Here is a 230,686-nt window from a genome sequence, read left to right as displayed (position 1 = left end):
CCGAACCGCTCCCGGACCGTGGCGGCCAGCGCCTCGATCTCCGTCAGGGACGCGGCGTCGCTGCGGACGGCGATCGCCCCCTCGCCCAGCCGCTCCAGCGCGCTGTCCAGGGCGGACCGGGTGCGGCCGGTGATCAGCACGCGCGCCCCGCCGTCCGCGAACAACCGGGCGGCGGCCAGTCCGATACCGCTGCTTCCGCCCGTGATCACGATCTTCTTGCCGTCATAAGTGGTCATGCCCGCAAGCCAAATGGCGACCGGCACCCCGTGTCCAAGACCCGTTCCGTATGCCGCCATGCGCCAGGCGCATGACAGCGCGCGACGTACGCTGGCCGGATGGACGTCGATCTGCGGCTCGTGCGCTATTTCACGGTCGTGGCGGAGCACGGCAACTTCGGCCGGGCCGCCACCCGGCTGCACCTGGCGCAGCCGTCGCTGAGCCGCCAGATCCAGCGACTGGAAGCCCAGCTCGGGGTCCGGCTCCTCGACCGCTCGCCGCAGGGCAGCAGCCTCACCGACGCCGGTCGGGCCTTCCTGCCCCGGGCCCGGATCCTGCTCCAGGAGGCCGAGCGGGCCGCCCGCACGGCCAGGGCCGCCGCGCAGCCTCGTACCGTCACCGTCGGCCGCGCCGAGGGACTGGTCATCACCGCCTGCACGCAGGAACTGCGCCGCCGCCACCCTGAGGCCCAGGTCCGCACCCGCCACCTCGACTGGCGGGACACGCGCGCGCTCACCGAGGGGCGCGTCGACGCCCTCATCGCCTACGGACCCCTGCCCTTCCCCACGGACGGCTTCCGGGTGACCACCCTCCATCAGGAACCGCGGGTGCTCGTCACCTCGGCCAGTCACCCGCTGGCCGACGAAAAGGCGATCAGCCCCGGGGCCCTGGCGGACGAGGAACTGGTGGCCTGCGCCAGCACCCCGGTTCTCTGGAGCACTCCCAAGCCGGTCGGCGCCCACCCGGCGCCGCCTCGGCCCGCGGGCGACGACAGCTTCGAGGACAAGCTGGAACTCGTCGCCACCGGCCACTGCGTCGCGATCTTTCCCGCCGGTGATCGACGCGCCGCGGTACGCGAGGACCTCGCCCTGATACCCCTCGTCGACACCGACCCCTGCGAGGTCCTGCTCGTCACCCGCGCCGACGACCCGAACCCGCTGCTCGGATCACTGGAGGACATCGCCCGCACCGTGCTCGGCGACGCCTAGCGCCTCTCGTGTGGATCATGCCGGGCTGATCCACACGAAAGACCCTCAGAGCCACCCGGCGAACTCCAGCAGCAGCTCCCCGTCCCGCGGCCGGCCGACCCGTACCGCGCGGACCCCCGACTCCACCGCCCGGAACAGCGTCCACCCCCGCAGCCGCTCCTGGTCCACCTCCAGCGACTCCGCGAGCCGCTTGATCCGCCGCCGCGTGATGGACGCGCCCGCGGGCGAGGCGATCAGGTCCTCCACCCGGTCCCGCACCAGCCGCGCCAGGTCGAACGCGTTCTCCCCGACCACCGGATCGGGACCCACCGCGAGCCACGGCAGCCGCTCCCCGGCCAGCACCTTGCTCTGCCGGAACGTGCCGTGCAGCAACCGCTCCTCCGGCGGCGCCACCAGCAGGTCCTCCCGCGCCGCCAGCGCCGCGTCCACCAGCGCCGCCATCTCGGCATCCCGCTCCGCGCCCGCCCGCATCGCCACCGCCTGCCGCCCGGTGCGCCCGGCGACGGTCTCGAAGACGTGGTCCGCCGGCGGCTCCACCCACAGCCGCCGCAGCGTGCCCGCCGCCTCCAGCAGCGCCTTCGCCTCGGGCAGCGAGCGCACCGAGACATCCGGGTGCAGCCGCTCCAGCAGCAGCGCCCCCTCCGCGCCGTCGTCCGCGTCCGACGCCAGCAGCTGTACGGCACCCCGCCCGCCCCAGTGCGCCAGCGCCGCCCGCTCGCTCTCCGGCCGGGCCCTCGGCGGGGCCAGCTTCAGCACGGCCGGGGTGCCGTCCGCCTGCCGGACCAGCACCACCAGGCTGCTGCGGCCCCCGGGCACCTGCACCCGCTCGACGGTCAACTCCCGCCGCACAACGGCCCGTTCGGCCAGCTCGGGCAGCCGGGCCAGCCAGTCGTCCCCGGCCGGTGCCGTCTCCCCGAGCGCCCGCACCAGGCGCCGCGGCGGTTCGAAAGCCATGCGCGAGCCGTTCCCTTCCTCGTGGGTCCCGTCCGTCCCCCGGCCGCCGTACGCGGTCCGTACGACGCTCAGCGGGCCGCCGACGCGGACCCCGACGGCGCCGCGCCCGCGGCCCCCGTCCCCGTGTCCGTGCCGGTCCCGGTGTCCGCGCCGGTCCCCGTTCCCTCGCCCGCCCGTTCGGCGAGCCCCGGGAAGGCTACGCTCTGTCCGCTCCAGCCCACCGCCCGCACCGCGGCCTCCCGCAGGGCTTCCGCGGCCGAGGTGCGCCGCGCGCCGGACGTCGAGCGGACCAGATCGGCGTAGACCCCGGCCACCCGCCGCTCCAGCTGCGCGGCGAGCCGTACCGCGTCGGCCTGGTCGCGCACCGCGAACGGCAGGGCGTAGGCCGCGCTCGCCGCCACCGGCCGGCCGCCCAGGTCCCGCACCTCACGGGCCAGCGCGTCCCGCCGGGCCCGGTGGGCGTCGTACGCCGCCTTCGCCGCGCTCCGGCGCCCCTCGCCGACCCGGCCGCCGACCACGCCGTACCCGTACACCGCCGCGTGCTCCGCCGCCAACGCGGCCTGGAAGGCGGTGAGTTCGGTCTTCTCGCCGTCGTCGCTCACTTCGCGGCCCCCGTCGTCAGCAGGTACGCGTGCGCGGCGCCGGCCGCCGCCGTGGAGGCCAGCAGCCGGGCCGGCTCGCCCGGCACGTCCAGCAGCGCCCGGGCCCGCCGGTCGGCGAGCGTCCGCTCGGCGGCGGCCAGCGAGGCGAGGGCGTCCTTGGCGGTCGCCGGCACCGGGTCCGGCGAGGTGGTGGGGGAGGGGGAGGCGGAGCCCGGGGGAGTCGCCGCGGGGGTCGTACTCTCCCGGAACGCGGCGGCGTGGGCCGCGACCTCCGTGCGCAGCGGGCGCAGCCGGTCCGCGAGGTCCGGGAACGCCCTGAGGACGGCGTCGTAACGTTCCAGCAGTGTCGCGCTGTCCGCGGCGGCCTGCGCGCGGGCCCGCTCGGTGGCCGGGGAGTCGTCGCCGGAGCCGGAGCCGGACGTGCAGCCCGCCAGCAGGGCGGCGCCGGCGGCGGAGGCGAGCAGGGTTCTTCTGCGCGGCCCCGAGGGGGTGCGCGGTGGCGAGGGGTACGGCACGGCAGACGTCCTCGGGGAACTCGTACGACAAGAACGACAAGAAGAAACGACAAGAAGAAGAGCGGCGCGACGAGTCGCTCGTGATCACCGTACCCGCGCACCTGTCCGATACCGGTCACCGGCACCGCCCCGCCTCACCCGTCCCGCGCCGGGTTGTCCACAGGTGGACGGCAACACTCCCCGCGACCGGATACCCTTTGATCAGACACGCGACCCATCCCACAACAGCACACGCGGCCGAGGAGTCACCCGGATGAGCACCACCCAGAGCGAGAGGCTGCGAGAGCTGCTCGAACCGCTCGTCACCTCCCAGGGGCTGGATCTCGAAGAGATCGCTCTCGACTCCGTCGGACGCAAGCGGGTGCTGCGCGTGGTCGTCGACTCCGACTCCGGGGCGGACCTGGACGCGATCGCCGATGTGAGCCGTGCGCTCTCGGCGAAGCTGGACGAGACCGACGCGATGGGTGACACCGCGTACGACCTGGAGGTCGGAACCCCCGGCGCCGAGCGCCCGCTCACCGAGCACCGGCACTTCGTGCGCGCCGTGGACCGGCTCGTGAAGTTCCAGCTGACCGAGGACGGCGAGCTGGTCGCGCGGATTCTGGACGTGGACGAGGAGGGCCTCGACGTCGAGGTGCCCGGCGTCAAGGGCCGCAAGGCCACCACGCGCCGGATCGCCTTCCCCGAGATCGCGAAGGCCCGCGTGCAGGTCGAGTTCAACCGCAAGGACACCAAGGACAAGAAGGAAGAGGAGGCGTAGCCGTGGATATCGACATGAGCGCCCTGCGGGGCTTGGTCAGGGAGAAGGAGATCTCCTTCGACCTGCTGGTCGAAGCGATCGAGTCGGCCCTCCTCATCGCCTACCACCGCACCGAGGGAAGCCGCCGCCACGCGCGCGTACGGCTCGACCGGCAGACCGGTCATGTGACCGTGTGGGCGAAGGAGGACCCCGAGGACCTGGAGGAGGGGCAGGAACCGCGGGAGTTCGACGACACCCCCTCGGGCTTCGGCCGCATCGCCGCCACCACCGCCAAGCAGGTGATCCTCCAGCGGCTGCGCGACGCCGAGGACGACGCGACGCTCGGCGAGTACGCGGGACGCGAGGGGGACATCGTCACCGGCGTCGTCCAGCAGGGCCGCGACCCGAAGAACGTGCTGGTCGACATCGGCAAGCTGGAGGCCATCCTGCCGGTGCAGGAGCAGGTGCCCGGCGAGACCTACCCGCACGGCCAGCGCCTGCGCTCGTACGTGGTCCGGGTCGCCAAGGGCGTGCGCGGCCCCTCCGTGACGCTCTCGCGCACCCATCCGAACCTGGTGAAGAAGCTCTTCGCCCTGGAGGTGCCGGAGATCGCCGACGGTTCGGTGGAGATCTCCGCCATCGCCCGCGAGGCCGGCCACCGCACCAAGATCGCCGTCCGCTCCACCCGCTCGGGCCTGAACGCCAAGGGCGCGTGCATCGGCCCGATGGGCGGCCGGGTGCGCAATGTGATGGGCGAGCTGAACGGCGAGAAGATCGACATCGTCGACTGGTCGGACGACCCGGCGGAGATGGTGGCGAACGCGCTGTCACCCGCTCGGGTGAGCAAGGTGGAGGTCGTGGACCTCGCCTCCCGCTCCGCCCGGGTGACCGTGCCGGACTACCAGCTGTCGCTGGCGATCGGCAAGGAGGGGCAGAACGCCCGCCTCGCCGCCCGCCTCACCGGCTGGCGCATCGACATCCGGCCCGACACCGAGCAGCCGGCGGAGTAACCGCCGCCGCGAGGGAATGGATCCAGGCCGTGAGTGGCTTGGATTACGACAACAGCCGTTCGATCTTTCCCCCGAAGGGGTGAGGATGGTGCGGGGAGGTACACTTAGCCGTGTCTGGCCGGACGCATGCCGGAGCACGCCCTGAACGCACCTGTGTGGGGTGCCGGGAGCGGGCGGCCAAGAACGATCTTTTGCGGATCGTGCGGAGCGAGGACGCGTGCGTCCCCGATCCGCGCGGTACGCTGCCCGGCCGGGGTGCGTATCTGCACCCCGCCCTGGTCTGTCTCGACCAGGCGGTACGCCGCCGGACGTTGCCGCGGGCACTGCGCGCCCCGGGAGCGCTCGACACAAAGGCGTTGCGCCGATACGTCGAGCAGGCAACAGTTGCCGAGCAGGCAACGCCGTAAGACATGCCGTACGGAACCCCGTGCGGCTTGGTACCTCGCGAGTCGAAAGCAGGTCGAGATTGCGATGAGCACTCGATGAGTACGCGATGAGTACGCCCATGAACTAGCGACGGTCCGGCTTCACCCGGACCTCAAAGGAGCGAAGTGGCTAAGGTCCGGGTCTACGAACTCGCCAAGGAGTTCGGTGTCGAGAGCAAGGTCGTCATGGCCAAGCTCCAGGAACTCGGTGAATTCGTCCGTTCGGCGTCTTCGACCATCGAAGCGCCGGTTGTACGCAAGCTGACCGACGCCTTCCAGGGTGGTGGCAGCGGCAAGTCCGCCAAGCCCGCCCCGCGCAAGGCTTCCCCCAAGCCCGCCGCGCCCTCTCCGGTGCAGGCGGCACGTCCGGCTGCCCCGCGGCCGGCGGCTCCCAAGCCCGCGACGCCCGCCCCGCAGCAGCCGGCTGAGCCGGCCGCTCCGTCGGCTCCCGCGGCGTCCGCGCCGGCCTCGGGTCCGCGTCCGGGCCCCAAGCCCGCGCCGCGTCCGGCCCCGGCCGCCCCGGAGTTCACCGCTCCGCCGGCCGCTCCGGCCGCCCAGACCCCGCAGGCCCCGGCCGCACAGGGTCAGGGCCAGGGTCCGCGTCCCGGTGGCGCCCGCCCCGGTGCCCCCAAGCCCGGTGGCCGTCCGGCCCAGGGTCAGGGTCAGGCCCGTCCGGGCGAGCGCGCGCCGCGTCCCGGTGGCCAGGCCCCGCGTCCGGGTGCCCGTCCCTCCGGCCCGCGTCCGGGTAACAACCCCTTCACTTCCGGCGGCTCCACCGGCATGGCGCGCCCGCAGGCGCCCCGTCCGCAGGGTGGCCCGCGTCCCGGCGGCGCCCCCGGCGCCGGCCCCCGTCCGCAGGCGCCCGGCGCCCAGGGCGGCGGTCCGCGTCCGCAGGCTCCCGGTGGTGCGCGTCCGACTCCGGGCTCGATGCCCCGTCCGCAGGGCGGCGCCCCGCGTCCCGGCGGCCCGCGTCCGAACCCCGGCATGATGCCGCAGCGTCCCGCTGCCGGCCCGCGTCCCGGCCCCGGCGGCCGTGGTCCGGCCGGTGCCGGTCGTCCCGGTGGCGGTGGCGGCGGTCGTCCCGGTGGCGGCGGCTTCGCCGGCCGTCCCGGCGGCGGTGGCGGCGGTGCCCGTCCGGGTGGCGGCGGCGGTTTCGCCGGTCGTCCCGGTGGCGGTGGCGGCGGCTTCGGCGGCGGCCCCGGTGGCGGCGGTCGTCCCGGCTTCGGCGGTCGTCCCGGCGGTCCCGGTGGCCGTGGTGGCACGCAGGGCGCCTTCGGTCGTCCCGGCGGTCCCGCGCGTCGCGGTCGCAAGTCGAAGCGGCAGCGTCGCCAGGAGTACGAGGCCATGCAGGCCCCGAGCGTCGGCGGCGTGATGCTGCCGCGCGGCGGCGGCGAGACCATCCGTCTCTCCCGCGGCGCGTCGCTCACCGACTTCGCGGAGAAGATCAACGCCAACCCGGCGTCCCTCGTCGCGGTCATGATGAACCTCGGCGAGATGGTCACCGCGACGCAGTCCGTCTCCGACGAGACGCTGCACCTGCTCGCCGGCGAGATGAACTACACGGTTCAGATCGTCAGCCCCGAGGAGGAGGACCGCGAGCTGCTCGAGTCCTTCGACCTGGAGTTCGGCGAGAACGAGGGCACCGAGGAAGACCTGGTCGTCCGTCCGCCGGTCGTGACCGTCATGGGTCACGTCGACCACGGTAAGACCCGACTCCTCGACGCCATCCGCAAGACGAACGTCATCGCGGGCGAGGCCGGCGGCATCACCCAGCACATCGGTGCCTACCAGGTCGCGACCGAGGTCAACGGCGAGGACCGCGCGATCACCTTCATCGACACCCCGGGTCACGAGGCGTTCACCGCCATGCGTGCCCGTGGTGCCCGGTCGACGGACATCGCGATCCTGGTCGTCGCGGCCAACGACGGCGTCATGCCGCAGACGGTCGAGGCGCTGAACCACGCCAAGGCGGCCGAGGTGCCGATCGTGGTCGCGGTCAACAAGATCGACGTCGAGGGCGCCGACCCGACCAAGGTGCGCGGTCAGCTGACCGAGTACGGCCTGGTGGCCGAGGAGTACGGCGGCGACACCATGTTCGTCGACATCTCCGCCAAGCAGGGTCTGCACATCGACAGCCTCCTGGAGGCCGTCGTCCTCACCGCGGACGCCGCCCTGGACCTGCGGGCCAACCCGCACCAGGACGCGCAGGGTATTGCGATCGAGTCCCGCCTGGACCGCGGTCGCGGTGCGGTCGCGACGGTCCTGGTGCAGCGAGGCACGCTGCGGGTCGGCGACACCATGGTGGTCGGCGACGCGTACGGCCGAGTCCGCGCGATGCTGGACGACACCGGCAACACCGTCGCCGAGGCCGGCCCGTCGACGCCGGTCCAGGTCCTGGGTCTGACCAACGTCCCGGGTGCCGGTGACAACTTCATCGTGGTCGAGGAGGACCGTACGGCCCGCCAGATCGCGGAGAAGCGTGCGGCCCGTGAGCGCAACGCGGCCTTCGCGAAGCGCACGCGCCGTGTCTCCCTTGAGGACCTGGACAAGGTGCTCAAGGCCGGCGAGGTCCAGCAGCTGAACCTGATCATCAAGGGTGACGCTTCCGGTTCGGTCGAGGCCCTCGAGTCCTCGCTGCTCCAGCTGGACGTCGGCGAAGAGGTCGACATCCGCGTCCTGCACCGCGGTGTCGGTGCGGTCACGGAGTCCGACATCGACCTGGCCATGGGCTCCGACGCCATCGTCATCGGCTTCAACGTCCGTGCGGCCGGCCGTGCCGCGCAGATGGCGGAGCGCGAGGGCGTCGACGTCCGGTACTACTCGGTCATCTACCAGGCGATCGAGGAGATCGAGGCGGCCCTCAAGGGCATGCTCAAGCCGGAGTACGAAGAGGTCGAGCTCGGTACGGCGGAGATCCGCGAGGTCTTCCGCTCGTCCAAGCTGGGCAACCTCGCCGGTGTGCTCGTCAGGTCCGGCGAGGTCCGCCGCAACACGAAGGCCCGCCTCCTGCGCGACGGCAAGGTCATCGCGGAGAACCTCACCATCGAGGGCCTGCGTCGCTTCAAGGACGACGTCACCGAGATCCGCGAAGGCTTCGAGGGTGGTATCAACCTCGGAAACTTCAACGACATCAAGGTCGACGACGTCATCGCGACGTACGAGATGCGCGAGAAGCCGCGCGCGTAACCGGCCGACGGTTCACGCCGGCCGACGGGATGCGTCCTGTCGGCCGGCGTGCCGTTCCCGGAGCTCGACCGGCATCCGGGGACCCGTGGCAGCCGCCGCGGGTCCCCGGACCGCGTCGAAACCCTGTCGAGCCTCCGCCAGGTACGCGGTACCGTTTCTTGATGTCCCCGGCCACCCGGCCAAGGGGCCATCGATCCCGTACCGGCGGGTGAACCGGCAACACACATGTACGTGGGGACTCTGTCCTTCGACCTCCTCCTCGGCGATGTCCACTCGCTGAAGGAGAAGCGCTCCGTCGTCCGCCCGATCGTCGCCGAACTCCAGCGGAAGTACGCCGTGAGCGCGGCCGAGGTGGACCACATGGACCTCCACCGGCGGACGATCATCGGCCTCGCCGTGGTCTCCGGTGACGCGGCACACCTCACGGACGTACTGGACCGGTGTGAACGGCTGGTCGCCGGCCGCCCAGAGGTGGAGCTGCTGTCCGTGCGACGCCGCTTCCACGGCGACGACGACTGACCCGGACCGCGGGACGAAGACCACGCAACGAAGACCAAGGAATCAGGAAAGAACGGGAGCTGGACCAGTGGCCGACAACGCGCGGGCGAAAAGGCTGGCGGACCTCATCCGAGAGGTGGTTGCCCAGAAGCTGCAGCGCGGGATCAAGGACCCGCGGCTCGGCTCGCACGTCACCATCACGGACACCCGCGTGACGGGTGACCTGCGGGAGGCGACCGTCTTCTACACGGTGTACGGGGACGACGAGGAGCGGGAGGCCGCCGCGGCGGGCCTGGAGAGCGCCAAGGGCATCCTGCGCTCCGAGGTCGGGCGCGCGGCCGGGGTGAAGTTCACCCCGACCCTGACCTTCGTCGCGGACGCCCTCCCGGACACCGCCAAGACCATCGAGGACCTCCTCGACAAGGCCCGGCAGTCCGACGCCAAGGTGCGGGAGACCTCCGCGGGCGCCGACTACGCCGGCGGCGCGGACCCGTACCGCAAGCCGGCGGACGACGAGACGGACGGCGACGCCGCGGAATGACGCAGAAGCACACCACGCCCGACGGCCTTGTCATCGTCGACAAGCCGTCGGGCTTCACTTCGCACGACGTGGTCGCCAAGATGCGCGGGATCGCCCGGACCCGCCGCGTCGGCCACGCAGGCACCCTCGACCCGATGGCGACCGGCGTGCTGGTCCTCGGCGTCGAGCGCGCCACCAAGCTCCTCGGTCACCTCGCGCTGACCGAGAAGGAGTACCTGGGCACCGTACGGCTGGGCCAGAACACCCTCACCGACGACGCCGAGGGCGAGATCACCTCGTCCACCGACGCCTCCAAGGTGACCCGGGAGGCCATCGACGCCGGTATCGCCAAGCTGTCCGGCGCCATCATGCAGGTCCCGTCCAAGGTCAGCGCCATCAAGATCGACGGCGTACGGTCGTACAAGCGGGCCCGCGAGGGCGAGGAGTTCGAGATCCCGGCCCGGCCGGTGACCGTCTCCTCCTTCACGGTGTACGACGTCCGCGACGCCGTCGCCGAGGACGGCACCCCCGTCCTCGACCTGGTCGTCTCCGTCGTCTGCTCCTCCGGCACCTACATCCGCGCGCTCGCCCGCGACCTGGGCGCCGGCCTGGGCGTCGGCGGACATCTCACCGCGCTGCGCCGCACGCGCGTCGGGCCGTACAAGCTCGACGCCGCGAAGACGCTGGACCAGCTCCAGGAGGAGCTGACCGTGATGCCGATCGCCGAGGCCGCCGCGGCGGCCTTCCCGCGCTGGGACGTCGACGCCAAGCGCGCCCGGCTGCTGCTGAACGGGGTCCGCCTGGAGATGCCCGAGGAGTACGCGGACGCCGGTGCGGTCGCCGTGTTCGACCCCGAGGGCCGTTTCCTGGCGCTCGTCGAGCTGCACAAGGGCAAGGCCAAGAGCCTGGCCGTCTTCGCCTGAGCGAGGGCTTTCGCCGTGGAGCGGCGGCCGGCACGGGGTGTGCCCCTGCCGCCGCTCCACGGTCCCCCCACTTCCCCCACCCCTAGGGCTGTCCAGCCGCCCCCGCCAATTCACCCGTCCGGGCAGGCGCTCGGAGTGAACCGGGGGAGCTTAACGGGGCGCGTTCCCCGTCCGCGCCGCCCCGCCGATCATCACCCGCCTACCGTCGCCACAGGCAAGGGCCCGCAGCGCGGGCGAGGGCGGGAAGGCAGGACGATGACGGCAGGAGACCCGCGAACCGGTGGTGCCCGCGGGGTGACGGCGCACGGCACGGGTGACATGGCGGACGCGGCGGGACCGGCGGGCGCCCGCACCGACGGGGCGCGCGGCGCGCGGGTGCTCACCACCCCCCGCCCGCACACGGCGGGCGCCCTCGGCATCCGCCGTACGGACCCCGTCCCGCTCGCGGACGCCCGCACCACCGACCCCCTGGTCCGCATCGAGGACCCCGCGGGCCGCCCGCGCGGCACCGGATTCCTCGCCGACCACCACGGCACCCTCCTCACCAGCCACGAAGCCGTCGACGGCCTCGACCGGCTGGTGCTGCGCACCGGGGACCGCACCCGGGTGGTCGGCGCGGAGGACGTGACCGGGCTGCCCGCCCAAAACCTCGCCCTGGTGCGCGCCGAGGGCCTGGACGTGCCCCCGCTGCCGCTGAGCGCCCGTGGGAGCGTCGCCGCCGGTACCTACGTCCGGATCGCCGCCGGCCGCTGGCGCGAGGCGCGGGTGCTGGCCGCCGCCGAGGTGTCGTACGGCCGCCATCTGATCGGCGACGCGCTGGAGCTGGCCATCGGGACGGCGGGCCGGGACGCGCTGCGGCCCGGGGGCGGGGCGGCAGGCGGACCGGTGGTGGACGCGGGTACCGGCGCGGTCCTCGGCGTCCTCGGCACCGTGCTGCACGCCCCCCACCGCGACGCCGGTTTCGCGGTGCCGCCGCGCGCCGCCGACGGCCCCCTCGCCGAGCTGCTGGCCCGCAACGCGGCCACCGTGCCCGCCTACGGGGCCGACCTCAATCGCGCGGGCGTCCTGGAGCTGACCGCCACCTCGGTGGGCCAGGACGGGCCGCCGAGGCCCCTGGTGCAGCCGGTCGAACGGGCCACGTTGGCAGGGGAGTCGACCGGTTTCACGGACGGCGAGCGGTGCGTGCTCGGCCTGGTCGGCGCCCCGGGCAGCGGCCGTACGACGGAACTCGCGGCCCTCGCCGCCCGCCGCGCGGCCACGGCGGAGCCCACGCTGTGGCTGCGCGGCGCCGATCTGGAGGAGGGCGACGGCTCGGTGGCCGACGCGGCGCGCCGCGCCCTGGAGCGGGCCGCCCGCATCGTGGCCGCCGCCCGCCGGCTGGACCTTCCCGACCTCGGCGACCTCACCCCCGAGCACCTCGCCGCCCGCGCGGGCCGCCCCCTCCTGCTGCTCCTCGACGGCCCCGAGGAGATGCCCCCGGCCCTGGCCGGGCGGCTGCCCGAGTGGACCGCGGGCACCGTCGCCTGGCTGCGGGAGACCGGCACCCGTCTGGTGGTGGCCTGCCGCGAGGAGTACTGGGAGCAGGCCGGATTCCCCGCGACGGACGTACGGAAGGTGGTCCTGGGCGACCTCGACGCCGAGGAGGCCGGGAAGGCGCGGGCGCGGTACGGGATTCCCGAGGGGCTGCTCGCCGCGCGGGACGCCCGGCATCCGCTCACCCTGCGGCTGCTGTCCGAGGTGTGGGCCGTCCTGCGCACGGCGCGGTTCGCCGCCCCCGTCGACCGGCACGAGGTGTTCGCGGCCCACCTCGACCTGATGTGCCTGCGCGTCGCGGTGCGGCTCGCCGCCGAGCGGGGGCTGCGCGGCACGGCCGTACGACGGCTCGCCGCGCGGGTCGCCGGGCAGCTGCACGAGGCCGCCCGGCTCAGCCTCGGAGCGGGGCGGGGCGAGCTGGACCGGGCGTCCTTCGAGGCGGTGTTCCCCTGGGGGCCGGCGCCCGGGCGGCTCGGCGGCGGCACCGGCTGGGCCTCCGCCGTACTCGCCGAGGGACTGCTGGTGCCGGCCGGGCACGGCTACCGCTTCGCCCACGAGGAACTGGCCGACTGGCTCCAGGGCCTGCATCTCGATCTGGACGGGGCCGTGCACACGCTGGTGCACCGCGCCCGGGGGGCCGGGGCGGGGGAGGACACGCCGCCGGTGCCGCGCCATCGGGTCGGGCCCGTCGTCGAGGCTCTGCTGCACCTCGGCCGCCGTCAGGGGGGACGTCAACTCGCCTTCCAGTTGCGTGAGTTGGTGGACGCCCTGGATCTTGACACCGGCTCCTGGTGGGCCGCCCGGCTGCTCGCCGGGACTTTGGAGAAGGTGCCGGACGCGACGCCGTACACCGAGGTGCTGCGGCTGCTCGCCGAGCACGTCGTGGCCTGGCGGCGCGAACTGCGGCCGGTGCCCGAGGAGTTCGCGCCCGCCTTCTGGACCGGCCTGCCGCTGCCCGTCGCGGAGCGGGTGGACCTGCTGCGCCGGCTCGTCCTCGCCGATGCGGGCGCGGGCGCGTCGGCCTCGGGCACGTCGAGCATGGATGGCGCGGATGCGGGCGGGGGCGGGGGCGCGCCGGGCGAGCGATATCTCGATGCCGTGGCCCGGCTGCTGGCCGCCGCCCCCGCTGCCGTACAGCCGTGTCTGACACGGTGGTTCGAGGACGAGCGACCCTTGCCCGCGGCCCCGCACGCCACCGTCGCGACCGCCGCGCAGGCCCTGCTGCACACCCATCGGCACGGCGCGCTGGACACGCTCACGGAGGCGCTGGCCACGAGCGGTCACCGGCACGCGGAGGAGCTGCTCGCCGTGCTCGCCGAGGAGGAGCCGGCGGCGCTGTGCCGGGCCGTGCACCGCTGGGCGCACGACGAGCGGCGCCCGGCCCGGCACCCGGCCGCCATGACGCTCGCGCTGCGCGCCGCCCCGCATCTGCGGGCGCCCGCCGACCGTGAACTGCTGTGCCACGCCGCGACCGCCGTGCTCGCCCGCCCCGCCGGCCACGCCCTGCACGGCGGCGCCCACGCCCTCTTGGCCGGCGCCCCGGGCACCCGGGAACGGCACCTGCCCGAGGCGCTGCGCCACTTCGCCGAGGGCGACCCGCTCGTCCCCGCGACCGCCCTGCTGCCCGCCCTGACCAGCCACCCGGAGCAGGTCCTGGACGCCTTCCGGACCCGGCTGCGCGGGCCGCACCGGGAGGCGGCCGACTGCCTGCGCCGCCTCCTCGCCGACGTCACCACCCCGGCCCTCGCCCGCGCCGCCGCGACCCTGTTGCGGGAGGCGGCGCGCCCGCACCCGGAGAGCGCCGGGCGGATCGCCACCGCCGTCGACCACCGCCTGACCCAGGGTCCCACCGCTCGCCCGGTCCTGTTCCCCCTGGTCACCGGCCTGCTCCGGGACGGGCCCGAGCCGCTGCGGGCCGCGCTCGCCACCGTCCTCGCCGCCTCCGACACCCGCACGACCGGATCACCGGGCCCAGGTCGCGCCACCCGCGTCCCCGGTTCGCCGCGCGCCGAACTCCTGGACTTCCTGCTCGCCCGTGAACAGGAGCCGTCCGTGCTGGTCGCCGTCCTGCACGCGGCGGCCTCGGAGACCGGCCCCGCGGACGACGTCCGCGCCCTCGTGCACCGCACCGGACTGCTGCTGGGCCGCACCCCCGAGGGCGCCACCCGCTTCGATCGCGCCCTGGTCGACCTCGGCCGGCACGTCCCCGGCTTCGCCACCCGGATGACCCGCTGGCTCGCCGACGCCCCGGAGGAGTGGGCCGCCGTGGTGGGCCCCAGCACCCGCCGCACCCTGGAGAACCTCGGGGGCGCGCGGGTACCGGCCTGATGGCGCCCCGCGCTCTCGCGTCCCCGAGCGGCCGCGGTCCGCGCCGCCGGGGCGAACGTGCGCCCGGTCACAGCGTCCCTGCCGATGCGGGCGCCGGGCACCCGGCATGGCACCCTTAGACCTGCACAATCGTCAAGGTAGACACGGACACGGGTTCGAGGAGCGGTCACAGTGCAGCGCTGGCGTGGCTTGGAGGACATCCCCGAGGACTGGGGGCGCAGCGTCGTCACCATCGGTTCCTACGACGGTGTCCACCGAGGTCACCAGCTGATCGTCAAGCACGCCGTCGACCGCGCCCGCGAGCTGGGCGTCCCGGCCGTCGTCGTCACCTTCGACCCGCACCCCAGCGAGGTCGTGCGCCCCGGCAGCCACCCGCCGCTGCTCGCCCCGCACCACCGTCGCTGCGAACTGATGGCCGAACTGGGCGTCGACGCGGTGCTGATCCTCCCCTTCACCAGCGAGTTCTCCAAGCTGTCGCCCGCCGACTTCGTGGTGAAGGTCCTGGTGGACAAGCTGCACGCCAAGGCGGTCGTGGAGGGCCCGAACTTCCGCTTCGGCCACAAGGCGGCCGGCAATGTCGAGTTCCTCGCCGAGCAGGGCAAGGTCTACGACTTCGAGGTCGAGGTCATCGACCTGTACGTGTCCGGCGCGGCGGGCGGCGGTCTGCCGTTCTCCTCGACCCTGACCCGGCGCCTGGTCGCCGAGGGCGATGTCGAGGGTGCCCGCGAGATCCTGGGCCGCCCGCACCGGGTGGAGGGCGTCGTGGTGCGCGGCGCCCAGCGCGGCCGGGAGCTGGGCTTCCCGACGGCCAACGTCGAGACGCTGCCGCACACCGCCATCCCCGCCGACGGCGTGTACGCCGGTTATCTGCACGCGCAGGGCGAGATCATGCCGGCCGCGATCTCGGTGGGCACGAACCCGCAGTTCGACGGCACCGAGCGCACGGTGGAGGCATACGCCATCGACCGCGTCGGCCTCGACCTGTACGGCCTGCACGTCGCCGTCGACTTCCTCGCCTACGTCCGCGGCCAGGCGAAGTTCGACTCGCTGGAGGCCCTGCTGGAGCAGATGGCGGCGGACGTGAAGCGATGCCGGGAGATCGTGGCGGCGGACGGCTAGCCGCCGAGGGATTTGCGAGGATGACGAAGGGGCGGCCGGTGCGTGGAGCACCGGCCGCCCTTTCGTCACTCCGCGAGCGGCGTCACGGCTGCTGCGGGGGCTGGCCCTGGGGGTAGGGCTGACCCGGGTACGGCTGGCCCGGCTGCGGGGGGTAGGGCTGTTGCCCCGGCTGCGGCTGCTGCCCCGGCTGCGGCTGCTGCCCCGGTTGCTGGGGCGGGTAGGGCGGCTGGGGCTGGGGGGCCTGAGGGGCCTGGGGGGTCTGAGGCGGGTAGGGCTGGCCGGGCTGCCCGGGGTACGGCTGTCCGGGAGCCTGCGGGTACTGCTGTCCCGGGCCCTGCGAGTACGGCTGCTCCGGAGTCTGCGGGTATTGCTGTTCCGGAGTCTGCGGGTACGGCTGGCCCGGTGCCTGCGGATACTGCTGTCCCGGAGCCTGCGGGTACGGCTGGCCCTGACCCGGCATCTGCTGCCGGCCCGGCATCGGCGGGGCGGCCACCGGCGGCGGGTTGCCGTCGTTGGTCCACAGCCCGTGCGCCTGCTGGTGCCGCACGAAGTCCTCGGCGATCATCGCGGCGAGGTTGAAGTACGCCTCGCGGGTCCGCGGCCGCATCATGTCGAGGTCCACCTCGGCACCGGCGGCCAGATGCTCGTCGAAGGGCACCACCACGACCCCGCGGGTGCGGGTCTCGAAGTGCGACACGATGTCCTCGACCTTGATCATCTTGCCGGTCTCGCGGACCCCGGAGATCACGGTCAGCGAGCGGGACACCAGGTCGGAGTACCCGTGCGCGGCCAGCCAGTCCAGCGTCGTACTGGCACTGGAGGCACCGTCCACGGACGGCGTGGAGATGATGATCAGCTGGTCGGCGAGGTCGAGCACCCCGCGCATCGCGCTGTACAGCAGACCGGTGCCGGAGTCGGTGAGGATGACCGGGTACTGGCGGCCGAGCACGTCGATCGCGCGCCGGTAGTCCTCGTCGTTGAACGTGGTCGAGACGGCCGGGTCCACGTCGTTGGCGATGATCTCCAGACCGGAGGGCGCCTGCGAGGTGAAGCGGCGGATGTCCATGTACGAGTTCAGGTACGGGATCGCCTGGACCAGGTCGCGGATGGTCGCCCCGGTCTCCCGGCGCACCCGTCGGCCGAGGGTGCCGGCGTCCGGGTTGGCGTCGATGGCGAGGATCTTGTCCTGCCGCTCGGTGGCCAGGGTGGAGCCCAGCGCGGTGGTCGTGGTGGTCTTGCCCACGCCGCCCTTGAGGCTGATGACCGCGATCCGGTAGCAGGACAGCACCGGCGTGCGGATCAGCTCCAACTTCCGCTGCCGCTCGGCCTCTTCCCTCTTGCCGCCCAGCTTGAACCGGGACCCGCCCGCCGCGGGCCGCCCGCTCTTCGCCTTCTGCCGGCGGTTGTTCAGCAGCCGGTCCGAGGACAGCTCCACGGCAGCGGTGTAACCCAGCGGCGCGGCACCGGGGTTGGTGGGCTGCCGCTGATCGTGCTGGATCGCCTGCGGCCAGGCGGCCCCGGCACGGGGGTCGACGGGGGGCTGGGGGGCGTCGGGCTGCGCCTGAGGCAGCGGCTGCGGCTGCCGGCCTAGCTGGGGGAAGCCGTAACCGCCCTGCTGGGCCTGGGGGTTGGCCGGGCTCTGGTCCTGCTGAGGGAAGCCGTAACCACCGGGGGAAGCCGGGGGCTGGGGCGCCGGGGCCTGGGGTGCCGGGGGCGGCGGGAAGCCGTAACCACCGGCTTGGTTCGGCTGCGGCATGCCCTGGGGGCCGGGCTGGGCCGGCGCCGTGGGCATACCGGGGTGATGCGGCTGCGGCGGCTGACCCGGCTGACCGGGCTGACCGAACGGGTTCGGCTGGTTCGGCTGCTGGTTCGGCTGGTTCCAGGCCGCGGGCGCGGGCTGCGGCGCCTGCGGCTGGAACGGCGGCTGCTGCTGCCCCTGCACCGGCGCGGGCTGCTGGGGCACGGGCTGCTGCGGTCCCGCCTGGGGCGGCATGGGCTGCTGCGTGGGCCACTGGGCCGCCGGGGCGGGGGCCGCGGGCTGGTACGACGGCGGCAGCGGAGGCACCCCGGTCCCCGGCGCGGGCGGCGGCGTCCAGGCGGCCGGGAAGTCCTGCGGCGCGGGGGGAGCGGGCTGCGGGGCCGCGTCCTGCGGGGCGGCGCCCGACGGGGCCGCGCTCGGCGGGGCCGGGGGAGCGGGCTGCGCGATGGCGTCCTGCGGGGCGGCGTCCTGGGGAACGGAGGTCTGCGGGCCGGCTTCCTGGGCGCCCTCGGAGGCGGCCTCCGGCGCGGAACTCTCCTGCGCGGAACTTTCCGGCGCGGAGCCCTCCGGCGTGGAGTCGACGTCCGTACCCGCGCCCTCGTCCCCGTTGTCGCCGTTGTCGCCGTTGTCCCTCTTGCCCGCGCTGTCCCCGTCCGTGCCCGGGGTCTCGGCCGAGGCGCTGGCCTCGGCCTCCTCGCCCTCACCCTCGCCCTGACCCTGCTCGGCGGTGTGACCGTCCCCGGCCTCCTGCTGGGCACTCGGACTCGCATCCGCACCCGCACCGGACTCCGCGGAGGCACTCTCCTCCGAGCCGTCGGCCTCGCCCCCGGCCGCACCCTCGCCCCGGTCCTGCGACCCGGACCCGGACTCGGCGGCAGCCTTCTGCATGGCGGCGGCCTGCTCGGCGATCTCGGCCATCTCGCGCTTCAGGGCGACGGCGGAGAACCGCATGGTCGCCCCGCTCTCCAGATCCCCGTTGCCGGTCTCGGGCTCGACGGCAGGCGGCACGGCGGGCGCGGCCTCCGGCTGGACGGGCTGGGCGGCCTGCACCGGCTGCTGCTGCGGCTGCTGGAGTTCGAACCCCTCGGGCAGCCTGGGCATCGGAACGGAATCGCCGTACGACCGCGGGGGCTGCGCCGGTGCCTGCGGCGGCACGGGCGGCGGCATCGGCGGAGCGAACGGCGTCCCCTGCGGCGGCGCCCCGACCGGCGGGACCCCCTCGGGTCCGCCCTGCGCGCCGTGCACGCCCCCCGCGCCCCCGACCGAACCGCCGGAGCCATCGGAGCCGCCCGCACCGGACGCGTTCTGCGTGTACCAGGCCGGGGGAGCGTAGTCGATGGTGAACTCGCCGGTGGTCTCGACGGCCTCCGCGTCGGGCTGGTCATCGCCGGGTGTGCCCCAGCCCCCGCGCATCCCGTCCCGATCGCTGCTCACAGTTCCTCCTGGTGTGGTCGAGCACCCTCATGCCGTGGCGGGGCGACCATGTCGTGTCGTTCGAGTCGTCCGTAGGGGTCAGGGGAAGTCCGGTCCACGGGTCCTGCCATCACGCCCGCTCCCAGCCTAATCACCACGACCCGCCCCCCGGCAGGCCCGCCCGCCTGTCGGCCGGCGCACACCGGGCCGGGAAAGGCAGAGAAAGCGAACAAACCCCACCAGCAAGGGCAATTCAGTCCATGCGTCGCGGTGTGCCCAGCAACCCGGTCTCGGCGTCGGTCGGTTGGGTCAGCACATACTGCCGGTCCCGGTCGGTACACCACAGGGTGACACCGTCCGGCAGCCCCGGCAGCGACTCCACCTCGGTGCGTGTGAGCCCCATGGTGCGGCCGAGTTCGGCGGCCTCGTCCGGCGAGACCCGCTGGATACCGGCGAGCCGGGCCTGGCGCAGCAGCCGGGGCGCGACCGGACTGAGATACGGCAGCAGGGTCAGCACCGACTGCCAGGGCCCGGACACCACCCGGCCGCGCGGGGGCCGCATCCCGCAGTCCCGCACCACCACGACCGGCGTACCGGCCGAGGCACCCTGCGGGGGCACGCGCCCGACGTCGTACACCGACAGTCCGTTCTGCCCGCCGCCCATGGCGTGCACCATCTGCATCCAGGCGTGCGGCCGGCCGGTCTCCACGGCCACGCGCGCGCCGGTGGCGGCCGAGCGCAGCGCCAGTACCTGCGCGGTCCACAGACCGCCGATCAGCACGACGTCGTACGGCGTCGGCCGGTTGATGCCCAGCACGGCGGGCTGGCCCTCGGCGTCCACGCCGGCCACCACGCCGTCGTCGCCGATGGGCAGCGCGAGCGTGTCCAGCAGCTGGGCGGAGAGCGTGTGCCGGCCGTGCCGGGGGCCGAGCAGCCCGAGGCCGTGCCGCAGCCGCTCACCGATGCCGCGCGGCCCGGAACCGGAGCCGTCCGCCGCCCGGGGCAGATCAGGGGACGTCGTGGGAATCGTCGTCACCGCGCACCTCCGAGGGGCAGTGTGGCCAGCATGCCGGGCAGTTGCTCACGGTCGAGGCGGGCCAGACCGGCACCGGCCTTGCGGGCGGCCGTCTCCAACGCCCGCCGCGCCGCCACGAGTTCGTCGTCGCTGCGCCCGGTCACCCGCAGGTGCCCGCACAGCGACACCTCCTGCCGGTCACCGCGCGCGAGCGTGAGGCTGAAGGTGGTGGCCAGCGCCGGTATCGCCGTGACCTGCGCGACCAGCTGCGGCAGCGACTCGCCGCGCCCGCCGCCCAGTTGGGGCCAGCGCCGCACCCAGTAGGTGGTGTGCCGCCGGTTGTCGCAGCGCCAGCTGCGCCCGGACTCCTCCGTACGCCGCTCCCGCGTCTCGCCGCGCCCCGCCTCCGCGGTGACCAGCGGATTGGCGCAGGCCGAGGTGGCGAGCGCCGCGATCAGCTCCTCCTCGTCGAGCACCCGCGCCCGGAAACCCGCACCCGTCAGCCGGCTCGCGAGATGGTCCGCACTCCGCACGACGCACTTCTGCGCCCCGAGCAGCCCGCCCCCGCGCGCCGCCACCGCCTCCGCGCACACTTCCGGGTCCAGCTTCAGCGCGATCCAGGTGATCCGCACGGCCGGGGCCCCGGTCTGCTCCTGCAACGGCAGGTAGTTGGCGACGGCCACCGACTGCTGCGGCAGATGCAGCGCGGGCGCCGGCTGCGTGTGCAGCACCACCTGCGCCGACTCCAGCCGTATCCCGTCCACCTCCAGCGCGTCCCGCACCAGCCCCAGCGGCAACGGCTGCCTGCTCCGCTCCGCCCGCAACGCGGTCGCGTCGGCCTCCACCTGGAGAACGGCGGTGACGAAGGTACCGTCACCGACGATGCCGACGGTGCGGCGGTCGCGCCCGCCGTACGCGTACGTACGCAGGCTCGGCTCGCATTCGAGCGCGGGCACCAGGGAGGGTTCGGTGCCCGGCGGTATCGGGGTGTTCGCGGCGCGACGCTGCCGGGCCTTCAACTCGCGTGCCGTGGTCAGCCATTCGGGCAGCGAGCGCCCGCGGCGGCGGACGAACGCGAGGGCGAGCAGCAGGACGGCGACGACCGCGGCGGGCACCAGGGCCATCGGGCCGACGACCCAGCCGACGACCAGCGCGGCCAGCGCGAGTTCCGGAAGTACGAGCCGTTGCATGCGGAACGAGCCGGACAGTGCCGGGCGGGCGCCGGGACCCGAGGAGTCCGGGAGCAGCGGTTCCCGGGGCGGCGCCGACCGCGTCGCCGCCGGTCGCGGACCGGACGTCGAGGGGTCGGTTCCCCGTCCGTGCCGGCGCGTACGAGACCGCGTCCCGGAAGCCCTCAACTCATCCCCCCATTTTTCTCACAACTCCCTGCCCTGCGGCCCCTGAGCGGAGCCCACGAGGGCCCCGGTACCCTACCCGCTCCACGGAACCGACCGGACACCAGGCATAGTAGGGGCTCGGTCCGACAAGGGCGTGCCGGAGACGATGGTCTTCGACCGGTATGCGGACGGCCACACGGGGAGAATCAGGGGCAGATGGCATCTCGGCGGGATCAACTCAACGCCTACACCTTTGCGAAGCGGCGCATGCTCGCGGCGTTCGTCCAGCCCTCCTCCGACGGCTCGGAGGAAGCCGCCCCCAAGCCGTTGCGGGCGGTCCTGCCCGGCACCATCGTCGGAGTGGTCGTCATGGCCGTGTTCGGCGCCTGGGGGATGTTCCGTCCGACCGCGCCGCAGGGCTGGGACACCCCGGGCGAGAAGGTGATCATCGCCAGCAAGTCGACCACCCGGTACGTCGTCCTGAAGACCGACGGCAAGACCCAGCTGCACCCGGTGCTCAACATGGCGTCCGCGAAGCTCCTGCTCGCCGACGGCAAGGGCGACGTGGTCACCGTGGACGAGTCGATCCTCGACAACGGCAAGATCCCGCACGGCGTCACCATCGGCATCCCGTACGCCCCCGACCGCCTGCCCTCCAGCCAGGAGGCCGGCGCCGACAAGCGCTGGGCCGTCTGCGAGCGTCCGGGCGCGGGCGGCAGGGCCATCCAGAAGGCGGCGTTCGTGCTCGCCGCCCGCGACCGGAAGAAGGCCGAGGGAGCCCGCCAGAAACTCGGCGGCGGGGACATCATGTACGTCGCCGCCCCGGACGGGCAGCAGTACATCGTGGACGCCCACGGCACCGCGTACAAGGTCGACAAGAACGACGAGTTGCTGCTGCGCACCCTCGTCGGCGCCGGCCGGCAGCCCGAACGCGTCTCCCGTGACTGGCTCGACACCCTGCACACCGGCGACCCGATCGAGTTTCCCCGGATCGAGGGAAACGCGGGCACGCCCGCCGGTGTCCAGGGCAGCCTGCCGGCCGCCGCGAACAAGGTCGGCATGGTCCTGCGGGCCCCCAACGGCGACCGTCAGCAGTTCTACGTCGTCGAACAGGGCAAGGTCCTGCCCGTCTCCGACTTCACCGCCAAGCTGCTCCTCAACAGCAAGGACCTCGTCGGGCTCAACCAGGCGAGCAAGGCCCTCGACGTCAGCGCGGGCGCCTTCGTGCCGGGCTCGACCGCGTTCGCGGCCGACCGCAAGTGGCCGGCCCTCACCCCGAAGGTCGTCAACGATGCGGGCGCCACGAGCGGCAGCCGCGACACCGTCTGCAACGTCCTCGACCACGTCGACTCCGGCAACGGCACCACGACCCTCGGCACCTGGGCGGGCACCGACTTCCCGGCCGAACTGCCCACCGGCTCGTCGAGCGCTTACGTCACCCCCGGCTCGGGCCAGCTCTACCGCCAGTTCCAGGGCACGGACACCAAGGCGGGCGGTGTCTTCCTCGTCACCGACACGGGCCTGCGCTACGCCATGCAGTCCAACGCCGACAGCGGCTCCCAGGGCACCGAGTACGGCATGACGGACAAGCAGCGCAAGGAGCTCCAGCAGGAGGCCCAACTGGCCCAGACCCGGCTCGGATACACCGGTCTGGACCCCGCGCCGATCCCGGTCGCCTGGTCCGTGTTCCTGCCGACCGGCCCCCGCCTGTCGACCACCGCGGCGAGCCAGCCGCAGGGTTCGTAGGAGAAGCCACGTGCCGTACCCGCGTCCGCTCCGTACCGCTCCGCTCCGTACCGCTCTGCTCCGTACCGCTCTGCTCCGTACCGCTCTGCTCCGTACCGCGGCGATCGCGGCAACCACGCTGTGCACCGCCACCGTCGCCCTGGCCCCGCCCGCCGCCGCCGACTCCTTCGCCGACCAGTGCAACTTCCCGAACAAGGTGTACCCCGGGCGCCCCTGGGCCCTGCAACGCGTGCTGCTGGACGAGCTGTGGAGCCAGTCCAAGGGCAAGGGGGTGCGCGTCGCGGTCATCGACACCGGCGTGGACACCCAGAACCCTCAGCTCGCCCACGCGGTGGACGCCTCCAGCGGAGCCAACTTCCTGCCGGCGAAGAACCGCAAGGGCCAGAAGATCGACCGGGGCAAGGCGAACGGCACGACGGACACCGTCGGCCACGGCACCCGCGTGGCCGGCATCATCGCCGCCCGGCCCATGGCGGGAACGGGATTCGTGGGCCTCGCACCCGAGGCGACCATCATCCCCCTCAAGCAGAACGACGCGGAGGGCGACGGCGACGCGGCCACCCTCGCCCAGGCGATCGAGCGCGCGATCAAGGAGAAGGCCCAGGTCATCAACATCTCCCAGGACACCACGAACGCCGTCCTGCCGGCCGGCGGCCTGCACGACGCGATCGACGACGCCCTGGCGCACGAGATCGTGGTGGTCGCCTCCGCGGGCAACGACGGCCTCGACGGCAACGTCAAGCCCACCTACCCGGCGTCCTACCCGGGTGTCCTGGCGGTCGCCGCGTCGGACCGCAACAACGAGCGCGCGTCCTTCTCCCAGTCCGGCGACTTCGTCGGCGTCGCCGCCCCCGGCGTCGACATGATCTCCACCGTGCCCAAGGGCGGCCACTGCTCGGACAACGGTACGAGTTTCTCGGCGCCCTATGTCGCCGGTGTCGCCGCGCTCATCAAGGCGAAGCACCCCGGCTGGACGGCGCGCGAGGTCGTCGCCCAGATCGAGCAGACCGCGGAACGCTCGGTCGCCGGGCACGACATGCTGGTCGGCTGGGGCGTCGTCGACCCTGTCCGCGCCCTGACGGACGACGAACACCCCATCGAGAAGCCCGACGCCCACGAGGGCCTCAGCCGCGCCGAGGCCCCGACCCCGGCCCGCCTGGTGCTCGGCGAGACCGCCGACGAACGCAACGCCCGCCTGGCGACGTACGTCGCGGTCGGAGCGGCCGTACTGGTGGCCGCGCTCGCGGGGGCGGCGGTGGCGGTACGGGACGCGCGCAGGCGGACGGCGGGCGGTGGCGTGAAAGAAGGGTGAAGGTCGCGGCCCTGCAGCAGACTTGTCACACAAGTCAGTTGGGGCTGTCAGTGGCGTTGACTAGAGTGATTGCATTGCGTAGACGAACGCCCGGGGAGTGCTGCCGCCCCGGGCAGGGGACGGAAACGGGGGGTGGCGCAACGTGCGGCCTGACGACGGCACGGGCGGACTGAAGGTCGGTCTGGAGGCCCTGAAGACCTTCAAGACGCGTGTGGACTCGGTGCTCAAGACGTTCGAGGGTTCGCCGGGTTCGGCGAAGAAGGTGGCGATGCATACGATCACCGCCGCGTCGTTCTGTGGCGACGGCGGGTTTCCCGAGGCCACGGGACTGCACAGCCAGTACACGCGCGTCCACGACCGCCTGATGACCCTCTCTCAGTCGCTGACGCTGCAGATCGAGGCGATGCAGATCGCGGTGCATGGTGCGGACGTCGGGTTCGACAATCTGGATGACGACCAGCGGCGCCGCTTCCACGAGATCCGCATGAAGATCAACGAGCAGTCCGCCGACGCGCAGAAGGACCAGAAGCGCGGCGACGACAAGCAGGTCGGCGACGGGGACATCTGATGGGCGACCACAACAAGAAGCCGGATGTGCACCAGTTCGACCGCTGGGCGGCCGACCAGCAGTTCAAGCAAGAGAAGTCGGCGATGGACAGCCACCAGTGCGCCGCGCCGAGTCTCAACAAGCCGGGCGGCGGCTGTCAGGTCAGCGGCTTCGAGAACCACCAGTTGAACGACATGGTCGACATGGTGAAGTCCGCGAACCCCGAGCATCTGGAGAACGCCGCCAACGGCCTCTGGGACGCGCGGGACGCCATCTGGGGCGCCGCCGACGAACTCCTCCAGCACATCGGCAGGGTCGACTGGCACGGCGAGGCGGCCACCGCGTTCCACAGCTGGGCCGGCGACCTCGTCAACCACTCGTACGAGCTCGGTTTCTACGCGGACAACGTGGCGACCCAGGTCTCCGCGGCCAGCACAGGGCTTGCCTCGGTACGCAGTTCCATGCCGCCCCGGGACAACCGGCCCAAGGTCTTCCTGCCGGCCGAGCAGGCCAAGAGGGACCCGGGTGGCATCCAGGCCCAGGCCGTCGAGAACCACCGCCAAGAGGCGATCAACCAGATGAACCGTCTGGCGTCGTACTACGCGGTCTCGGAGGGAAACCTGCGGGGGCTGGAAGAACCCAAGTTCGGGAAGATGCCGGACATGGGGGTGCCGACCCCGCATAACGGCTCTTTTCACGGTTCGGATGACGGAGGCCAGGCATCTCCCGCACACCTCTCCGAGGGTGAAACGAAGCGCCAGTACTCTGTTGCAGCTCCGCACGAGGCGGGTGCCAAAGGGGCCGACCTCGGTACGAAGCTGCACCATGTGGTCCCGCCGCTTGACCAGCATGTCCACGTGGACCCGCCCCAGCACGTCGGCACTCACATCGACACCGTCAACACTCTTCCCCCGGACACCGCGAAGCCGACGGTGCCGGTAGCGCCGCCGGCCGCACCCGGTCCCGGTGGCGGTGGTGGGGGACCGATCACTCCCTTCCCCACCGGCCCCGTCGTTCCGACCATGGGCATGCCCGTGCCACGCGGCGGAACAGGTGGCGTCCGGGGCCCGGTCGGGACTTCGCGGATGACCGTACCCCCCGTCGAGGAACCGGAAGGCGGAACCGGCGCGGGGCGCGGCCCCATCAGCGGGGTGCGGCAGTCTGTCGTACCTGGGCAGACGGGTGCGCGCGGACCCGCGTCCCCGATGGGCAGGACCCCCATGGGGCAGTCCCCCATGGGCAAGGCTCCGGTGGGCCGGGGCCCGGTCGGCCGCAGCATCGTCGGCGGAACGCCCCGGCCCGGGGGCGTGCCCGGCGAGCGCGTCGGTGAATCGGGCCCGACCGGGGCGGCACGCACCGGCGGCGTCATCGGCGGCCGGCCGACCACGCCCTCCGCCAAGGGCGTCAACGGCTCGCGGGTGCCGCGCGGCAAGGTCATCGGCGGCGAGTCCGAGGCTCGTGACCCGCACGCCGTCGAGCGACCCGGTCAGCGCGGAGTGATCCGGGCCGCCGAGCCGGAGGGCGCCGAGGGGCAGACCTCACGCAGGTCCGTGACCCGCGGCGGTGCGGTCGGGGCGCCCAACGGCAAGGCGCCGACGGCCAGGAACGGCGCTCGCGCCACCGCCGACGAGCACCTGTCCGGACGCTCGTCATCCCGACGTTCCACGCGGGACCGCGACGACAAGAAGTCGCGCCGGCGGCAGGCGCCGGAGACCGAGTAACGAGATGAAGCGAGGACGTACGAGAGGCATGTTGTCAGCGAGCACGAGACGACTGACCGCCGCGTGTGCGGCGCTCGGCGCACTGATGGCTCTGCCGGTGGGCCTGGCCCCCAGCGCGGCTGCCGCCGACGTCCAGTCGCAGCAGTGGTACCTGTCGGCGATGAAGGCCGACGAGATGTGGAAGACGAGCACGGGCAAGGGGGTCAAGGTCGCCGTCGTCGACTCGGGCGTCAACCCCTCGACTCCGTCCCTCCAGGGGCAGGTACTGGCCGATGAAGTGCCAAAGTCGCTTGCGTACGGGGCTACTCAGGACATCAGCGGTCACGGTACGACGATGGCGGAGGAAATCGCCGGTACTGGTCGCGGCGGAGGCATCAAGGGCCTTGCGCCGGGGGCCAAGATTGTTCCGTTCCGTGTCTCGCTCGATGGGATGAGCCTTGCCCAGGAGAACAAGGCACCCGACGTGGGCAAGGTGATCAAGGCCGTTGCCGACAGTGACGTCAAGATCATCAACATGTCTTTCGGAGACGACATCTCCTACGACGACGAGCAGGCAGCGATCAAATACGCCGCCTCCAAGGGCAAACTGATGTTTGCCGGCACCGGCAATGATGCCGAGACGACCAACAAGAAGATGTATCCGGCTTCGTATCCCTACGTCGTCGGCGTCTCTGCCATCGACAAGACCGGAACGGTGGGGAAGTTCTCGAACCACGGTGCCGCCGTCGACCTGGCGGCTCCCGGTGTGAACGTGCCCGCATGGTGCAACGAGAGCTTCCGCTCGTACTGCTCCCACGTGAACGGCACCAGCGACGCCACCGCCATCGCCTCCGCCTCCGCCGCCCTCATCTGGTCCGCCCACCCCGACTGGACCGCCAACCAGGTCCTCCGCTCGCTGATCGACACCGCCGGCCGACAGTGGCCCAAGGACACCCCCAGCAACTACCTCGGCTACGGCGTCGTCCGCCCCCGCAAGGTGCTGGAGAACCCCCACTACAACCCGGGCTCGGCGACGGCCGATCCGCTCGCCACGGAGAACTGGCGCGGCAAGCCGGGCAGCTCGCCCTCCACGTCCGCGGCCGGCTCCACCCCCTCGGCCCCCGCCAAGTCCTCCGGCGGTGCGACCTCCGCGGCCGACACCAGCTCGAAGTCGTCCGGCAACAACCTGACGTGGGTCGTCGTCGGAGCCGCCGCCGCACTGGTGGTGATCGGTGGCGCGGTCTTCGCCGTGATCCGGTCGCGCCGACGTGCCTGACGGTTCACAGGAAAGTCGTCACCACCCGGTGATGCGCAGTCAACAAGTGCACAGCTCTCACGAAGGGGAGTGCCGCAATGGCCGACGGCCGTAAGTTTGTAGATTCACAGGCGCAAAAGCTCCAGACGAACGTCATCGACCGCTACGACTCGGTCAGGAAGTGCCTCGGCCGGCTCCAGGGCACGATCGACATGATCGAGACCCAGTGGACGGGTCACGGCTCCAACGCGTTCAAGACGAAGCAGCACGAGATCAACGAGCACATGGCCGCCATCGGCCGCATGCTCGATGACTTCCTTGAGGGCATTCACCTGAACAAGCAGGACAAGACCAAGCTCGAGGACGAGCTCCACACGACGATCAACAAGATCGAGGTCGACGCCGGCGCGAGCACCTCCGCGCTGAACCTGTACTGACCGGGATCGATCCCCCGAGGAAGAGGAAGAAATGACCAGTCCCCATTACGAAGACCTGTCCGTCAAGTACGGCGCCATGGACGCGCTGGCCACCGAGCTGGGCAACGTGGCCAAGCAGCTCGAGGAGGATCTCGGCGCGCTGAAGAAGGGCGTCCTCGACGTGGCCGAGGGCTGGGGCGGCGAGGCGTACGAAGCGTTCCAGCGCAAGTCCGTGAAGTGGGACCAGCACGCGAGCGGTATCCACCAGGCGCTGCTCTCCATCACCCACCGGGTGCACTCCGCCGGCGGCGACTACCGCGGCGGCGACCTCAAGGGCGCCAGCTACTTCGAGTAAGACGGATTCGAGTCCTTCGAATGCCGTGAGAACGGCGAGGGGTGGGCACGCGCGGGAGGTGCCCACCCCTCGCCGTCTCTCCGGCCGGGCGTGCGTCGATCGCCGCCGCGGACGCGAAACGACCCAGGGGCCGGAGCCGGACGAACACGTCCTGCTCCGGCCCCTCGGCCACTCCCGGAAAACGCTCAGTACTCCGACTCCACCAGTCCCGTCTGCACCAGCATCCTCCCCCGCCTGCGCGACACGAAGACGCCCCGGCCCGCAGGCATCGGACGCGCCCGCACGCCGCCGAGGATGTCGCCCTCGCTCGGGTCGCCCGCCAGCACCACGCCCTGCGCGCCCAGTTCCATCATCCGCTGCATGAACGCCTCGAACGACGCCCGGCCCGCGCCCGCCGTGGAGCGCGCGATGATGAACCGCACGCCGACGTCACGGGCGAACGGCAGCAGATCGGTCAGGCCGCTCAGCGGGTTTCCGCTGGACGTGGAGACCAGGTCGTAGTCGTCCACGACCACGTACACCGTCGGACCCCGCCACCAGCTGCGGTCCCGCAGCTGCTGGGCCGTCACATCGGCCGTGGGCGTGCGCCGGTTCATCAGGTCGGCGAGGGCCACCATGTGGTGGTCCATGGAGTTGGACATCGGGATGTACTCGGCCAGATGCGAGGCCGGGGTGACATCCAGCAGCGAGCGCCGGTTGTCGACCACGAAGAACTTCGCCTCGTCGCCCGAATAGCGCTGCGTCAGCTGCGTGATGAGCAGCCGCAGCAGGTTCGACTTACCCGACTCGCTCTCGCCGAAGACCATGAAGAACGGGTCCGTCTCGAAGTCGACGAACACCGGCTCCAGATCGCTCTCGTCGATGCCGAAGGCGACCCCCTGCCGGGGCAGCCGGTCGCCCGCGGGCAGCTGCGCCACCGGGAGTTCCCGGGGCAGCATCCGCACCTGCGGCGCCCCCGGTGCCTGCCAGTGCCGCGACACCTCGGCCGCCAGCGCCGCCGTCGCGTCCGCCAGGTCCGTGTCCGAGGTCAGGCCGTCGATGCGTGGCACCGCCGCCATGAAGTGCAGCTTCTGCGGCGACACACCACGACCCGGCACGCCCGCCGGCACATTGGCCGCCACCTTGCGGTCGATCTCGGAGTCCATGGTGTCGCCGAGCCGCAGTTCGAGGCGGTTCATGATGTGGTCCTTGAGGTTCGCGCGGACCTCCATCGAGCGCGACGCCGTCAGGACCAGGTGGATTCCGTAACCGAGACCGCGCGAGGCGATCTCCAGGACGGCGGGCTCCAGACTGTCGTAGTCCGTGCGGAAGTTGCCCCAGCCGTCGATGACCAGGAAGACATCGCCCCACGGCTGGTCGGTGACCGAGATCTCGCCGCGCTCGCGCCGGGTGCGGAAGTCCTGGATCGAGGCGATGCCCGACGTCCGGAAGTACTCCTCGCGGCGCCGCAGCACCCCGTAGACCTCGGACACCGTACGCCGCACCCGCTCCGGGTCCAGTCGCGAGGCGATCCCGCCCACGTGCGGCAGGCCGGAGACCGCCGCCATACCGCCGCCACCGAAGTCGAGGCCGTAGATCTGCACCTCGTGCGGCGTGTGCGTCAGCGCGAAGGAGCAGATCAGCGAGCGCAGCAGCGTGGACTTGCCGGACTGCGGGCCGCCCAGCAGCTGCAGATGGCCCGCCGCGCCGGAGAAGTCGAGCCACAGCGGCTCACGGCGCTGCTCGTACGGCTTGTCGACCAGGCCCACCGGGACGACGAGGCGTCCGGCACCCTCGTAACCGGGCTGCGTGAGCCCGCGCCCCTCGACGGCCGTGAGCCTGGGCAGCAGCCCGTCCAGCGAGGGCGGGCTGTCCAGCGGCGGCAGCCACACCCGGTGCGCGGCCGGCCCCTGCGCCTCCAGCCGGCGCACGATCACATCGAGCACCGTGTCCGCGAGCGCGTCGTCGACCTGGGACGCCGACTCCGTGCGCTGCTTCGGCACCGGCGCGTAGTGCACCGGCACCTCGGCGGCCGTGAACAGCACCGGCCGCCGGTCCACCGGCAACGGCCCCCCGCCCGCGGCACTCTGCCTGCCCCCGGAGCGGTACACCCCGGAGACGTACGCCGCCTTGAAGCGCACCATCTCGTCGGTGCCGAACTTCAGGAAACCGGAACCGGGCACGTTCGGCAGCTCGTAGGCGTCCGGGACGCCGAGCGCCGCGCGGGACTCGGCCGCGGAGAAGGTGCGCAGACCGATCCGGTACGACAGATACGTCTCCAGACCGCGCAGCCGGCCCTCCTCCAGGCGCTGCGAGGCCAGCAGCAGATGCACGCCCAGCGAACGGCCGATGCGGCCGATCTGCACGAACATCTCGATGAAGTCCGGCTTGGCGGTGAGCAGCTCGGAGAACTCGTCGATCACCAGCACGAGCGAGGGGATCGGCTGCAGCGGGGCACCGGCCGCGCGCGCCTTCTCGTAGTCGTGGATGTTCGCGTAGTTGCCCGCGTCGCGCAGCATCTCCTGGCGGCGGTTCAGCTCACCGCGGATCGAGTCGCCCATCCGGTCGACCAGGGTGAGATCGTCGGCCAGGTTGGTGATGACCGCCGCCACGTGCGGCATCTGCGCCATGCCGGCGAAGGTCGCGCCGCCCTTGAAGTCGGCGAGGACGAAGTTCAGGGTCTCCGAGGAGTGGGTGACCGCGAGGCCGAGCACCAGGGTGCGCAGCAGCTCCGACTTGCCGGAACCGGTCGCGCCCACGCACAGGCCGTGCGGGCCCATGCCCTCCTGGGCGGCCTCCTTGAGGTCCAGCATCACGGGCCGGCCGTCCGGGCCGACACCGATCGGCACCCGCAGCCGCTCGGCGAGCCCCCGCGGCCGCCAGGTGCGCTGCGGATCGACGGACGCCGCGTCGCCGAGGTTGAGCAGCTCGGTGAACTCCAGGTTGGCCAGCAGCGGTTCGTCGTCGTCACCGCCGGAGGCCAGCCGCAGCGGGGCCAGCTGGCGGGCGAGGGCCTCGGCGGACTCGTACGACAGGGCGTCCGGAGTGCCCTCGTAGATGTCGCCGTTCGCCGACTCCAGCCGCAGTACGGCGGGCTGGGCGATGACCGTGAGGTCGCCGCGGGCGGCGGTGGGCTCGCCGGGCACCACCTCGATCACCGTCACGCCCTGAAGTCCCTCCATGTTGGACAGCACGGAGTCCTGCGGCAGGGACACCCCGTCGAGGACGACGACGATGTGCGGCTCGTCCAGGAGCGGCGCGCCGCTCGGGTGGAACCGGGGGCGGCCGGCGAGGCGGTCGGCCAGCAGATCCTCCACCTCACGGGCGTCGGAGCCGATCAGCCGGCGCGTGCCCGCCCCGTCCACGGCGCCGGGCGCCTGGGCGTGCGGCAGCCACTTGACCCACTCCCAGCGCGGGAGCGTCTCGCGGCCCGCCGCCACGGCGACGATCAGGTCCTCGGGGGAGTGCAGCGCGGCGAGCGAGCCGGTCAGGGCGCGGACCGTCGAGCGCGCGGACTCCGCGTCGCCGCTGACGGTGACGTGGTAGAAGGCGCGCAGCGACACGGCCATCGGCAGATCGTTCAGGGTGCCGTGGACGTCGAGGAAGCGCTCCACGGCACCGGCCGTGAGCGGCTCCAGGCGGCCGGCCGGCCCGGACTCGGGCGCGATGAGCGGCGTGGCCAGCTCCTGGGAGCCGAGCCCGATGCGCACCTGCGCGAAGTCCTCGTCGCCCGGCCTGCGTTCCCACACCCGGCTGCCCTCGGCGACCAGCGCCCACAACTGCTCGGGCGAGGGATGCAGGTAGTACTGCGCGTCGCGCTGCCTCTTCGCGGTGTCCACGGCCGCGCCCCGGGCCCCCGACAGATAGCGCATGTAGTCACGCCGCACATCGGCGAGTTGGCCCTGCGAACCACGCCGGAAACGGATGACCATGGCGATGGACATACCGACCGTCGACGCGATCATCACCATGCCCATGATCTTCATGAACGGCTGCCCGTTCGTGAAGAAGAAGACCACCGAACCGCCCATACCGAGCGTCGGCAGCAACTGCATGAGGACGCTTTCCTGCGGTCCCCGCGGCAATTCCGGAGGAGGCTGGAGAAGAACCTCCCCCGTGGGCACTTCGGACGGCAGCGCCCGCGGCGGGCGCTTCACGACGATGTGACTCACTGCTCCCCAATTCCTTTGCCAGGCCCCACGAATGAGGTCCGTCCCCCGTTGACGGAACGGACGCAGGCCGCCGCGTGATCCTACTGACTCCATGAGTCACCGGTGCGGGGTAGGGTGCCGGGTGTTCGCTCGAGCACACGCGAACAAACCCCGTGAACCGGGGTATTCCGTGCGAGGCGTCGCCGCATACCACCCCCGGTGGAGCCGGTCGGCGCCCGCCGCCTCGATTCCCGGGAATTCCGTCCGGGGGCGAGCGCAGGATTTTCACAGCACGGGCGCAGGACCATTACTGAGGGGGAGTACGAGGTGAGCACGACGACCACGGGAACAGCGCTGCCCGGCACCGGATCGGGGTCGGGGCTCGGTTTCTGCCGGGTCACGATCGTCGCACCCGACAGCCGGATCGACGTGGCGTTGCCCGACGACATCCCGGTCGCCGACATCTACCCGGAGATCCTCCGGCTCTCCCGGCAGGACCCCGCCGAGGGCGCCCCGGTCGGCTACCACCTCGTGCGCCGGGACGGCACCGTCCTGGACAGCGCGCGCTCCTTCTCCGCGCAGCGGATCCTCGACGGTGAACTGCTCACTCTGCGGCCCTTCTCCGAGTCGCTGCCGCCGGCCGTCTTCGACGACGTCTCCGAGGCGGTCGCCTCCTCGGTGACCCGGCACCGCACCCTGTGGAGCGACGACCTCACCCGCGCCGCGGGCCTGGTGGGCGCGGGCGTCCTGGCCACCCTGCTCGCCTTCGTCACCTGGCAGGCCGACCCCCGGCACGACATGCACAGCCTGCCCGGCATCCTCGCGGGCGTGGCCGGAGTGCTCCTCGTCGTCTTCGCCGCCGTCCGCGGCCGCGTCTACGACGACCGGGGCGCGGCCGTCGCCCTGGGCCTCGGCGCCCTGCCCAACGCCGGCGTGGCCGGCTCCGGCCTTCTCGCCCTCGCGCACGGCCAGGGCACCGGCAAACTCCAGTTCCTGCTCGCCTGCGCCGCCGTCCTGCTCGCCTCGGTCGTCCTGACCCTGTGCACCCCGGCGGGGACGCCCCGTTCGTCGCCTTCGTGCTGGCCTCCGCGCTCGGCCTGGTCACCGTGTTCACCGCGATCCTCGTGCACTGGACGCCCAAGGACATCGCCGCCCTGTGCGCGCCCCTCGCGGTCGGCGGCCTGGCCTTCCTGCCGGGCCTGTCCATGCGCTTCGCCCGGCTGCCCATCGGCTTCGAACCGCCGAACTCCGCCCAGAGCAGCGCCTACGGCACGGAGGCCGTCGTACAGGAGCCGGTCGACATGAAGCGGATCGAGGCCCAGGCCCGCCGCGGCCACGAGATCCTCGTCGGGCTCGTCGGCGGCTGCGCGCTGACCGCCCTCGCCTCCTGCGCGGTGCTCGGCTTCTCCGACGACATCTGGGCCCAGCTGCTCGCCCTCGCCACGGCCGTGGCCCTGCTGATGCGCGCCCAGCTCTTCCGCTACACCGGCCAGGTCGCCCCGCTCCTGGCGGCCGGCCTCGGCTCACTCGTGCTGCTCGGCCTCGGACTGGCGCTCAACCCGCCGCAGTCCGTCCTGCGCGAGGCGCTCACCGGCGACCGTTCCGGCCTCGACCTCCGCGCCATCTGGCTCGCCGCGGCGATCGCGGCCGGCGCGGCCCTCGTGGCGGCCCTCGGGCTCATCGTCCCGCGCCAGGGCCTGAGCCCCTTCTGGGGCCGGTTCCTGGAGATCGTCGAGGGCTTCGTCCTGCTCACGCTGGTCCCCCTCGCGCTCGCCGTGTTCGACGTGTACGCGGCCGCCCGCGCGATGACCAGCAAGTGACCCAGGTCCCGCACCGCCGGTCCGCCCGCCCCCGGTGAGGCGGCGAAGAGGAGGACCCCCAGCGTGAGCTTCGGGCCCGCCCCCGTCCGCGTACAGCAGTCCGCGCCGGCGGCCGGCCGGTCGCGTGGCCGCGGAGGACCGGACCGTCGTCGAGCACGACGAGGACCTCGCCGAGGGCGCCACCCGGTATTCGCCCGGTGTCCGGGCCACGGACAAGATCGTCGCGCGGGCCGTCGCCCACCGGATCACGGGCTACCGCACCGTACCCGCTGTTCCACGTACCGCAGGGCACCGAGAAACACGGGGGGCCGCACGCACTGACCCACCCGCACGAAAGGGGCGGCACCCCGGGTGCCGCCCCTTTCCGCTCTCCCGACGCGCCTACTGCACGTCCAGCCCCCGTTGTGCGCCATGGGCTTCAGATCGAACTCCCCGTCCCGCGCGCCCAGCACGAACGCCCGCCACTCGGCCTCCGTGTAGCGCAGCACCGTGGCCGGGTCGAGGGAGGAGCGCATGGCCACGGCTCCCTCGGGGAGGTACGCGATCTCGACCCGCTCCTCGTCCTTCTCGGTGCCCGGGGCGCAGTGCCACTCGACGTCCGAGATGTCGAGCGCGTACAGCTCGTCGCGCTCGCGCTCCTTGCGTGCCTTGGTCTCGGCTTCCGTTTCCGCCATCTCGCGGCAACCCCTTCCCGACGTAACGTACGGTCCCGGTGACGTACAGTCCCGGCGCTCACCCTAGTGGCCGTACACCACCCCATGGAGTGGTTCGCCGACCGGGGCAAAGGGGCCCGCGGCCGCCTGGTACCCTGAGTGACGGCCGTTCGTGTACGCACCCCCGGAGCATCGAGCAAGCATCGTGCCCTGGAGGCCGCGCGCAGCGGATCCCCGCCTTCCGAGTCACGGAAGCTCCCCGAGATGTAGACCGGGGGCACTCGGTGGCCTCAACAGACTATGAGGAGTACGCGTGTCGCTCGACGCCGCTACGAAGAAGCAGATCATCGGCGAGTTCGGTACCAAGGAGGGTGACACCGGCTCCCCCGAGGTCCAGGTCGCTCTGCTGTCCCGTCGGATCTCCGACCTGACCGAGCACCTCAAGGCCCACAAGCACGACCACCACAGCCGTCGTGGCCTGCTGATCCTGGTCGGTCAGCGCCGTCGTCTGCTGCAGTACCTGGCGAAGAAGGACATCCAGCGCTTCCGTGCGCTGGTCGACCGCCTCGGCATCCGCCGCGGTGCGGCCGGCGCCAAGTAAGGACGCCGTGAGGGGAGCGGTTCCCGGCAGGACCCGGGAGCCGCTCCCTTTGCTGTACGTGCGGAAACGTGCGCGGTGTCACTCACGCTTTGTAGTGTGGTAGCACAACGCACAACCACCACGCACAACGCAGCACGCGAGCACGCACGAACGCGAGCACGCACGACACACACGAGGAGAAGCGCACCACGCCGCCGCCGGTCCTCGGTAGTGGCCCCCGGGGGAAGCGAGCCCCGGGTGCTTCGATCGAAGACCGGCCCGCACCGCAGGCGCGCTTCTCCACCACCGTCCCCCTGCCACACGGGCAGGCCAGGGACAAAAGACGATACGTAACGGAGAAAACGCTAGTGGAGAACGAGACCCACTACGCCGAGGCCGTCATTGACAATGGCGCCTTCGGTACCCGCACCATCCGCTTCGAGACGGGCCGCCTGGCCAAGCAGGCCGCCGGCTCCGCCGTGGCGTACCTGGACGACGACACCATGGTGCTGTCGGCCACCACCGCCTCCAAGAACCCCAAGGACCAGCTCGACTTCTTCCCCCTCACGGTGGACGTCGAGGAGCGGATGTACGCCGCCGGCAAGATCCCCGGCAGCTTCTTCCGCCGCGAGGGCCGCCCCTCCGAGGACGCGATCCTCACCTGCCGCCTGATCGACCGCCCGCTGCGCCCGTCCTTCAAGAAGGGCCTGCGCAACGAGATCCAGGTCGTCTGCACGGTCATGGCGCTCAACCCCGACCACCTGTACGACGTCGTCGCGATCAACGCCGCGTCCGCGTCCACCCAGCTGGCCGGTCTGCCCTTCTCCGGCCCGATCGGCGGCGTCCGCGTCGCGCTGATCCGCGGCCAGTGGGTGGCCTTCCCGACGCACACCGAGCTCGAGGACGCCGTCTTCGACATGGTCGTCGCGGGCCGCGTCCTGGAGGACGGCGACGTCGCGATCATGATGGTCGAGGCCGAGGCCACCGACAAGGCCATCAAGCTGGTCGAGGGCGGCGTCGAGGCGCCGACCGAGGAGATCGTCGCCGCGGGTCTCGACGCCGCGAAGCCGTTCATCAAGGTCCTGTGCCGCGCCCAGGCCGACCTCGCCGCCAAGGCCGCCAAGCCGACCGGCGAGTTCCCGATCTTCCTGGACTACCAGGACGACGTCCTCAAGGCCCTGACCGCCGCGGTCAAGCCCGAGCTCGCCCAGGCGCTCACCATCGCCGGCAAGCAGGAGCGCGAGGCCGAGCTGGACCGCGTCAAGGGTCTGGCCGCCGAGAAGCTCCTCCCGGAGTTCGAGGGCCGCGAGAAGGAGATCTCCGCCGCGTACCGCTCGCTGACCAAGGCTCTGGTCCGTGAGCGCGTCATCAAGGAGAAGAAGCGCATCGACGGCCGCGGCGTGACGGACATCCGTACGCTCGCCGCCGAGGTCGAGGCCATCCCGCGGGTGCACGGCTCCGCGCTGTTCGAGCGTGGCGAGACCCAGATCCTGGGCGTCACCACCCTCAACATGCTCCGCATGGAGCAGCAGCTGGACACCCTCTCCCCGGTGACCCGCAAGCGCTACATGCACAACTACAACTTCCCGCCGTACTCCACCGGCGAGACCGGCCGCGTCGGCTCCCCGAAGCGCCGCGAGATCGGCCACGGCGCCCTCGCCGAGCGCGCCCTCGTGCCGGTGCTGCCGACGCGCGAGGAGTTCCCCTACGCGATCCGCCAGGTGTCCGAGGCCCTCGGCTCCAACGGTTCGACGTCCATGGGCTCGGTCTGCGCCTCCACCATGTCGCTGCTGAACGCCGGTGTGCCGCTGAAGGCCCCCGTCGCCGGTATCGCCATGGGTCTGATCTCCCAGGAGATCGACGGCGAGACGCACTACGTCACCCTCACCGACATCCTCGGTGCGGAGGACGCCTTCGGCGACATGGACTTCAAGGTCGCCGGCACCAAGGAGTTCGTGACCGCCCTCCAGCTCGACACCAAGCTGGACGGCATCCCGGCCTCCGTCCTGGCCGCGGCCCTCAAGCAGGCCCGCGACGCCCGCCTCCACATCCTCGACGTGATGATGGAGGCCATCGACCGGCCCGACGAGATGAGCCCGCACGCCCCGCGGATCATCACCGTCAAGATCCCGGTCGACAAGATCGGTGAGGTCATCGGCCCCAAGGGCAAGATGATCAACCAGATCCAGGAGGACACGGGCGCCGAGATCACCATCGAGGACGACGGCACCATCTACATCGGTGCCGCCGACGGTCCCTCGGCGGAGGCCGCCCGTGCCACGATCAACGGCATCGCCAACCCGACGATGCCCGAGGTCGGCGAGCGCTACCTGGGTACGGTCGTCAAGACCACCACCTTCGGCGCGTTCGTCTCCCTGCTGCCCGGCAAGGACGGTCTGCTGCACATCTCGCAGATCCGCAAGCTCGCCGGCGGCAAGCGCGTGGAGAACGTCGAGGACGTCCTCGGGGTGGGCCAGAAGGTCCAGGTCGAGATCGCCGAGATCGACTCGCGCGGCAAGCTCTCCCTCATCCCGGTGATCGAGGGCGAGGACGGCGACGAGGCGAAGGACGACGCCGAGCAGTGACGTCCCGTGGCTCGAAGGTGACGGCCCGCCCCTCCTCGGAGGCGCGGGCCGTCGCCCGTACCCAAACCCTCATCAAGGGCACCGGCGGCATCGGTACCGTCCGCAAGACCACCCTCCCCGGGGGCCTGCGCATCGTCACCGAGACCCTGCCCTCCGTCCGCTCCGCGACCTTCGGCATCTGGGCCCACGTCGGCTCCCGTGACGAGACCCCGGCCCTGAACGGCGCCACGCACTACCTGGAGCACCTGCTCTTCAAGGGCACCGCGCGCCGCTCCGCGCTGGACATCTCCGCCGCGATCGACGCCGTCGGCGGCGAGATGAACGCGTTCACGGCCAAGGAGTACACGTGCTACTACGCACGCGTGCTCGACACCGATCTGCCGCTGGCCATCGACGTGGTCTGCGACATGCTGACCGGCTCGCTCATCGTCGAGGAGGACGTCGACGTCGAGCGCGGCGCGATCCTCGAAGAGATCGCGATGACCGAGGACGATCCCGGCGACTGTGTGCACGACCTGTTCGCGCACACCATGTTCGGCGACAACGCCCTCGGCCGCCCCGTCCTCGGCACCGTCGACACCGTCAACGCCCTGACCGCCGACCGCATCCGCCGCTTCTACAAGAAGCACTACGACCCGACCCACCTCGTGGTCGCCTGCGCCGGCAACGTCGACCACAACAAGGTCGTACGACAGGTCCGCGCGGCCTTCGAGAAGGCGGGCGCGCTGAAGAACCCGGACGCACAGCCCATCGCCCCGCGCGACGGCAGCCGTACGATCCGCACCTTCGGCAAGGTCGAACTGATCGGCCGCAAGACCGAGCAGGCCCATGTCGTGCTCGGCATGCCGGGCCTCGCCCGCACCGACGAGCGCCGCTGGGCCATGGGCGTCCTGAACACCGCCCTCGGCGGCGGCATGTCCTCGCGGCTCTTCCAGGAGGTCCGGGAGAAGCGCGGCCTGGCCTACAGCGTGTACTCGTACACCTCCGGCTTCGCCGACTGCGGTCTGTTCGGCGTCTACGCCGGCTGCCGGCCCAGCCAGGTGCACGACGTGCTGCGGATCTGCCGCGACGAACTCGACCAGGTCGCCGAGAACGGGCTGTCCGACGACGAGATCGCCCGCGCCATCGGCCAGTTGCGCGGCTCCACCGTGCTCGGCCTGGAGGACACCGGCGCGCTGATGAACCGCATCGGCAAGAGCGAGCTGTGCTGGGGCGAGCAGATGTCCGTGGACGACATGCTGGCGAAGATAGCCGCGGTCACCCCGGACGAGGTCCGCTCGGTCGCCCGCGACATCCTGGGCAGGCGCCCGTCGCTGTCGGTCATCGGCCCGCTGAAGGACAGACAGGCCGCGCGACTGCACGACGCCGTCGCCTGACCCCCGCACCGCCGTCCCCGGACGGCACGTCGACAAGTCGGTAAGCCGGCAAGATCGGTAAGGAAGCGAAGATGAGCAAGCTGCGCGTGGCGGTCCTCGGGGCCAAGGGCCGGATCGGGTCCGAGGCCGTCAGGGCGGTCGAGGCCGCCGAGGACATGGAGCTGGTGGCCGCCCTCGGCCGCGGCGACAAGCTGGAGACGCTGGCGGAGACCGGCGCCCAGGTCGCCGTCGAACTGACCACTCCCGCCTCGGTCATGGGCAATCTCGACTTCTGCGTGCGCCACGGCATCCACGCGGTCGTCGGGACGACCGGCTGGACCGAGGACCGCCTCGCGCAGCTGCGGGGCTGGCTCGACCAGTCCCCGCGGACCGGCGTGCTCATCGCCCCGAACTTCTCCATCGGGGCCGTGCTGACCATGAAGTTCGCGCAGCTCGCGGCGCCGTACTTCGAATCGGTCGAGGTGGTCGAGCTGCACCACCCCAACAAGGTCGACGCGCCGTCCGGTACGGCCACGCGCACGGCGCAGCTGATCGCCGAGGCCCGCCGCGCCGCCGGCACCGCGCCGGCCCCGGACGCCACGGTCACCGCGCTCGACGGTGCCCGCGGCGCCGACGTGGACGGCGTCCCCGTGCACGCCGTGCGGCTGCGCGGTCTCCTGGCCCACCAGGAGGTGCTGCTCGGCGCCGAGGGCGAGACCCTCACCATCCGCCACGACTCCCTGCACCACAGCAGCTTCATGCCGGGCATCCTGCTCGGCGCGCGCCGCGTGGTCACCACTCCGGGCCTGACCTTCGGCCTCGAGCACTTCCTCGACCTGAGCTGAGAACAGTCCCTGCCATGCGCGCGAAGATCAATTACCTCATCACGGCCGCCGTCCTGGTCTTCTACTTCGTCCTGGTCGGCAGCCGTGGTGTGCTGCTCATAGAGACCGGTACGGTCCTCACCGTGACCTTCGGGATCGCGGTGCTGATCCTGCCGGTCATCGGCCTGTGGTTCCTGTGGAAGAACACCCAGTTCGTCCGCCGGGCCAACCAGCTCGCCGCCGAGCTCGACGCGGAGGGGGGCCTGCCCGTGGACGAGCTCAAGCGGACGACGGGCGGCCGTATCGACCGCGACTCGGCCGACGAGGTCTTCGCCCGCCGCAAGGCCGAGACGGAGTCCTCCCCGGACGACTGGCGCTGCTGGTTCCGCCTGGCGGTCGCCTACCACGACGCCCGCGACACGCCCCGGGCGCGCAAGGCGATGCAACGGGCGATCGCGCTGCACGCGGGCCGTACACCGGCTGACGCCTGACCTGCGGGGTATCCGGCCTGGAGCCTGCTCAGCCGCGGGCAGGCGTGCCGCCGGGGGCGATGGGGGTCCGTCCGCTCGGGTGAAGCCGAGCGGGAGGGCGGGCGCGGGCGGCATCCCGCCGGCGCCGGCAAGCGCCCCGACCCCCGGCCGAGCCACAGCGCCGGGACCCGAGCAGTGCCCGGCCTCAGCGGCAGCGTTCCGCCGCCCACGCCTCCACCACATCCGCCGCCCGGTCGAACGCCGCCGGCCGGTTGAGGAAGTCCAGCGAGGCCGTCGTGAGCAGCGCCACCGGGCCCCCCGGCCGCCCCGCGGCGACCCGTACCAGCGCCTGCCCCTGCACCGTCCTCGGCAGCCCCAGCCACCGCACCGGCTGCTGCACCGTCCGCACGGACCCCACCCGCGCCCACGGCACCGTCCGCGTCCTCAGCAACCCGACCCGCCGTACGCCCCGGGGGCTCACCCACACGCCCATGCGCAGCAGTCGCAGCGCCCCGGCGATCACCACCAGGCCGATGCCGAGAACGGCGACCGCGGACGACGGCGAGCCGGTCAGCGCGATCAGCACCGCCGCGAACAGCACGAACGACGCCACCATCAGCACCAGCGCCGCCACCCCCACCCGCCAGGGACCGGGGCGGTAGGGGCGCCGCCAGCGGTCCCGGTCGTCGTACGGCAGTGCGCTCTCGGAGGCCGCCTCGAAGGGACGGTCGGCCGTCAGGAAGGGCAGGGGCACGGCGGTTCCTCACTCGGTCCTCGCGGGGGCTGTGCCCGGTGAGGCTATCCGGCCGCCTGTCCGCTCACCAGCCGGGAGCCGCCGTAAGGGTCAGTGCCCCTCGGACGCCTGGGACTGCGGCGCCGGCGGATCCGCGGGCGTGGACAGCGACGGCATGCCGATGATCAGCGCGCCCACCAGCCCGGCCACGACGGTCAGGCCCAGCAGCCAGCGCCCGGCCATCTCACCGAAGGACCTGCGCAGGCGCGGCGGGGGAGTCACATTGCTGCGGAAGGTGTCGCCCTCGACGAGGAAGGCGAAGGGTACGGGCTCGCGGCGGCGGGGCATCGGGGCTGCCACTCCTTTCCCGGTTCGGGATCGAATGTGCGGGTCTCACCGGTACAGACGATCGATTACCGCAAAAGGTGCCCATGTCGGAAAAAATCGTCGACGCGTTTTTTGGGGTGAGGTCCCGCTCCGGCTCCAGCGGGTGCCCCGTAAGGTGGGCGCGAACCACCGAAGTGATGGGAAGGACCCCAACCCCCGTGACCACCCCCGAGTCGCTCACGTTCCGCAGCGATGTCACCGTCGAGCTGGTGAAGTCCAGCGCTTCGGACGCCGACGTCCTCTTCGCCGCCCGTGTCTCCACCGCCGGCGAGCAGTCCCTGGACGAGCTGAAGAAGGACCCCGAGCGCTCCAAGGGCCTGATCAACTACCTGATGCGCGACCGGCACGGCAGCCCGTTCGAGCACAACTCGATGACCTTCTTCATCAGTGCCCCGATCTTCGTCTTCCGCGAGTTCATGCGGCACCGCGTGGGCTGGTCGTACAACGAGGAGTCCGGCCGCTACCGGGAGCTGGAGCCCGTCTTCTACGTCCCGGACGCCTCCCGCAAGCTCGTGCAGCAGGGCCGCCCCGGCAAGTACGTCTTCGTCGAGGGCACCCCGGAGCAGCACTCCGCCGTCCAGGGCGCCCTGGAGACGTCGTACGAGCAGTCGTACGACGCCTACCAGAAGCTGCTCGCCGAGGGTGTCGCCCGAGAGGTCGCCCGCTCGGTGCTCCCCGTCGGCCTGTACTCCTCGATGTACGCCACCTGCAACGCGCGCTCCCTGATGCACTTCCTCGGCCTGCGTACCCAGCACGAGCTGGCCAAGGTGCCGTCCTTCCCGCAGCGGGAGATCGAGATGGTGGGCGAGAAGATGGAGGCGGAGTGGGCGAAGCTCATGCCGCTGACGCACGCCGCCTACAACGCGAACGGCCGCGTCGCGCCGTAGCGGGACCGTGGGGGAGAGCCCGTACGGGGCGCCGTTCCGCGCGCGGAACGGATGTACGGGTCAGCCTCCTGAAGTGTCCGTATTGCGGCATTTAGAGAAGTTCATCTAGCCTGATCAAACGGACCCGGCACTGCTTGAACCCCCGAGCAGGCAGTGCCGGGTTCCACTTTTGTCCTGACTTGCCCGGACCCCCAAGGGCAGACCGCACAGGGCGCACCGAGTAGCGTGTTACCCATGGCTCCGACCTCGACTCCGCAGACCCCCTTCGGGCGGGTCCTCACCGCCATGGTCACGCCCTTCACGGCGGACGGCGCACTCGACCTCGACGGCGCGCAGCGGCTCGCCGCCCACCTGGTGGACGCAGGCAACGACGGCCTGATCATCAACGGGACCACCGGCGAGTCCCCCACCACCAGCGACGCGGAGAAAGCGGACCTCGTACGAGCCGTCCTCGAAGCGGTCGGCGACCGCGCCCACGTCGTGGCCGGGGTCGGCACCAACGACACCCACCACAGCATCGAGCTGGCCCGGACGGCCGAGCGCATCGGCGTCCACGGCCTCCTGGTCGTCACGCCGTACTACAACAAGCCCCCGCAGGAGGGCCTGTACCGGCACTTCACGGCCATCGCCGACGCGACCGGCCTGCCGAACATGCTCTACGACATCCCCGGCCGCAGCGGCGTCCCGATCAACACCGAGACGCTCGTCCGGCTCGCCGAGCACCCCCGGATCGTCGCCAACAAGGACGCCAAGGGCGACCTCGGCCGCGCCAGCTGGGCCATCGCCCAGTCCGGCCTCGCCTGGTACTCCGGCGACGACATGCTGAACCTGCCCCTGCTGTCCGTGGGCGCGGTCGGCTTCGTCTCGGTTGTCGGCCACCTGGTCACCCCGGACCTGCGCGCCCTGGTCGACGCGTACACCTCCGGTGACGTCGTCAAGGCAACCGAGATCCACCAGAAGCTGCTCCCTGTCTACACGGGCATGTTCCGCACCCAGGGCGTCATGACCACCAAGGCCGCGCTCGACCTGCTGGGACTGCCCGGCGGCCCGCTGCGCTCGCCCATGGTCGAGTGTTCGCCCGAGGAGATCGCCCAGCTCAAGATCGATCTTGCCGCCGGCGGGGTACAGCTCTAGCAACAGACTTCAGCACCACCCGGACCCCCGCGGTCCAGAAGCTCCCGGAGGTTTCGGGCGCTTCACAACTGAAGACACCACAACCGAATACGCGGGCACCGGTCCCGCATTCCACAACGACAACTGCTTCGCACGAACGTCACGCGCGCCACGTGCCCTACCGGTACGTGGCGTGTGTGGTTGAGGAGAGTCTTTTGAGTCATCCGCATCCTGAACTGGGCCCGCCCCCGCCGCTCCCCGAGGGCGGCCTGAGGGTCACCCCGCTCGGCGGTCTCGGCGAGATCGGCCGGAACATGACGGTCTTCGAGTACGGCGGCCGTCTGCTGATCGTCGACTGCGGCGTGCTCTTCCCCGAGGAGGAGCAGCCCGGCATCGACCTGATCCTGCCCGACTTCACGTCCATCCGGGACCGTCTCGACGACGTCGAGGGCATCGTCCTCACGCATGGCCACGAGGACCACATCGGCGCCGTCCCCTTCCTGCTCCGCGAGAAGCCGGACATCCCGCTGATCGGCTCCAAGCTGACCCTCGCGCTGATCGAGGCCAAGCTCCAGGAGCACCGCATCCGGCCGTACACGCTGGAGGTGGCCGAGGGGAACCGCGAGCGCATCGGCCCCTTCGACTGCGAGTTCATCGCGGTCAACCACTCCATCCCGGACGCCCTGGCCGTCGCCATCCGCACCCCCGCGGGCATGGCGGTGCACACCGGCGACTTCAAGATGGACCAGCTGCCGCTGGACAACCGCCTCACCGACCTGCACGCCTTCGCGCGGCTCAGCGACGAGGGCATCGACCTCCTGCTGACCGACTCCACGAACGCCGAGGTCCCCGGGTTCACCCCGCACGAGCGGGACATCTCCAGCGTGCTGCGCACGGTCTTCGCCGGCGCCCGCAAGCGGATCATCGTGGCGAGCTTCGCCAGCCACGTGCACCGCATCCAGCAGATCCTGGACGCGGCGCACGAGTACGGCCGCCGGGTCGCCTTCGTCGGCCGCTCCATGGTCCGCAACATGGGCATCGCCCGTGACCTCGGCTATCTGAAGGTCCCGCCGGGCCTGGTGGTCGACGTCAAGACGCTGGACGACCTGCCCGACCACGAGGTGGTCCTGGTCTGCACGGGCTCCCAGGGCGAGCCGATGGCCGCGCTCTCCCGGATGGCCAACCGCGACCACCAGATCCGGATCGTCGACGGCGACACGGTCATCCTGGCCTCGTCGCTGATCCCGGGCAACGAGAACGCGGTCTACCGCGTGATCAACGGCCTGACCCGCTGGGGCGCCAATGTCGTCCACAAGGGCAACGCCAAGGTGCATGTCTCGGGCCACGCCTCCGCGGGCGAGCTGCTGTACTTCTACAACATCTGCCGCCCGAAGAACCTGATGCCGGTGCACGGCGAATGGCGCCATCTGCGCGCCAACGCCGAGCTGGGCGCGCTCACGGGCGTCCCGCACGACCGGATCGTCATCGCCGAGGACGGCGTGGTGGTGGACCTGGTCGAGGGCAAGGCCAAGATCTCCGGCAAGGTCCAGGCCGGCTACGTCTACGTCGACGGGCTCTCCGTCGGCGACGTGGGCGAGCCCGCGCTCAAGGACCGCAAGATCCTCGGCGACGAGGGCATCATCTCGGTCTTCGTGGTGGTGGACTCCTCCACCGGCAAGATCACCGGGGGCCCGCACATCCAGGCCCGCGGCTCGGGCATCGAGGACGCGGCCTTCACCGAGGTCGTCCCGAAGATCAACGAGGTCCTGGAGCGGTCCGCCCAGGACGGCGTCGTGGAGCCCCACCAGCTCCAGCAGCTGATCCGCCGCACGCTCGGCAAGTGGGTCTCGGACAACTACCGCCGCAGGCCGATGATCCTGCCTGTGGTCGTGGAGGTCTGACGACCCGTCGGCTCGGACCGGGAGCGGGGCGCCTCGATTTGCATCGGGGCGCCCCGCTCCAGTACGTTTACGACCTCGCCCGCCGGGGAACCCCAGCACTTCATGCGCTGGACAAGGTGCCCAGGACCGGGAGGGAAATCCGGCTCAGAACTTCTGATAAAGTCGGAACCGCCGGAAAGGGAAACGCGAGAGCGAGAACCTGGAAAGCACCGAGGAAATCGGATCGAGAAAAGATCTGATAGAGTCGGAAACACGAAGGGAAGCCCGGAGGAAAGCCCGAGAGGGTGAGTACAAAGGAAGCGACCGTTCCTTGAGAACTCAACAGCGTGCCAAAAGTCAACGCCAGATATGTTGATACCCCGTCTCCGGTCATCATGACCGGGACGTGGTTCCTTTGAAATAAACACAGCGAGGACGCTGTGAACGGTCGGACTATTCCTCCGACCGTTCCGCTCTCCAACGTGTCACCGGCTGAATTATTTTTCGGCCGAGTAAACATTCACGGAGAGTTTGATCCTGGCTCAGGACGAACGCTGGCGGCGTGCTTAACACATGCAAGTCGAACGATGAAGCCCTTCGGGGTGGATTAGTGGCGAACGGGTGAGTAACACGTGGGCAATCTGCCCTGCACTCTGGGACAAGCCCTGGAAACGGGGTCTAATACCGGATATGACCATCTTGGGCATCCTTGATGGTGTAAAGCTCCGGCGGTGCAGGATGAGCCCGCGGCCTATCAGCTTGTTGGTGAGGTAACGGCTCACCAAGGCGACGACGGGTAGCCGGCCTGAGAGGGCGACCGGCCACACTGGGACTGAGACACGGCCCAGACTCCTACGGGAGGCAGCAGTGGGGAATATTGCACAATGGGCGAAAGCCTGATGCAGCGACGCCGCGTGAGGGATGACGGCCTTCGGGTTGTAAACCTCTTTCAGCAGGGAAGAAGCGAAAGTGACGGTACCTGCAGAAGAAGCGCCGGCTAACTACGTGCCAGCAGCCGCGGTAATACGTAGGGCGCGAGCGTTGTCCGGAATTATTGGGCGTAAAGAGCTCGTAGGCGGCTTGTCACGTCGGTTGTGAAAGCCCGGGGCTTAACCCCGGGTCTGCAGTCGATACGGGCAGGCTAGAGTTCGGTAGGGGAGATCGGAATTCCTGGTGTAGCGGTGAAATGCGCAGATATCAGGAGGAACACCGGTGGCGAAGGCGGATCTCTGGGCCGATACTGACGCTGAGGAGCGAAAGCGTGGGGAGCGAACAGGATTAGATACCCTGGTAGTCCACGCCGTAAACGGTGGGCACTAGGTGTGGGCAACATTCCACGTTGTCCGTGCCGCAGCTAACGCATTAAGTGCCCCGCCTGGGGAGTACGGCCGCAAGGCTAAAACTCAAAGGAATTGACGGGGGCCCGCACAAGCGGCGGAGCATGTGGCTTAATTCGACGCAACGCGAAGAACCTTACCAAGGCTTGACATACACCGGAAAGCATTAGAGATAGTGCCCCCCTTGTGGTCGGTGTACAGGTGGTGCATGGCTGTCGTCAGCTCGTGTCGTGAGATGTTGGGTTAAGTCCCGCAACGAGCGCAACCCTTGTCCCGTGTTGCCAGCAGGCCCTTGTGGTGCTGGGGACTCACGGGAGACCGCCGGGGTCAACTCGGAGGAAGGTGGGGACGACGTCAAGTCATCATGCCCCTTATGTCTTGGGCTGCACACGTGCTACAATGGCCGGTACAATGAGCTGCGATACCGTGAGGTGGAGCGAATCTCAAAAAGCCGGTCTCAGTTCGGATTGGGGTCTGCAACTCGACCCCATGAAGTCGGAGTCGCTAGTAATCGCAGATCAGCATTGCTGCGGTGAATACGTTCCCGGGCCTTGTACACACCGCCCGTCACGTCACGAAAGTCGGTAACACCCGAAGCCAGTGGCCCAACCCCTTGTGGGAGGGAGCTGTCGAAGGTGGGACCAGCGATTGGGACGAAGTCGTAACAAGGTAGCCGTACCGGAAGGTGCGGCTGGATCACCTCCTTTCTAAGGAGCACTTCTCACCGAGTTCGCTCGGTCAGAGGCCAGTACATCGGCGAATGTCTGATGCTGGTTGCTCATGGGTGGAACGTTGACTACTCGGCACGATCCAGGATGGATCAGGCGCTAGTACTGCTCTTCGGGGCGTGGAACGCTGATCTGGTCGGCTGGTCGTGTCGGGCACGCTGTTGGGTGTCTGAGGGAATGATCTGATCTTCTCCTCAGTCGCCGGCCCCAGTGCACTCGGACTCGTTGATGGGTTCGGGGTGATGGGTGGCTGGTCGTTGTTTGAGAACTGCACAGTGGACGCGAGCATCTGTGGCCAAGTTTTTAAGGGCGCACGGTGGATGCCTTGGCACCAGGAACCGATGAAGGACGTGGGAGGCCACGATAGTCCCCGGGGAGCCGTCAACCAGGCTTTGATCCGGGGGTTTCCGAATGGGGAAACCCGGCAGTCGTCATGGGCTGTCACCCTTGCCTGAACACATAGGGCAAGTGGAGGGAACGAGGGGAAGTGAAACATCTCAGTACCCTCAGGAAGAGAAAACAACCGTGATTCCGGGAGTAGTGGCGAGCGAAACCGGATGAGGCCAAACCGTATGCGTGTGAGACCCGGCAGGGGTTGCGTGTGCGGGGTTGTGGGATCTCTCTTCTACGGTCTGCCGGCCGTAGGGCGAGTCAGAAACCGTTGATGTAGACGAAGGACATGCGAAAGGTCCGGCGTAGAGGGTAAGACCCCCGTAGTCGAAATGTCAGCGGCTTGCTTGAGAGACACCCAAGTAGCACGGGGCCCGAGAAATCCCGTGTGAATCTGGCGGGACCACCCGCTAAGCCTAAATATTCCCTGGTGACCGATAGCGGATAGTACCGTGAGGGAATGGTGAAAAGTACCCCGGGAGGGGAGTGAAATAGTACCTGAAACCGTGTGCCTACAAGCCGTGGGAGCGTCGGATGCAGCTTGCTGCATCTCGTGACTGCGTGCCTTTTGAAGAATGAGCCTGCGAGTTTGCGGTGTGTTGCGAGGTTAACCCGAGTGGGGAAGCCGTAGCGAAAGCGAGTCCGAACAGGGCGATTCAGTAGCACGCTCAAGACCCGAAGCGGAGTGATCTAGCCATGGGCAGGTTGAAGCGGAGGTAAGACTTCGTGGAGGACCGAACCCACCAGGGTTGAAAACCTGGGGGATGACCTGTGGTTAGGGGTGAAAGGCCAATCAAACTCCGTGATAGCTGGTTCTCCCCGAAATGCATTTAGGTGCAGCGTCGTGTGTTTCTTGCCGGAGGTAGAGCACTGGATAGGCGATGGGCCCTACCGGGTTACTGACCTTAGCCAAACTCCGAATGCCGGTAAGTGAGAGCGCGGCAGTGAGACTGTGGGGGATAAGCTCCATGGTCGAGAGGGAAACAGCCCAGAGCATCGACTAAGGCCCCTAAGCGTACGCTAAGTGGGAAAGGATGTGGAGTCGCACAGACAACCAGGAGGTTGGCTTAGAAGCAGCCACCCTTGAAAGAGTGCGTAATAGCTCACTGGTCTAGTGATTCCGCGCCGACAATGTAGCGGGGCTCAAGCGTACCGCCGAAGTCGTGTCATTGCAGCATATAGCCCCAACGGGTGTTGTGATGGGTAGGGGAGCGTCGTCTGCCGGGTGAAGCAGCACCGGAAGGTAGTTGTGGACGGTTGACGAGTGAGAATGCAGGCATGAGTAGCGATACACACGTGAGAAACGTGTGCGCCGATTGACTAAGGGTTCCTGGGTCAAGCTGATCTGCCCAGGGTAAGTCGGGACCTAAGGCGAGGCCGACAGGCGTAGTCGATGGATAACCGGTTGATATTCCGGTACCCGCTGTGAAGCGTCAAACATCGAGCATCGTGATGCTAAGGCCGTGAAGCCGCCCTGATCTCTTCGGAGTTGAGGGGAGTGGTGGAGCCGCCGGACCAAGCGGTTAGTAGGTGAGTGATGGGGTGACGCAGGAAGGTAGTCCATCCCGGGCGGTGGTTGTCCCGGGGTAAGGGTGTAGGACGGTGTGTAGGTAAATCCGCACATCATGTGTCTGAGACCTGATGCCGAGCCGATTGTGGTGAAGTGGATGATCCTATGCTGTCGAGAAAAGCCTCTAGCGAGTTTCATGGCGGCCCGTACCCTAAACCGACTCAGGTGGTCAGGTAGAGAATACCGAGGCGTTCGGGTGAACTATGGTTAAGGAACTCGGCAAAATGCCCCCGTAACTTCGGGAGAAGGGGGGCCACGCTCGGTGATGGGATTTACTCCCTGAGCTGGGGGTGGCCGCAGAGACCAGCGAGAAGCGACTGTTTACTAAAAACACAGGTCCGTGCGAAGCCGTAAGGCGATGTATACGGACTGACGCCTGCCCGGTGCTGGAACGTTAAGGGGACCGGTTAGCTCCATTTCGGTGGGGCGAAGCTGAGAACTTAAGCGCCAGTAAACGGCGGTGGTAACTATAACCATCCTAAGGTAGCGAAATTCCTTGTCGGGTAAGTTCCGACCTGCACGAATGGCGTAACGACTTCTCGACTGTCTCAACCATAGGCCCGGTGAAATTGCACTACGAGTAAAGATGCTCGTTTCGCGCAGCAGGACGGAAAGACCCCGGGACCTTTACTACAGTTTGATATTGGTGTTCGGTTCGGCTTGTGTAGGATAGCTGGGAGACTTTGAAGCTCATACGCCAGTGTGGGTGGAGTCGTCGTTGAAATACCAGTCTGGTCGTGCTGGATGTCTAACCTGGGTCCGTGATCCGGATCAGGGACAGTGTCTGATGGGTAGTTTAACTGGGGCGGTTGCCTCCTAAAGAGTAACGGAGGCGCCCAAAGGTTCCCTCAGCCTGGTTGGTAATCAGGTGTTGAGTGTAAGTGCACAAGGGAGCTTGACTGTGAGACCGACGGGTCGAGCAGGGACGAAAGTCGGGACTAGTGATCCGGCGGTGGCTTGTGGAAGCGCCGTCGCTCAACGGATAAAAGGTACCCCGGGGATAACAGGCTGATCTTCCCCAAGAGTCCATATCGACGGGATGGTTTGGCACCTCGATGTCGGCTCGTCGCATCCTGGGGCTGGAGTCGGTCCCAAGGGTTGGGCTGTTCGCCCATTAAAGCGGTACGCGAGCTGGGTTTAGAACGTCGTGAGACAGTTCGGTCCCTATCCGCTGTGCGCGTAGGAGTCTTGAGAAGGGCTGTCCCTAGTACGAGAGGACCGGGACGGACGAACCTCTGGTGTGCCAGTTGTCCTGCCAAGGGCATGGCTGGTTGGCTACGTTCGGGAGGGATAACCGCTGAAAGCATCTAAGCGGGAAGCCTGCTTCGAGATGAGGACTCCCACCCACTTGATGGGGTAAGGCTCCCAGTAGACGACTGGGTTGATAGGCCGGATCTGGAAGCCAGGCAACTGGTGGAGGTGACCGGTACTAATAGGCCGAGGGCTTGTCCTCAGTTGCTCGCGTCCACTGTGTTGGTTCTGAAACCACGAACAACCAAAGTGCCGGTTGTCAGTTTCATAGTGTTTCGGTGGTTATAGCGTTAGGGAAACGCCCGGTTACATTTCGAACCCGGAAGCTAAGCCTTTCAGCGCCGATGGTACTGCAGGGGGGACCCTGTGGGAGAGTAGGACGCCGCCGAACAATTTTTCAAAAGGTCGGATCCTGAACTTCGGTTCAGGGTCCGACCTTTTTTTGTTCCGCGTAACGTGTCGTTCACCCTGCGCACCGAACATCCCGTACATGGGAACCTCCGCAATGCTCAGGGCGGCCGGCGTCGGAGTCGGTGACGAGGTCGTCGTACCGGCCTTCGGGAACGTCGAGGTCGCCGAGGCAGTGACCCTGGCCGGCGCGCTCCCCGTGTTCGCCGACATAGACCCCGTGACCTACTGCCTGGACCCCCAGGCGGTCGAGGCGGCCGTAACCTCCCGCACCGCGGCCGTCGTTGTCGTCCACCGCTTCGGCCGGCGGGCCGACATCGGGCGGCTGCACGCCCTGGGGCAGCGGCACGAACTGCTGGTCCTGGAGCAGGGTGAGTCCGGGCTGGCGCCCGACGAGACGGCACAACGGCGGGAGCGGGCCGCCTACTTGGACACCAAGCTGAAGGGCGTGCGGACCCCGGACGGCGGGGACGGGCACACCTACCAGCAGTACGTGGTGCGGGTGCCCGGCAACGGCCGGCCCGACCGGGACGCCTTCGCACGCGCCCTGCGGGCCAAGGGAGTCGACTGCCGGGTACCGGTGAAGACGCCCGTGCACCGCCTGCCGGAATTCCGCCGCTGTGTGTCCCTGCCGCAGACCGAACGGGCCGCCGACGAGACGCTCGCGCTGCCCGTCGACGCCTCGCTGACCAAGCGGGAGATGCAGCGCGTCGCCACGGCCTGCAACGCCCTCGGCGGACTGCTCCAACCCGCCTTCTGACCAGCTCCCGAACGAATTTGGGAAGTCGGGCCGGTTCGGGGTACAGTTTCTTTGTCGCCGCGAGGGAAACCTCGAAAACGACAGGCCCCCATAGCTCAGTCGGCAGAGCGTCTCCATGGTAAGGAGAAGGTCAACGGTTCGATTCCGTTTGGGGGCTCGCTGATAAAAAGGCCCCACCCTTTCGGGTGGGGCCTTTTTGGTGTCCCGGGGCGGCCCCAAGCCGCCCCGGTTCAGCCCTCGTTGTGCTGGAGGCCCGGGACCCGCATCGCCAGAATGGCCATGTCGTCCGACGGGGCGTCGGACGCGAAACGTTCCACCGCGCGCATGATGCGCGCCGCGACCGCACCCGCGGTCAGACCCGTACACGTGGTGAGCACGTCGGCGAGGCCGTCGTCGCCCAGCATGCGGGAGCCCTCGCGGCGCTCGGTGACGCCGTCCGTGACGCAGAGCAGCACATCACCGGGGTCGAGGGTGACCCTCTCCTCGTACAGCTCCAGGTCCTCGATGACGCCCAGCAGGGGCTGCGGTTCGGCGGCCGGGGTGACCGTGCCGTCCTGGCGCAGGCGCAGCGGCAGCGGGTGGCCCGCGCAGACCACCTTCAGCTCGGCGCTGCCGTCCGGCTGGGGCCGCATCTCGCCGTAAAGGAGCGTCAGGAATCGGCTGCGGTCGCCCTCGTCCAGAATGGCCGAGTTCAGCCGTTCCAGGACGGCGGGGCCGCTGAGTCCCTCGCGGGCCAGCAGACGCAGGGCGTGCCGGGCGAGACCGGTGACCGCCGCCGCGTTGGGTCCCGTACCGCAGACGTCGCCGATGGCGAAGCCGTAGGCGCCGTTGCCGATGGGGAAGAGGTCGTAGAAGTCGCCGCCCACCTCGTTGCCCTCGCCGGCCGCGCGGTAGATGACCTCCACCTCGACGCCGTCGATGTGCGGGGTGCCGGGCGGCAGCAGGCTGCGCTGGAGGGCCTGGCTGATGGCCGTGCGCTCCGAGTACAGGCGGGCGTTGTCCAGGGCGAGAGCGGCCCGGCGGGACAGGTCCTCGGCCAGTTCCAGGATCTCCTGGCGGAAGTGTTCGTCGGTGGGCTTGCCGAGGACCAGCATGCCGATGACCCGGTTGCGGGCGACGAGCGGCAGGACGACCGTTTCGCCACCGACCGCGGAGGCCGTGGCGAGGGTCGGGCCGATGCCCGCGGTGATCCGGTCCGTGGGACCGCCGGACAGGCCCAGGGTGCGCATGGAGGTGCGCAGGGCGGCCTGGTGGGCGACCTCGCCCGGGACCGTCCACACCCGGGCACCGGGCGTGGGCACCGGGTCCGGCGGGGCGACCTTCGACAGCAGCGACTTGATGCCGTCGATGAGTTCCTCGTCCTCGTGCAGCACGTAGGACAGATACGGGTCCGACGCCTGGTCGGCGATGGTGTAGACGGCGCACCAGGTGGCCAGGGTGGGGACCGTCATCTGGGCCATGAGGGCGAGCGTCTGGTCGCGGTCCAGGGTGCCGGCCAGCAGGTCGGACGCCTCGACCAGGAAGCTCAGGGAGCCGCGCCGCAGCCGCTCCAGCTCGCCGAGACGCGCCGACTCCACGGCCAGGGCGATGCGGTCGGCGGCGAACTGGAGGCGCAGCGCCTCCTCGTTCGAGTACCTGCCCGACGCCTCCGCCGCGACGCCGAGGGAGCCGGTGAGCCGGCCCTCGACCTTCAGCGGGACGGTGACGACCGAGCGCATGCCGGTGCCGCCGAGCAGCGGGACGGCGCCGGGGACGGCGGCGAGGTCGTCGTGGACGGCGGGCATGCGGGCGGAGCCGTAGCGGCCGGGGCCGGCCTCCACCGGGACGCGGGCGAAGCGCTGGCGGGCGGAGGGCAGCCCGGTGGAGGCGCGGACCTCCAGCTCGGTCTCGTCGTCCGTGGCCAGCAGCAGGAACGCGGAGTCGCCGTCGAGCATGTCGCGGGCGCGCTCCACGGTGCGCTGGAGCAGTCCGTCGAGGTCGTCCGGGGCGGGGGAGCCGATGAAGACCTCGAAGGGGTCGGTGCTCTGGCCGTCCTGGCCGGTGCCCTGGTCGCCGGCCGGGACCCGGGTGGGTGTCTGGAGCACGGCGCGCTCGTGGTCGCGCACCAGCAGGCACACGGTGGAGGGCTCGCCGCCGCTGTCGCGGACCCGCAGGTGGGAGGCGTACACCTGGATGACGCGGCCGTCGGCGCCGCGCATGCCGTAGCCGCCCTCCCAGCGGGAGAGCTGGAGGGCCTCGGCGATGCCGGTGCTGGTGCCCGGGGTGTGCGGCCAGGCGGCGAGTTCGGTCAGCGGCCGCCCGACGGCCTCGGCGGCCGGGTGGCCGAAGAGGTGGTCCGCGTCCTCGTTCCAGGAGGTGATGGTCCCCTTGCGGTCGACCTGGAGGACGGCGACGCGGACCCGGCCATCGGCCACGGGCAGCAGGTCGGCGGGGAGCGCGGGTCCGGCGGTACGGGTGCCGACCGGCCGCTCGGGCAGGTTGAGCTGGAACCAGACGTGCTTGTGGGTCGGCGTGTAGTCGACGCCCCAGCGGGTGGCCAGGGCCGCGCAGAGCTGGAGGCCGCGGCCGCCCTCGCGCTCGGGGCTGGCCATGGGGCTGGCGGAGGTCTGGAGCGGGACCTCGCGCTCGGGGTAGTGGTCGGAGACCTCGATGCGCACCCCGTCCTCGGTGCGCAGGCAGAGCACCTCCGCGTGGGTGCCCGCGTGGACGACCGCGTTGGTCACCAGTTCGCTCGTGAGAACGACGGCGTCGTCGACGATGTCGGCGAAGCCCCAGCCCTGGAGGGTGTCGCGGACGAAGGACCGGGCGGTCGCCACGGAGCGTCCGACGGGCTCGAAACTGGCGGCCGCACGCGCGGTGATCACAGAACTCCTCGGCCGGTTGTCGGCGGGCAGGGCGGACGGGCCGGCCGGGTCGAGCCGCTGCTGCGGCATCGGCGCGTCGGTCGGCCGCTGCTCGGGGGCTGTCCCCCGGGATCAGTCCGGTGGTCATGGTCTGCGGCCGCCCCTCCGATGCCCGCTCGTACTGGTGCCACCGCCCAGGCCGGACGGGACCGGTGCGGCTGGACAGCCGGATGCAAGGTTACTTACCTTCGCCGTCCGAGCGGGTGCCGGTCGCCGGTGTTTACCCCCCCAGGGTGTGCGGACGATGTGCGAAGCTGCCGAACTGTTATGGCCCGGTTCGGGCAGGGTGAAACACTGGGCAGGCTTCTGATGAAGGTCGGGTCGCGCCGCGTGCGTTCCGCGCACGGTGGGCAGCAGCCCTTGGTGTGGCCGGATCTCATCTGGGAGAAATACGCAGCAGTAACCGGTACAGGGTCGATCCCCCGGGAGGGACACAGTGGAGTCTGGCGCAGCGACGCGTGGCAGCAAGACGCGCGCGAAGGGCGGACCGTCCCAGGGCAGGAGTGGCGGCACCACCGAGGTGGACACCGCCGCGCTGAACCGGCTGCTGGCGGCCCTTGTGTCGATGCGTGACGGGAACTTCCGCAAACGCCTGACGGTCTCCGGGGACGGCGTGATGTCGGAGATCTCGGCGGTCTTCAACGAGGTGGCCGACCGCAATCTGCATCTGACCGGTGAGCTGTCCCGGGTGCGGCGCATGGTCGGACGTGAGGGAAAACTCACGGACCGGCTGGAGACGGGCGCCTGCGAGGGCTCCTGGGCGACGGCGATCGACCACTCCAACGCGCTGGTGGACGATCTCGTACGACCGGTCTCCGAGGTCGGCCGGGTGCTGACCGCGGTCGCGGAGGGCGATCTGTCGCCGCGCATGGAGCTGCGGACGCAGGCGCCGGACGGCGGCACCGGGCATCCGCTGCGGGGCGAGTTCCTGAAGGTCGGCCGTACCGTCAACAACCTGGTCGACCAGTTGTCGACGTTCACCGACGAGGTCACCCGGGTGGCCAGCGAGGTCGGTACCGAGGGCAAGCTCGGCGGCCAGGCGCGGGTGCGGGGCATGTCGGGCTCCTGGAAGGACCTGACGGAGTCCGTCAACACGATGGCGGACCGGCTCACCGCGCAGGTGCGGGACATCGCCCTGGTGACGACGGCGGTCGCCAAGGGTGATCTGTCGCGCAAGGTGACCGTGCATGTCGCGGGCGAGATGCTGGAGCTGAAGAACACCGTCAACACGATGGTCGACCAGCTCTCGGCCTTCTCCTCGGAGGTCACGCGGGTGGCCCGGGAGGTGGGTACCGAGGGCATCCTCGGCGGCCGCGCGCAGGTGCCCGAGGTGGCCGGCGTGTGGAAGGAGCTGACCGACTCCGTCAACACGATGGCGGGCAACCTGACCGCCCAGGTGCGCGGGATCTCGCAGGTCACCACGGCGGTGGCGAACGGTGATCTGTCCCAGAAGGTGACGGTGCAGGCGCGCGGCGAGGTGGCGCAGCTCGCCGAGACGATCAACCAGATGACCGAGACGCTGCGGATCTTCGCGGACGAGGTCACGCGCGTGGCCAACGAGGTCGGCGCGGAGGGCCGGCTCGGCGGGCAGGCGAACGTGCCGGGCGCGGCCGGGACCTGGAAGGACCTGACGGACTCCGTCAACACGGTGTTCCGGAACCTGACGACCCAGGTGCGGGACATCGCCGCCGTGACGACCGCGGTGGCCAACGGCGACCTCTCGCAGAAGGTCACCGTGGACGTGGCCGGCGAGATGCTGGAGCTGAAGAACACCGTCAACGGCATGGTGGACCAGCTGTCGTCCTTCGGCGCCGAGGTGACGCGGGTCGCGCGGGAGATCGGGGTCGAGGGCGAGCTGGGCGGCCAGGCGCAGGTGCCGGGCGCGGCGGGGACGTGGAAGGACCTGACGGACTCCGTCAACACCGCGTTCCGAAACCTCACCGGCCAGGTGCGCAACATCGCCCAGGTGACGACGGCGGTGGCCAACGGCGATCTGTCGCAGAAGGTCACCGTGGACGTCTCCGGCGAGATGCTCAAGCTGAAGAACACCGTGAACACGATGGTGGACCAGCTGTCGAGCTTCGCCGACCAGGTGACGCGGATGGCGCGGGACGTGGGTACGGAGGGCCGGCTCGGCGGTCAGGCCCAGGTGGACGGTGTGTCGGGCACCTGGAAGGAGCTGACGGACTCCGTCAACTTCATGGCCGGAAACCTCACGTCCCAGGTGCGCAATATCGCCCAGGTGACGACGGCGGTGGCCAACGGCGATCTGTCGCAGAAGATCGACGTGGACGCGCGGGGCGAGATCCTGGAGCTCAAGGACACGATCAACACCATGGTCGACCAGCTGTCCGCCTTCGCCGACCAGGTGACCCGGGTGGCCCGGGACGTGGGTACGGAGGGCCGGCTCGGCGGGCAGGCGCAGGTGCCCGGTGTCGCCGGTGTGTGGCGTGACCTGACGGACTCGGTGAACGGCATGGCCGGGAACCTGACGGCCCAGGTGCGCAACATCGCGCAGGTCGCCACCGCGGTGGCGGGCGGTGACCTCTCCCAGAAGATCACCGTGGACGCGCGCGGCGAGATCCTGGAGCTGAAGAACACCCTGAACACGATGGTGGACCAGCTGTCGTCGTTCGCCCAGGAGGTCACCAGGGTGGCCCGTGAGGTGGGTACGGAGGGCATCCTCGGCGGTCAGGCCGAGGTGCAGGGGGTCTCCGGCACCTGGAAGGACCTCACGCAGTCGGTGAACTTCATGGCGAACAACCTGACGATCCAGGTGCGCAACATCGCCGAGGTCACGACCGCGGTCGCCAAGGGCGATCTGTCGAAGAAGATCACGGTGGACGCCAAGGGCGAGATCCTGGAGCTGGTCACGACCGTCAACACCATGGTCGTCCAGCTGTCGTCGTTCGCCGAGCAGGTGACGCGGGTGGCCCGTGAGGTGGGTACCGAGGGCATGCTCGGCGGCCAGGCGCATGTGCCGGGGGTCACGGGCATCTGGAAGGACCTGAGCAACAACGTCAACCTGATGGCCAACAACCTGACCATGCAGGTGCGCAACATCTCCCAGGTGGCCTCGGCGGTCGCCAACGGCGATCTGACGCGGCAGGTGACGATCGAGGCGAGCGGCGAGGTCGCGCAGCTCGCCGACACCATCAACACGATGGTCAAGACGCTGAGTTCGTTCGCCGACCAGGTCACCAAGGTGGCCCGCGAGGTGGGCACGGACGGCATCCTGGGCGGCCAGGCGCATGTGCCGGGCGTGGCGGGCACCTGGAAGGACCTCACCGAGTCGGTGAACCAGATGGCGTCCAACCTGACCGGCCAGGTGCGCAACATCGCGATGGTCACCACGGCCATCGCCAAGGGTGATCTGACCAAGAAGATCGACATCGACGCCCGGGGCGAGATCCTGGAGCTGAAGACGACGATCAACACGATGGTCGACCAGCTGTCCAGCTTCGCCGAGGAGGTCACCCGCGTGGCCCGCGAGGTGGGCACGGAGGGCCAGCTGGGCGGTCAGGCGCGGGTGCGGGACGTGGACGGCACCTGGCGGGACCTGACGGAGTCGGTGAACGAGATGGCCGGGAACCTGACCCGGCAGGTGCGCGCCATCGCGCGGGTGGCGACCGCGGTGACCCGCGGCGACCTGAACCTGAAGATCGACGTCGACGCGTCCGGCGAGATCCAGGAACTCCAGGACTACATCAACAAGATGATCGCGAACCTGCGCGACACCACGATCGCCAACAAGGAGCAGGACTGGCTCAAGGGCAACCTGGCGCGCATCTCCGCCCTCATGCAGGGCCGCCGCGACCTCCAGGACGTGGCCTCGCTGATCATGAGCGAGCTGACGCCGGTGGTCTCCGCGCAGCACGGCGCGTTCTTCCTGGCGATGTCCCGCATGGAGGGCAAGGACGCCGGTGACGGCAGGGACGCCTACGAGCTGCGGATGCTGGGGTCGTACGGCTACTCGATGGGCTCCATGCCGACGTCGTTCCGGCCCGGTGAGGCGCTGGTCGGTACGGCCGCCCAGGAGAGGCGCACCATCCTGGTCTCGGACGCGCCGAGCGGTTATCTGAAGATCTCCTCCGGGCTCGGAGAGGCCCCGCCCGCGCAGGTGATCGTGTTGCCGGTGCTGTTCGAGGACACCGTGCTCGGGGTGATCGAGCTGGCCTCCTTCACGCCGTTCACGCAGATCCAGAAGGACTTCCTGAACCAGATCGCCGAGATGATCGCGACCAGCGTCAACACCATCTCGGTCAACACCAAGACCGAGCTGCTGCTGGAGCAGTCGCAGGAGCTGACCGAGCAACTGCGTGAGCGCTCGGCCGAGTTGGAGAACCGGCAGAAGGCGCTCCAGGACTCCAACGCCGAACTGGAGGAGAAGGCCGAGCTGCTGGCCCGGCAGAACCGGGACATCGAGGTGAAGAACACCGAGATCGAGGAGGCGCGGCAGGTCCTGGAGGAGCGCGCCGAGCAACTCGCGGTGTCCATGCGCTACAAGAGCGAGTTCCTGGCCAACATGTCGCACGAGCTGCGTACGCCGCTGAACTCGCTGCTGATCCTGGCCAAGCTGCTCGCCGACAACGCCGAGGGCAATCTGTCGCCCAAGCAGGTCGAGTTCGCCGAGACCATCCACGGCGCGGGATCCGATCTGCTCCAGCTGATCAACGACATCCTGGACCTCGCGAAGGTCGAGGCGGGCAAGATGGACGTCTCGCCGACCCGGATCGCGCTCGTCCAGCTCGTGGACTACGTGGAGGCCACCTTCCGGCCGCTGACCGCGGAGAAGGGCCTGGACCTGTCGGTGCGGGTCTCCCCGGAGCTGCCCGCCACGCTGCACACCGACGAGCAGCGGCTGCTCCAGGTGCTGCGCAACCTGCTGTCCAACGCGGTGAAGTTCACCGACTCCGGGTCGGTGGAGCTGGTCATCCGGCCCGCGGGCGCGGATGTGCCGCGCAACATCCGGGAGCAGTTGCTGGAGGCGGGCTCGCTCACCGATCCGGACGGCGAGCTGATCGCGTTCTCGGTGACGGACACCGGGATCGGGATCGCGGCCAGCAAGATGCGGGTGATCTTCGAGGCGTTCAAGCAGGCGGACGGCACCACCAGCCGCAAGTACGGCGGCACCGGCCTCGGCCTGTCGATCTCCCGGGAGATCGCGCAGCTGCTCGGCGGTGAGATCCACGCGCAGAGCGAACCGGGCCGCGGCTCCACGTTCACGCTGTACCTGCCGCTGTACCCGAGCGAGCTGCCGCCGCAGGGCTACCAGCAGTCCGTGGCCCCGCTGGAGGCCGGCGACCTGGCGGCCTCCGAGGACGAGCAGTCCTCGCAGCTGTCCGCCTCCGAGATCGAGACGCCGGCCGAGGTCAAGTCGTACCTGGAGATGCAGAACGGGCCCGCGGCGCTCTTCCGGCGCCGCAGGCGGAGCCTGCCGCAGGGCGAGCAGCGCGCCGAGCAGTGGGCGGCGGTGCCCGAGCAGGACGGCGAGCCGCAGTCCGCGCGCGGGGTGCGCTTCGGTGGCCAGAAGGTGCTGATCGTCGACGACGACATCCGCAACGTCTTCGCGCTCACCAGCGTCCTCGAACAGCACGGCCTTTCGGTGCTGTACGCCGAGAACGGCCGCGAGGGCATCGAGGTCCTGGAGCAGCACGACGACGTGGCGGTCGTCCTGATGGACATCATGATGCCGGAGATGGACGGCTACGCGACGACCACGGCGATCCGCAGGATGCCGCAGTTCGCCGGGCTGCCGATCATCGCGCTGACCGCGAAGGCGATGAAGGGCGACCGGGAGAAGGCGATCGAGGCGGGCGCCTCCGACTACGTGACCAAGCCCGTCGATTCGGACCACCTACTGGGCGTGCTCCAGCAGTGGATGGGGGGGAAGTGACGGGATCGGCCGACCAAGGTGTGAACACCCGGGGAACCCCCGTCCGGTGCGCGGAGTTGTGCGCTTAAGGTGGTTGGCACGTATGGGAACGTGGGGTTCCGGGAACCATCCGGGTTCCCGCCGCGTTTCCGCTGTGTGCACGGTGACATCGCGGTGACAGGGTGTGTCGACAAGCGGGGTGCGGCTACGATGACCGGCACAAGGACGGGCGGCGAAAGGGAGTCGTCCCCTGGGGCGGCGCCCGGTGTACCGCCGGGGCGAGGAGGGCGGGCCATGGTGCAGAAGGCCAAGATCCTCCTGGTCGATGACCGGCCGGAGAATCTGCTGGCGCTGGAGGCCATCCTCTCTGCGCTCGATCAGACGCTGGTGCGGGCATCGAGCGGGGAGGAAGCGCTCAAAGCACTGCTCACGGACGATTTCGCGGTCATTCTGCTGGACGTCCAGATGCCGGGCATGGACGGGTTCGAAACAGCGGCGCACATCAAGCGGCGCGAGCGGACCCGGGACATCCCGATCATCTTCCTCACCGCGATCAACCACGGCCCGCACCACACCTTCCGGGGTTACGCGGCCGGCGCGGTGGACTACATCTCCAAGCCGTTCGACCCGTGGGTGCTGCGCGCCAAGGTCTCGGTGTTCGTCGAGCTGTACATGAAGAACTGCCAGCTGCGCGAGCAGGCGGCGCTGCTGCGGCTCCAGTTGGAGGGCGGCGGCAAGGGCGCGGTCGGCGGCAAGGAGTCGGCCGGACTGCTCGCCGAGCTGTCCGCGCGGCTCGCGGCCGTCGAGGAACAGGCGGAGGCGCTGTCCAAACAGCTGGACGACGACTCCGCCGACGCGGCCGCGGTCGCCACGGCGGCCCATCTGGAGCGCAAACTCACCGGACTGCGCCGCGCCCTCGACGCCCTGGAACCGGGTACCGGCGCGGGTGGTCCCGCGGTGTCACCGGCCAACTGAGGCGTCCCGAGGCTCCTGTTGCCCATGAAGCCACGTCAGTTCCGTGCCCCGGCAGGGGCGACACGAACGGGTGAAGCTGTGGGCACACGTGTCCGTCGTCGTCTCCCCCGGTAACCTCACACCCATGGCCTCACGTCCCTCCGCAGCCAAGAAGCAGCCCGCGAAGAAGGCTGTCGCTCCCGCGAAGGGTCCGGTGAAGAAGGCCGCCGCCGCGAAAAGGGCCCCGGCCAGGAAGGCGCCCGCCAAGAAGGCGCCCGTCCGCAAGGCCGCGGTCAGGAAGCCGCCGCCGAGGCCGGTGGCCAGCCCCACAGGGGGCGTGTACCGCATGGCGCGCGCCCTCTGGCTCGGGCTCGCGCACGCGGTCGGCGCCGTCTTCCGCGGCATAGGACAGGGCGCCAGGAACCTCGACCCGGCCCACCGCAAGGACGGCGTGGCGCTGCTGCTGTTCGGCATCGCGCTGGTCGTCGCCGCCGGCACCTGGGCCGACCTCAAGGGCCCCGTCGGCGACCTGGTGGAGATCCTGGTCACCGGCGCCTTCGGCCGGCTCGACCTGCTGGTGCCGATACTGCTCGCGGTGATCGCCGTACGACTCATCCGGCACCCGGAGAAGCCGGAGGCCAACGGGCGGATCGTGATCGGCCTGTCCGCGCTCCTGATCGGGGTGCTCGGCCAGGTCCACATCGCGTGCGGCTCGCCCGCCCGCGCCGACGGCATGCAGGCCATAAGGGACGCCGGCGGCCTCATCGGCTGGGCGGCGGCCACCCCGCTGACGTACACCGTGACCGAGATGCTCGCCGTGCCGCTGCTGGTGCTGCTCACCGTCTTCGGGCTGCTCGTGGTGACCGCCACGCCCGTCAACGCCATCCCGCAGCGGCTGCGCGCCCTCGGGGTGAGCCTCGGCGTGCTGCACGAACACGAGCCGGAGGACTTCGGCGAGGACGACGAGCGCTACGAGGAGCAGTGGCGCGAGGCGCTGCCCGCGCGCTCCCGCGGCCGCTCCGGCGGCCCCCGGGCGTACGACCCCGACGACGCCGAGGAAGAGGCCCTCTCCAGCCGTCGCGGGCGCCCCAGGCGTTCCGCGGTACCCCAGCCGGATCCGCGGCGCCGGATGGACGCCGTGGACGTGGCCGCCGCCGCTGCCGCCGCGCTCGACGGCGCCGTGCAGCACGGCCTGCCGCCGTCCCCGCTGGTCGCCGATCTCACCCAGGGCGTCAGCGTCGGCGACCGCGAGGAGACCACGCCGGTCCCGGTCCCCGACGAGCCCGCGGCCGTGCCGGCCCCGCCGGCCGCCGCCAAGGCCGCCGCCCCGCCCGCCAAGCCGGTCCCGGCCGCCCGCCCCGAGCAGGGCAGGGGCTCCGTCGTTCCCGACCTCACGAAGAAGGCTCCCGAGGAGCCGCGCGAGCTGCCCGCGCGCGCGGAGCAGCTGCAGCTGGCCGGCGACATCACCTACTCGCTGCCCGCCCTGGACCTGCTCCAGCGCGGCGGGCCGGGCAAGGTGCGCAGCGAGGCCAACGACGCCATAGTCGCCTCGCTCACCCAGGTCTTCACCGAGTTCAAGGTCGACGCGGCCGTCACCGGCTTCACCCGCGGCCCGACGGTCACCCGCTACGAGGTCGAGCTCGGCCCGGCCGTCAAGGTCGAGCGGATCACCGCGCTCACCAAGAACATCGCGTACGCCGTCGCCAGCCCGGACGTGCGGATCATCAGCCCCATCCCCGGCAAGTCCGCGGTGGGCATCGAGATCCCCAACACCGACCGGGAGATGGTCAACCTCGGCGACGTGCTGCGGCTCGCGGAGTCCGCCGAGGACGACGATCCGATGCTGGTCGCCTTCGGCAAGGACGTCGAGGGCGGCTACGTCATGCACTCGCTGGCGAAGATGCCGCACATGCTGGTCGCCGGCGCCACCGGCTCCGGCAAGTCGTCCTGCATCAACTGCCTGATCACCTCGATCATGATGCGGGCGACGCCGGAGGACGTGCGGATGATCCTGGTCGACCCCAAGCGGGTCGAGCTGACCGCCTACGAGGGCATCCCGCACCTGATCACGCCGATCATCACCAACCCCAAGCGGGCCGCCGAGGCGCTCCAGTGGGTGGTGCGCGAGATGGACCTGCGCTACGACGACCTCGCGGCCTACGGCTTCCGGCACATCGACGACTTCAACCGGGCCGTGCGCGAGGGCAGGACCAAGTCGCCGGAGGGCAGCGAGCGCGAGCTCCAGCCGTACCCGTACCTGCTGGTGATCGTGGACGAGCTGGCCGACCTGATGATGGTCGCCCCGCGCGACGTCGAGGACTCGATCGTGCGCATCACCCAGCTCGCGCGCGCCGCCGGCATCCACCTGGTGCTCGCCACCCAGCGCCCCTCCGTCGACGTGGTCACCGGTCTGATCAAGGCCAACGTGCCCTCCCGGCTCGCCTTCGCCACCTCCTCGCTGGCCGACTCCCGGGTCATCCTCGACCAGCCCGGCGCCGAGAAGCTGATCGGCAAGGGCGACGGCCTCTTCCTGCCGATGGGCGCCAACAAGCCCACCCGTATGCAGGGCGCCTTCGTGACCGAGGAGGAGGTCGCGGAGGTCGTACGGCACTGCAAGGCGCAGATGACGCCGGTCTTCCGGGAAGACGTCACGGTCGGCACCAAGCAGAAGAAGGAGATCGACGAGGACATCGGCGACGACCTGGACCTGCTGTGCCAGGCGGCCGAACTCGTGGTGTCCACCCAGTTCGGGTCCACGTCCATGCTCCAGCGCAAGCTGCGCGTCGGCTTCGCCAAGGCCGGCCGGCTGATGGACCTCATGGAGTCCCGCAACATCGTGGGACCCAGCGAGGGGTCCAAGGCGCGCGACGTTCTGGTGAAACCCGACGACCTGGACGGCGTGCTCGCCGTGATTCGCGGCGAATCCGAGGGATAGTAATAAGAGCCGCCCGGTTCCGCACGACGAACGCCGGGCGGAGGTACGCCGTGATGCGTTCGTTCCGGCGTGACCGAGTCGTGCCGTCGTGCTGCGTCCGTGCCCGCCGTGATCCACCCGTTAGAGAGCGGCGGGCAACCGTTTCCCTTTGCCCTACGTCAAGTTGAGCGAGAGGACAGGTAAGCGTCCCATCCAGGGGTATGCGCCTGTCCAGCCTTCGGAGTGTCGGGCCATTCCGATGGCGTAGAAGTTCCTACCGCCCGGTTGCCCCACCCTTTCGTACCCCCCTAGACTGAGCTTCCAGCACAGGTGGCTACACGCTCGAAAGGCGCCCCCGTGTCCCTCGGCAACTCCCCTGAAGACGAGCGTCCCTTCCCAGACGAGTCCCAGGAAGCCCGAATCTCCGTGGGCCGTGCCCTCCATCAGGCGCGGATCGCGGCCGGGCTCACCGTGGACGACGTCAGCAGCGCCACGCGTGTCCGCCTCGCCATCGTGCACGCCATCGAGGCGGACGACTTCGGCCTCTGCGGCGGCGCCGTGTACGCGCGCGGCCACATCCGAAACCTGGCCAGGGCCGTCCATCTCGATCCCGAGCCGTTGGTCGCCCAGTACGACGCCGAGCACGGCGGCCGGCCCGCGCCCACCCCGGCCGCGCCCCTGTTCGAGGCCGAGCGGATCCGCCCCGAGCGCCGGGGCCCCAACTGGACCGCGGCGATGGTCGCCGCGATCGTCGTGGTGATCGGTTTCGTCGGCTTCACCGCGGTCAAGGGCGGCGACGGCTCGAGCGACTCCAAGTCGCAGCTCGCCGAGGGCACCACGCCCGCCGCCGGCAAGTCGGCCTCGCCCGCGCCCACCAAGGCCAAGCCCGTCGACCCGGCCCCGGAGCCCACCGACAGCGCCATCGCGGCCGCCCCGCAGGACAAGGTCACCGTCCAGGTCAGCGCGCCCGACGGACGCAGCTGGATCTCGGCCAAGGACCACAACGGGCGGATGCTCTTCGACGGTCTGCTGGACAAGGGCCAGTCCAAGACCTTCCAGGACAGCGCCAAGATCAACCTGATCCTCGGCGACGCCGGCGCGATCGAGCTGTATGTGAACGGCAAGAAGATCGAGAACAACTTCCGGCCCGGCGCCGTGGAGCGCCTGACGTACACCAAGGGCGACCCGGTCGCGGGCTGATCCGGCCCGCCGCGCACCCCGCCGACGGGGTCGGCCGACCTCGGCCAACCCCGTCGACAGGGCTGTCGGTGAGACAAAGTACTCTTGAGCCCATGCCTGAACGCCGTACCGTCGCACTCGTCACTCTCGGCTGCGCTCGTAACGAGGTGGATTCCGAGGAGCTCGCAGGCCGTTTGGAGGCGGACGGCTGGCAGCTGGTCGAGGACGCCGAGGACGCCGACGTCGCCGTCGTGAACACCTGTGGCTTTGTCGAGGCCGCCAAGAAGGACTCCGTCGACGCCCTCCTGGAGGCCAACGACCTCAAGGGCCATGGCAGAACCCGGGCCGTCGTGGCGGTGGGCTGCATGGCCGAGCGGTACGGCAAGGAACTGGCCGAGGCGCTGCCCGAGGCCGACGGTGTGCTCGGCTTCGACGACTACACCGACATCTCCGACCGCCTCCAGACCATCCTGTCCGGCGGCATCCACGCCGCGCACACCCCGCGCGACCGCCGCAAGCTGCTGCCGATCAGCCCGGCCGAGCGCCAGGACCAGGCCGCCTCGGTCGCGCTGCCCGGCCACGGCCCCACCGACCTGCCCGAGGGCCTGGCGCCCGCCTCCGGCCCGCGCGCGCCCCTGCGCCGCCGGCTGGACGGCGCCCCGGTCGCCTCGGTGAAGCTCGCCTCCGGCTGCGACCGGCGCTGCTCCTTCTGCGCCATCCCGTCCTTCCGCGGCTCCTTCATCTCCCGCCGCCCCAGCGATGTGCTCAACGAGTCGCGCTGGCTGGCCGAGCAGGGCGTGAAGGAGATCATGCTGGTCTCCGAGAACAACACGTCGTACGGCAAGGACCTGGGCGACATCCGCCTGCTGGAGTCCCTGCTGCCCGAGCTGGCCGGGATCGACGGCATCGAGCGGGTCCGGGTGAGCTACCTCCAGCCGGCCGAGATGCGCCCCGGGCTGATCGACGTACTGACCTCGACGCCCAAGATCGCGCCGTACTTCGACCTCTCCTTCCAGCACTCGGCGCCCGCCGTGCTGCGCTCCATGCGCCGCTTCGGTGACACCGACCGCTTCCTGGAGCTGCTCGACACCATCCGCTCCAAGGCCCCCGAGGCCGGTGTGCGCTCCAACTTCATCGTCGGCTTCCCCGGCGAGAGCGAGGCGGACCTCGCCGAGCTGGAGCGCTTCCTGACCGGCGCCCGCCTGGACGCCATCGGCGTCTTCGGCTACTCCGACGAAGAGGGCACAGAGGCGGCCACGTACGACAACAAGCTCGACGAGGACGTCGTGGCCGAGCGGCTGGCCCACATCTCCCGGCTCGCCGAGGAACTGGTCTCGCAGCGCTCCGAGGAGCGCGTCGGCGAGACGGTGCACGTCATGGTGGAGTCGGTGGACGAGGAAGAGGGTGTGTACGGCCGCGCCGCGCACCAGGCGCCCGAGACCGACGGCCAGGTGCTGCTCACGAGCGGCGAGGGCCTCGCCGTGGGACGTATGGTCGAGGCGAAGGTGGTCGGTACGGAGGGTGTCGACCTGGTGGCCGAGCCGCTGACCGGCTCGCTCGCGTGTAGTGAGGAGGCGGGCAGATGACCGGAGTCCCGGCATCCGCCGCGGGCGGCTCCTCCGGCGCGCAGGGCGCACGGGGCACCGCCGCCGCTGCCGACGGCGTGGCGTCCGAGGTCTCCGGTTCCGCGTCCGCTCCCGGCCGCCGGTCCGCTGCGGCCGGTCACTCCGCTTCCGGCCGGTCCGCCGCCGGCGCGGACGCCACGGCTGAGGACAGGCCCGCGCGCGGCGGCAAGATCACGGCCGCGGCGGTCAACCAGGCGAGCGTATGGAACGTCGCCAATCTGCTGACCATGCTCCGGCTGGTCCTGGTGCCGGGTTTCGTGGCGCTGATGCTGGCGAACGGCGGCTACGACCCGGCCTGGCGCTCGCTGGCCTGGGCGGCCTTCGCCATCGCCATGATCACCGACCTGTTCGACGGTCATCTCGCGCGGACCTACAACCTGGTCACCGACTTCGGCAAGATCGCCGACCCCATCGCCGACAAGGCGATCATGGGGGCGGCGCTGATCTGTCTGTCCTCCCTCGGCGATCTGCCGTGGTGGGTGACGATCGTGATCCTGGGCCGGGAACTCGGCATCACACTGATGCGTTTTCTGGTCATTCGCTACGGCGTGATCCCGGCCAGCCGCGGCGGCAAGCTGAAGACCCTGACCCAGGGCGTGGCCGTCGGCATGTATGTGCTGGCGCTCACCGGGTGGCTGGCCACCTTGCGGTTCTGGGTGATGGCCGCGGCGGTCGTCCTGACCGTTGTCACCGGCCTCGACTACGTAAGACAAGCCATTGTGCTGCGCAGGCAGGGAATCGCCGAGCGCGCGGCGGCGTTGGAGGAGACGGAAGCGTGAGTTCCCCGGCCACCGAACTGGTGCGACTACTGACGGTGAGGGGCGAGACCCTCGCGGTCGCCGAGTCGCTCACGGGTGGCCTGGTGGCGGCGGAGATCACCGCGGTACCCGGAGCCTCCAAGGTGTTACGGGGCTCGGTCACCGCCTACGCCACGGAACTCAAGCACCGGCTGCTGGGCGTCGACGCCGCCCTGCTGGAGCGGTGCGGAGCGGTGGACCCGCAGGTCGCGGCCCAGATGGCGGCCGGGGTGCGCAAGGCGCTGGACGCCGACTGGGGCATCGCGACCACCGGAGTCGCGGGCCCCGACCCGCAGGACGGACAGCCCGTCGGCACGGTCTTCGTGGCCGCTGACGGACCGCTGACGGCCCCCGCGCCGTCCGCCGGTGGCGGAAAAGTGGAGGCCCTGCGGTTGAACGGCAGCCGTACGGAAATCCGTAGAGAGAGTGTACGGAGCGTACTCGCCCTGCTTCTGGAGCGGATCGCGGGCGAACAGTTCGGGAATGAGCGGGCACAGGATACGGAACGGAACGGGGGGTTTTGATGTTTGCAGCCCTGAGTGAACACGACATCGCTCCCCGCACGGCCGCAGCGCGAGGCGGTACGGTGGGGCGTGAAGGATGCGGCTACGCGGTCCGAGGAGGGAGCCACCGATGATTCTGCTCCGTCGCCTGCTGGGTGACGTGCTGCGTCGGCAGCGCCAGCGCCAGGGCCGTACTCTGCGCGAAGTCTCCTCGTCCGCCCGAGTCTCACTCGGCTATCTCTCCGAGGTGGAGCGGGGGCAGAAGGAGGCTTCCTCCGAGCTGCTCTCCGCCATCTGCGACGCGCTGGACGTACGGATGTCGGAACTCATGCGTGAAGTGAGCGACGAACTGGCGCTCGCCGAGCTGGCCCAGTCCGCCGCGGCCACCGAGCCCGTACCCACGCCGGTCCGTCCGATGCTGGGTTCCGTCTCGGTGACCGGTGTGCCACCGGAACGGGTGACCATCAAGGCACCCGCGAAGGCGGTGGACGTGGTCGCCGCCTGACCCTCGCGGCGCCGCGCCCGACGGGCACAGCCAGACACAGCCAGACATGGACGAGGCCCCGGCCGGGCTTCTCGGGAAGATCCCCGGGAGCCTGGGCGGGGCCTCGTGCTGTGCGCCTGTATGCGCCCGGTGCCATGCACGCGGTGCTTTACATCCGTACGTGTGTATATATGCGCTTCCATGCGTCCGTTTGCCGGGTTTCGGTGGGGCGGTCATGGTGGAGGGACGTGGCGGCCGTGCGGGCCGTCGGAGCGCCGGAGGAAGCGGATGTACGTCGTGAAGAGCCCGTTGGCCGACGCGGACCTGAAGACCGTGGCCGAGGCGCTGCAAGGTGCCCTGGTCGATCTGGTGGACCTGTCCCTGGTCGCCAAGCAGATCCACTGGAACGTCGTCGGGCCCCGCTTCCGCTCCATCCACCTCCAGCTGGACGAGGTCGTCGCCTCCGCCCGCACCCACTCCGACACGGTGGCCGAACGCGCCTCCGCGCTGGGCGTCCCGCCCGACGGCCGCGCCGCCACGGTTTCCTCGACCAGCGGCATCAAACCCACTCCGTCCGGCTGGATCAAGGACGGGGACGCGGTCGGGGCGATGGTGGACGCCCTCGGCTCGGTCATCACTCGGATGCGGGAGCGCGTGCACGCGACCGAGGAGCCCGACCCGGTGTCCCAGGACATCTTCATCCAGATAACCGCCGACCTGGAGAAGCATCACTGGATGTTCCAGGCGGAGAACGCGTAGCGTCCGCCGGTGCCGCCGGGTAGCGGGTGCGAGCCGGCGTCCGGCGGGAGGTGGCGCGCATGACGGGGCGGGCGGTGCGCCGGACGCTGGCGCTGGCATGCGGCGCGCTCTGGTGGTGGGCCGTGCTGCGGCTCGCCCTCGGACAGGGCGCGGGCGTGCTGGAAGCCGCCGTCGCGGCCGGCGGCTGGGGGCTCAGCGTGCTGCCTGTCCACTGCGCGCCGAAGGGAAAGGCGGAGGGGGAACTGCCCCCGGGGCGGTGGGTGGCCGCCTGGCGGGCGGGAAAGGCCGGTACGGGTGTCGACGCCGACGGGCCGCCCCCGCGAGGGCGTCCGGGGGAAATCGCCGACCCGTGAGGCGCCGGTACCCGTGAGCGGTCGGGTTCGACGGGTGCGTCAGCGGGTGGGCCGATCGAGGTACGACGGTGTCGCTACCCGGCGGTACGACGGTGACGCTCGTGCCGGCGCTGGGGGGTGCCCCGCGCCGGGGCGGGGCCGGTCTGGCAGGCGGGGCACCAGTAGGTGGGGCGGTCCTGGGAGCCGTCGCCCTGGTCGGCCACGCGGACCTGGGTGCGGCAGCGCAGACAGGGGCGGTGCGTGCGGCCGTACACGAACAGGTCCTGGTGGCGCAGGCCCGTGGTCCGGCGGACCGGGCGGTCGCGGTTGGCCTCCAGCAGCCGGTGCGCGAGGCCGGGCAGCTTCTCGGCGCGGTCCGCGGGGAGCGCTCCGACCGGCAGCCAGGGGGTGACGCCGAGCAGGAAGCACAGCTCGCTCTTGTAGACGTTGCCGATGCCCGCCAGATTGCGCTGGTCGAGCAGGGCCTCGCCGAGGGGGCGGGCGGGGTCCGTGCGCAGATTGGCCAGCGCGCGCTCCGGGTCCCAGTCGGGGCCGAGCAGATCGGGGCCGAGATGGCCCACCACCCGCTCCTCCTCGCTGGTGCGCAGCAGTTCGAGCACTGGGAGGCGGTATCCGACGGCCGTCCGGTCGGCGGTGCCCAGGATCACGCGGATCTGGTGCCCGGGGCCGCCGCGCCAGCGCTCGCCCGTGCCGTACACCTTCCAGGCGCCCTCCATGCGCAGATGCGTGTGCAGGGTCAGGCCGCCCTCGAAGCGGGTGAGCAGATGTTTGCCGCGCGGAACCGTGCTCAGTACCCGGCGGCCGGTGAGATCGACGGTCGCGTACTTCGGCACCCGGAAGTCGCTGCGGATCAGCACCTCACCCGCGAGCGCCTCGTGCAACCGCCGCGCGGCCCGCCAGACCGTGTCACCTTCGGGCATGGGTCAAGGGTGCCATGAGGGGAGGGCGTCGGCGGGGGCCAGCCCCCGGCGTCGGTGGCCGACGGGGAGCGTCGTTCGGCTCGCAGCCCAACTCGTACTTCGGCTCGTACTCCGGTTCACGCCCTGAGGCGCTCCCCCGGGGGTGGGCGCGGAGCCTGCTGCCTCTAGCAGGGTGCTTTTGGGGGAGGCCGCGTGCTCAGTTGGGGAGGCCGTCCGGTCCGGTGGCCTTGGCCCGGCGGCTCCGGGGCCTTGCGGCCCTGGCTCTGCGGGCCGCCCTGGCTTCGCAGCCCGACCTGTACGCCGGTTCGCACCCCGCTTCACACCCCGGTCCGCACCCCGGCTCACGCCCTCAGGCGCAGCCCCCGTGGGGTGGCCACAAAGCCCGCTGTCTCCAGCAGGGTGCCTATGGGGGAGGTCAGGGCCGGGGTGCCGTTGATCCGTTCCACGGTGACCGTGCCGAGGGAGCCGGCGCGGGCGGCGGCGGCCAGGGCTTCGGCGGCCGTCCGCAGACGGGGGTCGTCCGTGGCCCCGGTGTCCGGGGTGATCGGCCAGGCGAGGAGGGTCTTGCCGCCGCGCTCCATGTACAGGTTCAGCTCGCCCTCCACGAGGACGACCAGGGAACCCGCCTTGCGGCCCGGCTTGTGCCCGGCGCCGGTCGGCGGCTCGGGCCAGGACAGGGCCGCGCCGTAGGCGTTCGCCGGATCGGCCGCCGCGAGGACGACGGCACGGGAGTCGGGGGAACGGTCCCGGCCGTGGCCCCGCTGCGGGCCCCGGTCCCCCAGGGGGAGCCCGAGCCGTAGCCGGTGGACCCGCCGCCCCGTGGGCCGCCGTAGCCGGGGGCGGAGAAGGGGTCGGCGAGGTCGCGGGCGGAGTCATGGCCACCTTGCTCGGACGGCGGCCAGGTGAAGTCGCCGTCGAGACCGGGGTGGGCGAGGCCCGCGTCGGCGCCCGAGGAGGACGGGCTGTGGCCGTGCGGGTCGCCGTCGCCGGCGGGGAAACCGTTCGGGCCGGTGGATCCGGGTGCCGGGAAGCCGCCCACCGGGGCGGGCGGGGACTCGCCCCGGTCCCGCGCGTTGGACACCGCGCGCAGCCGGTCCACCGCGCCGTCCATGGCGAACTGGGCCGCGCCGAGCCCCTCGACCACATAACCGCGTCGGGCCTGGCCGCTGTCCTCGAAGGCGGACAGCACCCGGTACACCGCCGAGAAGCCGCCCTCCACGCCCTCCGCGGCGACCGCGCCCCGGGTCACCACGCCGTGCCGGTCCAGCAGGGTGCGGGCCAGCGCGTGCGCGCGCACGGTGGGGTCCGGCTCGGCCGCGGGCAGCAGGGACCAGCGTCCCGCGACGGTCGGCGGGCCGGTACGGGAGGCCGTGCGCGCCGCGGCCGTCAGGGAGCCGTAGCGCCCGCGCGGTACGGCGCGCTTGGCCCGGTGGGCGGTCGAACCCGCCGTACGGCCCGAGCCCAGCAGGGAGCGCATCGGCGCCAGCGTGTCGTTGGTGAGCCGGCCCGACCAGGCCAGGTCCCAGAGGGCGTCGGCCAGTTGGGGATCGGTGGCGTCGGGATGCGTGGTGGCGCGGACCTGGTCGGCGATCTGCCGGAAGAACAGGCCGTAGCCACCGGACAGCGTGTCCAGGACGGACTGGTGGAGCGCGGTCAGCTCCAGCGGGTGCGGCGGCGGGAGCAGCAGCGGTGCCGCGTCCGCCAGATAGAGGGAGACCCAGCCGTCCTTGCCGGGCAGGGCGCCCGCGCCGGCCCACACCACCTCGCCGGCCGCGGTCAACTCGTCCAGCATCGACGGCGTGTAGTTCGCCACCCGGGACGGCAGGACCAGCTTCTCCAGCGCGGAGGCGGGCACCGAGGCGCCCTGCAACTGCTCGATCGCGCGCACCAGCCCGTCGACTCCGCGCAGGCCGTGGCCCTTGCCGAGGTGCTGCCACTGCGGCAGGAACTGGCCGAGCGCGGCGGGCGGTACCGGCTCCAGTTCGTGCCGCAGGGCCGCCAGGGAGCGGCGGCGCAGCCGCCGGAGCACCGTGGCGTCGCACCACTCCTGGCCGATGCCCGCCGGATGGAACTCGCCCTGCACCACCCGGCCGCTCGCGGCGAGCCGCTGGAGGGCGCCGTCGGTGATGGCCGCGCCCAGGCCGAAGCGGTCGGCGGCGGTGGCCGAGGTGAACGGACCGTGTGTGCGGGCATAGCGCGCGAGGAGGTCGCCCAGCGGGTCCTTGACCGGCTCGGTGAACGCCTCGGGGACGCCGACGGGCAGCGCGGTGCCGAGCGCGTCGCGCAGCCGGCCCGCGTCCTCGATCGCCGCCCAGTGGTCGGCGCCGGAGATCCGGACCTTGATCGCCCGGCGGGCCCCGGCCAGCTCCCGCACCCAGTGCGGATCGGCGCCCCGCGCGACCAACTCGGCCTCGGTGAGCGGGCCGAGCAGCCGCAGCACATCGGCGACGCCCTCCACGTCCTTGATCCGGCGGTCCTCGGTGAGCCACTGGAGTTCGCGCTCCAGGTCGGTCAGCACGTCGGCGTCGAGCAGCTCGCGCAGCTCCGCCTGGCCGAGCAGTTCGGCCAGCAGCCGGGAGTCCAGGGAGAGCGCGGCGGCCCGGCGCTCGGCCAGCGGGGAGTCGCCCTCGTACAGGAACTGGGCGACGTAGCCGAACAGGAGGGAGCGGGCGAAGGGGGACGGCTCCGGGGTGGTGACCTCGACCAGGCGCACCGCGCGGGACTCGATGTCGCCCATCAGCTCGGCCAGGCCCGGCACGTCGAAGACGTCCTGGAGGCATTCGCGGACGGCCTCCAGAACGATCGGGAACGAACCGAACTCGCTGGCCACCTGGAGCAGTTGGGACGCGCGCTGGCGCTGCTGCCACAGCGGGGTGCGCTTGCCGGGGCTGCGGCGCGGCAGCAACAGGGCGCGGGCGGCGCACTCGCGGAACCGGGCGGCGAACAGGGCCGAGCCGCCGACCTGTTCGGTGACCACCTGGTCGACCTCGCCCTTGTCGAAGGCGACGTCCGCCGCGCCCACGGGCGGCTGCTCGCTGTCCGCGGGGAAGGGCGCGCCCGGCTTCACGGGCTCCTGGTCGAGCAGGTCCAGGCTCATCAGGTCCGCGTCGGGCAGGCGCAGCACGATGCCGTCGTCGGCGTGCATCACCTGGGCGTCCATGCCGTACCGCTCGGACAGCCGGGCGCCGAGCGCGAGCGCCCAGGGGGCGTGCACCTGGGCGCCGAAGGGGGAGTGGACGACGACCCGCCAGTCGCCCAGTTCGTCACGGAAGCGCTCCACGACGATGGTGCGGTCGTCCGGGACATGGCCGCACGCCTCGCGCTGCTCCCGCAGATACGCCAGTATGTTGTCCGCCGCCCACGCGTCCAGGCCCGCGGCGAACAGCCGCGGCCGGGCGTCGTCCTCGGGCAGCGAGCCGACCTCGCGCAGGAACGCGCCCACCGCGCGGCCCAGTTCGAGCGGGCGGCCCAGCTGGTCGCCCTTCCAGAACGGCAGCCGGCCCGGCACGCCCGGCGCGGGGGAGACCAGGACCCGGTCACGGGTGATGTCCTCGATACGCCAGGAGCTGGTGCCCAGCGTGAAGACATCGCCCACCCGGGACTCGTAGACCATCTCCTCGTCCAGCTCGCCGACCCGGCCGCCGCCCTTCTTGGGGTCGCTGCCGGCGAGGAAGACCCCGAACAGGCCGCGGTCCGGGATGGTGCCGCCGGAGGTGACGGCCAGCCGCTGGGCGCCGGGGCGGCCGGTGACGGTGCCGGTCACGCGGTCCCACACCACCCGGGGGCGCAGTTCCGCGAACGCGTCCGACGGGTAGCGGCCCGCGAGCATGTCGAGGACCGCGGTGAACGCCGACTCCGGGAGCGAGGCGAAGGGGGCCGCGCGGCGGACCATGGCGAGCAGGTCGTCGAACTGCCAGGTGTCCAGGGCCGTCATGGCGACGAGTTGCTGGGCGAGCACGTCCAGCGGGTTCGCGGGCACCCGCAGGGACTCGATGGCGCCCGAACGCATCCGCTCGGTCACCACGGCCGCCTGCACCAGATCGCCCCGGTACTTGGGGAAGACCACACCGGTGGAGACGGCGCCCACCTGGTGACCGGCGCGGCCCACGCGCTGGAGCCCGGAGGCCACCGAGGGCGGGGACTCCACCTGGACGACGAGATCGACGGCGCCCATGTCGATGCCCAGCTCCAGGCTGGAGGTGGCGACCACGGCGGGCAGCCGGCCCGCCTTCAGGTCCTCCTCGACCAGCGCGCGCTGCTCCTTGGACACCGAGCCGTGGTGCGCCCGGGCGATCACCGGGGGCGCGCCCTGGGCCGCGCCCGAGCCGCCCATCAGCTGGGCGGGGGAGTGGTGGTCCGCCAGCGGCTCGCCCGTCGCGCGCTCGTACGCGATCTCGTTGAGCCGGTTGCACAGGCGCTCGGCCAGGCGGCGGGAGTTGGCGAAGACGATGGTGGAGCGATGCGACTGGACCAGGTCGGCGATCCGCTCCTCCACATGCGGCCAGATCGACGGCCGCTCCCCGCCGTCGGCCGCGTCGGTGGCGGGGGAGCCGCCCAGCTCGCCCATGTCCTCGATGGGTACGACGACCGAGAGGTCGAACTCCTTGCCGGACTCCGGCTGGACGATCTCCGTCTTGCGGCGCGGCGAGAGGTAGCGGGCGATCTCGTCCACCGGGCGCACGGTCGCCGACAGGCCGATCCGGCGGGCGGGCTTCGGGAGCAGTTCGTCGAGGCGCTCCAGGGAGAGGGCGAGATGCGCGCCGCGCTTGGTGCCCGCGACCGCGTGCACCTCGTCAAGGATCACCGTCTCCACGCCCGTGAGCGCGTCGCGGGTGGCCGAGGTCAGCATCAGGAAGAGCGACTCGGGGGTGGTGATCAGGATGTCCGGCGGCCGTGTGGCCAGCGCGCGGCGCTCGGCGGCCGGGGTGTCGCCGGAGCGGATGCCGACCTTGACCTCGGGCTCCGGCAGGCCGAGGCGGACGGACTCCTGGCGGATGCCGGTCAGCGGGCTGCGCAGATTGCGCTCGACGTCGACCGCGAGGGCTTTCAGCGGCGAGACGTACAGCACCCGGCAGCGCTTCCTCGGGTCGGCCGGGGGCGGGGCCGAGGCCAGCTGGTCCAGGGCGGCGAGGAACGCGGCCAGCGTCTTGCCGGAGCCGGTCGGCGCGACCACCAGCACATCGGAACCCGCGTGGATGGCCTCCCACGCGCCCGCCTGGGCCGCGGTGGGCGCGGAGAACGCCCCCGCGAACCAACCGCGGGTCGCGGGGGAGAAGCCGTCGAGTGCCCGGTGTGCGGAGCTGACCATGCGTCCATCCTGCACCCGCCCACTGACAATCGTGCTGACCTGCGCAAATGCCTCGCCGTCGGGGGTGAGTGAGGGGCGGGACGCGGTCGCGGCGGCGGACAATGGATTTATGGCAGGTACGGCTGGACGGCAGGACGACCGCCCGCCCCGCGACTGGGCGGGCCGTGCGGATCGTGCGGTCCGTGCGGTGGAGCGGGCGCGGCACTGGCGCTACGAGGAACTGCCCGGCGTCGATCTGCTGCGCGCCCGGTACGTCCACAAGACCTTCGTCCGGCACACCCACGAGAACTTCGTGATCGCCGCCATCGCCGACGGCGTCGAGGTCTTCCACCACGGCGGCTCCGACGTCTCCGCGGGCGCGGGCGCCCTCGCGCTGGTCAACCCGGACACCCCGCACACCGGCCGGGCCGGGGTCCCGGAGGGGTGGCGGTACGGCGCGGTCTACCCCGCGCCCGGGGTGGTGGCGGCGATAGCGGCGGAGACCAGCACCCTGCGCGGTACCCCCGGCTTCGTCGGCCCGGTGCTCGACGAACCCGCCACCGCCCGCCTCGTCCACGAGGTGCTCCGCGCCGCCGAGGAGGGCAACGCGCTGGCCGCCGACACCCTGCTCCGGGTCGCCGTGACCCGGCTGCTCCGGCTGAACGGCGGCACGCTGCCCGAGCGGCGGCCGCGCACGGCCGGCGCCCGGATCGCGGCCCGCGCGCGTGCCGTGCTCGAGGAGCGCATGGCCGAGCCGCCGACCCTGGAACGGCTCGCCACCGACCTCGGGACCAGCCCGTTCGCGCTGCTGCGGGCCTTCCGCGACAGCTACGGCATGCCACCGCACGCCTGGCTGACCGACGCCCGGGTGCGCCGCGCGCGACTGCTCCTGGACACCGGCACCCGGCCCGCCGAGGCGGCCGTCGCCGTCGGCTTCACCGACCAGCCGCACCTCAACCGCCACTTCGCCCGGATCGTCGGCGTGCCCCCGGGCGCCTATCAGCGGGAGCGCAACGGCGTACACGGGCACGCAAACACACAGGGGCGCAAGAACGTACAAGACTCGGACTGACGTTCGCCCGTAGCGTCCCGGGCGTGACACAGCAGACAGCAGCAGCGGACATGGCGGACGCGGCGGACGGGGCGGACGGGGCGAGCGGGGCGGCCAAGCCGGACGGGGCGGTCGTACGGGACGCCCTCGGGGTGGGCGTCGCCGTCGGACTGTCCGGCTTCGCCTTCGGGGTGACCTCGGCCGGCGGCGGGCTCGGGCTCCTCCAGACCTGCGCGCTCAGCCTTCTGGTGTTCACCGGCGCCTCCCAGTTCGCCCTCGTCGGAGCGCTGGCCGCCGGGGGCAACCCGTACACCGCGGCGGCCGGAGCCTTCTTCCTGGGCATCCGCAACGCCTTCTACGGGCTGCGCCTGTCGCAACTCCTCGCCCTCCCGCGCGCGGTGCGCCCCTTCGCCGCCCAGTGGGTGATCGACGAGACCACGGCGGTCACCCTGGCGCAGCCCACCCGGCGCGCCGCGCGGATCGGCTTCACGGTCACCGGAGTCGCCCTCTACGTGCTGTGGAATCTCACCACCCTGCTCGGTGCCCTGGGCGCCAAGGCCATCGGCGACACCCGCGCCTGGGGGCTGGACGCGGCCGGCCCCGCGGTGTTCCTGGCCCTGCTCGCGCCCATGCTGAAAACGGCCACCGAGCGGGCGGTCGCGGGCCTCGCGGTACTGCTGGGGCTCGGCCTGATGCCCGTACTCCCGGCCGGTGTGCCGGTCCTGGTGGCGGCGCTGGCCGCGCCGGTCGCCCTCTTCGTTTCGGGGCGCCGGGGACCCCGTGATCCACAGGGGCCACAGGGGCCAAAGGACCTGGGCGAGACCTCGGAGGACAAGGCCATAGAGGGGGGCCTGTGAACACCTGGATCGCGATCGGGCTGACCGTGTTCGGTTGCTACGCCGTCAAGCTCGCCGGCCTGCTGGTACCGGCGCACGTCATCGAACGGCCCGTCGTACGGCGGCTCGCCGCGCTGCTGCCCGTCGCCCTCCTCGCCGCGCTCACTGCACAGCAGACGTTCGCGCAGGGGCACACGCTGATGCTGGACGCCAGGGCCGCGGGGCTCGGGGCGGCCGCCGTGGCCCTGGTGCTGCGCGCGCCGTTCCTGGTGGTCGTCGGCGCGGCCGTACTGGTGACGGCGGGCGTCCGGGCCCTGGGCGGCTGAGCCGTCGTACGGCGGACGCGAACCGGCGCGGGGCTCGGCCCGGGGGCCGAACCGGCACCAGGGTGGACCCGGCACGAGGGTGGACCCGGCGCCAGGTTGGACTCGGCACCGGGTCGGACTCGGCACCAAGTTTGATGCGGATCAGCCCACGAAGCGGCCGTACGCCCGCAGGGTGCGCAGTGCCTCGATCGTCACCAGGGCGCGCGTTTCGAGTGCGGGCACCGGTGCCCACGGTCGGCGGCGGAGCGGCCAGCCCCCGTCCTCCTGCTGTCCGGCGGCCAGGTGGTCCAGGGAGCGGGCCATCTCGTCGTCGGTGAACCAGGCGCGCGCGAGCGACGCGGGGCTCCTGGCGAAGTCGTGCGGGAAGTGGCGCGGCCCCGGATCACCCCGGTGCGTCGCCTGCTGAGGCACATGGCGCGCGCCCGGAGCCCGGCCGGGCGGCACCGAGCGGCCCGGGTCCAGAGCCGCGAGCCACTGCGCGCGCACCAGGCGGCCGAGCCGGTCCGCGGCGGCCTCCGCGCGCGGGCGGTCGGGAACGGAGTCCAGGAAGGCCACGGCGGCCAGCACCTCGTGAGGATGCGGCTTCTCCAGGTTTGCCACGGCCTGCCAGCAGAAGTCGGTGGCCCGGAACAGCCAGGCGTGCCACACCTCGTTGCGGTGCAGCAGCCCCACCACCGGGCCGGTGGCCGGCAGCGAGCCGCGGGAGCCCGCCCGGTCGGGCGTGTCCGAGGCCGTGGGAGCGCCCTGGACGAGCGGCGCCGCCGGATATCCGCGCCCGCTCGGATGGACCGCCGGCAGCGCGCCGTCCGCCGTGGACACGGAGGTCAGATAGCGGCACACACGCTCCACGCGCTGCCCCCCGCAGCGCCCGACGGCGTCCAGGACGCGCAGCGCGTGCGCGGTGTGCAGGGGCTGGCTCACGGGCCCGCGCAGATCGGGCTCCAGCGCGTGCCCGTAACCGCCGTCCTCGTTGCGATAGGCGTCCAGTGCCGCCTCCACCGCGGCCGGGGCGCCGCGCAGGAAGTGGTACGCGAAAAGGCGCTGTTCCAGTACGCGCGCGGTGAGCCACATGAACGGTTCGGCGCTGAAGAGCGGGGAGCGCGCCGGGGGCGTGCAGGGGAGTGGGGAAGCTCCGGTTTCGGCCATGGGTCAGACCGTAGGACGGAATGCGGCCTTGGCAAGCGGTCCCGGGCGGGCCCCACTCTCAGGGGCGGGATACCGGTTTCACGCGGTTGACGATCCCTCAGAGCCTCCGTCTTCCTTGTCACGCACACGACGGCGCCCCGAGTCATCCGTAGGACGGCGCCGCGAACTCCTCGCGCCCGCCCGCTCGGGCGCGCCCGCCCTGGTTCTACGCTGCGTACGTACACGCGCTTCCTGCCCGACGCGGGCACGCGAGGTGCAGGAGGCGGGAAACGTGCAGGTCATAGCGGGTATGGAGCGGGATTCATGCGGTTGACGGTCTTCTGGCAGCGGATGGCGGAACACTTCGGTCCGGGGTACGCCGAGACCTTCGCGCGCGATCACGTGATGTCGGAGCTGGGCGGGCGCACGGTGAACGAGGCGCTGGACGTCGGCTGGGCGGCCAAGGACGTGTGGCGTGTGGTGTGCACGGTCATGGACGTCCCGGGGGAGCGGCGCTGAGAGTGCCCGCAGGCCCTCGGCAACCGTGGGTGAAATGCCCCGTAAGCCCGATGTGAAGTCGACGCTACGGCACCGATCGGTCACGAAAGCCGCAGGTGGGCGCCGCTTGTCGGTGGAGTGGGCGAGACTTGGCGCGTGGCACGCACTGACGAGGACACCGAGCAGCTGACCCGGCCCGCGGAACCGGCGGGCCCGACGGCGACGAGCGACCGGCCACCGGTCGCCGACGCCGTCACGCCGGACGGCCGCACGCCGGACGGTCGCATGCCCGGCGGCCGTCCGGTGGAAGGCCGTATGCCGCGCTGGCTGCCGCGCGCCATGGTGCTCGCGCTCGCGCTGATCGCCGCCTTCCAGCTGGGCAGCTGGGCCTTCCACCAGCTCACCGGGCTGCTGATCAACATCCTGATCGCGTTCTTCCTGGCCCTGGCGGTCGAGCCCGCCGTGAGCCGGATGGCCGCCCGCGGCATGCGCAGGGGGCTCGCCACCTTCCTGGTCTTCTTCGTCCTGACCGTCGCCGCCGCGGGGTTCGTCACCCTGCTCGGATCGATGCTGGCCGGCCAGATCATCAAGATGATCGAGGGTTTCCCGGACTACCTGGACTCGCTCATCCACTGGATCAACCAGACCTTCCACGCCAACCTCAGACGGGTCGACGTCCAGGAGGGACTGCTGCACTCCGACTGGCTGCGCAAGTACGCGCAGAACAGCGCGGCCGGCGTCCTCGACGTCTCCCAGCAGGTCCTCGGCGGCCTCTTCCAGCTGCTGACCGTCGCGCTGTTCTCGTTCTACTTCGCCGCCGACGGCCCCCGGCTGCGCCGCGCCCTGTGCTCGGTGCTGCCGCCCGCGCGCCAGTCCGAGGTGCTGCGCGCCTGGGAGATAGCCGTCGACAAGACGGGCGGCTACCTCTACTCGCGCGGCCTCATGGCACTCGTCTCCGGCGTCGCGCACTACATCCTGCTGCAAGCTCTGGGCGTGCCGTACGCGCCGGTGCTGGGCGTCTGGGTGGGGCTGGTCTCGCAGTTCATCCCCACCATCGGCACCTACCTCGCGGGCGCGCTGCCGATGCTGATCGCGTTCACCGTCGCTCCCTGGTACGCGGTGTGGGTGCTGGTCTTCGTGGTGATCTACCAGCAATTCGAGAACTACATGCTCCAGCCCAAGCTGACCGCGAAGAGCGTCGACATCCACCCGGCTGTCGCCTTCGGCTCGGTCATCGTGGGCACGGCCCTGCTGGGTGCCGTCGGCGCGCTGATCTCCATCCCCGCGGTGGCCACCCTCCAGGCGTTCCTGGGCGCCTACGTCAAGCGCTACGACGTCACCGACGACCCCCGGGTGAACGGCCATCGCGTACGGGCTCAGGGCGGTTCCGGCGTACTCGCCCGCCTCAGGGCCGCGCGCGTCCGGCGCTAGCGGATCTCCCGCGCCGCACCTCTTGAAGCGACACCCCGACACGACGGGGTGTCGCTTGACACGAAAATCGAACATCCATTCTCATGAAGGTTCCGGCGAGGCCCCGGACCGGGGATTTGGTCACGGTTCGGGTCGATATGCACCCTGGTTATCCACAGGCCGGACCGACGTCGGGGCGCATTGTCAGTGGCAGGCGTTAGCGTCTTTGACGTGAAGCGATCGACTCAAGCAAACCGGGTGGAACCCATGGCAGGAACCGACCGCGAGAAGGCGCTCGACGCCGCACTCGCACAGATTGAACGACAATTCGGCAAGGGCGCTGTCATGCGCATGGGCGAGCGGTCGAGGGAGCCCATCGAGGTCATCCCGACCGGTTCGACCGCGCTCGACGTGGCTCTCGGCGTCGGCGGCCTGCCGCGTGGCCGTGTCGTGGAGATCTACGGACCGGAGTCCTCCGGTAAGACGACCCTGACGCTGCACGCCGTGGCGAACGCGCAGAAGGCCGGCGGCCAGGTCGCGTTCGTGGACGCCGAGCACGCCCTCGACCCGAGTACGCGCGCAAGCTGGGCGTCGACATCGACAACCTGATCCTGTCGCAGCCGGACAACGGCGAGCAGGCGCTGGAGATCGTGGACATGCTGGTCCGCTCCGGCGCGCTCGACCTGATCGTCATCGACTCCGTCGCCGCGCTCGTGCCGCGCGCCGAGATCGAGGGCGAGATGGGCGACAGCCACGTCGGTCTCCAGGCCCGTCTGATGAGCCAGGCGCTGCGGAAGATCACCAGCGCGCTCAACCAGTCCAAGACCACCGCCATCTTCATCAACCAGCTCCGCGAGAAGATCGGCGTCATGTTCGGCTCCCCGGAGACCACGACCGGTGGCCGGGCGCTGAAGTTCTACGCCTCGGTGCGTATCGACATCCGCCGCATCGAGACCCTGAAGGACGGCACCGAGGCGGTCGGCAACCGCACCCGCTGCAAGGTCGTCAAGAACAAGGTCGCGCCCCCCTTCAAGCAGGCCGAGTTCGACATCCTCTACGGCCAGGGCATCAGCCGCGAGGGCGGTCTGATCGACATGGGCGTGGAGCACGGCTTCGTCCGCAAGGCCGGCGCCTGGTACACGTACGAGGGCGACCAGCTCGGCCAGGGCAAGGAGAACGCGCGCAACTTCCTCAAGGACAACCCCGACCTGGCCAACGAGATCGAGAAGAAGATCAAGGAGAAGCTGGGCGTGGGTGTCCGGCCGGAGGAGCCGGCGGCCGAGCCCGGTGCGGACGCCGCGGGTGCCGCCCCGGCTGAGGACACCGCCAAGACGGCCACCCCGGCCACCCCGGCGGCCAAGGCCACCAAGCCCAAGGCCGCCGCTGCCAAGAGCTGACCGTGACACGACGAACCGACTGGTCCGAGTACGAGTACGCCACCCCCGGTGCCTCACGGGGGAGGGGCACCGGGAGCCGCCCGGCGCATGCCCCGGGCGGTGACGACGCGTACGCGACCGGTGGAGACGACGCATACGGGGACGGCGCCCTGCCGGGCGACGGGAGCGGCGAGCCGTACGGGGACGGCTCGACCGGTCCCGGCTCCCAGGGCCGCCGGGGGCGGGGGCGCCGACGGCCCGGCTTCGGGGAGACGTCCGGTCAGGACGAAGGCGCCCCCTCCTCGCCGAGGGCCGAACGGGGGGAGCCTTCGGGGGACCCGGCCGAGCGGGCACGGGCGATCTGCCTGCGGCTGCTCACCGGGACCCCGCGCACCCGCAAGCAGCTCGGGGACGCCCTGCGCAAGCGGGAGATTCCCGAGGACGTGGCCGAGGAGGTGCTGTCGCGGTTCGAGGAGGTCGGACTGATCGACGACGGCGCGTTCGCGGACGCGTGGGTGGAGTCCCGGCACCATGGCCGGGGGCTGGCCCGGCGGGCCCTCGCCCGGGAGCTGCGTACCAAGGGGGTCGACTCGACGCTGATCGAGGAGGCCGTCGGACAGCTCGACTCCGACCAGGAGGAGGAGACCGCCCGGGAACTCGTCGCCCGCAAGCTGCGCGCCACCCGGGGTCTCGACCGCGACAAGCGCGTCCGCCGCCTCGCCGGGATGCTCGCCCGCAAGGGGTATCCCGAGGGGATGTCTCTGCGGGTCGTCCGCCGGGCCCTGGAGGAGGAGGAGGGCGAGGAGACGGACTTCCTCGGGGAGCCCGACGCCTGACGACACGCCGACGATGCCGACGATGGGGCAAGCCGGCGCGGCGACGCGTTCAGCCTCGGGATGACCGGCCGGGCGGCGCCCTGCCGGGACGTGTCGTGCTGCGGGTCCCGGCGGTGACGGCGGCCACGGCGAAGGAGCAGCGTTCAGACCCCCGCCGGAGTCACCGGCAGACCGGCCGAGCGCCAGGACTGGAAGCCGCCGACCAGGTCGGTGGTCCGGTGCAGGCCGAGCTGCTGGAGGGAGGCGGCGGCGAGCGAGGAGGCGTAGCCCTCGTTGCAGATCAGCACGATGCGCAGGTCGTGGCCGGTGGCCTCGGGGAGGCGGTGGCTGCCCTGGGGATCGAGGCGCCACTCCAGTTCATTGCGCTCGACGACCACGGCACCGGGGATCAGCCCGTCCCGCTCGCGCAGGGCCGCGTACCGGATGTCGACCAGCAGAGCCTCGCCGGTGCGCGCCGTGTCGTACGCCTCCCGTGCCTCGACGCGCCGGTAGCCGGTGCGGACCCGCTCCAGCAACTCGTCGATGCCGACCGGGCGTTGGTTCGGGGCGGCGCTCACTGCCAGTCCTCCGGACGTTCGACCTGCTCCAGGCGCAGCACCTGGCCCGAGCGACTGTAGCGGCGGATGCGGGGGAGCGGCGGATAGTAGGCGTGGACGGAGATCGCGTGTCGGTCGGGGGACTCGTTGAGGACCTCGTGCACATGGTGATGGCCGAAGACGCGGCTTCGACCGGCGGGCAGCCGGCGCTCGCGGTCCACGCCGTCGGTGAGTTCCAGGGTCTTCCAGCCGTCGGTGGGCAGCCGGGCGGCGAGCGAGTTCTCCTTGAGCTCGCCCGAGGCGGTGAGGAAGGCGCCGACGGATTCGGCGTGGTCGTGCCATCCGGTGCCGGTACCGGGCGGCCAGCCGATCAGCCATGCCTCGCTGCCGCCCGGACCCTCCAGCCGCACCCAGGTGCGGCCCTCCGGATCCAGCGGAAGGGAGGCGAGCAGCCCGGTGTCGGCCGCCGTGCGCCGTACGAACGTGAGGAGGTCCGCCTGCGTCGGCGCGGAGCCGGTGGCGGGAGACGTCGAAGGGGACGTCACGGAAGACGAGAGGGACACGTGCACCGTCCTGAAGAGGGTTCGCGGAACGGGCGCACGGCGGCGCCCGGAGAAAAAGGGATGCGAATTCAGCAGGACGGCCGACACACGCAGCCCGCATAGCGGACGAGGTCCATATGGACCCTCCGCCACAGGCGCACACAGGTGTCGGTCACGACGGGAGTACAGCACGCCACCGAAATGCCGGTCAACAGACGGTCACGATGTGGACGGAGGGTGACGGCGCGCGGGGGGAGTGAGAGGGAGCGTGGGGCGGGGACGGCGCAGGGCTCAGGGGCGGCGCACGCCTCTCGCGCGCGTCCCGTGCGCGGGTCCTGTGCGCGCCCCGGGCCGGGCCCTTCGTGAACGCGCTTCAAGGCTTACCGACCCCTCCCCGACCGTTGCCGGCCCCAGGTCAACGCACCCCCGCCTCCACCTCCACCCCTTCCTCCGCCGCTCCCCCCACCGTCGCCTCCGCCGCCGTGTACAGGTCGGCGGGGCGGACGCCGGTCAGGGCGGTGACCAGGTGGCCATCGGGGCGTACGAGGAGGACGCTGTGGGCCGGGGCGCCCGGGTAGCTCTCGGCGACGAGCAGTTCGGCGGGGTGCGGCAGGGCCGTCACCGCGGCGGCCAGGCGGGGCATCACACCCGCGGAGACCCAGTGCTTGCGGTCCCAGACGCCGGTGCCGGGAGCGATCAGCACGACGAGCAGCGCGCCGCGGCCGAGGCGGTCGCGCAGCCGGACGAAGGAGCCGTCCTCCGCGGTGACGCGGACGTCCGTCACCGGGGCGCCGCGCGGCGTGTCGACGGGGATCTCGCCCTGGAGGCGGCCGGGCGCGAGCGGGGAGGCGGTGTACGCGCCCGGCGCGCCGAGCGCTCCGCGGCCCAGGTGGCCGTCGGTGAGGAGGGCGTCGTGGCCGCGGGCCGTGCCCGGGACGATGTGCCGCAGCCCGCCCCCGCCGCGCAGCCCCGGCAACGCCTGGTCGGTTGCGCGCAGCCGGGCGGCGACCACCGCGCGCCGCTCCGTCTGATAGCTGTCGAGCAGCGCCTCGTGCGGCCCGTGGTGCCAGGCGGCGGCGAGCTTCCAGGAGAGGTTGTCGGCGTCCCGCAGCCCCTCGTCGAGCCCCTGCGTGCCCAGCGCGCCGAGCAGATGCGCCGCGTCGCCGGCGAGGAAGACGCGGCCGTCGCGCCACCGCCGGGCCAGCCGGTGGTGCACCGTGTGGACGCCGGTGTCGAGCAGGTCGTACGCCGGTGTCGTGCCGTCGGTCCAGCCCGCGAGGGTCTCGCGGATCCGGTCCACGAGGAGTTCGGGCGTGACCAGGTCCTTGCCCGGCGGCAGCAGCCAGTCCAGGCGCCAGGCGCCGTCCGGCAGGGGGCGGGCGGTCACCTCCCCGGCGAAGGGCCCGGACGACCGCCACGGCGGCGCCCGGTGGAGCAACGCCTGCTCCTGCCAGGGGAGTTCCGCGCGCAGCGCGGCGACGGCGTGCCGCTCCACCGCCGTACGGCCGGGGAAGCGGATGTCCTGGAGTTTGCGCACGGTCGAGCGGGTGCCGTCGCAGCCCACCAGGTAACTCCCGCGCCAGTAGGTGCCCTTGGGGCCCCGGGTGTGCGCGGTGACACCGGAGGGTTCCTGCTCGATCGAGTCCAGGCGGCTGTCGGTGGCGATCTCCACGAGCGGCTGATCGGCGGCGGCCGCCCGCAGCAGGCCCGAGATCACATGCTGGGCGAGGTGCAGTGGGGCGGCCTCGTCCGGGGCGAAGGCGATCTCGCTCACGACCTGCCGGCGGCGCATCGAGCGCCAGCCGGTCCAGCGCACACCGTGGTGGCCGAGGGCGGTTCCGGCCAGCCGTTCCAGCAGCGCGGCCGTGTCGGGGCGCAGGACGACCGTGCGCGCCGGGCGGGGTTCCTCCTTGCCGGGGCCCTCGTCCAGGACGACGGAAGGCACCTCTTGGCGGGCCAGCGCCAGGGCGAGCGTGAGCCCGACGGGCCCCGCTCCGACGATGATCACCGGGTCCACGGCGCGGCGCCCCCTGTCCGCGGCGATGCCTCGACGGCGGTGGGTGAACAGCAGGGTGAGGCCGGGTGCACGATCACAGAACGTATGCAACCCATTGGCAGAGTATGCGTCAAGTGACCATCGGGGGCGGTGGCGTCGCGCCACCGCCCCCGGCCGAATCATTCGATTGAATGATCGTCACTTCTTGGTGTGGTCGAGGTCGCCGACGTCGGAGGGACGGCCGGCCGGATCCGCGCCGGTCGCCGCCGTACCCGCGATGTCCGCCACGTCCTGCGTTCCCAGCACCGCGCCGGTCGACTTCTTGCCCCGCCGCAGCCGGCCCTCCAGCCAGTGCGCGAAGGAGGTCAGCGAGAAGTTGATGAGCACGTAGATCACGGCCACGACGGTGAGCGAGGCGATGAAGTTGCCGTAGTAGCCGCTCATGGTGTTGGCCGAGGCCAGCAGTTCGGGGAAGGTGAGGACCGCGCCTCCGAGGGCGGTGTCCTTCACGATGACCACCAGCTGGCTGACGATCGCCGGGAGCATCACGGTGACCGACTGCGGCAGCAGCACGAGCCGCATCAGCTGGCCCTTGCGCAGGCCGATCGCCAGGGCCGCCTCGGACTGGCCCTTGGGCAGCGAGAGGATGCCCGCGCGGACGATCTCCGCGAGCACCGACGCGTTGTACAGCACCAGTCCGGTGACGACCGCGTAGAACGGCCGGTCGTCCGAACCGACATCGGTGTACTGGGCGAAGAGCGCGAGCCCGAAGATCATCAGGACCAGGACCGGGATCGCGCGGAAGAACTCGACCAGGACCGCGGCGATCACCCGCACCCAGGCATGGTCCGAGAGCCGCGCGATGCCGAGGACCGCGCCCAGCGGAAGCGCGATGACCATCGCGAGCGCCGCCGCCTCCAGGGTCTTCTGCAGGCCCGGCCAGATGTACGTGGTGTACGCCTCGGAACCGGAGAAGAAGGGCTTCCACAGGACCCAGTCCAGCTGGCCTTTGTCGCTGAGGGCGCTGTAAACCCACCAGACGAGGGCCGCGAGCACGACCAGGAAGGCCGCCGTGTACAGGACGTTGCGCCGCTTGGCGCGGGGCCCCGGAGCGTCGTACAGGACCGAAGTCATCGCTTCACCGCCACCTTCTTGCCCACCCAGCCGAGGATCAGGCCGGTCGGCAGGGTCAGGCAGACGAAGCCGAAGGCGATGACCGCCGAGATCGTCATCAGTTGTGCCTCGTTCTCGATCATCTTCTTCATCAGCAGGGCCGCCTCCGCCACGTTGATCGCGGCGGCCACCGTCGTGTTCTTCGTCAGCGCGATCAGTACGTTGGTCAGCGGTCCGACGGTCGCGCGGAATGCCTGCGGGAGCACGACCAGGCCCAGTACCTGGGAGAAGCTGAGGCCGATGGCCCGTGCCGCCTCCGCCTGGCCGACCGGCACCGTGTTGATGCCGGCCCGGATCGCCTCGCACACGAAGGCCGAGGTGTAGACGATCAGACCGAGCACGGCCAGCCGGAAGTTGATCGCGTCGAAGCCCTTGGCGCCCAGACTGATGCCCAGCGTCTGGTTCAGACCGAGCGAGGAGAACAGGATGATCACCGTGAGCGGGATGTTCCGCACGATGTTCACGTAGGCGGTGGCGAAACCGCGCATCAGCGGTACCGGGCCCACCCGCATGGCGGCCAGCAGGGTGCCCCAGACCAGGGAGCCCACGGCCGACAGCAGGGTGAGCTGCACCGTCGTCCAGAAGGCGCCCAGTACGTCGTAATGTCCAAGAAAGTCGAACACGATCTCCCGCGCTTCCGCGTGTAGGGATGCCCACGGTGCGCCGCCGTGGGCGGCGGCGCACCGGCAGGGCGTTGCCTCAGCTCTTGACGTCGCCGACCTTCGGCGCGGGCTCGTTCTTGTAGTCGGCCGGACCGAAGTTCTTCTTCACGGCCGCGGCCCAGGAGCCGTCGGAGACCATCGACTCCAGGGCCGTGTTGACCTTCGCCTTGAGGTCGCTGCCCTTCTTGACGCCGATCCCGTAGTTCTCGTTGGTCATCTTGAAGTTGCCGAGCTTGAACTTGCCCTTGAACTGGGCCTGGGCGGCGTAACCGGCGAGGATCGAGTCGTCCGTGGTCAGGGCGTCGATGGCACCGCTCTGCAGACCCGAGAGGCAGGCCGAGTAGGTCGGGTACGTCACCAGGTCGGTCTTCAGGTTCAGCTTGGCCTTGAGGTTCTGGGCCGAGGTCGAGCCGGAGACCGAACACAGCTTCTTGCCGTTGAGGTCCTTCGGCGCCTTGATGGCCGTCTCGTCGGCGCGCAGCAGCACGTCCTGGTGGGCCAGCAGGTACGGGCCGGCGAAGTCGACCTTCTGCTCGCGCTCCGGGGTGATCGAGTACGTGGCGGCGATGAACTGGACGTCACCGCGCTGGAGCATGGTCTCGCGGTCGGCGCTCTTCGACTCCTTCCACTCGATCTGGTCCGGGCCGTAGCCGAGCTTCTTGGCGACATAGGTGGCCACGTCGACATCGAAACCCGCGTAGCCCTGCGGCGTTTTCTGGCCGAGACCGGGCTGGTCGAACTTGATGCCGATGGCGATCTTCTTGCCGCCGGAGGACCCGTTGTCGTCCTTCTTGTCGCCGCCGCACGCGGTCGCGGCGAGGCTGAGGGCGAGAACGGCGGCCGAGGCGGCGGTGACCTTGCGGAGCTGCATGCTGAACATCCTTCGAAGTGGTGAGGGACGAGGCCCGTCGGGAGAGATCGATCCAGGCGCCCGCTACGGCCGCCCGCGGCCTCAGTGGTGCAGGATCTTGGACAGGAAGTCCTTGGCCCGGTCGCTGCGCGGGTTGCTGAAGAACTGCTCGGGCGCGGCCTCTTCGACGATCCGGCCGTCCGCCATGAAGACCACCCGGTTGGCGGCCGAGCGCGCGAAGCCCATCTCATGGGTGACGACGATCATCGTCATGCCCTCGCGCGCCAGCTGCCGCATGACGTCCAGGACTTCGTTGATCATCTCGGGGTCGAGAGCCGAGGTCGGCTCGTCGAAGAGCATGACCTTCGGGTTCATCGCCAGCGCCCGCGCGATGGCGACACGCTGCTGCTGGCCGCCGGAGAGCTGGGCGGGGTACTTGTCTGCCTGGGTGCCCACGCCGACCCGGTCCAGCAGGGCCCGCGCCTTCTCCTCGGCCGCCTTCTTGTCCGCCTTGCGGACCTTGATCTGGCCCAGCATCACGTTCTCGAGCACGGTCTTGTGCGCGAAGAGGTTGAAGGACTGGAAGACCATCCCGACGTCGGCGCGCAGCCGCGCCAGCTCCCGGCCCTCGTGCGGCAGGGGCTTGCCGTCGATCGTGATGGCGCCCGAATCGATCGTCTCCAGGCGGTTGATGGTGCGGCACAGGGTCGACTTGCCGGACCCGGAGGGCCCGATGACGACCACGACCTCACCGCGGTCGATCGTCAGGTCGATGTCCTGGAGCACGTGCAACGCGCCGAAGTGCTTGTTGACGCTCTTCAGGACGACCAGTTCGCCGGACGCGGCCCCGTCCTCCTTGGCCACCGATACTTCGGTCATCGCTTCACGGCTCCGTCCTCCTCGGTTTCGGAGGACAGTAGTGAGGGGCTGTGACCTGCGTCATCACATCTGAGGGAGATCTGAGCATCACGATCCGGTAGCCGCCGTGCACCTGTCGTGACGGGCGCCTCATGATGCGTATCGGCCGCATAACGGAAGCGGCGGGCAACCGGAAGCCACTTGACGGCGTCCTGCTCCATCGGCGTCACTGCCATGGTGCACGCGCGCGGGCACATGATCTGCAAGGCGGATAAACGATGTCCGTACGACCACTGAACCGGAGGGGGCCGGAATGAGACTGCTGCTCGTCGAGGACGACAACCATGTCGCCGCGGCCCTGTCCGCCGTGCTGACCAGGCATGGATTCGACGTCACCCATGCGCGCAACGGCGAGGAGGCCCTGCGCGCGCTCGTCCCCGAGAGCGACGGCTTCGGCGTGGTCCTGCTCGACCTGGGCCTGCCCGACCAGGACGGCTACGAGGTCTGCGGCAAGATCCGCAAGCGCACCAGCACCCCGGTGATCATGGTCACCGCCCGCTCCGACGTCCGCTCCCGCATCCACGGGCTCAACCTGGGCGCCGACGACTACGTGGTGAAGCCGTACGACACCGGGGAACTGCTCGCCCGGATCCACGCCGTCAGCCGGCGCACCGCCCACGAGGAGCCCGCCCAGACCGCCGACAGCCTGCTGCACCTCGGCCCGATACGTATCGAACTGCCCACCCGCCAGGTCAGCGTGGACGGCACCGTCGTCCAGCTCACCCGCAAGGAGTTCGACCTGCTGGCGCTGCTCGCCCAGCGCCCCGGCGTGGTCTTCCGGCGCGAGCAGATCATCAGCGAGGTGTGGCAGACCAGTTGGGAGGGCACCGGACGCACCCTGGAGGTGCATGTGGCCTCCCTGCGCGCCAAGCTGCGCCTGCCCGCGCTCATCGAGACCGTCCGCGGCGTCGGCTACCGGCTCGTCGCCCCGGCCGCTTAGCGGGGACGAGTGCGCACACGGCTGCTGCCGCTGCTCATCGTCCTGATGGCGGCCGTACTCCTCGCCCTCGGCGTCCCGCTCGCCGTCAGCATGGCCGCCGCCGAGCAGCAGCGGGTCGTGGTGGACCGGATCGACGACACGGCACGCTTCGCGGCGCTCGCCCAGTTCGTCTCCGAGGGCCCCGGCGGCTCCCGGCGCACCGGCACGGACGAGCGCTGGGAGGCGCTGCGCAGCGAACTCGACAGCTACTACGGCGTCTACGGCATTCGCGCCGGTGTCTTCTACCGCAACGGTTCCGCCATGGCCAACGCGCCCGGCGACTGGTTCGTACCGCCGTCGGGGGAGGTGCGGGAGGCGTTCGGCGAGGCGCTGCTCAGCCGGCGCAGCCACGACCCCCAGCAGGCGTGGCCCTGGCAGCACAGCCGCCTGGTGGTGGCCTCACCGGTGATCCGGGACGGGGACGTGATCGCGGTCGTCGTCACCGACTCGCCCACCGGGCCGCTGCGGATGCGCATCCTGCACGACTGGCTGCTCATCGGGGCCGGCGAGATCGCGGCCATGCTGCTCGCCGTCGGCGCGGCGCTGCGGCTGACCGGCTGGGTGCTGCGGCCGGTGCGGGTCCTGGACGCCACCACCCACGACATCGCCACCGGGCGCCTGAAGTCCCGGGTGGCGGCCGCCGGCGGTCCCCCGGAACTCCGGCGCCTCGCCCACTCGTTCAACGAGATGGCGGACCACGTCCAGGAAGTCCTGGAACAGCAGCGCGCGTTCGTCGCCGACGCCTCCCACCAGCTGCGCAACCCCCTGTCCGCGCTGCTGCTGCGCATCGAACTGCTCGCGCTCGAACTGCCGGAGGACAACGAGGAGATCGCCTCGGTGCGCACCGAGGGCAAGCGCCTCGCCCAGGTCCTGGACGATCTGCTCGACCTGGCGCTCGCCGAGCACGCCGAGGCCGATCTGAGCCTGACCGACATCGGCGCCCTCACCGAGGAACGGCTGTCGGCCTGGACGCCGGCCGCCGCGGCCCAGGGGGTCCGGCTGACCGGCGACTGCCCGGCCACCACCGGCTGGGCGGACCCGATCACCCTGTCCAGCGCGCTGGACGCGGTGATCGACAACGCGGTGAAGTTCACCCCCGAGGGGGGCGCCGTGGAGGTCCGCGTCTCCTTCGAGGGGGACACCTCCAGGGTCGTGGTCACCGACACCGGGCCCGGCCTCACCGAGGAGGAACTCGCGCGCGTGGGCGACCGGTTCTGGCGCAGCGGCCGCCATCAGAACGTCAAGGGATCAGGGCTCGGCCTGTCCATCACCCGCGCCCTCCTGGAGGCGGGCGGCGGTTCGATAGCGTACGGCCCGCACGCACCGCGGGGGCTGCGGGTGACGGTGTCGGTGCCGAGGTTCAGGGCTTGACCGAGCGGTAGTAGCGGCGGGCGCCCTCCTGGAGCGGGAGGGGGTCGGTGTAGATGGCGGTGCGCAGGTCGACCAGCTGGGCGGAGTGGACGTGGGCGCCGATGCCGTCGCGGCTCTTGATCACGGTGCGGGTCACCCACTCGGTGAGCCGGGGGTCCATGTCCGCACGGGTCATCAGCAGGTTGGAGACCGCGATCGTCGGCACCTCGACGCCGTGCTGGACGTCCGGGTACGCCGACTCGGGCATGTTGGTGGCCCGGTAGTAGCGCGTCTCCTCGCCCTGCGCGTGCAGCTTGGTGACGAGGTCGGCGTCGATCGGGATGAACCGGAAGGCGCCCTTCCTGGCCAGCGTGACCAGCCCCTTGGTGGGCAGGCCGCCGGACCAGAAGAACGCGTCGATCCTGCCCTGCTCCAGCCGGTCGGGCCCGGTGTCTATGCCGTCGGCGGAGGGCGTGATGTCCGTCTGCGGATCGATCCCGGCGGCCCGCAGCACCCGGTCGGCGATCAGCTTCACCCCCGAGTTGGGCAGCCCGGTCGCGACCCGCTTGTGCCGCAGGTCGTCGATGTCGTGGATGTCCGAGTCGCTGCGCACGACGAGGTGCGCGTAGTCGTCGTAGAGCCGGGCCACCCCGCGCAGGTTCCCGGCGCCGCTGCCGTGCCGGAGCTCGTACGTCTGCACCGCGTCGGCCGCCGCGATGGTGAAGTCGGCCTTCCCGGTCGCCACCCGCCGCACGTTCTCCTGGGAGCCCGCGCTGTTGAGGAGCTTCACCTTCAGACCGGGCATGTCCTTGGCCAGCTCGGTGCGCAGCCGCTCGCCGTACTCCTGGTAGACACCCTTGGGGGTGCCGGTGCTGAAGACGATCGTCCCGCTCGGCGGCTTCTCGCCCAGCGGCAGCAGCCACCACAGCAGCAGGCCGAGGACGACGGCACCGGCGGCGGCGACCGGCAGCGCCCGGCGTCCGGCGGTACGGGAGAACAGCGTGGACATGCGGCGATCCTGCCAGGCGAGGTACGACGCTGACCAGGGCCGGGGCTGTGAGGTGGTCCGATCCTCGGCCGGGCGGCGGTCCGCGACCCGGGGCGGCGGGCGTTGTCAGTGGTGGCCGTTAGAGTCGGCGCATGAGCACTTCCCCCGTCGATCTCGTCCGTGAGTTCCACCGCGCCTTCGGCCTCGACGACCGCGGCACCCCCACCGAGGTCTCGCCCGAACTGGCCGCCCACCGCTGGGACATGCTCGCCGAGGAGGCCGCCGAGGTCGGCGAGGTCTCGGTCGAGGGCCCGCTCGACAAGCTGGCGCACGAACTGGCGGACGTGGTGTACGTGGCGTACGGCACCGCCCTGGTCCACGGCATCGACCTGGACCAGGTGATCGCCGAGATCCACCGCGCCAACATGAGCAAGGTCGGCCCCGACGGACAGATCAGCCGCCGCGCCGACGGCAAGGTCCTCAAGGGCGAGCACTACCGGGCACCGGACGTGTCCTCGGTCCTGCGCCGCCAGGGCTGGATACCGGCGGCGCGGGGCGGTGCCGTGGAGACGGACGCCTAGGGCCTCTCGTCTGGACGGAAGACCCTAGGAGGCCGTCCCGAGGACGAGGCACGTCGTGGTGGCGTGGGCGATCAGCTTGCCCTGGTCGTCCAGCACCTTGCCCTCCGCGGTCGCGGTGCGGCGGCCGGCGTGGATGACGGTGCCCTCGGCCGTCAGGGTCTGCCCGTCCGTGCGGGCCGCGCGGATGTAGTTGACCTTGAGTTCGAGGGTCGTGTAGCCGACGCCCGCGGCGAGCGTGGTGTGGACGGCGCAGCCCATGGCGGAGTCCAGGAGCGTCGCGGCGATGCCGCCGTGGACGGTGCCGAGGGGATTGGCGAAGTCGGGGCGGGTGTCGAGGGAGACGACGACCCGGCCGTGCTCGACCTCGTCGAAGCGCATGCCGAGCAGCCGGCCGATGGAGGGGATGTCGGCGGGGCGCTCGCTCTGCACCCAGCGCATCAGTTCCAGGCCGGTCATGGCGGCGAAGTCGAGGGTGGTCACGGGAGGTTCTCCTTGGCTGGTGTCGTCGCGGACACCCCCGGCGGGACGGCCGGGGGCGCGCGGTGGAGCGGTCGAAGGGGCGGAGGGGCGGAGGTCAGCCCAGCGGGGCGACGGTGTCGCGCAGGGCGGCGAGGACGGGGGCGTACATCCGCGCCTTGATGGTGCCGAGGGTGTCGCCGGCCTTGGCCGCCAGGGCCTGGGCGGTCTCGACGGCGGTGGAGAGCACCGCGTCCTCGGCGACGGCCCGGTCCGCGATGCCGGCGGCCGCGGCGTCCAGGCCGCCGTAGCGGCGGGCGGTGACCATGGACTCGTGGGCGGTCCGGGGCGCGAGCCGGGACTGGATGAGCGCGGACATCCCGGGGGTGAAGGGGATGCCGATGTCCGCCTCGGGCAGGCACCAGAAGCCGCGGTCGGCGCGCATGACGCGCACATCGTGGGCGAGGGAGAGCATCGCGCCGGCCGCGAAGGTGTGCCCCTGGAGCGCGGCCACGGTGACGATCGGCAGCGACAGCGTCCGCGCGAACAACTGGTGGACGGAGACCACGTACTCCTGATGGCGGTCGGCGTGCGCGAGCAGCCAGTCCAGGTCGAGCCCGTTGGACCAGAACTTGCCCGTGGCGGCGGTGACCAGGGCACGCGGCCCCTCCGCCTTCTCCACCTCCGTCAACGCGGCGTCGACGGCGGCGAGCCAGTCGGGATGGAAGCGGTTCTCTCCGTCTCCGAGGTCGAGGACGAAGACGTTGTCCTGACGGTCGAGCGAGGGCATGGCGACTCCTTCTGGCTGAACGGGAGTACTGCTGAAGGGCTTTGACTCCGAGGCCGTGTCCCGGCCGGTACCGCCGTCACCGCCGGGCCGGCTCCCGGCTCACACTCCGGGGTGCAGGGCGTGGACGAGCAGCTCGTGGATCTCGGCGGCGGCTGCGTCCAGCGGTGCGGTGCTCCGCTCGGCCCGGCACATGACGACCGCGCCCTCGACCGCGGCGATGACGAAGGACCCCAGCCTGCGGCCGCGTTCCTCGGTCAGTCCGTGCCGGACGAACAGGGCGGCGAGCGCCTGCTGCCAGCGCCCGAAGACGGCGGCCGCGGACCGGGCCAGACCGGGTGCCTCGTCGTTGGTCTCCACGGCCACCGCGACGACCGGGCAGCCCGCCCTGAAACCGCTGCCCACCAACTGCTCGCGCCACAGCGCGAAGAACGCGTCCACGGCCGCGACCGGATCGTCCGCCCGCGCCGCGGCGTCGATCAGTTCCGCGACGAAGTCCCCGGCGAACGCCACCGCCTCGTCGATGAGCTGCGCCCGCCCGCCGGGGAAGTGGTGGTACACCGAGCCCCGGGGGGCGCCGCTGTGCGCGAGCACCTTGTCGACACTCGTCCCGCTCGCGCCGTACTCGCGCAGCAACGCGGCGGCGCTGAGAACCATCCGGTCCCGGCTGTTACTCCTACGCGGGCTCACCCGCCCACCACCTCTCCGCCGACGGGGTACGGCTCAGCCCCGGTGCAGCCCCTGCGAACTACCGATCGGTAACTTATGGTGTATGGCATAGAACATGCAAGGGGGGTGAGCCGCGTCCCTGCCCGGTGAGCTGGACTCAGGCCCGCAGGCCGGTACCGCCCAGCCGGGTCAACAGGCCGGCGAGGAGCGGGACTTCTTCCTCTCCCCAGGCCGGCGCGGCGAAGAGATCCTCGGCGGTCTCCTCGGCCGTGGCCAGCATCTCCCTCAGCCGGTCCCGGCCCGTGCCGGTCAGCGACGCGTAGGCCACCCGCGCGTCCCGGGCGTCCGGCTCCCGGGTCACCAGCCCGATCCGCTCCAGGGGAGCCAGGGCGCGGGTGACCCCGGAGGCCGTCAGCCCGAGAGCCTCGGCGAGATCGACCCGCCGCATCCGGCCGCCGGGCGCCTGTCCCAGTCGTAGCAGCAGGGTGAAATCGGCGAGGCTCACTCCGTGCAGCCCGCCGAGCCGCGCGTCGAACCGCCGTACGAGCGCCGCCTGGGCCCGTACGAGACGCAGGGTGGCGTCCAGGGCGTCACTCATGGTCCACGTCCATCCGGAGCAACTCCTTGAGAGTTCCTTGAGTAGTCAAGTTTATGAGGTGGGTGAGAGCGAAGGCGTCACGCCTCGGACGAGCGGGCTGCCCGGCGTTGGCGTTTGCTCAGGGGGGCCTGGGAGAGGTCTTCGGCGGAGGAGCGGAGGTTCTTGAAGCCGTAGCCGCGTTCGGACAGCCAGGTCTCGGCGGCCGTCTCGGCGCGTTCGGTGGCGTCCAGGATGTCCTCCTCCTTCTCGCCGGTGTCGGAGAAGCGGAAGACGAAGGCCGGGCGGGCGGCGATGTCGTAGGTCAGGCTGCCCTCGGGGGTGAAGGCGGCGCGCAGGACGTCATGCGCGGCGGCGTCGGCGAGCAGCGCGGCCCGCTGGTCGTCGGTGAGGCCGTCGAAGACACCGCGCACGGTGATGCGGAAGGTTCGGGTGCTCATCCCGCGACCCTAAGCATGCCGGAGGCGGTTCTCCACCGGCTTTTCGCGGCGGGCCGGCAGGGCCGGAAGGGCAGGGCGAGAGGTGACGCACACGCCGCTCCTCGCCCTACGCGGCTGCTGGAAGGCCAGTCGGGCCGCGAAACCTATCAGCAGCCACGTTCATCAAGTTCCTTCTTCCGGGGAGCGCGGTCGAGTCGTGCCGATTGGGTGGTGCCTCATGGTGGCGGAAAGCGGATAGGCCGAGCGTGTGTGCGTCCGTGGGGCGGGCCTAGCCCGTAAAGATCCTGGTGGAGCGGGGCGGCAGGGGGGTAGTCCATCGGCGAAATCCGGTGGTCGCCGTGAACCGGGTGTTCCCATTCCGGTCCCGATTCCGGGAAACAGGATTCGATGGGCGCATCCCGGTAAGGGGGCATTCCGCTTCACGGTCGTCGCCTAAGGGGCGGCCGGGTCTCCCGGGGGGCTCTTTGCCCGTCCGTCGGCCGGAGGCGGACCCTGGCGAGCGGGGCGGCGAAGCCCTTCCCGGGACCGCCTACCCTTGAGCCATGACCAGCAGCAGCGACCGGAGCCCCGCAGTGGACGTGCCCGCACCCAAGAGCTACGAGATCCGCACCTATGGGTGCCAGATGAACGTCCACGATTCCGAGCGATTGGCCGGACTGCTGGAAGAGGCCGGGTACGTACGGGCGCCGGAGGACGCCGACGGCGACGCGGACGTCGTCGTCTTCAACACGTGCGCGGTACGGGAGAACGCCGACAACCGGCTGTACGGCAACCTCGGCCGGCTCGCGCCGCGCAAGACGTCCCGGCCCGGCATGCAGATCGCGGTCGGCGGCTGCCTCGCGCAGAAGGACCGCGACACCATCGTGCGCAAGGCGCCCTGGGTGGACGTCGTCTTCGGCACGCACAACATCGGCAAACTTCCCGTGCTCCTGGAGCGCGCCCGCGTCCAGGAGGAGGCGCAGGTCGAGATCGCCGAGTCGCTGGAGGCGTTCCCCTCCACGCTGCCGACCCGCCGCGAGAGCGCGTACGCCGCCTGGGTCTCGATCTCCGTCGGCTGCAACAACACCTGCACCTTCTGCATCGTCCCGGCGCTGCGCGGCAAGGAGAAGGACCGCCGGCCCGGCGACATCCTCGCCGAGGTCGAGGCGCTGGTCGCCGAGGGCGTCTCGGAGATCACGCTGCTCGGCCAGAACGTCAACGCGTACGGCTCCGACATCGGTGACCGCGAGGCGTTCAGCAAGCTGCTGCGGGCCTGCGGGAACATCGAGGGCCTGGAGCGGGTCCGGTTCACCTCCCCGCACCCGCGTGACTTCACCGACGACGTGATCGCCGCCATGGCCGAGACGCCGAACGCGATGCCGCAGCTGCACATGCCGCTCCAGTCCGGTTCGGACACGGTTCTCAAGGCGATGCGCCGCTCCTACCGGCAGGATCGCTACCTCGGGATCATCGAGAAGGTGCGCGCGGCGATCCCGCACGCGGCGATCACCACCGACATCATCGTGGGCTTCCCCGGCGAGACCGAGGCGGACTTCGAGGAGACCCTGCACGTCGTGCGCGAGGCACGGTTCGCGCAGGCGTTCACCTTCCAGTACTCCAAGCGGCCCGGGACCCCGGCCGCGACCATGGACGACCAGATCCCCAAGGAGGTCGTGCAGGCGCGGTACGAGCGGCTCGTCGCCCTTCAGGAGGAGATCTCCTGGGACGAGAACAAGAAGCAGGTCGGCCGCACGCTGGAACTGATGGTCGCGGAGGGCGAGGGCCGCAAGGACGGCGCCACGCACCGGCTCTCCGGGCGCGCCCCCGACAACCGGCTGGTCCACTTCACCAAGCCGGAGCAGGAGGTACGGCCCGGCGACGTGGTCACCGTCGAGGTGACGTACGCCGCCCCGCACCACCTTCTCGCCGAGGGCCAGGTCCTCGCCGTGCGCCGCACGCGCGCCGGCGACGCCTGGGAGAAGCGCACGGCCGAGGCCGCCGCCAAGCCGGCCGGCGTCATGCTGGGCCTGCCGAAGATCGGCGTCCCGGCCCCGCTGCCGGCGGCGACCGGCGGGTGCGGCTGCGACTAGGGCCTCATCTTCCGGATCAGGCCGGCTCCGGCCGACGGCGCTTTGGTGCCGACCCGGGCGGAGCCGACGCTGACACCGGCCAGGGGGTGAGCCCGGGCCGGGGCGTTCCAGCCTGGGGTGCCCCCTGATAGCCGGGCTGCCCCCCCCGTCAGGCTGCCCGCCCATGCCCACGCCGGGTTACCCTGCCGATCATGCTTGTCGCCGCCGCCGTCTGCCCCTGTCCGCCGCTGCTCGTGCCCGAGGTCGCCGCGGGTGCCGCTCCTGAGATGGATGCCGCGCGTGCGGCCTGTGCGGATGCGCTCGGTGTGCTCGCGGCCGCTCGTCCGGATCTGCTGATCGTCGTCGGGGCCGCCGGGCCGGGCGAGGGCGGGCGGTTCCCGGAAGGCAGCCCGGGTTCGTTCGAGGGGTACGGCGTCGACCTGGACGTCCGTCTCGGGGCCGGCGCGCGGAACAAGGAAGCGGCGCGCGAGCTGCCGTCCTCGCTGGCCGTCGGCGCCTGGCTGCTGGAGCGGACCGGCTGGGCCGACGCCCCGGTCGAGGGCCTTGGCGCGGAGGAGACGCTCACGCCCGAGCGGTGCGCCGAGACCGGCCGGGAAGCCGGAGAGCGCGCCGGCCGCGTGGCCCTCCTCGTCCTGGGCGACGGCAGCGCGTGCCGCACCGTCAAGGCCCCCGGCTACCTGGACGAACGGGCGGCCCCGTACGACGACGCGGCCGCCCGGGCCCTGGCCACGGCCGACCTCCCCGCCCTGCGCGCCCTGGACGCCGCTCTCGCCCGCGCCCTGAAGTCCTCGGGCCGCGCCCCCTGGCAGATCCTGGCCGGCGCCGCCGAGGGCGCCGACCTCGACGGCAGCCTGCTGTACGAGGACGCGCCCTACGGCGTGGGATACATCGTCGCCACCTGGTCCTAACGGGCCGGGTCCCGGCGGACCGGCGTCCCGGCGGACCGGCGCGGTCGCCGGCTCAGGAGGCCGGCGGCGGTCCCTGCGGCGGAGTGGGCGGGTTCGGCCGGGCGCCCGGCGTGCCGTCCGGATGCTCGTCCATGTGCGCCAGGCGGTCCATGGCGTCCTTCGCCTTGCCCGTGCCCGCCTGGATCTTGTCGCTGTACTTGTGCTTGGTGCGGTCGTCGACGGCCTTGGCCGCCTTCTCCAGGCCCTCGGACACCTTGTCGCCGTGCTGGCGCGCGAGGTCGGACATCTTGTCCTTGGCCGGGCCGAGCTTGGCCTTCATGTTGTCGAACAGACCCATGGTCCACCTTCCCTCGCGGATTACTTCCGGACGCCCTTGGCGGACTGCTGCCGGGGGATCTGGGTGGCCTCGGACGACTCGTCCGCACCGGTCGCCCGCGCCGGCTCCGTCTCCTCCGCCCCGGCCGCCTCCATCGACGCCCGCCGAGTCGCCTTCGACCTGCCCAGGAGCCGTGAAATCATGCCCATATCCCCTCCATACGGTACTCGCGCGGGCGAATTCCCGCGTCACGCGGTGCGTACGGCCACGCCGTCCGGGTCACCGCCGCGGAACAGCCGCACCAGGCACCTCGCCCCGGGCAACGACCCGGCGACAGGCTCCGTCACGTAACTCGTTCGAGACCCCGCCGCGAGGTTTGCGAGACTGGTGCGGTGAGCAGCGCATCCCCCGCCCCCCGAGTCATCGCCGTCGTCGGACCCACCGCGGCCGGAAAGTCCGATCTCGGCGTCTTCCTGGCCCAGCGACTCGGCGGCGAGGTCGTCAACGCCGACTCGATGCAGCTCTACCAGGGGATGGACATCGGCACCGCCAAGCTGACGCCCGAGGAGCGCGGCGGCGTACCCCACCACCTCCTGGACGTCTGGGACGTCACGGAGGCCGCCTCGGTCGCCGAGTACCAGAAGCTGGCCCGCGGCCACATCGACGCGCTGCTCGCCGAGGGCCGCTGGCCGATCCTCGTCGGCGGCTCCGGGCTGTACGTCCGCGGCGCCGTCGACAACCTGGAGTTCCCCGGCACCGACCCCGAGGTCCGCGCCCGCCTGGAGGAGGAGCTGGCCCTGCGCGGCTCCGGCGCCCTGCACGCCCGCCTGGCCGCCGCCGACCCCGCGGCCGCCCGCGCGATCCTGCCCGGCAACGGCCGCCGTATCGTCCGCGCCCTCGAGGTGATCGAGATCACCGGCCAGCCCTTCACCGCCAACCTCCCCGGCCATGACTCGGTCTACGACACCGTCCAGATCGGCGTCGACGTGGCCCGCCCGGAACTGGACGACCGGATCACGCGCCGTGTCGACCGGATGTGGGACGACGGTCTCGTGGACGAGGTGCGCGTGCTGGAGGCGCGGGGGTTGCGCGAGGGGCGCACGGCCTCGCGCGCGCTGGGATACCAGCAGGTGCTCGCGGCACTGGCCGGTGAGTGCACGGAAGCGGAGGCGCGCGCCGAGACCGTGCGCGCCACCAAGCGCTTCGCGCGCCGACAGGATTCGTGGTTCCGCCGCGACCCCCGGGTGCACTGGCTGAGCGGCGCCGAAGCCGACCGCGGGGAACTTCCGGAGCAGGCCCTGACGTTGGTCGAACGACCGGTCACAGCCTGATCACGTGATGGCATCGGGATGCGCCGCCGGTCATCGGCGCCTTCGGCGCCGTGCCATCATCGTGCTTCGATCGACCAAGTGGAGTCCTAGTTGGGAGGGCGCGTGGCGATGGAGGCCGGCCCTCGCGACACCGCACCGGGTGCCGAGCGCGTCACCACCGAGGGTGACCGACCGGACCAGGGCGAGGGCCCCCGAGAGGATCTTCGCGAGGACCTTCGCGAGGATCTTCGGGAAGATGTCCAGGACGACATCGGCGACGGCCTCGTGGCCGAGACCGAGGACCGGCTCGCCGACGACGGGCCCGACGAGACCGCGGACGGCGTGACCGAGGACGGTCCGGCGCCCGAGGAGATGTACACCAGCGGGCCCGAGGTCGAGGTCGAGCTGCGCCCGCAGCGCCGGCTGCGCATCTGGCAGCTCGCGCCGATCGTGGGACTGTCCGCCGTCGGCTCCCTGATGTTCGCCTTCCCGCTCGCCTTCGACGGCGACAGCGGCGCGGTCATCGCCATGCTCGGCCTGCTGATCTGCAGCTGCGCCGCAGGCTGGGGCATGATGGCTGCCCGCCGCGTGGGCTACACCTGGCCCGGCCTGCCCCCGCGCGGCTCCGGCCGCCGCCCGGACTGGCGCGTGGTCCTCGGCTACGCCCTGCTGGTCGCCGTGGTGGCCGTACTCGCCGTGTGGCGCGTGGCCCGCCTGCGCTGACGGCGCCTGCGGCGACCGCGCCCGAGCGGGCCGCCGAAGCAGTCCCCCGAAGCGGGCCCCCGAGGCAGACCCCAGACCCCAGAAGCGGGCCGCCGCCGCAGGCCCTCTACGCCGCCGCTGCCCCCGTGGCCGCCGCAGAACCTCTGTCGTACCGACGCCGTACGATCGAGGAATGAGCACGCGGATCGCCTTCCTCAAGGGTCACGGCACGGAGAACGACTTCGTGATCGTCCCGGACCCCGACAACGCCATCGAGCTGTCCCCGGCCGCCGTGGCCGCCCTGTGCGACCGCCGGGCCGGCATCGGCGCCGACGGCGTGCTGCACGTGGTGCGCTCCGCCGCGCACCCCGAGGCGCGGGCGATGGCCGGCGAGGCCGAGTGGTTCATGGACTACCGCAACAGCGACGGCTCGATCGCGGAGATGTGCGGCAACGGCGTCCGCGTCTTCGCCCGCTACCTCCAGCACGCCGGGCATGTCGCCGAGGGCGACCTCACCATCGCCACGCGCGGCGGCGTCAAGAGCGCGCACATCGCCAAGGACGGGGACGTGACCGTCGGCATGGGCGGCGCCCGCCTCCCCGAGGGGGACGTCACGGTGCGCGTCGGCGAGCGCAGCTGGCCCGCCCGGAACGTCAACATGGGCAACCCGCATGCGGTCGCCTTCGTGGCCGACCTCGCACACGCCGGCGACCTGTACGGCCCGCCGCCGGTCAGCCCCGAGGGTGCGTACCCGGACGGGGTCAATGTGGAGTTCGTCGTGGACCGCGGCCCCCGCCATGTCGCGATGCGGGTGCACGAGCGCGGCTCCGGCGAGACCCGCTCCTGCGGCACCGGCGCCTGCGCCGTCGCCGTGGCCGCCGCCCGCCGCGACGGCGCCGACCCGGCCGTCACCGGCACCCCCGCGACGTACACCGTGGACGTGCCCGGCGGACGCCTGGTCATCACCGAACGGCCGGACGGGCAGGTCGAGATGACCGGACCCGCGGTGATCGTCGCCGAAGGAGTGATCGACGGCGAGTGGCTGGAAAACGCCCTTCGCTGACCTGCCGAAAACGTCCTCACGACAGGCTCGGGCAGCCGGAACAGCGGTCCTGGGTCCCGGGCCGGATCGAATCCACGGACGACGCCAGGGCAGGTGGCGCAAAACTTAAACCTCCTTTTCGTCGCTCGAATGGGTGATCCGTTTCACGCTCGGCGAGAGGCGGTCTGTCGCACGTGGTGGGCTCGATAGCATCAAGCACCGGCACGGACGGGGGAGCGTCGGCACCCCGCGCCGCGCATGCCCTGGGGCTCCGTCCGCCGGTCCACGAGCCGGAGGTGCCCATGAGTGCGGAGGCCACGAACCCTTCGACCCCGGTCCCGGTGGTGCCCACGGCCGTGACGGCCGCCGTGGCACCCGCGTCGGTGCGCCGGAAGTCCCGGCCCAGGATCGACCTGCGCCGGCTCGGCCGGGCCGCGCTGCTCGGGCCGAACGCCCGGGACAGACTGCCGGACGCGATCGGCCATGTGGTGGAGGCGCACCGCGCCCACCATCCCGACGCCGACCTCGACCCCCTGCGCCGCGCCTACGTGCTGGCCGAGTCCTCGCACCGCGGCCAGACGCGCAAGAGCGGCGAGCCGTACATCACGCATCCGCTCGCCGTGACCCTCATCCTCGCCGAACTCGGCGCCGAGACCACGACGTTGACGGCCTCGCTGCTGCACGACACGGTCGAGGACACCGAGGTGACGCTGGACCAGGTGCGCGAGCAGTTCGGCGAGGAGGTCCGCTACCTGGTCGACGGCGTCACCAAACTGGAGAAGGTCGACTACGGGGCCGCCGCCGAGCCCGAGACCTTCCGCAAGATGCTCGTGGCCACCGGCAGCGACGTGCGCGTGATGTCGATCAAACTCGCCGACCGGCTGCACAACATGCGCACCCTCGGGGTGATGCGCCGCGAGAAACAGGAGCGGATCGCGGGCGTCACCCGCGACGTCCTCATCCCGCTCGCCGAACGCCTCGGCGTCCAGGCGCTGAAGACCGAGCTGGAGGACCTGGTCTTCGCCATCCTCCACCCCGAGGAGTACGAGCACACCAGGGAACTCATCGCGGAGAACGCGGACCGTACCGCCGACCCGCTCGCCGTGGTCGCCGACGAGATGCGCGGGGTGCTGCGCGAGGCCGGCATCCCCGCCGAAGTCCTCATCCGCCCGCGCCACTTCGTCTCCGTGCACCGAGTGGCCCGTAAACGCGGTCAGTTGCGCGGCGCCGACTTCGGCCGGCTGCTGGTCCTGGTGGGCGAGGACGCCGACTGTTACGGGGTGCTGGGCGAACTGCACACCTGTATGACGCCGGTGGTCTCGGAGTTCAAGGACTTCATCGCGGTACCCAAGTTCAACCTGTACCAGTCGCTGCACACCGCCGTCGCGCGCCCCGACGGCCAGGTCGTCGAAGTCCTCATCCGCACCCACCAGATGCACAAGGTCGCCGAGGCCGGCGTCGTGGCGCTCGGCAACCCCTACGCCTCCGGCACGGACGCCCCGGGCACGGACACCCCCGGCACGGACGCCCCCGCCACCGAGGACCCCGCCGACGGCGAGCGCGCCGACCCCACCCGCCCCGGCTGGCTCTCCCGCCTCCTGGAGTGGCAGCAGGCCGCGCCCGACCCGGACACCTTCTGGTCCACCCTGCGCGAGGACCTCGCCCAGGACCGCGAGATCACCGTCTTCCGCCCGGACGGCGGCACCCTCGGCCTGCCCGAGGGCGCCAGCTGCGTGGACGCCGCCTACGGGCAGTACGGCGAGGACGCGCACGCCTGCATCGGCGCCCGCGTCAACGGCCGCCTGGCCACGCTGAGCACGGTCCTGAAGGACGGCGACACCGTCGAACTCCTCATGGGCCAGGACCCCGCCTCCGAGCCGTCCCGCGAGTGGCTGGAGCACGCCCACACCCCGGCCGCCCGCATCGCCATCCAGCGCTGGCTGACCACGCACCCCGGCGGTGGCGCCCCCGCCGACGAGCCGGCCGGCTATCGCGCCGACGCCGACTTCCGCGAACGGCGCGCCCCGGAGTTCGGGCCCGGCGGACGCCCCCAGGGCGCCGACGTCAGCACCGACCGCCCCGGCGCCGCCGTACGCCTCGCCGGATGCTGTACGCCCGTGCCGCCCGACGAGATCACCGGCTTCCCGGTCCGCGGGGGAGTGGTGACCGTGCACCGCGTGGAGTGCGTGGCGGTGGCGCACATGAAGAGCCGGGGGCGTACGGAGACCGGGGTGCGCTGGGGGGAGAGCACCGCGTGCCGGGTCACCCTGGTCGCCGAATCGTTCGGCCGCCGCGGTCTGCTCGCCGACCTCACCGAGGCCATCGCGCTGGCGGGCGGCGACATCGTCTCCGCCACGGTGGAACCGCCCAGCGAGCAGCGGGTGCGCCACACCTACACCCTCCAGCTCCCGGACGCCGCGGGCCTGCCCTCCCTGATGCGCGCCATGCGCGACGTCCCGGGCGTGTACGACGTGAGCCGCACCCAGCACCAGGCACTGGAGCCGCGGATTCCGTAGCGGCCCCGCCGGGCCGCGCGTTCCCGCGCCCCGCTCACCGCGGGCAATCCGTTCGGGTGGGCCGGGCGCGCGTCGTCGCCGTACGGCGGGCGGGCGCTGGTAGCGGTGGTCCATGCCGCTCAACCCCCGCCACCGGGCCACCTCTGCCCCCGCCCCCCGGCAGCGGACGGCCCCCCGCCGCCGCAAGGCCGTCCTGCTCGCCTCCGCCGCCTCCGTCTGCTCGCTGTGCCTGCTCGGCGCCGCCGCCCCGCCCGTGCCGCTCGGCATCGGCGACCGGCTGTACCCGACGCTGGGCAACCCCGGCTACGACGTCGCGTCGTACGACGTGGATCTCACCTACCCGGGCACCGACGACAAGCCGCTCCAGGCCGTCACCACCATCGACGCCTGGGTCACCGCCGACCTGGACCGCCTCAACCTGGACTTCGCGCGCGGCACCGTCCGCTCCGTCGCGGTCGACGGAGTCCCGGCGGAGTTCGCCAGCGCCGGCGAGGACCTGGTCGTCACCCCCGTCCAGCGCCTGCGCCGGGGCGACTGGGTCCGGATCACCGTGCGGCACACCAGCGACCCGAGGCCCGCAGGCGACCAGAAGGGCGACGGCGGCTGGGTGCCCACCACCGACGGCCTCGTCATGGCGAACCAGGCCGACGCCGCCCACCTGGTCTTCCCGTGCAACGACCACCCCTTGGACAAGGCGATGTTCACCTTCCGGGTCACCGCGCCGAACGCCTACACCGTGGTCGCCAACGGCCTGCCGACCGGCCGCGAGCGCACCGGCTCCGACACCACCTGGACCTATCGCACCGAGCACCCCATGGCCACCGAGCTGGCCCAGGTCTCCATCGGCCGCTCCGCCGTGCCGCGCCGCGAGGGCCCGCACGGGCTGCCCCTGCGCGACGTCGTCCCCAGCGCCGACCTCAAGACCCTCGAGCCCTGGCTCGCCAAGACGCCCGACCAGATCGCCTGGATGGAGAGCAAGGTCGGCGCGTACCCGTTCGAGACGTACGGCGTGATCATGGCGAACGCCACCACCGGCTTCGAACTGGAGACGCAGACCCTCTCGCTCTTCGAGAAGAGGCTGTTCACCGAGCCCGCCTACCCCAAGTGGTACGTCGAGTCGGTCATGGTGCACGAGCTGTCCCACCAGTGGTTCGGCGACAGCGTCAGCCCCGCCTCCTGGTCCGACGTATGGCTGAACGAGGGACACGCGACCTGGTACGAGTCCCTGTACGCGGAGGAGAAGGGCCACCAGCCGATGGTCGACCGGATGAAGGCCGCCTACGCCGCCTCCGACGGCTGGCGCGCCTCCGGCGGACCGCCCGCCCTGCCCAAGCTGCCCGAGGCCGGCCAGAAGATCAGCATCTTCCGGCCGAGCGTCTACGACGGCGCGGCGCTCGCCCTCTACGCCCTGCGGCAGGAGATCGGCCGCCCGGCCTTCGAACGCCTGGAGCGGCTCTGGGTCCGCGACCACCGCGACGCCAACGCCTCCACCGACGACTACATCGCCCTCGCCTCCCAGGTCGCCGGCCGGGACCTCGGCGGCTTCCTGCACGGCTGGCTGTACGGCGAGAAGACCCCGCCGATGCCGGGCCACCCGGACTGGAAACCGGCCGACGCGCCCGCGAAGGCCGCGAAGCCGGCCAAGCGGCCGGCCCGCAGGTGAGCGGGCGGGCGGCGCCCCGGACCCGGAAATCGGGGGCGGCGGCCCCGCCCCGGCCCCGCGTTAACACGGTGACGCGGCGCGCCGCCTCGTGCGACCATCTTCGGGTCGGCGCCGCGCGGGACACGGGAATCTCCCGGGGTACCCGAGCGTTGACCATGACGAGCGGCCCGGCCGGGCCCCCGTACCGACGCCGGCACGGCACTCCCATCGACGTAAGGATCCAATGACCTCCTCTTCTTCCCCTTCCCAGGACGCCAAGCGCACGGCGCACGCCTACCCCGAGGGTCTTCGGGCCGATGCCCTGATGGAAGAGGACGTCGCCTGGAGCCACGAGATCGACGGAGAGCGGGACGGCGAGCAGTTCGACCGCTCCGAGCGCGCGGCCCTGCGCCGCGTGGTGGGTCTGTCCACCGAGCTGGAGGACGTCACCGAGGTCGAGTACCGCCAGCTCCGCCTGGAGCGGGTCGTGCTCGTCGGCGTGTGGACCACCGGCACCGTGCAGGACGCGGACAACTCCCTCGCGGAGCTGGCCGCCCTCGCGGAGACGGCGGGCGCCCTCGTGCTCGACGGCGTCATCCAGCGCCGCGACAAGCCCGACGCGGCCACCTACATCGGCTCCGGCAAGGCCCTGGAGCTGCGTGACATCGTCATGGAGACGGGCGCGGACACCGTGATCTGCGACGGTGAACTGAGCCCCGGCCAGCTGATCCAGCTGGAGGACGTCGTCAAGGTCAAGGTCATCGACCGCACCGCCCTGATCCTGGACATCTTCGCCCAGCACGCCAAGTCCCGGGAGGGCAAGGCGCAGGTCGCGCTCGCCCAGATGCAGTACATGCTGCCCAGGCTGCGCGGCTGGGGCCAGTCGCTGTCCCGGCAGATGGGTGGCGGTCGCGGCGGCCTCGCCACGCGTGGTCCCGGTGAGACCAAGATCGAGACGGACCGGCGCCGCATCCGCGAGAAGATGGCGAAGATGCGCCGGGAGATCGCGGACATGAAGACCGGCCGCGAGATCAAGCGCCAGGAGCGCCGCCGGAACAAGGTGCCCTCCGTCGCCATCGCCGGTTACACCAACGCCGGCAAGTCCTCCCTGCTCAACCGGCTCACCGGCGCGGGCGTCCTGGTCGAGAACGCGCTGTTCGCGACCCTGGACCCGACCGTGCGCCGGGCGGAGACCCCGAGCGGCCGGCTGTACACCCTGGCGGACACCGTCGGCTTCGTCCGGCACCTTCCCCACCACCTGGTCGAGGCGTTCCGCTCCACCATGGAGGAGGTCGGCGACTCCGACCTGATCCTGCACGTGGTGGACGGCTCGCACCCGGTCCCCGAGGAGCAGCTCGCCGCCGTGCGCGAGGTCATCCGGGACGTCGGCGCCACCGGCGTGCCCGAGATCGTCGTGATCAACAAGGCGGACGCGGCCGACCCGCTGGTCCTCCAGCGGCTGCTGCGCGTCGAGAAGCGCTCCATCGCGGTCTCGGCCCGCACCGGCCAGGGCATCGCCGAACTGCTCGCGCTCATCGACGAGGAGCTGCCGCGCCCCGAGGTCGAGGTCGAGGCGCTGGTGCCGTACACCCACGGCAAGCTGGTCGCGCGCGCCCACACCGAGGGCGAGGTGATCTCCGAGGAGCACACCGCGGAGGGCACCCTGCTCAAGGTCCGGGTGCACGAGGAACTGGCGGCGGACCTGGCGCCGTACACGCCGGTCTCCGCGGCCTGACCCACGGCAGCACGAAGGCCCGCCACCCCCTCGGGGCGGCGGGCCTTCGCCGTCGTACAGGCTTACGGTCGTACGGTCCTACGAGCGCCGCAGGGGCCTACGAGGACTGGGCCCTACAAGGACTGGGCTCTACAAGGACTGGCCTTGCGAGGTCTGGTCCTACGGGGACTACCGCCCGGCGAACTTGTCGCTGACCGACTTGTACACGCCCTTGGCCACGTCGCCGAAGCGGGGACCCGCCAGCCAGCCGGACGACACCGGGCCGATCGAGGTGTTGGACACCAGCGCCGGCTTGCCGTCCGCACCGGTCTCCACCCAGCCGCCGCCGGAGGCGCCACCGGTCATGGTGCAGCCGATCCGGTACATCGTCGGGGCGGCCCGGTCCATCGACAGCCGGCCCGGCTTGTCCTGGCACTGGTACAGCAGCTGGCCGTCGTACGGCGGCGCCGCCGGGTAGCCCGAGGCCGTCATGCGCGTCACCTTCGCCACGGCCGGCGCGTCGAAGTCCACCGGCAGCGCGCCGCCGACCGTCTCCTCCAGCGACTTGCCGCCGGTGCCCTGCTCCGGCGTCACATGGATGACCGCGAAGTCGTACGGCGCCCCGTCACCACCGGTCTCGCCGCCCTTGTCGATCCACTGCTGGGAGGTCTGCGCCGCGTCCGCCCACCAGACGCCGTACGGGGCGATCTGCTCCCGGGCGGCGTGCTGGAGCCGGTCGACCGACTGGGCCGCGTTGTTGTACGACGGCACGAAGGCGAGGTTGCGGTACCAGCCGCCGCTCTTGCCGGCGTGCACACAGTGGCCCGCCGTCCACACGAGGTTGGACTTGCCCGGGTGCGCGGGGTCCTCCACGACCGTGCCCGAGCAGACCATGTGGCCCTCGGGGGAGTCGAAGAACACCTTGCCGGAGGCGGCCGCGTTGGCGTGGTAAGGCGCCGCGACCCGCAGCGCCTTCACCGGCTGCGGCGTCGGGTCGGTCACGCCCTGGTCGCCCGAGATGTCGTTGTCGTCGACGCCCTTGTCCGGGTCGTTCGCGTGCCGCATCCGGTCCGGGTCCCACAGGCCCTTGATGATCGGGTTGATGAAGTCGTTGGCCTGGCGCAGCCAGTCCTTGCGGTTCCAGTCCTTCCAGGCGCCGTTCTTCCACTTGTCGACGTCGATCCCGTGCTCCCTGAGCTTCTGGCGCACATCCTCCGGGATCTTGATCTTTCCGTCGCCGGTGCCGGCCGCGGCGGCGGAGGCGGACGGCTTGCCGTCGGCCTGGTCGTCGCCGTTGCAGGCGGTGGCGGTCAGCGCCAGCGCCGAGGCGAGGGCGACCGCCGCCAGCGAGGTCGAGGCGCGGCGGGTGCCCCCTCCTCGCCGGTCGGTGGACGACGGCCGTATGGATCGCATGCTCGTGACTCCCCGTGTGATGACGGAACTTCGGCGCGCGGCCAGGACACCGGCGGCCCCCTCGGGGAGAGTTCGGGCCGGTGTCATGACCTTTCGGAACGGCATCACACCCTATGCGGTCGGCAGCCTCGACTTTTGCCGGTACGGCAACGGTTTCGCTACGAGCGGCGCGCGGACCGGCACATCGATCCGGGGCGAGGCCGTGACCCCGGCGCCCGGTGAGCGGTTGTAGGCGGCGGGGGGCCCGCTGCCTGTCCTTGGTCCCCGTGGATCAACTCGCCTGTTTACAGCGGGAGGACAGCCAGCCGTGGCCGTGACCGAGTCGTTGGCGGAAGAAGCACACGGGCCGGCGGGTGCCGTGCACGAGGGGATCCTGCGGCGCCAGTCGGCGCGCGAGTCCTCGGCGCGCACCTACGCGCGGGCCCTGCCCATCGTGCCCGTGCGGGCGCGCGGGCTGACCATCGAGGGCGCGGACGGCCGCCGCTATCTGGACTGCCTGTCCGGCGCGGGCACGCTCGCGCTCGGCCACAACCATCCGGTGGTCCTGGCGGCCGTGCGCCGAGTCCTGGACTCCGGCGCCCCGTTGTCGGTCCTCGACCTCGCGACCCCGGTCAAGGACGCGTTCATCACCGAGCTGTTCCGCACCCTTCCGCCGGGTCTCGCCGGGCGGGCGCGGGTGCAGTTCTGCGGACCGGCCGGCACGGACGCCGTCGAGGCCGCCCTCAAACTGGTCCGGGCCGCGACCGGCCGCACCGGGGTCCTCGCCTTCACCGGCGCGTACCACGGCATGACGGCGGGCGCGCTGGCCGTCTCCGGGGGCGCGCCCGAGGTCCAGGCCGCCCGCCTGCCCTATCCGCAGGACTACCGCTGTCCCTTCGGCGTCGGCGGCCCGCGCGGCGCCGAACTCGGCGTCCGGTGGACCGAGTCACTGCTCGACGACCCCAAGTCCGGGGTGCCGCTGCCCGCCGGGATGATCCTCGAACCGGTGCAGGGCGAGGGCGGGGTGCTCCCGGCCCCGGACGACTGGCTGCGCCGGATGCGCCGCCTCACCGCGGACCGCGCGATCCCGCTGATCGCCGACGAGGTGCAGACCGGCGTCGGCCGCACCGGCGCCTTCTGGGCCGTCGACCACAGCGGCATCACCCCCGATGTCATGGTCCTCTCCAAGGCCATCGGCGGCAGCCTCCCGCTGGCCGTCATCGTCTACCGCGACGACCTCGACGTCTGGCAACCGGGCGCCCACGCAGGCACGTTCCGCGGCAACCAGCTCGCGATGGCCGCGGGCACGGCGACGCTCGCGTACGTCCGGGAGAACGGGCTGGCGGAGCGCGCGGCCCGGCTCGGGACGCGCATGATGGAGCAACTGCGGTCGGACCTCGAGGGGTTGGCGTGCGTGGGGGAGGTGCGGGGGCGAGGGCTGATGATCGGGCTGGAACTGGTGGAGCCGGGGGCGCCGGCGGCCGGTGACGGGCCCTCCGCGTCCGGCCGGGGCGGGAGGCCGGAGCCCGACGGCCTCGACGCGGTGCCTTCCGGCGAGGAGCGCTCGGTGTACGACCCCGGTGCCGCGCCCTTCGAGATGCGGCCCGGTGCCCGCGATCCCGGCGCCGCGCCCTCCCGCGCTCCTCGTCCCGCCGCTCCCGGACTCGCCGCCGCCGTCCAGCGCGAGTGCCTGCGGCGGGGGCTCATCGTGGAGCTCGGCGGCCGGCACTCCTCGGTGGTCCGGCTGCTGCCACCGCTGACGATCAGCGACGAGCAGACCGCGGCCGTACTGGACCGGCTGACGGACGCGGTGGCGGCGGTGGCCCGGGCCGACGAGAGGCATGGCCCCCACGGCGCACCCGAACACGACCCGGGTACGGGTACGGGCATGGGCGCGGATACGGGCGTGGGCACGGACTGACCGGAGGGGCCGCCGCACCCGGCCGCCCCCTCCTTCCGCCCGGCCTTCCCCGCCGCCCCCTCATGCCCAGCCCGGCTGTCCCGGCCACCCCGACCGACCGCCCCGCGAGACCGCCGACGACCCCGGGCCGCCACCCGTGCACAGCGACCGCCTCCGACCACCGCCGCACGGGCACGGGTCCACGCCGTACCGCCGTACCCGCCTCGCCCCTCCCGCTCCCATACCGCCTCGCCCCTTCCGCTCCCGTCCCCCGTCGCCGCCCCGCCCCCTCCCCTCCACCCCGCCGCCGAGGCCCGAGGGCGGTCGGCGGCCGACATGAAGCCCCCTCTTCCGCAGAGCCGCCGCCCCCCTTGCCCAGAGCCGCCGCCCTCCCCGACCCCGCCGAACCGGGCCCCGTCGCCCCGGCCCCGCACACCTCCCGAGGAGCCGTCTTGAACGCCACCCCCACACCCGACGGCCCCCTCGGCGGCCCCGACGAGCACGGGGCGCCCGGGACCGGCGCGCCCTTCGTCGAGGCGGTCCCGCAGCAGCGCCGGCGGATCGTGGACCCGGGCCGGTGGACCGAGACCGGCGCGGAGCCGCTGGACGATCCCGACGCCTCGGCCGCGGCGCGAGCCGCCGCCGTGGAGAACCTGCTGCGCTGCTGGGTGCGCGAGACCGGCCTGCGCGCCCCGGCGACCGGCACCCTGCGCATCGTGCTGCCCGCCACCGGCACCTGTCTGCTCGTCCCGGTCCGGTACTGGTCCCCGGCCGGCTGGCACCGCTTCGGGCCGCCCCGGTTCGCCGACGCGCCCGAGACCGCGCCGTCCGTCGACGCCGTCACCCTCGCGGCGCTGCTCACCCGGGAGAGCGGGGGCGACGACGACGGCGACCTCGTGGCCCGGGTCGCCGACTCCCTCCGCCGTACCGCCGTCTTCATCCGCGACCGGCGCGCCCGCCCCGCCGACGGCCCCGACCTCTTCCTCGGCGCCGAACAGGCCCTCCTCCTCGGCCACCCCCTGCATCCCACCCCCAAGAGCCGCGAGGGCCTGACCGAGGCCGAAGCCGCCCTCTGCTCACCGGAGTCGCGCGGCGCCTTCCCGCTGCACTGGCTGGCCGTGGCCCCCCGGCTGCTCGCCACCGACTCCGCCTGGACCGAGCGCGGCCGCCTCGTCCCCGCCGACCAGCTCATCCGGCACCTGGCGGCCACCACCCTGACCCTGCCCGACGGATACACCGCCCTCCCGCTGCACCCCTGGCAGGCCCGGGAGGTACGGCACCGCGCCCCCGTCGCCGCGCTGCTCGACGCGGGCCTCCTCAGGGACCTCGGCCCGGGCGGCCCCGCCTGGCACCCCACCTCCTCCGTGCGCACCGTCTACCGCTCCGGCGCCCCCGCGATGCTCAAGCTGTCGCTGGGCCTGCGCATCACCAACTCCCGCCGGGAGAACCTGCGCAAGGAACTGCGGCGCGGCGTCGAGGTGCACCGGCTGCTGCGCGCGGGACTGTTCAAACAGTGGCAGGCCGCCCACCCCGGCTTCGACATCGTGCGCGACCCGGCCTGGCTCGCCGTGGACGACCCGGACGGGCGCCCGGTGCCCGGCCTCGACGTGATGATCCGGCACAACCCCTTCACCCCGGCCGATGACGCGGGCTGCCTCGCGGGACTGATCGCGCCCCGGCCGCTCACCGACGCCTCCGCCACCGCCTCCGCCACGGCTCCCGGCATCGCTCCCCTTCCCGGCGGCCCGGCCCTCCCCGATCCCGCGACCACCGGCGCCCCCGTCCCGCCCGTGCGCTCCCGGCTCGCGCTGCTCGTCGCCCGGCTCGCGGCCCGCACCGGCCGTCCCGTCGCCGCCGTCGCCACGGAGTGGTTCCTGCGCTACCTGGAGCAGGTCGTACGCCCCGTTCTCTGGCTGGACGCCGAGGCCGGCATCGCCCTCGAAGCGCACCAGCAGAACACCCTCGTCCTGCTCGACCACGACGGCTGGCCCCGGGGCGGGCGCTACCGGGACAACCAGGGCTACTACTTCCGCGCCTCCCGCCGCGCCGAACTCGACGCCCGGCTGCCCGGCATCGGCGCGCACAGCGACACCTTCGTCCCCGACGAGGTCACCGACGAACGCTTCGCCTACTACCTCGCCGTCAACAACGTCCTCGGCCTGATCGGCGCCCTCGGCTCCCAGCGCCTCGCCGACGAACGCCTGCTGCTCGCCGCCTTCCGCCGCTTCCTCACCCACCTCGCCACCGGCCCCGCGGCCCTGCGCACCCCCCTGCCCGCCCGGCTGCTCGACTCACCCGTCCTACGCTGCAAGGCCAACCTGCTGACCCGGCTGCACGGCCTGGACGAACTCGTCGGCCCGGTCGACACCCAGTCCGTGTACGTCACCATCGCCAACCCCCTGCACCCGTAAGGCCCTCGGGCAGAGCAGAGAGGAACCCGCCGTGCCGCCCACCGATGTGCGCACCGCCCCCACCGAGTTCCTGGACCTCTTCACCGACGACAGAGCCGAACTCCCGGACGAAAAGGTCGATTTCACCGACGACCTTCTCGACGGTCTGCACGCCTCCTGGGAGCCGGTGCGCACCCCCGTCGGCACCTTCCAGCTGATCCCCGTCCGCCTCGACCGCGACCTCCCCCTCGTGCACGCCTGGATGAACGACCCCGCCGTCGCCGAGTTCTGGGAACTGGCCGGCCCCCGCCACCGCACCGCGGACCATCTGCGCGCCCAACTCGACGGCGACGGACGGAGCGTGCCCTGCCTCGGCGTGCTGGACGGCACCCCGATGAGCTACTGGGAGATCTACCGCGCCGACCTGGACCCGCTGGCCCTGCACTACCCGGTCCTGCCCCACGACACCGGCATCCACCTGCTCCTCGGCGCCGCGGGGGACCGCGGCCGTGGACTGGGCTCCGCGCTGCTGCGGGCCGTGGCCGACCTCGTCCTCGACCGGCGCCCCGCCTGCGCCCGCGTCGTCGCCGAACCCGATCACCGCAACACACCCTCGCTCGCCGCGTTCCTCGGCGCCGGCTTCCGGTACGCGGCCGAGGTCGACCTGCCCGGCAAGCGGGCCGCGCTCATGATCAGGGACCGGGTGCTGCGCGATGTGCTGTAGCGTCGAGTGAGCGGGGTCTCACCATGGGTAGGAACGGCCTCCGATTGTCAGCGCCGGGCCGTAGGGTGGTCGGGCTATGACGAAGCCCTCCCTCCCCGAACTCCTGCATGCCGCCGTCGCCGCGGTCGGCGGCACGGAGCGCCCCGGCCAGGTGACCATGGCCGAGTCGGTCGCCGAAGCGATCGACGACGGCTCCCATCTGCTGGTCCAGGCCGGCACCGGCACCGGAAAGTCGCTGGGCTATCTCGTGCCCGCGCTCGCGCACGGGGAGCGGGTGGTCGTCGCCACGGCCACCCTCGCCCTCCAGCGCCAGCTGGTGGAACGCGACCTGCCGCGCACGGTCGACGCCCTGCACCCGCTGCTGCGCCGCCGCCCCGAGTTCGCGATGCTCAAGGGCCGCTCCAACTACCTGTGCCTGCACCGGCTGCACGAAGGCATGCCCCAGGACGAGGAGGACGGCCTCTTCGACCAGTTCGAGGCCGCCGCGCCCACCAGCAAGCTGGGCCAGGACCTGCTGCGGCTGCGCGACTGGTCGGACGAGACCGAGACCGGCGACCGGGACGACCTCACCCCGGGCGTCTCCGACCGCGCCTGGGCGCAGATCTCGGTGTCCTCGCGGGAGTGCCTGGGCGCCACCAAGTGCGCGTACGGCGCCGAGTGCTTCGCCGAGGCGGCCCGCGAGCGCGCCAAGCTCGCCGAGGTCGTCGTCACCAACCACGCGCTGCTGGCCATCGACGCCATCGAAGGCGCCCCGGTGCTGCCCCAGCACGAGGTGCTGATCGTGGACGAGGCGCATGAACTCGTCTCCCGGGTCACCGGCGTCGCCACCGGCGAGCTGACCCCCGGCCAGGTCAACCGGGCCGTGCGCCGCGCCGCGAAACTCGTCAACGAGAAGGTGGCCGACCAGCTCCAGACCGCCGCCGAGGGCTTCGAGCGGCTGATGGAGCTGGCCCTGCCGGGCCGCCTGGAGGAGATCCCGGAGGACCTCGGCTACGCCCTGATGACGCTGCGCGACTCCGCCCGGGCGGTCGTCTCCGCGCTCGGCACCACCCGCGACAAGTCCGTCCAGGACGAGGACGCCGTCCGCAAGCAGGCCCTGGCCTCGGTCGAGTCCGTCCACGACGTGGCGGAGCGGGTGCTGAACGGCTCGGAGTGGGACGTCGTCTGGTATGAACGGCACGACCGCTTCGGCGCCTCCCTGCGCATCGCCCCCATGTCCGTCTCCGGGCTGCTGCGGGAGAAGCTGTTCGCCGACCGCGCCGTCGTCCTCACCTCCGCGACCCTCAAGCTCGGCGGCGACTTCAACGGCGTCGGCGCCTCCCTCGGCCTCGGCCCCGAGGGCACCGAGGGCGAGGACCTGCCGCAGTGGAAGGGCGTCGACGTCGGCTCCCCCTTCGACTACCGCAAGCAGGGCATCCTGTACGTCGCCAAACACCTGGCCCGCCCCGCCCGGGACGGCGACCGCGGCGACATGCTCGACGAGCTGACGGAGCTGATCCAGGCGGCCGGCGGCCGCACCCTCGGGCTGTTCTCCTCCATGCGGGCCGCGCAGCTCGCCGCCGAGGACCTGCGCTCGCGCATCCCCGAGTACCCGATCCTGCTCCAGGGCGAGGAGACGCTCGGCGAGCTGATCAAGAACTTCGCGGCCGACCCGAAGACCTGCCTCTTCGGCACGCTGTCGCTGTGGCAGGGCGTGGACGTGCCCGGACCCAGCTGCCAGCTGGTCGTCATGGACAAGATCCCGTTCCCGCGCCCCGACGACCCGCTGATGAGCGCCCGCCAGAAGGCGGTGGAGGACGCGGGCGGCAACGGATTCATGGCGGTGGCCGCCACCCACGCCGCGCTGCTGATGGCCCAGGGCGCCGGCCGGCTGGTGCGCGCGTCGGGGGACCGGGGCGTGGTCGCCGTACTCGACCAGCGCCTCGCCACGGCGCGGTACGGCTCGTACCTCAAGGCGTCCCTGCCGGACTTCTGGTACACCACGGACCGCAACCAGGCCCGCCGGTCGCTCTCGGCGATCGACGCGGTGGCGAAGCAGGCGGAGGCCGACAGCGCCTCGTAGCCAGCGGCCGACAGCCCCTCGTCCGTAGGCATAAGCAGGGCCCCGGAACCGGCGCAGAGGTTCCGGGGCCCGGTCAGGGAGCGAGCGGGGGTCCGCTCGCCGCGGGCGTCACACGCGCCGCAGTACGGCGACCACCTTGCCGAGGATGGTGGCGTCGTCGCCGGGGATCGGCTCGTAGGCCGCGTTGTGCGGGAGGAGCCAGACATGGCCGTCCTCGCGCTTGAAGCGCTTCACCGTGGCCTCGCCGTCGAGCATGGCGGCCACGATGTCGCCGTTCTCCGCGACCGGCTGGCGGCGGACGGTGACCCAGTCGCCGTCGCAGATCGCGGCCTCGATCATGGAGTCGCCGACCACCTTGAGGACGAACAGCTCACCGTCGCCGACCAGCTGGCGGGGGAGCGGGAAGACGTCCTCCACGGACTCCTCCGCGAGGATCGGCCCACCGGCGGCGATCCGGCCGACCAGGGGGACGTACGACGCGGCGGGCTTGCCGCTGGTGTCCGTGGGCTGCACCGACACGGCCTGGTCGGAGCCGCGCACCTCATAGGCGCGCGGGCGGTGCGGGTCGCGGCGCAGGAAGCCCTTGCGCTCCAGCGCCATCAGCTGGTGCGCCACGGAGGAGGTGCTGGAGAGGCCGACGGCCTGGCCGATCTCCCGCATGGACGGCGGGTACCCGCGCCGCTGCACGGAGTCCCTGATGACCTCGATCACCCGGCGCTGCCGGTCGGTGAGTCCGGAGCTGTCCGCCCGGATGCCTGGAGGTCGGCCCGGCAGGGAGCGCCGGGGCCCCTCGGGATTCGTGGCTTCGTTCATCGCATGTACCGGCTCGACCCGGCCCTGGGAGCGGTCCTGGGCGGTGATGGTGGCACTGTCTGCGGTGGTGGTCACGTCGGCCCCTCTCGATGGTCTCCCTGCTGGACAACGGTAGTTGCTTTCGAAAGGTTGCGCCAAACACACGTTCGAGTGAAAAAGTGCGATTCACCTGTTGCGAGTGCGTGTTTGGGTGTATGGGCTGACGTGGCACGGGGCGGGCAAAAGTGCTCTTTGTCGTGCGTTGTACTCTTTCCCGCCGGGGTCGCCGACCTCGTGGGCGCTTCCCCAGTCTGCCATCCGGAACCCGTCCCGCCGGGACGCGGGGTCCGTTCCGCGCCGGAGTCCCACGTGTCCTCCGTGCGGCGCCCACGGTATCTCCGCAAGCGCCGCAGGGGTACGGTTCCGCGCCCGCGTGTCCTTTTCCGCAGGCGTTCCCAGGGCCCTGGAGGGCACCCCTCGCCGCCGCTCCCGCGCGACACGCGACCCCGCCTCGGTGAATAAGCCGATCCCCACATCTAGTGGTTGGATGGCTACAGCAGCCCACAAGTTGTGGTGACCCGGGTCGGAGACGGTTCCGTCATCGCCTATGCTTAGGGCTGCTTCGCGAGGCCCCTGGGGCTCGGCGAGGCCATCGAGTCTGCTGTGAGGAGGGTTGGAGATCATGCACTGCCCCTTCTGCAGGCACCCCGACAGCCGTGTGGTCGACAGTCGTACGACCGACGACGGCACGTCGATCCGCAGGCGCCGCCAGTGCCCCGACTGCTCCCGTCGTTTCACGACCGTGGAGACGTGCTCGCTCATGGTGGTGAAGCGGTCCGGCGTCACCGAGCCCTTCAGCCGCACCAAGGTCATCAACGGTGTGCGCAAGGCGTGCCAGGGACGGCCGGTCACCGAGGACGCGCTCGCCCAGCTCGGCCAGCGGGTCGAGGAGGCCGTGCGGGCCACCGGCAGCGCCGAGCTGACCACCCACGACGTGGGTCTGGCCATACTCGGCCCGTTGCAGGAGCTGGACGTCGTCGCCTATCTGCGGTTCGCCTCGGTCTACCGGGCGTTCGACTCGCTCGATGACTTCGAGGCCGCCATCGCGGAACTGCGGCAGGCGACGCGCGGCCCCGCCGCGGACGGCACGGCCGGTGCGGACGGGACGGGCCCGGCGGACGAGTCGGCCGCGACCGCGGGGAGCCAGGAAGACGAACGCGGGACCGGCGGGACCTCCCAGGTCTCCCAGCCCGCGCAAGCCGCCGACTGACCGGCGCGCGGGAGACCGGGAGAGGGCCCGGACCCCTGCCGCGAGGCGGCGACCGAAGACCTGTTGCGGGCGGCAGCTGAGGATGCCCGCGACACAAGACACCACACCGTGCCACGGGAACAATCGGGGCACTTCTGGGCGTTTTCGCCCGTACAGGGAGGCGGCAATGACAGAGACGGCGAGCGGTCCGGCACGAGGTTCCCGCGCCAAGGGCGGCAAGACGGGAAACAAGGGACTGCACATCGAGCGCATCCACACCACCCCCGGCGTACACCCGTACGACGAGGTCGAGTGGGTGAGCCGTGACGTCGTCATGACCAACTGGCGCGACGGCTCGGTCAACTTCGAGCAGCGTGGCGTCGAGTTCCCCGACTTCTGGTCGGTGAACGCGGTCAACATCGTCACCAGCAAGTACTTCCGCGGTGCCGTCGGCACCCCGCAGCGCGAGACCGGCCTCAAGCAGCTGATCGACCGCATCGTGAAGACGTACCGCAAGGCCGGTGAGGACCACAGGTACTTCGCCTCGCCCGCCGACGCGGAGATCTTCGAGCACGAGCTCGCCTACGCGCTGCTGCACCAGATCTTCAGCTTCAACAGCCCGGTCTGGTTCAACGTCGGCACCCCGCAGCCCCAGCAGGTCTCCGCCTGCTTCATCCTGGCCGTCGACGACTCCATGGAGTCGATCCTCGACTGGTACAAGGAAGAGGGCATGATCTTCAAGGGCGGTTCCGGCGCCGGCCTGAACCTGTCCCGCATCCGCTCCTCCAAGGAACTGCTCTCCTCCGGCGGCAACGCCTCGGGTCCGGTCTCCTTCATGCGCGGCGCCGACGCCTCCGCCGGCACCATCAAGTCCGGTGGCGCCACCCGCCGCGCCGCCAAGATGGTCGTGCTCGACGTCGACCACCCCGACATCGAGGACTTCATCGAGACCAAGGTCAAGGAGGAGGAGAAGATCCGCGTCCTGCGCGACGCGGGCTTCGACATGGACCTGGGCGGCGACGACATCGCCTCCGTCCAGTACCAGAACGCCAACAACTCGGTCCGTGTGAACGACGAGTTCATGACGGCCGTCGAGGCGGGCGGCGACTTCGGGCTGCGCGCCCGGATGACCGGCGAGGTCATCGAGGAGGTCGACGCCAAGTCGCTCTTCCGCAAGATCGCCGAGGCCGCGTGGGCCTGCGCCGACCCGGGCATCCAGTACGACGACACGATCAACAACTGGCACACCTGCCCCGAGTCCGGCCGGATCACCGCGTCGAACCCGTGCAGCGAGTACATGCACCTGGACAACACGTCCTGCAACCTCGCCTCGCTGAACCTGATGAAGTTCCTGAAGGACGACGGCCAGGGCCACCAGTCCTTCGAGGCCGAGCGCTTCCAGAAGGTCGTCGAGCTGGTCATCACCGCGATGGACATCTCGATCTGCTTCGCGGACTTCCCGACCCAGAAGATCGGCGAGAACACCCGCGCCTTCCGCCAGCTCGGCATCGGCTACGCCAACCTCGGCGCCCTGCTGATGGCCACCGGCCACGCGTACGACTCCGAGGGCGGCCGCGCCCTGGCCGCCGCCATCACCTCCCTGATGACCGGCACCGCCTACCGCCGCTCCGCCGAACTGGCGGCGGTCGTCGGCCCGTACGACGGCTACGCCCGCAACGCCGACGCCCACAAGCGCGTCATGAAGCAGCACGCCGACGCCAACGGCACGGCCGTCCGCATGGACGACCTGGACACCCCGGTGTGGGCCGCCGCCACGGAGGCGTGGCAGGACGTGGTCCGCCTCGGCGACAAGAACGGCTTCCGCAACTCCCAGGCGTCCGTGCTCGCCCCGACCGGCACCATCGGTCTGGCGATGTCCTGCGACACCACCGGTGTCGAGCCCGACCTCGCGCTCGTGAAGTTCAAGAAGCTCGTCGGCGGCGGCTCGATGCAGATCGTCAACGGCACCGTGCCGCAGGCCCTGCGCCGCCTGGGCTACCAGGAGGAGCAGATCGAGGCGATCGTCGCCCACATCGCCGACCACGGCAATGTGATCGACGCCCCCGGTCTCAAGCAGGAGCACTACGAGGTCTTCGACTGCGCCATGGGCGACCGGGCCATCTCCCCGATGGGCCACGTCCGCATGATGGCCGCGATCCAGCCGTGGATCTCCGGCGCGATCTCCAAGACGGTCAACATGCCGGAGACGGCGACCGTCGAGGAGGTCGAGGAGATCTACTTCGAGGCGTGGAAGCTCGGCGTCAAGGCGCTCGCGATCTACCGGGACAACTGCAAGGTCGGCCAGCCGCTCTCCGCCAAGAAGAAGGAGGAGGAGAAGGCCGAGATCACCGAGAAGGCCGAGGACACGATCCGTACCGCGGTCGAGAAGGTCGTCGAGTACCGCCCGGTCCGCAAGCGCCTTCCGAAGGGTCGTCCCGGCATCACCACGTCGTTCACCGTCGGCGGCGCCGAGGGTTACATGACCGCCAACTCCTACCCGGACGACGGTCTCGGCGAGGTCTTCCTGAAGATGTCCAAGCAGGGCTCGACCCTCGCGGGCATGATGGACGCCTTCTCCATCGCGGTCTCCGTCGGCCTCCAGTACGGCGTGCCGCTGGAGACGTACGTCTCGAAGTTCACCAACATGCGCTTCGAGCCGGCCGGCATGACGGACGACCCGGACGTGCGGATGGCGCAGTCCATCGTGGACTACATCTTCCGCCGCCTGGCGCTGGACTTCCTGCCCTTCGAGACCCGCTCCGCGCTCGGCATCCACTCCGCCGAGGAGCGCCAGCGGCACCTGGAGACCGGTTCCTACGAGCCGGCCGACGACGAGGTCGACGTCGAGGGCCTGGCCCAGTCGGCGCCCCGCGCCCAGGAGCCGACGGCCGTCGCCGCCGCCCCGAAGGCCGAGCCCGAGGCCGTGAAGCCGGCCCCGAAGCAGGCCCACACCAGCGCCGAGCTGGTGGAGATGCAGCTGGGCATCCAGGCCGACGCCCCGCTCTGCTTCTCCTGCGGCACCAAGATGCAGCGCGCCGGCTCGTGCTACATCTGCGAGGGCTGCGGCTCGACGAGCGGCTGCAGCTGAACCTGAGCGGCCTCGCGCCGGGCACACCTCCGGCGCGAACCGCTGAGCACTGACGGCAGTGGGCGCCAGCCACCTGGCTGGCGCCCACTGCCGTCGTCGTACCCCCGGTCTCCTCAGCCGCGACGCGATCCGGCCGCGTGGAGGGCCCGTTGGAGCGCGCGCGACGGGTAGGGGGTCTCGCGGCTGTCGTCCTGGAGCCTGGTGTGGAAGTCGGTGAGGACCGCGGCGAGGGGGGCGTGACGGGAGAGGAGTGCCGTGGCTCCCGGTGGCCCGGGCGGCGGGTCCTGGCCTTTTGCGACGGCGCGGATGAGCGCATGGCGTTCGCTCCGCCCGGAGCCGTACAGCGCCGTGATCAGCCAGTTCACCAGCCAGCTACGCGTGTAGCAGCGATCGTAGGCCCGGTGCGATGCGAGGAAGGCGGCCTCGGCCCGGGAGAGATCGAAGCGGGAGGCGAGGGCGAGGCCGAAGTCGGCGAAGTAGAGGCGCCGGCCGTCGGTCAGGATGTTCTGGAAGTGGGCGTCGAAGTGCACGAGCCCACGGCCGTTCATGAAGGACGTACCGGCCTCCAGCTCCCGCTCCACCAGGGAACAGGCCCGGTCGGTGGAGTCCGCACCGGCCTCCACCTGTCCGGTGAACCACTCATGGAGCGTCCACGGGAGGTATTCGAGGAACAGCGTCAGGCTCGCGGACGACCCCAGGAGGGCCTCGATACGGCGCCGTACCGCCGGCCCGCCTCCCCAATAGGCCACGGCCCGTTCCACGTCCGCGAGTTCCGGTGGCAGCCCCGGCGTCGCGTCCGGCAGTACGCGCCAGTGGTACATCAGCGGAAACCCCTGGTACTGGCCCCCGAGCACCCAGTTCGTCGTCATGATCTGGACGGCGAGCTCCCGCCACGCCCCGAACCCCGGCCCGCCGATGCCGTACTGGCAGAAGGTCGGCAGCCCGAACAGGTTGGCGGTGGACCGCACACGCTCCGGCCGCCGCTCGAACTCCGTGAGCGGCACCCGCTTCACGAACACCGGCCGCCCGCCGGCCTCCAGCAGCGCCGACCTGCCGCCGATACCGGAGCCGAGCGGCACGGCGGCGTCCACAAGATCCCCCAACTGGCGATCACTGCGCAGGGCGAGGGACGTGGAGACGGCGCCGTAGGCGGCCGAGCGCGCCTCGTCCGACAGGGCGGCCCGGCCGGAGCCGCCCGCTATCGCGCGCGCCCCATCACCCGGGTGAAGGTCTCCGGGTCCTCCTGGAAGCCGCGCACGCCGGGGTGGAAGATCCACTCGCCGGACTCGTTGCGGATGAACTCGGCGATGGTCGCGGCCGTCGCGTCATGGACGGCGGTGAACTCGTCCTCGGAGAGCACGGTGTAGCCCTCGCGGACGCGCATGGCGGGGTTCAGGACGCCGGAGAACGTACGGCGGCCGGCCTGCTGCTGGATGACGACGCCCACCACCACGCGGCCGTACCGCTCGCTGAGCCGGTCGACCTCCAGGGTCATGACCTCGTCCCAGCCGAAGCCCCGCCCGTCCGTGCTGTCCCGGTTGAGGAAGATGGTGCCGTCCGGCGAACGGCTGTCGAAGTGCACCAGATACGCCGGCGCGCCGTACGGGTCCCGCGCGTCGAAGGTCGCCGCGATGATGTCGAGATCCGTGGGCGCCGTACCCGCGGGACTGGGGTCCCACTTGAGCGCGACCTCGACCTTGCGCATTCCCTTGCTGAAACCGGTCACCGGGCCTCCCCTTTCCCTGTGGGCACCACGTCCCCAACTCCCGTCCAGCCGAGGATCCTTGCCCATCGTGCCACGTACCCGGGCCCGCGCGCGCGGAGCGACTCCACCGGAGCGTGACCGACGCCACGCCCGGTGGCCTTACGATGGCGCGGTGCTGGTCAAGTGGATTCGCTGCACCGTGGTGGACCGCCGGGGGTTCGAGCGGGGGCAGCGGAAATGGGCGGGGCTCCCGGGAGAGCCGGGTTTCAGGGGACAGGGCGGAGGCTGGAGCCGGCGGCGGCCCGACGTGGCGCACATCGTCGCCTTCTGGGAGAGCCGCGCCTTCTACGACTCCTTCATGGCCCGCTCCCACGACCGCCTCGCCGCCGCCCAGTCCGGCACCTTCAAGGACGCCCAGGTCAAGCTGTTCGAGTACCGCTTCGACGTGAAGACCGGCTTCGAACCCCGCTTCACCGACTCCGACCTGCTCAGACTCGCCCTGTGCCGGGTCCACGAGGAACGCGTGGAGCACTTCACCCTCATGCAGGAGAAGGTCTGGAACCCGGCCATGGCGGGCTCACCCGGCATGATCCGCGGCATGTTCGGCGAGGCCCCCGAGCAGGAGTTCCTGATCCTGTCGATGTGGCGGGCCGCCGCCGAGCACGGCAAGTACCGCACCGAACGGATCGAACGCCTCGCCCTGCGCGCCCAGACCGAGGCGGACATCGCCGCCCTCTCCGGCGACATCGTCGACCTGGAGCCGTCCTGGACGGTCTAGGACCGGAATACCGGCCGGTCGGTCCGGAAGCGGCGGCTGTGACGTGCGCTGTATGGACCCCGTACGATTCCTCGGTTCGCCGCCCCTCGCTCTAGGGTTTCGGCATGGCACGACCACGGCGCATCGTCCTTGTCCGGCACGGCGAGTCGACGGGCAACACCGACGACTCCGTGTACGAGCGCGAACCGGACCACGCCCTGGCGCTGACCGACCTCGGCCGGCGGCAGGCCGAGGGGACCGGCGAACGGCTCCGGGAGCTGTTCGGCCCCGAACGGGTGAGCGTGTACGTCTCCCCGTACCGCCGCACCCACGAGACCCTGCGCGCCTTCGGACTCGACCCCGACCTCATACGTGTCCGCGAGGAGCCCCGGCTGCGCGAACAGGACTGGGGCAACTGGCAGGACCGCGACGACGTCCGCCTGCAGAAGGCATACCGCGACGCCTACGGCCACTTCTTCTTCCGCTTCCCGCAGGGCGAGTCCGGCGCCGACGTCTACGACCGGGTCGGCGGCTTCCTGGAGAGCCTCTTCCGCAGCTTCGAGGCCCCCGACCACCCAACCAACGTGCTCCTGGTGACCCACGGCCTCGCGATGCGGCTGTTCTGCATGCGCTGGTTCCACTGGACGGTCGCCGAATTCGAATCCCTGTCCAATCCGGACAACGCCGAGATGCGCATGCTCGTGCTCGGCGAGGACGGCCGCTACACACTCGACCGGCCCTTCGACCGCTGGCGTGAACCGGTGCCGGACTGGGCCACCGGATAGAGTGGGGGAGCGATGACCGCACACTTCTCCTCCCGCGGACGCCATGAGCGCGCCCTGGCGAGCCTGCGCGGACTGGCCGTCGGCGACGCCCTGGGCGCCCAGTTCTTCATCCCGGCCCATCACCCCCTGCTCAAGCGGCGCGAGCTGCCGCCCGGCCCCTGGCCGTGGACGGACGACACCGAGATGGCCGCATCCGTCCTCGCCGTGCTCGCCGCGCACCAGCGCGTCGACCAGGACGTCCTCGCCCGTTCCTTCGCCGACCACCACGACCCGGACCGGGGCTACGGCCCCACCACGAGCCGGCTGCTGAGCCTCGTCGGACAGGGCGAGGACTGGCGCGGGCCCGCCGCCGCCCTCTTCCACGGGCGGGGCTCCTGGGGCAGCGGCGCGGCGATGCGGACCGCGCCCCTGGGCGCCTGGTACGCGGACGACCCGGAGCAGGCCACCCATCAGGCCGAGATCTCCGCCTATCCCACGCACCAGCACCGGGAGGCGGTGGTCGGGGCCATGGCGGTGGCGGCGGCCGCGGCTCTGGCCGGTTCGCCGGACGGCCCGCCCACCCCCGAGGCGCTCCTGGACGGCGTCATCGCGCTCGTCCCCAAGAGCGCGGTCGGCCAGGGCCTGCGTCGCGCCCGCGACATGCTCGACTACGGCGACGCCGGCACCGTCGCCGCCGTGCTGGGCTGCGGCCGCCGCAGGACCGCCCATGACACCGTGCCCTTCGCCCTGTGGTCCGCAGCCCGCGGCCTCGGTGACTTCGAGACGGCGTTCTGGACGACGGCCCGGGTGGGTGGCGACGTCGACACCACCTGCGCGATCGTGGGCGGCGTCCTCGCCGCGGGCAAGGCGGGAGCACCGCCCGCGGAGTGGACAGAGCGGACGGAAGCGCTGCCCGACTGGGCGCCGCGGACGCCCTGACACGCGAAGCCCCTTCCAGGGAGGGGGTGTTGGCGAGGGTCTGGTAGCCGGCGCGGGCGAGAGTGGTTCGTCCGGTGTCGCCTCGCCACAAGTCCCGGGACCGCCAGGCCGGTTCGGCGCGACCCGTAATCGCACCGGCGTGGCCGCCACCGCCGCCGGATGCCGGACGGTCCGCTCCAGGCTCTCGCCGTCGGACACCTCGGCGGCGACGATCACCACGCCCTCCTCCTCGGCCTCGGCGTCACCGGCCGGGGTGCCTGGCCGTGTTCGACGTCATCGCCTGCGGCCCGGGTATGATTTGCTGACGTGATCTTGCGTTAGGGGTGCGGCTGTGGGGCGAGGGGGCCGGCGGGGGCTTGTCTCAGAGGCAAGGTCACTGCAAGTAGACAGGGTTAAGGTCCCTGAGAGTGACCGGTGACCGCCCCTTTCCGCCCCTCCGTCGGCAGGCGGATGACCACCCTCATAAATGTGCGCATGCAAATGCGGCGATCCGGATTCCGCTACGATCTTCGGCCCGCCGGTGCTTCCGCCGTCCTCCGGGCGACCGGGGTGTCGGCCAGTGCCCCCGGCGGCGTAATCTAGGTGCGCCATGCCGTACGAACCTCCCACTCACACCGTCGAGCGCTCCCTGCGCGCCACGACCGGAGCCAAGGTCATCGCCGGTGTCGACGAGGTGGGGCGCGGTGCCTGGGCCGGACCCGTCACCGTCTGCGCGGCGATCACCGGACTGCGCCGGCCCCCCGCGGGCCTGACCGACTCCAAGCTGCTGACCGTCAAGCGGCGCACAGTCCTGGACGAGATCCTGCGGACGTGGGTGACGGCCTACGCGCTGGGGCATGCTTCCCCCGAGGAGATCGACGGCATGGGGATGACGGCCGCGCTGCGGCTCGCCGCGGGCCGCGCCCTGGACGCGCTTCCGGTCCGCCCCGACGCCGTGATCCTCGACGGGAAGCACGACTACCTCGGTGCCCCGTGGCAGGTGCGCACGGTGATCAAGGGCGATCAGTCGTGCGTCGCCGTCGCGGCGGCCTCGGTGATCGCCAAGGTTCAGCGCGACAAAATGATGGCCGAACTGGCTGTCGACCATGCAGACTTCGGGTTTGCGGACAACGCCGGGTATCCGTCACCCGTGCACAAGGCCGCACTGGAAGAGCGGGGCCCCACCCCGCACCACCGTTTGTCGTGGGCGTATCTTGATGCGCTGCCCCAGTGGCGGCATCTCAAGAGGGCCCGCAACTGGGCGGACGGAAGCGTTCCGGAAATCGAAGGTCAGCTCGGCTTCGACTTCTGACGGTTCCGATCGCACTGATGTGCCACCCCGTTCATCAGCGCCACTTCAACGTTTGATAAAAATCAGCTCATGCCTCTCATTCCCGAGGAGCCTCAGATTCACGAGAGTGCCCAGGGTCCCCGCGTCACGCCGGCCAGCGGCCGCACCGCACCGACCCCTCGCCCCGTACCCGGCCCCCGTCCCGCGGCGCCGTCCCGCCCCGGTCGCCCTGGCCCTCAGCGGCCTACGCCGCCGGTGCAGCGCACGCCGCGTGACGTGGCTCCGGCCCAGCCCGGCCCCTCCGGTCCGGCTACCCCCGCCGCGGTCGCGGGCCCGCAGATCCAGCTGATCCCGGCCTCGGCCGAGGGTGCGATCGACGCCGCCGAAGAGGCCGTCGATCTCCTGCTGGACGCGGGCCGCGCCCCCGGCGACGTGCTGGTGATCACCACGGGTGCCCAGCACCCGTGGGCCGAGCACGAGCTGTCGTTCGGCGAAACCGCCTACTGGGCGCAGCACGACGCGGGTGACGACGTCTTCTACACGGACGCCGCCATCGCCTCCCGCGCCGGTTCCCGCCCGGTGGTCGTCGTGGCCGTCAACGGGGGCGCCGCCTCCGCCGACGTCCTCTCGCTGGCCCACGGCCGCGCCGGAGCCCTGCTGATCGTCTGCGGCGACCCGCAGCAGATCAACTCGGTTCTCGGCACCGGCGTCTGACCACGCGCCGGGCTCCCGGAGCCGGCGATCGCCCGAGGGGGCACCGCACGGTGCGCCCTTCGGCATGCCGGTCGGTCGCGTGTCCCGGCCCGGCCGGTCCTGACCGCGGGGCAGCCGTGCCTCCCCTGCGAGGGAGGCACCCGGCAGGCCCGGGACACCGTGCGACGACGGTGTACGGGTCGGTGCGGCCGGGGTGACCGGGGTGATCGGTGCGGTTCATCGGCTGGGCCCGAGGCCGGGTCCGATGCTTCTCGCGGCCGACTGCTGCGGTGCCCGAGCGGGGCCGTGTGTGCTTGAGCGGGCCGTCTCCGCGCCCGGCGCTCGCGCGGGAGCCTGTGTCCGGTCCGCCGGGTCCACTGGGTCTAATAGGGTCCGCCGTCGGACGCGTGCCGTCCCTCAGCGGGCCGCCGCGCGGCGCAGGACCTCGGAGACCGGGCCGCCGGTGCGCGGTACGGGCGGCGGGGTATCCGCCGTGGCGAACGGCTCCGGCGCCGAGTGCGCGTGCGGACGACGGCCACCGCGCCCCTCGCCCAGCACCTGCCAGCCGTCGCGGGTCAGCGTGATGTACGCCCCGCACCGCAGCCCGTGCAGCGTGCAGGCGTCCCGCAGCCCCCACATCCAGGCACCGTCCTCCTCGGTCCAACGGGCGTCGCCCTCACGGCAGTAGAGCAGGACGGCGGTCCGCACCGGGGTACGGCGGCGCAGGTCGTGCGGTATGACCCGACGCAGCTGGGACAGCAGGGCGTTGCGGAACATCCAGCCGTCCGCGGGGGCGGCCCGACGGGTGAACGAGGCACTGGCACACAGCCGTTCGTCCGGATCGAGGACGGCCACGATCGCCGTGGACGGCCGCGGGTGATGCCGGGCGTGCAGTCCGCTGACGACCTCACGGGGGTTGCGCAGCAGCGGGATTCCCGCGGCGGCCCACTCCGCCGGCTCCAGCATCCGGCCGGCGGAAGCGGTGGACGTCGACAACGAGGCCGCCGGGGACGAGGCGAATCCGAAGGTCACGTTCCTCCCTTCGGCTACGCGCCCACGCGGCGGGCGAGGGCGGATTCGGGGACCGCGCGCCACAGCGAAGCCCAACCGGATCACGGACCGACCGTGCGGGGAGCGGATCTCAATTCTTCCTGTCGAACTGGAATGCGGCAACGAGCAATTGGGGCCGCCGCCGGGTATCGGGTGGTGCGTGGCTTATATCCCTACCCAAGGGTCGACCGGATGACGCATGGGGCGCTCGCGCCTCTCCACGGCGTATACCCCGAACCCGGCCTGACCTTCGGACCAATATCGCCAGCCCTTCGACCGACATCGGCCACTCCTCGGCCCGACACCGCTCAGCCTTCGGGCTGACACCAACCGCTCTTCGTGCTGCGCCTCTCGGTCTTCGGACCAGCACTGGCCGTTCTTCAGTCGGCATCGGCGCTCTTCGGACCGACACCGCCCGGCCTTGGGTCGGCATCGACCGCCCTTCGCGCCGCGTCGCCGGGCTCTGGTCCGACACCGGCCGCCCTTGTGACCGCGCATCTCCGGCCTTCGGGCCGACAACCAAGCGCCCTTCGTGCCGCGCCTCCCGGCCTTCGGCCCGGCACCGGCTCCTCTCCGCGCCGCGCTCTCGCCCCTGGGGCCATGCCCCTGGCCTTCGGGGGCGCACCCCTCGCCCTCGGGGCCGCGCCCCGGCCTTGGGGCCGTGTCTCCTGCCTTCCGGGATGAAACCCCCTGCCCGCGGATCGCCCCGGTCTTCGGGCTGCCCCCGGCCGGGTCGCCCCCACCTTCGGGTCGCCTCCGACCCTCGGGCTGCCCCCTGCCCCGGCAGGATCGCCCCGGCACCCAATTCCAAGGTCCTCCGGCCTCCGCGCCGAACACCCGGGACCTCCGCGCCGGCTGTTACCGGGCCGGACGCCCCGGCACTCCGGTCAGCCCTGCACCGCGAGGACCAGCGGCAACACCCCCTGCGCACCGGCACGGCGGAGCAGACGTGCCGCGACCGCGAGGGTCCAGCCGGTCTCCGTGAAGTCGTCGACCAGCAGTACCGGACCGCCCGCCTCGGCCAGCGCCGTCGCGAGGGCGGGCGGTACCGCCAACGCGCCGTCGAGTGCCTTGAGCCGCTGCGCGCTGTTGCTGCGCGACACCCGGGGCGCGTCCTCGTCGTACGTCACCGAACCCAGCAGCGGCATCCGCCCGGTCTCCGCGATCCGCGCGCCCAGGGAGTGGACGAGCCGCGGCCGGGTGCGTGAGGCGACGGTGACCACCCCCACGGGCCTCGGCTGGGCGCCCTCGACACCGGGCGCCCAGCCGCCGGGTCCCTTGGCCCAGTCGGCCAGCACCTCGATCACCGCGTGGGCCACGTCGTCCGGCACGGGCCCGTCCGGTGTCCGGGGTGCGAGCAGCGGACGGAGCCGATTGCCCCAGCCGATGTCCGACAGCCGCCCCAGCGCCCGCCCCGGCGCCGCCTGCTCTCCGGCCGGGATACGCCCCTTGAGGCCGATCCCGATGGCCCCGAGCCCGGTCGGCCACATCCGCCGGGGCTCCACCTCCACCCCGGCGCGGCCCAGGTCACTGCGTGCCGCGTCGAGCGCCGCCGAGGAGGCGTCGGCCGTGAAGCGCGGCCCCGCGCAGTTGTCGCAGCGGCCGCACGGCTTGGCCCCCTCGTCGTCCAGCTGCCGTTGCAGGAACTCCATCCGGCACTCGGTGGTGTCCGCGTACGCGCGCATCGCCTGCTGCTCGGCCGCCCGCTGCCGCGCCACCCACGCGTACCGCTCGGCGTCGTACGACCACGGCTGCCCGGTCGCGAGCCAGCCGCCCTTGACCCGGCGCACCGCCCCGTCCACGTCGAGGACCTTGAGCATGGTCTCCAGCCGCGAGCGGCGCAGCTCGACCAGCGGCTCCAGCGCGGGCAGGGACAGGGGCTTGTCCGCGCGGGCCAGGACGTCCAAGGTGCGCCGCACCAGCTCCTCGGAGGGGAAGGCGAGCGAGGCGAAGTACTCCCAGATCGCCTCGTCCTCCCGGCCCGGCAGCAGCAGCACCTCCGCGTGCTCCACCCCGCGGCCGGCGCGGCCCACCTGCTGGTAGTAGGCGATGGGGGAGGAGGGCGAGCCGAGGTGGACCACGAAGCCGAGATCGGGCTTGTCGAAGCCCATGCCGAGCGCGGACGTGGCCACGAGCGCCTTGACCCGGTTGGCCAGCAGATCCTCCTCCGCCTGCTGCCGGTCGGCGTTCTCCGTCCTGCCCGTGTACGAGGCGACGGTCTGGCCCCGCTGCCGCAGGAACGCGGTGACCTCCTCGGCGGCGGCGACCGTGAGGGTGTAGATGATGCCGGAGCCCGGCAGATCGTCGAGATGGTCGGCGAGCCAGGCCATCCGGTGCGCCGCGTCCGGGAGCCGCAGCACGCCCAGGCTCAGGCTCTCCCGGTCCAGCGGGCCGCGCAGCACCAGCGCGTCGGAGCCACCGCCGGTGCCCAGCTGCTCGGCGACGTCGGCGGTCACCCGGGCGTTGGCCGTCGCCGTCGTGGCCAGCACCGGGACGCCGGGCGGGAGGTCGGCGAGCATGGTGCGCAGCCGCCGGTAGTCGGGGCGGAAGTCGTGGCCCCAGTCGGAGATGCAGTGCGCCTCGTCCACGACCAGCAGTCCGGTGGCCGCGGACAACTTGGGCAGGACCTGGTCGCGGAAGTCGGGGTTGTTGAGCCGCTCGGGCGAGACGAGCAGGACATCGACCTCGCCGGCGGCGATCGCGGCCTGCACGTCCTCCCACTCCTCGGTGTTCGAGGAGTTGATGGTCCGGGCGTGGATACCGGCGCGGGCCGCCGCCTCCACCTGGTTGCGCATGAGCGCGAGCAGCGGCGAGACGATCACGGTCGGCCCGCTGCCCCGGGCCCGCAGCAGCGAGGTCGCCACGAAGTACACCGCGGACTTGCCCCATCCCGTGCGCTGCACGACCAGCGCCCGGCGCCGGTCGGCGACCAGCGCCTCGATCGCCCGCCACTGGTCCTCGCGCAGCCGGGCGGCGCCCGTGCTGTCCCCGACGAGCCGGGCGAGGACGGCGTCCGCCCCTGCCCGGAGATCCGCGTTGCTCGTGTGCTCGTGCTCCATGCGTTCCATACAACAGGACGGGACCGACGAACGGGCGGGCCGAAGGCGGATCTGTGGACAACCCTCGACGGCTTGTCGTGTCCCTGATTCGACTTATCCACAGGCCCGAGCGGGTTCGCGGAATCCGCGAGACCGTCGGCGCATGACGCATCACAGCGAAACCACCGAGCAGGTCACCCTGCGCACCCCGGCCGAACTGGCCGACGCCCTGCCCTACCTCCTGGGCTACCGACCGGAGGACAGCATGGTCCTGGTCGCCGTGCACGACAGCGGGGGCAAGGGCAGGTTCGGCGGCCGGGCCCGGCTCGGCATCCCCGCGCAGGAGGAGGACTGGGAAGAGGCCGCCCGCCAGCTGGCCCGGGGCCTGGTGACCAGCAGCGAGCGGCGGGGCGCCAGGCCCGAACGGCTGGTGGCCTACGTCTGCCAGGAACCCGCCCCGGGAGAGCGCGGCCGGGACGTCAAACGCCGTCTCGCCCGCCTCGCCCACCTGCTGCGCATCCAGTGCGGCGACCTCGACGTGCCGGTCATCGAGGCGCTCTGCGTCTCCGACGGCCGTTACTGGTCGTACTGCTGCCCCGTCGCGGACTGCTGCCCCGAGGACGGTACGCCGATGGGCCTGCCCGGCACCTCCGTCCTCGCCGCCGCGGCCACCTACGCCGGCATCCAAGTCCGCGGCACCCTCAGGGAGTTGCGCGCCCGGCTCCAGCCCTGGGAGGCCGCGGCGGCACGGGAGCAGGAGGCCGCCCTCGACGCGGGCGGCCTGGCGCTGGTGCCCCGCATCCTCGACGAGGCGGGGCGCGCGGAGGTGGCCGAGGAGACCATCGTCCTCGCCGAGCGCGTCATCCGCCGCCTCGCCGCGGCGACCCCGGTCGCGGGCGCCTTTCCGGCCGACCTGCGCGACGACGGCCTGATCGGACACGACGAGGCGGCACGGCTGATCCTCGGCCTCCAGGACCGCGGCACCCGCGACCGCGCCGCCGCCTGGATGGAGGGCGACGAAGCGGCCCCCGCGCTCCGCCTCTGGCGCGCCCTCGCCCGCCGCTGCGTCGGACCGTACGCCGAGCACGCCGCCCCGCCGCTGACCCTGGCCGGCTGGGTCGCCTGGTCCACGGGCGACGAACTGGAAGCCCGCGAGGCCCTGGCCATGGCACTGGGCGCCGACCCGGACTACCTCTTCGCCCGCCTCCTGCACCAGGCGTGCAACGAGGGCCTGGACGTGGAATCGATCCGCCGGTGCCTGCGAGCGGCGCGGACCGGGGGAGCGCCCGCCGCGGAACCCGCGCGAGACGGCGTGGCGCCTGCGCAGGACGGGGTGGCGCCCGCGGCAGACGCCCCGGGGGTGACGGAACCCGGGCAGGACGGCATGGCGCCCGCCGCGGCCGCCTCGGAGACGCCCGAACTCGCCGGACGCCTGGAAGGTGTCGCGGACCCCGTCGGCGAACCGGATCCGGCCGCGCGCATCCGCCGACGCCGCCGGCTGCGCTCCGCCCTCGCCGCCGCCGGGGACGGCCCCCGTGCCGCCCGTGTGCCCGGGCAGCGGCGCCGTCCGGCGAGCCCCGGCCCGGCCGCCGGACGCGCTCCGCGCGCGGGCACCCGGCATCCGGCGGGCACCCGTATGCCCACGAAGGGGACGGGGGAGAGCATGACCTGAACCGGGCGGGAGCCCGTCCGGCCTCCCATAACGCGACGAAGCGGAAGCACCGGCGCCCCCACCGGCGAACGGCGTGTTTATCGTCAGGAAGACGACTATGATCGCGGCATGCCCTACGACCCGTCAGCCTTTCCGCCCTTCGCCGTCACCGTGGACCTGGTCGTGCTGACCGTTCGCCGTCATGCGCTGTGCGCGTTGGCGGTGCGCCGGGGCGAGTCGCCCTTCCAGGGGCGGTGGGCGCTGCCCGGCGGCTTCGTACGGGACGACGAGGACCTGAACCAGGCGGCGGCGCGCGAACTGGCCGAGGAGACCGGGCTGCACGCGCACGACCCCTCGATCCCCGCCCAGGACCACGGAGCACACCTGGAGCAGCTCGCCACCTACGGCGACCCCGACCGGGACCCGCGGATGCGCGTGGTCAGCGTCGCGCACCTCGCACTCGCCCCCGACCTGCCCGCCCCCCGCGCGGGCGGCGACGCCAGCAACGCGCGCTGGGCCCCGGTCGAGGAACTGCTTCAGCAGGGCGGTTACGGCCGCGACGACGAGCCCGTCGCACCGCTGGCCTTCGACCACGCCCGGATCCTCGCCGACGGCGTGGAGCGGGCCCGTTCCAAGATCGAGTACTCCTCGCTGGCCACCGCGTTCTGCCCGCCCGAGTTCACCGTCGGCGAGCTGCGCCGGGTGTACGAGGCGGTGTGGGGGGTGGCCCTCGACCCGCGCAACTTCCACCGCAAGGTCACCGGGACCCCCGGGTTCCTCGTTCCGACGGGAGGCACCACCACGCGCCAGGGCGGTCGCCCGGCCCAGCTCTTCAGGGCCGGCGGGGCCACGCTGCTCAACCCGCCGATGCTGCGCCCCGAGGTCTGACCGGCAGCGCACGGGGTCCGGCCGCGGTCCGGGAGGCCGAGCCTTTCCGGGCCTCCCGTTGCATCGAACGGTGGACAGAGGCCGCCGCAAGGGCGCGGCATTCATCGCCAAAGCTCCCCATACACCAAAAAACCGGACATCGCACGCTATCTTGATGCAGGTGATCCAAGCCTTCGGACTGACCAGCACCTCCCGCAAGGCACGGCCGCCCGCTGTCGACGACATCTCCTTCGAAGCGCGCGCCGGCCGGATCACCGTGCTCCTCGGGGCCTCCGGCGCCGGCAAGACCACGGCCCTGAGGCTGATGCTCGCCCTGCGACCCGGTCGCGGCATCACCTACTTCAGAGGACGGCCCCTGTACCGGATCGCCCACCCGGCACGCGAGGTCGGCGTGCTGCTCGGCGACGTACCGGGGCACCCGGCCCGCTCGGTCCGCGGACATCTGCGCATGCTGTGCGCGGCGTCGGGCGTCCCGGGGCGCCGCGCCGACGAGGTCCTCGAAACCGTCGGCCTGGTCAGCTTCCGGGAGGAACGTCTCGGCACGCTCTCCCGCGGCATGGACCGCAGGCTCGGCCTGGCGTGCGCCCTGCTGCCCGACCCGCACACGCTCGTCCTGGACGATCCCGCCCGCGGTCTCTCCCCCGGCGAGGCGCAGTGGCTGCACGGCATGCTGCGCGCCCACGCCGATCAGGGCGGCACCGTGCTGACGACCACGGGCGACCCGAGGGAGGCCGCGCACATCGCCGACCGGGTCGTCACGCTCGACGCGGGCAGGCTCCTGGCCGACCAGGCGGCCGGGGAGTTCGCCCGCACCCGGCTGCGCCCGCGCGTGGCCGTGCGCAGCCCGTACGCCGGGCGCCTCGCGGCCGCGCTCACCAAGGAGGCCCGTACCGGCCGCCGTTCCGTCGAGGTCGTGCGCGAGGGCGGCAACCGCCTCTCCGTGTACGGCACCACCACCTCCGTCATCGGTGAGACGGCCTTCCGGCACGGCATCCTCGTCCATCAACTCGCCGACGAACTGGGCGACATGGGGCCCGGCTCCGCCGTGGGCGGCGCACTGTCCGAGCGCGCGCCGGCCATGGGCGGCCCCGCGAGCCGTCGTACGCCGCCGGAGCGAGAGAAGACCGTGTTCGGCTTCTCCGTGCCGGACCCGCCCACCATGACGCGCCCGGAGACCGCCGCCCCGGCCGCCTCCGCGTCCTTCGCGCGAAAGCCGCCTCGGCCCGACTCCTCGGGGACACCTGTGTTCTCGACCGAACCGGCCCCGGCGGGCTCGTTCGACGAGGCCCCGCCCCGGGCCGAAGCACGTATGGCCCTCGGCGCCGAGACCACTGCCCGCCGCACCGGGAAGCCGGAAGCCGGCCCGACCCGCCTCACCCGCATCATCCCGACCCGCATCGCCACCACCCACATCTCCGCCCTCCGCACCCTCCTGCCCGGAGCCAGGGGACCGTTCGCCCGTCCGTCGTGGACGGTGCAGCCCGAACCCCGGACCGGCGGGAACGCCGATACCGACACCGCCCGCGCCTTCGACATGAACTCCCCCCTCCCGCCCCCCATCTCCGTCCGTCCCGCACCCACCCCCCTGCGCCCCCTGCGCTACGAGATCCGGCGGGCCGCGGGCGTCGGCACCGGGTTCCTGATCTGCGGCGCGGTGCTCGTGCTGTCCGTGCTGACCGCCGTGGCGTTGGCCGGGATCGGCCACACCCCGCAGGCGCGGCTGTTCGCGGCCTGGCCCCGGCAACTGCCGCTGCCGCCCGTCGCGCTCGCCGCCGGCCTGCTCGGAGCACTGGCCTTCGGGGACGAGTTCCGCCACCCCGCGCTTGCCGCCGACCGAGGCACCGTGCCCCGCCGGCTCGGGCTGCTGGCCGCGAAACTCCTCGTCTCCGGAGCCACCGCGACGCTGCTCGCCTTCCTCGTCGCGGGCTGCGACGCCGAGGCGCTCTACCTCGTCTACGGCAGGGAACTGACCCAGGTCCCCGACGACTGGCTTGCGCTGAGCGCGAGTTGGACCGCCCTCGTCATCGGGTGCGCCTGGGCCGGCGTGCTCGCGGCCGGCGTCTTCCGGTCCACCTCGGGCGGGCTCGCCGCTGTCCTCGCCGTACCCGTGGCCGTCGTACCCCTCATGCACACGGCGTTCCGGGGCCCGGCCGAGCGCACCGTGGCCGATCTCCCGCTGCGGATGCGGGAGGTGTTTCTGCTCCAGTGGCCGTTCGGAGGGGACCGGTATGTGCTCGCGGTGGCGCGGCTGCTCGTCCAACCCGTAGGCGGCGCAATGGTGTTGTCCCTGGCGGCGCTGCTGTGCGCGTATCTGTTCACGACCTTGCGTGCCAGGGCTTGATGACCGCGGTTCTTACGGTTCTGGTGCCGGTTGTGCCCACAACTCCCCGTGGGCGGCTCGTTTCTTTCCGATAAGGCGTCAATTGCGACGGGGTGAGCGATCACCCTTTCGTGTGCTTTTCACCAAAGACCTCAAGGGAGTTGGAGACGACGCCGACAAAGGTTCCGTGAGTACCCTTGCGCACACCATGATGACCGCCGCCCGTTCCACCGACTCCGGTCTGGTCGGTCCGGGCGAACTCGACCGCTACTCCTACGGCGACGCCTCGGTGGGCGATCGCGTGGGAACGCCCACCTGGGACGGAGGCGAATCCGAGCTGGGCCGGGTCGGCCGGCGGCCCGCGGGCAGCCGCGGCCGCGGGCTGCACGGCCAACTCGTCCAGCAGCTGGGTCAGATGATCGTCTCGGGCGACCTGGGCGCGGACCGACCGCTGGTGCCCGAGGAGATCGGCCAGCGCTTCGAGGTCTCCCGCACCGTCGTCCGCGAGTCCCTCCGCGTGCTGGAGGCCAAGGGCCTCGTCAGCGCCCGGCCGAACGTGGGCACGCGCGTGCGTCCGGTCAGCGACTGGAACCTCCTCGACCCGGACATCATCGAGTGGCGGGCCTTCGGCCCCCAGCGCGACGACCAGCGTCGGGAGCTCAGCGAGCTGCGCTGGACCATCGAGCCGCTCGCCGCCCGTCTCGCCGCCGGACACGGCCGGGAAGAGGTGCAGCAGCGCCTGTCCGACATGGTGGAGATCATGAGCCACGCCATGGCCCAGGGCGACGCGCTCACCTACTCGCGCGCCGACACCGAGTTCCACGCGCTGCTCATCCAGGTCGCGGGCAACCGCATGCTGGAGCACCTCTCCGGCATCGTCGGCGCCGCCCTCCAGGTCTCCGGCGGCCCCGTCACGGCCTGTGACCGGCCGAACGACTCGTCCCTCGCCCAGCACGCGCGCATCGTCGACGCCCTCGGCACCGGCGACGGCGGCGCGGCGGAGGCCGCCATGCGCCAACTGCTCACGGCGCACCCCGAGGTGGAGCGGGTGGTTCCCGCCCCGCGCGAGCACTGACCCGCCCCCGCGGGCGGTGCGGTCGCCGGTGTGCGGCGTCTCCGCGGTCCCCATGGCGCGTCGGCCCGGGCGCCGGTCGTCGTACCCGCCCATCGCCGGACCCCGCCGGATCCCCTCAGGAGCCCGGCGGGGTCCGGCGATGCGCCGGGCGATATCTTTTGCCCATGTCTGACCGTCTTTGTTCGCTTACGGGGTGTGACTCGGGCCACGCAGAATGGGCGTAACGCTCAGGGGAACAGTGCGATGACTTAAGAGGTGACAGCCGCGAAGGGAATACGGACGCCAGACATGGCGCTGTGCATCTTCCCGGCCCGCGCCCGCGCCGTCGGCCCATCCCCAGGCCGGTGGTCGGCTGCCGTCCGCAGTGGACGGCGCCGGAAGCCGTTTTCCAACGTTCCGAGAGGTTGTTCGTGTCGGCCAGCACATCCCGTACGCTCCCGCCGGAGATCGCCGAGTCCGTCTCTGTCATGGCGCTCATTGAGCGGGGAAAGGCTGAGGGGCAGATCGCCGGCGACGATGTGCGTCGGGCCTTCGAAGCTGACCAGATTCCGGCCACTCAGTGGAAGAACGTACTGCGCAGCCTCAACCAGATTCTTGAGGAAGAGGGTGTGACGCTGATGGTCAGTGCAGCAGAGCCCAAGCGCACCCGAAAGAGCGTCGCAGCGAAGAGCCCGGCCAAGCGCACCGCCACCAAGACGGTCGCGGCGAAGACGGTGACCACCAGGAAGGCCACCGCCACCACGGCCGCCCCCGCGGCGTCCGCCACCCCGGACGATTCCGCCGAAGAGGCATCCACCGCCAAGAAGGCGGTTGCCAAGAAGACGACCGCCAAGAAGACGGTTGCCAAGAAGACCACCGCCAAGAAGACGGCGGCCAAGAAGACCACGGGCAAGAAGGACGACGCCGAGATCCTCGAGGAAGAGGTTCTCGAGGACACCAAGGTCGGCGACGAGCCCGAGGGCACCGAGAACGCGGGCTTCGTCCTGTCCGACGAGGACGAGGACGACGCGCCCGCGCAGCAGGTCGCCGCGGCCGGCGCCACCGCCGACCCGGTCAAGGACTACCTGAAGCAGATCGGCAAGGTCCCCCTGCTCAACGCCGAGCAGGAGGTCGAGCTCGCCAAGCGCATCGAGGCCGGCCTGTTCGCCGAGGACAAGCTGGCGAACGCCGACAAGCTCGCCCCGAAGCTCAAGCGCGAGCTGGAGATCATCGCCGAGGACGGCCGTCGCGCCAAGAACCACCTCCTGGAGGCCAACCTCCGTCTGGTGGTCTCCCTGGCCAAGCGCTACACCGGCCGCGGCATGCTCTTCCTGGACCTCATCCAGGAGGGCAACCTCGGTCTGATCCGCGCCGTCGAGAAGTTCGACTACACCAAGGGCTACAAGTTCTCCACGTACGCCACCTGGTGGATCCGTCAGGCGATCACCCGCGCCATGGCCGACCAGGCCCGCACCATCCGTATCCCGGTGCACATGGTCGAGGTCATCAACAAGCTCGCGCGCGTGCAGCGCCAGATGCTCCAGGACCTGGGCCGCGAGCCCACCCCGGAGGAGCTGGCCAAGGAACTCGACATGACCCCCGAGAAGGTCATCGAGGTCCAGAAGTACGGCCGCGAGCCCATCTCCCTGCACACCCCCCTGGGTGAGGACGGCGACAGCGAGTTCGGTGACCTCATCGAGGACTCCGAGGCCGTCGTCCCCGCGGACGCCGTCAGCTTCACCCTCCTCCAGGAGCAGCTGCACTCGGTCCTGGACACCCTCTCCGAGCGCGAGGCCGGCGTCGTCTCCATGCGCTTCGGCCTCACCGACGGCCAGCCGAAGACCCTGGACGAGATCGGCAAGGTCTACGGCGTGACGCGTGAGCGCATCCGCCAGATCGAGTCCAAGACCATGTCGAAGCTGCGCCACCCGTCGCGCTCGCAGGTGCTGCGCGACTACCTCGACTAGTCGGCTGGTCCGCCAGTCGGCGGTCCGGCCCACAGGGCCGGTCGTAGCCGCCGAAGGCCCGGATCCCCTCGTGGGAGCCGGGCCTTCGTGCTGCGAGCGGAGAGCATGTGGATCACTCTGGGGTCTCCAGTCACCACCCTGAGTGAGGAGTCGACATGCGCCGTTCCCTTGGCCGTGCACTGATCCGGCCGCTCGTCCTCGCGGCCACCGTCACCGCCATACCCCTGGTGAGCGCGTTCACGGCGGCGCCCGCGGCGGTCCGGAGCGTGGTCGTCGGGGGATTCCCCATCGACGTGTCGCAGGCCCCGTGGACGGTGGCGCTGTCCAGCCGTGACCGGTTCGGAGGCACCCGTGCGGGCCAGTTCTGCGGCGGCGTGGCCATCGCCCGCACCACGGTGCTCACGGCCGCCCACTGCATGAACGACGACGTCCTCGGGGCGCCACCCGGCCGGGTGCGCGACCTCAAGGTGATCACGGGCCGCACGGATCTGCTGTCCGACGAGGGCCAGGAGATCGCCGTCAAGGACGTCCAGGTCAATCCGGGCTTCGACGGCGCGACGAACTCCGGCGACTTCGCCGTCGTCACGCTCGCCGAACCGCTGCCGCAGAGCGCGGTCATCGCCATGGCGGGACCGGGTGACCCGGCCTACGCGCCGGGCACCAAGGCCCTGGTCTCCGGCTGGGGCGATCTGACCGGCGGCGGTGCCTACGCGCACCGGCTCCACGCCGCGGATGTGCATGTGCTCGCCGACGACCGTTGCGGCCGCGCCTATCCGGGCGGCCCTGACGGCGTCTACCGGGCCGCCAGCATGCTCTGCGCGGGAGAGGCCGCCGGTGGGCCGGACGCGTGCCAGGGGGACAGCGGCGGCCCGCTGGTGGCCGGCGGGCGGCTGATCGGTCTCGTCTCCTGGGGCAGCGGCTGCGGGCGGGCCGGGAGCCCCGGCGTCTACACCCGTGTCTCCGAGGTCGTACGCGCCCTCGGGACGGGCGGGGACGGCGCGGACGGGAAAGCACCCACGGCGCCCACGAAAGCCCGCGAGAGGCCCCATGGGAGCTCCTGAGGGCCTTGCGCGGGGGTGATCAGGGTATGAGCACGGGCGGTCGCTCCACAGAGGAGCGGCCGCCCGTTCACCGGCCTGTGCCGGTATCGGCTCGTCGTCCGTGCGAGATTCAGCGCTCTTCTTCGGAAGCGGTGCTCGGGGCGGTCGTCAGCCGCTCCGTCTCGTCCTGTATCTCAGCGGCGATCTTCTTGAGTTCCGGCTCGAACTTGCGACCGTGGTGGGCGCAGAAGAGCAGCTCTCCGCCGCTGAGCAGGACGACGCGCAGGTATGCCTGGGCGCCGCAGCGGTCGCAGCGATCAGCGGCCGTCAGCGGGCTCGCGGGGGTCAGAACAGTAGTCACGTCGCCTCTTCTCTAGCTCGACGAGCTGTCGTACCAGGGTCAACATCCAACCAGCCCGAAAACGTTCCCGCTCGTGGCTTTTCCTGGAAAAAATTTTCCGGGGCGGCTGTCTGCTGCCGGTTGGCGGCGAATGTGCCGTAGTGCGTGTTGGGGATGCTTACGGGTTCGCGCTGTCTAGTATCTCGGTCCTCCCGGCTGGCTTGCCGGTTGTTCAAGAGGACGTGCCCGGAGCCTAAATGGTTCATGCCTCCAAGGGAACGTGATATGCACTTCACCCCAACGAGGGATCGAACGTGTATACGAGCCTGGACTAGTCTGAGTAGCCGACGAGGGTCGCGCTACACCGGCTCTACCTGGCCTCGGTACCCTCTGACGGGCAACCGAAGCCTCCCCCTTACCCAGAAGGGGGCAACCTGAAATTCAGCGAGGAGCGAACCGCGTGACCGCCGATACGTCCGTGCCGTCCACAGCTCTGCTGGCAGGAGCAGACCGCGACGGTTCCAACTACACCGCGCGGCACCTGCTCGTCCTCGAGGGCCTCGAGGCGGTGCGCAAGCGTCCGGGCATGTACATCGGCTCGACCGACAGCCGCGGCCTGATGCACTGCCTGTGGGAGATCATCGACAACTCGGTGGACGAAGCCCTCGGCGGCTACTGCGACCACATCGAGGTGATCCTCCACGACGACGCGTCCGTGGAGGTCCGGGACAACGGCCGCGGCATCCCCGTGGACGTGGAGCCCAAGACCGGCCTGTCCGGCGTCGAGGTCGTCATGACCAAGCTCCACGCGGGCGGCAAGTTCGGCGGCGGCTCGTACGCCGCCTCCGGCGGTCTGCACGGCGTCGGCGCCTCCGTGGTCAACGCCCTCTCCGCCCGCCTCGACATCGAGGTGGACCGCAGCGGCAACACCCATGCCATCAGCTTCCGGCGCGGCGTGCCGGGCGCCTTCACGGGCGCCGGCGCGGACGCGAAGTTCGAGGCCAAGAGCGGTCTGCGCAAGGCGAAGAAGGTCCCCAAGACCCGCACCGGCACCCGGGTGCGCTACTGGGCGGACCGGCAGATCTTCCTCAAGGACGCCAAGCTCAACCTGGACACGCTGCACCAGCGCGCCCGGCAGACCGCCTTCCTGGTGCCCGGCCTGACCATCGTCGTCCGCGACGAGTACGGCCTGGGCGAGGGCGGCAGCAAGGGTGAGGAGTCCTTCCGCTTCGACGGCGGCATCAGCGAGTTCTGCGAGTACCTGGCGAGCGACAAGCCGGTGTGCGACGTACTCCGCTTCTCCGGCAAGGGCACCTTCAAGGAGACCGTCCCCGTCCTGGACGAGCACGGCCAGATGACCCCGACCGAGGTCGCCCGCGAACTGGGCGTCGACATCGCCCTGCGCTGGGGCACGGGCTACGACACGAAGCTGCGGTCCTTCGTCAACATCATCGCCACCCCCAAGGGCGGCACCCATGTCTCCGGCTTCGAGCAGGCCCTCACACAGACGATGAACGACGTGCTGCGCGCCAAGAAGATGCTGCGCGTGGCCGAGGACAATGTCGTCAAGGACGACGCCCTGGAGGGCCTCACCGCGGTCGTCACCGTGCGCCTGGCCGAGCCGCAGTTCGAGGGCCAGACCAAGGAGGTCCTCGGCACCTCGGCGGCCCGCCGCATCGTGAACCAGGTGGTCACCAAGGAGCTGAAGGCGTTCCTGACCGCCACCAAGCGGGACGCGGCGGCGCAGGCCCGTGTCGTCATGGAGAAGGTGGTCGCCGCCGCCAGGACGCGTGTCGCGGCCCGCCAGCACAAGGACGCCCAGCGGCGCAAGACGGCCCTGGAGTCCTCGTCCCTGCCGGCCAAGCTCGCCGACTGCCGCAGCGACGACGTCGACCGCAGTGAGCTGTTCATCGTCGAGGGCGACTCCGCGCTCGGCACCGCCAAGCTGGCGCGGAACTCCGAGTTCCAGGCCCTGCTGCCGATCCGCGGCAAGATCCTCAACGTGCAGCGCTCGTCCGTGACCGACATGCTCAAGAACGCCGAGTGCGGCGCGATCATCCAGGTCATAGGAGCGGGCTCGGGCCGCACCTTCGACATCGACCAGGCCCGCTACGGCAAGATCATCATGATGACCGACGCCGATGTGGACGGCTCCCACATCCGCTGCCTGCTGCTCACGCTGTTCCAGCGCTACATGCGGCCCATGGTCGAGGCCGGGCGTGTCTTCGCCGCGGTGCCGCCGCTGCACCGCATCGAGGTCGTCCAGCCGAAGAAGGGCCAGGACAAGTACGTCTACACGTACTCGGACCGCGAGCTGCGCGACAAGCTCATGGAGTTCCAGACCAAGGGCGTCCGCTACAAGGACTCCATCCAGCGCTACAAGGGCCTCGGCGAGATGGACGCCGACCAGCTGGCCGAGACCACCATGGACCCCCGCCACCGCACCCTGCGCCGCATCAACCTCGCCGACCTCGAAGCCGCCGAACAGGTCTTCGATCTCCTGATGGGCAACGATGTGGCCCCTCGCAAGGAGTTCATCTCCAGCTCGGCGGCGACATTGGACCGGTCGCGGATCGACGCGTGACGGCTGCGGCGGGCTGGGGTGAGTGCTCTGGCTGGGGCGGGTTCGTCTGAGGTCGTACACCTGAGGTCGCACAAACTGGGCTGGGAGGGGGCCGGGGGATTCCTGGGCCCCCTCGGCGCCCTGCTCTGAGGGGTGCCTCCACGTCCCGGAAGCGGCACGCCCCGATGGTTCGGGTGAGTGCGGCTTGGGGGCGTGGGCCCGAGCGGGGCCGGGTGCGGGTCGGCTTGGACCGGTGACCGAGGAGCGGTTTGGGCCGGCCTGGTCCGGCTTACGGGTCGGCTCCCGACGGCTTCCCCCTGGCCCCACATGTTCAGCCTGTAGGAACGTGCGGGGCGGTCCTGCGGTTTTGTACGACAACCCCCTCGGCTTTGTACGCCACCCACCCGACCCCCTCTGGCAGCTCGCCCTCGGCCAGGTTCAGCCGAACCGTACCCCCGCCCGGTCGCACCGGCCCACCGCACCGACGGACCGGTGCTGTCCGGCGAGTCGGCGCATCGGGCACGCTCAGCGGTACAGAGTGCGCAGGGCGGTGCGGCAGCCCGTGGCCCGGCGCCGCGGGTCGGTGTCGGTGCCGGCCCAGGCGATCCGGGCGTCCGGCCGGATCAGAACGGCGGTGACGTCCCGCCAGATCCGATCCGAGGCTTCGGTGTCGACGGTGACCGTCCGCTGTTCCGGACCACCCGCGGCACACGGCGTCCGCGTCCCGCCGAGGTCCAGCAGCAACGGCCGGCCGCGGTGCATCAACGGGTGGGCGGTGGGCGTTTCGGCCGAGTCCAGGGCGAGGCCCGCCAGCCGCGTGCCGTCCAGCGGGTGCCCGCCGGGTGCGATGTCAGCGGGCAGTGGGTCGTCGAAGCCGGCGATCCTGCGGGCCCACTGGCGGTTGGTCCGCGGCTCGGCCAGCGCGGCGGACCAGACCTCGCGCAGCGCGATCTGCTCCGGGCTCGCCGCCGCGAACAGGGCGAGCTGCGCCCGAGTGTTGTCGATGACGGCGCGGGCGGCCGGCCGGCGCTCGGTGTCGTAGCTGTCGAGCAGTCCGTCGGCGGCCCGCCCCTGAAGGGTGGCGGCCAGCTTCCAGCCCAGGTTGGTGGCGTCCTGGATGCCGAGGTTCATGCCCTGCCCACCGGCCGGGAAGAACATGTGCGCCGCGTCCCCGGCCACCAGTACCCGTCCGGCCCGGTACCGCGCGGCCTGGCGGGTGGCGTTGCCGTAGCGCGACAGCCACCGGGGGTTGCGGATGCCCAGATCGCGTCCCAGGAGCGCCCGGGTCTGCTCGCGCACCTCTTCTAGGGTGAGCGCTTCTCCGGCGCCGCGGTGCATGGTGGCCGTGGACAGGCCCGCCAGCCGGTGGACGCCGTCGCCAATTGGGGCCGCCAGCAACGAACCGGCGGGCCCGGCGGCGGCGAGCGGCGCGGTGGGCGGGTCGTCCAGCTCGACGTCGGCGAGCCACCCGGTCAACGTGGTGTCCCGGCCCGGGAAGTCGATGCCGGCCGCCCGGCGCACCGCGCTGCGGGTGCCGTCGCAGCCCACCACCCAGCGGGCCCGCTCGGTCCGGTGGGTGCCGTCGCCCCGGATCACCACCTCGACGGCGTCCGGTCCCTGGGTGAGCGAGACGACTTCAGCGCCGCGCAGCACCCGGGCGCCCACGGCGACCGCGTGCTCCTCCAGGAGCTGTTCGGTGACGGACTGGCCGAGCGCCAGCATGAACGGGTGCACCGCTCCGGTCGTGGAGAAGTCCAGCCTGGTCGTCGCCGCCCCGAAGTGGCCGGTCGGCACCGGGGTGCCCCGTTCGATGAACCGCTCCGCGAGCCCGCGGGTGGCGAAGGTGTCGAGCGTGCCCGCCTGCATGCCGACCGCGCGCGACCGTCCGTCCGGTGCCGCCCGGCGTTCCACGACGGTCACCTCCACCCCGTGCAGGCGCAGCTCCGCGGCCAGCCAGAGCCCCACCGGGCCCGCCCCGGCGATCAGCACGTCGAGCATGACCATCACTTCCTCTCACTCTTGTCCGTTGGACAACAGTGAGGATGCCCTAGAATTGTCCATTGGACAACAGGGGTTGGCGCGGCAAGGCGCGCGAGCCGACCGGAGAGGCGCATCAATGGGTACGACACGGGGCGAGATCGTCGCCGCCACGCTGGCAGTCCTCGACGAGCACGGCCTGGACGGCGTGACCATGCGCGCCGTCGCGACCCGGCTCGGCGTGCAGCACAACACCGTCCGCTGGCACGCCTCCAGCAAGGGCCGCCTGCTCGAACTCGCCTCCGACGAACTCCTCGCGCACTGCCTCGACGAGCCGCTGCCCGAGGCGTTCCCCGACCGGCTCAGGGAACTGAGCCGCCGCTGCCGCGCGGCACTGCTCTCCCACCGCGACGCCGCCAAGATGGTCGCGGGCGTCTTCGCGGCCGAGCCGCACACGCTGCGCTACGCCGACGCCGTGATCGCCACCCTGCTCGCGGCCGGCCATTCGCCGCGCACGGCCGCGTGGACGCACTGGTCGATCTTCTATCTGACCCTGGGCCTCACCCAGGAACAGCAGGCCGCCCAGGAAACCGCGCCGGCCCTCCACCCGGACCAGACCCCGGCCGCCAGCTACCCGGCCCTGGCCCAGGTCCTGCCGCACGTCGGCCCCGACAGCTTCGACCAGCGCTTCGAATTCGCCCTCGGCCTGATCATCGCCGGTCTCTCCCGGGCAGAGGAGCCTCACGGCCCGGGTACCGGCGGAGACGTGGGTGACTCTCCGGCCGACTGACCGCCGGCCCGCAGCCAGCCAGCCCGCAGCCAGCGGGGCCGGTGCCGTGCAAGGCCCGGCCCGTCAGATCCAGCCCGTCAGATCCGGCCTGTGGGATCCGACCCGCCACGACCTGGCCCCCTGCGCGGGGTCGGCCGGACACGCGCCCGCCGCCCCACCCCGCCGGGACCCTCACCCCCGCCGGGACCTCACCCTGGCCCGTCTCCACCCCTGGGTGGAGGTACGTCCGTCAAGCTCTCCACCTGTGATCCACCCGGGCTCCGATCTCCCGACCTGCGAATTTCCGTAACTTCGAAGCGTCGGGCAGCACTCGCTCCCGGCGAACGACTTCTCGCTCACGGAGGATCTGATGGTGGGGCTCGCCAACGCACTGGTGATCGTGGCCGTCGTCGCGCTCGTGCTGGCACGCCAGTTCCGCGCACGCCCGATCGACACGGACCGCCGCTGGTGGCTGCTGCCCCTGATCCTCGGGGTCATAGCGCTGCGCGAACCCGGCATCCTCGACGCCCATCACCGCGTCGGGTCCGCCGCACTGCTCGCCGTGGAACTGCTCATCGGCCTGGCCATGGGCGCGGGCTGGGCCTGGACCACGCACATCTGGACCGAGCCGGACGGCGCGGTGTGGAGCAAGGGCACCAAGGCGAGCGCCGCCGTCTGGATCGCCGGCATCGCCCTGCGCATCGGCGTCTTCGCCCTCGGCGCCGCCTTCGGCCTGCACCAGCACAGCTCCGGCCTGCTCCTCGGCTTCGCCGCCTCCCTGCTGGTCCGCGCCGGGATCCTGACCTGGCGTGCGAGCACCCTCGGCGCTCGTAAGCCGCTGACCACCCAGCCTCTCGGCGCCACGAGCCGTCCCGCCGCGGCGTACGGTGACGGCAGGCCCGCCGGAGAGGAGCGCCTGTGACCGAGAACGCCTGGACGCGGTGGCCCTCGAAAGAGGCGCTCGGCCGCGCCGGAACCACCCGCCCCCGCCGCCTGCTCGCCTGGGCCGTCAGGATCCTGGTGATCGCCCTGCTGCTGTGGGGCGCGTACAACCAGAAGCATGTCGACGCCTGGACCGGGGTCGCCGCCCTCGCGGGCGTCGTCGTCGCCGGATTCCTCGGCTGGGCCTTCTTCCGCACCACCTACCAGCACCGACTGCTCCCCTCCCTGATCCTGCTGGCGACGCTCATGGGCATCGCGGTCGCCGCCGAGGCCACGGGATTCCGGGCACTGGCCCTCGTCCTGTGGTGCGGCTGCGGAATCACCGCCCTGGAGCGGCTCCCGCTCGCCGCCGCGGCCCCGGTGACCTCGGCGGGCCTCGCCGCGTACTCCGCCTTCAACAACGACGTCTGGCTGACCACCGCCGCCTCGGTCGTGGGCATGGCGCTGGCCGGCTACGTCCTGCGGCTGGACGCTGAGGCCCGGGGCAACGCACAGCGGCTGCTCGACCAGGAGCGGGCCGCGAGAGCCGCCGAGGCCGAGTCCGCGGCACTCGCCGAGCGGGCCAGGATCGCCCGCGAGATCCACGATGTGCTGGCCCACAGCCTCTCCGCGCAGCTCGTCCACCTGGAGGCGGCCCGGCTGCTGATCGAGCGGGGCGCCGACCGCGAGCGGATCCTGGAGCGGGTGGTGGCCGCCCGCGGCATGGCCCGCGACGGCCTCGCCGAGACCAGACAGGCGCTGTCCGCGCTGCGGGGCGAACTGACACCGCTGGAGGACTTCCTCGGCGAACTCGTCAGCGGGGCCGAAGGCGCGGCGGTCACTGTCACGGGTGAGCCCAGACCCCTGCCGGCCGAGGCGTCCCAGGCCGTGCGCCGGGTGGCCCAGGAGGCGCTGACGAACGTCCGCAAGCACGCCCAGGGCGCCAAGGTGGACCTGCGCCTCGACTACAGCGACCACCAAGTGACGCTGAATGTGCGGGACTCGGGCGGACGGCCCGGCGACCTCACGTCCTCCGGCGGCGGGTACGGTCTGCTCGGTATGCGCGAGCGCGCGGAACTGCTGGGCGGCTCGCTGGACGCGGGGCCGGACGAGGAGGGGTTCGCGGTGACACTGAAGGTGCCCGTATGACCGAGCCCGAGGGGGAGAAGAAGCCGGCGCGGGTGGTGGTCGCCGACGATCAGACCGTCGTCCGGGAAGGCATCGTGATGCTGCTCGGACTGCTCCCGGGCGTCGAGGTCATCGGCGCCGCGGGAGACGGCGAGGAGGCGGTGCGCCTGGTCGGGGAACTCGCCCCCGACGTCGTCCTGATGGACCTCCGGATGCCCCGCTGCGACGGCGTGGAGGCCACCCGGCGGATCCGGGAGCAGTACCCCGGGACCCAGGTGGTGGTGCTCACCACGTACGCCGACGACGAGTCGCTGTTCCCCGCCCTGCGGGCCGGCGCCCGGGGCTATCTGACCAAGGACGCGGGCGGCGAGGAGATCGTACGGGCCGTGGAGAGCGTGCTGTCGGGGGAGGCGGGGCTGTCGCCGAGCGTCCAGCGCCGGCTGCTGGAGCGGCTGTCGCAGGCCGAGCCCCGGCCGGTCGCGCTCGTGCCCACGACCTCTGAGCCCCCGGACGGGCTGACCGTGCGCGAGACCGAGGTCCTCGTGCTGATCGCCGAGGGCCTCAGCAACCAGGAGATCGCCGGCAGGCTGCATGTCTCGAACGCGACTGTGAAAACGCACATCAACAACCTGTTCGCGAAGACCGGCCTCAAGGACCGGGCGCAGGCGGTGCGTTACGCCTACGCCAAGGGGCTGGTGCGGCCGCCCGCGGGGTGACGTCACCTGATGGAGTGAAGAGCCCGGAGAAGAAGAGTCACGGAACTTCCGGGTCTGCCCATCCTTGGGCATGCAGTCAAGCGATGATCGTGCCCGCGGAGCAGGGGACGGTCCCGAGCGTTCGGCCGGGAACCGGAGGGACCACGGCGCACCCTGCCGCGCTGCGCGGCACGAGGACCCTTGGTGCGACTCGTCGGCCCTCGGCTGGGGCGAGCCGTACGGCGCCGGATCACCCCCTCCGGCCGTACCCTCGGCGCGCGGGGAGATGGACGCGGCGGCGGTGCACGCCCGCGAGGTGTACGTCGAGGTGCAGCGCAGCGCCGCCTTCCAGGAAGTGCGGGGCAGATACCGGCGGTTCGTGGTGCCGGGGGTCGCGGTCTTCCTGAGCTGGTACGTGGCGTACGTGGTGGCGGCGACCACCGCTCCGGAGCTGATGGCCCGGCCCGTGGTGGGCGCGGTGAACGTGGCGATGCTCGCGGGGCTGGGGCAGTTCCTCACCACGTTCCTGCTCACCTGGGCCTACACCCGGCACGCGCGGCTGCGGCGGGATCGGGCGGCGTTGGAACTGCGCTGGGAGACACAGGAGTTGACCCGGGGGACACGGGGAGGTGCCCGGTGACCGGCGAGCATCAGACGCTGGCGCTGCTGCTGTTCAGCGGATTCGTGGCGGTCAGCCTCGGGATCACGACGTGGGTGGGCCGGCGGCGGCGCGGTTCGGCGGAGGAGTTCTACACGGGCGGGCGGTTGTTCTCCCCGATGGAGAATGGTTTTGCCATCACGGGCGACTACATCTCGGCGGCCTCCTTCCTGGGCGTCACCGGGCTCATCGCGTTGTACGGCTACGACGGGCTGCTGTATGTGGTGGGCTTTCTCGTGGCGTGGCTGGTGGTGCTGTTCCTGGTGGCCGAACTGGTGCGCAACTGCGGGCGGTTCACCCTGGCCGACGTGGTGGCCGCGCGGATGAGCGAGCGCCCGGTGCGGATCGCGGCGGGCACGTCCTCGGTCGTGGTGTCCGTGCTGTACCTGGTGGCGCAGATGGTCGGCGCGGGCAGCCTGGTGGCGCTGCTGCTCGGCCGCACGAGCGGGGCGGCCCAGGCGTGGACGGTCATCGGGGTCGGCGCGCTCATGGTGGTCTATGTGTCGCTGGGCGGGATGCGGGCGACCACCTGGATCCAGATCGTGAAGGCGGTGCTGCTGCTCGGCGGGACGGTCGCGCTGACCGTGCTCCTTCTGCTGCGGTTCCACGGCGATGTCGATCAGTTGCTGGTCACGGCCGCGCGGCGCAGCGGCCACGGGGACGCCTTCCTCGCGCCCGGCCTGAAGTACGGCGGCAGCTGGACCGCCCGTCTCGACTTCATCAGCCTGGGGCTCGCGCTGGTGCTGGGCACCGCCGGGCTGCCGCACATCCTGTCCCGCTTCTACACGGTGCCCACCGCGCGCGCCGCGCGCCGTTCCGCGGTGTGGTCGATCGGGCTGATCGGCGGGTTCTATCTGCTGACGATCGTCCTCGGGTTCGGGGCGGCGGCGGTCGTGGGCCCCAAGGCCCTGCGCGCCTCGAACGCGGCCGGGAACACGGCGATGCCGCTGCTCGCCCTCGACCTGGGCGGCGGCGCCGGCTCCACTGGAGGAACGGTTCTGTTCGCGGTGGTCGCCGCCGTCGCCTTCGCCACGATCCTCGCGGTGGTCGCGGGTATCACGCTCGCCTCCTCCGCCTCCGTGGCCCATGACCTCTACGCCTCCCTCCGGCGGCCGGGCGACGGGCACAAGGGCGGGGTGCACCGCGAGGTGGCCGTGGCGCGGTTCGCCGCCGTCGGGATCGGTGCCGTGGCGATCGCGCTCGGACTGCTGGCCCGGGACCTCAACGTCGCCTATCTGGTCGGACTCGCCTTCGCGGTCGCCGCGTCCGCCAATCTGCCGGTGCTGATGTACTCGCTGTTCTGGCGCGGCTTCACCACCCGCGGCGCGGTGTGGGCCGTGTACGGCGGGCTGGTCCCGGCGCTCGGGCTCGTACTGCTGTCCCCGGTGGTCTCCGGCTGCCGCGGCTCGCTGTTCCCCGGCGTCGACTTCCAGTACTTCCCGTTGCAGAACCCGGGCATCGTCTCCATCCCGCTCGGCTTCCTCGCCGGCTGGCTGGGCACGGTCACCTCGGACGAGATCCCGGACGAGGCCAAGTACGCCGAGACGGAGGTGCGCTCCCTCACCGGGGCCGGGGCTGCCTAGGGCCGGCGACGGTCACGGCGCCACCCACGCGTACCGGTGTTCCGGGCGGCCGGTGTCGCCGTACTTCAGGGAGAGTCGCAGGCGGCCGGCCTGTTCCAGGTGGCGGAGGTAGCGCTGGGCCGTGGAGCGGCTCAGACCGGTGCGGGCGGCGACCTCGTGGGCGGAGAGTGGATGGTCGGCGCTGTGCAGGACGTCGCATATCAGGTCTGTCGTCGGCACGGTGTGGCCGCTCGGCAGGCCGGGCGCGGAGGGGGCGGGCGCCGTGCGCAGCGCCCCGAAGATCCGGTCCACCTGCTCCTGGCCCGCCACCCCCCGGCCGCCCACCCGGTCGACCGTGCGGCGCAGCGCGGCATAGGAGTCGAGACGGGTGCGCAGCGCGGCGAAGGTGAACGGCTTCACCAGGTAGTGCAGGGCGCCCAGGCGCATCGCATGCTGGACGGTGGCGACATCGCCGGCCGCCGTGATCATGATGACGTCCGCGCCATGGCCCTGCTCCCGCATGCGGTGGACGAGTTCCAGGCCGGTACGGTCCGGCAGATAGTGGTCGAGCAGCACCAGATCGATGGCGCCGCGTTCCACGGCGGCCAGCGCCTGGGCGGCGCTGTGCGCGCGGGCGGCCACCCGGAACCCCGGAACCTTTCCCACGTATTTGGCGTTTATCTCAGCGACGCGGAAGTCGTCGTCGACCACCAGGACGTCAATCATCGGGCCTCTCCTTCAAGGCCGGCGGGCGTCCGGCCCGCCCATGCGGCTCCGCAGTTGTAGCGCGAGCAAAAAGAGCACAACAGGTTCTTGCGAGCAAAAGAACGCCTTGTGCACACAAGACTGCTGCTCGTGGCGGGGGCGGACCTACCGTCCCGGGCCATGAGCGCACACACCGGCCCCGCCATCGAGCTGCGGGGCGCGAGCAAGACCTTCAGAACCCCGTCAGGGGGACTGCACACGGCCGTGCGCGGTCTGGATCTCACTGTGGGACGCGGTGAGTTCGTGGCCGTCGTGGGACCGACCGGCTGCGGCAAGTCCACCACGCTGACCCTGGTCAGCGGGCTGGAGGAGCCCACCGAGGGCGAGGTGACGGTCGCCGGCGAACCGGTCGGCGGCGTCGGCGACAAGGTCGGTTTCGTCTTCCAGCAGGACGCCACCTTCCCCTGGCGCACCGTCCTGTCGAACGTCATGGCCGGACCCCGCTTCCGGGGCGTCCCCAAGGCGGAGGCCCGGCAGAAGGCCCGCGAGTGGCTGGGCCGGGTCGGGCTCGCCGCCTTCGAGGACCGCTACCCGCACCAGCTCTCCGGCGGCCAGCGCAAGCGCGTCGCCCTCGCCGCCACCTTCGTCAACGACCCCGAGATCCTGCTCATGGACGAGCCGTTCTCGGCGCTCGACGTGCAGACCCGGGCACTGATGTCGGACGAACTGCTGGAGCTGTGGGAGGGCACCGGCGCCTCGGTCGTCTTCGTCACCCACGACCTGGAGGAGTCCATCGCGCTGGCCGACAAGGTCGTCGTGATGACCGCCGGGCCCGCCACCGTCAAGCAGGTCTTCGAGATCGATCTGCCCCGGCCGCGGAAGGTCGAGTCGGTGCGCCTCCAGCCGCGGTTCATCGAGATCTACCGGGAGATCTGGGAGTCGCTCGGCGAAGAGGTCCGCATCACCCGCGAGCGGGGTGCCGCCCATGTCGCCTGAGGTTCTCGACACCCCGGCCGCCGCCAAGGCCCCCGACCGCGCGCGAAGCCGCGCCCAGGCCGCCCGCCGCCGCAAGCTTTTCGTCAACGCCGCGCGAGTGGTGCTCCTGGTCGCCGTGCTCGGCCTGTGGGAGGCGCTGTCCCGGGCGAAGGTCATCGATCCGTTCAACTTCTCGATGCCCTCCAAGATCTGGGACCAGATCTCCACCTGGGTCATGCACGGCACCGCGCTCGGGTCCCTGGGCGAGCAGGTCTGGTACACGCTCTACGAGGCGCTGCTCGGCTGGCTCGTGGGGGTGGTCGCCGGTGTCCTCCTCGGTATCGCGCTGGGCCGGATCGGCCTCCTCGCCGAGGTGCTTGGTCCATACATCAAGGTGCTCAACTCGATTCCCCGGATCGTCCTCGCGCCCATCTTCCTGATCTGGTTCGGCCTCGGGCCGTCCTCCAAGGTCGCCTCCGCCGTGGTGCTGGTGTTCTTCCCGGTGTTCTTCAACGCCTTCCAGGGCGCCCGCGAGGTGGACCGCAACCTGGTGGCCAACGCCCGCATCCTGGGCGCGAGCGACCGCAGGGTGACCCTCCAGGTGGTCATCCCGTCGGCCACCTCCTGGATCTTCACCAGCCTCCATGTCAGCTTCGGCTTCGCGCTGATCGGCGCGATCGTCGGCGAGTACATCGGCGCGACCAAGGGCATCGGCCTGCTCGTCGCGCAGTCGCAGAACACCTTCAACGCGGCCGGTGTGTACGCCGCGATGGTCATCCTCGCCGTCGTCGCCCTCGCCGCCGAGGGCCTGCTGACCTTCGCCGAGCGGCGCATCTTCCGCTGGAAGCCCGCCGGTTCGGAGAGCTGACCCTGCCCCTCGCGCGACCGGCTCCGTACGAACCGCCCAGCCCCCTCGACACCCTCACCCGCACCGCCCTCTCACAAGGACGTGAACCGCCATGCGCAAGACCGCCAGACACGCCTCCCTGGCCGCCGCCGGCCTGCTCGCCCTGTCCTCGCTCACCGCCTGCGCCAATGACGCGGCCGGTTCCGCGGCCGACTCCGGCGGGGGCGGTGGCAAGGGCGAGAGTGTCAAGATCATGGTCGGTGGCCTCGACAAGGTCATCTACCTGCCCGCGATGCTCACCCAGCGGCTCGGCTACTTCCAGGACGAGGGCCTGAACGTCCAGCTCATGTCCGAGCCCGCCGGGGTCCAGGCCGAGACCGCGCTCGTCTCCGGCCAGGTGCAGGGCGCGGTCGGCTTCTACGACCACACCCTCGACCTCCAGGTGAAGGGAAAGTCGGTCGAGTCGGTCGTCCAGTTCTCGCGCGCGCCGGGTGAGGTGGAGGTCGTGTCCGGCAAGGCCGCGGGCGACATCACCTCGCCCGGGGACTTCAAGGGCCGCAAGCTGGGTGTGACCGGGCTCGGCTCCTCGACCGACTTCCTCACCAAGTACCTGGCGGTCAAGAACGGCGTCGACGTCAGCGAGTTCACGCCGGTCGCGGTGGGCGCGGGACCGACGTTCATCGCGGCACTCCAGAAGGGCTCGATCGACGGCGGCATGACCACCGACCCGACCGTGGCGACGATCCTCGACAAGAAGGCCGGCAAGATCCTGCTCGACATGCGCACCCCCGAGGGCTCGCAGCAGGCGCTGGGCGGGCCGTACCCGTCGTCGAGTCTGTACATGCAGACGGACTGGGTGAAGGGACACAAGGCGACCGTCCAGAAGTTGGTCAACGCATTCGTCAAGACGCTCAAGTGGATGTCCACCCACAGCGCCGACGAGATAGCCGCCAGGATGCCCGCCGACTACTCCCAGGGCGACAAGGCGCTCTACACCCAGTCCGTCAAGACCACCCTGCCCATGTTCACCGACGACGGCGTGATGCCGGAGAACGGCCCCGAGACCGTGGAGAAGGTGCTCAAGGCGTTCAACCCCAACATCAAGAACGCGAACGTCGACCTGGGCAAGACGTACACGACCGAGTTCGCCAAGGCGGTCAAGTAGTACGGCGGGCGGTCAAGGTAATCAACTGTTGCGTGCCGTGGGCTCGGGCTCCCGTCCGGCCCCGGGCTCCAGCTCCGGCTCGCCCAGCGCCTCCGGCAGCACCACCGTGAACTCGGCACCGCCCCGCCGGCGGTGTCCACGGTCGCGCTGCCGCCCTGGCGTTCGGCGAGCCGGCGCACCAGCGACAGCCCGAGCCCCCGCTTGCCGTGCGCGGGGGCCGGTTTGGTGGACCACCCCTCGGTGAAGACCAACTCCCGCTGGTCCAAAGGCACTCCGGGCCCGGTGTCCCGCACCCGGAGCACGACCGTATGGCCCTCGACGCGCAACTCGACCTCCACGCGCGCGTGCGGCGTGCCCGCGACCGCGTCCAAGGCGTTGTCCACCAGGTTGCCGACGACCGTGACCAGCCCCCGCGGATCGACCAGCCGGTCCGGGAGCCTGCTGCGTTCCGACACCCACAGGGCGACCCCGCGCTCGGCCGCCACCGTCGCCTTGCCGACCAGCAGGGCGGCCAGCAACGGGTCCTGGACCTTCTCGGTGACCTGCTCGGCGGTGACCCGGTGATCGCCGACCACCTCGCCGACGAACTCCACCGCGTCGTCGTACATCTCCAGTTCCAGCAGCCCGAGCAGGGTGTGCATCCGGTTGGCGTGCTCGTGGTCCTGGGCGCGCAGGGCGTCGATCAGCCCGCGCGTGGAGTCGAGTTCACGCCCCAGCTGCTCCAGTTCGGTGCGGTCGCGCAGGGTGGCGACCGCGCCGCCGTCGTCGGTGGGCATGCGGTTGGCGACCAGCACCCGCCGGCCGCGTACCGTCAGCAGATCGGTGCCGGTCACCCGCCCGGTGAGCACATCGGTCGTACGGCCCTCGCCGAGCGCCTCGTCGGGAATGCGGCCCACGGCCTCGTCGCCGATGCCCAGCAGCCGCCGCGCCTCGTCGTTCAGCAGCCGGATCCTGCCGCCCCCGTCCAGGGCGACCACGCCCTCGCGGATGCCGTGCAGCATCGCCTCGCGCTCCGCGAGCAGCGCCGAGATGTCGGAGAAGGCCAGGTCCCGGGTCTGCCGCTGCACCCGGCGGGCGATCAGCCAGGCGGCCAGGGCGCCCACCGCGAGGGCGCCCCCGGCGTAGGCGAGCAGCCCCGGGATGACGCCGATCAGCCGGGCGCGCACGCTGTCGTAGGCGATGCCGACCGAGACCGCCCCGATCAGGCGGTGGCGGGCGTCGTACAGCGGCACCTTGCCGCGCGCGGAGCGTCCCAGGGTGCCCCGGTCGATCTCCATGACCTCCTTGCCCGCGAGGGCGCCGGAGGGGCTCGTGGACACCGTGCGGCCGATCTGCGAGGTGGTCGGATGCGACCAGCGCACCCAGTGCCGGTCCAGGACGACGATGTACTCGGCGTGCGTGGCCCGCCGGATCCGCTCGGCCTCCTGCTGCACCGGGCCGTCCTTGGTCGGCGGCGTGGTCAGCAGGCCCTGGGCGATCGCCGGGTCCTGGGCCGTGGTCTCGGCGATGGCCAGCGCGCGGCGCATCGCCTCGTGGTCCAGCTGTTTGCTCAGCGGCGCCAGGAACAGGCCGGTCACCAGCACCGCGACGCCCGCGGCGATGGTCACCTGCATGAGCAGCACCTGCGAGAACACCCGCCGTGGCATACCGAGGCGCAGACGGCGTGCGGAGGGAGTCGGACTCATGGGGGACGACAGTACGGGTTGCGCCCGCCGCGCGGGTCAGCTCGCCAGCGCCGTCGGGCGCAGCTCACGCACCGCGACGACGGTCATCCGCGCCGGTGTGCCGAGCACCGCGGCACCGCAGCTCTCCGGGCGCGGCGGCAGCGACGCCCCGCGCGCCACGGTGACCCGCCAGCGGCGGCCGTCGGCATGGACGACCGTGACCGCCCAGCGCGGCGCCGCGCCGTCGGTCCGTACGACGCCCAGTACGCCCGCCCGGTACTCGCCCGCCACCTCACGCACCGCCAGCTCGGCCGCCTGGCCGGGGCGTTCGAAGGCGGAGCAGCCGCGGCACCCCTCGACGGCCACCCGGCCCTCCCGGACGCCGTCCAGGGCCTTCCCGAGGGTGTGCGCGTCGACGCGGCCGTAGACGTAGCCGTACGGCAGCACGAGCACCGTCGGCGCGAAACGATGTCCACCCAGATGAGTGACCTCCCAGACCCCCTCTTCCCCCGCCGCGGCGAGTTCGGTGGCGAGCGGGCGGCCGAGCAGGGCGCAGCAGCGGTCGCGCTTGCCGTTGGTGCACACGAGCGCGAGCGGATCGCCGGTGTGCGCACGCCCGCCGAGCACCGCGTCGAAGGAGCGGTGGTCGCCCGCGTCGAGGCCGGCGAGGTCCAGGTCGAGGAGGTGCCGGGGATCGCGGGTGGTGGCGGAGCGGACCCAGACCCGGCCCGGCACGGTGTGGGCGGCGTAGACCTGGCGGATCTCGGGGGTGCCGGGGTCCGCGTGGCGGCCGGGGCGCCGGATGAGCGCCACGCGCACGCCGGTGCCCTCGGCGGCGCGCTCCAGGGCGCGGCCGACCGCCGGGTCCAGATGGCTCGAAGTGAGCGCCTTGGCGCCCCACGGACCGGATTGTTCCAGCAGCAGCCATGTCCTCGCCGTGGCCGCCGTCGCCGAAACGGGCTCGTCGAGGCTGAGGGAGACGGACGCGCACCTACTCACACAGGCGAGCCTAACCTGACTCGGGGCAGGGCGACTTCCGGCCGGGATCGTGCCGGGTTCAGGGGAGGGCGGCGGCCTTCCGGAGGGGTGTGGCTCCCGGTGGGCGACGCGCGGGCCTCGGCAGGGACCCGGCGGCGACTCAGTCGGCCTCCGGGAGGGGCTGCGGCGGGCGCGGGCCCACGTAGTGGCCCACGGGCCGCATCCGCAGCGGGCGCTCGCCGTACTCCTCCAGGGCGTGCGCGATCCAGCCCGCGGTCCGGGCGACCGCGAAGATCGTCTCGCCGGCGGTGGCGGGCATCCCGAAGGACGAGGTGAACACCGCGAGTGCCAGGTCGACATTGGTGTGCAGCGGGGTGTGCCGGGCGGTCGTGGCGACGATGTCGCGGGCGGCGAGCAGGGCGGGTTCCGCGCGGGGGAGCCGCTCCAGCAGGCCGAACAGGACCTGCGCGCGGGGATCCTCACCGGTGTAGAGGCGGTGGCCCAGGCCGGGGATGCGGCGCCCCGCGCGCAGTTCGTCGGCGATCACCGGGGCCGCGTTGCCCAGTTCGAGCACGTCGAGCAGCATCCGGTGGGCCAGCCCGCTGCTGGCGCCGTGCAGCGGGCCCTCCAGGACGCCGAGACCGGCCGACACGGTCGCATAGGCGTGTGCCCGCGCGGAGGCGGCGACCCGGACCGCGAGCGTGGAGGCGGCCAGGTCGTGATCGGCGAGCAGGACCAAGGCGGCGTCCAGCACGCGTACGGCGTCCTCGTCGGCCGGGCGGGCGGTCAGCCGCGACCACAGGCGGTGGGCCAGCGGCGCGTCGTTCCCGGGGTCGTACACGACCGGCGGCAGGGCGGTGACGAGCGTGGGGATGAGCACCCGCGCCGTGTTCAGGACGGCCTCTTCGGACAGGTCGAAGCGCAGCGGGTCCTCGGCCGACGCGGCGATCGTCGCGACCCGCAGCCGGTCGATGGGGGAGGTGTGCTCGGGCAGCGCCTGCACGGCCCAGCGGGCGACGCGCACGGTCGCCTCGGGCGCGGTGAAGGACGTCCCGGGGACGAGCCGGCCGGTCCACAGCCACTCCGCGACCTCCTCGTAGGAGTGGCGGGCGGCCAGGTCGGTGGCGTCGACGCCCCGGTAGTAGTACCGGTCGGCCTCGATCAAGGTGATCCGGGTGCGTACCGAGAGATCGCCGCCGGAGCCCGGAATCCCGGCGCTCTCCCGGCGGTTGCGCCGGGCCAGCTCCTCCACCTCGCGTGCCTCGAAGGTGCTGGCGCGGCCGCCGGGCTCGCGCTTGCTGCTCAGCAGGCCGCGGCTGACATACGCGTAGACCGTCTCGGGCTTCACGCCGAGCAGTTCGGCGGTCTCCTTGGTGGTCAGCCTGCGCCCCGGGCGGTTGGGGGCGGGTTCGTGATCGCGCATGAGGGCCACCGTAGCGGTCTCTGCACATATTGATGGCTAACCCCAAGTGCATTGATTCAATCAATATTGACAGGAAAAACGTCAAGAGTGGACAGTCGGATCAAGCTCAGAGAGGACCATCATGGCCATCAACAGGACCGCAACGCCCCTCGTCGACGTCCCGCGCGGTCTCGCCGGCGTCGTCGTCACCGAGACGGAGATCGGCGACGTCCGGGGGCGGGAGGGCTTCTACCACTACCGGCAGTACTCGGCGGTCGACCTCGCGCGCACCCGCCGCTTCGAGGACGTCTGGCACCTGCTCGTGCACGGCGCCCTGCCCGACGCCGAGCGCGGTGCCGCCTTCGCCGCCGAGACCGCGGCGCTGCGCCGGCTGCCCGAGGAGGTCCGGGCGAGCCTGCCCGCGATCGCCGCCGCGAGCCGCGTCTCCGGTCCGCTGGCCGGGCTGCGCACCGGGCTGTCCCTGCTGGGCGCGGCGCGGGGATTCCGGCCGCTGTACGACCTGGACGCCGGCCGGCGCCGCGCCGACACGCTCGCCGCCTGCGCCGTCGTACCCACGCTGCTCACCGCGCTGTACCGGCTGGGGCGGGGGCTGGAGCCCGTGGAGCCGCGCGAGGACCTGCCGTACGCGGCCAACTACCTGTACATGGCGACCGGTTCGGTGCCCGACCCCCGACGAGCCCGAGCGGTCGAGCAATACTTGATCTCCACCATTGATCATGGATTCAATGCATCAACCTTTACGGCGCGGGTCATCGCGTCCACCGGAGCCGACGCGGCGGCCTGTCTGACCGGTGCCGTGGGCGCGCTGTCCGGGCCGCTGCACGGAGGGGCGCCCAGCCGGGCCCTGGACACCCTGGACGCGATCGGCACGCCCGACCGTGTCGATCCGTGGATCCGGGAACGGGTGCTGGCCGGCGAGCGGATCATGGGCTTCGGCCACGCCGTCTACCGCACGGAGGACCCGCGTTCGCGGATGCTCCGGGAGATCGCCCTCGGTTTCGGCGGTCCCCGGGTGGAGTTCGCGGTGGAGGTCGAACGCCGGGTCGAGGCCGTCCTCGCCGAGCTGAAGCCGGGTCGTGAACTCCACACCAACGTCGAGTTCTACGCCGGTGTGGTCATGGAACTGTGCGGCCTGCCCAGGGAGATGTTCACCCCGACCTTCGCGGCGGGCCGGGTGGTGGGCTGGAGCGCCAACATCCTGGAGCAGGCGGCCCACTCGAAGATCATCCGCCCGGCGGCGCGGTACGTGGGGCCGGAGCCGACGGCGGCGGTCCCCGCCGTCTGACGGGCCGACCATGTCACCGGGCCGGCCACGGGACCGGCCGGGCCGGCCACGGGACCGGACTGCCCCAAGGGACCGGGCCGACCATGTGACCGGGTCGGCCGCCCGGATCGACCCCGGGCCCCGCCCCCACTCCTCAATCCCTTTTATCCTGGTCCGCAGCCCGGTCACAGGAGAAAGGTCGCCCCTTGGGGAACAGCTCGGCGCACGAGACGGACGGCGGTCGTCGTCCCCAGCAGCAGATCCCGGTCATCGTCCTGGCCGGATTTCTCGGATCGGGGAAGACCACGCTCCTCAATCACCTGCTGCATCGCAGCGCGGGCAGCAGGATCGGGGCGATCGTCAATGACTTCGGCGCCATAGAGATCGACGCGCTGGCCGTCGCGGGCGCCCTCGGCGACTCCACGGTCTCCCTCGGCAACGGCTGCCTGTGCTGCGCCGTGGACGCCGGCGAACTCGACGTCTACCTGGGCAAACTCGCCGCACCCGAGACCGGTGTCGATGTGATCGTCATCGAGGCCAGCGGGCTCGCCGAGCCCCAGGAACTGGTGCGGATGGTGCTCGCCAGTGAGCACCCCGGCATCGTCTACGGCGGCCTGGTCGAGGTCGTGGACGCCGCCGAGTTCGACGACACGCGCGCGCGGCATCCCGAGATCGACCGGCATCTCGCGCTCGCCGACCTGGTCGTCGTCAACAAGCTGGACCGGACCGGGGACCCCGAACGGGTGCTCGCTCTGGTGGGGTCGCTGACCGACCGGGCCGCCGTCGTGCCCGCCACCTACGGGCGTATCGACCCCGAGTTCCTCTTCGACTGCCGGCCGAGCGAGGAACGCATCGGCCAGCTGACCTTCGACGACCTGCACACGCACGGCGACGGCCAGGGCGACGACCACGACACGGACGGCCTCGGCGGCGGCCACGCCGGGCACCTGCACACCGGTTACGACAGCCTGTCCTTCGTCTCCGGCGTCCCCCTGGACCCGCGCCGCCTGATGCGGTTCCTGGACAGCCGGCCCGAGGGGCTGTACCGGATCAAGGGACATGTCGACCTCGGCCCCAACGACCCCCGCAACCGATACACCATGCACGCCGTCGGCCGGTTCCTGCGTTTCTACCCCGAGCCCTGGGCGCCCGCCGACGAACGCCGCACCCAACTGGTGCTGATCGGCTCCGGCATCGACACCGAGGCGCTCGGCAAGGAGCTGAGGGGCTGCGAGAGCGACGCCCCGCACGCCGACGAGCACGGCATGTGGGGCGTCCTGCGCTACGTGCAGGGCTCCGAGGACGAACCCGGCCCGGAGCCCTGGAACGGCTAGAAGACCGGCCCCGCGACCACCGACACCGTCTTCGGCAGCGAGGTGCCCGAGCCGTCCCGGCGCGGGTCGGGCTCGGGCAGCTCGGCCGGGGTGCCGTTCTTCTGCGCCGCGCGCGCGGGCACCGGGCCCGTCCAGGCCAGCGCCAGGCAGTCCTCGCCCTTCAGGAACCGCTGGCAGCGCACGCCACCGGTGGCCCGGCCCTTGCGCGGGTACTGGTCGAAGGGGGTCAGCTTGGCCGTCGTCTGCACCGAGTCGTCCAGGGTGCCGCGCGAGCCGGCCACCGTGAACACCACCGCGTCGGCGGCCGGGTCGACCGCCGTGAAACAGATGACCTTCGCACCCTCGGTGAGCTTGATGCCCGCCATGCCCCCCGCCGGGCGGCCCTGCGGACGCACGATCGAGGACTGGAAGCGCAGCAGCTGCGCGTCGTCGGTGATGAAGACCAGGTCCTCCTCGCCGGTGCGCAGCTCCACCGCGCCGACGATCCGGTCGCCCTCCCTGAGCGTGATGACCTCCAACTCGTCCTTGTTGGACGGATAGTCGGCCACCACGCGCTTGACCACACCCTGCTCGGTGCCGAGCGCGAGACCGGGGGAGGACTCGTCCAGCGTGGTCAGGCAGACCACGCTCTCGTCGCCCTCCAGGGACACGAACTCCGCGAGCGGGGCGCCCCCGGAGAGGTTCGGCGCGCCCGTCGCCTCGGGCAGCTGCGGCAGGTCGACCACATTGATCCGCAGCAGCCGGCCCGTCGAGGTCACCGCGCCGATCTCACCGCGCGCCGTCGCCGGCACCGCCGAGACGATCACGTCGTGCTTGACCCGCTTGCCGCCCGCCTGGTCGGGGAACGGCCCGGCGGTCGCCGTACGCGCCAGCAGCCCCGTGGAGGACAGCAGCACCCGGCACGGGTCGTCGGCCACCTGGAGCGGCACGACCGCCGCCGGGGCGCCGCCGGCCTCCAGCAGGACGGTGCGCCGGTCGGTGCCGAACTTCTTCGCCACGGCGGCCAGTTCGGCGGAGACCAGCTTGCGCAGCTCCTGGTCGGAGTCCAGGATCCGGGTCAGCTCCGCGATCTCCTCGGTGAGCTTGTCCTTCTCCGCCTCCAGCTCGATGCGGTCGTACTTGGTGAGCCGGCGCAGCGGCGTGTCGAGGATGTACTGCGTCTGTACCTCGCTCAGCGAGAAGTGCCCCATCAGGCGCTCCTTGGCCTGCGCGGAGTTGTCGCTGGAGCGGATCAGCCGGATGACCTCGTCGATGTCGACCAGGGCGGTCAGCAGACCCTCGACCAGGTGCAGCCGGTCGCTCTTCTTGCTGCGGCGGAACTCGCTTCGCCGGCGCACCACGTTGAAGCGGTGGTCGAGGTAGACCTCGAGGAGTTCCTTCAGACCCAGGGTGAGCGGCTGGCCGTCCACCAGGGCCACGTTGTTGATGCCGAAGGACTCCTCCATCGGCGTCAGCTTGTAGAGCTGCTCCAGGATGGCCTCGGGCACGAAGCCGTTCTTGATCTCGATGACCAGGCGCAGCCCGTGCTCGCGGTCGGTGAGGTCCTTGACGTCGGCGATGCCCTGGATCTTCTTCGCGTTGACCAGGTCCTTGATCTTCGCGATGACCTTCTCCGGGCCCACCGTGAACGGCAGTTCGGTGACCACCAGGCCCTTGCGGCGGGCGGTCACGGGCTCGACCGCGACCGTCGCCCGCATCTTGAAGGTGCCGCGGCCGGTCGCGTACGCGTCCCGGATGCCGTCCAGGCCGACGATCCGGCCGCCGGTGGGCAGGTCCGGGCCGGGGACGTGCTTCATCAGCGCGTCCAGGTCCGCGTTCGGGTTCCTTACCAGATGGCGGGCCGCGGCCACGACTTCGCGCAGATTGTGCGGCGGCATATTGGTCGCCATGCCGACCGCGATGCCCGAGGAGCCGTTGACCAGCAGGTTCGGGAAGGCGGCCGGCAGGGCCACCGGCTCCTGCTCCTGGCCGTCGTAGTTCGGCGCGAAGTCGACCGTGTCCTCGTCGATGGACTCGGTCATCAGGCTGGTGGCCTCGGCCATCCGGCACTCGGTGTACCGCATGGCGGCCGGCGGGTCGTCATTGCCCAGCGAGCCGAAGTTGCCGTGGCCGTCGACCAGCGGCAGCCGCATGGAGAAGGGCTGCGCCATGCGCACCAGGGCGTCGTAGATCGACGCGTCGCCGTGCGGGTGCAGCTTGCCCATGACCTCGCCCACGACACGCGCGCACTTCACATAGCCGCGTTCGGGGCGCACGCCCATCTCGTTCATCTGGTAGACGATCCGGCGGTGCACCGGCTTGAGGCCGTCACGGGCGTCCGGCAGGGCGCGCGAGTAGATGACCGAGTACGCGTACTCGAGGTAGGAGCCACGCATCTCGTCCACGACGTCGATGTCGAGGATCTTCTCCTCGTACGAATCGTCGGGCGGCGGGGTCTTCGTGCTGCGGCGGGCCATCGCTGCCGGCTCCTCCTGATCTGATCGCTCGCCTTCGGGGCGCGCACCCTTCGGCTCGCTCGTGCTGAAGCGTCTGACGGATCTGTCGCGGACCATTGTGGACCGGGGCACCGACAACACGGACCGGCGCCCCGGACGATCACCGGGATCCGGGTGCGAGGCAGGCTACGCGATCCGCTGTCGGCGTACGTGCCGCGGGAACTTCTCCGAGGGCTCGCACGCTTTGCATACAGTGGCAGGAACGGCAGGAAAAACGCGGTTTTCACAACCGCCTCCGCTCGCGAAGGGACGTACATGCCCATGGGTCACACGACCACAGCCGAGGCAGGCTCCGGGGGCCTGACAGCGACCGAGCACCGCTTGGCCAACGGTCTGCGCGTGGTGCTCTCCGAGGACCACCTGACCCCGGTGGCGGCGGTCTGCCTCTGGTACGACGTCGGCTCCCGCCACGAGGTCAAGGGACGCACCGGTCTGGCCCACCTCTTCGAGCACCTGATGTTCCAGGGCTCCGGGCAGGTCAAGGGCAACGGCCACTTCGAGCTGGTGCAGGGCGCCGGCGGCTCGCTCAACGGCACCACCAGCTTCGAGCGCACCAACTACTTCGAGACCATGCCCGCCCACCAGCTGGAGCTCGCGCTCTGGCTGGAGGCCGACCGCATGGGCTCGCTGCTGACCGCCCTGGACGACGAGTCCATGGAGAACCAGCGCGACGTCGTCAAGAACGAGCGCCGCCAGCGGTACGACAACGTCCCCTACGGCACCGCCTTCGAGAAGCTGACCGCCCTGTCGTACCCCGAGGGCCACCCCTACCACCACACGCCGATCGGCTCCATGACGGACCTGGACGCGGCCACCCTGGAGGACGCCCGTCACTTCTTCCGCACCTACTACGCGCCGAACAACGCGGTGCTCTCCGTGGTCGGCGACATCGACCCCGAGCAGACCCTCGCCTGGATCGAGAAGTACTTCGGCTCCATCCCGGGCCACGACGGCAAGCCCGCGCCCCGGGACGGCTCCCTGCCGCAGGTCATCGGGGAGCAGCTGCGCGAGGTCATCGTGGAGGAGGTCCCGGCGCGCGCCCTGATGGCCGCCTACCGGCTGCCCCAGGACGGCACCCGCGAGTGCGACGCGGCCGACCTCGCCCTGACCGTCCTCGGCGGCGGCGAGTCCTCCCGGCTGTACAACCGGCTGGTGCGGCGCGACCGTACGGCCGTCGCGGCCGGCTTCGGCCTGCTGCGCCTGGCCGGCGCGCCCTCCATGGGCTGGCTGGACGTGAAGACCTCCGGCGACGTCGAGGTGCCGGTCATCGAGACCGCCATCGACGAGGAGCTCGCCCGGTTCGCCGAGGAGGGCCCCACCGCGGAGGAGATGGAGCGCGCCCAGGCCCAGTTGGAGCGCGAGTGGCTGGACCGGCTCGGCACCGTCGCGGGCCGCGCCGACGAACTGTGCCGCTACGCCGTCCTGTTCGGCGACCCGCAGCTCGCCCTGAACGCCGTGCAGCGCATCCTGGAGGTCACCCCCGAGGAGGTCCGGGAGGTCGCCGCGGCCCGGCTGCGCCCCGACAACCGCGCCGTCCTGGTCTACGAGCCGAAGTCCCCGCAGGCCGTCGAGGACGCCGAGGTGCCCGAGGACCCCGAGTCGCAGGCCACCGTAGAGGCCGGAAACGAGAACGAGGAGACGGCCAAGTGACCGAGCAGCTCGCCACCATGGACTTCCACCCGCAGCCGCAGGCCGGCGAGGCGAAGCCGTGGGCCTTCCCGGCCCCGAGCGCGGCGCGCTCGACAACGGCCTGACCGTGCTGCGCTGCCACCGTCCCGGCCAGCAGGTCGTGGCCGTCGAGGTGCTCCTGGACGCCCCGCTGGACGCCGAGCCGGCCGGCCTGGACGGCGTCGCCACCCTCATGGCGCGCGCCTTCTCCGAGGGCACCGACAAGCACTCCGCCGAGGAGTTCGCCGCCGAGCTGGAGCGCGCGGGTGCCACCCTGGACGCCCACGCCGACCACCCCGGCGTCCGGATCAGCCTGGAGGTCCCCGCCTCGCGGCTGGCCAAGGGCCTCGGCCTGGCCGCCGACGCGCTGCGCGCCCCCGCCTTCGCCGAGAGCGAGATCGAGCGGCTGGTCCGCAACCGCCTGGACGAGATCCCGCACGAACTGGCCAGCCCCGCCCGGCGCGCCGCCAAGGAGCTCTCCAAGGAGCTGTTCCCGGCGACCGCCCGCATGTCCCGGCCGCGCCAGGGCACCGAGGAGACCGTCGAGAAGATCGACGCGGCCGCCGTCCGCGCGTTCTACGACCGCCATGTACGCCCCGCCACCGCCACCGCGGTCGTGGTCGGTGACCTCACCGGCATCGACCTGGACGCGCTGCTCGGCGAGACCCTGGGCGCCTGGACCGGCACCCCGGGCGAGCCGCGCCCGGTGCCCGCGGTGACGGCCGACGACACCGGGCGTGTCGTCATCGTGGACCGGCCCGGTGCCGTCCAGACGCAGCTGCTCATCGGCCGGGTCGGCTCGGACCGGCACGACCGGGTGTGGCCCGCCCAGGTGCTCGGCACCTACTGCCTCGGCGGCACCCTCACCTCCCGCCTGGACCGCGTCCTGCGCGAGGAGAAGGGCTACACCTACGGTGTGCGCTCGTTCGGCCAGGTGCTCCGCTCCGGACCCGACGGCAACGGCGCCTCCATGCTGGCCATCAGCGGCTCCGTGGACACCCCCAACACCGGCCCCGCGCTGGACGATCTGTGGAAGGTGCTGCGCACCCTCGCGGCGGAGGGCCTGACCGACGCCGAGCGGGACGTGGCCGTGCAGAACCTCGTCGGGGTCGCGCCGCTGAAGTACGAGACCGCGGCGGCCGTCGCGGCCACGCTCGCCGACCAGGTGGAGCAGCACCTGTCCGACGACTTCCAGGCGACGCTCTACCGGCAGTTGGCCGCGACGGGCACCGTGGAGGCCACCGCGGCGGTCGTCAACGCCTTCCCGGTGGACCGCCTGGTGGCGGTCCTCGTGGGTGACGCGTCGGAGATCAAGGCGCCGGTCGAGGCGCTGGGCATCGGCGAGGTCACCGTGGTGGCCGCCGAGTAACCGCGGGCGCCCGCTGCCCGCTTACGGGGGCCCTGACGGCCTACGGGTCGTCAGGGCCCCCTTTGTTCCACTCTCCTCCCGAGATGTCCCTATTGGGACGGAGGTTGCCCGTCTGCCCTGTGGGATGCGCTACAAAAGCCGCGTTCTGTTTGGGGATTGGGAGCCGGTCCGCTTAGCGTCGTCCGGGTTGTCCGTCGGGCAGTGCGCCGCAGCCGCGGCACCGGACAGCCATCGCCGAGTCCCCGAGGCGCGAGCCAGGGGAGCCGGGGACCCACACGTCCCTGGGGTGAATCGGGCGTCCGTGCGCGAGCGCGGGGCCCGTAGGAGACCTTCCTGCTCCGAACCCGTCAGCTAACCCGGTAGGCGAGAGGGAAGGAAAGGAACAGCCACGCACATGGCGTTCATATGCGCCACCGGGAAGCACCGCAAGCCCGGCCGGGTCAAGCGCACCACCGCCCAGGCGGCCGGTATCGCGGCCCTGACGACCACCGGTGTCATCGGCACCCTCGCCGCGTCCCCGGCGCTCGCCGCCGAGCACACCGTCGAGCAGACCGGTCTCACCCCGGTGCTCAGCGCGAGCGACGACCTCGCCGCGCACATCGACGCCCAGGCCGTCGCCCAGCAGCGGATCGCCGAGCACGAGGCGGCCGAGAAGGCCGCCGCGGTGCGCGCGAAGGAGGCCCGCGCGGCCAAGGCCCGCGCCGCCCGCGAGGCCGAGCGCAAGCGGCTGAACGCCTTCGTGGCCCCGATCGCGCACTCCTACGTGTCGACCGGCTACCAGGCCAGCAGCTCTCTGTGGTCGTCCGGCTCCCACACCGGCATCGACTTCCACGCCATGACCGGCACCTCCGTGCACGCGGTCGGCGCCGGCACCGTCGTCTCCACCGGCTGGGGCGGCGCGTACGGCAACCAGATCGTGCTCCGCATGGCCGACGGCATGTACACCCAGTACGGCCATCTGTCGTCCATCGGTGTCACGGTGGGCCAGCAGGTCGCCGCAGGCGAGCAGATCGGCCTGTCCGGCGCGACCGGCAACGTCACCGGCCCGCATCTGCACTTCGAGGCGCGCACCAGCCCCGACTACGGCTCCGACGTCGACCCCCTCGCCTACCTCCGCGGCCACGGCGTGAACGTCTGACCCCTGCGGCCACGGTGTGAACGTCTGACCTCCGCGGCCGCGGTGTGAACGTCCGACCCTCGCGGCCACGGCGCGAACGTCCGGCCCACCCGCACGGCATCGAAAACCCCGGCCCACCCGGCCGGGGTTTTCGCCATTCCCCGGCGCTTCTCGCCGGAGCCTGTCCAAAAAATATCCATGATTCGGGGCCCGCCATCGGAAATTCCGGCCCGGTGGAATAGAGTCACGGAAAACACGCGTCCGTCGTCGGTGTCGTGTCGCGGGTATTAAGGCGGAGGTCGGTCATGCGTATTCCGGCGCAATCGGTGTGCACGGCGATCCGGGACGACATCGTCGCCGGCTCCCTCGAACGCGGTGGCCGCCTCACCGAGGAGGTGCTCGCCCGCCGCTACGGCGTCTCCCGGGTCCCCGTGCGCGAGGCCCTGCGCACCCTGGAGGCGGAGGGCTTCGTGGTGACCCGCCGGCACGCGGGGGCCTGCGTGGCCGAGCCGACCGAGCAGGAGGCCGCCGACCTGCTGGAGATGCGCCTGCTCCTGGAGCCGCTCGGCGCCGCGCGGGCCGCCCGGCGCCGTACCGAGGCCCATCTGAAGGTGCTGCGCGGCCTGGTCCGGCTGGGCCAGGAACGCGCCAGGCGGGGCGGCGGCGAGGATCTGCGCGCCCTGGACGGCTGGTTCCACGAGACGCTGGCCCAGTCCTGCGGCAGCCCCTCGCTGACCTCGACACTCCTCCAGCTGCGCCACAAGATCGCCTGGATGTACACGGTGGACACGCCCCCCGACATGGTCGGCACCTGGGCGGAGCACGGCGCGATCGTGGACGCGGTGGCCCGCGGCGACGGCGAGCGCGCCCGCGCGGTGACCGCGCTGCACACCGAGCGGGCGACGGCGGCGTACCGGCTGCGGGTCCCCGGCACCGCGGCGCGGACGCGGACTTCGCAACATGCCGTAAACATGTCCGGCGCGGGGAATTAACACGGGTGCCGTATACAAAGTGGGTGGGATATTCGGGAGCCGGGTATTTCCGGGTGTCCTGAATTCCCATGAGTGGACCATGACGAATGCCGCCCATGGCCAATGCGGTGGCGCTCCGAAAACACGGAAGCCGTGCCACCCGCTGGGGATGGCACGGCTTCTCGAAATCCCGCACGGACCGTTCCGGGTCCGCCCGGACGGTCCCGGGTCCCGCTCAGACCGTCTCGGGCAGTTCTTCCAGGCCCTCGGCGACCAGCTTCGCCAGCCGGTCCAGGGCGGCGTCCGCGCCCTCGGCGTCGGAGGCGAGCACGATCTCCTCGCCGCCCTGGGCGCCCAGGCCCAGAACGCCCAGCATGGAGGCCGCGTTGACCGGGGTGCCACCGGCCTTGCAGATCGTCACCGGGATGCCTGCGGCCGTGGCGGCCCGGACGAAGAGGGAGGCGGGGCGGGCGTGAAGACCCTCGGCCCAGCCGACGTTGACGCGGCGCTCAGCCATGTGTTGCTGCCCTTCACTGTTCAGGGTTGTCTAGACCAGTGTTCCATATCGTGACGCGTGCCAGAAGAGGGGCTGCGCACCCCCTCCGTCGTGCTCCACAGAGTGCCCCGCGCCGTTGTCGTACGCGAGCCGTACGCTGGGCCCCATGCGAACCTCGGCGGAACCGCAGAGCCGGTACGAGTACCCCGCGCACTGGGAGGCGGACGTGGTGCTGCGGGACGGGGGGACCGCCCGCATCCGGCCCATCACCGTCGACGACGCCGACCGCCTGGTCCACTTCTACGAGCAGGTCTCGGACGAGTCCAAGTACTACCGTTTCTTCGCCCCTTACCCCCGGCTGTCCGCCAAGGACGTCCACCGCTTCACCCACCACGACTTCGTGGACCGGGTGGGCCTCGCGGCCACCGTGGGCGGCGAGTTCATCGCGACGGTGCGCTACGACCGCATCGGGGCCGGCGGCGCGCCCGCGTCCGGTCCCGCCGACGAGGCCGAGGTCGCCTTCCTGGTCCAGGACGCCCACCAGGGCCGGGGCGTCGCCTCCGCCCTGCTGGAGCACATCGCGGCCGTCGCCCGGGAGCGGGGCATCCGCCGCTTCGCCGCCGAGGTGCTGCCCGCCAACAACAAGATGATCAAGGTGTTCACGGACGCCGGGTACACCCAGAAGCGCAGCTTCGAGGACGGCGTCGTACGCCTGGAGCTGGACCTCGAACCCACGGACCGCGCACTCGCCGTGCAGTACGCGCGCGAGCAGCGTGCCGAGGCGCGCTCGGTGCAGCGGCTGCTCGCGCCCGGCTCCGTCGCGGTCATCGGCGTCGGCCGCGCGCCCGGCGGGGTCGGCCGCAGCGTCCTGGCCAACATCCGCGACGCCGGGTACGAAGGCGCGCTGTACGCCGTGAACAAGGCGTTCCCCGAGGACCCGGCGGAGGTCGAGGGGGTGGCCGCGTACCGCTGCGTGCGGGACGTCGAGGGGCCGGTGGACCTCGCCGTCGTCGCCGTACCGGCCGAGTACGTGCCCGCGGTGGTCGCCGAGTGCGGGGAACACGGCGTCCAGGGCCTCGTCGTGCTCAGCGCCGGGTACGCCGAGAGCGGCCCCGAGGGGAGGGAGCGGCAGCGGGCGCTGGTGCGGCAGGCGCGCGCGTACGGCATGCGGATCATCGGGCCCAACGCGTTCGGCGTCATCAACACCGCCGCGGACGTACGGCTGAACGCCTCCCTGGCGCCCGAGATGCCGCGCCCCGGCCGCATCGGCATGTTCGCCCAGTCCGGCGCCATCGGCATCGCGCTGCTGTCCCGGCTGCACCGGCGCGGCGGCGGGGTCACCGGGACGACCGGCGTCTCCACGTTCGTCTCCGCGGGCAACCGGGCGGACGTGTCCGGCAACGACGTCCTCCAGTACTGGTACGAGGACCCGGACACCGACGTCGTCCTCATGTACCTGGAGACCATCGGCAACCCGCGCAAGTTCACCCGGCTCGCCCGGCGGACGGCGGCGGCCAAGCCGCTGGTCGTGGTGCAGGGGACGGGCACGGCACCGCAGGGGCACGCGGTCCGCGCGACGCGGCTGCCGTACGCCACCGTGTCCGCGCTGCTGCGCCAGGCCGGGGTGATCCGGGTCGACACCATCACGGAGCTGGTCGACGCCGGGCTGCTGCTCGCCCGGCAGCCACTGCCCGCAGGGCCGCGGGTGGCGATCCTCGGGAACTCCGAGTCGCTGGGCGTGCTGACGTACGACCGGTGCCTCGCGGAGGGGCTGCGGCCGGCGCGGCCGCTCGATCTGACGACCGGGGCGACCCCGGAGGACTTCCACCGGGCGCTGAGCGCGGCGCTGGCCGACGACACGAACGACTCCGTCGTGGTGACGGCGATACCCGCGATCGGGGAGGCGTCGCCGGGGGACGCGGAGCTGGCGGAGGCCCTGCGGTCGGCCGCCGCCGGGGTGCCGGGGAAGCCGGTGCTGGTGGTGCATGTGGAGCTGGGCGGGCTGGCGGAGGCGCTCTCCGCGGCGGCCAGCACCGCGCCACAGGCCGTGGACAAGGCACTCGGTGCCGCGGGCGCGGAAAGGGTGCCGGCCACGGGACCGGACCCGGTGCCCGCCACGGCGACGCCGGACGGTCACCCGGCCACCACCCCCGCCCCGCCCCCGAAGGCACCCGCCTCATCCCCGCCTACCCCGCCGCCGAACGCGCCGTGCGCGCGCTCGCAGAAGCGGTGCGGTACGGGCAGTGGCGGCGGGAGGCGGCCGACCCCGGGAGGGTGCCCGAGTACGAGGACATCGACGAGAAGGGGGCCGCGCGGCTGATCGGGGAGCTGCTGGAGCGCGGGGAGGGACTCACGATCCCGGACGCGCAGACCTGCGAGCTGCTCGCGAAGTACGGCATCCAGGTGCGCCGCGCGCTCCCCGCGCCCACCCCCGAGGACGCCGTCGAGGCCGCACGCGCCCTGGGCTACCCGGTGGCCCTGAAGGCGACCGCCCCGCACCTGCGGCACCGCGCCGACCTGGGCGGCGTACGCCTCGACCTGTCGGACGAGGAGCAACTGCGCCGGGCGTACGCCGAGTTGAGCGAGCTGTTCGGCAAGCCGGAGGAGCTGCGCCCTGTGGTGCAGGGCATGGCACCCCGGGGCGTCGACACCGTCGTACGGACCGTGATCGACCCGGCGGCCGGTGCCGTGCTCTCCTTCGGTCTCGCCGGCGCGGCCTCCCAGCTGCTGGACGACACGGCGCACCGGCTGATCCCGGTCACCGACCGGGACGCGACCTCCCTGGTCCGGGCGATCCGCACCGCGCCCCTGCTGTTCGGCTGGCGCGGCTCCACCCCCGTCGACACCCCCGCGCTGGAGGAACTGCTGCTGCGGGTCTCCCGCCTGGTCGACGACCACCCCGAGGTGGTCGCCGTCACCCTGGAACCGGTCGTCGTGGCCCCGCACGGCGCGAACGTGCTCGGCGCCACCGTCCGCCTCGCGCCCCCGCCCGCCCGCGACGACCACGGCCCCCGCACCATGCCGGCCTACTGAGCGGCGCCCCATGGAGATCGCCGGGCGGCGGCTCCCCGAGAAGTGGCCTTCGTCGCACCCGCCCCGGTGCCCCGCTCGCCCGCCGTCCGGGACGGCGCCGGTGGATTCGAACCCGTGTCCTGCCTGGTCGCCGCCGAGCGGGTGGAGATCAGGCATGGGCTGGTCCCGGGAACACGCGGCCACCTGACCCGCCGGCCCCTGGTTCCGGCGCCCCCGACGCGCCCGGACCCCCGGCCCGCGGCACGCCCCGTTGGCCCGGAGTGCCCCTGTCCAACGACTAGGATGGACGCCATGGCCAAGACCAGTACGACGACCCAGGGGCTGCGAGCGGCGATCGAGCGCAGCGGCTACTACCCGGCCCTCGTGGCCGAGGCGGTGGAGGCTGCCGTGGGCGGCGAGCCCATCCGGTCGTACCTGGTCCACCAGGAGACCACGTTCGACCAGAACGAGGTGCGCCGCCATGTGACCGTCCTGGTCCTCACCGCCCACCGCTTCATCGTCAGCCACACCGACGAGCAGGCCGCCGACAGCACCTCCCCGACGCCGTACGCCACCACCTCCACCGAGTCGGTGAAGCTCGGCCGGATCTCCTCCGTGGTGGTCAGCCGGGTAGTCGCCAACCCCGAGCAGTACACCCCGGGCACCCTGCCCCGCGAGGTCGTACTGACCATCGGCTGGGGCGCGGTCAGCCGCATCGACCTGGAGCCCGCCGCCTGCGGCGACCCCAACTGCGACGCCGACCACGGCTATACGGGCAACTCCACGGCGGACGACCTCAGCCTGCGCGTCAGCGAGGCGGGGGACGGCCCCGAGACGGTGCGCGAGGCGCTCACCTTCGCGCAGGCCCTCTCCGAGGCGACCGCGGACCTCGACCGCTGATGTCCCAGCTCTCCGCCTGGGACCACCCGGAGCCCCTCGCCCTGGCCACCGCCCCGCTGCCCGAGTACGGCACCGGCTCCCTCGCCGACCTGCTCCCCACGCTCGCCGCCGGGATGGGCGTCCCCGGCATGACCGCCGCGATCACGGAGCTGGCCCCGGTCGACCGCGCCTGTGTCTTCCTGGTCGACGGCCTCGGCTGGGAGCAGCTGCGCGCCCACCCCGACGAGGCGCCCTTCCTCAACTCGCTGCTCGGCAGCTCGCGCGGCGGCACCGGGCGGCCCCTCACCGCGGGCTACCCGGCGACCACCGCGACCTCCCTCGCCTCCGTCGGCACCGGCCTGCCCCCCGGCGCCCACGGCCTGCCGGGCTACACCGTCCGCGACCCGGCCACCGGCGCGCTGATGAACCAGCTCCGCTGGCAGCCGTTCACGGACCCGCGCCGCTGGCAGCCGTACCCCACGGTGTTCCAGCTGGCCCATGACGCCGGGGTGCACGCCGCCCAGGTCTCCTCGCCCACGTTTCAGCACACCCCGCTCACCAAGGTCGCGCTCAGCGGCGGCAGCTTCCACGGCAGGCTGTCCGGCGAGGAGCGGATGGATCTCGCGGCCGCGCAACTGGCCGCCGGTGACCGCGCGCTGGTGTACACGTACTACGCCGAACTCGACGGCGCGGGCCACCGCTACGGCGTCGCCTCCGACACCTGGCGCGGCCAGCTGATGTACGTCGACCGGCTCGCCCAGCGCCTCGCCGAGCAACTGCCCCCGCGCAGCGCGCTCTACGTCACCGCCGACCACGGCATGATCGACGTGCCGTTCGACGAGGAGCACCGCTTCGACTTCGACACGGACTGGGAACTGAGCGCCGGGGTCGCCCTGCTGGGCGGCGAGGGCCGGGCCCGCCATGTGTACGCCGTGCCGGGCGCCGCGAACGACGTACTGACCTGCTGGCGCGAGGTGCTCGGCGAGCAGTTCTGGGTGGCCTCGCGTGACGAGGCGATCGAGGCCGGCTGGTTCGGCCCGCACGTGGACGAACGGGTGTACGCCCGGCTCGGCGACGTGATCGCGGCCGCCTGCGACGACGTCCTGATCATCGCCTCCGAGCGGGAGCCCAAGGAGTCCGCGCTGGTGGGCAACCACGGTTCGATGACTCCCGTGGAGCAGCTGGTCCCGCTGCTCGAAGTACGCTCCTGACCGCTGCCCCCGCCCGCTGTTCCGTCCCCTCGCCGAAAGGTGCTCAACCCCTCATGCCCGAGCTGGTGTTCTTCTCCGGAACGATGGACTGCGGGAAGTCGACGCTGGCTCTGCAGATCGAGCACAACCGCTCCGCGCGGGGCCTCGCCGGGATGATATTCACCCGCAACGACCGCGCGGGCGCGGGCAAGCTGTCCTCGCGCCTCGGCCTGGTCACCGACGCGGTGGAGGTCGCCGACGCCCAGGACCTCTATGTGTACATCGTGGACCACCTCTCGCAGGGCGGCCGGATCGACTATGTGATCGCGGACGAGGCGCAGTTCCTCGCGCCCGTGCAGATCGACCAGCTGGCCCGCGTGGTGGACGACCTCGGCGTGGACGTCTTCGCCTTCGGCATCACCACCGACTTCCGCTCCAAGCTCTTCCCCGGCTCCCAGCGCCTCGTGGAGCTGGCCGACCGGGTCGAGGTGCTCCAGGTGGAGGCGCTGTGCTGGTGCGGCGCCCGCGCCACGCACAACGCCCGTACGGTCGGCGGCGAGATGGTGGTCGAGGGCGCCCAGGTCGTCGTCGGGGACGTCAACCAGGCGGCGGGCGAGGTCGGTTACGAGGTGCTGTGCCGCCGCCACCACCGGCGCCGGATGACCGCCGCGACGGCCCGCGCGGCGGCCCTGTCCCCGGACGTGCTGCCCGTCTCGTCCTCCTGAGCCGGCCAGGGGCCCGCGCGCCGGTCCCCCCACGCGCTCAGTGCGGATCCTGGACCACCGAGAACACCGCGCCCTCCGGGTCCGCCACCGTGGCCACCCGTCCGTGCGCGCCGTCACGGGCCGGGCGGACGATCCGGCCGCCCAGGCCCGTCACCTGACGCAGCGTCTCCGCCGTGTCGGCCACCTCGAAATAGGTCCCCCAGTACGGCCCCCGGTCCCGGGGCAGCCCATGGCCCACGCCGTGCAGCCCGGCCACCGGGCGCCCGCCGACGCGCAGGGTCACATAGTCGAACCCGGCGGCCACCACCGGCTCCGCCTCGTACCCGAACACACTCGCGTAGAACTTGGCGACGCTCTCCGTCTCGAACGTGAGCAGCTCGTTCCACGCGGGCGTGCCCGGCACCCCGGTGATCACCGGGGCCAGATGCGCGGGCGTCTGCCAGATGCCGAACACCGCGCCCGAGGGATCTGCCGCGATGGCCAGCCGCCCGGCCTCGGCCGCGTCCAGCGGGCCGACCGCCACCGTGCCGCCGCACAGCCGTACCGCCTCCGCCGTGCGGTCCACGTCGTCCGAGGCGAGATAGGGCGTCCAGGCGATCGGCAGCCGGTTCTCCGGCGGCAGCTGGCCCATGCCGGCCACCTCGCGCCCGTCGAGCAACGCCCGCACATACGGACCGAGCTGCTGGGGGCCCGGCCGGAACTCCCAGCCGAACAGCTCCCCGTAGAACTCCTCGGTGGCGGTGAGCCGGTGCGCCATCAGACTCACCCAGCAGGGTGTGCCGGGCGCGCGCAGCGCCTGCGGACCGGCCGACTCCCGTGCCTCGGTCATCGATCACTCTCTCCTCGGCCGCCTTGTGCGGTGGCCGTGTCGCTTCCGCTCCTCCGGCAGGTGTGTGCACGCCGCCGGCGCGTACGCCCCTACCGGTGTGACGGCATCTTCCACGGTTGCGCGCCCCTGTGCTGCCGCCGCGCCGCCGGTTCGGTGGTGTGTTCCGGAAGAATGCCCGGGCTGACGTCTTTCGCCGCTTCCTGACGATGTCCGACTGATGTCCGCCGGATGTACGGCATGTGCCCGATCCCCTACGGATCGTGACCGAACCTGCCCGGCCGAGCAGAGTAGCCCTCCCTGGACGCCACGGCTACCCCTGGCGTATGCATGGCGGCATGACAGTCATCATCACCGCACCCGAACTCGCCGAGGCGCTCGCCGGCGAGGCGCCGCCGGTCCTGCTCGACGTGCGCTGGCAGTTGAGCCTGGCGAAGGCGGCGGGCGCCCCGCCCTTCGACGGCCGGGCCGAGCACGCGGCCGGGCACATCCCCGGCGCGGTCTTCGTCGACCTGGACCGGGAGCTGGCGGGGGCCCCGGGCGGGCACGGTCGCCATCCGCTGCCGGACCTCGCGGAGTTCGGCGCCGCGATGCGCCGCGCGGGCGTGTCGGCGAGCCGTCCGGTCGTCGTCTACGACGGCGGGCAGGGGTGGGCCGCCGCGCGCACCTGGTGGATGCTGCGCTGGACGGGTCACCCGGACGTGCGTGTCCTCGACGGCGGGTTGCCGTCCTGGACGGGGGAGTTGTCCACCCGGGTGCCCGTTCCGGCCGAGGGCGACTTCGTGCCCGCAGCGGACGCGGCGGGCCTGCTGGACGCGGACGGGGCCGCCGAACTCGCCCGTACGGGTGTGCTGCTGGACGCTCGCGCGGGGGAGCGGTACCGGGGCGAGGTGGAGCCCGTGGACCGGGTCGGCGGGCACATCCCCGGCGCGGTCTCGGCGCCGACGACGGAGAACGTGGGCCCCGACGGCCGCTTCCTGCCCGCCGTGGAGCTGAAGGACCGCTTCAAGGCCCTCGGCGTCTCCTCGGACGCGCCGGTGGGCGTCTACTGCGGCTCGGGCGTGTCCGGCGCCCATGAGGTGCTGGCGCTCGCCGTGGCGGGCATCCCGGCGGCCCTGTACGTGGGTTCGTGGTCGGAGTGGTCCGCCGACCCGTCCCGGCCGGTGGCGGTGGGCGCCGACCCCCAGTAGCGGCCGGCGCCCACCCCGGAGCGCTCACGGCAGCCCAAGAGGGGCGGAACACCTGGGTGTTCCGCCCCTCTTGGCGTCGTACGACGGTCTACTCCTGCTTCTTGCGCCGGGTGCCGAACACGATCTCGTCCCAGCTCGGGACGGCCGCGCGGCGTCCGGGGCGGACCCCGTCGGCCTCGGCCTGGCGGTCCGTGGCGCCGGTCAGCCGGTCGCGGTGGCTGGCCACCGAGCGGGGCATGAGGACGTCCGCGTAGGCCGAGCCGGCCGAGGCGGCGGTCGCCGGCGGCTCCTCCAGGGCGGCCGCCTCCTCGTCGGGCTCGTCCGGGGTCTCCGGGTCGCGCTCCGGCACCACCATGTCGCCGCGGAAGGACGGCACCGCCTCCAACAGGCTGGTCAGCGAGTCCCGTTCACCCGCGGTCTCCTCGGCGGGCTCGGCCGACTGCGCGGGCAGGCTCGGCCGCTCCCGCTCGGTCTGCCGGTCGAGGGCGCGGTCCATCGAGCGCTCGCGCGGCAGCCGGGCGATGCGCGGGACGAACGGGAAGCTCGGCTCCGGTACGGCGAGATCGTCGGACTCGCCGATCAGCGAGCGCGCCTCGCCGTCCACGGCCTGCACCAGCCGCCGGGGCGGGTCGTACGTCCAGCTCGCCGAGTGCGGTTCGCCGGCGACCAGGTAGACGAGCAGCACCTCCCAGGTGCCGTCGTCGCGGCGCCAGGAGTCCCACTGCACGGTGTCCTTCTCGGCGCCGCGCAGCAACAGCCGTTCCTGGACGGCCTCGCCGAGCAGCGGGCCCGAGTTCTCGCCGGGGCGGCGGACCGGGGTCTTGCGGGCGCGTTCGGCCATGAAGGCGCGTTCGGCCAGCACCGGACCCTCGAAGCGCCGCACCCGGTCGACGGGGATGCCCGCGAGCTGGGCGACCTCTTCCGCCGTGGCACCGGCTCGTATCCGCGCCTGGATGTCACGGGGGCGCAGATGGCTCTCGACCTCGATCTCGATCTGGCCGAGGCGTGGCCGGTCGCCGCGCACGGCGGCACGCAGCCGCTCGTCGATCGGAAGCGTGTACTCCGTTGCGTCGGCAGCCTTCAGCACCAGCCGTGTGCCGTCATTCGAGACGGCCACGACACGCAGTTCGGGCATGGGGACCTCCCGGGTGGTGCCTGCCGACGTCACGTGCGTCGCTGCTTCCGCTAGTCGAGTGTGGCCTGCCCGGGTGCAGCCTGCCACAACCTTGCCGAGTTGCCCGGCGTGTCGGGCACGCGCCCTGGAACGCCGTTATGGCACGGTAACCAGTTCGCCACGCTCAGTGACAAAGTCCGTCACCCTGCGCAACTAGCCCCCTCCCGGCGGTCCTTGGCGGCCGCGGACACCCAGGTGGGAGGCCGGACCCAGGGCTCGCAACAGTACTCCATTCGGGCCACGTGCGTGGATTGGCGCGCCGCCCAACTTCTGGCAAGGGGCGCGTTCGAGCCCTGCGCAACCGGTTTTGTGGATCATGAACGTGGCGAAGTTCACGCAATCCGCAGAAACGGAACTAATGGTTTCGCGCATACGTCCCTATCTCGTGCAGTCGGTACCCCGATGTCGATCAAGTACGGGAAAGGCAGGCAAGTTCCGGGTATGCGCGAAACACCCGATGCGGAGCGGAAGCGGATCGACCTGAACGTCCCGCAGGTGGCGGGCAGCGCCCTGGCGGCCGTCATCGCGGCGAAGATGGCCTCCTCCTTCGGCGTGTACGGCACGATCCTCGGCGCCGGTGTCGTCAGCGTGATCGCCACCTGCGGCGGCACCCTCTTCCAGCACTTCTTCCGGCGCACGGGGGAGCAGTTGCGGGTGGCCAAGACGCCGGGCGCCGGTTCCCCGCTGCCGGGTCCGCCCGCCGAGGGCGAGTTCTCCGCGGGCACCGTCTACCGCGCGCGGGTCAAGAGCTGGCGGCGGCCGGTGATCGCGGCCGCTCTCGTGTTCGGGGTGACCATGGGCGGCATCACGACGTACGAACTCGTGTCCGGCAGCAGCTTCAGCGGCGGATCCGGCACGACGGTCGGCGACGCGGTCGGCGGCCGGAAATCCTCCGTCCACCGAACGGATGACCCCGGTCAGCCTCCCTCCCACACCTCCCCGGGTGACGGCGCCCCGTCGGACGGCGGCACCACCCCCGGCACGGGTCCGGACCCCGGTCCGAGCGCGGACCCCGGCTCCGGCAGCGGTGCGACGGACTCCCCGACGCCCTCCCCGAGCGGCTCGCCGGACGGGGAGACCGGCGGAGACCAGGCCACCCCGGACCCCACGCCCAGCGGTTCCGCCGGGACGCCTACGACCCCAGCACCCTCCGCAAGTAGTCGTTCCGGAACAGCCGATCCGGGTCGAGACGATCCCGCAACGCCGTGAACTCGGCGAACCGCGGATACACCCGCGCGAAGTACTCCGCGTCCCGGGTGTGCACCTTCCCCCAGTGCGGCCGCCCCTCGTGCGCGGTGAAGATTCGCTCGGCGGCGGTGAAGTACGACTGGTACGGCGTGCCCCGGTACATGTGGACGGCGATGTAGGCGCTGTCCCGGCCCGACGCCGTGGACAGGGTGATGTCGTCGGCCGGGGCGGTGCGCACCTCCACCGGGAAGCTGACGCGCAGCCCCGAGCGCTCGACCATCGCCTTCAGCTCGCGCAGCGTCTCCACCAGGGCCGCGCGCGGAACGGCGTACTCCATCTCCATGAAGCGCACCCGGCGCGGCGAGGTGAAGACCTTGTAAGGGATGTCGGTGTACGTCCGCGCGGAGAGCACCCTGCTGGAGATCTTCGCGATCCCGGGGATGCTCGCGGGCGCGGCCCGGCCGGCCCACTGGGTCACCTGGAAGAGGCCGTTGGAGAGGAACTCGTCCTCGAACCACCCGGCCAGCTGCCCGACGGGCTGCTCGGGGCCCGCGCTGCGGTTGTTGCGCTTGGTGTTGGTGTTCCCGGTGTGCGGGAACCAGTAGAACTCGAAGTGCTCGTTCTCCGCCCAGAGTTGATCGAACTCGGCGAGCACCCGGTCCAGCGGCATCGGCTCCTCGCGCGCGGTCAGCAGGAACAGCGGCTCCACGGCGAAGGTGAGCGCGGTGACGATGCCGAGCGCGCCGAGCCCGAGGCGGGCGGCGGCGAAGACCTCGGGGTTCTCCGTCGCGGAGCAGGTGAGCACCGAGCCGTCCGCCGTGACGAGTTCGAGGCCCGTGATCTGGGCGGCGAGGGAGGCGGAGTCGCGGCCGGTGCCATGGGTGCCGGTGCTGGTGGCCCCGGAGACCGTCTGCTCCATGATGTCGCCCATGTTGGTGAGCGACAGACCCTCGCGCGCCAGCACCGCGTTGAGTCGCTTGAGCGGGGTGCCCGCCTCGACCGTGACCGTCATGGAGTCCCGGTCGATGGTGCGTATGCCCGTCAACAGTTGAGGGCGTATCAATACTCCGTCGGTGGCCGCGATCGATGTGAAGGAGTGCCCGGTGCCGACCGCCTTCACCGGCAGCCCGTCCTCCCGTGCCCGGCGCACCGCCTCGGCCAGCTCCGCCACCGAGACCGGTGCCACCTGCCGGGCGGGCCGGGCCGTGACGTTCCCGCCCCAGTTACGCCAAGTGCTGTTCGCGCCGCTCGTCTTCCCGCTCGCTGTGCTGCTCAACGGTTCCTCCCCGACCCGCGGCCGGCCTGCGCAGCCGGCGGTATCCGAGGAAACCGACCACGACCGCGACGGCCCCGGAGAGCACCGGGACCCCGTACCCGGCGCGCGCCCCGGCGGCGTCGATCACCGAGCCGGCCAGCGAGGAACCGAGCGCCACGCCGACCGCGAGGCCGGTGCTCACCCAGGTCATGCCCTCGGTGAGCTGCGCGCGAGGTACGTGCTCTTCGATGAGGGACATCGTCGTGATCATCGTCGGTGCGATGGACAGCCCCGCAACGAACAGCGCCACGGCCAGAAGCGGCAGGTTTCCGACCAGTAGGAGGGGGATCATACTCACGGCCATGGCGGCCACGCCCAGCAGCCAGCGGCGTTCCGCGGCCCCGGCCGGCCGCAGCAGCCCGAAGACCGCGCCGGCCGCGCAGGAGCCGGCCGCGTACAGGGCGAGCACCACGCTCGCGGTGCCCTTGTGGCCGCGTTCGTCGGCGAAGGCGACCGTGACCACGTCCACCGAGCCGAAGATCGCGCCGGTCGCCACGAAGGTCGCCACCAGCACCTGGAGCCCCTTCGAGCGCAGCGCGGTGCGGCCCTCCGCGCCGTGCTGCTCGCGGGGGTGCGGCGCGGGTTCGGTGGCGCGCAGGGCGGTCAGCCAGCAGACCCCGGCCGCCAGGAAGACGGCGGCGAGCAGCGGACCCGCCTCCGGGAACCAGACCGTGCACAGGCCGATGGAGATGATCGGCCCGAAGACGAAGCAGATCTCGTCCATGACCGACTCGAACGAGTAGGCGGTGTGCAGCTGGGGCGTGCCCCGGTACAGGGTGGCCCAGCGCGCCCGGATCATCGCGCCGAGGCTCGGCACCGCGCCGATCCCGGCGGCGCAGACGAACAGCACCCAGTCCGGCCACCGGAAGTGCGCGGCGAGCAGCAGCCCGGCGGCCGCGGCGAGCGCCACCAGGGTCGCGGGGCGCAGCACCCGGCTCTGCCCGTGCCGGTCCACCAGCCGGGAGACCTGCGGTCCGAGCACGGCGGCGGACAGCGCGATGGTGGCCGACAGCGCGCCCGCGAGCCCGTAGCGCCCGGTGAGCTGGGAGATCATCGTGACCACGCCGATGCCCATCATGGACAGCGGCATCCGGCCGAGGAGCCCCGCGGCCGAGAAGGCCCTGGTGCCGGGTGCGTCGAAGAGGGCTTTGTAGGGGCTGGGCACGTGGTCTCCGAGGCGGTTCCGGTAAGGCGCGAATGCGGTGGATACAGCTTACGAGTTAGGTGACCCTAAGTACACTCGGTTTCGGCTGGGGAAATTTCGGTATGAACCCGCTTGATCCAGACTCTTCATCCTGCGGTTGCCGGGCCGTCGGTGCCGGATGGCAGGATCGAGACATGCCAGACGCGCTCGATGCCACTCCGTACGACGCCCTGCTCCTGCTCTCCTTCGGCGGCCCCGAGGGCCCCGACGACGTGGTCCCGTTCCTGGAGAACGTCACACGCGGGCGCGGCATCCCGAAGGAACGCCTGAAGGAAGTCGGCAAGCACTACTTCCGGTTCGGCGGGGTCAGCCCCATCAACGGCCAGAACCGGGCCCTCCTGAAGGCCCTGCGCGAGGACTTCGCCGGGCACGGTCTGGACCTGCCGGTCTACTGGGGCAACCGCAACTGGGCGCCGTACCTGACCGACACCCTGCGCGAGATGGCCGCCGACGGCCGCCGCCGCGTCCTGGTCCTCGCCACCAGTGCCTACGCCTCCTACTCGGGCTGCCGTCAGTACCGCGAGAACCTCGCCGACGCGCTGGCCACCCTCGAGGCGGAGGGCCTGGAGCCGCCGCGGGTCGACAAGCTGCGGCACTACTTCAACCACCCCGGCTTCGTCGAGCCGATGACCGACGGCGTGCTGCGTTCCCTCGCCGACCTCCCCGAGGACGTCCGCGACGGCGCCCACATCGCCTTCAGCACCCACTCCATCCCCACGGCCGCCGCCGACACCTCCGGCCCGGTCGAGGCCCACGGCGAGGGCGGCGCCTACGTCGAGGAGCACCTGGAGGTGGCCCAGCTGATCGCCGACGCCGTCCGCGAGCGCACCGGCGTGGACCACCCCTGGCGCCTCGTCTACCAGTCCCGCTCCGGCGCCCCGCACATCCCGTGGCTGGAGCCCGACATCTGCGACCACCTCGAGGAGCGGCACGCGGCCGGCGTCCCGGCGGTCGTCATGGCCCCCATCGGCTTCGTCTCCGACCACATGGAGGTCCTGTACGACCTCGACACGGAGGCCACCGCCAAGGCCGAGGAGCTGGGCCTGCCGGTGCGCCGCTCGGCCACCGTGGGCGCCGACCCCCGGTTCGCGGCCGCCGTGCGCGAGCTGGTCCTGGAGCGCGCCGCCGCCGAGCGCGGCCAGGACATCACTCCCTGCGCCCTGGGCACCCTGGGTGCGAGCCACAACGTATGCCCCGTCGGCTGCTGCCCGTCCCGGGCGCCCCGCCCGGCCGCCGCGGGCGCCGACAGCCCCTACGCGTGAGGAGACCCGTGACCGAGGCCCTGCACCGGGACCTGCTGCGGCTGGCCCAGGAGGCCGCCCGCCGCGCCGGCGAGCTGCTGCGGGACGGCCGCCCGGCCGATCTCGCCGTGGCACGGACCAAGTCCAGCCCGATCGACGTCGTCACCGAGATGGACATCGCGGCCGAGAAACTGATCACCGACCTGATCTCCGGGGAGCGCCCCGACGACGGCTTCCTCGGCGAGGAGGGCGCCTCCGCCGCCGGGACCAGTGGCGTGCGCTGGGTGATCGACCCGCTCGACGGCACCGTGAACTATCTCTACGGCCTGCCGACCTGGGCGGTGTCCATCGCCGCAGAGCAGGACGGCGAGACCGTCGCCGGAGTGGTCGCGGCCCCCCTGCGCGGCGAGACGTACCACGCGGTACGCGGCGGCGGCGCCTGGGTCACCGGCGCGTGGGAGGGCGAGCGGGCGCTCGCCTGCCGCCCCGCGCCCCCGCTGGACCAGGCGCTGGTCTCCACCGGCTTCAACTATGTCACCGAGGTGCGCGCCCACCAGGCCGAGGTGGCCGCCCGGCTCATCCCGCTGGTCAGGGACATCCGGCGGGGCGGCTCCGCGGCCATCGACCTGTGCGACGTGGCCTGCGGCCGGCTCGACGGCTACTACGAGCGCGGGCTGAACCCGTGGGACTACGCCGCGGGGGACCTCATCGCCCGTGAAGCGGGCGCGCTGACCGGTGGGCGGCCCGCACAGGGCCCGTCACGGGATCTGACGCTGGCGGGGACCCCGGGCGTCTTCGAGCCCCTCCAGGGGCTGCTGGAGGACTTCGGGGCCTGGCACGACTGACGCCCGCCCGGGCGGGCCGGAGGGATCGCCCCCGGACGACGCGAAGGGACCCCGGCGCTGGATTCGCCGGGGTCCCTTCGCGTGCTGGTGTCGCGCCGGTGCGCTCGGGTGGATCAGACGCGGGTCGCGCCGACCTCCACACCGTGTTCGGCGGCGAGGCGGCGCAGGTCGTCCAGCTCTGCCTGCTCCACCTCCACGAGGAAGTCGTCGCCCTCGTCGCGGGCCCGCGACAGGTCGGACTCGGTCGTCTTTATGCGCTGGAGAAGTCCTGCGGTGAAAGCGTCCATGCTGCGCCCCCTCGTCCAGGGTCGGTGGGTCGGTGGCACGGGGGTGTGCCGGGTGAGAAAGGACGATCACGTCTCCCGCGGGTGCCCGGCGCGCCCGGGCCGGGCGCGGCTACGGTGCCGGACACCCGCGCCCGCCCTGCGCAAGCGGATCGCGGGGTACCGCATGGTGCTGCGGCACATGCAGAGCGTGATCGCGGGGTGTAAACCCGTCCTCCCCCCGCTCCCGTTCCGGGAAACCTCGCCGGTGCGGAAAATCTCGTATTCCGCGCCAGGAGCGCCCGTTCTCGCCGCCGGACCCCGCTTACAGCCGACTTATGGCCGAAAAGGGCAGGATGGAGGTCACACTCCACGAACACCCCTGCCCGCGCCGGCGCCCCGGAGCGCTACGCGGGTGGACACAGGAAGGACAAGGGACGTGCGCGTACTCGTCGTCGAGGACGAGCAGTTGCTCGCCGATGCGGTGGCCACCGGACTGCGCCGGGAGGCCATGGCCGTCGACGTCGTGTACGACGGTGCGGCCGCCCTGGAGCGCATCGGCGTCAACGACTACGACGTGGTCGTCCTCGACCGCGACCTCCCGCTCGTGCACGGCGACGACGTCTGCCGCAAGATCGTCGAGCTGGGCATGCCCACCCGGGTGCTGATGCTCACCGCCTCCGGTGACGTCAGCGACCGGGTCGAGGGCCTGGAGATCGGTGCCGACGACTATCTGCCCAAGCCGTTCGCGTTCAGCGAGCTGATCGCCCGTGTGCGCGCCCTCGGCCGCCGCACCAGCATGCCCCTGCCGCCGGTCCTGGAGCGCGCCGGCATCAAGCTGGACCCCAACCGCCGCGAGGTCTTCCGCGACGGCAAGGAGGTGCAGCTCGCGCCCAAGGAGTTCGCGGTCCTCGAGGTGCTGATGCGCAGCGAGGGCGCGGTCGTCTCGGCCGAGCAGCTGCTGGAGAAGGCATGGGACGAGAACACCGACCCGTTCACCAACGTGGTCCGGGTGACGGTCATGACCCTGCGCCGCAAACTGGGCGAGCCTCCCGTGATCGTCACCGTGCCCGGCTCCGGCTACCGGATCTGATCGCCCGTGGCCTCGACCCCCGCGCCCCCGCAGGCGCCCCCGAAGCCCACCTGGGACCCCCAGCGCCCCCAGGCGCCCTTCCCCTGGCTGCGGCCCACGATCCGCATACGGCTCACGCTGCTGTACGGCGGCATGTTCCTGATCGCCGGCATCCTGCTGCTGTCGATCATCTACCTGCTCGCCGCGCAGGCCATCAGCACCGGCAACCAGCCGCTGTTCAAGATCGTCAGCTTCCAGGAGCTGAAGGTCTCCAGCGACAACTGCCCCGCGATCAACACCACCAGCCTGCCGCTGGCGGACTTCAACAACACGATCAGCCAGTGCGTCGACCACCAGCGCCAGGTGGCCCTGGACAACCTGCTCAGCCGCTCGCTGCTGGCCCTGCTCGGCCTCGCCGTGATCGCCTTCGCGTTCGGTTACGCGATGGCCGGCCGGGTGCTGTCCCCGCTCGGCCGGATCACCCGCACCGCCCGCGCGGTGGCCGGCTCCGACCTGTCCCGCCGGATCGAGCTGGACGGCCCGGACGACGAGCTCAAGGAGCTGGCGGACACCTTCGACGAGATGCTGGAGCGCCTCCAGCGGGCCTTCACCGCCCAGCAGCGCTTCGTCGGCAACGCCTCGCACGAACTGCGCACCCCGCTCGCGATCAACCGCACCCTCCTGGAGGTGCACCTCTCCGACCCGGGCGCGCCGGTGGAGCTCCAGCAGCTCGGCAAGACGCTGCTGGCCACCAACGAGCGCAGCGAGCAGCTGGTCGAGGGCCTGCTGCTGCTCGCCCGCAGCGACAACCAGATCGTGGAGCGCAAACCGGTCGACCTGGCCGAGGTGGCGGGCCAGGCCATCGACCAGGTGCGCTCCGAGGCGGAGGCCAAGGGCGTCGAGATCCGCGGCGAGCGCGCACCGGCCGTGGTCCAGGGCAACGGTGTGCTCATGGAGCGCATCGCGCTGAACCTCGTACAGAACGCCGTGCGGTACAACGTGGCGGAGGGGGGCTGGGTCGAGGTGGACACCGAGGTCCAGCACGGACAGGCCGTGCTCACCGTCTCGAACACCGGTCCGGTGGTGCCGGCGTACGAGATCGACAACCTCTTCGAGCCCTTCAGGCGACTGCGCACCGAGCGCACGGGCAGCGACAAGGGCGTCGGCCTCGGCCTGTCCATCGTGCGCTCCGTGGCCAGGGCGCACGGCGGGCACATCGCGGCGCGACCCCGCGAGGGCGGTGGGCTCGTCATGCGTGTGACACTTCCGCTGTGATCCACCGCCCATTCTGTCGACACACGCGGGAGATGTTCGCTTCACGCGGAATTTTCCAGGGGCTGAATGGGCTTCTGTTTGTGTGATCGATCACATGGGCGGATTTCCGGCCATGTACGGTCAGTGATCATGACAGAGGGCAGAAAGCCTGAAAAGTCCTGGTTTTCAGGGCTCTTGATCACGGGAAGTACACGATGAGGCGCCTTTGAGGTGCGGTATTCGAAGCGTGTACGGTCCTCACCGCCATCCAAGCCGATCACTCTTGAGAGATCGGGTTGGGTGTCGATTGAGTAACAGCCCTTGATGTGAGGCAAAATCTCCGCCTCAGGTCGGGCACAAGTCCGGCCTCTCACGCGTTACGTGCGCTGGAGACACCGCAGACACCCAGAGGGGGAGAGCGATATGGCAACCGACTACGACACTCCACGCAAGACAGACGATGACGTCGACTCGGACAGCTTGGAAGAGCTGAAGGCCCGGCGGAACGACAAGACCACCTCCGCGGTGGACGTCGACGAGTTCGAGGCCGCCGAGGGCCTGGAACTGCCCGGAGCGGACCTCTCGAACGAGGAGCTGGCCGTCCGGGTGCTGCCGAAGCAGCAGGACGAGTTCACCTGCATGAGCTGCTTCCTGGTCCACCACCGCAGCCAGCTGGCCCGCGAGAAGAACGGTCAGCCGATCTGCCGCGACTGCGACTGAGGACGGGTCGGCCATGACTGGCTCGACCCCTCCCCGGAAGCGCCGCTTCTCCCTGCGGAAAGCGGACCAAGGGCCGCTCGATGGCCCCCTCGGCGCGCGTGACGACGAGCGTGGCTCCCCGGACCCGGGAGCCCCGCTCGAACCGACGGCGGACCGGGCCGACCACCCGGCGCCGAAGCGACGACCCGTGCCCATCGCCAGGCGACAGGCACGGGTCATCGGTGGCAAGGCCCGGGTCATCGCCCGGGAAGGCGCCCGCAGGAGCGGTGACCGCGCTCGTGCGGGTCTGGCGTACCTCGCGGACCGTGTCATCGACATCGCCCCGCGGGTGCCCGTACGCGACCTCGCGACCCTGCGCGGGCAGTTCCCCGGTCTCGGACCCGAGGAGCTGGCCGACAAACTGGTGGCGGGCGCCGCGGCCGCGACCTCGTCCATCGGGGCCGGGGTCGGTGCGGCGGCGATGCTGCCCGTACCGCCCGCCCTGCCGACCGAACTGGCCACGGAGATCACCGGGGTCGCGGCGGTCGAACTGAAACTCATCGCGGAACTGCACGAGGTCTACGGCAAGCGACCGCCCGGCGGCCTCAAGGTCCGCAGCACCGCGTATCTGTCCTCCTGGTCGGGGGAGCGCGGCATCGACGTGATGAAGCCGTCGACCTACGACGCCGCCCTCGGCGGCCGCATGAAGCGCGAACTGCGCCAGCAGATCATGAAGCGGATGGTGCGGGACATGCCCACACTGATGCCGTTCATGGTGGGCGCCGCGGTCGGGGCGGTGCTCAACCGCCGGGACACCAGAAGACTCGCGGCCCGGGTCCGCGCCGATCTGCGCAAGATCCAGGTGCCCTGGGAGGAGCTGGAGCAGCTGCCGCCCCTGGAACAGCCCGCGAAGCCCCTGAGACTGCGCGGCCTCCGCAAGGGGCTCTGACCCGCACCGGGACCCCCTGGGCCCTTCCCGGGCCCTTTCTGGCCCTCCTGACCCCTTGCGAGGAGCCCCCGGAGGGCCCGGTTCCTAGCTCTCGGCCGAGGTGGGGGCGTTCGCCTCGCGCGCCGCCTCGATCGCCGCCGCCAGCCGCTCCGGCTCACGCGTCGACAGGTACAGGTACGGCGTCGGGTCCTCGGGGTCCGTGACGATCACCCGCAGCGCCCTCGGGATGTACGCGCGCAGCAGCAGGAACGCGCGCACATCGGCCTTGTACGTGCGCCAGGCGCGGGCCTCCTCCGGATCCAGCACCTCGGACTCGCCCAGCGCCGACACCGGGATCTTCGCCTCGCCCGCGATCAGCGAGTCGCCCACCACGCGGATGCGCGGGGAGCCGTACGAACTGGCGACCACCGCGGCCGCGGCCGTACCGCCGACCAGGCCGCCCAGGATAGGCAGGGTGCCGAACGGGAACACGATCAGGGCGCAGGAGACGCCCACCAGAAAGCTGATCAGCCACCACGAGCGGGGGCGGTGAGGCGTTCTTCGTACGGGGTCGCGGAGTGCTGCATGGAGCCAAGCTTGGCACGGGATCCTGTATCGCCCGACGCGCGGGTAAGGTCTGCGCTCGTGAGTGGTAGTTCCGCAAGCCTTCAGCCCCCAGCCGACGCGGTGAAACCGGTACGGCACCCCGACGCGCCCGCACCCGGGGACCTTCTCGGCGCCCACTACGCACACTGCTTCGGCTGCGGCCCCGGACAGCCGCACGGGCTGCACCTGGAGGCACGGGCCGGCGAGGGCGTCACCCTGACCGCCGAGTTCACCGTCCAGCCCGCCCACCAGGGCGCCCCCGGCCTCGCGCACGGCGGGGTGCTGGCCACCGCCCTGGACGAGACCCTGGGCTCGCTGAACTGGCTGCTGCGGACCGTCGCCGTGACCGGACGCCTGGAGACCGACTACGTGCGGCCCGTCCCGGTCGGCACCACGCTGCATCTCGCGGCCGAGGTCACCGCCGTCGCCGGCCGGAAGATCTACTCCCGTGCCGTCGGCCGCCTCGACGGCCCCGAGGGACCGGTCGCCGTGCGCGCCGACGCCCTCTTCGTCGAGGTGAAGGTCGACCACTTCATCGACCACGGCCGCCCGGAGGAGATCCAGGCCGCGATGAGCGACCCCGACCAGGTCCGCCGGGCCCGCGCCTTCGAGGTGAACCCGTGAGCCCCCAGGAGCATCCGGACCCTGCCGGCCGGCCCCCGCTGGAGGTACGTATCCGGCGAGTGGACGCGGACGTCCCGCTTCCGGCGTACGAGCACCCCGGGGACGCCGGCGCCGATCTGCGCACCACCGAGGCGTGCGAGCTGGCCCCCGGTGAGCGGGCCGTTCTGCCCACCGGAGTGTCGATCGCCCTCCCGGAGGGGTACGCGGCCTTCGTGCACCCGCGTTCCGGTCTCGCCGCCCGCTGCGGTGTCGCCCTGGTGAATGCTCCGGGGACGGTTGATGCCGGGTACCGTGGGGAGATCAAGGTGATCGTGGTGAATCTCGACCCGCGCGAGAGCGTGCGGTTCGAGCGCTTCGACCGGATTGCCCAACTGGTCGTCCAGCAGGTCGAGAGGGTCCGCTTCCGGGAGGTCGCGGAGCTTCCCGGCTCGGCGCGGGCCGAAGGGGGCTTCGGGTCCACCGGTGGCCATGCCGCGGTGGGCGACGAGAGCGGCACAAGCGGTCGGTCCGCCGAGGGCGGTCCGACGGGTGGGAATCGATACGCTTCGGTCGTATCCGACCGGGAAGGACAGTGACGTGTTCGGACGTCGCAACAAGAAGGGTGCCGCCGAGGACGCGGCCGGCGAGGCCGAGCAGGTCGTCGACAGCGTCGACACCGAGGCGGACGAGGAAGCGGAGGCCGAGCGCGAGCGCGTCCGGCTGGAGCCCGGCCCGCGGCCCGAGGGCCCGTGGGACAGCACCGAGGTACAGGACCCGGCCGAGGGCCGCGTGGACCTCGGCGGTCTGTTCGTGCCGGGCGTGGACGGCATGGAGCTGCGGGTCGAGGTCGCGGGCGACGCGATCGTGGCCGCCACCGTCGTCCTGAACGACAGCGCCGTCCAGCTCCAGGCGTTCGCCGCGCCCAAGCGCGAGGGCATCTGGGGCGAGGTCCGCGAGGAGATCGGGGCCGGGATCACCCAGCAGGGCGGCATCATCGACGAGGTCGAGGGCCCGCTCGGCTGGGAGCTGCGGGCCCAGGTGCCGGTGCAGCTGCCGGACGGCACGGGCGGCTTCCAGGTGGTGCGGTTCGTCGGCGTCGACGGCCCCCGCTGGTTCCTGCGCGGTGTGATCTCCGGACAGGGTGCGGTCCAGCCGCAGGCCGCCGGGCTGCTCGAGCAGATCTTCCGGGACACGGTCGTGGTCCGCGGCGAGGGCCCGATGGCGCCCCGCGACCCGATCGTCCTCAAGCTGCCGAACGACGCCCAGATGGTTCCCGAGGGGGTCCAGCAGGAGGAGGGTTCGCGGTTCTCCGGGGCATGGGACAGCTTCAGCGGGGTCCGGAGATCACGGAAGTCCGCTGACGGCTGACAGCAGACGGGTCGCGCCTCGGGGTGCGACCCGTTTTTCGCGCCCACGCCGTTCTCCGCGCCCGGACGGCGGAGCCCGGTCCCATCAGGGTTCCGTCAAAGTGCTCTCGTACGCCCACCCCCGTCCGGTTTGTCCTCATCGTTGGCCGTAAGGTCGACGCTGCGTAGGCACGGGTGAGCGGAAGACAATGGAGCCATGGCACGCGGAAAGCTGCGGATCTATCTCGGGGCGGCGCCGGGGGTCGGGAAGACGTACGCGATGCTCGCCGAGGCACACCGGCGGATCGAGCGCGGTACGGACTGTGTCGTGGCGTTCGTGGAGCACCATGAGCGGCCGCGCACCGAGGTGATGCTGCACGGCCTCGAACAGGTGCCCCGCAAGGAGCTGGCGTACCGCGGGGGCGTCTTCGGGGAGATGGACGTCGACGCCGTGCTGCGCAGGGCGCCCGCCGTCGCCCTGGTGGACGAACTCGCCCACACCAACATCCCCGGCTCGCGCAACGCCAAGCGCTGGCAGGACGTCGAGGAACTGCTCGCCGCCGGCATCGACGTCGTCTCGACCGTCAATATCCAGCACCTGGAATCACTCGGCGACGTGGTCGAGTCCATCACCGGGGTGCGCCAGCGCGAGACCGTCCCCGACGAGGTGGTACGACGGGCCGGCCAGATCGAGCTGGTCGACATGTCCCCGGAGGCGCTGCGCCGCCGGATGGCGCACGGGAACATCTACCAGCCCGACAAGGTCGACGCGGCGCTGTCCAACTACTTCCGCCCCGGCAACCTCACCGCCCTGCGCGAACTGGCGCTGCTGTGGGTCGCCGACCGGGTGGACGAGTACCTGAACCAGTACCGCAGCGAGCACCGGGTCTCCAAGATCTGGGGCTCGCGGGAGCGGATCGTGGTCGGGCTGACCGGCGGCCCCGAGGGCCGTACGCTCATCCGCCGCGCCGCCCGGCTCGCCGAGAAGGGCGCCGGGGGCGAGGTGCTCGCCGTCTACATCGCCCGCAGCGACGGGCTGACCGCCGCCTCCCCGAAGGAACTCGCCGTCCAGCGCACCCTCGTGGAGGACCTCGGCGGCACCTTCCACCACGTGGTCGGCGACGACATACCGGCCGCGCTCCTGGACTTCGCACGCGGCGTCAACGCCACCCAGATCGTGCTGGGCTCCTCGCGCCGCAAGGCATGGCAGTACGTCTTCGGACCCGGTGTCGGCGCCACCGTCGCCCGCGAGTCCGGCCCCGACCTCGACGTCCACATCGTCACCCACGAGGAGGTCGCCAAGGGCCGCGGACTGCCCGTGGCCCGCGGCACCCGGCTCGGCCGTTCGCGGATCCTCTCCGGCTGGGCCATGGGGGTCGCGGGCCCCGCCGTGCTCGCGCTGCTGCTGAACACCGTCGACATCGGCCTCGCCAACGACATGCTGCTGTTCCTGGCCGTCACGGTCGCGGCGGCCCTGCTCGGCGGCCTGCTGCCCGCCCTCGCCTCGGTGGCGTTCGGCTCTCTGCTGCTGAACTACTTCTACACACCGCCGCTGCACCGCTGGACCATCGCCGACCCGAAGAACATCGTCGCCATAGTGATCTTCTTCGGAGTCGCCGTGTCGGTCGCCTCCGTGGTGGACCTCGCCGCCCGCCGCACCCATCAGGCGGCCCGGCTGCGCGCCGAGTCCGAGATCCTGTCCTTCCTGGCCGGCAACGTGCTGCGCGGCGAGACCAGCCTGGAGGAGCTGCTGGAGCGGCTCCGGGAGACCTTCGCCATGGAGTCGGCGGCCCTGCTGGAGCGGCAGAGCGACGTCGAGCCGTGGACCTGCGCGGGCCGGGCCGGCTTCGGGCCCGTCCTGGAGCGCCCCGAGGACGCCGACGTCGACATGCCCGTCGGCGACCACATGGCGCTCGCCCTGAGCGGCCGGGTGCTGCCCGCCGAGGACCGCAGGGTGCTCGCCGCCTTCGGCGCCCAGGCCGCCGTCGTCCTCGACCGCAGGCGCCTCCAGGAGGAGGCCGACCAGGCCCGCACCCTCGCCGAGGGCAACCGCATCCGCACCGCCCTGCTGGCAGCCGTCAGCCACGATCTGCGCACCCCGCTGGCCGGGATCAAGGCCGCCGTCTCCTCGCTGCGCTCCGCCGACGTCGCCTGGTCCGAGGAGGACCGCGCCGAACTCCTGGAGGGCATCGAGGAGGGCGCCGACCGGCTCGACCACCTCGTCGGCAACCTCCTGGACATGTCCCGCCTCCAGACCGGCACCGTCACCCCGCTGATCCGGGAGATCGACGTGGACGAGGTCGTACCGATGGCCCTGGGCGGCGTACCCGAGGACAGCGTCGACCTGGACGTGCCCGAGACCCTGCCGATGATCCTGGCCGACCCTGGGCTGCTGGAGCGCTCGGTGGCCAACCTCGTGGAGAACGCCGTCAAGTACAGCCCGGGCGGCCGGCGCGTCCTGGTCTCCGCCAGCGCCCTCGCCGACCGGGTGGAGGTCCGTGTGGTGGACCGCGGGCCCGGTGTGCCGGACGCGGCCAAGGACCGTATCTTCGAACCCTTCCAGCGCTACGGCGACGCCCCGCGCGGCGCGGGCGTCGGGCTCGGCCTCGCGGTCGCCCGGGGCTTCGCCGAGGCCATGGGCGGCACCCTGACCGCGGAGGACACGCCCGGCGGCGGCCTCACCATGGTCCTGAGCCTGCGCAGCATCCATGGGCGGCAGCCGGTCACGGAGTCCCCCGGGACGGCGTCCACCCCCGCCCCGGCCCACGGTGGGCCGGGCAGCGCGGAACCAGAAAGGCAGACCCTATGCTGAGCCCGAGCGGGGACCGGACCCCCACGCGGGTCCTCGTGGTCGACGACGAGCCGCAGATCGTGCGCGCCCTCGTGATCAACCTCAAGGCACGCAAGTACGACGTCGACGCGGCCGCCGACGGCAGGACCGCCCTCGACCTCGCCGCCTCCCGCCACCCCGACGTGGTCGTCCTCGACCTGGGCCTGCCCGACATGGACGGCGTCGAGGTGATCAAGGGGCTGCGCGGCTGGACCCGGGTGCCGATCCTGGTGCTCTCCGCGCGCCACTCCTCCGACGAGAAGGTCGAGGCCCTGGACGCGGGCGCCGACGACTACGTCACCAAGCCCTTCGGCATGGACGAGCTGCTGGCCCGGCTGCGCGCCGCCGTGCGCCGCGCCGAGCCGGTCGGGGCCGGCGAGGACGACGTCACCACTGTGGAGACCGAGGGGTTCGCCGTCGATCTGGCCGCCAAGAAGGTCCACCGCGGCGGCCGCGACGTCCGGCTCACCCCCACGGAATGGCATCTCCTGGAGGTGCTGGTCCGCAACACCGGCCGCCTGGTCAGCCAGAAGCAGCTCCTCCAGGAGGTGTGGGGGCCGTCGTACGGGACGGAGACGAACTATCTGCGCGTCTACATGGCGCAGTTGCGCCGCAAGCTGGAGACGGACCCCTCGCACCCGAAGCACTTCATCACGGAGCCCGGGATGGGGTACCGGTTCGAGAAGTGATCCGGGAGGTGACTCCAGGAAGTGACAACGCGCGTACGGGGGAAGTGTGAGCGGGGATACGGCGCTGTCGGTGGGCCCCGGTACGCTTCAGATATGAGTGCTGTTCCTCGTTCAGAAAAGCCGGCCGGCCGGTTCCGGCGCATGCTCGACCGGCTCTCCACGTCCCAGGAGGACCTGGAGTCGGAGGAGCTGCGCGAGGACGCCGAGACGACGGGCTGCACGAAGATCGGCGACTGCCAGGACCGGCAGATCGTCACCGTAACTGGTACCTTGCGCACGGTCACCCTGCGTCCGCGCGCCGGAGTCCCGGCCCTGGAGGCCGAGCTGTTCGACGGCTCCGCGGCGCTCGACGTGGTGTGGCTCGGCAGGCGTTCCATCGTGGGCATAGAACCGGGGCGCAAGCTGATCGCATCGGGCCGGATCTCGCTGAGCCGGGGCCGCCGGGTGCTCTTCAACCCGAAGTACGAACTGCGACCCCTCGGACGGGAGTAGCCGGTGACGTCCCTCGACAAGCCGACCGAAGACACCGACCAGACCCCGCCCGGAGAGCCCGGCGAAGGCGACGCCCGCGCGGTGACGGAGGCGGCGCTGTTCGAGGCGTTCGGCGGCATCCGCGGCATGGTCGAGACGGTCGTGCCGGGCCTGCTGTTCGTCGCGATCTTCACGGTCGACAAGGACCTGCACCTTTCGGCGATCGCCGCGCTGGCCGTCTCCGTGGTGCTGGTCGTGGTCCGGCTCGCCATGAGGGACACCGTCAAGCACGCCTTCAGCGGTGTGTTCGGCGTGGCCTTCGGCGTGGTGTTCGCCATGTTCACCGGCAATGCCAAGGACTTCTACCTCCCCGGCATGCTCTACACGCTGGGCCTGGCCCTCGCCTACATCGTCACCACCCTCCTCGGGGTCCCGCTGATCGGCGTCGTGCTGGGCCCGGTCTTCAAGGAGAACCTCTCCTGGCGCACCCGTAATCCGGGCCGCAAGAAGGCTTACGCGAAGTCGAGTTGGGCGTGGGGTCTGATCCTGCTCGCCAAGTGCGCGATCCTCTTCCCGCTGTACTGGTGGTCCGACACCACCCGGCTCGGCTGGGTCCTCGTCGCCCTGAAGATCCCGCCCTTCCTGCTGGCCGTCTGGCTCACCTGGGTCTTCCTCGCCAAGGCGCCCGCGCCGATCGACGTCTTCGCGGAGATGGAGGCCGAGGAGCAGGCCGAGAAGGCGGAGAAGGAGCGCAAGGCGGCGCTGGCCGCGGAGAGCGGCGAGTCCGAGCCCGAACCGCTGCCGGGCCGCCATCGCAGGCAGGCGTGAGTTCCGTACCGTAGGCGCTCGGCAGGCGTGAGTTCCGTACCGTAGGCGGTCGGTAGGCGCGAGCGCCGTTCCGCGGACGGTCGCTACGACGACGAAGGGCGCCCTTGTCGCCAAGGGCGCCCTTCCGCGTGCTCGGAGCCGGAGCCGGAGCCGGAGCCGGAGCCGTAGTGCCGGAGCCGGGGCCCTCGGGGCCGTCCGCTCCGGCCCGTCAGCCCTCTTCCCGCTTGCGCACCGACAGCAGCTCCTCCAGCTGCTCCTCCCGGGCCTGCGCCGCGACGAACAGCAGCTCGTCACCCGGCTCCAGGGAGTCCTCCCGGGACGGCGTCAGCACCCGGGTGCCCCGGATGATGGTGACCAGCGAGGTGTCCTCGGGCCACTGCACGTCCCCGACCTGGGTGCCGGCCAGGGCCGACTCCTCGGGCAGCGTCAGCTCCACGAGGTTGGCGTCGCCGTGGCTGAAGCGCAGCAGCCGTACCAGGTCGCCGACGCTCACCGCCTCCTCGACCAGGGCGGACATCAGACGCGGGTGGAGACGGCCACGTCCACGCCCCACGCCTCGTTGAACAGCCACTCGTTCTTGGGGTTGTTGACCCGGGCGACGACACGCGGGACGCCGTACTCCGTCTTGGCGAGCAGCGACACCACCAGGTTGACCTTGTCGTCACCGGTGGCGGCGATCACCACGTTGCAGCGCTGGAGCGCCGCCTCGTCCAGGGACGTGATCTCGCAGGCGTCGGCCAGCAGCCACTCCGCCTGCGGCACCCGCTCCACCGAGATGGCGGTCGGGGCCTTGTCGATGAGCAGGATCTCGTGGCCGTTCTCCAGCAGCTCGCCCGCGATCGAGCGGCCCACGGCACCGGCTCCGGCAATGGCGACCCTCATCAGTGACCGCCTTCCTCTTCCGGACCCCCGGCGAACGCCGCCTCGACCGTGTCCACGTCGTCCGTCCGCATCATCACATGCACCAGGTCGCCCTCCTGGAGCACCGTCTGGGAGGTGGGCAGGACCGCCTCGCCCAGCCGGGTCAGGAACGCCACTCGGACGCCGGTGTCCTCCTGCATCTTGCTGATCTTGTGACCGACCCATTTCGGGGAGGCGTGCACCTCGGCGAGCTGCACCCCGCCGGTGGGATCGCGCCACAGCGGCTCGGCCCCGGAGGGCAGCAGCCGGCGCAGCATCTGGTCGGCGGTCCAGCGGACCGTGGCCACGGTCGGGATGCCGAGGCGCTGGTAGACCTCGGCGCGGCGGGGGTCGTAGATACGGGCGGCCACGTTCTCCACGCCGAACATCTCGCGCGCGACCCGCGCGGAGATGATGTTGGAGTTGTCGCCGCTGGAGACGGCCGCGAAGGCGCCCGCCTCCTCGATCCCCGCCTCGCGCAGGGTGTCCTGGTCGAAGCCGACTCCGGTGACCCGGCGGCCGCCGAATCCCGGTCCCAGCCGGCGGAAGGCGGTCGGGTCCTGGTCGATCACGGCGACCGTATGCCCCTGTTGCTCCAGGGTCTGGGCGAGAGCGGAGCCCACTCGCCCGCAGCCCATGATGACGATGTGCACGACCGTCCTTCCGATGTCAAGAGTCCTTGGGTTGGCCTGAACAGGTTCTCAGACTGCCGCCCAAGCTACACACGCATCACCCTCACCGGGCACCCCCGTGCCCCGGTACGGCCCGCACACCGGTCCCAGACGGTCCCAGACGGGCCCGGACGGCCCCTGACGGGCTCATAGAGGCTCATCCGCTCGTCTGCGAGTGATGCTGCGCACGCTGCACACGGTCAGGATTCCGAGGCAGGCCAGAGCGAGCACCGCCCCGATCAGCTCAGCGGTCGGCGGCATGGGGCCTCCAGGGGTCGGCGACAGGCGGGGTTTGCCATCTAGGCACGACCCGAGCCCGCGCCACGGAATCCGTACATCACATCGCCGCCGAGTTCACCCATGGGGAAGATATTGCGGACGGGGTGGGCGGCTGCCAGTTCGAAGGCTTACGATCCTCTCTCGTGTCCAAACTGACCGACGTGCCCAAACGGATCCTGATCGGGCGCGCACTGCGCAGTGACCGGCTGGGGGAAACCCTCCTGCCCAAGCGCATCGCACTCCCCGTCTTCGCCTCCGACCCGCTGTCCTCCGTCGCCTACGCGCCGGGGGAGGTTCTGCTGGTCCTGTCCATCGCGGGCGTGTCGGCGTACCACTTCAGCCCCTGGATCGCCGTCGCGGTCGTCGTGCTGATGTTCACCGTGGTCGCCTCCTACCGCCAGAACGTGCACGCCTACCCGAGCGGTGGCGGCGACTACGAGGTGGCGACCACCAACCTCGGCCCCAAGGCCGGCCTCACCGTCGCGAGCGCCCTGCTCGTGGACTACGTGCTGACGGTCGCCGTCTCCATCGCCTCCGGTATCGAGAACCTCGGCTCGGCCATCCCGTTCGTGGTCGAGCACAAGGTGCTCTGCGCGACCGTCGTGATCGTCCTGCTGACGCTGATGAACCTGCGCGGCGTCAAGGAATCCGGCAAGCTCTTCGCGATCCCGACGTACGTGTTCGTCGGCGGCGTCTTCGTCATGATCCTGTGGGGCGCGTTCCGCGGCCTGGTGCTCGGCGACACCATGCGGGCGCCGACCGCCGACTTCCACATCAGGGCCGAGCACCAGGGCCTCGCGGGCTTCGCGCTGGTCTTCCTGCTGCTGCGCGCCTTCTCCTCCGGCTGTGCCGCCCTGACCGGCGTCGAGGCCATCTCCAACGGTGTCCCGGCCTTCCGCAAGCCGAAGTCGAAGAACGCGGCGAGCACGCTCGCGGCGATGGGCCTGCTGGCCGTCACCATGTTCTGCGGCATCATCGCCCTGGCCGCGACGACCAAGGTCCGCATGGCCGAGAACCCGGCCACCGACCTGCTGCACAACGGCCACCCGATCGGCTCCGGCTACGTCCAGAACCCGGTGATCTCCCAGGTCGCGGAGGCCGTCTTCGGCAAGGGCAGCTTCCTGTTCGTGCTCCTGGCGGCCGCCACCGCGCTGGTGCTGTTCCTCGCGGCCAACACGGCGTACAACGGCTTCCCGCTGCTCGGCTCGATCCTCGCGCAGGACCGCTACCTGCCCCGCCAGCTGCACACCCGCGGCGACCGGCTCGCCTTCTCCAACGGCATCGTGCTGCTGGCCGGCGCCGCCGCGCTGCTGACCGTGATCTACGGCGCCGACTCCACGCGCCTGATCCAGCTCTACATCGTCGGCGTGTTCGTGTCCTTCACGCTGAGCCAGACCGGCATGGTCCGGCACTGGAACCGCCACCTCGCGGTCGAGAAGGACCAGGCCAAGCGCCGCCACATGATGCGCTCCCGGGCGATCAACACCTTCGGCGCCTTCCTCACCGGCCTGGTGCTGGTCGTCGTCCTGGTCACCAAGTTCACGCACGGCGCCTGGGTGGCCCTGCTGGGCATGTGCATCTTCTTCGCGACCATGACCGCGATCCGCAAGCACTACGACCGCGTCGCCGAGGAGATCGCCGCGCCCGAGGAGCCGGACGACGACCTGGTCCGCCCCTCCCGGGTGCGCTCCGTGGTGCTGATCTCCAAGATCCACCGCCCGACCCTGCGGGCCCTGGCCTACGCCAAGCTGATGCGCTCCGATGGCCTGGAGGCGCTCACGGTCAACGTGGACGCGGCCGAGACCAAGGCGCTGCGCGAGGAGTGGGAGCGGCGCGGCATCGACGTACCGCTGAAGGTCCTCGACTCGCCGTACCGCGAGGTCACCCGGCCGGTGATCGAGTACGTCAAGGGCCTGCGCAAGGAGTCCCCGCGCGACGCGGTATCCGTGATCATCCCCGAGTACGTGGTCGGCCACTGGTACGAGCACCTGCTGCACAACCAGAGCGCCCTGCGCCTCAAGGGCCGCCTGCTGTTCACGCCCGGCGTGATGGTCACCTCCGTGCCCTACCAGCTGGCCTCCTCCGAGGCGGCCAAGATGCGGGCCCGCAGGCGCCAGGACTGGAGCGCGCCCGGCGCGGTCCGCCGCGGCCCGGCGGGGGAGCGGCCCAAGGAGCCGTCGCCGAAGGACTGACGGGACCGGGTTCGGGACGGGGGTTCGGGACCGGGGCGGCGAGGCCGTAGACTGGTGGGCTGTTGTCGGTCCACCGGGCTGCGCTCGACCGCCCCGGACCCGTCCTGGCAGCTCGTCTGCGTCGTGCAGTCTTTCTGCCTCTCCTGTCGCGAACCCGATCCTCTGGAGCCACCCACCATGCAGGCAGAACCGACCACGTCTCTGGTGGGCGAGGAGTACGAGGTCGAGATCGGCCCCGTCGCCCATGGCGGCCACTGCATCGCCCGTACCGCCGAGGGCCAGGTCCTCTTCGTCCGGCACGCGCTGCCGGGTGAGCGGGTGGTGGTGAAGGTGACCGAGGGCGAGGAGGGCGCCCGCTTCCTGCGCGCGGACGCCGTACGGATCCTGGAGGCGTCCAAGGACCGCATCGAGGCCCCCTGCCCCTTCGCCGGTCCCGGCCGCTGCGGCGGCTGCGACTGGCAGCACGCCAAGCCGGGCGCCCAGCGCCGGCTGAAGGCGGACGTGCTCGCCGAGCAGCTGCGGCGGCTCGCGGGCCTCACCCCGGAGGAGGCGGGCTGGGACGGCACGGTGGTACCGGCCGAGGGCGACAAGCTGCCCGCCGGTGAGGTGCCGCAGTGGCGCACCCGGGTGCAGTACGCGGTCGACGCCGAGGGCCACGCGGGCCTGCGCCGCCACCGCTCGCACGAGGTCGAGCGCGTCGACCACTGCATGATCGCCGCGCCCGGCGTGTCCGAGCTGGGCATCGAGAAGCACGAGTGGGCCGGCATGGAGTCGGTCGAGGCGATCGCGGCGACGGGCTCCCAGGACCGCCAGGTGATCCTCACCCCGCGTCCAGGCGGCCGGCTGCCCCTGGTCGAGCTGGACAAGCCGGTCTCGGTCATGCGGGTCGACGAGAAGTCCGGCGGCGTGCACCGCGTCCACGGCCGCCCCTTCGTCCGCGAGCGCGCGGACGGCCGTACCCACCGCGTCGGCGCCGGCGGCTTCTGGCAGGTCCACCCGAAGGCGGCGGACACCCTCGTCACCGCCGTCATGCAGGGCCTGCTCCCGCGCAAGGGCGAGATGGCCCTCGACCTCTACTGCGGCGTCGGCCTCTTCGCCGGCGCCCTCGCCGACCGCCTCGGCGACCAGGGCGCGGTCCTCGGCATCGAGTCCGGCAAGCGCGCGGTCGAGGACGCCCGCCACAACCTGGCCGAATTCCCCCGCGTCCGCATCGAACAGGGCAAGGTCGAATCCGTCCTCCCGCGCACGGGCATCACCGAGGTCGACCTGATCGTCCTCGACCCGCCCCGCGCGGGCGCCGGCCGCGACACGGTCAAACACCTCGCCTCCCTGCGGGCCCGCCGCATCGCCTACGTGGCCTGCGACCCGGCGGCGCTGGCGCGGGACCTGGGGTACTTCGGGGAGAACGGGTATCGGGTGCGGATGCTGCGGGCGTTCGATCTGTTTCCGATGACGCATCATGTGGAGTGCGTGGCGATCCTGGAGCCGGCCGCGAAGGGCTCCTGAGCTGCAATTTTGTCCGCGCGCTTGATGTACGGTGTGGGTGTTACGGGTGATATCACGACGTTCGTGACGCCCATTTGACGCTTTCTCTGATGGGATGTCAGGTCTCTCCCCGACAGGTCACACCATGTCAAGGTAGCGAGCATCAACGGGGCACTGAGCGCAGACGTACTTAGAGTTCATCTCATTTGGCGAGTCTGCGGTAGCAGATCAGGGTGCACGCGAGGCTCGTAAAGGCGAGGAAGTGCTCGGCTTTGCGCTCGTAGCGACGGTGGAGACGGCGGCATCCAGCGAGCCGGGCCATCGTGCATTCGATGCTCCAGCGGTGCCGGCCGAGCCGCTGCGATGTCTCGACTCCCTTGCGGGCTATGCGGTGCCGGATGCCCCGCTTGGCCTTGTCGGCGTGCAGTTTGCCTGGTTTTCGTCGACGGGGGCCTCGCCGGGATCGAATCGGCGGTATGCCGACGGGCAGGGGGAGACCGGTCTGCTCGGTAATCAAGTGGATCTTCGAGCCGTACTTACCCCGGTCGACAGGATTCGGCCCCGTCAACTCCCCCTTTTCAGGGCCCTCATGTTCACCGATTCGATCGCACAGCGAGACCAGTCCAGGTCGCCGCAGGACCCGAGTTCGTCGAGGGCCAGGCGGTGCAGCTTGGCCCACACGCGAGCCTTCGTCCACTCGGTGAACCGGCGGTGAGCTGTCGCCCCGGACGGTCCGAACGACGAGTTCGGCAACTGCTGCCACGTGCGGCCCGACGTCGCCACGAACACGATCGCTGCCAGAACCTCGCGGTCTCCGTGCCGACGTCGGCCGCCACCCTGAGGCCGCGATGGCGCCTCCGGCACGACCCTCTGGAACAGTTCCCACAGCTCGTCCGGCACCAGCCGCTCAATGATCCCCACCACAGGGGTGGTGTAGCTGTGCTCGGCCGGAAGGAGCCGGACTTGGCGAACGGCTTTGATGAGCTGGGCGGTCAGGCCCGCTCCGTGTCAGCTGCCAGCGTCCCTTCTCTGCCAAGACTTCCTTGCCGATGGCCAAGCCGGTTGTCCCCGATCGCAAGGGCGATCAGCTCGGGGGTGCCAGGAGGTGGGCCGGAGTGACATGGCGCAGGTGGAAGAGGAGGTCGTAGGAGGCCGCGGGGGCGATGTTGTGGAGACGCTCCGGGTAGGACGTGCCGATGTTGCGGGTGGGGCGGGGGGTGTCCAGCCACGCGCGGGCCGCGGCCGGAGTTGTGCGCAGGTCCATGTAGTAGTCGCCGGGGCGCACCCGGTCGAGGAAGCGCTCGGTGCTGTTCTGCGGCGGGGCTCCCACTGTGTAGACGCGGGCCGTGCCGTCGGGGCCGGTCGCGTTGAAGGAACCATCGCCGAACGTCGTGGCGACGCTCACGTACCTCTTGCCCAGCCGTTCCCGCAGGAACGCGCCCTGCATCCGCGGGTATCGCCGGTCGGAGGAGAGGTAGGCGATGTGGCTGTCGTGCGCCGACAGGAGGATCTTCTGGCCCGTCCGGGCCTGCCACCAGGCGACATTGTCCGCCATCAGCTGGTCGCGATAGGCCATCGACGCCCGCAGCTGCTGAGGGTTGTCGAAGTCGAAGGCGTAGCCGCGCGCGGTCTGCGCCAGGGCCCGGGCGTTCTGGACCGCCCAGGCGTGGGCGTCCTCCGTCGCACCGGGGGGAACCGGCTGCCGGGCGAGCAGGGACAGCGCCGCCTCCGCGCGGACGGCCATGGCGCGCCGCTCGGCCAAGGGCCGCTTCAGGTACGCCTTCATGTAGGTGCCCGCCGGGGTGGTGGGCCGCAGCCCCTGGTAGAGCGCGGTGAGGCGCGGCAGCAGGTCCGGTCGGTGGCGGGCCGCGTACCCCAGCACCCTGTCGTACTGCTCCGGACCCGCCCATGCGAAGTCGTCGCCCATGAACCGCACCGGGTCGCCGGCATGCCGGACGTTGTACGCGCGCATCCACTTGACGAGGGCGAGGTACTCCTCGGTGTTCCACCACGCGTACGTGTCCTGGAACTCCTCCCGCATGATGCGCCGCGGGTCACCCTCGCCCGTGCGCACGTACGAGTCCAGCCGCAGGCCGCTGCTCCAACTCGTCTCCAGCGCGAAGGTGCGGAAACCCTTGTGCTCCACCAGATAGCGCAGCACGCGGTACTTCAGGGCGAAGAACTCGTGCGAGCTGTGCGTCGCCTCGCCGAGCCCCACCACCTTCGCACCGTCCACCATGCGTCCCAGCGGCCGCAGGTCGGCCAGGTCGCCGTACGACCCGGTGGTGCGCAGGGGGTGGGTGACGCGCTCGGCCGCCCGCAGCGCACGTGTCTCCTGCGATGGCACCGGGCCGGAGCCGAGGGCCCCCATACAGAGCAACAGACACAGGATGAGTACGGACCGGTTTCGCTTCATACGGCAAGGGTCCGCTTCCGGGCGGTCTCAGGGCATCCGACGCACCCCCGACTTCCCTGGGTGCTGCCCCTACCCCGGGCATGCCGCTAAACCGGAAGAGGCTCTACCGGTTCCATGGTGAGACGGGTGACCCGTTCGGCGGCCGGCACCAGATAGAAGTGATCGCCCTCCAGCACCGTGACAGCGAAGGAACCCGACGTCACAGAGCTCCACCCGGCCGCCTCCTCCGGTGTGACCCGCGGGTCCCGGTCGCCTGTAAGGGCGTGGACGTCGGCGTGCAGCAGGGGTGCGTCGGTCCGGCGGCGGTAGCTGTCGATCAGGTGGTAGTCGTTCCGGATCGCGGGCATGAGCAGCGCCCGCAGGTCCGGGTCGTCGAAGACGGCCGCGTGGGTACCGCCCAGGCACCGGACGGCCTCGACCAGTTCCTCGTCCGTCTGTACGGCCGGGCCCGCGGCACCATCGGGAGACCGGCCGGAAACGCACAGGCGGGCGATGTGGGCGGCGGCGCCCGCCTGCTGGAGACGCAGGAGCGTCTCGTACGCGACGGCCGCGCCCATGCTGTGACCGAAGAACACCGTGGGCAGCGGCGGCAGGGTCAGCAACTCGTCCGCGATTGCCGACGCAAGCGGGTTCATCGTCGGGATCAGGGCTTCCCGGAAGCGGTTCTCGCGGCCGGGGTACTGGACGGCCAGCAACTCCACCGAGGGGTCCACGTACCGCGCCCATGGGCGGAAGAAGCTCGCCGCGCCGCCCGCATGCGGAAAGCAGACCAGGCGGCGCGCCGGGTGCTCTGGCCGGGTGTGGCGGGTCACATAGGTCGAGGGGGAGGACGAGGGCATGTCGAGAGGTCCGATCGTGGGTCGAGGTCGGCCTCGCGCAGCGCGGCGAGGCTGTGGACGCGAGGTGTCGGGCTCGATGACCGCAGACGGGCGGCCACCTCCCGTTCGCCGGGGTCTCCGCAGCCGCGTGAGCACATCAGCCCGTGAGGGGGCCCGGCCGGGAGGAGGTCAGCGCCAATTCATGGAAACCTCAAGGCTGCTGTAGCCCTGCACGAGGTTGGAGCGCATCCAGCGCACCTCACCGGCCGGTTCCACCCCCCGAGCCTCGGCGGCCAACTCCTTCAGCAGAGCGGCGAGTTCGAGTCGGGCCAGAGCGGCGCCGAGGCAGTGGTGCGGACCGTTGCCGAACCCCAGGTGCCGGTTGGGCGTACGGTCAGGGACGAAGCGATGCGGGTCGGGGAAATGCCGCTCGTCACGGTTGGCGGCGGACAGCCAGGCCACCACCGACTGCCCCTTGAGGATCTCCTGGCCACCGATCTCGCAATCCTCGGTCGCCACTCGCAGGACGTGCGCCGCCGGGGACGTCCAGCGGACCACCTCCTCCACGGCGGAACCGGCGAGTTCCGGGTCGGCGTGCAGCGCGTCCAAGGTGTCCGGGAACGCCTGGAAGGCATGGAAGGCGCCGGTGATCGAGTGCCGGGTGGTCTCGTTGCCTCCTATCAGGACGTTGTCGCAGTTGATGAGCACGTCCTCGGCGCTCAGCCGCCCGTCCTCCAGCAGCGCGCTCACCAGGTCGGAACCGGGCGTACGGCGGCGCTGTTCGATCAGTTCGTGAAAGTAGAAGAGGATCTCCGTGTGCGCCTCGGCCGGGGTCATCTTGTCGAAACTGCTCTCCTCGCCACCGAAGGCGTGGTTGGTCAGCTCGATCAGCTGCTCCCTCTCGCTGAGCGGCACGCCGATGACCTCGCACACGATCGCCGCGGGGAGCCGCGGGCCGATGCCCTGGGCGATGTCGGTGGAGTCCTGCGACCGCAGCCGGTCGACGATGTCCCGGACCTCCCGGTGGAGCACCGACCGGAGTTCGGGGGCGCGCAGCCGCGAGAGGAACGGACCGATGAGCCGCTTCAGCGTGGAGTGCCAGCCGCCTTCGCTCACCACCAGCATCCTGCCGCCCGAGCTGTCGGGATGCTCGGGGTCGAAGCCGATCATCATGCCGTACTCGGAGGTGAAGGGTGCCTTGGGGGAGAGGACGGCGGCGACGTCGCGGTGGGAGAAGACCGACCAGAAGCCGGAGGGGGAGACGCCGGGATCGCTCCAGACTTTCGCTTCCGCCCGGGTGTACTCGCCCCACATGGTGAAGCGGGCATCGGTGGTGTAGAGATCGGGATCGGCCAGATCAACGGGGGCCGGACGGAAGGGAGCCGGGTCAAGGGCAGTCGGATCAATGCTCATGGTGGCTGTCTCTGTCTGTCAGCGGACGGGGGGAGGAGTGGCCGCGACATCAGCGTCGAGGTCCTCGCCGGCGCAGGGGTTGCCGGCGTCGGCGTCGGGCCGTGCGGTGACGGCCGCGCCGGGGTGTGGCATGTCGCGCAGCGCCGGGCTCAGCGATGTCAGCAGGGCGATGACCGCCATCACGGCCGCGCAGCCGAGCAGGCCGGCGAACCGGCCCGCGAGGTCCAGCACGATGCCGCCGGCCAGCGGGGCGATCGCACCGCCGCCACCGCTCGCGATGGCCGCCACGCTCACCACCCGCCCACGGTGGCTGTCCGGGGTGAGCCTCAGCTGGTAGGTGGTGAAGCAGGCGTTCGCCGTCGGCGCCGCGAAGGCAATCGCGCCCAGCAGCACCCCCGGCGTCCAGGCGCCCGGCAGCACCGCGATCCCCACCGTGAGCACGACAAAAGCCCACAGTACGACGTGGATGGGCCGGGCGCCGGTCAGGAACCGCTGGAGCAGCGGTGCGGCGAGGGAGCCCAGCAGGCCGCCGACGCCCAGCAGCGCCGCCATGACACCGATGAGGCCGGTGGCCATGCCGCCGGTCCGCGCGGAGGCGATGACGACGAAGTAGATGACGCCGAAGAAGAAGTTCGTCGCCGTCGCGCACAGCAGTCCCACGCGCAGGAACGGATGGGAGGTGATCCAGCGGATCCCCTCCAGCAATCCCCGCCCACTGAGCACCGGCCGGTCGGCCGGGACGCCGGCGGCCGGCGGTTGCCGCTTCAGGAACAGCAGCATGGCCAGCGCCGCCAGATGCGCCAAACAGCCGACGACGAACGGCAACGCGTTCTTCAGCGCCAGCAGGAACCCACCGGCGGACGTCCCGGCCAGTTGGCCCGCGTAGGTGCGCGCCGCGTTCATGGACACCGCGTCGGATAGCCTCTCCTCCGCCACCAGGCTCGGGATCATCGCCTCCCCTGCCGCCATCGTCAGGGCGGTCGACGCGCCGTTGACCAGGGCGAGCGCCACCAGCGCGGGCAGCGAGACCGTGCCCGCCCACAACAGCAGGGCCAGCGCGCCGAACACCGCCACCAGCGCGGCCTGGCACCACAACATCACCGTCCTGCGGTCGTACCGGTCGGCGATGGCTCCGGCCGGCAGCCCCGCCAGGAGCATCGCCGCCGCGTCGACGAAGCCGATGATCCCCGCTCGCGCGGGTGAACCGGTCAGCGCCAGCACGATCAACGGCAGCACGATCAGCGACGTGCTGTACGCGAACTCACCGAGCGCCGAACCCACCCACAGCAGCGTGAAACCGCCACCCCGCCGTGTCTTCTCCGACGGCATCAGCCGAGGAGCCGCGAACGCGACTTCGTCCGCACATAGGTGCGCCGCAGATCGCGGACCAGGCTGGTGCGCTTGAGCCAGCGGTCCGTCCCGTCGTAGCGGGGCGTGAACGTGTCCCGCCCGTGGACGGCCCGGTGGTTGTCGATGAACACGGCGTCCCCGGGGCTCAGGACGACCCGCTCCGCGGCGGCGGCCAGCAGGCCGGCTGCCTCCCGCAGGGCGGTATCCGCTTCGGTGTCACCGGGTACCGCGTCGGTGAAGTCCGCGTCGATCCGCAGATACGGCGCCTCCTCGGGGCCGAACAGCACGGACGCCACCTCGTGCGGGCGGTCCGTGAGCGCCGCCGGGTTCTCCACGCTGTGCTGCGGCACCACCTGGTGGGAGTCGTCCGGGAAGAACCGGAAGCGGTCCTGGTGCAGGACCCGCCGCGTCGGCTCCGGGAAATCCACCGACTCCACCAGCGCCACCGTCGTACCCACCGCCTCGGGATTGCGCAGGCACATCAGGGCCACGTAGTCACCCCGGCAGGAGTGGAACACGTCCTCTGTGTGCAGCGTGAGCTGCTGCCGGCTGCTCGCGCTGGTCAGGGAGTTCTCCTGTCCCTTGGACGGGCAGACGTCGTGTACGAGGCGGCCGTCCTGCTGGTTGACCCAGCCGAACGGCTCACCGAGCACGGAGCCGACGAGCAGCAGCACCAGCTCCTCACGGATCGCGGCGGCCTCCTTCTCCGCGACCTCCCAGCTCGGCGGGGTCGGTACGAGGGCCTCGTCGACGGGCAGGTTCCCCAGCAGGATGACGGCGTCCTCGGCCGTGCGGGACGACACCAGGAACCTGCGTATTCCTACCGGGAGCCGCTCCGCCTCGGCGCGGATGTCGTCCGCCCACTCCAGCGGTGTCCAGACGGGGTGGGTGGCGAGGAACTCGTCGGCCACGGCGGCCAGTTCGTTTTTCTCGATGTCACTCAGCACATAGCGAGCCACAGCAAAGCCTTCCGATGATGGTCAGTTACCGGCCGCGGCGGCGATCTGCCGCAGGGCGGTGGCGAAGTCGTCCGCGAGCCGGCGAACGGTGGTGGCGGTGTGGGCAGACGGCGCGTACAGCCAGTCGACGCGCAGCTCGCCGCGGCTCACGGCGGCGACGACGTCGATCAGGTGCGGACGGGTCTCGTCGGGTGCCTGGTCGGCGCCGAGGCTGTCCAGCCGGTCCCGGATCAGGCCGCCGCCGTTGTCGGCCGCGCCGTCCCACTGGCCCAGGTAGTTGAAGCTGATCCGCGGCTGCGAGGTGGCGGCGAGGGCGGTGTGCGCGGCGCCGCCCGCCTCGGAGAGGTAGCGCAGGGCCCCGTAGCCGAGCCCGCGGCCGGGCAGCTTGCGCAGGGTCTTCTTGACGGTCTTCAGCGCCGCCTCCCAGGGGCCCTTCGGAACGTCGAGGGCGACGGGATAGATCGTGGTGAACCAGCCGACCGTCCGGGACAGGTCGATGTCGTCGAACAGCTCCTCACGCCCGTGGCCTTCGAGGGCGATCGTCACCGGACCGCCCGTCCAGTCCCGCAGGACCCGGCCCAGCGCGGCCAGCAGTACGTCGTTGATCCGGGTGCGGAACGCGGCGGGCGCGCGCTGGAGCAGCGCGTCCGTCGTGGACCGGTCCAGTGCCGACGACTCCACGGCGACCTCGCCGTACGTGCCGGCCGCCGGCCCGTCGCACGGGATGTCCATGGCGCCGGACAGGGCCTTGCGCCAGTACGCGGTCTCGTGGTCGAGGGCGCCGGAACGGACGTACGTGGTCAGGCGCTCCGCCCATTGCTGGTAGCTGCTGGTCCGGGGGCCGAGGTCCACGGGCCGGCCCTCGGCGAGCTGCGCGTAGGCGATGGACAGGTCGTCCATGACGATGCGCCACGACACGCCGTCCATCACCAGGTGGTGCACGGCCAGGAACAGCCGGGGCGGCGCCCCCGCCGGCAGGCGCAGGAAGACGCCCCGCACCAGGGTGCCCGCGCACAGGTCCAGCGCGCGCTGGGCCTCCAGCGCGGCCTCGTCCAGAGCTCGTTCCCGGTCGGCCACGGCCGTCAGGTCCCGGACCCGGAGCAGTCCCTCCGGGCGCTCGCCGTACTCCTGGACCCAGCCGCCCGCGCCGTCGTCCGCGTACCGCATGCGCAGAGCGTCGTGGTGGTCGACCACCGCCGCGAGGGCACGTTCCAGCACGGCGGGGTCCGTGTCCGGGGCGAGGGCGACGTGCACGGACATCGCGTACCGGTCCGGATCGACGGTGTGCTCGGCGAAGAACCACCGCTGGACGGGTGTCAGTTCGACCTTGCCCGCCGCCTCGGGCGCCTGCTCCCTGGCGGCCGGCGCGTCGGCATCCGAGTTCCCTATGGCGGACGCCAGTTCGGCGACGGTCTGGTGGATGAACATCTGCTTGGAGGTCAGGCGCAGCCCCGCTTGACGGGCGTGGGAGATGAGTTGGATGGAGAGGATGGAGTCGCCGCCGAGTTCGAAGAAGTTGTCGTGGACGCCGACGCGTTCGACGTCCAGGACCTTGGCCCAGAGGGCCGCGAGGGTTTCTTCCGTCTTGTCGCGGGGTGCTTCGTAGGCGGTGGCGAGCTGTCCCGTCTGCACCTCGGGTTGGGGTAGTGCGCGGCGGTCGGCTTTGCCGCTGGGGGTGAGGGGGAGGTGGTCGAGGGGGATGAAGAGGGCGGGGACCATGTGGTCGGGGAGTGTGTGGGTGAGGTGGGTGCGGAGTTCGGTGATGGAGGGGTTGGTGTCGGTGACGGTGTAGGCGATGAGTCGGCGGTGGCCGTCGGTGCTTTCGTGGGTGGTGACGACGCATTCGTTGATGTGGGGGTGGGTGAGGAGTGCGGTTTCGATTTCGCCGAGTTCGATGCGGTGGCCGCGGATCTTGACTTGGTCGTCGGCGCGGCCGAGGTGTTCGAGGGTGCCGTCGGGGCGCCAGCGGGCGATGTCGCCGGAGCGGTACATGCGTTCGCCGTGTGGGTTGGGGGGAAGCGTTCGGTGGTGAGGGTGGGGCGGTTGAGGTAGCCGCGGGCGAGTCCGCCGCCGGCGACGTGGATTTCTCCGGGGATGCCGGTGGGTGCGGGGTTGCCGTGTTCGTCGAGGAGGTAGACCTGGTATCCGGGCAGGGGGCGGCCTGCGGGCAGGCGGGTGTGGTGGGTGAGGTGGTCGGCGGTGATGTCCTGGTAGGTGACGTGGACGGTGGTTTCGGTGATGCCGTACATGTTGACCAGGCGGGTGTGGGGGGAGTCGTACCGTTCGAACCAGGTCTTCACGTGTTTGGGTTCGAGAGCTTCTCCACCGAAGATCACCCAGCGCAGATCCGGCAGAGGGGGCGCGGAGTTCTGTGCGGCCCGTTCGACCAGCTCGCGGAAGATGGACGGCGTCTGGTTCAGGACGGTCACATGCTCGTCGCGCAGGAGGTTCCACATGGTGTCGGGGTTGCGTGTGGTGTCGTGGGGGACGATGACGGCTCGGCCGCCGGTCATGAGGGAGCCCCACAGTTCCCAGACGGAGAAGTCGAAGGCGTAGGAGTGGAACACGGTCCATGCGTCGTGGGGTCCGAAACCGTAGAGGGTCTGGGAGTTGGCCATGAGGTGGAGCACGGTGTGGTGTTCGATGGCCACGCCCTTGGGGCGGCCGGTGGAGCCCGAGGTGTAGATGACGTAGGCCAGGTCCGTCGCGGTCGCTCCGGTTCGGGGTGGTGTGCTGGGCAGGCCGGTGATGGTCTCGTGCTCGGCGTCCAGGTCGACGACCTGTATGTCTGTGGTCGGGAGGGTGCTGTTCAGTCCTCGGTGGGTGACGAGGATCGTGGCTTGTGAGTCTTCGAGCATGTAGGCGAGCCGGTCGGCGGGGTATGCGGGGTCGAGGGGGAGGTAGGCGGCGCCGGATTTGAGGATGCCGAGGAGTCCGGTGGCCATCTGGGTGCCGCGTTCGACGGACAGGGCGACGAGGTGTCCGGGGCCTGCGCCCAGGGATATGAGGTGGTGGGCCAGGCGGTTGGCGGCTTCGTCGAGTTCGCGGTAGGTCAGGGACTCGTCCGTGCAGGTCACGGCTTTGGCGTCCGGGGTGGTCGCGGCGTGTGCGGCGACCCGTTCGTGGATCGTGCCTTCCCACGGGGCGATTCCGGGGGTGACCGCCCACTCGTGCAGCAGCCGTTCCCGCTCACCCGGAGCCAGCATCGGCAACCCGGAGACCGCCCGCGACGGCTCGGCCACCATGGCGGCCAGCAGCGTGTTCAGATGCTCCCCGAACCGCGCGACGGTCGACGCGTCGAACAGCTCGGCACTGTATTCGACGAGCGCACGCACTCCGCCCTCGCGTTCCTCGAACTCGACGGTCAGGTCGAACAGCGCCGAGTCCCGCTCCAGCGGGTAGTCCGAGACGTGGACCTCGCCGAGACTCGGCCGCATGCCGGGCGCGTTCTGCAGCACCACCATCGCCTGCACGAGCGGGGTGCGGCTCGTGTCACGCTCCGGCTGTACCGCTTCCACCAGGCGCTCGAACGGCACCTCTTCGTGGGCGAACGCGTCGAGCACCGTCTCCCGCACCTGTCCGAGCAGGGTGTCGAAGGACATGTCCGGGTCGATGTGCGAACGCAGCACGACTGTGTTGACCAAGAAGCCGACCAGCTGCTCCAGACCCGCGCCGCCCCGACCGGCGGAAGCCGTGCCGACGGCGATGTCCCGCTGCCCGGTGTAGCGGGCGAAGACCACCTTGACGGCCGCCGTCAGCGCCATGAACAGGGTCGCGCCTTGCGCACGCGCCAGCTCTTTGAGCCCGTCCACGGTGGCGGCCGGCACGTCGAAGCCGTGGACGCCCCCCTTGGCCGAGCGCACGGCCGGGCGCGGCCGGTCGGTGGGCAGGTCCAGCGGTGTGATGCCGTCGAGGCGGCCGCGCCACCAGTCGAGCTGCTCCTCCAGCAGCCCGCCGTCCGCCAGGCGTGCGCGCTGCCAGGCGGCGAAGTCCGGGTACTGGACGGCGACTTCCGGCAGGCGGGCCGCGCGGCCCTCGGTGCGAGCCGCGTACAGCTCGCCCAGCTCCCGCGAGGCGACGCCCATCGACCAGCCGTCCGTGACGATGTGATGCATTCCCAGGACGCACACGTGCTCGTCGGCGCCGAGCCGGACGAGGAGAACCCGGACGACGGGGCCGGTGCGCAGGTCGTACGGGCGGGCCAGCTCCTCCTGCGCGAGCTCGCGCAGCCGCTGCTCGCTCGCGGCCTCCTCGGCGCGCCACTCCGGTTCCAGCACGGAGTGGACGATCTGTACGCCGCGGCCGTCGACCACGTCGAACGTCGTCCGCAGCGCCTCATGGCGGGCCACGAGATCACCGACCGCCGCGCGGAGCGCGGCCGAGTCCAAGGGGCCCGTCAGACGCAGCCCGACGGCCGAGTGGTACTCGGTGCCGCCCTCGTCGAAGCCCTCCAGGAACCACAGCCGCTGCTGCCCGAAGGACATCGGCAGCAGACCGTCGCGCGGCACGACCGGGATCACCGCGGCGCCGGCCGCCTCCTGCGCGTTCGGGGCGACGGCGGCAGCGAGCTCGGCGACCGTCGGCGCCTCGAAGAGCAACCGCGGCGAGAGCTGTCCGCCGAGCGCTTGGCGGGCGTGGGAGATGAGTTGGATGGAGAGGATGGAGTCGCCGCCGAGTTCGAAGAAGTTGTCGTGGACGCCGACGCGTTCGACGTCGAGGACCTTGGCCCAGAGAGCGGCGAGGATCTCTTCCGTCTCATTGCGCGGGGCGGTGTAGGTGGCGTCGAGTTGCTCGGCACGAATCCCGGGTTGGGGTAGTGCGCGGCGGTCGGCTTTGCCGCTGGGGGTGAGGGGGAGGTGGTCGAGGGGGATGAAGAGGGCGGGGACCATGTGGTCGGGGAGTGTGTGGGTGAGGTGGGTGCGGAGTTCGGTGATGGAGGGGTTGGTGTCGGTGACGGTGTAGGCGATGAGTCGGCGGTGGCCGTCGGTGCTTTCGTGGGTGGTGACGACGCATTCGTTGATGTGGGGGTGGGTGAGGAGTGCGGTTTCGATTTCGCCGAGTTCGATGCGGTGGCCGCGGATCTTGACTTGGTCGTCGGCGCGGCCGAGGTGTTCGAGGGTGCCGTCGGGGCGCCAGCGGGCGATGTCGCCGGAGCGGTACATGCGTTCGCCGTGTGGGTTGGGGGGAAGCGTTCGGTGGTGAGGGTGGGGCGGTTGAGGTAGCCGCGGGCGAGTCCGCCGCCGGCGACGTGGATTTCTCCGGGGATGCCGGTGGGTGCGGGGTTGCCGTGTTCGTCGAGGAGGTAGACCTGGTATCCGGGCAGGGGGCGGCCTGCGGGCAGGCGGGTGTGGTGGGTGAGGTGGTCGGCGGTGATGTCCTGGTAGGTGACGTGGACGGTGGTTTCGGTGATGCCGTACATGTTGACCAGGCGGGTGTGGGGGGAGTCGTACCGTTCGAACCAGGTCTTCACGTGTTTGGGTTCGAGAGCTTCTCCACCGAAGATCACCCAGCGCAGATCCGGCAGAGGGGGCGCGGAGTTCTGTGCGGCCCGTTCGACCAGCTCGCGGAAGATGGACGGCGTCTGGTTCAGGACGGTCACATGCTCGTCGCGCAGGAGGTTCCACATGGTGTCGGGGTTGCGTGTGGTGTCGTGGGGGACGATGACGGCTCGGCCGCCGGTCATGAGGGAGCCCCACAGTTCCCAGACGGAGAAGTCGAAGGCGTAGGAGTGGAACACGGTCCATGCGTCGTGGGGTCCGAAACCGTAGAGGGTCTGGGAGTTGGCCATGAGGTGGAGCACGGTGTGGTGTTCGATGGCCACGCCCTTGGGGCGGCCGGTGGAGCCCGAGGTGTAGATGACGTAGGCCAGGTCCGTCGCGGTCGCTCCGGTTCGGGGTGGTGTGCTGGGCAGGCCGGTGATGGTCTCGTGCTCGGCGTCCAGGTCGACGACCTGTATGTCTGTGGTCGGGAGGGTGCTGTTCAGTCCTCGGTGGGTGACGAGGATCGTGGCTGTGAGTCTTCGAGCATGTAGGCGAGCCGGTCGGCGGGGTATGCGGGGTCGAGGGGGAGGTAGGCGGCGCCGGATTTGAGGATGCCGAGGAGTCCGGTGGCCATCTGGGTGCCGCGTTCGACGGACAGGGCGACGAGGTGTCCGGGGCCTGCGCCCAGGGATATGAGGTGGTGGGCCAGGCGGTTGGCGGCTTCGTCGAGTTCGCGGTAGGTCAGGGACTCGTCCGTGCAGGTCACGGCTTTGGCGTCCGGGGTGGTCGCGGCGTGTGCGGCGACCCGTTCGTGGATCGTGCCTTCCCACGGGGCGATTCCGGGGGTGACCGCCCACTCGTGCAGCAGCCGTTCCCGCTCACCCGGAGCCAGCATCGGCAACCCGGAGACCGCCCGCGACGGCTCGGCCACCATGCCCGTGAGCAGAGCCTCCACGTGGCCGGCCAGCCTTTCGACGGTGGTGGCGTCGAACAACTCGGGGTCGTAGGCCAAGGCGTACGCCAGCTCGTCACCCGCGTACGCGACGAGATTCAGCGGGAAGTTGGTGACGTCGGCACCCTCCAGGCCGTGGAGCCGCACGCCGCCGCCGGAATCGCCGGCGTCCCCGTCCACGGGGAAGTTCTCGAACGCCACCAGGCTCTCGAAGAGGTTCGTACCGCGCTCGACTCCGCTCCAGCCCTGGATGCGCGGCAGCGGCACGTACTCGTACTGGCGTGCCTCGACCTGGGCCTTCTGTACGTGGACCAGCCATTCGGCGACCGACGCGTCGCCATCGACGGCCACCCGCACGGGCAGGGTGTTGATGAGCATGCCGACGATCGACTCGGCACCCGGCAGGGCCGCCGGGCGGCCCGAGACGGTGGCGCCGAACACGACCTCCCGCTCACCGGCGTACCGGGACAGCAGCAGTGCCCAGGCGCCCTGCACCACCGCGTTGACGGTGAGCCGATGGGTCCGGGCGAACGCGTACAGGCGTCGCGAGGCATCGACGGAGAGCCGTGTCACCAGCCGCTCCGTGGACTGCGCGCGGTGGCTGGCGGCGGGACGGCGGTCGTACGGCAGCACGGTCGGCTCGTCGAACCCGTCCAGCAGTGCCCGCCAGTAAGCCTCCGCCTCCGACAGGTCCTGGCGCTCCAGCCACTCCACGTACGCGCTGAACGGGCGCCGCACAGGCAGCACCGGTTCCGCGCCGGTGGCCAGCGCCCGGTACGCCGTGGTCAGCTCGTCGAGCATCTGGAAGGTGCTCCAGCCGTCCAGCAGCACGTGGTGGGACGTGCGTACCACTCGTACGGACGTGTCCGAGGTACGGGCGATGACGATCCGCGTCACCGGTGCGGCCGACAGGTCGATGCCGCGCTCCCGGTCCTCCGCCAGGTGGAGCTCCAGCGCCCGTCCCTGCTCGTCGGCGCTCAGACCGCGCCAGTCCAGGTGCACGACCGGTGTCGCGACGTGCCGGCGCACGACCAGCAGCGGGCGGTCCACGCCCTCCCACACGACGGCGGCGCGCAGGATCTCCAGGTGGTCGGTGACGTGCTGCCAGGCCCGCTCCAGCAGGCCGGGGTCGGACACCCCGTCGAGAACGAAGCTCATCTGCTCGAAGTAGGCGCCGGACCCGGGTTCGGAGAGGGTGTGGAACAGCATGCCGCTCTGCATGGGGGTGAGCGGGAAGATGTCCTCGACGTCCCGGCCGTCGCCGGCGATGCGGTCGACGGCCGCCTGGTCGAGCCCGGCGAGGGGGAAGTCGGACGGCGTCGCACCGCCGGCCGCCGGGTCCAGGCAGTGGTCCACCAGGGCCCGCAGTGCCGCCACGTGCTCGCCCGCCACGCGCTCCACCGTCGACCGGTCGAAGACCTCACCGGAGAAGATCCACGTGAAGTCGAGGTGGCCGTCCTCGACCATGCCGACGACATCGAGGAGGTACGGGCGGGGCTCGTCCGGCGCGTGGTCGTGGCCGAGGGCGGGAAGGCGGTCACGGACCAGCCCGTCCGGCGTGGTCGTGCCGTCCCACTGGCCGAGGTAGTTGAAACTGATGGGCGGGAGCCGGTCCGCGCGCAGCGCATGACCGGGTGTGCCCGGCGCGGACAGGAAGCGCAGCGCGTCGTAGCCGAGGCCGCGGCCCGGCACGGCCCGCAGCTGCTCCTTGACGGACTTGAGCGTGTCGCCCCAGTCGCGTCCGGCGGGCAGCTTCAGGGCGACCGGGAAGTGGGTCGTGTACCAGCCGACCGTGCGTGACAGGTCCAGTTCCTCGAACAGTTCCTCCCGGCCGTGCCCCTCCAGACCCAGGACCAGGCGCTCGGCGCCCGTCCAGTCGGCCAGGGCACGGCCGAGCGCGGTGACCAGCAGGTCGTTGATCTGCGTGCGGTACACCGACGGCAGGCGGTGCAGCAGCGCCTCGGTCTCCTCGCGGCCGAGGCGCACCTCGACGGTCTGCTCGGCGGCCGTGACGTTGCGGCCGCCCGGGTGGTCGACGGGCAGAGCGGAAGCCCCGTCCGGGGCGACCGAGCGCCAGTGGGTGAGTTCGTGGTCGAGGGCGCCGGAGCGGACGTGCGTGGTCAGGCGCTCCGCCCACTGCTGGTAGCTGCTGGTCCTGGGGCCGAGGTCCACGGCGCGGCCCCCGGCGAGCTGGGCGTAGGCGGTGGACAGGTCCTCCAGGACGATCCGCCAGGACACCCCGTCCATGACGATGTGGTGGACGGCGAGGAAGAGGCGGGGTGCGGCGCCGTCCGCGCGGTGGAACAGGACGCCCTTGACCAGGGTGCCGCTCGCCAGGTCGAGGGAGCGCTGCGCCTCCAGAGCCGCACCGTTCAGCACGGCCTCGGTGCTCTCGCCGTCGGCGATGTCGCGGACGGTGAGGAGGCCGGACGGTTGGTCGCCGTACTCCTGGGTCCAGGCGTCGCCGTCGCGGGTGTACCGCATCCGGAGGGCGTCGTGGTGGGCGACGACCGCCTCCAGCGCCCGCTCCAGCAGCGGGGCCTCCGTGCCGGGTGCGAGCTCCAGGTGCACGGACATGGCGTAGTGGTCGGGGGCGACGGTGTGCTCGTCGAGGAACCAGCTCTGGATGGGAGTGAGTTCGACGCGTCCCGAGACCTGCGCCGGCGCCGTCGCGGAAGGCCGCGTCTCGGTGGTGGCGAGGGGGGCGAGGGTGGCGATGGTCTGGTGGAGGAAGAGGAGGCGGGAGGTGAGGTGGAGTCCGTTCTGGCGGGCTCGGGAGACGACTTGGATGGAGAGGATGGAGTCGCCGCCGAGGTCGAAGAAGTTGTCGTGGACGCCGACGCGTTCGATGCCGAGGACGTCGGCCCAGACGGTGGCGAGGGTTTCCTCGGTGGTGTCGCGGGGTGCGGTGTACTCGGAGCCGGTGCGGGCCGCGGACAGGTCCGGTGCGGGCAGGGAGCGGCGGTCGACCTTGCCGCTGGGGGTGAGGGGGAGCCGTTCCAGTGGTACGTACAGCGCCGGCACCATGTAATCCGGCAGCAGCTCCGACAGGTGAGCCCGCAGACCGGGCGCCCCCACGTCGGCGCCCTCGCCCACGACGTACGCCACCAGACGGCTGCGGCTGGTGTCGTCCTGCCAGGGCAGCACGACCGCGTCCCGTACATCCGGGTGGGTCAGCAGGGCGCTCTCCACCTCGCCCAGCTCGATGCGGAAGCCCCGGATCTTCACCTGGTCGTCGGCGCGGCCCAGGAACTCCAGATCCCCGGAAGCCAGCAGGCGCGCCCGGTCGCCGGTGCGGTACAGCCGGTCGCCCGGCACGAACGGGCTGTCGGCGAACCGCTCCGCGGTCAGCTCCGGACGCCCGTGGTAGCCGCGCGACACACCGTCGCCGCCGATCCAGATCTCGCCCGGCACACCCGGCGGGAGGAGGTTGCCGTGCGCGTCGAGGACGTACACGCGGGTGTTGGGCAACGGGCGGCCGATCGGCGCGTACACACGGCCGCGCAGGCTCTCCTCGGTCGGGGCGAAGACCGTCGAGTCGACCGTCGCCTCCGTACCGCCGTATGCGTTGACGACAACGCAGTCGTGCCGGACGCGGTGCAGCAGGGCACGGCAGTCCTCGACGCGCCAGGCCTCGGAGCCGACGGAGATCAGCCGAAGGGGCGGGAACGCCCCACCGCGGCGGTCCACTTCCTGAAGGACGGCATTGAGCAGCGACGGCACGATCTCCAGGCCCGTCGCGTCCGTCTCGGCGATCAGATCGAGGAGCGCCGACGGCTCAGTGGTGACGTCCTTCGACGCGATGATCAGCGCCCCGCCGAAGGGCAGGGAGCGGATCAGGTCGGCGAAGAACAGGTCGACGGACAGGCTGGACACCGACAGGAAACGCGGCTTCAGCTCCTTCAACCCGTACCGCTCGTCCCAGGCGGTGAGGATGTGCCGGACGTTGCGGTGCTCGACGGCGACACCCTTGGGCTCGCCGGTCGACCCGGAGGTGTAGATGACGTACGCCAGATCGGCCGCGGTGACGGCGGTACTTGGCGGGGTGGCGGGCAGCCGCCCGATCGCGTCCCGCTCCGCGTCCAGGTCGACGAACCTCAGCCCCTGCCCGGAGGGCAGACGGTCTCGTACCGCCGACTGCCCGACGACGATCCGGGCACCCGAGTCCGCCAGCATGTACGCGAGGCGGTCGGCCGGGAAGCCAGGGTCGAGCGGCACGTACGCGGCGCCCGCCCGCAGGATGCCGAGCAGGCCGATCGCCATGGCGGACCCGCGCTCCACGCTGAGCCCGACCAGGGAGCCGGGGCCGGCGCCGAGCGCGATCAGGTGGTGGGCGAGCCGATTGGCGCGCTCGTGCAGCTCCCGGTGGGTGAGCGTGGCGTCCTCAGCGATCAGGGCGACCGCGTCGGGGGTCTGCGCGGCCTGCGCCGCCAGCCGCTCGTGGACCAGGGAGACGTCGCCCGTCGCCAGCCGCGTGGCGTTCCACTCCTCGGCGACCTGTCGGCGCTCGTCGTCGGTGAGCAGCGGCAGCGCGGCCAAGGGCCGGTCCGGGTCGGCCACGGCGCCGGCCAGCAGCACGCCGAGGTGGCCGGTCAGCCGGGCCACCGTAGGCTCGTCGAAGAGCTCGGTGCTGTACTCGACCAGACCGCACAGGCGGCCGTCCCGCTCCTCGAACTCGAAGGTCAGGTCGAACAGCGAGGCGTGGCGCTCCAGCGAGTAAGGGGAGACCGTCGTACCCGGCAGGGCCAGGGTGTCGGCGGGGGTGTTCTGCAGGACGACCATGGCCTGCACCAGCGCCGTCCGGCTGGGGTCGCGCTCCGGCTGCACCGTCTCGACCAGCTTGTCGAACGGCACGTCCTCGTGTGCGAACGCGTCCAGGACGGTGTCCCTCACGCGCCTCAGCAGCTCCGTGAACGTCAGCTCCGGGGCCACCTGCGTGCGCAGTACGACGGTGTTGACCAGGAAGCCGACCAGCTGCTCCAGCTCCTCGCGCCCGCGCGCGGCGGCGGAGGTGCCGACGGCGATGTCCTCCTGACCGGACCAGCGGGCGAAGACCGCCTTCACCGCGGCCGTCAGCGCCATGAACAGTGTCGCGTTCCGCTCGCGGGCCAGTTCCTTCAGCCCCGTGACCGTGCCGGTGGGCAGTTCGAACGCGTACACCGTGCCGGCCGATGAGCGGACGGCGGGCCGCGGCCGGTCGGTGGGCAGCTCCAGCGGCGCGATGCCCTTCAGCTGAGTGCGCCACCAGTCGAGCTGTGCCTCCAGCAGCCCGCCGCCCTCCAGACGTGCGCGCTGCCAGGCGGCGAAGTCCGGGTACTGGACGGCGACTTCCGGCAGGCGGGGTTCGCGGCCCTCGGCGCGGGCCGCGTACAGCTCGCCCAGCTCGCGGGCGATGACACCCATGGACCAGCCGTCGGTGACGATGTGGTGCATTCCCAGGACGCAGATGTGCTCGTCGTCGGCCAGGCGCACCAGCAGCACGCGGACGAGGGGGCCCGACTTCAGGTCGTACGGGCGTGTCACCTCCGCCCGCACGGCCTCCCGCGCCGTGTCCTCGCCGTCGGCGTCGGCGGTCACCCAGTCGGGGTCGAGCCGGTCATGGACGATCTGCACGGCACGGCCGTCAGGGGAGTCGAAGGTCGTGCGCAGAGCCTCGTGGCGAGTCACCAGGTCGCGTACGGCGGTGCGCAGCGCCTGCGCGTCGAGAAGCCCGGTGATACGCACGGGCAGCGCCGAGTGGTAGTCGGCCCCGCCGGGCGCGAAGTCCTCCAGGAACCAAAGGCGCTGCTGGCCGAAGGACAGACGCAGTTCACCGTCGCGCGGTACCGCCGGGACCGGCGGCGCGGCCTCGGCGGCTCCGCCCTGGCCGGCCAGGCGCTGGGCGAGCGCCTCGCGGAGCCGTTCGGGAAGGGCGGCTGCCCGGTCCGCGCGGGAAGACGGTGTGTTCATTGGCGGGATCCCCCAGAGAATTGCTGGTCAGCAGATCGAGAAGGCGGCCCGTCCGGTCCTGCCGGGGTGGTGGCGGGCAGGACCGGGTGGCGGGCGTGGCCGGATGTCGGCCGGGACGAGGCGGGCGGGCTCAGGCGACGGACGTGCGCAGACTGCGCGGGCGCATGTCGGTCCAGTTCGTCTCGACGTACGCGAGGCACTCCTCGCGGGGCCGGCCGGCGAGGACGGTCTCCCAGCCGTCCGGGGCGGCCGTGCCGGTCGGCCACAGCGAGTGCTGGCCCTCCTCGTTCACAAGGACGTCGTACGAACGGTCGGACTTCTCGAACGGGTTGGACATGGCGGCGGCCTTTCGGATGAAGGTGAAGAGTGGGAGGAGGAAGGGGAGGGGGTCAGGACATCCCGGCGGCGGCTTCCAGCTCCGCCAGGACCAGCTCCTCGACGCCGGCGGCGGTCTCGGCGACCGTCGGCCTCTCGAAGAGCGCACGTGGTGACAGATCGGTGGCGAACAGGGCGTTCATCCGCGACACCGTGCGCAGGGCGAGCAGCGAGTCGCCGCCCAGCTCGAAGAAGTCGTCGTGGACCCCGACCCGTTCGGCGCCCAGCAGTTCCTGCCACACCTGGGCGATGAGCTCCTCGGTGGGCGTGGTGGGGGCCTCGTACTCCGCGCCGGTGGCGAAGCGCCGCTCCGGTGCGGGCAGCGCCGCCCGGTCGACCTTGCCGTTGGCGGTCAGCGGCAGCGCCTCCAGCGTGGTGAACACCGCCGGGATCATGTGGTCGGGCAGTGACGCCGCCAGGTGTGCGCGCAGCTCGGCCGCGTCGGGTAGCGGCGCCCCACCGGCCGGGACCACGTGGCCGACCATGACGGTGCGGCCCGACGCCGGGTCGGTGTGCGGGACGACAGCCGCGTCGCCGACCGCAGGATGGGTCGCGAGCGCGGCCTCCACCTCACCCGTCTCGACCCGGAACCCGCGGATCTTGACCTGGCCGTCGGTGCGGCCGAGGAACTCCAGGGTGCCGCCCGCCCGCCACGCCACCAGGTCCCCGGACCGGTACATCCGGGCGCCGGGGGCGGCGGCGAACGGATCGGCGACGAACCGCTCCGCCGACAGGCCCGGCCGCCCGAGGTAACCGTGGGCCAGACCGTCGCCGGCGATGTACAGCTCGCCCGGCACGCCGATCGGCGCGGGCGTGAGCCCCTCGGCCAGCACATACACCCGGGTGTTGGGCAGCGGGGAACCCAGCGGCACGGAGCCCGTCCCCGGGGCGTCGCCGCTCACCGGGCGGCGCACGTCGTGCGTGGTGGTGAACGTCGTGGCCTCGGTGGGGCCGTACCCGTTGGTGAGCCGCAGCGCGGGGTGGGCGTCCAGGACCCGGGCGCAGTGCTCCGGAGAGAGCCGGTCACCGCCCGCGACGAGCTGCCGCAGCCCCGCGAGCGCGCCGATGTCGTCGTCGGCGATCTGGTGGAACAGACCCGCGGTGAGCCATAGGTGCGTGACGCCGTGCTCCTTGAGGAACCGGCCCAGCACCGCTGTGGTGGGCAGCCCCTGAGGGTGCACCGCCAGCCGCGCCCCGCGCAGCAGGGCCGCCCAGACCTCGAAGGTCGACGCGTCGAAGGACAGCGAGGCGAACTGCGCGACCGTGTCGCCCGGACCGACGTCCGTGTACGCCGCCTCGTGCACCAGCCGGACGACGGCCCGGTGCGGGGTGAGCACGCCCTTCGGGGTCCCGGTCGAGCCGGACGTGTACATCACGTACGCGACGTCGTCCGGGCCCGGCCCCGGCACGGGCGCCGTCGCCGGTCGCGTGGCGACCGCCGGCGCGTCCCGGTCCAGGTCGACGGTCGGCGTTCCCGAGCATGACAGCCGGTCGCGCGTCCCCTCCGCGGTGACCACGAGCTGCACTCCGGCGTCGCCGATCATGTACGTGAGCCGGTCGGCGGGGTAGCCCGGGTCCAGCGGTACGTACGCGGCGCCGGCCTTCAGGACCGCGAGCAGCGCGGTGACTGCGTGCGCGCCGCGCTCCAGGCACAGGCCGACGAAGGTGCCGGGGCCGGCGCCCAGGGACACGAGATGGTGGGCGAGCCGGTTGGCCCGCTCGTCCAGCTCCCGGTACGTCACCTCCTCGCCGTCGAACTTCAGGGCGACGGCGCCGGGGTGCGCGGCGGCCCGGGCGGCGAACAGCTCCGGGAGTGACGCCTCGGGCAGCTCGTGGGCCGTGTCGTTCCAGGCCCGTACGGTCAGTTCGGCCTCCGGGGCCGTGAGCATCGGCACCGCGGCCACCGGCGACGCGGCCTCGCCGGCGGCGGGGAGCGCGGTCAGAAGGGCCTCGAGGTGACCGCACAGCCGGTCTGCGGTGTCCGCGTCGTACAACTCCGCGTCGTACGCGAGGGTGTAGGTCAGTTCGTCGCCGCCGTACGCGATGAGGTTCAGCGGATAGTTGGTCGCCTCGGTGCCGGTCAGGCCGCGGACGCGCAGCCCATGGGCGGCGGCCGCCCCATCGTCCATCGGGTAGTTCTCGAAGACGACCAGGGTGCGGAACAATTCCTCGCCGCGCTCCACCTCGCCGCATGCCTGGACGCGCGGCAGCGGCATGTACTCGTACTGGCGCGCCTCGACCTGCGCCCGCTGCACCTGTGCCAGCCAGTCCGCGACCGGCGCGGTCCCCTCGACGCGGACCCGGACCGGCAGCGTGTTGATCAGCATGCCGACCATCGACTCCGCGCCCGGCAACTCCGCCGGACGGCCCGAGACGGTGGCGCCGAACACGACGTCGTCGACCCCGGCGTGGCGGGCGAGCAGGAGTGCCCAGGCGCCCTGGAGCACAGTGTTCACGGTGAGCCGGTGCCGGCGGGCGAAGTCGAACAGCTCGCGGGAGGCTCCCGGCGACAGGCGGCGCGCGATCCGGGAGGTGGAGCCCGTGCGGTTGCCCGGCGCAAAGTGCCGGACTGCGGGAAGCGGCGTAGGCGCCCGGAAACCCGCGAGAACCTCCCGCCAGTACGCTTCCGCCCCTGCCAGATCCTGCCGCTCCAGCCACTCCACGTAAGCGCCGAAGGGCCGCCGCGCGGGCAGCGCCGGCGCCCGCCCGGCCGCCAGGTCCGCGTACGCCCGGTAGGTCTGCGTGAGGACGTCGAACGCGGACCAGCCGTCCAGCAGGATGTGGTGGAAGGCGCACACCAACCGCACCGACGTGTCCGACAGCCGGACGAGGGTGAGCCGCATCAGCGGAGCGGTGGTCAGATCGACCGGCCGGGCGCGATCCTCCGCGAAGAGGCGGCGCATCGCGTCGTCCCGCTCCGCGGCCGGCAGGGCACGCCAGTCGAGGTGGGTGACGGGCAGCTCCGCCCGGCGGTGGACCACCATCAGAGGGCGCTCCACATCCCGCCACTCCAGCGAGGTGCGCAGCGCGCTGATGTGATCGGCCACCTCCTGCCAGGCGCGGGCGAGCAGCGCCGGGTCGCTCACGCCGTCGAGCTCGAAGGACATCTGCTCCGCGTACGCGCCCGGGTCGGACAGCGTGTGGAAGAGCATGCCGCTCTGCAGCGGGGTGAGCGGGTGGATGTCCTCGACGTCCCGGCCGTCGCCGGCGATCCGGTCCACGGCCGCCTGGTCGAGCCCGGCGAGCGGGAAGTCGGACGGCGTCGCGCCGCCGTTGCCCGGCCGCAGGCAGTGCTCCACCACGCCGCGCAGCGCGGCGAGGAACGCCTCCGCGAGCCGCCGCACGGTTGTGGTGCGGTGCGCGGCGGGGGCGTGGATCCAGTCGATACGCAGCTCGCCGTCGCCGATGGCGGCCACGATGTCGATGACATGCGGCCGGGGCTGCTCGTGCGCCTGGTCGGCGCCGAGCGCGGCGAGGCGGGCGCGCACCAGACCGTTGTCACCGGCGGCCCCGTCCCACTGACCGAGGTAGTTGAAACTGATCTCGGGCTGCGGGGCGGCGGCGAGGGCGGCGTGCGCGGCGCTGCCCGGCTGGGACAGGTGGCGCAGCAACCCGTATCCGATGCCGCGGCCCGGGACCGCCCGCAGCCGCTCCTTCACCGACTTCAGGGCCTGTCCCCAGTCGTCCCCGGTGACGTCCAGCGTCATGGGGTGGATGGTGGTGAACCAGCCGACCGTCCGGGACAGGTCGACGTCGTCGAACAGCTCCTCGCGGCCGTGGCCTTCGAGGGCGATCGTCACCGGGCCGTCCGCCCAGTCGCCCAGGACACGGCCGAGCGCGGTCAGCAGAACGTCGTTGATGTGCGTGCGGTAGGCGGCGGGCACCCGCTGGAGCAGCGCTTCCGTCTCGGCGCGGTTCAGCCGTACGGATGTGACCGCTGCCGCGCCGAAAGTGTTGGCAGAGTTCTCGCCGTGCGCGTCACACGGCAGCGGGCGGACGGTGGCGACCGTGTCCTGCCAGTGGGTGAGTTCGTGGTCGAGGGCGCCGGAGCGGACGTGCGTGGTCAGGCGCTCCGCCCACTGCTGGTAGCTGCTGGTCCTGGGGCCGAGGTCCACGGCGCGGCCCCCGGCGAGCTGGGCGTAGGCGGTGGACAGGTCCTCCAGGACGATCCGCCAGGACACCCCGTCCATGACCAGGTGGTGCACCGCCAGGAACAGACGCGGCAGCCGTGACGGGCCGAGACGGAAGAACACGCCCTTGACGAGGGTGCCGCTCGCCAGATCGAGCGAGCGCTGCGCGGCGAGGGCCGCCTCGTGCAGGGCGGCGTTCCGCTCGTCGTCAGCCAGCGCCGACAGGTCCCGCAGGGTCAGCCGCTGCCCGCCGACGTCACCGTCGCCGTACTCCTGGGTCCAGGTGCCGCCGTCGCGGGTGTACCGCATCCGGAGGGCGTCGTGGTGGGCGACGACCGCCTCCAGCGCCCGCTCCAGCAGCGCCGTGTCGGTGTCCGGGGCCAGCTCCACCTGCGCCGACATGCCGTAGTGGTCGGGGCTGACGGTGTGCTCGGTGAAGAACCAGTCCTGGATGGGAGTGAGTGCGACGCGGCCGACGGCTGCCGGCGGTGTGCCGCCGGCGGGGGCGTGAGTGGGGGTGGCGAGGGGGGCGAGGGTGGCGATGGTCTGGTGGAGGAAGAGGAGGCGGGAGGTGAGGTGGAGTCCGTTCTGGCGGGCTCGGGAGACGACTTGGATGGAGAGGATGGAGTCGCCGCCGAGGTCGAAGAAGTTGTCGTGGACGCCGACGCGTTCGATGCCGAGGACGTCGGCCCAGACGGTGGCGAGGGTTTCCTCGGTGGTGTCGCGGGGTGCGGTGTAGTCGGAGCCGGTGCGGGCCGCGGACAGGTCCGGTGCGGGCAGGGAGCGGCGGTCGACCTTGCCGCTGGGGGTGAGGGGGAGCCGTTCCAGTGGTACGTACAGCGCCGGCACCATGTAATCCGGCAGCGAACCGGCCAGGTGCGCGCGCAGTTCACCGGTGGACAGCTCACGGCCGGCCACCAGGTAGGCGACCAGACGCCCTCGCCCGGTCTCGTCGTGGTGGACGACGACCACCGCGTCCCGCACATCGGGGTGGCGGCCCAGAGCCGTCTCGATCTCGCCCAGCTCGATGCGGAAGCCGCGCAGCTTGACCTGGTCGTCGGCGCGGCCCAGGTACTCCAGGCTGCCGTCCGCCCGCCACCGGGCCACGTCGCCCGAGCGGTACATCCGATCGCCCGGCTCGCCGTACGGGTCCGCCGTGAACCGCTCCGCGGTCAGCCCCGGACGTCCGTGGTAGCCGTGCGCCAGGTGCGGGCCGGCGATGTACAGCTCGCCGGGCACGCCGACAGGGACCGGCTGGAGCGCCGCGTCGAGCAACCGGACGCGGGTGTTGGGCAGCGGCGTGCCGATCGGCGGTACGGCCCCGCCAGTGAGCGGCGCGCTCATGGTCGCGACGACGGTCGCCTCGGTCGGGCCGTACGCGTTGACCATCCGTCGTCCGGCTGACCAGCGGGCCACCAGATCCCCGGTGCTGGCCTCGCCGCCGACGACGAGGGTGCGCAGGCCGTCGAGCCCGTCCGGCGTCAGGGTGGCGACGGCCGAGGGCGCCAGCAGAGCGTGAGTGATGCGGCGCTCCCGCAGGAACGTCTGCAGCGCCTCGCCGACCAGCGGGCCATGTGGCGGCAGGACGAGCGTGGCGCCCGCGGGGAGCGCCATCAGCACCTCCATGACCGCGCCGTCGAACGACGACGAGGCGAACTGCAGGACTCGGCTGTCCTCGTCCACCTCCAGTCGCTCGGCCTGGGCGGCGGCGAGGTTGCCGACACCGCTGTGGGAGACGAGCACGCCCTTGGGGGTGCCGGTGGAGCCGGAGGTGTAGATGACGTATGCCAGGTCACCGGTGCGCGGACCGGGCTCGGGCGCGGTGGCGGGCAGTGCGGCGAGCACGTCGCCGTCCCGGGCCAGGTCCACGATCCGGGCGCCGGTGTCCGGCAGCCGCCGCACCAGCTCGGTGCGGGTGACCACAAGGCCGGCGCCGGAGTCCCGGAGCATGAACGCGAGCCGGTCCGCAGGGTAGCCGGGGTCGAGCGGCAGATAGGCGGCGCCGGACTTCATGATGCCGAGGAGGCCCACGACCAGCTCCGCACCGCGCTCGACGCACAGGCCGACGAACGTACCGGGGCCGGCGCCCAGGGACACCAGGTGGTGGGCGAGCCGGTTGGCCCGTTCGTCCAGCTCTCGGTAACCGAGGACGGTGTGCGCGTCCTCGACGGCGGGCGCGTCCGGACGCCGTCGCGCGCTCTCCGCGACCAGCTCCGGGAACGCACCGGTGGGGGCGGGGCGCACGGGGCCGTTCCAGCCGATGACGGTCTGCCGGTACTCGTCCTGCGTCAGCATCGGCAGGGTGGCGAGGGGCCGGTCGGCCTCGGCCGGGACGACGGAAAGCACGGTCGTCAGGTGTCCGGCGAAGCGGGAGATGGTCGCCTCGTCGAAGAGAGCGGTGCTGTATCCCACCCGGGCGGTCAGGCCGTCGCCGGTCTCGAAGAACTCGACCGTCAGGTCGAACGGCGCCGCCTCCCGCGCTACCGGGTGGTCGGCGGCGCGCACGCCGGGCAGCCGCACGGGCTCGGCCGGCGCGTTCTGCAGGACGACCATGGCCTGCACCAGCGGCGTGCGGCTCGCGTCACGTGCGGCACCGACGGCGTCCACCAGCCGCTCGAAGGGCACGTCCTGGTGGGCGAAGGCCCCCAGGACGGTCTCCTTGAGCCGTGTCAGCAGCTGCGCGTACGACATGTCGGGGTCGACATGGGAGCGCAGCACGACGGTGTTGACCAGGAAGCCGACGAGGTTCTCCAGGTCACGGTGGTCGCGCCCGGAGGAGGCGGTGCCGACGGCGATGTCCTCTTGGCCCGACCAGCGGGCGAAGACGGTCTTCACCGCGGCGGTCAGCGCCATGAAGAGGGTCGCGCCGTGCCGCCGCGCGAGGTCCCTGAGGGCGGTGGTGGTGTCCGCGGGGACGGGGAAGGTGTACGCGGCGCCGGCCGAGGAGCGCAGCGACGGCCGCGGCCGGTCCGTGGGCAGCTCCAGCGGGGTGACGCCGTCGAGGCGCTCGCGCCACCAGTCGAGCTGCCGGTCGAGGAGCCCGCCCCCCTCCAGGCGACCGCGCTGCCAGGCGGCGAAGTCCGCGTACTGGACGCCG

The 230,686-nt window shown here is 71.7% G+C and carries 160 protein-coding genes, 1 tRNA gene, 3 rRNA genes, 15 pseudogenes and 1 riboswitch (2 of these 180 cut by a window edge); of the genes and pseudogenes, 113 read left to right on the top strand and 66 right to left on the bottom strand.

Annotation, left to right across the window (positions count from 1 at the left end; genetic code table 11):
• Positions 1-236 carry the beginning of an SDR family oxidoreductase gene (locus GHR20_RS10245; protein ID WP_111585647.1) on the bottom strand. Its footprint begins 508 nt before the window's first position, so 236 of the gene's 744 nt are visible here — the first part of the coding sequence; it begins with the start codon at positions 234-236; its stop codon lies beyond the left edge, outside the window.
• A gap of 99 nt (positions 237-335) precedes the next feature.
• On the opposite strand from GHR20_RS10245, the gene GHR20_RS10240 reads away from it, so the two are divergent.
• Positions 336-1,205 (top strand): LysR family transcriptional regulator, encoded by an 870-nt coding sequence (locus GHR20_RS10240; protein ID WP_153813001.1) that lies wholly within the window; start codon positions 336-338, stop codon positions 1,203-1,205.
• Between the two features lie 45 nt (positions 1,206-1,250).
• Here GHR20_RS10240 and GHR20_RS10235 read toward each other — a convergent pair whose 3' ends face one another.
• The 3 genes from GHR20_RS10235 to GHR20_RS10225 form a co-directional block, all read right to left on the bottom strand.
• Entirely contained in the window at positions 1,251-2,159 is a 909-nt protein-coding gene (locus tag GHR20_RS10235) for an aminoglycoside phosphotransferase family protein (protein WP_153813000.1), read from the bottom strand.
• Positions 2,160-2,227: 68 nt separating this feature from the next.
• A complete protein-coding gene (locus GHR20_RS10230) occupies positions 2,228-2,761 on the bottom strand; it encodes a DUF4439 domain-containing protein (RefSeq protein ID WP_153812999.1) in 534 nt (177 codons plus the stop codon).
• A complete protein-coding gene (locus GHR20_RS10225) occupies positions 2,758-3,276 on the bottom strand; it encodes a hypothetical protein (protein WP_153812998.1) in 519 nt (172 codons plus the stop codon). Before GHR20_RS10225 ends, GHR20_RS10230 begins: the two co-directional genes overlap by 4 nt.
• 253 nt (positions 3,277-3,529) lie before the next feature.
• Here GHR20_RS10225 and rimP point away from each other — a divergent pair, with 253 nt between their 5' ends.
• The 9 genes from rimP (at position 3,530) to GHR20_RS10180 (ending at position 15,557) form a co-directional block, all read left to right on the top strand.
• A complete protein-coding gene (gene rimP, locus GHR20_RS10220; protein WP_111585652.1) occupies positions 3,530-4,036 on the top strand; it encodes a ribosome maturation factor RimP in 507 nt (168 codons plus the stop codon).
• Between the two features lie 2 nt (positions 4,037-4,038).
• Positions 4,039-5,025, top strand: coding sequence for a transcription termination factor NusA (gene nusA / locus GHR20_RS10215; protein ID WP_148024168.1), 987 nt, complete (start codon positions 4,039-4,041; stop codon positions 5,023-5,025).
• Positions 5,026-5,135: 110 nt separating this feature from the next.
• Positions 5,136-5,432: a YlxR family protein gene (locus GHR20_RS10210; protein WP_148024167.1), complete on the top strand. Its 297-nt coding sequence runs from the start codon at positions 5,136-5,138 to the stop codon at positions 5,430-5,432.
• A 144-nt stretch (positions 5,433-5,576) separates the two neighbouring features.
• Positions 5,577-8,636, top strand: coding sequence for a translation initiation factor IF-2 (gene infB / locus GHR20_RS10205; protein WP_148024166.1), 3,060 nt, complete (start codon positions 5,577-5,579; stop codon positions 8,634-8,636).
• 225 nt (positions 8,637-8,861) lie between these two features.
• Positions 8,862-9,155, top strand: coding sequence for a DUF503 domain-containing protein (locus GHR20_RS10200; protein WP_111585656.1), 294 nt, complete (start codon positions 8,862-8,864; stop codon positions 9,153-9,155).
• Positions 9,156-9,222: 67 nt separating this feature from the next.
• Positions 9,223-9,675, top strand: a complete 453-nt coding sequence (gene rbfA / locus GHR20_RS10195) for a 30S ribosome-binding factor RbfA (RefSeq protein WP_148024165.1) — start codon at positions 9,223-9,225, stop codon at positions 9,673-9,675.
• The gene (gene truB / locus GHR20_RS10190; RefSeq protein WP_111585658.1) at positions 9,672-10,577 is read left to right on the top strand and encodes a tRNA pseudouridine(55) synthase TruB; all 906 of its coding nucleotides are present in this window, start codon (positions 9,672-9,674) and stop codon (positions 10,575-10,577) included. The genes rbfA and truB overlap by 4 nt, the downstream gene beginning before the upstream one ends.
• Positions 10,578-10,832: 255 nt before the next feature.
• On the top strand, positions 10,833-14,438 hold the full coding sequence (locus tag GHR20_RS10185) for a serine protease (protein ID WP_243877993.1): 3,606 nt from the start codon (positions 10,833-10,835) through the stop codon (positions 14,436-14,438).
• 171 nt (positions 14,439-14,609) lie between these two features.
• Positions 14,610-15,557: a bifunctional riboflavin kinase/FAD synthetase gene (locus GHR20_RS10180; RefSeq protein ID WP_111585659.1), complete on the top strand. Its 948-nt coding sequence runs from the start codon at positions 14,610-14,612 to the stop codon at positions 15,555-15,557.
• Positions 15,558-15,639: 82 nt separating this feature from the next.
• On the opposite strand, the gene GHR20_RS10175 is transcribed toward GHR20_RS10180, so the two are convergent.
• From GHR20_RS10175 to eccE, 3 genes are all read right to left on the bottom strand, one after another.
• The gene (locus GHR20_RS10175; RefSeq protein WP_153812997.1) at positions 15,640-18,750 is read right to left on the bottom strand and encodes an SCO5717 family growth-regulating ATPase; all 3,111 of its coding nucleotides are present in this window, start codon (positions 18,748-18,750) and stop codon (positions 15,640-15,642) included.
• 232 nt (positions 18,751-18,982) lie between these two features.
• Entirely contained in the window at positions 18,983-19,735 is a 753-nt protein-coding gene (locus GHR20_RS10170; RefSeq protein WP_243878327.1) for a hypothetical protein, read from the bottom strand.
• Between the two features lie 26 nt (positions 19,736-19,761).
• A complete protein-coding gene (gene eccE / locus GHR20_RS10165; protein WP_194858857.1) occupies positions 19,762-20,934 on the bottom strand; it encodes a type VII secretion protein EccE in 1,173 nt (390 codons plus the stop codon).
• A 363-nt stretch (positions 20,935-21,297) separates the two neighbouring features.
• On the opposite strand from eccE, the gene eccB reads away from it, so the two are divergent.
• The 7 genes from eccB to GHR20_RS10130 all read left to right on the top strand — a co-directional run bounded on the left by eccB (position 21,298) and on the right by GHR20_RS10130 (position 28,412).
• On the top strand, positions 21,298-22,827 hold the full coding sequence (gene eccB / locus GHR20_RS10160) for a type VII secretion protein EccB (protein ID WP_153812994.1): 1,530 nt from the start codon (positions 21,298-21,300) through the stop codon (positions 22,825-22,827).
• A gap of 103 nt (positions 22,828-22,930) precedes the next feature.
• Entirely contained in the window at positions 22,931-24,139 is a 1,209-nt protein-coding gene (gene mycP, locus GHR20_RS10155) for a type VII secretion-associated serine protease mycosin (RefSeq protein ID WP_243878326.1), read from the top strand.
• Positions 24,140-24,281: 142 nt separating this feature from the next.
• Positions 24,282-24,707 (top strand): hypothetical protein, encoded by a 426-nt coding sequence (locus GHR20_RS10150; RefSeq protein WP_148024159.1) that lies wholly within the window; start codon positions 24,282-24,284, stop codon positions 24,705-24,707.
• Positions 24,707-26,407: a hypothetical protein gene (locus GHR20_RS10145; RefSeq protein ID WP_153812992.1), complete on the top strand. Its 1,701-nt coding sequence runs from the start codon at positions 24,707-24,709 to the stop codon at positions 26,405-26,407. Before GHR20_RS10150 ends, GHR20_RS10145 begins: the two co-directional genes overlap by 1 nt.
• Before the next feature lie 28 nt (positions 26,408-26,435).
• Positions 26,436-27,662, top strand: a complete 1,227-nt coding sequence (locus tag GHR20_RS10140) for a S8 family serine peptidase (RefSeq protein WP_194858856.1) — start codon at positions 26,436-26,438, stop codon at positions 27,660-27,662.
• 77 nt (positions 27,663-27,739) lie between these two features.
• Positions 27,740-28,078, top strand: a complete 339-nt coding sequence (locus GHR20_RS10135; protein ID WP_111585666.1) for a WXG100 family type VII secretion target — start codon at positions 27,740-27,742, stop codon at positions 28,076-28,078.
• Positions 28,079-28,109: 31 nt separating this feature from the next.
• Positions 28,110-28,412, top strand: a complete 303-nt coding sequence (locus tag GHR20_RS10130; protein ID WP_153812991.1) for a WXG100 family type VII secretion target — start codon at positions 28,110-28,112, stop codon at positions 28,410-28,412.
• Between the two features lie 185 nt (positions 28,413-28,597).
• On the opposite strand, the gene eccCa is transcribed toward GHR20_RS10130, so the two are convergent.
• Entirely contained in the window at positions 28,598-32,563 is a 3,966-nt protein-coding gene (gene eccCa, locus GHR20_RS10125) for a type VII secretion protein EccCa (RefSeq protein ID WP_153812990.1), read from the bottom strand.
• Positions 32,564-32,869: 306 nt separating this feature from the next.
• On the opposite strand from eccCa, the pseudogene eccD reads away from it, so the two are divergent.
• Positions 32,870-34,362: pseudogene (gene eccD / locus GHR20_RS10120) on the top strand (type VII secretion integral membrane protein EccD).
• Positions 34,363-34,775: 413 nt separating this feature from the next.
• Here eccD and GHR20_RS10115 read toward each other — a convergent pair.
• Positions 34,776-35,036: pseudogene (locus tag GHR20_RS10115) on the bottom strand (DUF397 domain-containing protein); the annotation flags it as partial.
• A gap of 292 nt (positions 35,037-35,328) precedes the next feature.
• Between GHR20_RS10115 and rpsO the strand changes: the two are divergent.
• From rpsO to GHR20_RS10090, 5 genes are all read left to right on the top strand, one after another.
• Positions 35,329-35,616 (top strand): 30S ribosomal protein S15, encoded by a 288-nt coding sequence (rpsO, locus tag GHR20_RS10110; RefSeq protein WP_046416809.1) that lies wholly within the window; start codon positions 35,329-35,331, stop codon positions 35,614-35,616.
• 347 nt (positions 35,617-35,963) lie between these two features.
• Positions 35,964-38,180 (top strand): polyribonucleotide nucleotidyltransferase, encoded by a 2,217-nt coding sequence (locus GHR20_RS10105; RefSeq protein ID WP_111585671.1) that lies wholly within the window; start codon positions 35,964-35,966, stop codon positions 38,178-38,180.
• Positions 38,177-39,556: a pitrilysin family protein gene (locus tag GHR20_RS10100; protein WP_153812989.1), complete on the top strand. Its 1,380-nt coding sequence runs from the start codon at positions 38,177-38,179 to the stop codon at positions 39,554-39,556. The genes GHR20_RS10105 and GHR20_RS10100 overlap by 4 nt, the downstream gene beginning before the upstream one ends.
• Positions 39,557-39,627: 71 nt before the next feature.
• A complete protein-coding gene (gene dapB, locus GHR20_RS10095) occupies positions 39,628-40,380 on the top strand; it encodes a 4-hydroxy-tetrahydrodipicolinate reductase (RefSeq protein WP_153812988.1) in 753 nt (250 codons plus the stop codon).
• Positions 40,381-40,394: 14 nt separating this feature from the next.
• Entirely contained in the window at positions 40,395-40,850 is a 456-nt protein-coding gene (locus GHR20_RS10090; RefSeq protein WP_153812987.1) for a tetratricopeptide repeat protein, read from the top strand.
• Positions 40,851-41,034: 184 nt separating this feature from the next.
• Here GHR20_RS10090 and GHR20_RS10085 read toward each other — a convergent pair whose 3' ends face one another.
• Together GHR20_RS10085 and GHR20_RS10080 are read right to left on the bottom strand one after the other, a co-directional pair.
• Positions 41,035-41,583 (bottom strand): PH domain-containing protein, encoded by a 549-nt coding sequence (locus GHR20_RS10085; protein ID WP_153812986.1) that lies wholly within the window; start codon positions 41,581-41,583, stop codon positions 41,035-41,037.
• A gap of 90 nt (positions 41,584-41,673) precedes the next feature.
• A complete protein-coding gene (locus GHR20_RS10080) occupies positions 41,674-41,910 on the bottom strand; it encodes a hypothetical protein (protein WP_111585676.1) in 237 nt (78 codons plus the stop codon).
• 176 nt (positions 41,911-42,086) lie between these two features.
• On the opposite strand from GHR20_RS10080, the gene thyX reads away from it, so the two are divergent.
• The 8 genes from thyX to GHR20_RS10040 all read left to right on the top strand — a co-directional run bounded on the left by thyX (position 42,087) and on the right by GHR20_RS10040 (position 52,430).
• Complete coding sequence (gene thyX / locus GHR20_RS10075) at positions 42,087-42,836, top strand: FAD-dependent thymidylate synthase (RefSeq protein WP_148024153.1); 750 nt, start codon at positions 42,087-42,089, stop codon at positions 42,834-42,836.
• A 234-nt stretch (positions 42,837-43,070) separates the two neighbouring features.
• The gene (dapA, locus tag GHR20_RS10070; RefSeq protein WP_111585678.1) at positions 43,071-43,970 is read left to right on the top strand and encodes a 4-hydroxy-tetrahydrodipicolinate synthase; all 900 of its coding nucleotides are present in this window, start codon (positions 43,071-43,073) and stop codon (positions 43,968-43,970) included.
• Positions 43,971-44,164: 194 nt separating this feature from the next.
• Positions 44,165-45,850, top strand: a complete 1,686-nt coding sequence (locus GHR20_RS10065) for a ribonuclease J (protein WP_111585679.1) — start codon at positions 44,165-44,167, stop codon at positions 45,848-45,850.
• A 498-nt stretch (positions 45,851-46,348) separates the two neighbouring features.
• A 16S ribosomal RNA gene (locus GHR20_RS10060) occupies positions 46,349-47,873 on the top strand.
• 314 nt (positions 47,874-48,187) lie between these two features.
• Positions 48,188-51,307, top strand: a 23S ribosomal RNA gene (locus tag GHR20_RS10055).
• A gap of 72 nt (positions 51,308-51,379) precedes the next feature.
• Positions 51,380-51,496: ribosomal RNA gene (gene rrf / locus GHR20_RS10050) — 5S ribosomal RNA — on the top strand.
• Together the 16S, 23S and 5S rRNA genes form the textbook arrangement of a ribosomal RNA operon.
• Positions 51,497-51,610: 114 nt before the next feature.
• Complete coding sequence (locus GHR20_RS10045) at positions 51,611-52,273, top strand: DegT/DnrJ/EryC1/StrS family aminotransferase (protein WP_111580765.1); 663 nt, start codon at positions 51,611-51,613, stop codon at positions 52,271-52,273.
• A gap of 84 nt (positions 52,274-52,357) precedes the next feature.
• Positions 52,358-52,430, top strand: a tRNA-Thr gene (locus tag GHR20_RS10040).
• A gap of 73 nt (positions 52,431-52,503) precedes the next feature.
• Here GHR20_RS10040 and GHR20_RS10035 read toward each other — a convergent pair.
• Positions 52,504-55,264 (bottom strand): annotated as a pseudogene (locus GHR20_RS10035) (SpoIIE family protein phosphatase).
• Between the two features lie 348 nt (positions 55,265-55,612).
• On the opposite strand from GHR20_RS10035, the gene GHR20_RS10025 reads away from it, so the two are divergent.
• The 10 genes from GHR20_RS10025 to GHR20_RS09980 all read left to right on the top strand — a co-directional run bounded on the left by GHR20_RS10025 (position 55,613) and on the right by GHR20_RS09980 (position 70,619).
• Complete coding sequence (locus tag GHR20_RS10025) at positions 55,613-61,072, top strand: HAMP domain-containing protein (RefSeq protein ID WP_153812984.1); 5,460 nt, start codon at positions 55,613-55,615, stop codon at positions 61,070-61,072.
• Positions 61,073-61,345: 273 nt separating this feature from the next.
• A complete protein-coding gene (locus GHR20_RS10020; RefSeq protein ID WP_085566856.1) occupies positions 61,346-62,026 on the top strand; it encodes a response regulator in 681 nt (226 codons plus the stop codon).
• A gap of 124 nt (positions 62,027-62,150) precedes the next feature.
• Complete coding sequence (locus GHR20_RS10015) at positions 62,151-64,940, top strand: DNA translocase FtsK (protein WP_187279270.1); 2,790 nt, start codon at positions 62,151-62,153, stop codon at positions 64,938-64,940.
• Positions 64,941-65,276: 336 nt separating this feature from the next.
• A complete protein-coding gene (locus GHR20_RS10010) occupies positions 65,277-66,119 on the top strand; it encodes a helix-turn-helix domain-containing protein (protein WP_111580768.1) in 843 nt (280 codons plus the stop codon).
• A 92-nt stretch (positions 66,120-66,211) separates the two neighbouring features.
• Positions 66,212-67,684, top strand: coding sequence for a 30S ribosomal protein S12 methylthiotransferase RimO (gene rimO, locus GHR20_RS10005; protein WP_111580769.1), 1,473 nt, complete (start codon positions 66,212-66,214; stop codon positions 67,682-67,684).
• The gene (gene pgsA / locus GHR20_RS10000; protein ID WP_153812983.1) at positions 67,681-68,502 is read left to right on the top strand and encodes a CDP-diacylglycerol--glycerol-3-phosphate 3-phosphatidyltransferase; all 822 of its coding nucleotides are present in this window, start codon (positions 67,681-67,683) and stop codon (positions 68,500-68,502) included. The genes rimO and pgsA overlap by 4 nt, the downstream gene beginning before the upstream one ends.
• Entirely contained in the window at positions 68,499-69,044 is a 546-nt protein-coding gene (locus GHR20_RS09995; protein WP_153812982.1) for a CinA family protein, read from the top strand. Before pgsA ends, GHR20_RS09995 begins: the two co-directional genes overlap by 4 nt.
• Positions 69,045-69,153: 109 nt before the next feature.
• On the top strand, positions 69,154-69,528 hold the full coding sequence (locus tag GHR20_RS09990; protein WP_070026017.1) for a helix-turn-helix transcriptional regulator: 375 nt from the start codon (positions 69,154-69,156) through the stop codon (positions 69,526-69,528).
• 267 nt (positions 69,529-69,795) lie between these two features.
• On the top strand, positions 69,796-70,266 hold the full coding sequence (locus GHR20_RS09985) for a DNA starvation/stationary phase protection protein (RefSeq protein ID WP_153812981.1): 471 nt from the start codon (positions 69,796-69,798) through the stop codon (positions 70,264-70,266).
• Positions 70,267-70,325: 59 nt separating this feature from the next.
• On the top strand, positions 70,326-70,619 hold the full coding sequence (locus GHR20_RS09980) for a hypothetical protein (RefSeq protein ID WP_153812980.1): 294 nt from the start codon (positions 70,326-70,328) through the stop codon (positions 70,617-70,619).
• 74 nt (positions 70,620-70,693) lie between these two features.
• Here GHR20_RS09980 and GHR20_RS09975 read toward each other — a convergent pair whose 3' ends face one another.
• Together GHR20_RS09975 and GHR20_RS09970 are read right to left on the bottom strand one after the other, a co-directional pair.
• Complete coding sequence (locus GHR20_RS09975; protein ID WP_153812979.1) at positions 70,694-71,539, bottom strand: DNA-formamidopyrimidine glycosylase family protein; 846 nt, start codon at positions 71,537-71,539, stop codon at positions 70,694-70,696.
• 341 nt (positions 71,540-71,880) lie between these two features.
• Positions 71,881-76,847 (bottom strand): annotated as a pseudogene (locus GHR20_RS09970) (ATP-dependent helicase).
• Positions 76,848-76,956: 109 nt separating this feature from the next.
• Between GHR20_RS09970 and GHR20_RS09965 the strand changes: the two are divergent.
• Genes GHR20_RS09965 through GHR20_RS09955 form a run of 3 tightly spaced genes read left to right on the top strand, consistent with a single transcriptional unit; the run spans position 76,957 to position 79,039 of the window.
• The gene (locus GHR20_RS09965; protein ID WP_153812978.1) at positions 76,957-77,898 is read left to right on the top strand and encodes an AraC family transcriptional regulator; all 942 of its coding nucleotides are present in this window, start codon (positions 76,957-76,959) and stop codon (positions 77,896-77,898) included.
• Between the two features lie 50 nt (positions 77,899-77,948).
• On the top strand, positions 77,949-78,734 hold the full coding sequence (locus GHR20_RS09960) for an AzlC family ABC transporter permease (RefSeq protein ID WP_243878324.1): 786 nt from the start codon (positions 77,949-77,951) through the stop codon (positions 78,732-78,734).
• A complete protein-coding gene (locus tag GHR20_RS09955) occupies positions 78,731-79,039 on the top strand; it encodes an AzlD domain-containing protein (protein ID WP_153812977.1) in 309 nt (102 codons plus the stop codon). Before GHR20_RS09960 ends, GHR20_RS09955 begins: the two co-directional genes overlap by 4 nt.
• 141 nt (positions 79,040-79,180) lie before the next feature.
• Here GHR20_RS09955 and GHR20_RS09950 read toward each other — a convergent pair whose 3' ends face one another.
• Positions 79,181-80,185: a hypothetical protein gene (locus tag GHR20_RS09950; protein ID WP_181515912.1), complete on the bottom strand. Its 1,005-nt coding sequence runs from the start codon at positions 80,183-80,185 to the stop codon at positions 79,181-79,183.
• 303 nt (positions 80,186-80,488) lie between these two features.
• Between GHR20_RS09950 and GHR20_RS09945 the strand changes: the two genes are divergently transcribed.
• The 4 genes and pseudogenes from GHR20_RS09945 to recX all read left to right on the top strand — a co-directional run bounded on the left by GHR20_RS09945 (position 80,489) and on the right by recX (position 84,284).
• A complete protein-coding gene (locus GHR20_RS09945; RefSeq protein ID WP_153812976.1) occupies positions 80,489-80,683 on the top strand; it encodes a DUF3046 domain-containing protein in 195 nt (64 codons plus the stop codon).
• Positions 80,684-80,947: 264 nt separating this feature from the next.
• Positions 80,948-82,093, top strand: coding sequence for an AI-2E family transporter (locus GHR20_RS09940; protein WP_243878323.1), 1,146 nt, complete (start codon positions 80,948-80,950; stop codon positions 82,091-82,093).
• A 246-nt stretch (positions 82,094-82,339) separates the two neighbouring features.
• Positions 82,340-83,469: pseudogene (gene recA, locus GHR20_RS09935) on the top strand (recombinase RecA).
• Positions 83,470-83,471: 2 nt separating this feature from the next.
• Positions 83,472-84,284 carry a recombination regulator RecX gene (gene recX / locus GHR20_RS09930; RefSeq protein ID WP_153812975.1) on the top strand — a complete coding sequence of 271 codons (813 nt, stop codon included), beginning with the start codon at positions 83,472-83,474 and terminating at the stop codon, positions 84,282-84,284.
• 143 nt (positions 84,285-84,427) lie between these two features.
• Here the strand turns inward: recX and GHR20_RS09925 are convergent, their stop codons facing one another.
• From GHR20_RS09925 to GHR20_RS09895, 8 genes are all read right to left on the bottom strand, one after another.
• Complete coding sequence (locus tag GHR20_RS09925; RefSeq protein ID WP_243877992.1) at positions 84,428-84,841, bottom strand: rhodanese-like domain-containing protein; 414 nt, start codon at positions 84,839-84,841, stop codon at positions 84,428-84,430.
• On the bottom strand, positions 84,838-85,389 hold the full coding sequence (locus GHR20_RS09920) for a cysteine dioxygenase (RefSeq protein WP_153812974.1): 552 nt from the start codon (positions 85,387-85,389) through the stop codon (positions 84,838-84,840). Before GHR20_RS09920 ends, GHR20_RS09925 begins: the two co-directional genes overlap by 4 nt.
• Positions 85,390-85,451: 62 nt before the next feature.
• A complete protein-coding gene (locus GHR20_RS38305; RefSeq protein ID WP_309544753.1) occupies positions 85,452-85,523 on the bottom strand; it encodes a putative leader peptide in 72 nt (23 codons plus the stop codon).
• A gap of 254 nt (positions 85,524-85,777) precedes the next feature.
• Positions 85,778-87,379, bottom strand: a complete 1,602-nt coding sequence (locus GHR20_RS09915) for an FAD-dependent monooxygenase (RefSeq protein ID WP_153815916.1) — start codon at positions 87,377-87,379, stop codon at positions 85,778-85,780.
• Between the two features lie 177 nt (positions 87,380-87,556).
• A complete protein-coding gene (locus tag GHR20_RS09910; RefSeq protein WP_153812973.1) occupies positions 87,557-88,492 on the bottom strand; it encodes an amino acid ABC transporter permease in 936 nt (311 codons plus the stop codon).
• Positions 88,489-89,154 carry an amino acid ABC transporter permease gene (locus GHR20_RS09905; protein WP_111580783.1) on the bottom strand — a complete coding sequence of 222 codons (666 nt, stop codon included), beginning with the start codon at positions 89,152-89,154 and terminating at the stop codon, positions 88,489-88,491. Before GHR20_RS09905 ends, GHR20_RS09910 begins: the two co-directional genes overlap by 4 nt.
• Before the next feature lie 76 nt (positions 89,155-89,230).
• Complete coding sequence (locus GHR20_RS09900) at positions 89,231-90,064, bottom strand: glutamate ABC transporter substrate-binding protein (RefSeq protein ID WP_111580784.1); 834 nt, start codon at positions 90,062-90,064, stop codon at positions 89,231-89,233.
• A gap of 81 nt (positions 90,065-90,145) precedes the next feature.
• On the bottom strand, positions 90,146-90,922 hold the full coding sequence (locus tag GHR20_RS09895; RefSeq protein WP_111580785.1) for an amino acid ABC transporter ATP-binding protein: 777 nt from the start codon (positions 90,920-90,922) through the stop codon (positions 90,146-90,148).
• Between the two features lie 292 nt (positions 90,923-91,214).
• Between GHR20_RS09895 and GHR20_RS09890 the strand changes: the two genes are divergently transcribed.
• Together GHR20_RS09890 and GHR20_RS09885 are read left to right on the top strand one after the other, a co-directional pair.
• Entirely contained in the window at positions 91,215-91,901 is a 687-nt protein-coding gene (locus GHR20_RS09890) for a response regulator transcription factor (RefSeq protein ID WP_153812972.1), read from the top strand.
• 9 nt (positions 91,902-91,910) lie between these two features.
• Positions 91,911-93,311: a HAMP domain-containing sensor histidine kinase gene (locus GHR20_RS09885; protein WP_153812971.1), complete on the top strand. Its 1,401-nt coding sequence runs from the start codon at positions 91,911-91,913 to the stop codon at positions 93,309-93,311.
• On the opposite strand, the gene GHR20_RS09880 is transcribed toward GHR20_RS09885, so the two are convergent.
• Complete coding sequence (locus GHR20_RS09880) at positions 93,301-94,299, bottom strand: TAXI family TRAP transporter solute-binding subunit (protein ID WP_153812970.1); 999 nt, start codon at positions 94,297-94,299, stop codon at positions 93,301-93,303. The genes GHR20_RS09885 and GHR20_RS09880 overlap by 11 nt on opposite strands.
• Positions 94,300-94,430: 131 nt before the next feature.
• Here GHR20_RS09880 and GHR20_RS09875 point away from each other — a divergent pair, with 131 nt between their 5' ends.
• Positions 94,431-94,859: a MazG nucleotide pyrophosphohydrolase domain-containing protein gene (locus tag GHR20_RS09875; protein ID WP_153812969.1), complete on the top strand. Its 429-nt coding sequence runs from the start codon at positions 94,431-94,433 to the stop codon at positions 94,857-94,859.
• Positions 94,860-94,883: 24 nt separating this feature from the next.
• Here GHR20_RS09875 and GHR20_RS09870 read toward each other — a convergent pair whose 3' ends face one another.
• From GHR20_RS09870 to GHR20_RS09850, 5 genes are all read right to left on the bottom strand, one after another.
• Positions 94,884-95,339, bottom strand: coding sequence for a PaaI family thioesterase (locus GHR20_RS09870; RefSeq protein WP_111580790.1), 456 nt, complete (start codon positions 95,337-95,339; stop codon positions 94,884-94,886).
• Between the two features lie 94 nt (positions 95,340-95,433).
• A complete protein-coding gene (locus GHR20_RS09865; protein WP_153812968.1) occupies positions 95,434-96,105 on the bottom strand; it encodes an enoyl-CoA hydratase-related protein in 672 nt (223 codons plus the stop codon).
• A gap of 99 nt (positions 96,106-96,204) precedes the next feature.
• Positions 96,205-96,759: a TetR/AcrR family transcriptional regulator gene (locus GHR20_RS09860; RefSeq protein WP_153812967.1), complete on the bottom strand. Its 555-nt coding sequence runs from the start codon at positions 96,757-96,759 to the stop codon at positions 96,205-96,207.
• A 169-nt stretch (positions 96,760-96,928) separates the two neighbouring features.
• Entirely contained in the window at positions 96,929-97,369 is a 441-nt protein-coding gene (locus GHR20_RS09855) for a MarR family transcriptional regulator (protein ID WP_148026257.1), read from the bottom strand.
• A gap of 77 nt (positions 97,370-97,446) precedes the next feature.
• A complete protein-coding gene (locus GHR20_RS09850; protein ID WP_111580796.1) occupies positions 97,447-97,806 on the bottom strand; it encodes a DUF6204 family protein in 360 nt (119 codons plus the stop codon).
• A gap of 542 nt (positions 97,807-98,348) precedes the next feature.
• Here GHR20_RS09850 and miaB point away from each other — a divergent pair.
• Both miaB and GHR20_RS09840 read left to right on the top strand, forming a co-directional pair.
• Complete coding sequence (gene miaB / locus GHR20_RS09845) at positions 98,349-99,875, top strand: tRNA (N6-isopentenyl adenosine(37)-C2)-methylthiotransferase MiaB (RefSeq protein ID WP_111580797.1); 1,527 nt, start codon at positions 98,349-98,351, stop codon at positions 99,873-99,875.
• Between the two features lie 191 nt (positions 99,876-100,066).
• Entirely contained in the window at positions 100,067-100,783 is a 717-nt protein-coding gene (locus tag GHR20_RS09840) for a hypothetical protein (protein WP_153812966.1), read from the top strand.
• A 52-nt stretch (positions 100,784-100,835) separates the two neighbouring features.
• Here GHR20_RS09840 and GHR20_RS09835 read toward each other — a convergent pair whose 3' ends face one another.
• Together GHR20_RS09835 and GHR20_RS09830 are read right to left on the bottom strand one after the other, a co-directional pair.
• The gene (locus tag GHR20_RS09835; protein WP_111580799.1) at positions 100,836-101,120 is read right to left on the bottom strand and encodes an antitoxin; all 285 of its coding nucleotides are present in this window, start codon (positions 101,118-101,120) and stop codon (positions 100,836-100,838) included.
• 20 nt (positions 101,121-101,140) lie between these two features.
• Positions 101,141-101,302: a hypothetical protein gene (locus GHR20_RS09830; protein ID WP_153812965.1), complete on the bottom strand. Its 162-nt coding sequence runs from the start codon at positions 101,300-101,302 to the stop codon at positions 101,141-101,143.
• A 189-nt stretch (positions 101,303-101,491) separates the two neighbouring features.
• On the opposite strand from GHR20_RS09830, the gene miaA reads away from it, so the two are divergent.
• The 6 genes from miaA (at position 101,492) to hflX (ending at position 110,046) form a co-directional block, all read left to right on the top strand.
• On the top strand, positions 101,492-102,430 hold the full coding sequence (gene miaA, locus GHR20_RS09825; RefSeq protein ID WP_153812964.1) for a tRNA (adenosine(37)-N6)-dimethylallyltransferase MiaA: 939 nt from the start codon (positions 101,492-101,494) through the stop codon (positions 102,428-102,430).
• A 108-nt stretch (positions 102,431-102,538) separates the two neighbouring features.
• Positions 102,539-103,132: a hypothetical protein gene (locus GHR20_RS09820; protein WP_153815915.1), complete on the top strand. Its 594-nt coding sequence runs from the start codon at positions 102,539-102,541 to the stop codon at positions 103,130-103,132.
• Positions 103,133-103,304: 172 nt separating this feature from the next.
• The gene (gene dapF, locus GHR20_RS09815) at positions 103,305-104,174 is read left to right on the top strand and encodes a diaminopimelate epimerase (RefSeq protein WP_153812963.1); all 870 of its coding nucleotides are present in this window, start codon (positions 103,305-103,307) and stop codon (positions 104,172-104,174) included.
• Positions 104,175-104,455: 281 nt separating this feature from the next.
• On the top strand, positions 104,456-106,669 hold the full coding sequence (locus tag GHR20_RS09810; protein ID WP_153812962.1) for an HD domain-containing protein: 2,214 nt from the start codon (positions 104,456-104,458) through the stop codon (positions 106,667-106,669).
• A 112-nt stretch (positions 106,670-106,781) separates the two neighbouring features.
• Positions 106,782-108,332 (top strand): M1 family metallopeptidase, encoded by a 1,551-nt coding sequence (locus GHR20_RS09805; protein WP_148026252.1) that lies wholly within the window; start codon positions 106,782-106,784, stop codon positions 108,330-108,332.
• 223 nt (positions 108,333-108,555) lie between these two features.
• On the top strand, positions 108,556-110,046 hold the full coding sequence (gene hflX / locus GHR20_RS09800; protein WP_148026251.1) for a GTPase HflX: 1,491 nt from the start codon (positions 108,556-108,558) through the stop codon (positions 110,044-110,046).
• A 168-nt stretch (positions 110,047-110,214) separates the two neighbouring features.
• Here the strand turns inward: hflX and GHR20_RS09795 are convergent, their stop codons facing one another.
• On the bottom strand, positions 110,215-111,438 hold the full coding sequence (locus tag GHR20_RS09795) for a hypothetical protein (RefSeq protein WP_194858855.1): 1,224 nt from the start codon (positions 111,436-111,438) through the stop codon (positions 110,215-110,217).
• A 307-nt stretch (positions 111,439-111,745) separates the two neighbouring features.
• On the opposite strand from GHR20_RS09795, the gene GHR20_RS09790 reads away from it, so the two are divergent.
• The 4 genes from GHR20_RS09790 to GHR20_RS09770 all read left to right on the top strand — a co-directional run bounded on the left by GHR20_RS09790 (position 111,746) and on the right by GHR20_RS09770 (position 118,493).
• Positions 111,746-113,338 (top strand): diaminobutyrate--2-oxoglutarate transaminase family protein, encoded by a 1,593-nt coding sequence (locus GHR20_RS09790; protein WP_153812961.1) that lies wholly within the window; start codon positions 111,746-111,748, stop codon positions 113,336-113,338.
• A 431-nt stretch (positions 113,339-113,769) separates the two neighbouring features.
• Positions 113,770-115,728, top strand: coding sequence for an IucA/IucC family protein (locus tag GHR20_RS09780; protein ID WP_153812960.1), 1,959 nt, complete (start codon positions 113,770-113,772; stop codon positions 115,726-115,728).
• A 70-nt stretch (positions 115,729-115,798) separates the two neighbouring features.
• Positions 115,799-116,431, top strand: coding sequence for a GNAT family N-acetyltransferase (locus GHR20_RS09775; protein WP_243878321.1), 633 nt, complete (start codon positions 115,799-115,801; stop codon positions 116,429-116,431).
• A 76-nt stretch (positions 116,432-116,507) separates the two neighbouring features.
• Positions 116,508-118,493, top strand: coding sequence for an ATP-dependent DNA helicase (locus tag GHR20_RS09770; RefSeq protein ID WP_111580809.1), 1,986 nt, complete (start codon positions 116,508-116,510; stop codon positions 118,491-118,493).
• A 108-nt stretch (positions 118,494-118,601) separates the two neighbouring features.
• On the opposite strand, the gene lexA is transcribed toward GHR20_RS09770, so the two are convergent.
• On the bottom strand, positions 118,602-119,381 hold the full coding sequence (lexA, locus tag GHR20_RS09765; protein ID WP_037663236.1) for a transcriptional repressor LexA: 780 nt from the start codon (positions 119,379-119,381) through the stop codon (positions 118,602-118,604).
• Positions 119,382-119,967: 586 nt separating this feature from the next.
• Between lexA and nrdR the strand changes: the two genes are divergently transcribed.
• Together nrdR and GHR20_RS09755 are read left to right on the top strand one after the other, a co-directional pair.
• Positions 119,968-120,555, top strand: coding sequence for a transcriptional regulator NrdR (nrdR, locus tag GHR20_RS09760; RefSeq protein WP_153812958.1), 588 nt, complete (start codon positions 119,968-119,970; stop codon positions 120,553-120,555).
• Between the two features lie 166 nt (positions 120,556-120,721).
• A complete protein-coding gene (locus tag GHR20_RS09755; protein ID WP_111580810.1) occupies positions 120,722-123,622 on the top strand; it encodes a vitamin B12-dependent ribonucleotide reductase in 2,901 nt (966 codons plus the stop codon).
• A 113-nt stretch (positions 123,623-123,735) separates the two neighbouring features.
• Here GHR20_RS09755 and GHR20_RS09750 read toward each other — a convergent pair whose 3' ends face one another.
• A complete protein-coding gene (locus GHR20_RS09750) occupies positions 123,736-124,797 on the bottom strand; it encodes a protein kinase family protein (RefSeq protein WP_153815913.1) in 1,062 nt (353 codons plus the stop codon).
• 23 nt (positions 124,798-124,820) lie between these two features.
• Positions 124,821-125,348 carry a TerD family protein gene (locus GHR20_RS09745; protein ID WP_111580811.1) on the bottom strand — a complete coding sequence of 176 codons (528 nt, stop codon included), beginning with the start codon at positions 125,346-125,348 and terminating at the stop codon, positions 124,821-124,823.
• A gap of 151 nt (positions 125,349-125,499) precedes the next feature.
• Between GHR20_RS09745 and GHR20_RS09740 the strand changes: the two genes are divergently transcribed.
• The 5 genes from GHR20_RS09740 (at position 125,500) to GHR20_RS09720 (ending at position 129,771) form a co-directional block, all read left to right on the top strand.
• Positions 125,500-126,105, top strand: coding sequence for a YdbC family protein (locus GHR20_RS09740; protein ID WP_111580812.1), 606 nt, complete (start codon positions 125,500-125,502; stop codon positions 126,103-126,105).
• A 104-nt stretch (positions 126,106-126,209) separates the two neighbouring features.
• Positions 126,210-126,869 (top strand): histidine phosphatase family protein, encoded by a 660-nt coding sequence (locus tag GHR20_RS09735; protein WP_153812957.1) that lies wholly within the window; start codon positions 126,210-126,212, stop codon positions 126,867-126,869.
• Between the two features lie 12 nt (positions 126,870-126,881).
• Positions 126,882-127,787, top strand: coding sequence for an ADP-ribosylglycohydrolase family protein (locus tag GHR20_RS09730; RefSeq protein WP_153812956.1), 906 nt, complete (start codon positions 126,882-126,884; stop codon positions 127,785-127,787).
• A gap of 589 nt (positions 127,788-128,376) precedes the next feature.
• On the top strand, positions 128,377-129,078 hold the full coding sequence (locus tag GHR20_RS09725) for a ribonuclease HII (protein ID WP_111580815.1): 702 nt from the start codon (positions 128,377-128,379) through the stop codon (positions 129,076-129,078).
• A 69-nt stretch (positions 129,079-129,147) separates the two neighbouring features.
• The gene (locus tag GHR20_RS09720; protein WP_111580816.1) at positions 129,148-129,771 is read left to right on the top strand and encodes a hypothetical protein; all 624 of its coding nucleotides are present in this window, start codon (positions 129,148-129,150) and stop codon (positions 129,769-129,771) included.
• 396 nt (positions 129,772-130,167) lie between these two features.
• Here the strand turns inward: GHR20_RS09720 and GHR20_RS09715 are convergent, their stop codons facing one another.
• Together GHR20_RS09715 and GHR20_RS09710 are read right to left on the bottom strand one after the other, a co-directional pair.
• Positions 130,168-130,782, bottom strand: coding sequence for a hypothetical protein (locus GHR20_RS09715; RefSeq protein ID WP_153812955.1), 615 nt, complete (start codon positions 130,780-130,782; stop codon positions 130,168-130,170).
• Between the two features lie 905 nt (positions 130,783-131,687).
• A complete protein-coding gene (locus GHR20_RS09710) occupies positions 131,688-133,868 on the bottom strand; it encodes a RecQ family ATP-dependent DNA helicase (RefSeq protein WP_153812954.1) in 2,181 nt (726 codons plus the stop codon).
• 133 nt (positions 133,869-134,001) lie between these two features.
• On the opposite strand from GHR20_RS09710, the gene GHR20_RS09705 reads away from it, so the two are divergent.
• The 6 genes from GHR20_RS09705 to GHR20_RS09680 all read left to right on the top strand — a co-directional run bounded on the left by GHR20_RS09705 (position 134,002) and on the right by GHR20_RS09680 (position 142,779).
• Positions 134,002-135,510, top strand: a complete 1,509-nt coding sequence (locus GHR20_RS09705; RefSeq protein WP_153812953.1) for a DUF4192 domain-containing protein — start codon at positions 134,002-134,004, stop codon at positions 135,508-135,510.
• A 108-nt stretch (positions 135,511-135,618) separates the two neighbouring features.
• Positions 135,619-136,377, top strand: a complete 759-nt coding sequence (locus GHR20_RS09700; RefSeq protein ID WP_111580820.1) for an NUDIX hydrolase — start codon at positions 135,619-135,621, stop codon at positions 136,375-136,377.
• Between the two features lie 154 nt (positions 136,378-136,531).
• Positions 136,532-138,718 (top strand): ABC transporter ATP-binding protein, encoded by a 2,187-nt coding sequence (locus GHR20_RS09695; RefSeq protein ID WP_153812952.1) that lies wholly within the window; start codon positions 136,532-136,534, stop codon positions 138,716-138,718.
• Between the two features lie 166 nt (positions 138,719-138,884).
• Complete coding sequence (locus GHR20_RS09690) at positions 138,885-139,772, top strand: FadR/GntR family transcriptional regulator (protein ID WP_111580822.1); 888 nt, start codon at positions 138,885-138,887, stop codon at positions 139,770-139,772.
• 410 nt (positions 139,773-140,182) lie between these two features.
• Positions 140,183-141,718, top strand: a complete 1,536-nt coding sequence (locus GHR20_RS09685) for an RNA polymerase sigma factor (RefSeq protein ID WP_111581339.1) — start codon at positions 140,183-140,185, stop codon at positions 141,716-141,718.
• 155 nt (positions 141,719-141,873) lie between these two features.
• Positions 141,874-142,779 carry a serine protease gene (locus GHR20_RS09680; protein ID WP_153812951.1) on the top strand — a complete coding sequence of 302 codons (906 nt, stop codon included), beginning with the start codon at positions 141,874-141,876 and terminating at the stop codon, positions 142,777-142,779.
• A gap of 109 nt (positions 142,780-142,888) precedes the next feature.
• Here the strand turns inward: GHR20_RS09680 and GHR20_RS09675 are convergent, their stop codons facing one another.
• The gene (locus tag GHR20_RS09675; RefSeq protein WP_046421432.1) at positions 142,889-143,119 is read right to left on the bottom strand and encodes a hypothetical protein; all 231 of its coding nucleotides are present in this window, start codon (positions 143,117-143,119) and stop codon (positions 142,889-142,891) included.
• A 439-nt stretch (positions 143,120-143,558) separates the two neighbouring features.
• Here GHR20_RS09675 and GHR20_RS09670 point away from each other — a divergent pair, with 439 nt between their 5' ends.
• On the top strand, positions 143,559-145,682 hold the full coding sequence (locus GHR20_RS09670; protein ID WP_153812950.1) for a DNA topoisomerase IV subunit B: 2,124 nt from the start codon (positions 143,559-143,561) through the stop codon (positions 145,680-145,682).
• Positions 145,683-146,186: 504 nt separating this feature from the next.
• Here the strand turns inward: GHR20_RS09670 and GHR20_RS09665 are convergent.
• Complete coding sequence (locus GHR20_RS09665; protein WP_153812949.1) at positions 146,187-147,659, bottom strand: FAD-dependent monooxygenase; 1,473 nt, start codon at positions 147,657-147,659, stop codon at positions 146,187-146,189.
• 118 nt (positions 147,660-147,777) lie between these two features.
• On the opposite strand from GHR20_RS09665, the gene GHR20_RS09660 reads away from it, so the two are divergent.
• The 6 genes from GHR20_RS09660 (at position 147,778) to GHR20_RS09635 (ending at position 153,392) form a co-directional block, all read left to right on the top strand.
• A complete protein-coding gene (locus GHR20_RS09660) occupies positions 147,778-148,428 on the top strand; it encodes a TetR/AcrR family transcriptional regulator C-terminal domain-containing protein (protein WP_153812948.1) in 651 nt (216 codons plus the stop codon).
• A gap of 349 nt (positions 148,429-148,777) precedes the next feature.
• Positions 148,778-149,329, top strand: a complete 552-nt coding sequence (locus tag GHR20_RS09655; RefSeq protein WP_111580825.1) for a DUF1453 family protein — start codon at positions 148,778-148,780, stop codon at positions 149,327-149,329.
• Entirely contained in the window at positions 149,326-150,477 is a 1,152-nt protein-coding gene (locus GHR20_RS09650; RefSeq protein WP_153812947.1) for a histidine kinase, read from the top strand. The genes GHR20_RS09655 and GHR20_RS09650 overlap by 4 nt, the downstream gene beginning before the upstream one ends.
• The gene (locus GHR20_RS09645; protein WP_153812946.1) at positions 150,474-151,172 is read left to right on the top strand and encodes a response regulator transcription factor; all 699 of its coding nucleotides are present in this window, start codon (positions 150,474-150,476) and stop codon (positions 151,170-151,172) included. Before GHR20_RS09650 ends, GHR20_RS09645 begins: the two co-directional genes overlap by 4 nt.
• Before the next feature lie 70 nt (positions 151,173-151,242).
• Positions 151,243-151,791 (top strand): DUF485 domain-containing protein, encoded by a 549-nt coding sequence (locus tag GHR20_RS09640; RefSeq protein WP_153812945.1) that lies wholly within the window; start codon positions 151,243-151,245, stop codon positions 151,789-151,791.
• Positions 151,788-153,392: a cation acetate symporter gene (locus GHR20_RS09635; RefSeq protein ID WP_153812944.1), complete on the top strand. Its 1,605-nt coding sequence runs from the start codon at positions 151,788-151,790 to the stop codon at positions 153,390-153,392. Before GHR20_RS09640 ends, GHR20_RS09635 begins: the two co-directional genes overlap by 4 nt.
• A 12-nt stretch (positions 153,393-153,404) precedes the next feature.
• On the opposite strand, the gene GHR20_RS09630 is transcribed toward GHR20_RS09635, so the two are convergent.
• Positions 153,405-154,097 carry a response regulator gene (locus GHR20_RS09630; protein WP_153812943.1) on the bottom strand — a complete coding sequence of 231 codons (693 nt, stop codon included), beginning with the start codon at positions 154,095-154,097 and terminating at the stop codon, positions 153,405-153,407.
• A gap of 159 nt (positions 154,098-154,256) precedes the next feature.
• On the opposite strand from GHR20_RS09630, the gene GHR20_RS09625 reads away from it, so the two are divergent.
• From GHR20_RS09625 to GHR20_RS09615, 3 genes are all read left to right on the top strand, one after another.
• Positions 154,257-155,072 carry an ABC transporter ATP-binding protein gene (locus GHR20_RS09625; protein ID WP_148026233.1) on the top strand — a complete coding sequence of 272 codons (816 nt, stop codon included), beginning with the start codon at positions 154,257-154,259 and terminating at the stop codon, positions 155,070-155,072.
• Positions 155,062-155,919 (top strand): ABC transporter permease, encoded by an 858-nt coding sequence (locus tag GHR20_RS09620; RefSeq protein ID WP_111580832.1) that lies wholly within the window; start codon positions 155,062-155,064, stop codon positions 155,917-155,919. Before GHR20_RS09625 ends, GHR20_RS09620 begins: the two co-directional genes overlap by 11 nt.
• Before the next feature lie 91 nt (positions 155,920-156,010).
• On the top strand, positions 156,011-157,063 hold the full coding sequence (locus GHR20_RS09615) for an ABC transporter substrate-binding protein (protein WP_153812942.1): 1,053 nt from the start codon (positions 156,011-156,013) through the stop codon (positions 157,061-157,063).
• Positions 157,064-157,084: 21 nt separating this feature from the next.
• Here the strand turns inward: GHR20_RS09615 and GHR20_RS09610 are convergent.
• The 3 genes and pseudogenes from GHR20_RS09610 to GHR20_RS09600 form a co-directional block, all read right to left on the bottom strand.
• Positions 157,085-158,748: pseudogene (locus GHR20_RS09610) on the bottom strand (sensor histidine kinase).
• Between the two features lie 36 nt (positions 158,749-158,784).
• Positions 158,785-159,726, bottom strand: coding sequence for a sucrase ferredoxin (locus GHR20_RS09605; RefSeq protein ID WP_153812941.1), 942 nt, complete (start codon positions 159,724-159,726; stop codon positions 158,785-158,787).
• 139 nt (positions 159,727-159,865) lie between these two features.
• The gene (locus GHR20_RS09600; RefSeq protein ID WP_194858854.1) at positions 159,866-161,128 is read right to left on the bottom strand and encodes a citrate synthase; all 1,263 of its coding nucleotides are present in this window, start codon (positions 161,126-161,128) and stop codon (positions 159,866-159,868) included.
• Positions 161,129-161,249: 121 nt separating this feature from the next.
• Here GHR20_RS09600 and GHR20_RS09595 point away from each other — a divergent pair, with 121 nt between their 5' ends.
• Positions 161,250-162,413 carry a citrate synthase/methylcitrate synthase gene (locus GHR20_RS09595; protein ID WP_153812939.1) on the top strand — a complete coding sequence of 388 codons (1,164 nt, stop codon included), beginning with the start codon at positions 161,250-161,252 and terminating at the stop codon, positions 162,411-162,413.
• Between the two features lie 185 nt (positions 162,414-162,598).
• Positions 162,599-163,726 carry a GTP-binding protein gene (locus GHR20_RS09590; protein WP_111580837.1) on the top strand — a complete coding sequence of 376 codons (1,128 nt, stop codon included), beginning with the start codon at positions 162,599-162,601 and terminating at the stop codon, positions 163,724-163,726.
• Here GHR20_RS09590 and GHR20_RS09585 read toward each other — a convergent pair.
• A complete protein-coding gene (locus GHR20_RS09585) occupies positions 163,723-166,182 on the bottom strand; it encodes a DNA topoisomerase IV subunit A (RefSeq protein WP_153812938.1) in 2,460 nt (819 codons plus the stop codon). The genes GHR20_RS09590 and GHR20_RS09585 overlap by 4 nt on opposite strands.
• Before the next feature lie 294 nt (positions 166,183-166,476).
• Here GHR20_RS09585 and GHR20_RS09580 point away from each other — a divergent pair, with 294 nt between their 5' ends.
• The 4 genes and pseudogenes from GHR20_RS09580 to GHR20_RS09565 all read left to right on the top strand — a co-directional run bounded on the left by GHR20_RS09580 (position 166,477) and on the right by GHR20_RS09565 (position 171,367).
• Positions 166,477-167,871, top strand: a complete 1,395-nt coding sequence (locus GHR20_RS09580; protein WP_111580839.1) for a pitrilysin family protein — start codon at positions 166,477-166,479, stop codon at positions 167,869-167,871.
• Between the two features lie 17 nt (positions 167,872-167,888).
• Positions 167,889-169,258, top strand: a pseudogene (locus GHR20_RS09575) (pitrilysin family protein).
• 222 nt (positions 169,259-169,480) lie between these two features.
• Positions 169,481-169,639, top strand: a riboswitch (cyclic di-AMP (ydaO/yuaA leader).
• 13 nt (positions 169,640-169,652) lie between these two features.
• Entirely contained in the window at positions 169,653-170,396 is a 744-nt protein-coding gene (locus GHR20_RS09570; RefSeq protein ID WP_153812937.1) for a M23 family metallopeptidase, read from the top strand.
• A 284-nt stretch (positions 170,397-170,680) separates the two neighbouring features.
• Positions 170,681-171,367 carry a GntR family transcriptional regulator gene (locus GHR20_RS09565; protein ID WP_153812936.1) on the top strand — a complete coding sequence of 229 codons (687 nt, stop codon included), beginning with the start codon at positions 170,681-170,683 and terminating at the stop codon, positions 171,365-171,367.
• Between the two features lie 214 nt (positions 171,368-171,581).
• On the opposite strand, the gene GHR20_RS09560 is transcribed toward GHR20_RS09565, so the two are convergent.
• Positions 171,582-171,863, bottom strand: a complete 282-nt coding sequence (locus GHR20_RS09560) for an HPr family phosphocarrier protein (protein WP_111580842.1) — start codon at positions 171,861-171,863, stop codon at positions 171,582-171,584.
• 145 nt (positions 171,864-172,008) lie between these two features.
• On the opposite strand from GHR20_RS09560, the pseudogene GHR20_RS09555 reads away from it, so the two are divergent.
• From GHR20_RS09555 to GHR20_RS09540, 4 genes and pseudogenes are all read left to right on the top strand, one after another.
• Positions 172,009-174,875: pseudogene (locus GHR20_RS09555) on the top strand (GNAT family N-acetyltransferase).
• Between the two features lie 282 nt (positions 174,876-175,157).
• The gene (locus tag GHR20_RS09550) at positions 175,158-175,754 is read left to right on the top strand and encodes a DUF5998 family protein (protein WP_181515921.1); all 597 of its coding nucleotides are present in this window, start codon (positions 175,158-175,160) and stop codon (positions 175,752-175,754) included.
• Entirely contained in the window at positions 175,754-176,944 is a 1,191-nt protein-coding gene (locus GHR20_RS09545) for a nucleotide pyrophosphatase/phosphodiesterase family protein (RefSeq protein WP_111580844.1), read from the top strand. The genes GHR20_RS09550 and GHR20_RS09545 overlap by 1 nt, the downstream gene beginning before the upstream one ends.
• Before the next feature lie 53 nt (positions 176,945-176,997).
• The gene (locus GHR20_RS09540) at positions 176,998-177,648 is read left to right on the top strand and encodes a thymidine kinase (RefSeq protein ID WP_085566940.1); all 651 of its coding nucleotides are present in this window, start codon (positions 176,998-177,000) and stop codon (positions 177,646-177,648) included.
• Positions 177,649-177,685: 37 nt separating this feature from the next.
• Here GHR20_RS09540 and GHR20_RS09535 read toward each other — a convergent pair whose 3' ends face one another.
• Positions 177,686-178,477 carry a VOC family protein gene (locus GHR20_RS09535; protein ID WP_153812935.1) on the bottom strand — a complete coding sequence of 264 codons (792 nt, stop codon included), beginning with the start codon at positions 178,475-178,477 and terminating at the stop codon, positions 177,686-177,688.
• A gap of 335 nt (positions 178,478-178,812) precedes the next feature.
• Between GHR20_RS09535 and GHR20_RS09530 the strand changes: the two genes are divergently transcribed.
• On the top strand, positions 178,813-179,664 hold the full coding sequence (locus GHR20_RS09530) for a sulfurtransferase (protein ID WP_153812934.1): 852 nt from the start codon (positions 178,813-178,815) through the stop codon (positions 179,662-179,664).
• 88 nt (positions 179,665-179,752) lie between these two features.
• Here GHR20_RS09530 and sepH read toward each other — a convergent pair whose 3' ends face one another.
• Entirely contained in the window at positions 179,753-180,799 is a 1,047-nt protein-coding gene (gene sepH, locus GHR20_RS09525) for a septation protein SepH (protein WP_111580847.1), read from the bottom strand.
• Between the two features lie 480 nt (positions 180,800-181,279).
• On the opposite strand from sepH, the gene GHR20_RS09520 reads away from it, so the two are divergent.
• A complete protein-coding gene (locus tag GHR20_RS09520; RefSeq protein WP_153812933.1) occupies positions 181,280-182,047 on the top strand; it encodes a hypothetical protein in 768 nt (255 codons plus the stop codon).
• On the opposite strand, the gene GHR20_RS09515 is transcribed toward GHR20_RS09520, so the two are convergent.
• Both GHR20_RS09515 and GHR20_RS09510 read right to left on the bottom strand, forming a co-directional pair.
• Positions 181,971-183,302, bottom strand: coding sequence for a D-arabinono-1,4-lactone oxidase (locus GHR20_RS09515; protein WP_153812932.1), 1,332 nt, complete (start codon positions 183,300-183,302; stop codon positions 181,971-181,973). The genes GHR20_RS09520 and GHR20_RS09515 overlap by 77 nt on opposite strands.
• Positions 183,250-184,506 (bottom strand): MFS transporter, encoded by a 1,257-nt coding sequence (locus GHR20_RS09510; protein WP_153812931.1) that lies wholly within the window; start codon positions 184,504-184,506, stop codon positions 183,250-183,252. Before GHR20_RS09510 ends, GHR20_RS09515 begins: the two co-directional genes overlap by 53 nt.
• A gap of 173 nt (positions 184,507-184,679) precedes the next feature.
• Here GHR20_RS09510 and GHR20_RS09505 point away from each other — a divergent pair, with 173 nt between their 5' ends.
• Entirely contained in the window at positions 184,680-185,807 is a 1,128-nt protein-coding gene (locus tag GHR20_RS09505; RefSeq protein ID WP_153812930.1) for a ferrochelatase, read from the top strand.
• An 8-nt stretch (positions 185,808-185,815) separates the two neighbouring features.
• A complete protein-coding gene (locus GHR20_RS09500; protein WP_153812929.1) occupies positions 185,816-186,631 on the top strand; it encodes an inositol monophosphatase family protein in 816 nt (271 codons plus the stop codon).
• Between the two features lie 113 nt (positions 186,632-186,744).
• On the opposite strand, the gene GHR20_RS36745 is transcribed toward GHR20_RS09500, so the two are convergent.
• Positions 186,745-186,918, bottom strand: coding sequence for a hypothetical protein (locus GHR20_RS36745; RefSeq protein WP_164932606.1), 174 nt, complete (start codon positions 186,916-186,918; stop codon positions 186,745-186,747).
• A gap of 415 nt (positions 186,919-187,333) precedes the next feature.
• Between GHR20_RS36745 and GHR20_RS09495 the strand changes: the two genes are divergently transcribed.
• The 4 genes from GHR20_RS09495 to GHR20_RS09480 all read left to right on the top strand — a co-directional run bounded on the left by GHR20_RS09495 (position 187,334) and on the right by GHR20_RS09480 (position 190,868).
• On the top strand, positions 187,334-187,987 hold the full coding sequence (locus GHR20_RS09495; protein WP_111580853.1) for a response regulator transcription factor: 654 nt from the start codon (positions 187,334-187,336) through the stop codon (positions 187,985-187,987).
• Between the two features lie 6 nt (positions 187,988-187,993).
• Positions 187,994-189,241 (top strand): HAMP domain-containing sensor histidine kinase, encoded by a 1,248-nt coding sequence (locus tag GHR20_RS09490; protein WP_148026218.1) that lies wholly within the window; start codon positions 187,994-187,996, stop codon positions 189,239-189,241.
• Between the two features lie 402 nt (positions 189,242-189,643).
• Positions 189,644-189,940: a DUF4193 domain-containing protein gene (locus tag GHR20_RS09485; protein ID WP_037654155.1), complete on the top strand. Its 297-nt coding sequence runs from the start codon at positions 189,644-189,646 to the stop codon at positions 189,938-189,940.
• 13 nt (positions 189,941-189,953) lie between these two features.
• The gene (locus GHR20_RS09480) at positions 189,954-190,868 is read left to right on the top strand and encodes a hypothetical protein (RefSeq protein ID WP_148026217.1); all 915 of its coding nucleotides are present in this window, start codon (positions 189,954-189,956) and stop codon (positions 190,866-190,868) included.
• 84 nt (positions 190,869-190,952) lie between these two features.
• On the opposite strand, the pseudogene GHR20_RS09475 reads toward GHR20_RS09480, so the two are convergent.
• Positions 190,953-191,434, bottom strand: a pseudogene (locus GHR20_RS09475) (DUF3093 domain-containing protein).
• A 58-nt stretch (positions 191,435-191,492) separates the two neighbouring features.
• On the opposite strand from GHR20_RS09475, the gene GHR20_RS09470 reads away from it, so the two are divergent.
• The 7 genes and pseudogenes from GHR20_RS09470 (at position 191,493) to GHR20_RS09440 (ending at position 198,220) form a co-directional block, all read left to right on the top strand.
• A complete protein-coding gene (locus tag GHR20_RS09470; protein ID WP_148026215.1) occupies positions 191,493-192,077 on the top strand; it encodes a PaaI family thioesterase in 585 nt (194 codons plus the stop codon).
• Positions 192,074-192,652, top strand: a complete 579-nt coding sequence (dut, locus tag GHR20_RS09465) for a dUTP diphosphatase (RefSeq protein ID WP_243877991.1) — start codon at positions 192,074-192,076, stop codon at positions 192,650-192,652. The genes GHR20_RS09470 and dut overlap by 4 nt, the downstream gene beginning before the upstream one ends.
• A gap of 1 nt (position 192,653) precedes the next feature.
• A pseudogene (locus tag GHR20_RS09460) lies at positions 192,654-193,417 on the top strand (DUF3710 domain-containing protein).
• Positions 193,418-193,619: 202 nt separating this feature from the next.
• Complete coding sequence (locus GHR20_RS09455; RefSeq protein WP_153812928.1) at positions 193,620-196,214, top strand: sensor histidine kinase KdpD; 2,595 nt, start codon at positions 193,620-193,622, stop codon at positions 196,212-196,214.
• Positions 196,208-196,921 carry a response regulator gene (locus tag GHR20_RS09450; RefSeq protein ID WP_111580860.1) on the top strand — a complete coding sequence of 238 codons (714 nt, stop codon included), beginning with the start codon at positions 196,208-196,210 and terminating at the stop codon, positions 196,919-196,921. The genes GHR20_RS09455 and GHR20_RS09450 overlap by 7 nt, the downstream gene beginning before the upstream one ends.
• Positions 196,922-197,014: 93 nt before the next feature.
• Entirely contained in the window at positions 197,015-197,413 is a 399-nt protein-coding gene (locus tag GHR20_RS09445; protein ID WP_111580861.1) for an OB-fold nucleic acid binding domain-containing protein, read from the top strand.
• Positions 197,414-197,416: 3 nt separating this feature from the next.
• Positions 197,417-198,220, top strand: a complete 804-nt coding sequence (locus tag GHR20_RS09440) for a DUF3159 domain-containing protein (RefSeq protein WP_111580862.1) — start codon at positions 197,417-197,419, stop codon at positions 198,218-198,220.
• A gap of 208 nt (positions 198,221-198,428) precedes the next feature.
• On the opposite strand, the pseudogene GHR20_RS09435 reads toward GHR20_RS09440, so the two are convergent.
• A pseudogene (locus GHR20_RS09435) lies at positions 198,429-199,102 on the bottom strand (TrkA family potassium uptake protein).
• Positions 199,102-199,773: a TrkA family potassium uptake protein gene (locus GHR20_RS09430; protein WP_111580864.1), complete on the bottom strand. Its 672-nt coding sequence runs from the start codon at positions 199,771-199,773 to the stop codon at positions 199,102-199,104. Before GHR20_RS09430 ends, GHR20_RS09435 begins: the two are co-directional and overlap by 1 nt.
• Before the next feature lie 440 nt (positions 199,774-200,213).
• Between GHR20_RS09430 and GHR20_RS09425 the strand changes: the two genes are divergently transcribed.
• Positions 200,214-202,262 (top strand): APC family permease, encoded by a 2,049-nt coding sequence (locus GHR20_RS09425; RefSeq protein ID WP_111580865.1) that lies wholly within the window; start codon positions 200,214-200,216, stop codon positions 202,260-202,262.
• Between the two features lie 177 nt (positions 202,263-202,439).
• Positions 202,440-203,768 carry a TRAM domain-containing protein gene (locus GHR20_RS09420; protein WP_153812927.1) on the top strand — a complete coding sequence of 443 codons (1,329 nt, stop codon included), beginning with the start codon at positions 202,440-202,442 and terminating at the stop codon, positions 203,766-203,768.
• A 181-nt stretch (positions 203,769-203,949) separates the two neighbouring features.
• Here GHR20_RS09420 and GHR20_RS09415 read toward each other — a convergent pair.
• The 13 genes and pseudogenes from GHR20_RS09415 to GHR20_RS09375 all read right to left on the bottom strand — a co-directional run.
• Positions 203,950-204,659 (bottom strand): annotated as a pseudogene (locus GHR20_RS09415) (transposase).
• 172 nt (positions 204,660-204,831) lie between these two features.
• Positions 204,832-206,163: an erythromycin esterase family protein gene (locus GHR20_RS09410; RefSeq protein WP_153812926.1), complete on the bottom strand. Its 1,332-nt coding sequence runs from the start codon at positions 206,161-206,163 to the stop codon at positions 204,832-204,834.
• Positions 206,164-206,249: 86 nt separating this feature from the next.
• Positions 206,250-207,002, bottom strand: a complete 753-nt coding sequence (locus tag GHR20_RS09405) for an alpha/beta fold hydrolase (RefSeq protein ID WP_153812925.1) — start codon at positions 207,000-207,002, stop codon at positions 206,250-206,252.
• A 168-nt stretch (positions 207,003-207,170) separates the two neighbouring features.
• Positions 207,171-208,394: a cytochrome P450 gene (locus GHR20_RS09400; protein WP_153812924.1), complete on the bottom strand. Its 1,224-nt coding sequence runs from the start codon at positions 208,392-208,394 to the stop codon at positions 207,171-207,173.
• Between the two features lie 18 nt (positions 208,395-208,412).
• Positions 208,413-209,723 carry an MFS transporter gene (locus GHR20_RS09395; protein ID WP_153812923.1) on the bottom strand — a complete coding sequence of 437 codons (1,311 nt, stop codon included), beginning with the start codon at positions 209,721-209,723 and terminating at the stop codon, positions 208,413-208,415.
• Positions 209,723-210,703: a TauD/TfdA family dioxygenase gene (locus GHR20_RS09390; RefSeq protein WP_243877990.1), complete on the bottom strand. Its 981-nt coding sequence runs from the start codon at positions 210,701-210,703 to the stop codon at positions 209,723-209,725. The genes GHR20_RS09395 and GHR20_RS09390 overlap by 1 nt, the downstream gene beginning before the upstream one ends.
• 21 nt (positions 210,704-210,724) lie before the next feature.
• Positions 210,725-212,335, bottom strand: a complete 1,611-nt coding sequence (locus GHR20_RS37440; RefSeq protein WP_243878320.1) for a condensation domain-containing protein — start codon at positions 212,333-212,335, stop codon at positions 210,725-210,727.
• A 90-nt stretch (positions 212,336-212,425) separates the two neighbouring features.
• A pseudogene (locus GHR20_RS37435) lies at positions 212,426-212,695 on the bottom strand (hypothetical protein); the annotation flags it as partial.
• A 65-nt stretch (positions 212,696-212,760) separates the two neighbouring features.
• A pseudogene (locus tag GHR20_RS37430) lies at positions 212,761-215,865 on the bottom strand (amino acid adenylation domain-containing protein); the annotation flags it as partial.
• Between the two features lie 113 nt (positions 215,866-215,978).
• Positions 215,979-216,572: pseudogene (locus GHR20_RS37425) on the bottom strand (AMP-binding protein); the annotation flags it as partial.
• Positions 216,573-216,682: 110 nt separating this feature from the next.
• Complete coding sequence (locus tag GHR20_RS37420; protein ID WP_243877989.1) at positions 216,683-223,084, bottom strand: non-ribosomal peptide synthetase; 6,402 nt, start codon at positions 223,082-223,084, stop codon at positions 216,683-216,685.
• Between the two features lie 130 nt (positions 223,085-223,214).
• Positions 223,215-223,421 (bottom strand): MbtH family protein, encoded by a 207-nt coding sequence (locus GHR20_RS09380; RefSeq protein ID WP_153812922.1) that lies wholly within the window; start codon positions 223,419-223,421, stop codon positions 223,215-223,217.
• A 52-nt stretch (positions 223,422-223,473) separates the two neighbouring features.
• Positions 223,474-230,686, bottom strand: the 3' portion of a protein-coding gene (locus tag GHR20_RS09375) for a non-ribosomal peptide synthetase (protein WP_243877988.1). Its footprint extends 2,993 nt past the window's final position; only the last 7,213 of its 10,206 coding nucleotides appear in the window; its start codon lies beyond the right edge, outside the window; the stop codon is at positions 223,474-223,476.

It is taken from the genome of Streptomyces sp. SUK 48 (assembly GCF_009650765.1).
In the GTDB taxonomy this organism is placed as follows: domain Bacteria; phylum Actinomycetota; class Actinomycetes; order Streptomycetales; family Streptomycetaceae; genus Streptomyces.
This window is presented reverse-complemented; position numbering and strand designations above follow the sequence as displayed.

Coding starts and splice junctions, on each gene's coding strand:
- GHR20_RS09810 (WP_153812962.1), top strand. CDS start 104,456: ATGAGTGCGGAGGCCACGAACCCTTCGACCCCGGTCCCGGTGGTGCCC.
- GHR20_RS09380 (WP_153812922.1), bottom strand. CDS start 223,421: ATGTCCAACCCGTTCGAGAAGTCCGACCGTTCGTACGACGTCCTTGTG.
- eccB (WP_153812994.1), top strand. CDS start 21,298: ATGGCATCTCGGCGGGATCAACTCAACGCCTACACCTTTGCGAAGCGG.
- GHR20_RS09975 (WP_153812979.1), bottom strand. CDS start 71,539: ATGCCCGAAGGTGACACGGTCTGGCGGGCCGCGCGGCGGTTGCACGAG.
- GHR20_RS09570 (WP_153812937.1), top strand. CDS start 169,653: ATGGCGTTCATATGCGCCACCGGGAAGCACCGCAAGCCCGGCCGGGTC.
- GHR20_RS09735 (WP_153812957.1), top strand. CDS start 126,210: ATGGCACGACCACGGCGCATCGTCCTTGTCCGGCACGGCGAGTCGACG.
- GHR20_RS09530 (WP_153812934.1), top strand. CDS start 178,813: ATGACAGTCATCATCACCGCACCCGAACTCGCCGAGGCGCTCGCCGGC.
- GHR20_RS09520 (WP_153812933.1), top strand. CDS start 181,280: ATGCGCGAAACACCCGATGCGGAGCGGAAGCGGATCGACCTGAACGTC.
- GHR20_RS09565 (WP_153812936.1), top strand. CDS start 170,681: ATGCGTATTCCGGCGCAATCGGTGTGCACGGCGATCCGGGACGACATC.
- GHR20_RS09900 (WP_111580784.1), bottom strand. CDS start 90,064: ATGCAGCTCCGCAAGGTCACCGCCGCCTCGGCCGCCGTTCTCGCCCTC.
- GHR20_RS10080 (WP_111585676.1), bottom strand. CDS start 41,910: ATGCCCCGCCGCCGCGAGCCCGTACCCTTCGCCTTCCTCGTCGAGGGC.
- rimP (WP_111585652.1), top strand. CDS start 3,530: ATGAGCACCACCCAGAGCGAGAGGCTGCGAGAGCTGCTCGAACCGCTC.
- GHR20_RS09420 (WP_153812927.1), top strand. CDS start 202,440: ATGCAGGCAGAACCGACCACGTCTCTGGTGGGCGAGGAGTACGAGGTC.
- GHR20_RS09820 (WP_153815915.1), top strand. CDS start 102,539: ATGGAGGCCGGCCCTCGCGACACCGCACCGGGTGCCGAGCGCGTCACC.
- GHR20_RS10020 (WP_085566856.1), top strand. CDS start 61,346: ATGGTGCAGAAGGCCAAGATCCTCCTGGTCGATGACCGGCCGGAGAAT.
- GHR20_RS09985 (WP_153812981.1), top strand. CDS start 69,796: ATGTACGTCGTGAAGAGCCCGTTGGCCGACGCGGACCTGAAGACCGTG.
- GHR20_RS09660 (WP_153812948.1), top strand. CDS start 147,778: ATGGGTACGACACGGGGCGAGATCGTCGCCGCCACGCTGGCAGTCCTC.
- GHR20_RS09600 (WP_194858854.1), bottom strand. CDS start 161,128: ATGCGCGATCACGAACCCGCCCCCAACCGCCCGGGGCGCAGGCTGACC.
- pgsA (WP_153812983.1), top strand. CDS start 67,681: ATGACCGGAGTCCCGGCATCCGCCGCGGGCGGCTCCTCCGGCGCGCAG.
- GHR20_RS09835 (WP_111580799.1), bottom strand. CDS start 101,120: ATGGGTCTGTTCGACAACATGAAGGCCAAGCTCGGCCCGGCCAAGGAC.
- GHR20_RS09455 (WP_153812928.1), top strand. CDS start 193,620: ATGGCACGCGGAAAGCTGCGGATCTATCTCGGGGCGGCGCCGGGGGTC.
- GHR20_RS09700 (WP_111580820.1), top strand. CDS start 135,619: ATGCCCTACGACCCGTCAGCCTTTCCGCCCTTCGCCGTCACCGTGGAC.
- GHR20_RS09950 (WP_181515912.1), bottom strand. CDS start 80,185: ATGGCCGAAACCGGAGCTTCCCCACTCCCCTGCACGCCCCCGGCGCGC.
- GHR20_RS09945 (WP_153812976.1), top strand. CDS start 80,489: ATGCGGTTGACGGTCTTCTGGCAGCGGATGGCGGAACACTTCGGTCCG.
- GHR20_RS09400 (WP_153812924.1), bottom strand. CDS start 208,394: ATGAGCATTGATCCGACTGCCCTTGACCCGGCTCCCTTCCGTCCGGCC.
- GHR20_RS09615 (WP_153812942.1), top strand. CDS start 156,011: ATGCGCAAGACCGCCAGACACGCCTCCCTGGCCGCCGCCGGCCTGCTC.
- GHR20_RS09890 (WP_153812972.1), top strand. CDS start 91,215: ATGAGACTGCTGCTCGTCGAGGACGACAACCATGTCGCCGCGGCCCTG.
- GHR20_RS09850 (WP_111580796.1), bottom strand. CDS start 97,806: ATGAGCACCCGAACCTTCCGCATCACCGTGCGCGGTGTCTTCGACGGC.
- GHR20_RS09620 (WP_111580832.1), top strand. CDS start 155,062: ATGTCGCCTGAGGTTCTCGACACCCCGGCCGCCGCCAAGGCCCCCGAC.
- eccE (WP_194858857.1), bottom strand. CDS start 20,934: ATGCAACGGCTCGTACTTCCGGAACTCGCGCTGGCCGCGCTGGTCGTC.
- dapA (WP_111585678.1), top strand. CDS start 43,071: ATGGCTCCGACCTCGACTCCGCAGACCCCCTTCGGGCGGGTCCTCACC.
- dapB (WP_153812988.1), top strand. CDS start 39,628: ATGAGCAAGCTGCGCGTGGCGGTCCTCGGGGCCAAGGGCCGGATCGGG.
- GHR20_RS09990 (WP_070026017.1), top strand. CDS start 69,154: ATGATTCTGCTCCGTCGCCTGCTGGGTGACGTGCTGCGTCGGCAGCGC.
- GHR20_RS10235 (WP_153813000.1), bottom strand. CDS start 2,159: ATGGCTTTCGAACCGCCGCGGCGCCTGGTGCGGGCGCTCGGGGAGACG.
- GHR20_RS10135 (WP_111585666.1), top strand. CDS start 27,740: ATGGCCGACGGCCGTAAGTTTGTAGATTCACAGGCGCAAAAGCTCCAG.
- GHR20_RS09960 (WP_243878324.1), top strand. CDS start 77,949: ATGGCGGACGCGGCGGACGGGGCGGACGGGGCGAGCGGGGCGGCCAAG.
- GHR20_RS09545 (WP_111580844.1), top strand. CDS start 175,754: ATGTCCCAGCTCTCCGCCTGGGACCACCCGGAGCCCCTCGCCCTGGCC.
- GHR20_RS09630 (WP_153812943.1), bottom strand. CDS start 154,097: ATGATTGACGTCCTGGTGGTCGACGACGACTTCCGCGTCGCTGAGATA.
- GHR20_RS09755 (WP_111580810.1), top strand. CDS start 120,722: ATGACAGAGACGGCGAGCGGTCCGGCACGAGGTTCCCGCGCCAAGGGC.
- GHR20_RS09680 (WP_153812951.1), top strand. CDS start 141,874: ATGCGCCGTTCCCTTGGCCGTGCACTGATCCGGCCGCTCGTCCTCGCG.
- GHR20_RS10140 (WP_194858856.1), top strand. CDS start 26,436: ATGTTGTCAGCGAGCACGAGACGACTGACCGCCGCGTGTGCGGCGCTC.
- GHR20_RS09535 (WP_153812935.1), bottom strand. CDS start 178,477: ATGACCGAGGCACGGGAGTCGGCCGGTCCGCAGGCGCTGCGCGCGCCC.
- thyX (WP_148024153.1), top strand. CDS start 42,087: ATGGGAAGGACCCCAACCCCCGTGACCACCCCCGAGTCGCTCACGTTC.
- GHR20_RS09445 (WP_111580861.1), top strand. CDS start 197,015: ATGAGTGCTGTTCCTCGTTCAGAAAAGCCGGCCGGCCGGTTCCGGCGC.
- GHR20_RS09895 (WP_111580785.1), bottom strand. CDS start 90,922: ATGACCGAAGTATCGGTGGCCAAGGAGGACGGGGCCGCGTCCGGCGAA.
- GHR20_RS36745 (WP_164932606.1), bottom strand. CDS start 186,918: ATGGACGCTTTCACCGCAGGACTTCTCCAGCGCATAAAGACGACCGAG.
- GHR20_RS09580 (WP_111580839.1), top strand. CDS start 166,477: ATGCCCATGGGTCACACGACCACAGCCGAGGCAGGCTCCGGGGGCCTG.
- GHR20_RS09860 (WP_153812967.1), bottom strand. CDS start 96,759: ATGGTTCTCAGCGCCGCCGCGTTGCTGCGCGAGTACGGCGCGAGCGGG.
- GHR20_RS09730 (WP_153812956.1), top strand. CDS start 126,882: ATGACCGCACACTTCTCCTCCCGCGGACGCCATGAGCGCGCCCTGGCG.
- GHR20_RS10200 (WP_111585656.1), top strand. CDS start 8,862: ATGTACGTGGGGACTCTGTCCTTCGACCTCCTCCTCGGCGATGTCCAC.
- GHR20_RS09980 (WP_153812980.1), top strand. CDS start 70,326: ATGACGGGGCGGGCGGTGCGCCGGACGCTGGCGCTGGCATGCGGCGCG.
- GHR20_RS09405 (WP_153812925.1), bottom strand. CDS start 207,002: ATGCCCTCGTCCTCCCCCTCGACCTATGTGACCCGCCACACCCGGCCA.
- GHR20_RS09640 (WP_153812945.1), top strand. CDS start 151,243: ATGCAGTCAAGCGATGATCGTGCCCGCGGAGCAGGGGACGGTCCCGAG.
- GHR20_RS10015 (WP_187279270.1), top strand. CDS start 62,151: ATGGCCTCACGTCCCTCCGCAGCCAAGAAGCAGCCCGCGAAGAAGGCT.
- GHR20_RS09560 (WP_111580842.1), bottom strand. CDS start 171,863: ATGGCTGAGCGCCGCGTCAACGTCGGCTGGGCCGAGGGTCTTCACGCC.
- GHR20_RS09450 (WP_111580860.1), top strand. CDS start 196,208: ATGCTGAGCCCGAGCGGGGACCGGACCCCCACGCGGGTCCTCGTGGTC.
- GHR20_RS37420 (WP_243877989.1), bottom strand. CDS start 223,084: ATGAACACACCGTCTTCCCGCGCGGACCGGGCAGCCGCCCTTCCCGAA.
- GHR20_RS10185 (WP_243877993.1), top strand. CDS start 10,833: ATGACGGCAGGAGACCCGCGAACCGGTGGTGCCCGCGGGGTGACGGCG.
- GHR20_RS10130 (WP_153812991.1), top strand. CDS start 28,110: ATGACCAGTCCCCATTACGAAGACCTGTCCGTCAAGTACGGCGCCATG.
- GHR20_RS09720 (WP_111580816.1), top strand. CDS start 129,148: ATGCCTCTCATTCCCGAGGAGCCTCAGATTCACGAGAGTGCCCAGGGT.
- rimO (WP_111580769.1), top strand. CDS start 66,212: ATGCCTGAACGCCGTACCGTCGCACTCGTCACTCTCGGCTGCGCTCGT.
- GHR20_RS09655 (WP_111580825.1), top strand. CDS start 148,778: ATGGTGGGGCTCGCCAACGCACTGGTGATCGTGGCCGTCGTCGCGCTC.
- GHR20_RS09910 (WP_153812973.1), bottom strand. CDS start 88,492: ATGACTTCGGTCCTGTACGACGCTCCGGGGCCCCGCGCCAAGCGGCGC.
- GHR20_RS09875 (WP_153812969.1), top strand. CDS start 94,431: ATGAGCACTTCCCCCGTCGATCTCGTCCGTGAGTTCCACCGCGCCTTC.
- GHR20_RS09505 (WP_153812930.1), top strand. CDS start 184,680: ATGCCAGACGCGCTCGATGCCACTCCGTACGACGCCCTGCTCCTGCTC.
- GHR20_RS09550 (WP_181515921.1), top strand. CDS start 175,158: ATGGACGCCATGGCCAAGACCAGTACGACGACCCAGGGGCTGCGAGCG.
- GHR20_RS10240 (WP_153813001.1), top strand. CDS start 336: ATGGACGTCGATCTGCGGCTCGTGCGCTATTTCACGGTCGTGGCGGAG.
- sepH (WP_111580847.1), bottom strand. CDS start 180,799: ATGCCCGAACTGCGTGTCGTGGCCGTCTCGAATGACGGCACACGGCTG.
- GHR20_RS09625 (WP_148026233.1), top strand. CDS start 154,257: ATGAGCGCACACACCGGCCCCGCCATCGAGCTGCGGGGCGCGAGCAAG.
- hflX (WP_148026251.1), top strand. CDS start 108,556: ATGACCTCCTCTTCTTCCCCTTCCCAGGACGCCAAGCGCACGGCGCAC.
- nrdR (WP_153812958.1), top strand. CDS start 119,968: ATGCACTGCCCCTTCTGCAGGCACCCCGACAGCCGTGTGGTCGACAGT.
- GHR20_RS10145 (WP_153812992.1), top strand. CDS start 24,707: ATGGGCGACCACAACAAGAAGCCGGATGTGCACCAGTTCGACCGCTGG.
- GHR20_RS09725 (WP_111580815.1), top strand. CDS start 128,377: ATGCCGTACGAACCTCCCACTCACACCGTCGAGCGCTCCCTGCGCGCC.
- GHR20_RS09395 (WP_153812923.1), bottom strand. CDS start 209,723: ATGCCGTCGGAGAAGACACGGCGGGGTGGCGGTTTCACGCTGCTGTGG.
- GHR20_RS09705 (WP_153812953.1), top strand. CDS start 134,002: ATGACGCATCACAGCGAAACCACCGAGCAGGTCACCCTGCGCACCCCG.
- GHR20_RS09540 (WP_085566940.1), top strand. CDS start 176,998: ATGCCCGAGCTGGTGTTCTTCTCCGGAACGATGGACTGCGGGAAGTCG.
- GHR20_RS09480 (WP_148026217.1), top strand. CDS start 189,954: ATGACTGGCTCGACCCCTCCCCGGAAGCGCCGCTTCTCCCTGCGGAAA.
- GHR20_RS10090 (WP_153812987.1), top strand. CDS start 40,395: ATGCGCGCGAAGATCAATTACCTCATCACGGCCGCCGTCCTGGTCTTC.
- GHR20_RS09865 (WP_153812968.1), bottom strand. CDS start 96,105: ATGCCCTCGCTCGACCGTCAGGACAACGTCTTCGTCCTCGACCTCGGA.
- GHR20_RS09880 (WP_153812970.1), bottom strand. CDS start 94,299: ATGTCCACGCTGTTCTCCCGTACCGCCGGACGCCGGGCGCTGCCGGTC.
- GHR20_RS10045 (WP_111580765.1), top strand. CDS start 51,611: ATGCTCAGGGCGGCCGGCGTCGGAGTCGGTGACGAGGTCGTCGTACCG.
- GHR20_RS09695 (WP_153812952.1), top strand. CDS start 136,532: ATGCAGGTGATCCAAGCCTTCGGACTGACCAGCACCTCCCGCAAGGCA.
- GHR20_RS09485 (WP_037654155.1), top strand. CDS start 189,644: ATGGCAACCGACTACGACACTCCACGCAAGACAGACGATGACGTCGAC.
- miaB (WP_111580797.1), top strand. CDS start 98,349: ATGACCAGCAGCAGCGACCGGAGCCCCGCAGTGGACGTGCCCGCACCC.
- GHR20_RS09665 (WP_153812949.1), bottom strand. CDS start 147,659: ATGCTCGACGTGCTGATCGCCGGGGCGGGCCCGGTGGGGCTCTGGCTG.
- GHR20_RS09965 (WP_153812978.1), top strand. CDS start 76,957: ATGGCAGGTACGGCTGGACGGCAGGACGACCGCCCGCCCCGCGACTGG.
- GHR20_RS09940 (WP_243878323.1), top strand. CDS start 80,948: ATGCCCGGCGGCCGTCCGGTGGAAGGCCGTATGCCGCGCTGGCTGCCG.
- GHR20_RS09595 (WP_153812939.1), top strand. CDS start 161,250: ATGGCCATCAACAGGACCGCAACGCCCCTCGTCGACGTCCCGCGCGGT.
- GHR20_RS09645 (WP_153812946.1), top strand. CDS start 150,474: ATGACCGAGCCCGAGGGGGAGAAGAAGCCGGCGCGGGTGGTGGTCGCC.
- dapF (WP_153812963.1), top strand. CDS start 103,305: ATGAGCACGCGGATCGCCTTCCTCAAGGGTCACGGCACGGAGAACGAC.
- GHR20_RS09585 (WP_153812938.1), bottom strand. CDS start 166,182: ATGGCCCGCCGCAGCACGAAGACCCCGCCGCCCGACGATTCGTACGAG.
- truB (WP_111585658.1), top strand. CDS start 9,672: ATGACGCAGAAGCACACCACGCCCGACGGCCTTGTCATCGTCGACAAG.
- GHR20_RS09410 (WP_153812926.1), bottom strand. CDS start 206,163: ATGAAGCGAAACCGGTCCGTACTCATCCTGTGTCTGTTGCTCTGTATG.
- GHR20_RS09840 (WP_153812966.1), top strand. CDS start 100,067: ATGCTTGTCGCCGCCGCCGTCTGCCCCTGTCCGCCGCTGCTCGTGCCC.
- GHR20_RS09770 (WP_111580809.1), top strand. CDS start 116,508: ATGACGAAGCCCTCCCTCCCCGAACTCCTGCATGCCGCCGTCGCCGCG.
- GHR20_RS09710 (WP_153812954.1), bottom strand. CDS start 133,868: ATGGAACGCATGGAGCACGAGCACACGAGCAACGCGGATCTCCGGGCA.
- GHR20_RS09795 (WP_194858855.1), bottom strand. CDS start 111,438: ATGCGATCCATACGGCCGTCGTCCACCGACCGGCGAGGAGGGGGCACC.
- GHR20_RS09805 (WP_148026252.1), top strand. CDS start 106,782: ATGCCGCTCAACCCCCGCCACCGGGCCACCTCTGCCCCCGCCCCCCGG.
- GHR20_RS09855 (WP_148026257.1), bottom strand. CDS start 97,369: ATGAGTGACGCCCTGGACGCCACCCTGCGTCTCGTACGGGCCCAGGCG.
- GHR20_RS09830 (WP_153812965.1), bottom strand. CDS start 101,302: ATGATTTCACGGCTCCTGGGCAGGTCGAAGGCGACTCGGCGGGCGTCG.